Annotated in this window: 187 protein-coding genes, 6 tRNA genes, 2 pseudogenes and 1 riboswitch (2 of these 196 cut by a window edge); of the genes and pseudogenes, 82 read left to right on the top strand and 113 right to left on the bottom strand. The window is 70.0% G+C overall.

Annotated elements, in window-relative coordinates; translation table 11 throughout:
- The 3 genes from ACH4S7_RS12975 to pknB all read left to right on the top strand — a co-directional run.
- Positions 1–495: the 3' end of an FtsW/RodA/SpoVE family cell cycle protein gene (locus ACH4S7_RS12975; RefSeq protein ID WP_398521179.1), read on the top strand. It extends 915 nt beyond the left edge of the window; 495 of the gene's 1,410 nt are visible here — the last part of the coding sequence; its start codon lies beyond the left edge, outside the window; its stop codon occupies positions 493–495.
- The gene (locus ACH4S7_RS12970; protein ID WP_398521178.1) at positions 492–1,946 is read left to right on the top strand and encodes a peptidoglycan D,D-transpeptidase FtsI family protein; all 1,455 of its coding nucleotides are present in this window, start codon (positions 492–494) and stop codon (positions 1,944–1,946) included. The genes ACH4S7_RS12975 and ACH4S7_RS12970 overlap by 4 nt, the downstream gene beginning before the upstream one ends.
- Positions 1,947–2,127: 181 nt before the next feature.
- Positions 2,128–4,125 (top strand): Stk1 family PASTA domain-containing Ser/Thr kinase, encoded by a 1,998-nt coding sequence (gene pknB / locus ACH4S7_RS12965; protein ID WP_398521177.1) that lies wholly within the window; start codon positions 2,128–2,130, stop codon positions 4,123–4,125.
- Positions 4,126–4,328: 203 nt separating this feature from the next.
- On the opposite strand, the gene ACH4S7_RS12960 is transcribed toward pknB, so the two are convergent.
- The 6 genes from ACH4S7_RS12960 to ACH4S7_RS12935 all read right to left on the bottom strand — a co-directional run bounded on the left by ACH4S7_RS12960 (position 4,329) and on the right by ACH4S7_RS12935 (position 8,939).
- Positions 4,329–5,021, bottom strand: coding sequence for a class E sortase (locus ACH4S7_RS12960; RefSeq protein WP_398521176.1), 693 nt, complete (start codon positions 5,019–5,021; stop codon positions 4,329–4,331).
- A 106-nt stretch (positions 5,022–5,127) separates the two neighbouring features.
- Positions 5,128–6,408 (bottom strand): class E sortase, encoded by a 1,281-nt coding sequence (locus tag ACH4S7_RS12955; protein ID WP_398521175.1) that lies wholly within the window; start codon positions 6,406–6,408, stop codon positions 5,128–5,130.
- Positions 6,405–7,052, bottom strand: coding sequence for an aminodeoxychorismate/anthranilate synthase component II (locus ACH4S7_RS12950; RefSeq protein WP_398521174.1), 648 nt, complete (start codon positions 7,050–7,052; stop codon positions 6,405–6,407). Before ACH4S7_RS12950 ends, ACH4S7_RS12955 begins: the two co-directional genes overlap by 4 nt.
- On the bottom strand, positions 7,049–7,240 hold the full coding sequence (locus ACH4S7_RS12945) for a hypothetical protein (protein WP_398521173.1): 192 nt from the start codon (positions 7,238–7,240) through the stop codon (positions 7,049–7,051). Before ACH4S7_RS12945 ends, ACH4S7_RS12950 begins: the two co-directional genes overlap by 4 nt.
- A 56-nt stretch (positions 7,241–7,296) precedes the next feature.
- Positions 7,297–8,088 carry a class E sortase gene (locus ACH4S7_RS12940; protein ID WP_398521374.1) on the bottom strand — a complete coding sequence of 264 codons (792 nt, stop codon included), beginning with the start codon at positions 8,086–8,088 and terminating at the stop codon, positions 7,297–7,299.
- A gap of 83 nt (positions 8,089–8,171) precedes the next feature.
- The gene (locus tag ACH4S7_RS12935; RefSeq protein WP_398521172.1) at positions 8,172–8,939 is read right to left on the bottom strand and encodes a DUF881 domain-containing protein; all 768 of its coding nucleotides are present in this window, start codon (positions 8,937–8,939) and stop codon (positions 8,172–8,174) included.
- Positions 8,940–9,077: 138 nt separating this feature from the next.
- Between ACH4S7_RS12935 and crgA the strand changes: the two genes are divergently transcribed.
- Entirely contained in the window at positions 9,078–9,335 is a 258-nt protein-coding gene (gene crgA, locus ACH4S7_RS12930) for a cell division protein CrgA (RefSeq protein WP_398521171.1), read from the top strand.
- Positions 9,336–9,726: 391 nt separating this feature from the next.
- Here crgA and ACH4S7_RS12925 read toward each other — a convergent pair whose 3' ends face one another.
- Positions 9,727–10,632, bottom strand: coding sequence for a rhomboid family intramembrane serine protease (locus tag ACH4S7_RS12925; RefSeq protein WP_398521170.1), 906 nt, complete (start codon positions 10,630–10,632; stop codon positions 9,727–9,729).
- Positions 10,633–10,732: 100 nt separating this feature from the next.
- Positions 10,733–11,266 carry a peptidylprolyl isomerase gene (locus ACH4S7_RS12920; protein WP_398521169.1) on the bottom strand — a complete coding sequence of 178 codons (534 nt, stop codon included), beginning with the start codon at positions 11,264–11,266 and terminating at the stop codon, positions 10,733–10,735.
- A 356-nt stretch (positions 11,267–11,622) separates the two neighbouring features.
- On the opposite strand from ACH4S7_RS12920, the gene ACH4S7_RS12915 reads away from it, so the two are divergent.
- A complete protein-coding gene (locus tag ACH4S7_RS12915; protein WP_398521168.1) occupies positions 11,623–12,312 on the top strand; it encodes a DUF5324 family protein in 690 nt (229 codons plus the stop codon).
- 57 nt (positions 12,313–12,369) lie between these two features.
- Here the strand turns inward: ACH4S7_RS12915 and ACH4S7_RS12910 are convergent, their stop codons facing one another.
- The 3 genes from ACH4S7_RS12910 to ACH4S7_RS12900 all read right to left on the bottom strand — a co-directional run bounded on the left by ACH4S7_RS12910 (position 12,370) and on the right by ACH4S7_RS12900 (position 15,355).
- Complete coding sequence (locus ACH4S7_RS12910) at positions 12,370–13,239, bottom strand: DUF6344 domain-containing protein (protein ID WP_398521167.1); 870 nt, start codon at positions 13,237–13,239, stop codon at positions 12,370–12,372.
- 259 nt (positions 13,240–13,498) lie between these two features.
- On the bottom strand, positions 13,499–14,449 hold the full coding sequence (locus tag ACH4S7_RS12905; RefSeq protein WP_398521166.1) for a GlxA family transcriptional regulator: 951 nt from the start codon (positions 14,447–14,449) through the stop codon (positions 13,499–13,501).
- An 81-nt stretch (positions 14,450–14,530) separates the two neighbouring features.
- Positions 14,531–15,355, bottom strand: coding sequence for a S1 family peptidase (locus tag ACH4S7_RS12900; RefSeq protein ID WP_398521165.1), 825 nt, complete (start codon positions 15,353–15,355; stop codon positions 14,531–14,533).
- Positions 15,356–15,635: 280 nt separating this feature from the next.
- On the opposite strand from ACH4S7_RS12900, the gene ACH4S7_RS12895 reads away from it, so the two are divergent.
- Positions 15,636–16,847 carry a GlxA family transcriptional regulator gene (locus ACH4S7_RS12895; protein WP_398521164.1) on the top strand — a complete coding sequence of 404 codons (1,212 nt, stop codon included), beginning with the start codon at positions 15,636–15,638 and terminating at the stop codon, positions 16,845–16,847.
- 76 nt (positions 16,848–16,923) lie between these two features.
- On the opposite strand, the gene ACH4S7_RS12890 is transcribed toward ACH4S7_RS12895, so the two are convergent.
- The 3 genes from ACH4S7_RS12890 to ACH4S7_RS12880 form a co-directional block, all read right to left on the bottom strand.
- Positions 16,924–18,762, bottom strand: a complete 1,839-nt coding sequence (locus tag ACH4S7_RS12890) for a caspase family protein (RefSeq protein ID WP_398521163.1) — start codon at positions 18,760–18,762, stop codon at positions 16,924–16,926.
- On the bottom strand, positions 18,762–19,160 hold the full coding sequence (locus ACH4S7_RS12885; RefSeq protein ID WP_398521162.1) for a hypothetical protein: 399 nt from the start codon (positions 19,158–19,160) through the stop codon (positions 18,762–18,764). Before ACH4S7_RS12885 ends, ACH4S7_RS12890 begins: the two co-directional genes overlap by 1 nt.
- A 355-nt stretch (positions 19,161–19,515) precedes the next feature.
- Positions 19,516–19,588, bottom strand: a tRNA-Ala gene (locus ACH4S7_RS12880).
- A 203-nt stretch (positions 19,589–19,791) separates the two neighbouring features.
- On the opposite strand from ACH4S7_RS12880, the gene ACH4S7_RS12875 reads away from it, so the two are divergent.
- Complete coding sequence (locus tag ACH4S7_RS12875) at positions 19,792–20,340, top strand: DNA-binding protein (protein WP_250919357.1); 549 nt, start codon at positions 19,792–19,794, stop codon at positions 20,338–20,340.
- Positions 20,341–20,401: 61 nt separating this feature from the next.
- Complete coding sequence (locus ACH4S7_RS12870; RefSeq protein WP_398521161.1) at positions 20,402–22,153, top strand: protein kinase; 1,752 nt, start codon at positions 20,402–20,404, stop codon at positions 22,151–22,153.
- A gap of 283 nt (positions 22,154–22,436) precedes the next feature.
- Here ACH4S7_RS12870 and ACH4S7_RS12865 read toward each other — a convergent pair whose 3' ends face one another.
- From ACH4S7_RS12865 to dnaA, 10 genes are all read right to left on the bottom strand, one after another.
- Positions 22,437–22,571: a DLW-39 family protein gene (locus ACH4S7_RS12865; protein ID WP_003958712.1), complete on the bottom strand. Its 135-nt coding sequence runs from the start codon at positions 22,569–22,571 to the stop codon at positions 22,437–22,439.
- A 170-nt stretch (positions 22,572–22,741) separates the two neighbouring features.
- Positions 22,742–22,815: transfer RNA gene (locus tag ACH4S7_RS12860), tRNA-Ile, on the bottom strand.
- Positions 22,816–22,898: 83 nt separating this feature from the next.
- A complete protein-coding gene (locus ACH4S7_RS12855; protein ID WP_398521160.1) occupies positions 22,899–23,540 on the bottom strand; it encodes a DUF3566 domain-containing protein in 642 nt (213 codons plus the stop codon).
- A gap of 3 nt (positions 23,541–23,543) precedes the next feature.
- Positions 23,544–26,162, bottom strand: coding sequence for a DNA gyrase subunit A (gene gyrA, locus ACH4S7_RS12850; protein ID WP_398521159.1), 2,619 nt, complete (start codon positions 26,160–26,162; stop codon positions 23,544–23,546).
- 41 nt (positions 26,163–26,203) lie between these two features.
- Entirely contained in the window at positions 26,204–28,267 is a 2,064-nt protein-coding gene (gene gyrB / locus ACH4S7_RS12845) for a DNA topoisomerase (ATP-hydrolyzing) subunit B (protein ID WP_398521158.1), read from the bottom strand.
- Between the two features lie 451 nt (positions 28,268–28,718).
- Positions 28,719–29,282 (bottom strand): DUF721 domain-containing protein, encoded by a 564-nt coding sequence (locus tag ACH4S7_RS12840; protein ID WP_398521157.1) that lies wholly within the window; start codon positions 29,280–29,282, stop codon positions 28,719–28,721.
- Complete coding sequence (gene recF, locus ACH4S7_RS12835) at positions 29,279–30,424, bottom strand: DNA replication/repair protein RecF (protein ID WP_398521156.1); 1,146 nt, start codon at positions 30,422–30,424, stop codon at positions 29,279–29,281. Before recF ends, ACH4S7_RS12840 begins: the two co-directional genes overlap by 4 nt.
- Before the next feature lie 30 nt (positions 30,425–30,454).
- Positions 30,455–31,333, bottom strand: a complete 879-nt coding sequence (gnd, locus tag ACH4S7_RS12830) for a phosphogluconate dehydrogenase (NAD(+)-dependent, decarboxylating) (RefSeq protein WP_398521155.1) — start codon at positions 31,331–31,333, stop codon at positions 30,455–30,457.
- A gap of 137 nt (positions 31,334–31,470) precedes the next feature.
- Entirely contained in the window at positions 31,471–32,601 is a 1,131-nt protein-coding gene (dnaN, locus tag ACH4S7_RS12825; protein WP_398521154.1) for a DNA polymerase III subunit beta, read from the bottom strand.
- Between the two features lie 1,055 nt (positions 32,602–33,656).
- Positions 33,657–35,426, bottom strand: a complete 1,770-nt coding sequence (dnaA, locus tag ACH4S7_RS12820) for a chromosomal replication initiator protein DnaA (protein ID WP_398521153.1) — start codon at positions 35,424–35,426, stop codon at positions 33,657–33,659.
- Between the two features lie 378 nt (positions 35,427–35,804).
- Between dnaA and rpmH the strand changes: the two genes are divergently transcribed.
- The 9 genes from rpmH to ACH4S7_RS12775 all read left to right on the top strand — a co-directional run bounded on the left by rpmH (position 35,805) and on the right by ACH4S7_RS12775 (position 42,897).
- The gene (gene rpmH, locus ACH4S7_RS12815) at positions 35,805–35,942 is read left to right on the top strand and encodes a 50S ribosomal protein L34 (RefSeq protein WP_327274149.1); all 138 of its coding nucleotides are present in this window, start codon (positions 35,805–35,807) and stop codon (positions 35,940–35,942) included.
- 18 nt (positions 35,943–35,960) lie between these two features.
- The gene (rnpA, locus tag ACH4S7_RS12810; RefSeq protein ID WP_398521152.1) at positions 35,961–36,332 is read left to right on the top strand and encodes a ribonuclease P protein component; all 372 of its coding nucleotides are present in this window, start codon (positions 35,961–35,963) and stop codon (positions 36,330–36,332) included.
- The gene (yidD, locus tag ACH4S7_RS12805; protein ID WP_398521151.1) at positions 36,329–36,688 is read left to right on the top strand and encodes a membrane protein insertion efficiency factor YidD; all 360 of its coding nucleotides are present in this window, start codon (positions 36,329–36,331) and stop codon (positions 36,686–36,688) included. Before rnpA ends, yidD begins: the two co-directional genes overlap by 4 nt.
- 3 nt (positions 36,689–36,691) lie before the next feature.
- Positions 36,692–37,933, top strand: a complete 1,242-nt coding sequence (yidC, locus tag ACH4S7_RS12800; RefSeq protein WP_398521150.1) for a membrane protein insertase YidC — start codon at positions 36,692–36,694, stop codon at positions 37,931–37,933.
- Positions 37,934–37,947: 14 nt separating this feature from the next.
- Positions 37,948–38,460: a protein jag gene (locus ACH4S7_RS12795; RefSeq protein WP_398521149.1), complete on the top strand. Its 513-nt coding sequence runs from the start codon at positions 37,948–37,950 to the stop codon at positions 38,458–38,460.
- A gap of 113 nt (positions 38,461–38,573) precedes the next feature.
- The gene (rsmG, locus tag ACH4S7_RS12790) at positions 38,574–39,290 is read left to right on the top strand and encodes a 16S rRNA (guanine(527)-N(7))-methyltransferase RsmG (protein ID WP_398521148.1); all 717 of its coding nucleotides are present in this window, start codon (positions 38,574–38,576) and stop codon (positions 39,288–39,290) included.
- Positions 39,291–39,815: 525 nt separating this feature from the next.
- Entirely contained in the window at positions 39,816–40,892 is a 1,077-nt protein-coding gene (locus tag ACH4S7_RS12785; protein ID WP_398521147.1) for a ParA family protein, read from the top strand.
- Complete coding sequence (locus tag ACH4S7_RS12780) at positions 40,889–41,986, top strand: ParB/RepB/Spo0J family partition protein (protein ID WP_398521146.1); 1,098 nt, start codon at positions 40,889–40,891, stop codon at positions 41,984–41,986. Before ACH4S7_RS12785 ends, ACH4S7_RS12780 begins: the two co-directional genes overlap by 4 nt.
- A 293-nt stretch (positions 41,987–42,279) precedes the next feature.
- On the top strand, positions 42,280–42,897 hold the full coding sequence (locus tag ACH4S7_RS12775) for a GNAT family N-acetyltransferase (RefSeq protein ID WP_398521145.1): 618 nt from the start codon (positions 42,280–42,282) through the stop codon (positions 42,895–42,897).
- 173 nt (positions 42,898–43,070) lie between these two features.
- Here ACH4S7_RS12775 and trxA read toward each other — a convergent pair whose 3' ends face one another.
- The 7 genes from trxA to ACH4S7_RS12740 all read right to left on the bottom strand — a co-directional run bounded on the left by trxA (position 43,071) and on the right by ACH4S7_RS12740 (position 52,672).
- Positions 43,071–43,403 carry a thioredoxin gene (gene trxA / locus ACH4S7_RS12770; protein WP_398521144.1) on the bottom strand — a complete coding sequence of 111 codons (333 nt, stop codon included), beginning with the start codon at positions 43,401–43,403 and terminating at the stop codon, positions 43,071–43,073.
- A gap of 47 nt (positions 43,404–43,450) precedes the next feature.
- Positions 43,451–44,425 carry a thioredoxin-disulfide reductase gene (gene trxB / locus ACH4S7_RS12765; protein WP_398521143.1) on the bottom strand — a complete coding sequence of 325 codons (975 nt, stop codon included), beginning with the start codon at positions 44,423–44,425 and terminating at the stop codon, positions 43,451–43,453.
- A 123-nt stretch (positions 44,426–44,548) separates the two neighbouring features.
- Positions 44,549–45,442, bottom strand: coding sequence for an anti-sigma factor family protein (locus tag ACH4S7_RS12760; RefSeq protein WP_398521142.1), 894 nt, complete (start codon positions 45,440–45,442; stop codon positions 44,549–44,551).
- On the bottom strand, positions 45,439–46,143 hold the full coding sequence (gene sigM, locus ACH4S7_RS12755; protein WP_398521141.1) for an RNA polymerase sigma factor SigM: 705 nt from the start codon (positions 46,141–46,143) through the stop codon (positions 45,439–45,441). The genes ACH4S7_RS12760 and sigM overlap by 4 nt, the downstream gene beginning before the upstream one ends.
- Positions 46,144–46,168: 25 nt before the next feature.
- On the bottom strand, positions 46,169–47,878 hold the full coding sequence (locus tag ACH4S7_RS12750; protein WP_398521140.1) for a protein kinase family protein: 1,710 nt from the start codon (positions 47,876–47,878) through the stop codon (positions 46,169–46,171).
- Positions 47,879–47,995: 117 nt separating this feature from the next.
- Positions 47,996–50,248: a murein biosynthesis integral membrane protein MurJ gene (gene murJ / locus ACH4S7_RS12745; protein ID WP_398521139.1), complete on the bottom strand. Its 2,253-nt coding sequence runs from the start codon at positions 50,246–50,248 to the stop codon at positions 47,996–47,998.
- Between the two features lie 45 nt (positions 50,249–50,293).
- Entirely contained in the window at positions 50,294–52,672 is a 2,379-nt protein-coding gene (locus tag ACH4S7_RS12740; protein ID WP_398521138.1) for a DUF6049 family protein, read from the bottom strand.
- A gap of 295 nt (positions 52,673–52,967) precedes the next feature.
- On the opposite strand from ACH4S7_RS12740, the gene ACH4S7_RS12735 reads away from it, so the two are divergent.
- Positions 52,968–54,416: a CCA tRNA nucleotidyltransferase gene (locus ACH4S7_RS12735; protein ID WP_398521137.1), complete on the top strand. Its 1,449-nt coding sequence runs from the start codon at positions 52,968–52,970 to the stop codon at positions 54,414–54,416.
- 219 nt (positions 54,417–54,635) lie between these two features.
- On the opposite strand, the gene ACH4S7_RS12730 is transcribed toward ACH4S7_RS12735, so the two are convergent.
- The 3 genes from ACH4S7_RS12730 to ACH4S7_RS12720 form a co-directional block, all read right to left on the bottom strand.
- Positions 54,636–55,940, bottom strand: a complete 1,305-nt coding sequence (locus tag ACH4S7_RS12730) for an MFS transporter (RefSeq protein WP_398521136.1) — start codon at positions 55,938–55,940, stop codon at positions 54,636–54,638.
- A 106-nt stretch (positions 55,941–56,046) separates the two neighbouring features.
- Positions 56,047–57,129 (bottom strand): inositol-3-phosphate synthase, encoded by a 1,083-nt coding sequence (locus ACH4S7_RS12725; RefSeq protein ID WP_398521135.1) that lies wholly within the window; start codon positions 57,127–57,129, stop codon positions 56,047–56,049.
- A 59-nt stretch (positions 57,130–57,188) separates the two neighbouring features.
- Positions 57,189–57,905, bottom strand: a complete 717-nt coding sequence (locus tag ACH4S7_RS12720) for a helix-turn-helix transcriptional regulator (protein ID WP_398521134.1) — start codon at positions 57,903–57,905, stop codon at positions 57,189–57,191.
- A 358-nt stretch (positions 57,906–58,263) separates the two neighbouring features.
- Here ACH4S7_RS12720 and ACH4S7_RS12715 point away from each other — a divergent pair, with 358 nt between their 5' ends.
- Positions 58,264–61,053, top strand: a complete 2,790-nt coding sequence (locus tag ACH4S7_RS12715) for a transglycosylase domain-containing protein (RefSeq protein ID WP_398521133.1) — start codon at positions 58,264–58,266, stop codon at positions 61,051–61,053.
- A 239-nt stretch (positions 61,054–61,292) separates the two neighbouring features.
- Positions 61,293–62,834, top strand: coding sequence for a glycosyltransferase family 87 protein (locus ACH4S7_RS12710; RefSeq protein WP_398521132.1), 1,542 nt, complete (start codon positions 61,293–61,295; stop codon positions 62,832–62,834).
- 85 nt (positions 62,835–62,919) lie between these two features.
- Here ACH4S7_RS12710 and ACH4S7_RS12705 read toward each other — a convergent pair whose 3' ends face one another.
- From ACH4S7_RS12705 to ACH4S7_RS12695, 3 genes are all read right to left on the bottom strand, one after another.
- Positions 62,920–63,951 carry an alanine racemase gene (locus ACH4S7_RS12705; RefSeq protein WP_398521131.1) on the bottom strand — a complete coding sequence of 344 codons (1,032 nt, stop codon included), beginning with the start codon at positions 63,949–63,951 and terminating at the stop codon, positions 62,920–62,922.
- A 235-nt stretch (positions 63,952–64,186) separates the two neighbouring features.
- A complete protein-coding gene (locus ACH4S7_RS12700; RefSeq protein ID WP_398521130.1) occupies positions 64,187–65,305 on the bottom strand; it encodes a lipid II:glycine glycyltransferase FemX in 1,119 nt (372 codons plus the stop codon).
- A 128-nt stretch (positions 65,306–65,433) separates the two neighbouring features.
- Positions 65,434–65,742 (bottom strand): hypothetical protein, encoded by a 309-nt coding sequence (locus tag ACH4S7_RS12695; protein WP_398521129.1) that lies wholly within the window; start codon positions 65,740–65,742, stop codon positions 65,434–65,436.
- 294 nt (positions 65,743–66,036) lie between these two features.
- Between ACH4S7_RS12695 and rpsF the strand changes: the two genes are divergently transcribed.
- The 4 genes from rpsF (at position 66,037) to rplI (ending at position 67,771) form a co-directional block, all read left to right on the top strand.
- Entirely contained in the window at positions 66,037–66,327 is a 291-nt protein-coding gene (gene rpsF, locus ACH4S7_RS12690) for a 30S ribosomal protein S6 (RefSeq protein ID WP_006604399.1), read from the top strand.
- Between the two features lie 73 nt (positions 66,328–66,400).
- Positions 66,401–67,012 carry a single-stranded DNA-binding protein gene (locus ACH4S7_RS12685; protein ID WP_398521128.1) on the top strand — a complete coding sequence of 204 codons (612 nt, stop codon included), beginning with the start codon at positions 66,401–66,403 and terminating at the stop codon, positions 67,010–67,012.
- A gap of 58 nt (positions 67,013–67,070) precedes the next feature.
- Complete coding sequence (gene rpsR / locus ACH4S7_RS12680; protein ID WP_003956534.1) at positions 67,071–67,307, top strand: 30S ribosomal protein S18; 237 nt, start codon at positions 67,071–67,073, stop codon at positions 67,305–67,307.
- A 17-nt stretch (positions 67,308–67,324) separates the two neighbouring features.
- Complete coding sequence (gene rplI / locus ACH4S7_RS12675; protein WP_398521127.1) at positions 67,325–67,771, top strand: 50S ribosomal protein L9; 447 nt, start codon at positions 67,325–67,327, stop codon at positions 67,769–67,771.
- Between the two features lie 213 nt (positions 67,772–67,984).
- Here rplI and ACH4S7_RS12670 read toward each other — a convergent pair whose 3' ends face one another.
- The gene (locus ACH4S7_RS12670; RefSeq protein ID WP_398521126.1) at positions 67,985–69,322 is read right to left on the bottom strand and encodes an MATE family efflux transporter; all 1,338 of its coding nucleotides are present in this window, start codon (positions 69,320–69,322) and stop codon (positions 67,985–67,987) included.
- 443 nt (positions 69,323–69,765) lie between these two features.
- On the opposite strand from ACH4S7_RS12670, the gene dnaB reads away from it, so the two are divergent.
- The gene (gene dnaB, locus ACH4S7_RS12665; RefSeq protein WP_398521373.1) at positions 69,766–71,232 is read left to right on the top strand and encodes a replicative DNA helicase; all 1,467 of its coding nucleotides are present in this window, start codon (positions 69,766–69,768) and stop codon (positions 71,230–71,232) included.
- Positions 71,233–71,487: 255 nt separating this feature from the next.
- Here dnaB and ACH4S7_RS12660 read toward each other — a convergent pair whose 3' ends face one another.
- Entirely contained in the window at positions 71,488–72,282 is a 795-nt protein-coding gene (locus tag ACH4S7_RS12660) for an SAM-dependent methyltransferase (RefSeq protein ID WP_398521125.1), read from the bottom strand.
- A gap of 453 nt (positions 72,283–72,735) precedes the next feature.
- Between ACH4S7_RS12660 and ACH4S7_RS12655 the strand changes: the two genes are divergently transcribed.
- The gene (locus tag ACH4S7_RS12655) at positions 72,736–74,124 is read left to right on the top strand and encodes a serine hydrolase domain-containing protein (protein ID WP_398521124.1); all 1,389 of its coding nucleotides are present in this window, start codon (positions 72,736–72,738) and stop codon (positions 74,122–74,124) included.
- Between the two features lie 83 nt (positions 74,125–74,207).
- On the opposite strand, the gene ACH4S7_RS12650 is transcribed toward ACH4S7_RS12655, so the two are convergent.
- The 7 genes from ACH4S7_RS12650 to ACH4S7_RS12620 all read right to left on the bottom strand — a co-directional run bounded on the left by ACH4S7_RS12650 (position 74,208) and on the right by ACH4S7_RS12620 (position 79,942).
- Entirely contained in the window at positions 74,208–74,660 is a 453-nt protein-coding gene (locus tag ACH4S7_RS12650; RefSeq protein ID WP_398521123.1) for a GNAT family N-acetyltransferase, read from the bottom strand.
- Positions 74,661–74,670: 10 nt separating this feature from the next.
- Positions 74,671–75,129 carry a MarR family winged helix-turn-helix transcriptional regulator gene (locus ACH4S7_RS12645; RefSeq protein ID WP_398521122.1) on the bottom strand — a complete coding sequence of 153 codons (459 nt, stop codon included), beginning with the start codon at positions 75,127–75,129 and terminating at the stop codon, positions 74,671–74,673.
- Between the two features lie 156 nt (positions 75,130–75,285).
- Positions 75,286–76,146, bottom strand: coding sequence for a GNAT family N-acetyltransferase (locus ACH4S7_RS12640; RefSeq protein ID WP_398521121.1), 861 nt, complete (start codon positions 76,144–76,146; stop codon positions 75,286–75,288).
- Between the two features lie 256 nt (positions 76,147–76,402).
- The gene (locus tag ACH4S7_RS12635; RefSeq protein WP_398521120.1) at positions 76,403–76,882 is read right to left on the bottom strand and encodes an NUDIX domain-containing protein; all 480 of its coding nucleotides are present in this window, start codon (positions 76,880–76,882) and stop codon (positions 76,403–76,405) included.
- Positions 76,883–76,934: 52 nt separating this feature from the next.
- Positions 76,935–77,825 (bottom strand): LysR family transcriptional regulator, encoded by an 891-nt coding sequence (locus tag ACH4S7_RS12630; RefSeq protein WP_398521119.1) that lies wholly within the window; start codon positions 77,823–77,825, stop codon positions 76,935–76,937.
- Positions 77,826–78,369: 544 nt separating this feature from the next.
- Positions 78,370–79,512 carry a cystathionine gamma-lyase gene (locus ACH4S7_RS12625; protein WP_398521118.1) on the bottom strand — a complete coding sequence of 381 codons (1,143 nt, stop codon included), beginning with the start codon at positions 79,510–79,512 and terminating at the stop codon, positions 78,370–78,372.
- A 52-nt stretch (positions 79,513–79,564) separates the two neighbouring features.
- Positions 79,565–79,942 carry a phage holin family protein gene (locus tag ACH4S7_RS12620; RefSeq protein ID WP_398521117.1) on the bottom strand — a complete coding sequence of 126 codons (378 nt, stop codon included), beginning with the start codon at positions 79,940–79,942 and terminating at the stop codon, positions 79,565–79,567.
- Positions 79,943–79,989: 47 nt separating this feature from the next.
- On the opposite strand from ACH4S7_RS12620, the gene ACH4S7_RS12615 reads away from it, so the two are divergent.
- The 4 genes from ACH4S7_RS12615 to ACH4S7_RS12600 all read left to right on the top strand — a co-directional run bounded on the left by ACH4S7_RS12615 (position 79,990) and on the right by ACH4S7_RS12600 (position 82,272).
- On the top strand, positions 79,990–80,307 hold the full coding sequence (locus tag ACH4S7_RS12615; protein WP_398521116.1) for a cupin domain-containing protein: 318 nt from the start codon (positions 79,990–79,992) through the stop codon (positions 80,305–80,307).
- A gap of 198 nt (positions 80,308–80,505) precedes the next feature.
- Positions 80,506–80,718: a DUF5326 family protein gene (locus ACH4S7_RS12610; RefSeq protein WP_398521372.1), complete on the top strand. Its 213-nt coding sequence runs from the start codon at positions 80,506–80,508 to the stop codon at positions 80,716–80,718.
- Between the two features lie 222 nt (positions 80,719–80,940).
- Positions 80,941–81,711, top strand: coding sequence for an IclR family transcriptional regulator (locus ACH4S7_RS12605; RefSeq protein ID WP_398521115.1), 771 nt, complete (start codon positions 80,941–80,943; stop codon positions 81,709–81,711).
- Positions 81,712–81,831: 120 nt separating this feature from the next.
- Positions 81,832–82,272: an SsgA family sporulation/cell division regulator gene (locus tag ACH4S7_RS12600; protein WP_398521114.1), complete on the top strand. Its 441-nt coding sequence runs from the start codon at positions 81,832–81,834 to the stop codon at positions 82,270–82,272.
- 367 nt (positions 82,273–82,639) lie between these two features.
- Here the strand turns inward: ACH4S7_RS12600 and ACH4S7_RS12595 are convergent, their stop codons facing one another.
- Positions 82,640–84,091, bottom strand: coding sequence for a YibE/F family protein (locus ACH4S7_RS12595; RefSeq protein ID WP_398521113.1), 1,452 nt, complete (start codon positions 84,089–84,091; stop codon positions 82,640–82,642).
- Positions 84,092–84,162: 71 nt separating this feature from the next.
- A riboswitch (TPP riboswitch) is annotated at positions 84,163–84,321 on the top strand.
- Here ACH4S7_RS12595 and thiC point away from each other — a divergent pair.
- On the top strand, positions 84,315–86,102 hold the full coding sequence (thiC, locus tag ACH4S7_RS12590) for a phosphomethylpyrimidine synthase ThiC (protein ID WP_398521112.1): 1,788 nt from the start codon (positions 84,315–84,317) through the stop codon (positions 86,100–86,102). Its footprint overlaps the riboswitch before it by 7 nt.
- Positions 86,103–86,327: 225 nt before the next feature.
- Positions 86,328–87,767, top strand: coding sequence for a VWA domain-containing protein (locus ACH4S7_RS12585; protein ID WP_398521111.1), 1,440 nt, complete (start codon positions 86,328–86,330; stop codon positions 87,765–87,767).
- Positions 87,768–87,973: 206 nt separating this feature from the next.
- Here ACH4S7_RS12585 and ACH4S7_RS12580 read toward each other — a convergent pair whose 3' ends face one another.
- The 3 genes from ACH4S7_RS12580 to ACH4S7_RS12570 form a co-directional block, all read right to left on the bottom strand.
- A complete protein-coding gene (locus ACH4S7_RS12580) occupies positions 87,974–88,801 on the bottom strand; it encodes a hypothetical protein (RefSeq protein WP_398521110.1) in 828 nt (275 codons plus the stop codon).
- A gap of 149 nt (positions 88,802–88,950) precedes the next feature.
- Positions 88,951–90,225 carry a metallophosphoesterase gene (locus ACH4S7_RS12575; protein ID WP_398521371.1) on the bottom strand — a complete coding sequence of 425 codons (1,275 nt, stop codon included), beginning with the start codon at positions 90,223–90,225 and terminating at the stop codon, positions 88,951–88,953.
- Between the two features lie 233 nt (positions 90,226–90,458).
- Positions 90,459–91,571 (bottom strand): LacI family DNA-binding transcriptional regulator, encoded by a 1,113-nt coding sequence (locus ACH4S7_RS12570; protein WP_398521109.1) that lies wholly within the window; start codon positions 91,569–91,571, stop codon positions 90,459–90,461.
- A 555-nt stretch (positions 91,572–92,126) separates the two neighbouring features.
- On the opposite strand from ACH4S7_RS12570, the gene hisC reads away from it, so the two are divergent.
- The 6 genes from hisC to ACH4S7_RS12540 all read left to right on the top strand — a co-directional run bounded on the left by hisC (position 92,127) and on the right by ACH4S7_RS12540 (position 103,676).
- The gene (gene hisC, locus ACH4S7_RS12565) at positions 92,127–93,206 is read left to right on the top strand and encodes a histidinol-phosphate transaminase (RefSeq protein ID WP_398521108.1); all 1,080 of its coding nucleotides are present in this window, start codon (positions 92,127–92,129) and stop codon (positions 93,204–93,206) included.
- Between the two features lie 475 nt (positions 93,207–93,681).
- Entirely contained in the window at positions 93,682–95,190 is a 1,509-nt protein-coding gene (locus tag ACH4S7_RS12560; RefSeq protein ID WP_398521107.1) for a cytochrome ubiquinol oxidase subunit I, read from the top strand.
- Between the two features lie 22 nt (positions 95,191–95,212).
- Positions 95,213–96,214, top strand: a complete 1,002-nt coding sequence (cydB, locus tag ACH4S7_RS12555) for a cytochrome d ubiquinol oxidase subunit II (RefSeq protein ID WP_398521106.1) — start codon at positions 95,213–95,215, stop codon at positions 96,212–96,214.
- A gap of 15 nt (positions 96,215–96,229) precedes the next feature.
- A complete protein-coding gene (cydD, locus tag ACH4S7_RS12550; protein ID WP_398521105.1) occupies positions 96,230–99,976 on the top strand; it encodes a thiol reductant ABC exporter subunit CydD in 3,747 nt (1,248 codons plus the stop codon).
- A 321-nt stretch (positions 99,977–100,297) separates the two neighbouring features.
- Complete coding sequence (locus ACH4S7_RS12545) at positions 100,298–102,112, top strand: GAF domain-containing sensor histidine kinase (RefSeq protein WP_398521104.1); 1,815 nt, start codon at positions 100,298–100,300, stop codon at positions 102,110–102,112.
- A gap of 346 nt (positions 102,113–102,458) precedes the next feature.
- Positions 102,459–103,676, top strand: coding sequence for a peptidoglycan DD-metalloendopeptidase family protein (locus tag ACH4S7_RS12540; RefSeq protein WP_398521103.1), 1,218 nt, complete (start codon positions 102,459–102,461; stop codon positions 103,674–103,676).
- Positions 103,677–103,901: 225 nt separating this feature from the next.
- On the opposite strand, the gene ACH4S7_RS12535 is transcribed toward ACH4S7_RS12540, so the two are convergent.
- The gene (locus ACH4S7_RS12535; protein WP_398521102.1) at positions 103,902–104,777 is read right to left on the bottom strand and encodes a Cof-type HAD-IIB family hydrolase; all 876 of its coding nucleotides are present in this window, start codon (positions 104,775–104,777) and stop codon (positions 103,902–103,904) included.
- 197 nt (positions 104,778–104,974) lie between these two features.
- Between ACH4S7_RS12535 and ACH4S7_RS12530 the strand changes: the two genes are divergently transcribed.
- Positions 104,975–105,877, top strand: coding sequence for an LLM class flavin-dependent oxidoreductase (locus tag ACH4S7_RS12530; protein WP_398521101.1), 903 nt, complete (start codon positions 104,975–104,977; stop codon positions 105,875–105,877).
- Positions 105,878–105,972: 95 nt separating this feature from the next.
- Here the strand turns inward: ACH4S7_RS12530 and ACH4S7_RS12525 are convergent, their stop codons facing one another.
- The 4 genes from ACH4S7_RS12525 to ACH4S7_RS12510 form a co-directional block, all read right to left on the bottom strand.
- Positions 105,973–106,569 carry an RNA 2'-phosphotransferase gene (locus tag ACH4S7_RS12525; protein WP_398521370.1) on the bottom strand — a complete coding sequence of 199 codons (597 nt, stop codon included), beginning with the start codon at positions 106,567–106,569 and terminating at the stop codon, positions 105,973–105,975.
- A 215-nt stretch (positions 106,570–106,784) separates the two neighbouring features.
- On the bottom strand, positions 106,785–107,726 hold the full coding sequence (locus ACH4S7_RS12520) for a MerR family transcriptional regulator (RefSeq protein ID WP_398521100.1): 942 nt from the start codon (positions 107,724–107,726) through the stop codon (positions 106,785–106,787).
- Positions 107,727–107,802: 76 nt separating this feature from the next.
- On the bottom strand, positions 107,803–109,638 hold the full coding sequence (locus ACH4S7_RS12515; protein ID WP_398521099.1) for an SDR family oxidoreductase: 1,836 nt from the start codon (positions 109,636–109,638) through the stop codon (positions 107,803–107,805).
- A 166-nt stretch (positions 109,639–109,804) separates the two neighbouring features.
- Positions 109,805–110,641 (bottom strand): M24 family metallopeptidase, encoded by an 837-nt coding sequence (locus ACH4S7_RS12510; RefSeq protein ID WP_398521098.1) that lies wholly within the window; start codon positions 110,639–110,641, stop codon positions 109,805–109,807.
- Between the two features lie 284 nt (positions 110,642–110,925).
- On the opposite strand from ACH4S7_RS12510, the gene ACH4S7_RS12505 reads away from it, so the two are divergent.
- The 5 genes from ACH4S7_RS12505 (at position 110,926) to ACH4S7_RS12485 (ending at position 115,548) form a co-directional block, all read left to right on the top strand.
- Complete coding sequence (locus ACH4S7_RS12505) at positions 110,926–111,936, top strand: ABC transporter ATP-binding protein (RefSeq protein ID WP_398521369.1); 1,011 nt, start codon at positions 110,926–110,928, stop codon at positions 111,934–111,936.
- Positions 111,933–112,838: an ABC transporter permease gene (locus tag ACH4S7_RS12500; RefSeq protein WP_398521097.1), complete on the top strand. Its 906-nt coding sequence runs from the start codon at positions 111,933–111,935 to the stop codon at positions 112,836–112,838. Before ACH4S7_RS12505 ends, ACH4S7_RS12500 begins: the two co-directional genes overlap by 4 nt.
- A complete protein-coding gene (locus ACH4S7_RS12495; protein ID WP_398521096.1) occupies positions 112,835–113,746 on the top strand; it encodes an ABC transporter ATP-binding protein in 912 nt (303 codons plus the stop codon). Before ACH4S7_RS12500 ends, ACH4S7_RS12495 begins: the two co-directional genes overlap by 4 nt.
- 16 nt (positions 113,747–113,762) lie before the next feature.
- Positions 113,763–114,482, top strand: a complete 720-nt coding sequence (locus tag ACH4S7_RS12490) for an ABC transporter permease (RefSeq protein ID WP_398521095.1) — start codon at positions 113,763–113,765, stop codon at positions 114,480–114,482.
- 433 nt (positions 114,483–114,915) lie between these two features.
- Positions 114,916–115,548: an NADPH-dependent F420 reductase gene (locus tag ACH4S7_RS12485; protein WP_398521094.1), complete on the top strand. Its 633-nt coding sequence runs from the start codon at positions 114,916–114,918 to the stop codon at positions 115,546–115,548.
- 358 nt (positions 115,549–115,906) lie between these two features.
- Here ACH4S7_RS12485 and ACH4S7_RS12480 read toward each other — a convergent pair whose 3' ends face one another.
- The 9 genes from ACH4S7_RS12480 to ACH4S7_RS12440 form a co-directional block, all read right to left on the bottom strand.
- Positions 115,907–116,722 (bottom strand): HAD family hydrolase, encoded by an 816-nt coding sequence (locus ACH4S7_RS12480; protein WP_398521093.1) that lies wholly within the window; start codon positions 116,720–116,722, stop codon positions 115,907–115,909.
- A complete protein-coding gene (serS, locus tag ACH4S7_RS12475; protein ID WP_398521092.1) occupies positions 116,719–117,996 on the bottom strand; it encodes a serine--tRNA ligase in 1,278 nt (425 codons plus the stop codon). The genes ACH4S7_RS12480 and serS overlap by 4 nt, the downstream gene beginning before the upstream one ends.
- A 703-nt stretch (positions 117,997–118,699) precedes the next feature.
- Complete coding sequence (gene pheA / locus ACH4S7_RS12470; RefSeq protein WP_398521091.1) at positions 118,700–119,635, bottom strand: prephenate dehydratase; 936 nt, start codon at positions 119,633–119,635, stop codon at positions 118,700–118,702.
- Between the two features lie 199 nt (positions 119,636–119,834).
- A complete protein-coding gene (locus ACH4S7_RS12465; RefSeq protein WP_398521090.1) occupies positions 119,835–121,133 on the bottom strand; it encodes a Dyp-type peroxidase in 1,299 nt (432 codons plus the stop codon).
- 211 nt (positions 121,134–121,344) lie between these two features.
- Complete coding sequence (locus ACH4S7_RS12460) at positions 121,345–123,393, bottom strand: copper resistance protein CopC (RefSeq protein ID WP_398521089.1); 2,049 nt, start codon at positions 123,391–123,393, stop codon at positions 121,345–121,347.
- A gap of 22 nt (positions 123,394–123,415) precedes the next feature.
- The gene (locus ACH4S7_RS12455) at positions 123,416–123,910 is read right to left on the bottom strand and encodes a copper chaperone PCu(A)C (protein WP_398521088.1); all 495 of its coding nucleotides are present in this window, start codon (positions 123,908–123,910) and stop codon (positions 123,416–123,418) included.
- Positions 123,911–124,005: 95 nt separating this feature from the next.
- Positions 124,006–124,677 carry an SCO family protein gene (locus ACH4S7_RS12450; RefSeq protein WP_398521087.1) on the bottom strand — a complete coding sequence of 224 codons (672 nt, stop codon included), beginning with the start codon at positions 124,675–124,677 and terminating at the stop codon, positions 124,006–124,008.
- Between the two features lie 64 nt (positions 124,678–124,741).
- Positions 124,742–125,512, bottom strand: coding sequence for a YcnI family protein (locus ACH4S7_RS12445; RefSeq protein WP_398521086.1), 771 nt, complete (start codon positions 125,510–125,512; stop codon positions 124,742–124,744).
- Positions 125,513–125,609: 97 nt separating this feature from the next.
- Positions 125,610–126,395 carry a hypothetical protein gene (locus tag ACH4S7_RS12440; RefSeq protein ID WP_398521085.1) on the bottom strand — a complete coding sequence of 262 codons (786 nt, stop codon included), beginning with the start codon at positions 126,393–126,395 and terminating at the stop codon, positions 125,610–125,612.
- A 486-nt stretch (positions 126,396–126,881) separates the two neighbouring features.
- On the opposite strand from ACH4S7_RS12440, the gene ACH4S7_RS12435 reads away from it, so the two are divergent.
- Positions 126,882–127,343 (top strand): ATP-binding protein, encoded by a 462-nt coding sequence (locus ACH4S7_RS12435; RefSeq protein ID WP_398521084.1) that lies wholly within the window; start codon positions 126,882–126,884, stop codon positions 127,341–127,343.
- A 130-nt stretch (positions 127,344–127,473) separates the two neighbouring features.
- Here the strand turns inward: ACH4S7_RS12435 and ACH4S7_RS12430 are convergent, their stop codons facing one another.
- Together ACH4S7_RS12430 and ACH4S7_RS12425 are read right to left on the bottom strand one after the other, a co-directional pair.
- Entirely contained in the window at positions 127,474–128,934 is a 1,461-nt protein-coding gene (locus ACH4S7_RS12430; RefSeq protein ID WP_398521083.1) for an aminopeptidase P family protein, read from the bottom strand.
- A 237-nt stretch (positions 128,935–129,171) separates the two neighbouring features.
- The gene (locus ACH4S7_RS12425; protein ID WP_398521082.1) at positions 129,172–130,749 is read right to left on the bottom strand and encodes a PP2C family protein-serine/threonine phosphatase; all 1,578 of its coding nucleotides are present in this window, start codon (positions 130,747–130,749) and stop codon (positions 129,172–129,174) included.
- 589 nt (positions 130,750–131,338) lie between these two features.
- Between ACH4S7_RS12425 and ACH4S7_RS12420 the strand changes: the two genes are divergently transcribed.
- Together ACH4S7_RS12420 and ACH4S7_RS12415 are read left to right on the top strand one after the other, a co-directional pair.
- Entirely contained in the window at positions 131,339–132,031 is a 693-nt protein-coding gene (locus ACH4S7_RS12420; protein WP_398521081.1) for a bifunctional DNA primase/polymerase, read from the top strand.
- Positions 132,032–132,282: 251 nt separating this feature from the next.
- Positions 132,283–132,996, top strand: a complete 714-nt coding sequence (locus ACH4S7_RS12415) for a hypothetical protein (RefSeq protein ID WP_398521080.1) — start codon at positions 132,283–132,285, stop codon at positions 132,994–132,996.
- Positions 132,997–133,315: 319 nt separating this feature from the next.
- Here ACH4S7_RS12415 and ACH4S7_RS12410 read toward each other — a convergent pair whose 3' ends face one another.
- From ACH4S7_RS12410 to ACH4S7_RS12400, 3 genes are all read right to left on the bottom strand, one after another.
- On the bottom strand, positions 133,316–134,302 hold the full coding sequence (locus ACH4S7_RS12410) for a DUF5926 family protein (protein ID WP_398521079.1): 987 nt from the start codon (positions 134,300–134,302) through the stop codon (positions 133,316–133,318).
- Between the two features lie 537 nt (positions 134,303–134,839).
- On the bottom strand, positions 134,840–135,439 hold the full coding sequence (locus tag ACH4S7_RS12405) for an ATP-binding protein (RefSeq protein WP_398521078.1): 600 nt from the start codon (positions 135,437–135,439) through the stop codon (positions 134,840–134,842).
- 71 nt (positions 135,440–135,510) lie between these two features.
- Entirely contained in the window at positions 135,511–136,320 is an 810-nt protein-coding gene (locus ACH4S7_RS12400; protein ID WP_398521077.1) for a glycerophosphodiester phosphodiesterase, read from the bottom strand.
- A gap of 258 nt (positions 136,321–136,578) precedes the next feature.
- Between ACH4S7_RS12400 and ACH4S7_RS12395 the strand changes: the two genes are divergently transcribed.
- The 3 genes from ACH4S7_RS12395 to ACH4S7_RS12385 all read left to right on the top strand — a co-directional run bounded on the left by ACH4S7_RS12395 (position 136,579) and on the right by ACH4S7_RS12385 (position 138,927).
- Positions 136,579–138,255: a S1C family serine protease gene (locus ACH4S7_RS12395; protein ID WP_398521076.1), complete on the top strand. Its 1,677-nt coding sequence runs from the start codon at positions 136,579–136,581 to the stop codon at positions 138,253–138,255.
- A gap of 144 nt (positions 138,256–138,399) precedes the next feature.
- Positions 138,400–138,486: transfer RNA gene (locus ACH4S7_RS12390), tRNA-Ser, on the top strand.
- Positions 138,487–138,753: 267 nt separating this feature from the next.
- A complete protein-coding gene (locus ACH4S7_RS12385) occupies positions 138,754–138,927 on the top strand; it encodes a hypothetical protein (protein WP_398521075.1) in 174 nt (57 codons plus the stop codon).
- A 585-nt stretch (positions 138,928–139,512) separates the two neighbouring features.
- On the opposite strand, the gene ACH4S7_RS12380 is transcribed toward ACH4S7_RS12385, so the two are convergent.
- The 3 genes from ACH4S7_RS12380 to ACH4S7_RS12370 all read right to left on the bottom strand — a co-directional run bounded on the left by ACH4S7_RS12380 (position 139,513) and on the right by ACH4S7_RS12370 (position 141,752).
- Positions 139,513–140,382, bottom strand: a complete 870-nt coding sequence (locus ACH4S7_RS12380) for a GNAT family N-acetyltransferase (RefSeq protein ID WP_398521074.1) — start codon at positions 140,380–140,382, stop codon at positions 139,513–139,515.
- Positions 140,383–140,469: 87 nt separating this feature from the next.
- Positions 140,470–140,634 carry a hypothetical protein gene (locus tag ACH4S7_RS12375; RefSeq protein ID WP_398521073.1) on the bottom strand — a complete coding sequence of 55 codons (165 nt, stop codon included), beginning with the start codon at positions 140,632–140,634 and terminating at the stop codon, positions 140,470–140,472.
- The gene (locus ACH4S7_RS12370; RefSeq protein WP_398521072.1) at positions 140,631–141,752 is read right to left on the bottom strand and encodes a radical SAM protein; all 1,122 of its coding nucleotides are present in this window, start codon (positions 141,750–141,752) and stop codon (positions 140,631–140,633) included. Before ACH4S7_RS12370 ends, ACH4S7_RS12375 begins: the two co-directional genes overlap by 4 nt.
- Positions 141,753–142,274: 522 nt before the next feature.
- On the opposite strand from ACH4S7_RS12370, the gene ACH4S7_RS12365 reads away from it, so the two are divergent.
- Together ACH4S7_RS12365 and ACH4S7_RS12360 are read left to right on the top strand one after the other, a co-directional pair.
- Positions 142,275–143,528 (top strand): helix-turn-helix transcriptional regulator, encoded by a 1,254-nt coding sequence (locus ACH4S7_RS12365; RefSeq protein WP_398521368.1) that lies wholly within the window; start codon positions 142,275–142,277, stop codon positions 143,526–143,528.
- Between the two features lie 14 nt (positions 143,529–143,542).
- Positions 143,543–143,908 carry a hypothetical protein gene (locus ACH4S7_RS12360; RefSeq protein WP_398521071.1) on the top strand — a complete coding sequence of 122 codons (366 nt, stop codon included), beginning with the start codon at positions 143,543–143,545 and terminating at the stop codon, positions 143,906–143,908.
- Positions 143,909–144,011: 103 nt separating this feature from the next.
- On the opposite strand, the gene ACH4S7_RS12355 is transcribed toward ACH4S7_RS12360, so the two are convergent.
- From ACH4S7_RS12355 to ACH4S7_RS12345, 3 genes are all read right to left on the bottom strand, one after another.
- The gene (locus ACH4S7_RS12355) at positions 144,012–144,188 is read right to left on the bottom strand and encodes a hypothetical protein (RefSeq protein WP_398521070.1); all 177 of its coding nucleotides are present in this window, start codon (positions 144,186–144,188) and stop codon (positions 144,012–144,014) included.
- Between the two features lie 246 nt (positions 144,189–144,434).
- Positions 144,435–144,581, bottom strand: a complete 147-nt coding sequence (locus ACH4S7_RS12350) for a hypothetical protein (protein ID WP_398521069.1) — start codon at positions 144,579–144,581, stop codon at positions 144,435–144,437.
- A gap of 108 nt (positions 144,582–144,689) precedes the next feature.
- Positions 144,690–145,244, bottom strand: coding sequence for a MarR family winged helix-turn-helix transcriptional regulator (locus tag ACH4S7_RS12345; RefSeq protein WP_398521068.1), 555 nt, complete (start codon positions 145,242–145,244; stop codon positions 144,690–144,692).
- An 85-nt stretch (positions 145,245–145,329) separates the two neighbouring features.
- Here ACH4S7_RS12345 and ACH4S7_RS12340 point away from each other — a divergent pair, with 85 nt between their 5' ends.
- From ACH4S7_RS12340 to ACH4S7_RS12290, 11 genes are all read left to right on the top strand, one after another.
- On the top strand, positions 145,330–146,625 hold the full coding sequence (locus ACH4S7_RS12340) for an MFS transporter (protein ID WP_398521067.1): 1,296 nt from the start codon (positions 145,330–145,332) through the stop codon (positions 146,623–146,625).
- A gap of 134 nt (positions 146,626–146,759) precedes the next feature.
- Positions 146,760–150,563, top strand: a complete 3,804-nt coding sequence (locus tag ACH4S7_RS12335) for a DNA polymerase III subunit alpha (RefSeq protein WP_398521066.1) — start codon at positions 146,760–146,762, stop codon at positions 150,561–150,563.
- A 135-nt stretch (positions 150,564–150,698) separates the two neighbouring features.
- Positions 150,699–151,697: a hypothetical protein gene (locus tag ACH4S7_RS12330; protein WP_398521065.1), complete on the top strand. Its 999-nt coding sequence runs from the start codon at positions 150,699–150,701 to the stop codon at positions 151,695–151,697.
- A gap of 150 nt (positions 151,698–151,847) precedes the next feature.
- Positions 151,848–153,110 carry an acyl-CoA dehydrogenase family protein gene (locus ACH4S7_RS12325; RefSeq protein ID WP_398521064.1) on the top strand — a complete coding sequence of 421 codons (1,263 nt, stop codon included), beginning with the start codon at positions 151,848–151,850 and terminating at the stop codon, positions 153,108–153,110.
- On the top strand, positions 153,110–154,357 hold the full coding sequence (locus ACH4S7_RS12320; RefSeq protein ID WP_398521063.1) for a bifunctional MaoC family dehydratase N-terminal/OB-fold nucleic acid binding domain-containing protein: 1,248 nt from the start codon (positions 153,110–153,112) through the stop codon (positions 154,355–154,357). Before ACH4S7_RS12325 ends, ACH4S7_RS12320 begins: the two co-directional genes overlap by 1 nt.
- Positions 154,358–154,359: 2 nt before the next feature.
- Positions 154,360–155,400, top strand: coding sequence for an acyl-CoA dehydrogenase family protein (locus ACH4S7_RS12315; protein WP_398521062.1), 1,041 nt, complete (start codon positions 154,360–154,362; stop codon positions 155,398–155,400).
- A 95-nt stretch (positions 155,401–155,495) separates the two neighbouring features.
- Positions 155,496–155,900 carry a MaoC family dehydratase gene (locus tag ACH4S7_RS12310; RefSeq protein ID WP_398521367.1) on the top strand — a complete coding sequence of 135 codons (405 nt, stop codon included), beginning with the start codon at positions 155,496–155,498 and terminating at the stop codon, positions 155,898–155,900.
- Positions 155,897–157,063, top strand: a complete 1,167-nt coding sequence (locus tag ACH4S7_RS12305; protein WP_398521061.1) for a lipid-transfer protein — start codon at positions 155,897–155,899, stop codon at positions 157,061–157,063. Before ACH4S7_RS12310 ends, ACH4S7_RS12305 begins: the two co-directional genes overlap by 4 nt.
- A 52-nt stretch (positions 157,064–157,115) precedes the next feature.
- Entirely contained in the window at positions 157,116–158,312 is a 1,197-nt protein-coding gene (locus ACH4S7_RS12300) for a glycoside hydrolase domain-containing protein (RefSeq protein WP_398521060.1), read from the top strand.
- Between the two features lie 161 nt (positions 158,313–158,473).
- Positions 158,474–159,061 (top strand): SigE family RNA polymerase sigma factor, encoded by a 588-nt coding sequence (locus tag ACH4S7_RS12295; RefSeq protein ID WP_398521059.1) that lies wholly within the window; start codon positions 158,474–158,476, stop codon positions 159,059–159,061.
- A 167-nt stretch (positions 159,062–159,228) separates the two neighbouring features.
- Positions 159,229–160,875, top strand: coding sequence for a long-chain fatty acid--CoA ligase (locus tag ACH4S7_RS12290; RefSeq protein ID WP_398521058.1), 1,647 nt, complete (start codon positions 159,229–159,231; stop codon positions 160,873–160,875).
- A gap of 204 nt (positions 160,876–161,079) precedes the next feature.
- Here the strand turns inward: ACH4S7_RS12290 and ACH4S7_RS12285 are convergent, their stop codons facing one another.
- Together ACH4S7_RS12285 and ACH4S7_RS12280 are read right to left on the bottom strand one after the other, a co-directional pair.
- Positions 161,080–165,156 carry a PAS domain-containing protein gene (locus ACH4S7_RS12285; protein WP_398521057.1) on the bottom strand — a complete coding sequence of 1,359 codons (4,077 nt, stop codon included), beginning with the start codon at positions 165,154–165,156 and terminating at the stop codon, positions 161,080–161,082.
- Positions 165,157–165,322: 166 nt separating this feature from the next.
- A complete protein-coding gene (locus ACH4S7_RS12280) occupies positions 165,323–165,802 on the bottom strand; it encodes an SSI family serine proteinase inhibitor (RefSeq protein WP_398521056.1) in 480 nt (159 codons plus the stop codon).
- A 449-nt stretch (positions 165,803–166,251) separates the two neighbouring features.
- Between ACH4S7_RS12280 and ACH4S7_RS12275 the strand changes: the two genes are divergently transcribed.
- From ACH4S7_RS12275 to ACH4S7_RS12245, 7 genes are all read left to right on the top strand, one after another.
- A tRNA-Ser gene (locus ACH4S7_RS12275) sits at positions 166,252–166,345 on the top strand.
- A 199-nt stretch (positions 166,346–166,544) separates the two neighbouring features.
- Positions 166,545–166,617 (top strand) — tRNA-Arg (locus ACH4S7_RS12270).
- Positions 166,618–167,023: 406 nt separating this feature from the next.
- Positions 167,024–167,836, top strand: coding sequence for a DUF2797 domain-containing protein (locus ACH4S7_RS12265; RefSeq protein ID WP_398521055.1), 813 nt, complete (start codon positions 167,024–167,026; stop codon positions 167,834–167,836).
- Between the two features lie 92 nt (positions 167,837–167,928).
- Entirely contained in the window at positions 167,929–168,765 is an 837-nt protein-coding gene (locus tag ACH4S7_RS12260) for an amidohydrolase family protein (protein WP_398521366.1), read from the top strand.
- Between the two features lie 116 nt (positions 168,766–168,881).
- On the top strand, positions 168,882–169,625 hold the full coding sequence (locus ACH4S7_RS12255; protein ID WP_398521054.1) for a response regulator transcription factor: 744 nt from the start codon (positions 168,882–168,884) through the stop codon (positions 169,623–169,625).
- Positions 169,626–169,899: 274 nt separating this feature from the next.
- Positions 169,900–171,405, top strand: a complete 1,506-nt coding sequence (locus tag ACH4S7_RS12250; RefSeq protein WP_398521053.1) for an MFS transporter — start codon at positions 169,900–169,902, stop codon at positions 171,403–171,405.
- Positions 171,406–171,476: 71 nt separating this feature from the next.
- On the top strand, positions 171,477–172,274 hold the full coding sequence (locus ACH4S7_RS12245; RefSeq protein WP_398521052.1) for a TetR/AcrR family transcriptional regulator: 798 nt from the start codon (positions 171,477–171,479) through the stop codon (positions 172,272–172,274).
- Positions 172,275–172,822: 548 nt separating this feature from the next.
- Here the strand turns inward: ACH4S7_RS12245 and ACH4S7_RS12240 are convergent.
- From ACH4S7_RS12240 to ACH4S7_RS12220, 5 genes and pseudogenes are all read right to left on the bottom strand, one after another.
- Positions 172,823–174,424 carry an MDR family MFS transporter gene (locus ACH4S7_RS12240; protein ID WP_398521051.1) on the bottom strand — a complete coding sequence of 534 codons (1,602 nt, stop codon included), beginning with the start codon at positions 174,422–174,424 and terminating at the stop codon, positions 172,823–172,825.
- A 55-nt stretch (positions 174,425–174,479) separates the two neighbouring features.
- Entirely contained in the window at positions 174,480–174,929 is a 450-nt protein-coding gene (locus ACH4S7_RS12235; protein ID WP_398521050.1) for a MarR family winged helix-turn-helix transcriptional regulator, read from the bottom strand.
- A gap of 172 nt (positions 174,930–175,101) precedes the next feature.
- On the bottom strand, positions 175,102–175,983 hold the full coding sequence (locus tag ACH4S7_RS12230; protein WP_398521049.1) for an alpha/beta fold hydrolase: 882 nt from the start codon (positions 175,981–175,983) through the stop codon (positions 175,102–175,104).
- A 277-nt stretch (positions 175,984–176,260) separates the two neighbouring features.
- Positions 176,261–176,839: a TetR/AcrR family transcriptional regulator gene (locus ACH4S7_RS12225; protein ID WP_398521048.1), complete on the bottom strand. Its 579-nt coding sequence runs from the start codon at positions 176,837–176,839 to the stop codon at positions 176,261–176,263.
- 152 nt (positions 176,840–176,991) lie between these two features.
- Positions 176,992–177,354: pseudogene (locus ACH4S7_RS12220) on the bottom strand (DUF4158 domain-containing protein); the annotation flags it as partial.
- Between the two features lie 280 nt (positions 177,355–177,634).
- Here ACH4S7_RS12220 and ACH4S7_RS12215 point away from each other — a divergent pair.
- Positions 177,635–177,853, top strand: coding sequence for a hypothetical protein (locus ACH4S7_RS12215; protein WP_398521047.1), 219 nt, complete (start codon positions 177,635–177,637; stop codon positions 177,851–177,853).
- A gap of 253 nt (positions 177,854–178,106) precedes the next feature.
- On the opposite strand, the gene ACH4S7_RS12210 is transcribed toward ACH4S7_RS12215, so the two are convergent.
- From ACH4S7_RS12210 to ACH4S7_RS12160, 11 genes are all read right to left on the bottom strand, one after another.
- Positions 178,107–178,925, bottom strand: coding sequence for a hypothetical protein (locus tag ACH4S7_RS12210; protein WP_398521046.1), 819 nt, complete (start codon positions 178,923–178,925; stop codon positions 178,107–178,109).
- A gap of 139 nt (positions 178,926–179,064) precedes the next feature.
- Positions 179,065–179,919 carry an RNA polymerase sigma factor SigF gene (locus ACH4S7_RS12205; RefSeq protein WP_398521045.1) on the bottom strand — a complete coding sequence of 285 codons (855 nt, stop codon included), beginning with the start codon at positions 179,917–179,919 and terminating at the stop codon, positions 179,065–179,067.
- 247 nt (positions 179,920–180,166) lie between these two features.
- Positions 180,167–180,988 carry an RNA polymerase sigma factor SigF gene (locus tag ACH4S7_RS12200; RefSeq protein ID WP_398521365.1) on the bottom strand — a complete coding sequence of 274 codons (822 nt, stop codon included), beginning with the start codon at positions 180,986–180,988 and terminating at the stop codon, positions 180,167–180,169.
- A 598-nt stretch (positions 180,989–181,586) separates the two neighbouring features.
- Entirely contained in the window at positions 181,587–181,880 is a 294-nt protein-coding gene (locus ACH4S7_RS12195; protein WP_398521044.1) for a Dabb family protein, read from the bottom strand.
- 76 nt (positions 181,881–181,956) lie between these two features.
- Positions 181,957–182,121, bottom strand: coding sequence for a hypothetical protein (locus ACH4S7_RS12190; RefSeq protein WP_398521043.1), 165 nt, complete (start codon positions 182,119–182,121; stop codon positions 181,957–181,959).
- A 407-nt stretch (positions 182,122–182,528) separates the two neighbouring features.
- Positions 182,529–182,969 carry a hypothetical protein gene (locus tag ACH4S7_RS12185; RefSeq protein ID WP_398521042.1) on the bottom strand — a complete coding sequence of 147 codons (441 nt, stop codon included), beginning with the start codon at positions 182,967–182,969 and terminating at the stop codon, positions 182,529–182,531.
- Positions 182,954–183,202, bottom strand: a complete 249-nt coding sequence (locus tag ACH4S7_RS12180) for a hypothetical protein (protein ID WP_398521041.1) — start codon at positions 183,200–183,202, stop codon at positions 182,954–182,956. The genes ACH4S7_RS12185 and ACH4S7_RS12180 overlap by 16 nt, the downstream gene beginning before the upstream one ends.
- A 226-nt stretch (positions 183,203–183,428) precedes the next feature.
- Positions 183,429–183,513 (bottom strand) — tRNA-Ser (locus ACH4S7_RS12175).
- Positions 183,514–183,648: 135 nt separating this feature from the next.
- Entirely contained in the window at positions 183,649–184,077 is a 429-nt protein-coding gene (tadA, locus tag ACH4S7_RS12170; RefSeq protein WP_398521364.1) for a tRNA adenosine(34) deaminase TadA, read from the bottom strand.
- Between the two features lie 105 nt (positions 184,078–184,182).
- On the bottom strand, positions 184,183–184,704 hold the full coding sequence (locus tag ACH4S7_RS12165; RefSeq protein ID WP_398521363.1) for a hypothetical protein: 522 nt from the start codon (positions 184,702–184,704) through the stop codon (positions 184,183–184,185).
- Positions 184,705–184,848: 144 nt separating this feature from the next.
- Positions 184,849–185,100 (bottom strand): hypothetical protein, encoded by a 252-nt coding sequence (locus ACH4S7_RS12160; protein WP_398521040.1) that lies wholly within the window; start codon positions 185,098–185,100, stop codon positions 184,849–184,851.
- An 86-nt stretch (positions 185,101–185,186) separates the two neighbouring features.
- On the opposite strand from ACH4S7_RS12160, the gene upp reads away from it, so the two are divergent.
- A complete protein-coding gene (upp, locus tag ACH4S7_RS12155) occupies positions 185,187–185,822 on the top strand; it encodes a uracil phosphoribosyltransferase (RefSeq protein WP_398521039.1) in 636 nt (211 codons plus the stop codon).
- Positions 185,823–186,013: 191 nt separating this feature from the next.
- Here upp and ACH4S7_RS12150 read toward each other — a convergent pair whose 3' ends face one another.
- Both ACH4S7_RS12150 and ACH4S7_RS12145 read right to left on the bottom strand, forming a co-directional pair.
- Positions 186,014–186,637, bottom strand: coding sequence for a LytR C-terminal domain-containing protein (locus tag ACH4S7_RS12150; protein WP_398521038.1), 624 nt, complete (start codon positions 186,635–186,637; stop codon positions 186,014–186,016).
- Between the two features lie 167 nt (positions 186,638–186,804).
- Positions 186,805–187,101, bottom strand: coding sequence for a type II toxin-antitoxin system VapB family antitoxin (locus ACH4S7_RS12145; RefSeq protein ID WP_096626547.1), 297 nt, complete (start codon positions 187,099–187,101; stop codon positions 186,805–186,807).
- A 95-nt stretch (positions 187,102–187,196) separates the two neighbouring features.
- On the opposite strand from ACH4S7_RS12145, the gene ACH4S7_RS12140 reads away from it, so the two are divergent.
- Complete coding sequence (locus ACH4S7_RS12140) at positions 187,197–188,789, top strand: helicase HerA-like domain-containing protein (protein ID WP_398521037.1); 1,593 nt, start codon at positions 187,197–187,199, stop codon at positions 188,787–188,789.
- Between the two features lie 165 nt (positions 188,790–188,954).
- Here ACH4S7_RS12140 and ACH4S7_RS12135 read toward each other — a convergent pair whose 3' ends face one another.
- From ACH4S7_RS12135 to ACH4S7_RS12115, 5 genes are all read right to left on the bottom strand, one after another.
- On the bottom strand, positions 188,955–190,478 hold the full coding sequence (locus ACH4S7_RS12135) for a M20/M25/M40 family metallo-hydrolase (RefSeq protein WP_398521362.1): 1,524 nt from the start codon (positions 190,476–190,478) through the stop codon (positions 188,955–188,957).
- Positions 190,479–190,643: 165 nt separating this feature from the next.
- Complete coding sequence (locus ACH4S7_RS12130) at positions 190,644–191,231, bottom strand: HhH-GPD-type base excision DNA repair protein (protein WP_398521036.1); 588 nt, start codon at positions 191,229–191,231, stop codon at positions 190,644–190,646.
- Between the two features lie 146 nt (positions 191,232–191,377).
- Positions 191,378–191,584: a hypothetical protein gene (locus ACH4S7_RS12125; protein WP_398521035.1), complete on the bottom strand. Its 207-nt coding sequence runs from the start codon at positions 191,582–191,584 to the stop codon at positions 191,378–191,380.
- Between the two features lie 245 nt (positions 191,585–191,829).
- The gene (locus tag ACH4S7_RS12120; RefSeq protein WP_398521034.1) at positions 191,830–192,534 is read right to left on the bottom strand and encodes an HNH endonuclease; all 705 of its coding nucleotides are present in this window, start codon (positions 192,532–192,534) and stop codon (positions 191,830–191,832) included.
- A 366-nt stretch (positions 192,535–192,900) separates the two neighbouring features.
- Positions 192,901–195,270 carry a glycosyl hydrolase family 18 protein gene (locus ACH4S7_RS12115; protein WP_398521033.1) on the bottom strand — a complete coding sequence of 790 codons (2,370 nt, stop codon included), beginning with the start codon at positions 195,268–195,270 and terminating at the stop codon, positions 192,901–192,903.
- A 426-nt stretch (positions 195,271–195,696) separates the two neighbouring features.
- On the opposite strand from ACH4S7_RS12115, the gene ACH4S7_RS12110 reads away from it, so the two are divergent.
- Positions 195,697–196,743 carry a helix-turn-helix domain-containing protein gene (locus ACH4S7_RS12110; protein ID WP_398521032.1) on the top strand — a complete coding sequence of 349 codons (1,047 nt, stop codon included), beginning with the start codon at positions 195,697–195,699 and terminating at the stop codon, positions 196,741–196,743.
- A gap of 39 nt (positions 196,744–196,782) precedes the next feature.
- Here ACH4S7_RS12110 and ACH4S7_RS12105 read toward each other — a convergent pair whose 3' ends face one another.
- The 3 genes from ACH4S7_RS12105 to ACH4S7_RS12095 all read right to left on the bottom strand — a co-directional run bounded on the left by ACH4S7_RS12105 (position 196,783) and on the right by ACH4S7_RS12095 (position 205,040).
- A complete protein-coding gene (locus ACH4S7_RS12105) occupies positions 196,783–201,888 on the bottom strand; it encodes a DNA repair ATPase (protein ID WP_398521031.1) in 5,106 nt (1,701 codons plus the stop codon).
- Positions 201,889–202,015: 127 nt separating this feature from the next.
- Positions 202,016–204,115: an SPFH domain-containing protein gene (locus ACH4S7_RS12100; protein WP_398521030.1), complete on the bottom strand. Its 2,100-nt coding sequence runs from the start codon at positions 204,113–204,115 to the stop codon at positions 202,016–202,018.
- A 343-nt stretch (positions 204,116–204,458) separates the two neighbouring features.
- Positions 204,459–205,040, bottom strand: coding sequence for a hypothetical protein (locus tag ACH4S7_RS12095; RefSeq protein ID WP_398521029.1), 582 nt, complete (start codon positions 205,038–205,040; stop codon positions 204,459–204,461).
- Between the two features lie 212 nt (positions 205,041–205,252).
- On the opposite strand from ACH4S7_RS12095, the gene ACH4S7_RS12090 reads away from it, so the two are divergent.
- Positions 205,253–206,353, top strand: coding sequence for a PucR family transcriptional regulator (locus ACH4S7_RS12090; protein WP_398521028.1), 1,101 nt, complete (start codon positions 205,253–205,255; stop codon positions 206,351–206,353).
- A gap of 72 nt (positions 206,354–206,425) precedes the next feature.
- Here the strand turns inward: ACH4S7_RS12090 and ACH4S7_RS12085 are convergent, their stop codons facing one another.
- Positions 206,426–208,669 (bottom strand): MMPL family transporter, encoded by a 2,244-nt coding sequence (locus tag ACH4S7_RS12085; RefSeq protein ID WP_398521027.1) that lies wholly within the window; start codon positions 208,667–208,669, stop codon positions 206,426–206,428.
- Positions 208,670–208,865: 196 nt separating this feature from the next.
- Positions 208,866–209,198 carry a CU044_2847 family protein gene (locus ACH4S7_RS12080; RefSeq protein WP_398521026.1) on the bottom strand — a complete coding sequence of 111 codons (333 nt, stop codon included), beginning with the start codon at positions 209,196–209,198 and terminating at the stop codon, positions 208,866–208,868.
- A 197-nt stretch (positions 209,199–209,395) separates the two neighbouring features.
- Between ACH4S7_RS12080 and ACH4S7_RS12075 the strand changes: the two genes are divergently transcribed.
- Complete coding sequence (locus ACH4S7_RS12075; RefSeq protein ID WP_398521025.1) at positions 209,396–209,602, top strand: hypothetical protein; 207 nt, start codon at positions 209,396–209,398, stop codon at positions 209,600–209,602.
- A gap of 2 nt (positions 209,603–209,604) precedes the next feature.
- Complete coding sequence (locus ACH4S7_RS12070) at positions 209,605–211,761, top strand: aKG-HExxH-type peptide beta-hydroxylase (protein WP_398521024.1); 2,157 nt, start codon at positions 209,605–209,607, stop codon at positions 211,759–211,761.
- Positions 211,762–212,046: 285 nt separating this feature from the next.
- Here the strand turns inward: ACH4S7_RS12070 and fxsT are convergent, their stop codons facing one another.
- The 4 genes from fxsT to ACH4S7_RS12050 all read right to left on the bottom strand — a co-directional run bounded on the left by fxsT (position 212,047) and on the right by ACH4S7_RS12050 (position 220,736).
- Positions 212,047–216,672, bottom strand: a complete 4,626-nt coding sequence (gene fxsT / locus ACH4S7_RS12065; protein ID WP_398521023.1) for an FxSxx-COOH system tetratricopeptide repeat protein — start codon at positions 216,670–216,672, stop codon at positions 212,047–212,049.
- 62 nt (positions 216,673–216,734) lie between these two features.
- Positions 216,735–217,979, bottom strand: a complete 1,245-nt coding sequence (locus ACH4S7_RS12060) for an AAA family ATPase (protein WP_398521022.1) — start codon at positions 217,977–217,979, stop codon at positions 216,735–216,737.
- On the bottom strand, positions 217,969–219,480 hold the full coding sequence (locus tag ACH4S7_RS12055) for a hypothetical protein (RefSeq protein ID WP_398521021.1): 1,512 nt from the start codon (positions 219,478–219,480) through the stop codon (positions 217,969–217,971). The genes ACH4S7_RS12060 and ACH4S7_RS12055 overlap by 11 nt, the downstream gene beginning before the upstream one ends.
- A complete protein-coding gene (locus ACH4S7_RS12050) occupies positions 219,477–220,736 on the bottom strand; it encodes a trypsin-like peptidase domain-containing protein (protein WP_398521020.1) in 1,260 nt (419 codons plus the stop codon). The genes ACH4S7_RS12055 and ACH4S7_RS12050 overlap by 4 nt, the downstream gene beginning before the upstream one ends.
- Before the next feature lie 384 nt (positions 220,737–221,120).
- Here ACH4S7_RS12050 and ACH4S7_RS12045 point away from each other — a divergent pair, with 384 nt between their 5' ends.
- The 4 genes and pseudogenes from ACH4S7_RS12045 to ACH4S7_RS12030 all read left to right on the top strand — a co-directional run bounded on the left by ACH4S7_RS12045 (position 221,121) and on the right by ACH4S7_RS12030 (position 225,873).
- The gene (locus ACH4S7_RS12045; protein ID WP_398521361.1) at positions 221,121–221,813 is read left to right on the top strand and encodes a class I SAM-dependent methyltransferase; all 693 of its coding nucleotides are present in this window, start codon (positions 221,121–221,123) and stop codon (positions 221,811–221,813) included.
- A gap of 210 nt (positions 221,814–222,023) precedes the next feature.
- A pseudogene (locus tag ACH4S7_RS12040) lies at positions 222,024–223,049 on the top strand (pyridoxal-phosphate dependent enzyme); the annotation flags it as partial.
- Positions 223,050–223,246: 197 nt separating this feature from the next.
- Entirely contained in the window at positions 223,247–224,491 is a 1,245-nt protein-coding gene (locus tag ACH4S7_RS12035; protein ID WP_398521019.1) for an ATP-grasp domain-containing protein, read from the top strand.
- Positions 224,492–224,628: 137 nt separating this feature from the next.
- On the top strand, positions 224,629–225,873 hold the full coding sequence (locus ACH4S7_RS12030) for an MFS transporter (protein WP_398521360.1): 1,245 nt from the start codon (positions 224,629–224,631) through the stop codon (positions 225,871–225,873).
- 148 nt (positions 225,874–226,021) lie between these two features.
- Here ACH4S7_RS12030 and ACH4S7_RS12025 read toward each other — a convergent pair whose 3' ends face one another.
- Both ACH4S7_RS12025 and ACH4S7_RS12020 read right to left on the bottom strand, forming a co-directional pair.
- Entirely contained in the window at positions 226,022–226,648 is a 627-nt protein-coding gene (locus ACH4S7_RS12025) for a sigma-70 family RNA polymerase sigma factor (protein ID WP_398521018.1), read from the bottom strand.
- 60 nt (positions 226,649–226,708) lie between these two features.
- Positions 226,709–227,353 (bottom strand): hypothetical protein, encoded by a 645-nt coding sequence (locus ACH4S7_RS12020; protein WP_398521017.1) that lies wholly within the window; start codon positions 227,351–227,353, stop codon positions 226,709–226,711.
- Positions 227,354–227,572: 219 nt separating this feature from the next.
- On the opposite strand from ACH4S7_RS12020, the gene ACH4S7_RS12015 reads away from it, so the two are divergent.
- A complete protein-coding gene (locus ACH4S7_RS12015) occupies positions 227,573–228,772 on the top strand; it encodes a ferric reductase-like transmembrane domain-containing protein (RefSeq protein ID WP_398521016.1) in 1,200 nt (399 codons plus the stop codon).
- 55 nt (positions 228,773–228,827) lie between these two features.
- On the opposite strand, the gene ACH4S7_RS12010 is transcribed toward ACH4S7_RS12015, so the two are convergent.
- Together ACH4S7_RS12010 and tgmB are read right to left on the bottom strand one after the other, a co-directional pair.
- Positions 228,828–230,009, bottom strand: coding sequence for a methyltransferase domain-containing protein (locus tag ACH4S7_RS12010; RefSeq protein WP_398521015.1), 1,182 nt, complete (start codon positions 230,007–230,009; stop codon positions 228,828–228,830).
- A protein-coding gene (tgmB, locus tag ACH4S7_RS12005) for an ATP-grasp ribosomal peptide maturase (RefSeq protein WP_398521014.1) crosses the window boundary here: on the bottom strand, positions 230,006–230,686 show its 3' portion. The gene runs 291 nt beyond the window's last position; 681 of the gene's 972 nt are visible here — the last part of the coding sequence; its start codon lies off the right edge, out of view — the gene reads right to left on this strand; its stop codon occupies positions 230,006–230,008. Before tgmB ends, ACH4S7_RS12010 begins: the two co-directional genes overlap by 4 nt.

The following is a 230,686-nucleotide window of genomic DNA, read 5'->3' as shown; positions in this document are numbered from 1 at the left end:
GACGACACCTGGATCCAGAGCGAGCAGATCGGCCAGGCGCTGATGTCCTTCGGCGCCGGAGGCACCCTGGGCACCGGTCTCGGCCAGGGCAACTCCGACCTGATCGGCTTCGCCGCCAACTCCGACTTCATCCTCTCCACCGTGGGCGAGGAGTTCGGTCTCGCCGGGATGATGGCGTTCCTGCTGATCTACGGCCTGATCGTGGAGCGCGGGGTACGGACGGCGCTCGCCGCCCGCGACCCGTTCGGCAAGCTCCTCGCGATCGGCCTCTCCGGCGCCTTCGCCATCCAGGTCTTCGTGGTCGCGGGAGGCGTGATGGGCCTGATCCCGCTGACCGGTATGACGATGCCGTTCGTCGCGGCCGGTGGCTCGTCGGTGATCGCCAACTGGGCGCTGATCGCCATCCTGATCCGTATCAGCGACACCGCGCGCCGCCCGGCACCCGCGCCCGCCCCCTCCCCCGACGCCGAGATGACCCAGGTGGTCCGACCGTGAACAAGCCCCTGCGCCGGATCGCGATCTTCTGTGGACTGCTCGTCCTCGCCCTGCTGGTGCGCACCAACTGGCTCCAGTACGTCGAGGCCGAAGAGCTGAACGAAAACGACCGGAACCGCCGGATCCTGATCGACCGGTACGCCGGCGAACGCGGCAACATCATCGTCGACGGCAAGCCCATCACCGGCTCCGTCGAGACCGACGACACCGACTTCGCGTTCAAGCGGACCTATCTCGACGGCCCCATGTGGGCGCCGGTGACCGGCTACGCGTCCCAGGCGTTCGGCGCCAACCAGATCGAGAAGCTTGAGGACGGCATCCTCACGGGCAACTCCGACCAGCTCTTCTTCGACCGCACCATGGCGATGTTCACGGGCGACAAGAAGAAGGGCGGCAATGTCGTCACCACCCTGAACGGCGCCGCCCAGAAGGCCGCCTTCAAGGGCCTCGGCAAGAACAAGGGCGCGGTCGCGGCCATCGAGCCCAAGACCGGCAAGATCCTGGCCCTCGCCTCCACCCCGTCGTACGACCCGACCTCCTTCGCCGGCTACAGCGCCACCGACGAGAAGGCATGGAAGTCGCTCGGTGCGGACAAGAACAAGCCGATGCTCAACCGGGCACTGCGCGAGGTGTACCCCCCCGGATCCACCTTCAAGGTGCTGACCGCCGCCGCCGCCCTGGAGCACGGCGCGGTGGACGACATCGAGGCCCCCACGGACACCCCCGAGCCGTACATGCTCCCCAATACGCGCACCCCGATGAAGAACCTGGTGAGCGGGTGCGAGAACGTCAGTCTTCAGAAGGCGCTGGAGATTTCCTGCAACTCCGTCTTCGCCCAGCTCGGTGACAAGGTGGGCCGGGACAAGATGGTGGAGACGGCCGAGAAGTTCGGTTTCAACAACACGGAACTGGACATCCCGGTCCGCGCGGCGGGCTCCGTCTACGACAAGGAGATGGACCGCTCCAGCAATTCGCTCTCCTCGATCGGCCAGTTCAACACGGCGACCACCCCGCTCCAGATGGCCATGGTCACCGCGGCCATCGCCAACGACGGCAAGCTGATGAAGCCGTACATGATCGACCAGCTTGAGGCACCCAATCTCGACGTGATCAAGAAGACCGATCCGCAGGAGATGAGCCGCCCCCTCTCGCAGAAGAACGCCCAGCTCGTTCAGAGGATGATGGAGAACGTCGTCGAGAACGGCAGCGGCAAGGGGTCGCGGATCGACGGCGTCAAGGTCGGCGGCAAGACCGGTACCGCCCAGCACGGCGAGAACAACAGCAAGCGCCCGTACGCCTGGTTCATCTCGTACGCCAAGACGGACAACGGATCACCGGTCGCCGTCGCGGTGATCGTGGAAGACTCGGACGCCGAACGCGAGAACATCACCGGTGGCGGGCTCGCCGGACCGATCGCCAAGAAGGTCATGGAGGCCGTTCTGGAGAAGTGACCCCGGCCAGTGACGCGGATCACGTCCGTCCCTCATACCTGCACATTGCGATACCGGTCGGGTATCAGGTGACGGTCGCGGGCCGATCGGGTGGAGAGTCCCCGGTAGCGTATGCGCGAACAGCACACCGCCGGACTACACACAGGTGCGGTGGGGACTGACGGAGAGGGCTGGAACAGTTATGGAAGAGCCGCGTCGCCTCGGCGGGCGGTACGAACTGGGCTCGGTGCTCGGCCGTGGTGGCATGGCGGAGGTCTATCTCGCCCACGACACCCGGCTCGGCCGCACCGTCGCCGTGAAGACACTCCGGGTCGATCTCGCCCGCGATCCGTCCTTCCAGGCCCGGTTCCGCCGTGAGGCCCAGTCGGCCGCCTCGCTCAACCACCCGGCGATCGTCGCCGTCTACGACACCGGCGAGGACTACGTCGACGGGGTCTCCATCCCGTACATCGTGATGGAGTACGTCGACGGCTCCACGCTCAGAGAGCTGCTGCACTCCGGCCGCCGGCTGCTCCCCGAGCGGACGCTGGAGATGACGATCGGCATCCTCCAGGCCCTCGAATACTCCCACCGCAACGGCATCGTCCACCGGGACATCAAGCCGGCCAACGTGATGCTGACGCGCACCGGCCAGGTCAAGGTGATGGACTTCGGCATCGCGCGCGCCATGGGCGACGCTGGGATGACGATGACACAGACCTCAGCCGTCATCGGCACCGCCCAGTACCTCTCCCCGGAGCAGGCCAAGGGCGAGCAGGTCGACGCCCGCTCCGACCTCTACTCCACCGGCTGCCTCCTCTACGAGCTGCTCACCGTCCGGCCGCCCTTCGTGGGCGACTCACCGGTCGCGGTGGCGTATCAGCACGTACGGGAAGAACCGCAGCCGCCCTCCAACTTCGACCCCGAGATCACGCCCGAGATGGACGCGATCGTCCTGAAGGCCCTGGTCAAGGAGCCCGACTACCGCTACCAGTCGGCCGACGAGATGCGCGCGGACATCGAGGCATGCCTCGACGGCCAGCCGGTCGCGGCGACGGCGGCGATGGGCGCGGTCGGCTACGGCGGTTACGGGGGCCCGGACGACCAGGCCACCACGGCGCTGCGGCAGACCGACCAGTCCGCCCAGACCTCGATGCTCCCGCCGATGAACCCGGACGACGGGGGCTTCGCCGGTTATGACGACGGTCGGGGGCGCCGGCGCCAGAAGAAGTCCAACACCTCGACGATCCTCCTGGTCGTCGCGGGTGTCCTGGTGCTGATCGGCGCGGTACTGATCGCCAGGTCCCTCTTCGACAACACGAACAACAGCGGGGCCGACCAGGTGACCGTCCCGGTCCTCGTCGGCAAGACGGTGGCCGAGGCGGAGGGCGCCGCGGAGAGTCTCGGCGTCAAGGTCGTCCAATCCGGCGCGGAACGCTGCGATCAGCCCAAGGGCTCCATCTGTAGCCAGACCCCGCCCAGCGGCACGATGGAGAAGGGGGACACCGTCCAGTACGTCCTCTCCGAGGGCGCACCCCAGGTCGAGGTCCCCGATGTCACCGAGAAGATGCGGCAGAGCGCCGAGGAACTGCTGAAGCGCAAGGGCTTCAAGGTCGACGTCAAGGAGTCCGAGACCTCCGACCAGGACCCCGGCACGGTCATCGACCAGAACCCGGTCGGCGCCAGCATGGCGGAGAAGAACACCACGGTCACGATCACCGTCGCGAAGCAGGCGCTGGCGACCGTGCCGCGCGTGCTGGAGAACCAGCTCGCGGACGTGGAGCAGCAGCTCAAGACGCTGGGCTTCGTGGTACGGACGGAGTACGTCGACTCCGAGAAGCCCAAGGACCAGGTGCTGGAGCAGGACCCGGCGCCGGACGCGAAGGTCGCGCAGGGGAGCACGGTGACCCTCAAGGTCTCCAAGGGCCCGGCGCAGACGGCCCAGGTCCCGGGGCTGGTCGGGCGCACGGTCGGGGAGGCCAAGCAGTTGCTCCAGCAGGCCGGTCTCCAGCTCGGCGACATCGACGGCCCGAACGACGACAACGCCCGGATCATCGGCCAGGACCCGCAGCCCAACACAGCGGCGACGCCCAACCAGCGGATCAATGTGAAGACCATGGATCTCGGCGGGGGCGACGGGGACAACGGCGGGAACGACGGCGGGGACAACGGCGGATTCTTCGGCGGCGCCTTCGGCTGAGCGTCCGGCGGTATACCGCCCGGCTGAACGGCCCCACGGCCCCGGACCCTCACGGTCCGGGGCCGGTGCCGTTCAGCCGCGTCAAACCGTCATCGGGGGGGGGCGCCGGAGGGCCGTCGGGAAGGTCGTCGGGGGTGTGGTCGGGGGGCGGCCGTCGGGAGCGTGGTCGAGGGACGGGCCATCGGGGAGCCGTCACCGTACGGTCAGCGCAGTTCCTCGGGCCGGGTGCGCCGGTCGTCGACCTTCACCTCACGCACCAGCTCGCCCCAGACGATGTAGCGGTAGTCCGAGGTGAGGACCGGCGTGCAGGTCGTCAGCGTGATGTACCGGCCCGCCTTCTTCTTCCCCGACTCCTCGGGGACCGGCTGCAACACGTTCACGTTGTACTTCGACGTCTCCGGCAGCTTCTTGTAGACCTTGTAGACGTACCAGGTGTCCCGCGTCTCGAAGACGATCGGATCGCCTTCCTTCACCCGGTGGATGTTGTGGAATTTCGCGCCGTGGCCGTCGCGGTGCGCGGCCAGGGTGAAATTGCCCTTCGCGTCCCAGGGGAGCGCCGACGCGATCGGCTTGGTGTAGTACCCGGCGATACCGTCGTTGAGCTTCTTGGGGTCGGTGCCCTTCTTCACCAGCACCTCGCCGTTGTTCATGGCGGGCACATGGAGGAAGCCGATGCCGTCCTTGGTGTCGAGCGCGCCGGGGCCCCCGGGCCCGCGGCCCTCGGCCCAGTCGTCGCGCACCTGGTCGCTCTGGCGGGAGGACTCGCGATCCGCCAGGACGTTCGTCCACCAGAGCGAGTAGACGACGAAGAGGCCGAGCACCACGCCCGCGGTGATCAGCAGCTCGCCGAAGACACTGATGACGCCGGTGATCCGGCGGCGACGCGTGCTTGTCACTGCATCTCTTCCTGTCCGGGCCTCGATCGACTCCTGCCGGCCGACTCCCCGCCAGCCACTCCTGCTGACCCGCTCCTGCCGGCCCGCTTCTGCCCGCCGACTCCTGTCAGCCGACGAGCGCGTCCGGTTTGCCCCTGTCACGCGGCCGTTCCTCAACCATTTTGCCCCATACGATCATTCGGTATGTACTCGTGAATTCGGGCGTACAGGTGGTCAGGGTGAGATAGCGACCCGGCTCCCGGAACCCCGACCCCGGGGGTATCGGCCCGATCACCGCGATGTTCGACGGCGCGGTCTGGGGCAGGATGCTCGCCATTTCGTACGTGTAGTAGGCGTCCTGCGTCTCCACCACGATCGGGTCGCCCGGCTTGAGGCGGTTGATGTAGCGGAACGGCTCGCCATGGGTGTTGCGGTGGCCGGCCACCGCGAAATTCCCGGTCCGGTCCGATGGCATCGCGGTCTTGAGCCTGCCCTCGGCGTAGTGCCCCACCATGCCCCGGTCGAGGACCTTGTCCTTGTCGATCCCCGCGGCGACCGGAACGACCACGTCCAGCTTCGGAATGTGCATGATGGCGAAGCCCTGGCCCGGCTCGAAGGCGTCCGGTCTGCGCCCGTCCGCCCAGGCGTCCTCGATCTTGCTCCGCTCCTTGTCCACCTCCATGCCGGCCCGGATGTTGGTCCACCAGAGCTGGTAGGTGACGAAGAGCAGCATCAGGACGCCGAAGGTGATGAACAGTTCGCCCAGGGCGCGGCTGGCGATGACGGCGGGGCTGTCCTTGGCGGCCTTGGCCGCGCGGCGGGCCTCCACCCGGGTGAGAGGTCTACCGGTGGGCCCGGACGGCTGGGCTGGCACGCTCGCGGGGGCGGGGGTCCGGGGGGACCGTCTCTTCCGGCCGCGGCCCTTGGCGGCCCTGCGGCGCTCGGCACGGCCGGGGCCTACGGGACCGTCCAGGCCGGAGTGGGCCGTGAGGCCGGTGGGACTTGGGCGTCCGGCGTGCTCCGGGTGGCCCGTGTGACCGGGTTGGTGCTGCGGGTGGCCCGTGTGACCGGGTTGATGGTCCGGGACGCCCGGGTGACCGGGTTGGTACTCCACGGGGCCCAGGGCCGCCGTCTGAGGACCCGGCAGCGATGGGACGACCGGCAGCACCCGGGTCACCGGCTCCGGCTCGGATCCCGGCGCCGGAGCTGTTTCCCACTCGGGTGGTACGGGCCACTCCCGCTGATTGCCCTCCGCAGCGCCCCTGTGGCCCCGTACAGCGCCCGTGGGACGCTCCTCGGGCGCCCAGTCGTCCCGCGCCGGGTAATCGCCCCACGGCGCCGCTGAGGGATTCGGGTCCGACGGGTCCGACGGGGGGTGGTGACCCTCCCCACGGCGCCCGTCGGTCACGCCACGGCCTTGCCCACCACCGGCGCGAGGCCCACCGACCGCTCGACGGCCCCGACGTCACCACACTGTTCCAGCCAGTTGGCCAGCATGAGGTGTCCATGCTCAGTGAGGACCGACTCGGGGTGGAACTGGACCCCTTCGACGGGGAGTTCCCGGTGGCGCAGCCCCATGATGATGCCGTCCGCCGTCCGTGCCGTGACCTCCAGCACGTCGGGCAGCTCGGACGGTTCCGCGGCCAGCGAGTGGTAGCGGGTGGCGACGAACGGCGAGGGCAGTCCGGCGAAGACGCCCTTGCCCTCGTGGGTGACCGGCGAGGTCTTGCCGTGCAGCAGCTCGGGGGCCCGGTTCACCACACCCCCGTACGCCACCGCCATCGACTGCATGCCGAGACAGACTCCGAAGACCGGAATGCCGGCGTCGGCGCAGTGGCCCACCATCTCGACGCAGACACCGGCCTGTTCGGGGGCGCCGGGGCCGGGGGAGAGCAGGACGCCGTCGAAGCCGTCCTGCGCGTGGGCGAGGGAGACCTCGTCATTCCGTACGACCTCGCACTCCGCGCCCAGTTGGTACAGGTACTGGACGAGGTTGAAGACAAAGCTGTCGTAGTTGTCGACGACCAGGATGCGCGCGCGTGTGTCGCTCATCGGGACGCCCCCTCTCCCGCTCCGGCGTTCGCTCCGTCGACCGTCACGTCATTGAACGGAAGCAGTGGCTCCGCCCATGGGAAGACGTACTGGAACAGCACATAGACAACCGCGAGGACCAGCACGAGCGAGGCGGCCGCCCGCGCCCACGCATTGCCCGGCAGATGGCGCCAGATCCAGCCGTACATGCCGTCCCTCTCCGTTCGGTATCGCTCCAGACTAAGGGGCGGCGGGGGCCCATGGGTCAGCCGCGCAAAGCTTCCGGTTTGCCGTCCGTCACAGGCTGCGTGGCCACCAGACGGGCCCAGACGATCAGCCGGTGGCTGCTGCCCCATTCCGGTTCACAGGTGGTCAGGGTCAAATACCGCCCGGGTCGGTCGTAACCCGACTTCTTCGGTACGGAATCGATCACTCCGATATCGGTCGGGACCGTTCGGTAGGGCTTTCTGTCGATGCGGTACGTGAACCAGGCCGATCCGTCCGTCAGGACGACGGCGTCCCCAGGGCGCAGCCGGGGGAAGTCCTTGAACGGATCGCCGTAGGTGCGGCGGTGCCCGGCGACCGCGAAATTCCCGGTGCCGCCGAGGGCGGTGGTGCCGGCGTAGTGCCCGAGCCCCTTCTTGAGGGTGTTCACCCGGGTGCCTTCGAGGACCGGCCAGTCCCAGCCCCGGCCGAACCGGGGGATGTACATGACGGCGAAGGGCTTGCCGTCGCGGTAGACCGGCCCCGCTCCCGTACCGCCCTGCCCCGCTCCCGTCGCCGCGGCCGGAGCGGGCGGGGTGGCCGCAGCGGTCGGTGTCTCCGGGGCCTCCGGGGTCGAGGGGAGGGTCGATGCGGGCGGGACGGATGGCGCGGGCGCCGGTGGCTGGATTCCGCCCTGTGACCACTGGTCCTGAAGCCGGTCGATCTGCCCGTCGCTGGCGTCAGCCGCCTTGACCCCGGTCCAGAACACCACGTACACGACAAAGAGCACAATCAGGGTGCCGACCGTGACACACAACTCACTGAAGGTCCGGACGACCACACGCACCGACAGTCCCGTCGCGGGGCGCGCCGACGAGCTTCGCGGTGCTCGTGCCAGTCGTTCCGACACCGAACCGACCCCCCAGCCCCAGGCGGCTACTCCACAGGCTTCGCGTACTGGAGATCCACTGTGCCCGAGTAGCCGGGCAGAGTCACCGCCTCGCGCTCGCCGACTTTCCAGCCCAACCCGTACGCCTTCACATAAAGCTGGTAGTTCTGGATCGCCGGGGACCCGGTGAGGGCCTTCTCCAGCCGCTTCTGATCACCCACGGCGGTGATCTTGTACGGGGGCGAGTAGACGCGTCCCTGGAGGATCAAGGTGTTGCCCACGCACCGCACGGCGCTGGTGGAGATCAGTCGCTGGTCCATGACCTGGATCCCCTTGGCGCCGCCCTTCCACAGGGCGTTGACGACGGCCTGGAGGTCCTGCTGGTGAATGACCAGGTCATTGGCTTGCGGCTCGGGGTAGCCGGGGGCGGCCTGGGCGTTCGGCGGGGCGTCGTCGAGGGTGACGGTCAACGCCCGGCCGCTGACCTTGCTGGTCCCCGCGGACTTCTCCAGCGCGCCGAGCCGCTCGTCCTCCGCCTTGGTGGATCCGTCGTCGCGGTCGGCGAGCGTGTCGACCTCGCCGCGGAGGGCCGCCGTGGACTCGTGCAGATCGCCGTTCTTGACGTTGCGCTGCTGAATCAGGTCGGAGAGCTTCAGCAGGGAGTCGTCCGTCCGCAGATTGGTGCCCCTGGCGGTGTTGAAGCTGGTGACGAAAATCAGCCCGGCGAGGGCGAAGACGCCCGCCGTCAGCAGCCGACCCGTCCTCTTTATGAGGTTACGAACCGGCCCTGGCCTGGAGTCGACGGAATTACTCAACGTACCCTTATCTCCTCAGGCGCCGCGGAAGCACTACGCTAACGGACGCTCGGGGGAGGCAGTGGTCCCCGCTCCAGACCCCGGCGCCAGCCACAGTTCCCTGCGCGGTCACGCAGCGCATCGACAGGAGAGTCCCTCGTGCCGAAGTCACGTATCCGCAAGAAGGCCGATTTCACGGCGCCCGCGACAACGAAGCAGGCGACCAGCATCAAGCTGACGAGTCGTAGCTGGGTCGCACCGGTGATGCTCGGGCTCTTCCTCATCGGGCTCGCCTGGATCGTCCTCTTCTATGTGACCGAGGGCGAGCTGCCGATCGAGGCCATCAGCAACTGGAACATCGTCGCGGGCTTCGGCTTCATCGCCGCCGGCTTCGGTGTCTCCACCCAGTGGAAATAGCCTTGGCCTGAGGTTATCCACAGCGTTGTCCACAGTGGGGAAAAGGTCAGACGATCTGTGGATAACCTTCAAGAAGTTGACGCCGGTGTGACTGCCTCGGCCATCTCGGTGATGTGATACGCCCCTTGTCCCTGCTGGAGAAACCCAGCTCAGCGACAAGGGGCACACATGTCCCCCACACCGTGCACAAGATCCGCCACACACTGTGGACAACTGTCCGGTCCCCCGCCGATCGGGGCCGCGCCCCTGGCCAGAGGTACGGCCGGACCGGCCGGGGCGTACGGAGCCGACGCCGGGCGTACGGAGCCGACCGGGCCAACGGACGGCCTGGGTCCGGAACCGCCTGGGTCCGGAACCGCCTGGGTCCGGAACCGCCTGGGTGCGGAGCGGCTCAGGTCAGGGACGCCGTGCGGGCGATCACCGTCACCACGATCACCAGCAGGGCCCCCGCGCAGGCCGTGTACTGGACGAGCGCCCGCCGCTTACGAGGTGCGTACACCAGTCCGAGAGTGACCAGGGCGCCGATCACCAGACCGCCGATATGCCCTTCCCATGAAATGTCGGGCCGGGTGAAGGTGAGCAGCAGACTCACCGCCAGGATCACCGCGACCGGCTTCATATCGAGGTTCATCCGCCGCGCGAGCACCGCGAAGGCCCCCATCAGCCCGAAGATCGCGCCGGAAGCGCCCAGCGAGGGCTGGTTCGGCGCGGCGAGCAGATAGGCCAGGGCGCTGCCGCCGAGCCCGGAGAGCAGATAGACCGCGAGGTAGCGGCTCCGGCCGAGCGCGGGCTCCACCATCCGGCCGAGGAACCAGAGGCCGAGCAGGTTGAAGAGGATGTGCGGCACCTCTTGGTGCAGAAACACCGCGGTGATCAGTCGGTACCACTCGCCGTCCGCGACGCCGACGACTTCGTCGAGTCTCGGGTTGTAGGCGTATCCGATCAGCTCCGTCTCGGAGACGAACCGCTCGCCGAGCACGAGCACCAGGACGAACACCGCGGCATTGATCCCGATGAGGATCTTGGTGACCAGGAACGAATCGGCCGCTATCGTGCCACCGGCCAGGGTCCGTGGCTGGTTGGCGTCCGGGCCGTGGCCGGTGCCGGAGCCCGTACGCACACACTCCGGGCACTGGAAGCCGACCGACGCACTGATCATGCATTCCGGACAGATCGGGCGCTCACACCGCGTACAGCTGATGCCGGTCTCGCGACCGGGGTGCCGGTAGCAGCTCGGCGGGCCGTGCGCGCCCTGCGGCCCGACCGGTTCCTGTGGACTGTCTGGTGCCTGGCCCATGAGATCCCTCAATCGTCCCGAATCAACACACCGCCCCGTCCATCCAGACGGATGGACGGGGCGTTTTTGTTCCCCTGACGGCCGATGGGCCGGCTCGGGATCAGCCCTGGCGCTTCTCGACGACGACCGTCTCGATGACGACGTCCTTGACCGGGCGGTCGGTGCGCGAGTTGGTCGGCGTGGCGATGATCCCGTCCACGACCTTCTGGCTCGCGGGGTCGGAGACCTCACCGAAGATGGTGTGCTTGCCGGTCAGCCACGTGGTGGGCGAGACCGTGATGAAGAACTGGGAACCGTTGGTTCCCGGGCCCGCGTTGGCCATCGCCAGCAGGTACGGCTTGTTGAACGATAGCTCGGGGTGGAACTCGTCCCCGAAGGTGTAGCCGGGGCCGCCGGTGCCGTTGCCCAGCGGGTCACCGCCCTGGATCATGAAGCCGCTGATGACCCGGTGGAAAACCGTGCCGTCGTACAGCCGGTCCGTGGACGGCTGGCCCGTCTCGGGGTTGGTCCACTGGCGCTCGCCCTGCGCGAGCTCGACAAAGTTCTTGACCGTTTTGGGCGCGTGGTTCGGCAGCAGCCGGATCTCGATATCGCCGTGGTTGGTCTTCAGGGTGGCGTAAAGCTGCTCGGCCACGGTCCTGCCTTCCGTAAGACTTCTCTGAACGTCCCGATCCTCGCACGGAAGGGCCGCCCACGGAGAAATCCCCGGCACTCACCCGGCAGTCACCCGACATTCACCGCCGCGGAATCGCGCGGGAGGGCGACAGCAGGAGGAATCGGGGAGAAGCGGGGTAGGCGTGTCGTGGACAGCGTGCCGTCGTCGTCCGCTCGGCCCGGCGGTGAACCGGTTGATCCGGAGATGACCCGGATGCCCGCACCACATGCCGAGGCAGCGGTCAGCAGGCATGATTTGCCAGCAGACGGAAAGGCGAAATGTACCGAACTGGGTTTACGCCCGGACCGAAAACGCCACCGAGGAGGAGGATCCCCGTGACCCGCATGGACAGCGTGCGCGCCGCGACCGATTCGGCGAAGGAAAGCGTGCTGCACGCCGCGGAAGTGGTGGCGCCTTACGCCGGTACGGCCAAGGGCCAGGCTGCGCACTATGCGCAGGAGGCTCGCGTACGGCTCGTACCAAAAGTCTCCAAGGCCAGTCAGCGGGCCCGCGCCAGGGCCCGTGTTCAGTACGCCGCGTATGTCGCGCCGCATGTGCCGCCGAAGGTGGACGACGCGGCGCACCGGGCAGCCCTACAGGCCCGGAAGACCGCACGTCAGGCGGCGGATTACACCAAGCCGCGCGTCGAACACGCGGTGGCTGCGGCTCAGCCCGTACGGGAGGAGGCCACGGCCCGCTCGGTCGCTGCGCTGGCCGCGTTGCGCGGTCAGGTGACGCCGAACGACATTCGGAAGTTGGTGAGGAAGCACGAGCGGCGTTCGAAGGCCGCACGGCTCGCCAAGGGTCTCGCGATCATCGGCGTGGTGGCCGGTGGGGCCGTCGCCGTATGGAAGTGGTGGGACAAGCAGGCCAATCCCGACTGGCTGGTGGAACCGCCCGCGGCCACCGAGGTCTCGGAGCCCGATCCGCTGTCGTCGGTCGACGGCAGCCCGGAGGCACTGGACCCGGAAGTGCAGGCGAAGCAGGACGAGGCCGAGGCCAAGGACCGCGACGACCGCCGCTGATCGAAGAAGGCCGGGACGCCGGGGGAGCTGAGGTTCTTCCGGCGTCTCATACGGATCTCATACGGAGGCGAGCACACGGTCCCGGGCACCGGCACCACCGTCGGAGCCGGTGCCGTCTTCCGTGGCGGTGCCGTCCCTCGTGACGGACTCGGTCACGCCCGTACGACTTTCGGCAGAGCCGGTGCCGACCGCACTGGTGCGGGCGTCGGGGCTGGTACGAGCCGCGCCGATATGGCCGACGGAGGAGCCGCCACCACCGGTACGAGCGGTGCCGGTCCTGCCGTCATGGCTGGTGCGGGCGCTGCCGATCCGGGCCGTGCTGGTGCCAGTGCCGGTGTTTTGGCCGCCGTCGGTCATGCCCGTACGGGTGGGAGCGGTCGGGGCCCCACGGAACTCGGCCGTGTACGCCGCGTCCGCCGCGTCCGCGTCCGCAGTGGTCTCGGCGGCGGTCTCGACGATCTGTGCCCCGGCCGAGGTGGGCGAGGCCGGCGACTTCTCGGAGCCGGTGGCACCACTGGCGGCGGCCAGTACGGAGTCCAGGTCGAGCGTCGGCAGTTTGCGCACGGCGGGCGATGAACCATGGGCCTCGGCGCCGATCCGCTGCTTGATCGTCGGCGGCAGTGATCTGACGCGCGGTGCGGCCGGGCTCCAGCGCCTGGTCTGCGCGGGCACCGTCGCCCGTGCCGCCTTCGCCCGCTCCTTCCGGGGCGGCGTCGACCGGCCCGTACCGCCCCTCCGATCGTTTCCTTCGGTGATGTCGGTGACGGTGGCGGTGCCGGTTCCGTCCGTTCCGTTCGTACGGTCCGGGGTCGGTGCGCCGGACCGCCGCGCGGCCGAAGCGGCGCCGGTCAGCCCAATGGCGGAGAGCAGTGCGACAAGAGCGGTGATGAACGCGGTCCACAGGTTTCTGACCTTGATGACGGCCATGATCCCTCGCTTTCGGGTTGGTCGATCTACATACCTTTCTCATGATGTGTATGGATCTCGACTTGCGAAGGACCGACGCAGCCGCTACGCAGTTCTTCTGATGAACACCACCCGTACGGCTCATCACAAGATGCGCTTCCACCACTGATCGTGCTCGCAGCGCTTGCCGCTCACCGTGCTTGCCGCTCATCGTGCTTGCCGCTCACCGTGCTTGCAGCGCTTGCAGCTTTCGGCTTCTTTTCGGCGTCCCGCCGCTCTCTCACCCGCGCCGGGCGTCGCGATAGGCCCTCGGGGTCATCCCCGTGAAGCGCTGGAAGTGCCGCCGCAGCCCGGCCGGTGAGCCGAAGCCCGTCCGCTCCGGAATCCGCTCGATCGGAATGTCGCCGTCCGCCAGCAGTTCCCGCACCCGCCCGATGCGGAGCCGCAGCAAATACTGAAGAGGCGTGGCGCCGGTCTGCTCCCGGAACCGCCGATTGAGACTGCGTTCGCTGATCGCCGCGTGGGCGGCGATATCGGCGAGGGTCAGCGGGCGGTGGAGATTGGCCGCCAGCCACCGCAGGGTCGGTTCGAGGCCGGCGTTCCCGGCGATGGCGAGACCGATCTCCTCCTGGACGGCGGCGGGCCACTCCTCCACCGGCTGGATGATCCGCCGCACGGTGGCCGCGGCGACCTCCGCCCCGTGATCCTGGGCGATGAGCCCAAGAACGAGGTCCATCCCCCCGAACGCGCCGGCCGAGGTGTGGAAGGCACCGTCCGTCACCACGGTGCCGCCAGAGTCGATATCGATACGGGGATGACGCGCGGCCAACTCCTCGGTGTGGTGCCAGCCGGTGGTGGCGCGGCGGCCGTCGAGGAGGCCGGTGGCCGCCAGAGTGAACGTCCCGGTCCCCACCGCACCGATCCGACACCCCCGCGCGGCGGCGTCCCTGACCGCCTCGACCACCTCGGCCGAGGGCTCGTCACGGAACCCGTCGTGCCCGGTCAACAGCACGATGTCGGCATCCGCCAGCCCCTCCGTACCCCAGGGCAGGATCAGATTCAGCCGAGCGGGGGCTCCGGTGCGAATCGGGCCGGGACCCGCCCCGGCGCAGAGCCGCAGCTCATAACCGGCCGCGCGGTGGGCGCGGGCGGCGGCCCCGAATGTCAGCCCGGGGGTGGTGAGCTGGTGGCCGGGGACTCCGTCGAACGCAAGCACAGCGATCACTGACATGACCCGAACCTAACCGGGGGTAACGGCGTACCGGGCCCCGGAACGCGGTGGGCGCAGCCCGGGCCCCCGTACCCGACCGGCTCAGCGGTGCTTGGCGATCGTCTTGGCGATCCAGTCCTTGTAGACGAGCACATTCGTGTAGATCCCCGGGCCGGTGCTGCAACGCGGATCGTTGTCACCGTCGCCCGAGGTCGCCCCGATGAGTTCCCAGCGACCGCCGACCCGCTTGATCTGCGGACCACCGGAGTCACCCTTGCAGGCCATGGCGTTCGGCACCCGGCTGACCGTGCAGAGTTCGGTCTTGGCGTTGATCCGACTGGTGCAGTCGCTGGCGGCGGCCCTACGCGTGTCGAGCTGCTGGAGCCGCTCCGGGAACACCCACTGGTCCGAGTCGTCCGACTTGCCCCAGCCGAGAATCCGGGTGGGGGTGCCGACGGGACCGGTCTTCTGCGCGATCCGGATCGGCTTCTGGGCGACCGGGCGGTCCAGCTTGACCAGCGCGAGGTCGTCGGAGCTGCGGGCCGCTTCGCCGACGATCCCGTAGCCGGGATGCGTCACGACCTTGGCGATGGAGCGCACGGTGCCGCCCGACTTCCGCTTCTCGCTGCCGATCCGCACCTCGCCGGTGGGAATCGAGCCGACGGACTCGTCCACGCAGTGCCCGGCGGTGATCACCCACTGGGGGTGGATCAGCGAAGCGCCGCACTGCGCGTCGAAGACCGTCATGGGGATCGACGCCATGAACGGGTAGCGCTCGGTGGAGTCCTTGCCGTTGACGATGGCTCCCGCACTGCCGGTCATGGCCGTGGCACACAGGACCGCCGCCGCGCCGACCGCCGCCGTTTTCGCCAGCAGGTGCCGCGCGGGGCGGGCGGCGGAGGTCGGCCGAGAGGTCGATGAGGGCATGATGGTGTCCCTTTCACGGGTTGCTGCTTGATGAACGGCCGTTCCGGCCGGCTGCGGAAGGCGTCTTCCGGAGCCCTGCGTACGGCTCTTGCTGACTGAACCGGTCCGACGCGGCCTCCGCCGCCCCGATGGGTGGCGAACGGCCGGTTTCCCGGTGTCGGACCCGTCCTGTGGTGTGCGACCGGGCGTCCCTTCGCTTCCGTCGCTCTGCCCTCATCCTGACCTTCGGACACCAGGCAGAAGAAGCGGCCGCCCTGCCACCCTCGGCTAAATTCTGGTCATGTCAGTGATCGCTGTGCTCGCGCTCCACGGGGTTCCCGGATATCAGCTCACCAACCCCGGAATGGTGTTCGGAACGGCCGGCCACCACTACGCGCCCGCTACGTACGAGGTACGGATCTGTACCGGACCGGGGCGCGGAACCGACCCCGGCCCGGGACCCGAGCGCGGAGCTGGGCCCGGCCCGGGACCCGGGCGCGGAGCTGGGCCCGGGGTCGGCGGAACGGCTGGGCCCGGCCCGTTCCGGATCGACACGCCCTGGGGTACGGAGGGGCTGGCGGATGCCGACATCGTGCTGTTGACCGGGCACGACGGGTTCCGTGACGAGCCCTCGGCCGAGGTGGTCGAGGCGGTCAGGGACGCCGCCGCGCGGGGGTGTCGGATCGGTGCGGTGGGGACCGGGACGTTCACTCTGGCGGCCACCGGCCTCCTCGACGGCCGCCGCGCCACCACCTGTGGGGAACACCTCGGCGAACTCGCCGTACGCCATCCCCGTATCGACATCGACCCCGTCGGTGCGGTGGTGCGGGACGGCTCCCTCCTCACCACGGCGGGGGTCTTCGGAGGGGTGGATCTCTGTCTGGAGATCATCACCCAGGATCACGGCAACCCGGTCGCGGTGGAGACGGAGCGTCAGTTGTTCCTGCTGCTCCACGCCCAGTCGGACACCCTCCGGTCCGACGCCCTCCGGAACGATCCGCTCCGCGCCGCACCGCTCCGGACCGGAGGTACGGAGGGGAGCATCACCCGGGACGGTCTGGAACCGACCCTGCGGTGGCTGGCGGGCAATCTCCACCGCCCGCTGACCCTCGCCGATATCGCCGCCCACGCGGGCATCAGCGTCAGCAGCCTCAACCGGAGGTTCCGGGCGCGGACCGGGCTGCCGCCGCTCCAGTTCGTCCTGCGCGCCCGGGTGCAGGAGGCGCAGCGGCTGCTGGAGCGGGGGGACGATTCGGTGGAGCGCGTCGCGGCGCGAACGGGGTTCGGTACGCCCACCAATCTGCGCCATCAGTTCCAGCGGTCCACCGGCACCACCCCGACGGCCTATCGCACGGCGTTCCGCGCCCTGGTCGACAGGCTGACCCTGGCCCCGGACGACCGCCGCGACACCCCCGACCCGGCCCTTGACCCCACTACCGACGCCGCCACCACCGCCCGGTCCCGGCCAACGGATGAGGTGGGTCGACCAACGAGCCCCCGGGCACGGGCCTGAGGCACAAGCCGGATCTCGCGTCCGCAGCGAAGGGCTTCCTTCCCTTCCGTCACTTCCGTCACTTCTGTCACTTCTGTCAGGCGGGTCGGTCGGGCAGCTCGCCGACCGCCGCGGTCACCAGCTCGGTGGCCATTCGCCGCAGCCGGTCCTCTCCGAGGTCTCCGCCCACGGTGAGATTCAGCGTCTCGACCGCCAGGCTGCCGTTCTGGTCGTTGTAGGTCAGATGAACCACCCGGATGAGACAGGTGTCCGGGCCCTCTCCATCCGGCTGGACGACGGCATCGCGGCCTTCGATCTGCGTGAGGAAGCCCTCGTCGGCGGTCGGCGACTGGTCACGGTCGAACCGCACCCCCACCCGGAGTTCACTGGAGGTGCTCCGCCAATTGCATCCCCAGTTGCCGTAGTTGGCGTCCGAGATCTTCACCCCCGCGCCGAGGAAACCGGCGAGCCGGTCCAGGGTCAGCAGGGCGCAGGCGTCCACATGCGCCAGTGACGCCTCCGCGAACTCCGGCGAGCGCCTGGCGATCCTGCCCTGGTTGAGTACGGCGATGGCGCTGTCGGTGGCCGTCTCGGCGATGGCGCACAGCGGCGCCGAGCCCTTGCGCTGTTTCGCGATGACCGTGATGTTCACACCGTCGTCGCCGGGTGGCAGCAGTGTCTGGCCGCAGTTGTCGGAATCATCGGGCACATCCACCACACCGACTCCGCCCACCGTGCGCTTGGGCGGGGGGAGCTTCGCCTTCCCGCCGTTGTCGAAGAAGACCATGACGTCGACGGTCTCGCCGTCGACGGTTTCGATCAGGACATCGCACCGGTTGAAGTTGCCGTAGTCCCTGTCGACCCGCGCGGTGCCGTAACGCGCGAGCGCCGGAGCGTCCATCAAGGCACAGGGGTCGACCGTACGGCGGTCACCGATGACCGATGCTCCTCCCGAGGAACCGGGCGTCGCGACGGGGCTCGACGCGTTGGGCCGCCGATCCTCCGTGCCCTCGCCGGGCCACCCGCGGAACGGCGGCAGGGGCAGAAAGGGCAAGGCCAGCGCCACGGCAACGGCCACCCCGGCCGCCAGGACCCGGGGGCTCTTGAACAGCTTCCCGAAGCGGCGCCGTTCCGACTTCTGGTCCCCGGCCGGGCGCGGGAGCGGAGCCGGCGCGAGACGCGGCCGGGCGGCCCGCCCGCTGCCGGGGTCCCACTGGTTGCGGAAGAGGGTGATGCCGTGGCCGGCGTTACGGGCGAGTTGCTGCGGGACCGGCCGCTGCTTCGCGGTCAGCTCCCGGCGCATATGCCGGAAGAGGGTCTCCATCTCCAACAGGGCCGGAGCGTCGGGGACTCCTTCACCGAGGGCCTTCACCAGTTCACCGGTGAAAGCGGTGAACGGCTCCCCCACCGGGGCCCAGGCGAGTTTGGTCTCGGCGGACGCCGTCATCAGATAGGTGCCCTCGACGGCGGCTCGGGCCGCCACCTCCTCCGGGGTTCCCATATGCCCCTCCAGCGCCCGTCCGCTGTAGCAGCAGTCCAGGATCACCACCCGGCTGGGCGCGGCACAGGTGTCCACCAGTTCATGGCGGAGCCAGTCGTAGGAAACGGCCTTGAAGAGCCGCTCGGGGTGGGATTCCGGCAGGCCCAGACAGAGATCCGCGCTGGGCGAGAGCAGTCCGTGGCCCGCGAAGTAGACCAGGAAGGCATCCTGCGCGGTGCAGGCGGCTTCGTGCACGGCGTCGAGGACGATCTCGTTCGACACCGGATTGTGCAGGACGACGCAGTGGTCCGGTGGCAACCCCCACACCGCGGGGTCCATCAGCAGCGCGGCGAGGGTGTCGATGTTGTTGCGTACGGCCGGCAGATCCGGCAGGAACCGGTAACCATCGACCCCGATCAACACCGCGCGGGACCGGGCGGGGTCCGGCAGGCCCATCACTCGCTCCCGCCGGTACGGGCCAGCGGCTGATCCGCGCCACGGTCCACGGGCTCGCCGGGCGCCACGGGTCTCAGCGCTGCCACGATGCGCCGCACCGATTCCTCCGAACCGTCCTGCACGGTGACCGTCACACCGTCGACCGTGATGGTCACCGGGGGCGCCGTGGGACGTACCGCCCGCCAGGCCGCATAGGAGAGCGCGAGGTTCAGGGCGGCAAAGCCCTGCCCGAGCACCAACTCGATGATCTCCACGGCGCCCATGGCGCCGGGCTGCGGGAGGGGCTCCAGCCGTATCTCCACCCGGCCCCGAAGATCATCGTCCCGCCGAAACCATCGATGGAGATCGGCGACCGCCGCATCGCCTCGATCCTCCAGGACACCGATCTGTATCCGCATGGCTTCCCCAACCGCTCCCCGCGTGGCCGAACTATCCACAAGGAGAACGAGCCAGCGGCCGACACGACACGTCCCACCACCCGAGCCCGGCTGCGCCCCTCCCGCGCCCGGCCCCCTCCGCCGCCCCACCCGGAAAGCAGCCCCGTCCCACCCGGAAGCCGCACAGAGGGAGCGGCACGGAGGAGGCGGCACAGAGGGAGCGGAACAGCAGCCCGATACATCCCCTTCTCCAGCTAGCTGGTGGATGTCACGACCGGCGACATCTGCCAGCGACATGGGGACAGGGGCGCCGGCTCCATAGCCACGAAGAAACCCCCCGACATGCGTTTCCGCAGGTCAGGGGGTTCTTGAGAAGTGGAGCCTAGGGGAGTCGAACCCCTGACATCTGCCATGCAAAGACAGCGCTCTACCAACTGAGCTAAGGCCCCTCAAAGGTGGGTGTGACCGATCGGACTGACGTCTCGGCCACTGCCGCAAACAAGAGTACCGGGTGATCCGAGTGATCCCGCAAAAGGATTGGGACTACCAGTGCAAAAGGATTGGGACTCCCGGTGGACGACCACGCTCCGTAAGATGCTCATCGTGGTTCGCAGCAGCGAAGCCCGCTTGGGGAAGCGATGGGGAGACGCACATGGACGCCGCACAACAGGAGACGACCGCAAGAGCCCGCGAACTGCAGCGCAGCTGGTACGGAGAGCCGCTGGGGGCGCTCTTCCGTCGGCTGATAGATGACCTGGGTCTGAACCAGGCCCGTCTCGCCGCTGTGCTCGGACTGTCGGCTCCCATGCTGTCCCAGCTGATGAGCGGCCAGCGCGCCAAGATCGGAAACCCTGCGGTCGTCCAGCGGGTACAGGCCCTGCAGGAACTGGCGAGCCAGGTCGCCGACGGCAGCGTCAGCGCCGTCGAGGCCACCGACCGGATGGAAGAGGTCAAGAAGTCTCAGGGGGGCTCCGTCCTGACCGGCACCAGCCAGACCACCAGCAGCTCAGGGGCGCCGACGGTGCGCCGCGTCGTGCGGGAGATCCAGTCCCTGTTGCGGTCCGTCGCAGCGGCGGGGGACATCATCGACGCCGCCGACTCCCTCGCCCCGACCCACCCCGAACTGGCAGAGTTCCTCCGGGTCTACGGCGCCGGGCGCACCGCCGACGCCGTTGCCCACTACGAGTCGCATCAGAGCTGACCACCGAGGCTGATCCGAAGCACCAACGCCTCACAAGGGAACGGGGAGCGGACGCAGCGCCATGGGTGAGGTCTTCGCCGGTCGGTATGAGCTGATCGACCCGATCGGGCGCGGTGGTGTCGGTGCCGTGTGGCGCGCCTGGGACCACCGGCGCCGTCGCTATGTGGCGGCGAAGGTGCTGCAACAGAGCGATGCGCACACCCTGCTGCGCTTCGTCCGCGAGCAGGCATTGCGGATCGACCATCCCCATGTCCTCGCACCGGCGAGCTGGGCCGCGGACGACGACAAGGTGCTGTTCACCATGGATCTGGTGAGCGGCGGGTCGCTGGCCCATGTGATCGGCGACTACGGACCGCTGCCGCCCCGCTATGTGTGCACTCTCCTCGACCAGCTTCTGTCCGGGCTGGCCGGGGTGCACGCGGAGGGGGTCGTCCACCGCGATATCAAGCCGGCGAACGTCCTGCTGGAGGCCACCGGGACCGGCCGTCCCCATCTGCGGCTGTCCGACTTCGGGATCTCCATGCGCAAGGGCGAACCCCGGCTGACCGAGACCAACTACGTCGTGGGCACCCCCGGTTACTTCGCGCCCGAGCAGATGTCGGGTGCGGAACCGGATTTCACGGCCGATCTCTTCGCGGTCGGCCTGGTCGCGCTCTATCTGCTCCAGGGCCAGAAGCCCGACTCCGGCGCCCTCGTCGAACACTTCATCCACTACGGGACCCCCGGAGCCCCCCAGGGGATGCCTGAGCCTCTGTGGCAGGTACTGGCCGGGCTGCTCCAACCGGATCCGGAGGCGCGTTTCCGGACCGCGACGGGGGCGCGAAAGGCCCTGGCGTCGGCCGTCGAAATGCTCCCGGAGGCCGGACCCGACGACGAGCCCGTCGAGATCTTCGACCAACTGGGCCCGCTTCCCACCGGCTTCGGCCCGGACGGCCCCGAGAGAACACCCACGCCCGGCCCCCGCCCGTCGTCCCCGCCCACTCCACCGGTGGCGCTCCCCGACCACGGCTCGGACAACCCAACCGGAACCCCACCCCCGCCACCACCCGCCCCGGCCGGCCCACCCGGCACCGCTTCTGCCGGCACCGCTCCCGGCCTTCCACCCGCTGGCCCGCCTGGGACCACGTCCGGTGCTCCACCCGACGCCGGGCCCGACGCCGCCCCCACACAGGCGCCTGGCACCGCGCCCGTGTGGCCACCGGGGCACACCGCCAGACACGCATCCGTACAACCGCCCGACAGCGCACTGAAGGACCGTGCCCCACAGGCGTCTGAAGCCGCGTCCGGCGCCGCGTCCGGCGCTCCGATATCCGCGCCCCCCGACTCCGCGCGGAGCGGCGCACAGCCCCTCACACGGCCACCGTCGGAACCTCCATGGACCGGTGGCTTCCCGGTGCCCCCACCACCGCCCCAACCGCCCACACCACCGCCGCACCCGGCCCGGCCGACCGCGCCACTCACCGGGCAGGCACCCGTACAACCAACGCCGACACCGGCCCAGGCGCCGGCCGGCACCCCCGCTTCCGTACCCGCGCACCATGGCTCCCCCTCCTACGCCTACGCACCCGAGCCATTGCCCTGGGCGCCACAGCCGCCGCACCCCACGCCGACCGCCCCCACCACCCCGGGGCGCCCCGAACCGGCTCTCACTCGTAAATACACCGCCCAGAGCCCCCAGGTTCCCCTCGCGCGGACACCCGCCAGGCGAGCGGCCCGGCGACGGGCGGGACCGCCCCCGAAGGTCGCGGTCCCGGTACTGGTCCTGGCGCTCATCTGCTTCGCCGTGGGCTTCTGGGCGCTGTCCCAGCCCTGAGCCAGGAGGAGAGCCGGGCAACGGTCCAGGGCCGCATCAGGCGGCCGAGACGACCAGCGGGGACAGCGGGGACCGGGCGGCGGCGGACGGCCCGTACGACCAGACGGAGAGCCCGGGAGCGAAGCGGGAGCACACAGGTCCCGCCATTCGCAGTGGCAATTCAAAAATTCACAGAAGTGAAAGAGTCATCCCCGAAACAGTCACCCTCGGGCGACGACCCCCCGGACAGCGCGAAGCCCCGGCCGCTTCACGCGACCGGGGCTCCGACCAAGAATGCTGCGTCTCACACACCCGAACCTGCGGGCACGGAGTCGGTCGCCTCCGTCCACAGATCCTGCTCGGCGCGATCCGCCTGGATCTGGCGGTACACGAGGAGCCCGCCGATGGCGGCCAGTGCGACCAGGAGAAGCTTCTTCACCGCGCGACCTCGTCTTTCCTTGACGTATGAGGACTTCTGCCGCCCGACTATACACACCGACCGATACCGATCAGTGACCTGCGTATGCGTTCTCCACGGCTCAACTAAGCGCACGAAGCAACGCGATCGGCCCGTACGGAGTCACTCCGTACGGGCCGATTTCACAACTGTGGGGCTAACAGGATTTGAACCTGTGGCCTCATCCTTATCAGGGATGCGCTCTAACCAACTGAGCTATAGCCCCGCCGCGCTCTGCGCTGACCTCTGAAGATTAGCGCACGTCTGGCGCAGCTCCCAAATCCCGGGGTCCGAAGCCCCCGAGCAGGGCTACTCGTCCTCCGCCAGCGTCAGCTCCACACCGCCCACAAAGCCCGCGGACAGGTTGTAGATAAACGCTCCGAGGGTCGCCAGCGCGGTGGCCAGCACCACGTCGATCACCGCGATGACCGAAGTGAAGATCAGCACCCGCGGGAGCGAGAGGAACGACTGGAGATCGAATCCATTGCTGTCCGTGGAACCGGTCGCCTCGCTGATCGTGCCGCCGACCGTGGAGAAGACACCCATCGCGTCCATGACCATCCACAGCACCGCCGAGGCGACGACCGTGCAGATTCCCAGGGCGATGGAGAGCAGGAAACTGACCTTCATCACCGACCACGGGTCGGCCTTGGCCACCCGCAGCCGCGCCTTGCGGGTGCGCGGCGTCGTCCGCGCACCCGTGCGGGGCAGCCGTACACCCGTCTGGGTCCCGCCGTCGCTTTGGGGCGTCTGGTACGCCTGCGGCGGTCGGTACGGCTGTGCCGACTGCTGCTGCGGCGCCGGCTGGTCGCCGCCGAACTTCTCGAACGGGGGTTTAGCCCCCCGGGCGTCCGCCACCGTAACCCCCTTGGAGTCCGTGGCAGGGCCACGGGCACCGCTCGTTCCAGCAGCTGCACCAGTGGTTGAACCGGCGCCCGTGGCTCCGCTCACGCTCTACTCCTCGTGCTCCCCGGCCGAGGGCTCCGTGCCCTCGACTGCCGTCTCGGCCACACCATCGGCCTCGTCGGTCTCTACGACGTCATCTGAGACGTCATCGTTCCCGTCGACCTCTTCGGCCTCGCGGCCGGCCTCGGCGTTACGAGCGATACCGACCACGGCATCGCGCTTGCCCAGGTTGATCAGTTGGACGCCCATGGTGTCACGGCCCGTCTCCCTGACTTCATTGACTCGCGTGCGAATCACACCACCGCCGAGGGTGATGGCGAGAATCTCGTCCGTCTCCTCGACCACCAGGGCGCCCACGAGCGATCCGCGGTCCTCCACGATCTTGGCAGCCTTGATGCCCAGACCGCCACGGCCCTGGACGCGGTACTCGTCGACCGCGGTCCGCTTCGCGTACCCACCGTCGGTAGCAGTGAACACGAACGTACCCGGCCGCACCACATTCATCGAGAGGAGCTCGTCTCCCTCGCGGAAACTCATCCCCTTGACGCCCGAGGTCGCGCGGCCCATCGGGCGCAGCGCGTCGTCGGTCGCGGTGAACCTGATCGACTGGGCCTTCCTGCTGATGAGCAGCAGATCGTCCTCAGCCGACACCAGCTCGGCGCCGATCAGCTCGTCGTCGGCGCCGGCCTCGGTCTCCCGGAGGTTGATGGCGATGACACCACCCGAGCGCGGCGAGTCGTAGTCCTTCAGCGAGGTCTTCTTGACCAGGCCGCCCTTGGTGGCGAGCACCAAGTAGGGGGCGGCGTCGTAGTCGCGGATCGCCAGGATCTCGGCGATCTGCTCGTCCGGCTGGAAGGCCAGAAGATTGGCCACATGCTGCCCCCGCGCCTCCCGGCCGACGTCCGGCAGTTCATACGCCTTGGCCCGGTAGACCCGGCCCTTGTTCGTGAAGAACAGCAGCCAGTGGTGGGTGGTGGAGACGAAGAAGTGGTCGACGATGTCGTCTTCCTTGAGCTTGGTGCCCCGGACGCCCTTGCCGCCGCGCTTCTGCGAGCGGTAGTCGTCCGTCTTCGTGCGCTTCACATAGCCGCCACGCGTGATGGTGACGACGATGTCCTCCTCGGCGATCAGGTCCTCGATGGACATGTCACCGTCGAACGGCACCAGCATGGAGCGCCGGTCGTCGCCGAACTTGTCGACGATCACGGCCAGCTCTTCGCTGACGATCCGACGCTGCAGATCGGGCGAGGCCAGGATCGCGTTGTACTCGTTGATCTTCAGCTGCAGCTCGTCGTGCTCCGCGACGATCTTCTGCCGCTCCAGAGCGGCCAGCCGGCGTAGCTGCATCTCCAGGATGGCGTTGGCCTGGATCTCGTCGATCGAGAGCAGGGCCATCAGGCCCGTGCGTGCGACGTCGACCGTGTCGCTGCGCCGGATCAGCGCGATGACCTCGTCGATGGCGTCCAGCGCCTTCAGCAGACCGCGCAGGATGTGCGCCCGCTCCTCCGCCTTGCGCAGCCGGAAGCGCGTACGGCGGACGATGACCTCGATCTGGTGGTGCACCCAGTGCCGGATGAAGGCGTCCAGCGACAGCGTGCGCGGCACGCCGTCGACCAGCGCGAGCATGTTCGCGCCGAAGTTCGTCTGAAGGTCGGTGTGCTTGTAGAGGTTGTTCAGCACGACCTTGGCGACGGCGTCGCGCTTGAGCACGATGACCAGGCGCTGGCCGGTACGGGACGAGGTCTCGTCGCGTACGTCGGCGATGCCGCCGATCTTGGCGTCCTTCACCAGGTCGGCGATCTTCTGCGCGAGGTTGTCGGGGTTGACCTGGTACGGAAGCTCCGTGACCACCAGGCACTGGCGGTTCTGGATCTCCTCGACCTGGACCACCGCGCGCATCGTGATGGAACCGCGACCGGTGCGGTACGCCTCCTCGATGCCCTTGCGGCCCACGACCAGCGCGCCGGTCGGGAAGTCCGGCCCCTTGATCCGCTCGATCAGCGCGTCGAGCAGCTCTTCGTGGCTCGCGTCGGGGTGCTCCAGCGCCCACTGGGCGCCGGCCGCGACCTCGCGCAGATTGTGCGGCGGGATATTGGTCGCCATGCCGACCGCGATGCCCGCCGAGCCGTTGACGAGCAGATTCGGCAGCCGGGCCGGGAGCACCGTCGGCTCCTGGTTGCGGCCGTCGTAGTTGTCCTGGAAGTCGACGGTCTCCTCGTCGATGTCCCGGAGCATCTCCATGGAGAGCGGCTTGAGCTTGCACTCGGTGTAGCGCATGGCGGCGGCCGGGTCGTTGCCCGGGGAGCCGAAGTTGCCGTTGGAGTCCACCAGCGGCAGCCGCATGGACCACGGCTGGGCCAGTCGCACCAGGGCGTCGTAGATCGAGGAGTCGCCGTGCGGGTGGTACGTACCCATGACGTCACCGACGACGCGGGCGCACTTGTAGAAGCCCTTCTCGGGCCGGTAGCCGCCGTCGTACATCGCGTAGAGCACTCGACGGTGGACGGGCTTGAGCCCGTCCCGTACGTCGGGCAGCGCGCGCGAGACGATGACGGACATCGCGTAGTCGAGGTACGAGCGCTGCATCTCGGTTTCGAGCCCGACGGGCTCGATCCGCTGCGTGAGCTCTTCTTCAGTGCTGGCGGGGTTGGGTGTCTCGTCGGCCATTGCTGGTCGTCAATCCTTTCGTGCGGTCAGCGGAGACCGACTCAGATGTCGAGGAAGCGGACGTCCTTGGCGTTGCGCTGGATGAAGGAGCGCCGGGCCTCGACGTCCTCACCCATCAGCACCGAGAACAGGTCGTCCGCCTGCGCGGCGTCGTCCAGCGTGACCTGGCCGAGGACGCGGTGCTCCTGGTCCATGGTGGTGATCCGCAGTTCCTCGGCGTTCATCTCGCCGAGGCCCTTGAAGCGCTGGATCGAGTCCTCCTTGATCCGCTTGCCCTGCCCCTTGCCCAGCTCGACGAGAGCGTCGCGCTCACGGTCCGAGTACGCGTACTCGAAGTCGTCCCGACCCCACTTGATCTTGTACAGCGGCGGACGCGACAAGAACACGTGCCCGGCCTCGACCAACGGCCGCATGAAGCGGAAGAGGAAGGTCAGCAGCAGCGTGTTGATGTGCTGACCGTCGACGTCGGCGTCCGCCATCAGGATGATCTTGTGATAGCGGAGCTTCTCGATATCGAAGTCCTCGTGGACTCCGGTGCCGAAGGCCGAGATGAGCGCCTGGACCTCGGTGTTCTGAAGGATCTTGTCGATCCGGGCCTTCTCGACGTTCAGGATCTTGCCGCGGATCGGCAGGATGGCCTGGTACATCGGGTTACGGCCGGACTTCGCCGAGCCACCGGCGGAGTCACCCTCGACGATGAAGATCTCGCACTTGGTCGGGTCGTTCGACTGGCAGTCGCTGAGCTTGCCCGGCAGCGAGGCCGATTCCAGCAGGCCCTTACGACGGGTGAGGTCACGGGCCTTCCGGGCGGCGACCCGGGCGGTCTGCGCCTGGATCGACTTGCGGATGATGTCCGCGGCCTCGTTGGGGTTCCGGTCGAACCAGTCCGTCAGGTGCTCGTGCACCACCTTCTGGACGAAGGTCTTCGCCTCGGTGTTGCCCAGCTTGGTCTTGGTCTGGCCCTCGAACTGCGGCTCGCCCAGCTTGACCGAGATGATCGCCGTCAGACCCTCGCGGATATCCTCGCCGCTGAGGTTGTCGTCCTTCTCGCGCAGCAGCTTCTTGTCGCGCGCGTACCGGTTGACGAGGCCCGTGAGAGCGGAGCGGAAGCCCTCCTCATGGGTACCCCCCTCATGCGTGTGGATGGTGTTCGCAAAGGAGTAAACGCCCTCGCTGTACTGAGAGTTCCACTGCATCGCGATCTCGACGGAGAGCATCCGCTCACGGTCTTCGGCCTCGACGTCGATCACGGTGGGGTGGATCAACTCGCCCTTGCGCGAGTTGAGGTACTTCACGAAGTCGACGATGCCGCCCTCGTAGAAGTACGTGACCGTGCGGACCTGCTCCTCGTCCGACTCCTCGACGGTTTCGGCGGCGGCGGTGGCCTTGGCCGACTCGCGCTCGTCGGTCAGCGACAGGGTGAGGCCCTTGTTGAGGAAGGCCATCTCCTGGAAGCGGCGCGAGAGCGTCTCGAAGGAGTACTCGGTCGTCTCGAAGATGTCGCCGTCGGCCCAGAACGTCACCGTGGTGCCGCTGTCGTCGGTCGCTTCGTTCCGCGCGAGCGGGGCGGTGGGGACGCCGAGCTTGTAGTCCTGGGTCCAGCGGTAGCCGTCCCTCTTGACCTCGACGGCGACCCGGGAGGAGAGCGCGTTGACGACGGAGACACCGACGCCGTGCAGACCGCCGGAGACGGCGTAACCGCCGCCGCCGAACTTGCCGCCGGCGTGCAGGACGGTGAGGACGACCTCCACGGCCGGCTTGTTCTCCGACGGGACGATGTCGACGGGGATGCCGCGGCCGTTGTCGATGACGCGGACGCCGCCGTCGGCCAGGATCGTCACGTCGATGGTGTCCGCGTGCCCGGCGAGGGCCTCGTCGACGGAGTTGTCGACGACCTCGGACACGAGGTGATGAAGCCCACGCTCACCGGTCGAGCCGATGTACATGCCGGGGCGCTTGCGGACCGCGTCCAGCCCTTCGAGGACGGTGATCGCGCTGGCGTCGTACGAGGCGGTGACCTCGCCGCTTCCGACGGCGGTGGTGGACGGGATGTTCTCGTTGGGGTTGCCGGAATCGGCCACGAAGCGCCCTTTCTGGCACAGCACAAGCCGTTCTCCGGGCAGGCGGGAGCGGCTGCGTCGTTCGACATGTTCCGCAAGGTGGCGGGATTGTCCACCAGTCTACCGGTACCGCCGATGCGAATGGGGGTTTGCCGGTGGCTGAGTCCGCATGTGCCGCCCTGAACCCTCACCGTCCGACTCCCCATATGCGGGGAGGGGCCTCAGGAGGCTCACGCAGGCATTGAGCGCTTTGGCCTGTCAGTGGGTGGCTACGGTGCGGAACGCCTCGCCGACCGAGGCCGACGGAGCTCCGCGGGGACCCGGGAGGGCGAACGGAAGAATCCATTCCGCACGGAGCGGCGACGGGAGCGGCGGAGGCCGGAAGCCATCACGGGGTTCGCCCCCGGCGGGGCGCACCACCCAGCGGCGGAGGCCGGCGAAGGGGCCCAAAAATCAGAAACGGGGCTGCCCGGCCGGGCCGGCGCGCGGCCGATGCTCACCCGTAGGTGTCGCCCGGCCCCGTACTCCCCGGTGCCCGCAGCGGCCCGTAGTTCTTCCGCGGGCCGCCGGGGCCCAGCACCTTGATCAGCCGGACGGTCCCCTGCCCCAGGTCCTCGTTCAGCCGGGCCACCAGCCGGGGGGCCAGCAGCCGCAGCTGCGTCGCCCACGCCGTCGAGTCGCACTGCACCGTCAGCACCCGCTCGTCCGGCTCCTCGTCGTACCGCAGGGGCACACAGTGATTCGCCAGGTCATCGCCCACGATCTGCGGCCAGCGGCCCATCACGCCACCCACCGCGGCCGGCGTCTCCCAGCCGCGCTCAGTGATCAGTCGATTGATCGCGGCGCCCAACTGAAGGGGGTCGCGGCCATCCGCCCGTGCGCCGGAGCGAAGTCCACCACCCCGCCTGGCCTGCCGTTTCTCCTGGGCGGCTGCACCTCGCGCCCGAGCCTGCTCCTTGGCCGCCCGCAGGGCGACCCGCGCGAGATCCACACCGGAGGACTCGGGCGCCGGGGAGGCGGGCGTGGCAGAGGAGGGAGAAGGGGAGGGCGATTCGCTCATGCGCGCGCCACCTCACCCTCGGAGACCGCGTACCGCACCCCGGACAGCACACCGGGCACATCGTCATCGACCGCGGCCGTCACCAGGACCTGCTCACCCGGAGCCACCAGCTCCGCCAAGCGCTCACGGCGGCGGGCGTCCAGCTCGGCGAAGACGTCGTCCAGCACGAGGACGGGCTCATTGCCCTCCGACCGGAGCAGGTCGTACGAGGCCAGCCGGAGCGCCAGCGCGTAGGACCAGGACTCACCGTGGCTGGCGTACCCCTTCGCCGGGAGCCGGCCCAGCTTCAGCACCAGCTCGTCCCGGTGCGGGCCGACCAGCGTCACTCCCCGCTCGATCTCCTGTTTGCGCGCCTCGCCCAGGGCGGCGATCAGCTCGCCGTACAGCTCTTCCCTGCTCCGGGGCTCGACTTCGGCGCTCTCCGGACCACGGGCGGAGGAACGGTACTCCAGGGTGATCGGACCACCGCCGGGCGCCAGCGACTCGTACGCCTTGTCGGTCAGCGGCATCAGCGTCGCGATCAGCTCCATCCGCTGCGCCAGCAGCTCCGCACCAACCTGTGCCAGATGCTGGTCCCAGACGTCCAGTGTGGACAGATCGGCACCGGCCTTCGCCCCGCCGTGCCGGCGCGCGAGCGCCGCCGACTTCAGCAGGGTGTTGCGCTGCTTGAGCACCCGGTCGTAGTCGGAGCGGACGGCCGCCATCCGGGGCGAGCGGGCGGTGACCAGCTCGTCCAGGAAGCGCCGCCGGTCACCGGGGTCACCCTTCACCAGCGCCAGATCCTCCGGCGCGAAGAGTACGCTCCGGACTATCCCCACCACATCACGCGGTCTGACCTGCGACGATCTATTGATACGGGCCCGATTCGCCCGCCCCGGGTTGAGTTCGAGCTCCACGAGCTGGGAGCGCTCGCCCTGGGTGACGGCCGCCCGGATCACGGCACGCTCCGCCCCGACCCGTACCAGTGGAGCGTCCGACGAGACGCGGTGGCTGGCCAGGGTCGCGAGATAGCCGACCGCCTCGACCAGATTGGTCTTGCCCTGCCCGTTCGCCCCGACGAACGAGGTGACGCCCGGGTCGAGCGGAACCTCGACCCGGGCGTACGAGCGGAAGTCGGCCAACGACAGATGCGTGACATGCATGGTGGTGGCCGACCTCCCCCGGCTCAGGGCTTACTTCTTGTTCTCCACCGCGTGGCCACCGAACTGGTTGCGCAGCGCGGCGATCATCTTCATCTGCGGGGAGTCGTCCTGGCGGGAGGCGAACCGCGCGAACAGCGACGCGGTGATCGCGGGCAGCGGTACGGCGTTGTCGATGGCGGCTTCCACCGTCCACCGGCCCTCGCCGCTGTCCTGCGCGAACCCGCGCAGCTTGTCCAGGTGCTCGTCCTCGTCCAGCGCGTTGACCGCGAGGTCGAGCAGCCAGGACCGGATGACCGTGCCCTCCTGCCAGGAGCGGAAGACCTCGCGCACATCGGTGACCGAGTTGACCTTCTCCAGCAGTTCCCAGCCCTCGGCGTACGCCTGCATCATGGCGTACTCGATGCCGTTGTGGACCATCTTGGCGAAGTGACCCGCGCCCACCTTGCCCGCGTGGACCGCGCCGAACTCGCCCTCGGGCTTGAGGGCGTCGAAGACCGGCTGCACCCGCGCGACGTGGTCGGCGTCGCCGCCGTACATCAGCGCGTAGCCGTTCTCCAGGCCCCAGACGCCGCCGGAGACTCCGCAGTCCACGAAGCCGATGCCCTTGATGCCCAGCTCGACGGCATGCTTCTCGTCGTCGGTCCAGCGGGAGTTTCCGCCGTCCACGACGATGTCGCCGGGGGAGAGCAGCTCGGCCAGTTCATCGATGGTGGACTGGGTCGCGGCACCGGCCGGGACCATCACCCACACCACCCGCGGGCCCTTCAACTTCTCCACAAGCTCCTGGAGGCTGTGGACGTCGGCGAGGTCCGGGTCCCGGTCGTAGCCGATGACGGTGTGGCCCGCGCGGCGGATGCGCTCGCGCATGTTGCCGCCCATTTTGCCGAGGCCGATGAGGCCGAGCTCCATCTCAGTGTCCTTAAGCGTCGTATGCCGATTCGTAACCGCTTCCGAGCCTACGCCGGGCCGCTCGCCACAGCCCGACGGGCCCGCCCCGGTGGGAGCAGGCCCGTCGTGATCACACGGTCGGCGGCCCTGTGGCGGACTCAGCCCGAGAGCCGTACGGGCATGATCAGGTACTTGTAGGCGTCGTCCGCCTCCGCGTCCAGGGCCGGCTTGCCACTGAGCAGCGCGGGCTTGGTGGAGGTGGTGAACGACAGCTGGGCGACCGGTGAGTCGATCGCGCTCAGGCCGTCGAGCAGGAAGGTCGGGTTGAAGGCGATCGAGATGTCGTCGCCGTCGAGCTGGGCGTCGACCCGCTCCACAGCCTGTGCGTCGTCGCTGGAGCCGGCCTCCAGGATCAGCACGCCCTGCTCGAAGCTGAGCCGCACCGGGGTGTTCCGCTCGGCGACGAGGGCCACGCGCTTGACGGCCTCGACGAACGGCGCGGTCTCGATCACCGCCACCGAGTTGAACTCGGTGGGGAAGAGCGTGCGGTACTTCGGCAGGTCGCCTTCGAGCAGCCGGGTCGTGGTCCGTCGGCCGGCACCCTCGAAGCCGATCAGGCCCTCGCCGGCACCCGAGCTGGAGAGCGCCAGCGTGACCGTGTCACCGCTGGTCAGAGCCTTGGCGGTGTCCAGCAGGGTCTTGGCGGGGACCAGTGCGACCGCGGACGCGTCCGGGTTCTCCGGCTTCCAGAGGAACTCACGGACCGCGAAGCGGTAGCGGTCGGTGGAGGCCAGGGTGACGGTCTCGCCCTCGATCTCGATCCGTACGCCGGTGAGCACCGGGAGGGTGTCGTCGCGGCCGGCCGCGATGGCGACCTGGGCGGCGGCGGAGGCGAAGATCTCGCCGGGCACGGTGCCCGTCGCGGTCGGCATCTGCGGGAGCGCCGGGTACTCCTCCACCGGGAGGGTGTGGAGGGTGAAGCGGGAGGATCCACAGACCACGGTCGCCCGTACACCGTCTGTGGAAATCTCGACCGGACGGTTGGGGAGAGCGCGGCAGATGTCCGCCAGCAGCCGACCGGAGACGAGCACGGTGCCGGTCTCGTCGATGTCCGCCTCGACCGAGACCTTGGCCGAGACCTCGTAGTCGAAGCTGGAGAAGCTGAGCGCGCCGTCCTCGGCCTTCAGCAACAGGCCCGCGAGTACGGGCGCCGGCGGACGGGCCGGGAGGCTGCGGGCCACCCAGGCCACCGCCTCGGCCAGTACATCGCGCTCAACCCGGATCTTCACCGGAACCGCCTCCTGCTGTTGCTCTCGCCCTTGCTGGCCATCGTCGTCGGCTGTGTCGCCGGGGACCAGTCTGACGTACGGCGCCGACAGTCGGTGCGGCTCGGGGTCAAGTCGTGACCAGAGGTCCTGGAGGCGCCGGAGCCGAGTTGTGCACAGGACCGACTTCGAAACCAATTCCCCGGTAACTATGAGTGGCAGTAGTAGTAGGGCCTGTGGAAACGGTGGATAACGTCGTTCGCGCAGGTCAGACCCGTTTTTTTGTCCACCGACCCTGTGGGTGACACCGGTGGATAACCGGGGGTCTCTGTGGACACAGAAAAGTTCTGCACACTCGATGCACAGGCAGGGGGTAGTTCTCCCCAGCTCTGTCCCCAGCTTTACCCACGTTCCCCACAGCCCAATCCGGCTCCTTGGTGTGACGGCTTTCACTCGACACGGTGAGAGCGGGTGTCGTGTTGCCGAACAGTGGACAGCGGTGTGGAGAAGCTGTGGGCAACCCCGCTCCGCCTGTGGGTCGCCGGTGGACAACCTTGAACACAGGCTGTGGACGAAATCTCTGTCCACAGCCTGTGGATGACGGTTGGCCACAAATCCACAAGCAGTTGACCTGCTGTGATGGAGTATCAGCAGCCGCGCCTGTGGACACAGTCTGGACAACTTCCCAGTCCCCAGGCTGTGGATGGAAGAAAGTCCCCAGATCTGTGGAGAACCTCACTGGACGGGTGGGTATTCGAACAGCGGCGGCGGCGCGAACCGCTCGGATCCATGGCGGGCTCCCCGTAAAACCTCTTGCGGGACCTCCCGAAACCGTCCGCACGACGCTCCTCCCAGGCCCGTACAGACAAGCGCGCCGGGCTCCGCGCCGGTGCGGAGGCGCCGCCCGACGCCCCTGACGGCCGGCGAAGTCTCCGTATGTACTGAGGTGTTCCGGGGCCGTGCCGGGTCTGTCCGCGGGGGCTGTGTACGCGTCCCGACGCGCGTCCTCGTGGCCCCATGCGAACGCCCCGGGAGGGGTGGACCTCCCGGGGCGTTTCTGAGCGTGCCGTGCGGCCGTGTCAGCCGTTCTTGATGCGGTTGGTCAGCTCGGTGACCTGGTTGTAGATGGAGCGTCGCTCGGCCATCAGCGCGCGGATCTTCCGGTCCGCGTGCATCACCGTCGTGTGGTCCCGGCCGCCGAACTGTGCGCCGATCTTCGGCAGCGAGAGATCGGTCAGCTCACGGCAGAGGTACATCGCGATCTGCCGGGCCGTGACCAGCACCCGGCTGCGGGAGGAGCCACAGAGATCCTCCACCGTCAGCCCGAAGTAGTCGGCGGTCGCCGCCATGATCGCGCCCGCGGTGATCTCCGGCGCCGAGTCCTCGCCCCCGGGGATCAGGTCCTTCAGCACGATCTCGGTGAGCCCCAGGTCGACCGGCTGCCGGTTGAGCGACGCGAAGGCCGTCACCCGGATCAGCGCGCCCTCCAGCTCACGGATGTTGCGCGAGATCCGTGACGCGATGAACTCCAGCACCTCCGGCGGCGCGTTGAGCTGCTCCTGGACCGCCTTCTTACGGAGGATCGCGATTCTGGTCTCCAGCTCGGGCGGCTGGACATCGGTGGTCAGACCCCACTCGAAGCGGTTCCGCAGCCGGTCCTCCAGCGTCATCAACTGCTTCGGTGGCCGGTCGGAGGAGAGCACGATCTGCTTGTTGGCGTTGTGGAGGGTGTTGAAGGTGTGGAAGAACTCCTCCTGCGTCGACTCCTTGCTCGCCAGGAACTGGATGTCGTCGACCAGCAGGATGTCCACATCCCGGTACCGCTTCCGGAAGGTGTCGCCCTTGCCGTCCCGGATCGAGTTGATGAACTCGTTGGTGAATTCCTCGGAGCTGACGTACCGCACCCGGGTGCCCGGGTAGAGGCTGCGCGCGTAGTGCCCGATGGCGTGGAGCAGATGCGTCTTGCCGAGCCCCGACTCCCCGTAGATGAAGAGGGGGTTGTACGCCTTCGCCGGCGCCTCGGCCACCGCGACGGCCGCCGCGTGCGCGAACCGGTTGGACGCGCCGATGACAAAGGTGTCGAAGAGATACTTCGGATTCAGCCGGGCCTGCGGCTCGCCGGGACCGGGCGCCGGCGAGGGGCGCGCGCCCAGCGGCCCGGGCGCGCCCGTGGGGCCCCCGCGGTGCGGTGCCTGGGGCTCGGACCGCTCGTGGCGCTCCTGCCGCTGCTGCTCGTACGACCGGTGCTCCGGCGGCTGCGGCGAGCGGTAGTCGTGCTGGGGCTGGTGCGGACGGGTGGTGGCGTACGGGTCGCGGTCCTGGTAGCCGCCGAGGCGCGGCTGCTGCCAGGACAGGTCCTCCTGGCCACGCGGCCAGGCGCCGGGCTCCGGACGCTGCTGCTGGTAGTCGGGGTACGCCGGGCGGATCTCCGGCAGCCCGTCGTCGGCCGGCCGGTGTCCGTATCCGCTGTACGGGTCGTTCTGCGCGTAGTGGTCGTTCTGCTGTTCGTCGTGCTGCGGTCCCTGATAGCCGCGCCCCGGCGGCTGCGCAGGATTCTGCTGCGGCGCCGGTTCGCCCGCGGAGTCGTCGACCGTGATCGCGATCCGAATGGGGCGACCGCACTCCCGACTCAGTGTTTCGCTGATCAGCGGGGCGAGCCGGCCTTCGAGTACGCGCTTGCCCCATTCATTGGGTACGGCGAGCAGCGCGGTGTCCGCGACCAGCGCGAGCGGCTGGCAGCGCTCGATCCACTGCTTGTCCTTGGGCTCGATGCCCTGCTGGCCGTCTGCGAGAAGCTGTTCCAGCACTCGTGGCCACACTGCGGCAAGATCGGCAGGTACGTCAGCCACAAGGCACGCTCTCTCGCGGGTCCCACGAATGTGTGGTTCTGGGGACGGGATGGAAAAACAGGCAGGACAGACAGGGACAGCAGGAAAAGATCCGGAGTTCAGCCAAGGTAGTCAGGCCGACCCGCGCGGTTCAAGTTGTTGTCCACAGCCTGTGCACAGTGGTCTCCACCGTAGCCTTGGTTTGACCGGATGGCGTAGCCGCGCGTACCGTAAACAGGTCGAGTTGTCGATGGCTGCTGCCGCCTGCCTCCGATGGGCAAAGATCACGGTCTGTGATCGTGAAGCGGTGCACTAGGGCGTATACGCGAGCTTCTCGTGGGCGCACGGTGACAGCCAGGCGATGTCCCGCCACCTACGAGTCATTTCTGGAGCCCCCGAGTGAGCAAGCGCACCTTCCAGCCGAACAACCGTCGTCGTGCCAAGACCCACGGTTTCCGTCTGCGCATGCGTACCCGTGCCGGCCGCGCGATTCTCGCGTCTCGCCGTGGCAAGGGTCGCACCAACCTGTCCGCCTGATCACGTACAGGTCGTGACGTGCTGCCTTCCGAGAATCGGCTGAGGCGGCGCGAGGACTTCGCGGCCGCGGTCCGACGAGGACGCCGGGCAGGACGCCCGCTTCTCGTCGTCCATCTACGCAGCGGTTCACCGGACCCGCACGCGCCTGGGGAGAGCGCTCCCCCGACGTGTGCGGGTTTCGTTGTGAGCAAGGCAGTAGGCGGAGCGGTCATCCGCACCAAGGTCAAGCGCAGGCTGCGGCATCTGATGCGCGACCGTCTCTCCGAGCTGCCCCCCGGTAGCCTGGTGGTCGTACGGGCGCTGCCCGGCGCGGGCGACGCCGATCATGCACAGCTGGCCCGAGACCTGGACGCCGCTCTTCAGCGGTTGCTGGGAGGGGGCGCGCGATGAAGTACCCGCTGCTGGCTCTGATCAAGCTGTACCAGTGGACGATCAGTCCCCTGCTGGGGCCCGTCTGCAGGTACTACCCGTCGTGTTCCCACTACGGATACACGGCCATCGACCGGCACGGTGCGGTGAAAGGCACGGTGCTCACCGGCTGGCGGATCCTGCGGTGCAATCCGTGGTCGCCAGGTGGTGTGGACCATGTGCCGCCCCGCAAACGCCCGCGGTGGCACGAGATGCTGCGTGATGCCTTGCGTGGCAGCAAGGGCGGGCACTCCGCCGCCGATGTGCCTCCCCGGGGGACGGTTCCCGAACCCCCGAGTGCGGCCGCAGAGACCTCGCCCAATGCTCAAGGAGCCTGATTAGTGGACACGATTGCCAGTCTGTTCAGCTTTATCACGACACCTGTTTCGTGGATCATCGTCCAGTTCCACAAGCTGTACGGGGCGGTCTTCGGCCCCGATACGGGCTGGGCCTGGGGACTGTCCATCGTGTCGCTGGTCGTCCTGATCCGTATCTGTCTGATCCCGCTCTTCGTGAAGCAGATCAAGTCGATGCGGAACATGCAGGCGCTCCAGCCGAAGATGAAGGCGATCCAGGAGCGCTACAAGAGCGACAAGCAGCGTCAGTCCGAAGAGATGATGAAGCTGTACAAGGAGACGGGTACCAACCCGCTCTCCTCGTGCCTTCCGATCCTCGCGCAGTCGCCGTTCTTCTTCGCCCTGTACTACGTGCTCTCCAACATCGCCTCCGGCAACACCGTCGGCGTGATCAACGAGTCGCTCCTCGACAGCGCGCGTCAGGCACATATCTTCGGTGCTCCGCTGGCGTCGAAGTTCATGGACAGCCCGGAGAAGGTCGCCGCGCTCGACGCCACCCTGACCGATGTGCGCATCGTCACCGCGATCATGATCATCATGATGTCGGCGTCGCAGTTCTACACGCAGCGCCAGCTGATGCAGAAGAACGTCGACCTCACGGTCAAGACGCCGTACATGCAGCAGCAGAAGATGATGATGTACATCTTCCCGGTCATCTTCGCCGTGATGGGTGTCAACTTCCCCGTCGGTGTTCTCGTCTACTGGCTGACCACCAACGTGTGGACCATGGGCCAGCAGATGTATGTGATCAACCAGAACCCGACCCCCGGCAGCAAGGCCCAGGACCAGTACCTCACTCGTCTGCTGAAGTCGACCACCTCGCACGGTGAGGTCCGGTCGCGGCGGAAGCGCAACGTCGTGCAGGCGATCGTGGCCAAGGCCACCTCGGACCGTAATGAGAACGAGCGTCGGTTCATCACCGGCCTCGCCAAGGCCGGCTTCGCCGCGCAGCCCGACGGCACGGTGGAGAAGAGCACCACGGCTGTCGACGAGGCCGAGGGCGGCCCCTCGCAGCGGCGCCAGCAGCCCAAGCGGCAGACCAAGGCGAAGCGCCAGGCCGGCGTCGTCGGTGACTCCCCCGAGACCGGCACCAAGCCCTCGCTGGAGAAGAAGGCGCCGCAGGACGCCAAGCCGAAGACGGCCGGGAAGCCCGCCGCACGCCAGCAGCCCAAGTCGGGACAGCGCAAGGGCCAGCAGCGGCCCAAGCACCCGTCGTCCAAGAAGTAAAAAGGAGTCCATCCGTGACGGAAGGCACCATCCCCGCCGCCGCCGAGGAAGGCGACACCCTTACCCGCCTTGAGCAGGAGGGGGAGATCGCCGCCGACTACCTCGAAGGTCTGCTCGACATCGCCGATCTCGACGGCGACATCGACATGGACGTCGAGGCAGACCGGGCTGCTGTCTCGATCATCAGTGATTCGGGCAGCCGGGAACTTCAGAAGCTCGTCGGACGGGACGGTGAGGTTCTGGAGGCGCTCCAGGAGCTGACCCGGCTCGCCGTGCACCGGGAGACCGGTGACCGGAGCAGGCTGATGCTCGACATCGACGGGTTCCGGGCGCAGAAGCGTACGGAGCTTGCCGAGCTCGGCGCCAAGGCATCCGACGAGGTCAAGAGCACCGGGCAGCCGGTGAAGCTGGACCCGATGACTCCCTTCGAGCGCAAGGTCGTGCACGACGCGGTCGCCGCCGCAGGTCTGCGCAGTGAGTCCGAGGGCGAGGAGCCCCAGCGCTTCGTCGTCGTACTCCCCGCCTGACCGCCCAACGTTTCATCGGCCCCGTCTGTATCGCAGACGGGGCCGATCTTTGTCAGCCTGATAGTCAGCCCCCGGTCCACATTGCGACACTGCGGTACGGAAGGACGGTCCCCGTGACGGAGGAAGCGGAGCTTCCCCAGGCGCCTGACGCGGCGCGGACGGTTTTCGGAGATTACTTCCCCGAAGCCGTGCGGTACGCGGAGCTTCTGGCTGATGCCGGAGTCAAGCGCGGTCTCATCGGCCCCCGCGAGGTACCGCGGCTGTGGGAGCGCCATCTGCTGAACTGCGCGGTCCTCTCCGAGGTGGTGCCGGAGGGGGTCACAGTCTGCGACGTGGGGTCGGGAGCCGGCCTGCCGGGCATCCCCCTGGCGCTGGTACGCCCCGATCTGAAGATCACCCTCCTGGAACCGCTGCTGCGGCGGACGAACTTCCTCCAGGAAGTCGTCGAGCTGCTGGGCCTGGACCATGTGACGGTGGTACGCGGTCGTGCCGAGGAGGTCCTCGGCACCCTGACTCCCGTGCATGTGGTCACGGCGCGTGCGGTGGCCCCGCTGGACCGGCTGGCGGGCTGGGGTGTGCCGCTGCTGCGTCCGTACGGGGAGATGCTGGCGCTCAAGGGGGACACGGCCGAGGAGGAGCTTCAGGGGGCCCGTGCCGCGCTGAGCAAGCTCGGCGTACTGGAGACCTCGGTACTGCACGTCGGTGAGGGGCTCGTCGATCCGCTCTCCACGGTGGTGCGCGTCGAGGTGGGGGAGAGTCCGGGTGGAGTGCGCTTCGCGGCGAAGCGGGCGAAGGCCGCGAGGACCAGCCGCACCCGTCGACGTCGCTGAACTTGCCAGGGAGCTTTAGGCAGCCACGACTTCGAGGACAGGACTGGGGCATTGCCGAGCCTGTCCGGCATCGCTCTCTCTGTCCGGGGGGACGCCGAAGCCGCTCGGTGAGGGATCCCTTCCGCGGAGAGTCGACTCGGGCGGTGCCTTGGCTGGCCTCTTCCGGGAACCCACGCCCCGCCGACGCGATCGGCGGGGCGTTCTCGATGAGAGGTCGGTCCAAGGTAATTCCTGCGGTTGATCTCTCCCGGCGCTTCGCATCCCGGCACTTCGTACTGTCTATGAGCGATGCTCCATACAAGCTTCCATACGTACGCATTGCGGAGTGTCGTGCGGATGTCGTCTTGCGGTCCGTGCATCGTGTTTCACGTGAAACGTCGCTCACTGCTGCAAGGAATCATCAGCCGCGGGCGGGCTGCCGCCCCGATCCGGAGCCGGAGGCCCCTCGGACGGGTCACGGAGTTGTCCACAGAGGCGGATTCGTCCACAGAAGCACGGGCCTCATTGGTTCATGACCCCGAAAGCATGGCAGGCTCTGTTCATCGCGAGTCTGAAGTCGAGGAGAGTGAATCCTTGCGGTCCGACGCCAACATCGCGGGACCGATGGCCGATCCGGTCCCCGGTCCCCGTACCGAGTCGCCGGGAGAGGATGTTTCACGTGAAACACCGCCCCCGATGGACGACACCCCCATCGGCCGAGCTGCACAGCTGGCCGTGGAGGCACTGGGACGTGCCGGCGAGGGTCTGCCCCGACCAGCGCAGACACGCATCATGGTGGTCGCCAACCAGAAGGGCGGCGTAGGGAAGACCACCACCACGGTCAACCTCGCCGCCTCGCTGGCCCTGCACGGCGCACGCGTCTTGGTGGTCGACTTGGACCCCCAGGGCAACGCCTCCACGGCGCTGGGAATCGATCACCACGCCGAAGTTCCCTCGATCTATGACGTCCTGGTGGAGAGCAGACCGCTCTCCGAGGTGGTCCAGCCAGTCCCGGACGTCGAAGGTCTCTTCTGCGCCCCCGCCACCATCGATCTCGCCGGTGCGGAGATCGAGTTGGTGTCGCTGGTGGCGCGGGAGAGCCGACTACAGCGGGCCATCCAGTCCTATGAACAGCCGCTGGACTACATCCTCATCGACTGTCCGCCATCGCTCGGTCTGCTGACCGTGAATGCGATGGTCGCCGGTGCTGAGGTGCTCATTCCCATCCAGTGTGAGTACTACGCGCTGGAGGGGCTGGGGCAGTTGTTGCGGAACGTGGACCTGGTGCGGGGGCATCTGAACCCGACCCTGCATGTGTCGACGATCCTTCTCACCATGTATGACGGCCGGACTCGGCTCGCCTCACAGGTGGCGGAGGAGGTCCGCACTCACTTCGGCGAAGAAGTGTTGCGGACGAGCATTCCCCGATCGGTCCGTATCTCGGAGGCTCCGAGCTATGGGCAGACGGTCCTGACCTACGACCCGGGTTCCAGCGGATCCCTGTCGTACCTTGAGGCGGCTCGGGAGATCGCGTTGCGGGGAGTCGGTATTCACTACGACCCCCAGCACGCGCACTCGGTAGCCCAGAACAGCCAGCAGAACATCTCGGAGGGGATCCAGTGAGCGAGCGACGTAGAGGATTGGGGCGTGGGCTCGGTGCCCTGATCCCTGCGGCTCCCCAGGAGAAGCAGGTGCCCCCCAGCGGGGCTTCCGGCTCTCCGGGAGCGAGTCCGGTGCTGACCGCGGAGCGCGGTGTGGCAGCGGCCAAGGTGACATCACTTCCTGCGGCGACCGTGGCGCCCGAGGCGACCACCCCGGCGGCGGAGCGTGTGCCATCGCCGAGCGATCCGTCCGGCGCCCACTTCGCCGAGATCCCCATCGACGCGATCACGCCCAATCCGCGTCAGCCCCGTGAGGTCTTCGACGAGGACGCTCTGGCCGAACTGGTCACCTCCATCAAAGAGGTGGGCCTTCTCCAGCCGGTCGTGGTCCGTCAGCTGGGACCCGAGCGGTATGAGCTCATCATGGGCGAGCGCCGCTGGCGGGCATGCCGTGAGGCCGGCCTGGAGCGGATTCCGTCGATCGTCCGGCACACCGATGACGACAAGCTTCTCCTGGACGCGCTGCTGGAGAACCTCCACCGTGCGCAACTGAACCCGCTGGAAGAGGCCGCCGCCTACGACCAGTTGCTCAAGGACTTCAAATGCACGCATGACCAGTTGGCGGACCGGATCGGGCGGTCACGTCCCCAGGTCTCCAACACCCTGCGTCTGTTGAGGCTGTCTCCCTCCGTTCAGCGCCGAGTCGCTGCCGGAGTGCTCTCGGCCGGCCATGCGCGGGCACTGCTCTCGGTGGAGGATTCCGAAGAGCAGGACCGCCTCGCCCACCGGATCGTGGCCGAAGGGCTGTCGGTGCGGGCGGTCGAGGAGATCGTGACGCTGATCAACTCAAGCCAGAAGAGTGCGGTGAAACCGAAGGGCCCGAGAGCGGGCACTCGGGTAGCTCCTGCCCTCTCCGACTTGGCCTCACGGCTCTCGGACCGCTTTGAGACGCGAGTGAAGGTCGACCTCGGGCAGAAGAAGGGGAAGATTGTCGTCGAGTTCGCCTCGATGGACGATCTGGAGCGCATCCTCGGCACCCTCGCCCCCGGTGAGGGGAAGGTTCTGGAGGCGAAGCTCGGTCAGGACAGCGAAACCGACCAGGACATCGAGAGCTGACGAAGGCCGCTTGATGCACCGTGCGGGCCGTGTCTGGGTGATTGCCCGGGGGCGGTCCGCCTCTGCGTTGTGACGGTGTCGGGAGCGGAAAGGTCGATACGATGCGATGGCAGGGACGTATCCACCTCAGAGAGAGGTTCTCGGTCCATGCGAACGGTGAGCCGTGGCCAACTGGTGACAGCCGGCTTGGGCCTGGGGGTGGTGGGCGGCTTCATCAGCGGCCTGCTCCGTGAGCGGAGTTCGCTGGCTGCCGCTCGCGCTGCGGCCGGGGAGAGAAGCGAGGAGAAGCTTCCATGGGGCGTCGGCTGGTACCCCTCACGCTGGACAACCTCTCGGACCTTCCCCAGCGCTGCCGGGCGTGCGTTTTCTGGGAGCTCGATCAGGTCAGCGGCGAAGCGGCGGTAAAAGCGGGCACGGCGGAACTGGAGAAGGAGTCCTGGATATCTGCCGTCCTGCTGGAGTGGGGTTCCTGCGGTCGTGTCGTTTTCGTTGATGAGGTGCCGGTCGGCTTCGTGCTCTACGCACCTCCGGCGTACGTACCGCGCTCGCTGGCGTTCCCGACCAGCCCGGTATCCACGGACGCGATCCAGCTCATGACCGCGTGGATCCACCCGGAGTATCAGGGGCAAGGGCTTGGCAGAGTCGTGGTGCAGACCGTGGCCAAAGATCTACTGCGGCGAGGCTTCCGGGCGATAGAGGCATTCGGCGACGCCCGGTGGAAGGGACCCGCCTGTGTACTTCCGGCGGATCATCTTCTGGCGGTGGGGTTCAAGACCGTGCGCCCGCACCCGACGCATCCACGGCTGAGGCTGGAGCTGCGCACCGCCCTCTCCTGGAAGGAAGACGTGGAGCTTGCGTTGGATCGTCTCCTCGGCGCGGTCCAGAAGGAACCGGTGCTCAGGCCCCTCTAGGTCATGTTGCGCGCGACGCCCGGCACGCCCTCACCAAGGCCCTGTCCGGGCGATCTGGTCGGGCCTGTGACGACAACTACGGCACGCCCTCTCGTCCAGCGCGGACACGGCAATGGGCTCATCCCGACGGGATGAGCCCATTGATGTTTCACGTGAAACATGCGGCGTGGTGGCTACTCGCCGAGGAAGCTCTCCAGGTCGCGCACGATCGCGGCCTTGGGCTTGGCGCCGACGATCGTCTTAGCGACCTCGCCGTTCTGGTAGACGTTCAGCGTCGGGATGGACATCACGCCGTACTTGGCGGCGGTGGCCGGGTTTTCGTCGATGTTGAGCTTGACGACCTGGATCTTGTCGCCGTGCTCCGCAGCGATGGCCTCCAGCGACGGGGCGATCTGACGGCACGGGCCACACCAAGCGGCCCAGAAGTCCACCAGTACGGGCTTGTCGCTCTTGAGGACATCCTCTTCGAAGCTGTCATCGGTAACGTTCTTCAGCACGCCGGCCACGGCGGCCTCCTTAACTTCTTGGGGGGAAAGGGGGAGTCAATCGGGGGTCAGACCGCGGGGGTCTTCTCCGGCTCAGCAGCCTGCTCGCTGTCGGCCAGCGCGGCGAGGTAACGCTCGGCGTCGAGGGCGGCGGAGCAACCGGTGCCGGCCGCGGTGATCGCCTGACGGTAGGTGTGGTCGACCACATCGCCCGCTGCGAAGACGCCAGTCACATTGGTGCGGGTCGACGGGGCCGCGACCTTCAGGTAGCCCTCGTCGTCCAGGTCGAGCTGGCCCTTGAAGAGTTCGGTCCGCGGGTCGTGGCCCACAGCGATGAACAGCCCGGTGACCGGCAGCTCGGAGGTCTCGCCCGACTTGGTGTTGCGCAGGGTGAGATGGGAGAGCTTCTGATCCCCGTGGATCTCGGCGACCTCGCTGTCCCAGGCGAAGGAGATCTTCGGATCGGCGAAGGCGCGGTCCTGCATGGCCTTGGAGGCGCGCAGGGTGTCACGGCGGTGGACGATGGTGACCGACTTGGCGAACCGGGAGAGGAAGGTCGCCTCCTCCATCGCGGTGTCACCGCCACCGATCACGGCGATGTCCTGGTCCTTGAAGAAGAACCCGTCGCACGTCGCGCACCAGGAGACCCCGCGTCCGGAGAGGGCATCCTCATTCGGAAGGCCGAGCTTGCGGTGCTGCGAGCCGGTGGTGACGATGACCGCCTTGGCGCGGTGGACGGTGCCGGCTGTGTCGGTGACCGTCTTGATCTCTCCGGTGAGGTCGACGGAGACAATGTCGTCCGGGACCAGCTCGGCGCCGAAGCGCTCGGCCTGGGCCCGCATGTTGTCCATCAGGTCCGGACCCATGATGCCGTCGCGGAACCCGGGGAAGTTCTCCACGTCTGTCGTGTTCATCAGGGCGCCACCCGCCGTCACGGCTCCCTCGAACACCAGCGGCTGCAGCGACGCACGCGCCGTGTAGAGCGCCGCCGTGTAGCCGGCCGGTCCGGAGCCGATGATGATCACGTTACGAACGTCGCTCACGGGTTTCTTCCTCGTCTCTGCTGACTGCACTGCCTACGGGGCCGGGACCAATGCCTCTCACCCCACCCAACGGATCCTAAGGGGCGTGCATTCCCAGAACGGCGGCGCAGCACGGTGAACGTGTCAGGGACGGGGGTAGCTGCTGGTCAGCAGGACCTTCCCGGAAGACGACGGTGCATCGACACAGCCCGCGTCCACCACATATGCCTCGACCCGCTGATCATCGGAGAGAACGGGGAAGACCATGAGGTAGGCGGGCTCTCCCTGGTACGCCCCTTGCTCGAACGCGATCGGGGAATCCGATCGGCCGGTGCCTTTCTGGACACAGGGCGGTGCGGAGGCGGGACTCCTCAGCCTTCTCGGCTCGTTCTGCTCCTTGGTCCCGAAGGATGTGCCATGGCTGAGCTTGCCATGGGGAGCGGTGAGTAGGGTCCGCACCTGGCTCTTGAGTCCGGCTTCGGTGAATTCGTTGAGCTCGCCCGTCGTCGCGGGAGTGGTCGAACGCGCGGTACTGTCCGCGGCCTTTTCGGCGGGCTCGTTGAGCTGGAGCATGGTCACGCTCATACCGAGTGCGGCCACGGTGAAGATGGCTCCCAGGAACGCCACGCGGCGTCGGCGACGGCTGGGACGGTTCCGCCCGGGACCGGTGGTCCCCCGCGCATGTCCGGCCGGTCGGTCGACGGACTTGTGCTCCGACTCGGTTCGCTGGACGACGGTAGGCGATGTTTCACGTGAAACATGCGTGGTGTCGTCGGGAGCGGTGGAGTCGAGAAGAGCCTCGGCCGCCAGGGCGGCGTCGATACGTTCCGCGATATCGGCCGGCATCCGTGTCGCTCCGGGAAGTGCGCCGAGCACCCCCCGGATCTCTTCCAGAGACGCGTGGACATCGGCGCACAAGGCGCAGCCGTCCAGATGTTGCTGGAGGTCGGCGCTCCGCGAGGGCGGCAACAGGCCCTCTGTGAGATCGGAGATCTCTGAGACGTCCGGATGCTGAGTCATGTCCGCCGTGGATGTCATGCACGCCCACCTCCGCCCTTCACTGCGGCAGGGTCACTCGGCCCTGCGTCCCTCTGTCCCGGTGTCGGTGGGACGGAATCCCCCGGCGTCCGGTTCCTTCCCACGCTCGGCCCACTGTTATCCCTGGCATCACCGCGCAGATGGGTGAGCATGGGCAACAGTCGGGCTCTGCCCCGGGCGCAGCGGCTCTTCACTGTTCCGGTCGGTACGTCAAGGACCCGTGCCGCCTCTGCCACCGGGTATCCCTGCATATCCACCAGAACCAGCGCGGCCCGCTGGTCGGCGGGGAGCTTTGCCAGGGCTGCGAGCAGCTCACGGTGGAGATCTCGCCGCTCAGCCGGCGCCTCGGCGGACTCATGGGGCTCAAGGAGCTGTTCCAGGCGCTCGGTGTCATCAACGGGCGAGGTCTTGCGCGAGGCTGCTTTACGGGCACGATCGAGACAGGCGTTCACCGTGATGCGATGGAGCCAGGTGGTGACGGCTGACTGGCCCCGGAAGGTGTGGGCGGCACGAAAGGCCGAGACAAGGGCGTCCTGGACGGCGTCCGCCGCCTCCTCGCGGTCTCCCAGCGTGCGGAGGGCGACCGCCCAGAGGCGGTCACGGTGCCGTCGTACCAGCTCACCGAAGGCATGGGGATTCCCTGCGACATGGTGAGCCAGCAGATCCTGGTCGCTGGTGGCGCCGAGTATCGCGTCGTCCAACGGTGAGCCCCCTCCCCCGGTGACCTCAGGTAGTGATCTTGATTTCCGAGATATCGCCCTGGAAATCTCCGCCGCCGATCGGCGGAAGATCGGTCAGCCAGACCAGAACGTACCGTGACCGCACCGGCTTGGCGGGCTTGAGCGCCACATTGGTTCCGGTTCCCTTGGTGACCTCGGAGAAAGCATCGAGATCCGTCGGTCGCGAGGTGGTGTTCTCGGGCGCGGTGCGGAGCTCCACGGCGGTGTGACCGGTGAAGGACACATCGACGGTGCCGATCTGCTGGACCTTGCCGAGATCCAGCATGATCCCGACACCCGACTTGAGGCCGCCCAGCTGTGCGCTCTTGTACCAGTTGGTGGTCCAGGAGGTAGCGGGATCGCCGTCGTGGCTGTTCCCTATGTCCCTCGGGTTCTCGGAGCGGTCCCCCGTGCTGAGGGGGTCGAAGTCATGGGCCTCGGTGATGGCGACGGGCTGTCCGGACGGTGTGACGGGAGGCCCGTCGTTCTTCTTGTCGTCGTCCGTCTGGGAGGTGTCGGTGCCCCGGCCGTTGTCCCGCTCGATCAGCTTGTCCGCGATCTGCCAGCTACCGAGCCCCAGCGCGGCGATCAGCAGGGCGGACACGGTCCATTTGAGGGCCTTGCCCGCACGGCTTTCGAGCGGCGCGGGGGGCATGGGAACGGGCCGGGTGGCGGCCGTCTGAAGCTGGTGGGCGTTGGTCCGTCCGTAGGTGCCCTGCTGGTAGGTGGTGCGCTGATACTCGGGAGGAGAGGTGAAGGTGGGCTCCGGAGGGCGGATGCGGGGCATCGCCGCGACGGCCTTCGCCAGCTCGTCCGGGGTGGTGCAGGGAGGTTCCTGCCGGGAGGCGGTGGCGCCGTCGTTGACCAGTGCGCGCATCGCGATTTCCGAGAGACCGCGGTGGATTCCGGCGCGGACCTGGTCGGGCGGGAGGAGTCCGACGCCCTTGGGCAGCCCGGAGAGCCCATACGCGTCGCTCTCGTACGGCCAGCGGTGGGTCAGGGCGCCGTACAGCAGTGCACCGATGGCCTCGGTGTCGGCGAGTGAGGGTCGGTCCGCCGTGATTCCGCGCAGGGCGGCGTTCACGGCCAGCCCCCGGATGCGGTACTGCCCCGTGGAGGTCCGCAGCACGGCACCGGGAGTCAGCCTGAGATGGCTGAGACCTTCCCGGTGTGCGGCGGCCATCGCCTGGGAGAGCTGGTCGACGAGCTGGTACGCCTCATGCGGATCCATGGGGCCCAAGGCGAGGATCGCGGTCAGCTCGGTGGCATCCGGCAACCACTCGTGGACGACATAGACGAGGTCGTTCTCCTCGACGGCGTCCAGCACCTGCACGAAACGAGGGTCGCCGAGCAGGGCGGCGGAGCGGGCCGCCGCGAGGACGGACCGGGCCCGCGGATGGTCAGCGGGGAGGAGATGGACCCCGACGGCCCGGCGCAGCTTCTCGTCGACGGCACGCCAGCTACTGAAACCGTCCAGACGGGTGACGCACTCCTCAAGCCGGTAGCGTCTGGCGAGCTTGTGGCCACTGTGCAGCTCGGGCGTGGCGATACCGGGCTCTGAGCCCTGCCGCTTGCCGCCCTTGTCCGGCACGATCTTCTCCGTCGTGTCCTGAGATGGAGCCGCCCCGTCGGTCGTGGCCTTGTCCGCCTTCGCGGTCAGCGGTTCGTCTCCGCTGTTGTCGGCCACGTCGACGGCAGCCGTGCTACGTTCCGCCACCGTCGTTCCTGCCTCCCCATCCGTTGTGAATAACCAACAGCCATGCCAATTGTGCCCACAGTCCGCTGCTATGCACGACACACGACGGCCGACGATGGTTGTGCGAGAAGTAGCCCGTTAGCGACCGAGGCGCCCGCGCACCATGCCGACCATGGAGTTCAGCTCTTCGATCCGCATCCGTTTGGCGGCCAGGAAGAAGACGGCCAGCAGGACGATTCCGCCACCCACGAGCGCGGCGAAGGAGCCGAGGGCGCCGCTGCCGAGGACCTTGGTGATGGCGTAGGCCGCCGCACCGGCGAAGGCCGCCGCGGGCAGGGAGGCCATGCAGAGCCGGGCGTAGGTCCGCAGCACGTGCGGGCCGTCCAGATCGCCGCCCAGGCGGATGTTCAGCCTGCGCCAGGCGATACCGACACCGACCATGTAGGCGAGGCCGTACGACGCGGCCATGCCGACGACCGCCCAGCGGGGCGGCAACACCAGGAAGCTGACCGTGGAGGCGGCGGCATTGACCAGCGCGACGATGACGGTGTTGTAGAAGGGGGTGCGGGTGTCTTCGTAGGCGTAGAAGCCGCGGAGAACGACGTACTGCACGGAGTAGGGGATCAGGCCCAGTCCGAACGCCATCAGGATGAAGCCGATGCCCCGGGCGCCTTCCTCGCCCGATCCGGCGTAGAGCAGGGTCGCCATCGGCACACCGAGGGCGAGGAACGCGAAGGCGCAGGGAACGATCGCGACGGCCGAGGTGCGCAGTCCGTACGAGATGTCGTCCCGCACTGCGGCGGCGTCGCCGTCATGGGCGGAACGGGAGATCCGCGGCAGGACCGCGGTCATCACCGAGACGGTGATGATGGCCTGCGGCATCTGCCACAGCAGCAGCGCGTAGTTGTAGGCGGTGATGCCGGTGCCCGTGAAGTTCTGGCTCTCGGCCTTCGCGCCGGCCCAGGTGGCGAGCTGGGTGACGACGATCATGCCGAGCTGGTTGGCGAGGACGAAGAAGAACGTCCATTTGGCGAGCCCGGCGGCCTTGCCCAGGCCATGGCCCTTCCAGTCGAAGCGCAGCTTCATCTTGAAGCCGGCGTCCCGCAGGTACGGGAGCATCGACAGCGCCTGCACGGTGAGCCCGAGCAGAGTGCCGAGGCCGAGCAGCCGGACGCCCTCCGGGGTGATGGTGGAGTTGCCGACGCCGGACTCGGTGAAGCTTCCGAAGGCCCAGATGAAGGCGCCGAAGGTCGCGATGATCACGATGTTGTTGAGGACCGGGGTCCACATCATCGCGCCGAAGCGGCCGCGGGCGTTGAGGATCTGGCCGAGCACCACATGGACGCCCATGAAGAACATGGTGGGCAGGCAGTAGCGCGCGAAGGCGACTGCGACCTCCATCTTCTGGGGATTGGAGGCGATCTCGGCCGACATCATGCGGATGAGTAGCGGCGCGGCCAGGACACAGGCCGTGGTGACGCCAGCGAGCAGGACGATGACGAGCGTCAGCAGCCGGTTGGCGTACGCCTCGCCCCCGTCGTCATCGTTCTTCATGGCCCGGACGAGCTGGGGGATGAAGACCGCGTTCAGCGCGCCGCCGCCGACGAGGACATAGATCATCGTCGGCAGGACGTTGGCGACCTGGTACGAGTCGTTGAGCGTGCCGACACCGATCGCGGCGGCCATCACGAGCGTCCGCATGAAGCCGGTCAGCCGCGAGACGATGGTGCCCGCCGCCATGATGGCGCTGGACCTCAACACGCTGGAGGCCCTTCCGCCCGCGCTCTTCTTGGGGGGCGGCGGGGCCGGCACCGCCTCGGGAGCGGGGGCCGGGATCGCCTGGCCCGGATTCCGCTGGTCTCGGAAGAGATGCGCGAAGGCGTCGGGCTCGCGCTCCTCGTCACCGGCGTGGGTGACCAGATCGTCGACGCCCGTGTACTGGGTCGTCCTGGCGTCGTCGCCGTACGGAAGGTGGCGGGAGGGGCCCGCGGGCTCCGGTGGCGGCGTCTGAGCCCAGACCCGGGGGTCCGGAGCGTGCTGGGCCGGGGGCGGCTGCTGGTAGAGCGCGTGGGGGTCCTGGTACGTCCCCGGGGGCGGCGGCGGATGGGAAGCGCGGTCGTAGAGCGCCTCGGTCACCGGATCCTGGGCGGACAGATCATGGGCCCGGTACGGATCCTGGGTGTAGGCGCCTTGCACATAGGGGTCCTGGACGTACGGATCCTGGGTGTATGCGTCCTGGGCGTACGGATCGTGCGCGTACGGGTCCTGGGCATACGAGTCCTGGGCGTACGGGTCCTGCCCGGCGGGGTCATGTGCGGGCTGCGGCGGGACCTGGCCTGCCGGGTCCACACCCGCGCCCTGACCGCGGTCACCGTCGTACGGCGCGTTCATTGCTACCCCACCTCATCGTCCCCGGCCGACCGGCCACGACATCGCTCAACGGTCCACTTTCTCACCCGGGCCCGACGGCTTGCCGCTTTCCGGACCGGTGTCCGGTGTCGGGTCACCCGCCTGCCCGGGATCGGGGCTCTCGATGTCACTCTCGGGGCGGCCCTTCGCAGCCGGGGAACCGTCCTCGTCGGCTCCGGCCCCGGTGTCGTCCCCGTTTGTGGCGCCGGTCGCGTCCGTTGCGGCCTGGTCCCGGGCGGCGCGCTTGCGCTGGGTGTACATCCGGATCCCGGCGAGAACGAGCAGCAGCACACCACCGGCGATCACCAGCATCACCGTGGGGGTGATCTCGGAGACCTTGACCGTGAACTGCATCTTCGGGCCGTACGCCTTGCCGTCCTCGGTGTACAGCTGGGCCGTCATCTGGACCCGGCCGTTCACGTTCGAGAGGGCGTCGAACTTCACCGACTGGCTGTGACCGCCCCGGACCTCGATCGGCCGCTCGGCGATGCGCTTGTCATCCAGGCTGAGCCGCGCGGGGTTGTCGGAGCTCAGCCGCAGGACCAGATTGTCGACCCCCTGGACCAGCCGGTTCTGCACGGTGACCGGGATGGTCGCGCTCCGGCCCGACAGGGTGATCTGCGATTTCTCGATCAGCCGCACTTCTTCGGTGAGGCCCTGGAGATTGCGGCGCACGCTGTCGCGGTACAGCTTGGCGGCCGTGGGCCGGCCCCGCCATGAAGTGGACATCTCCCGGTCGATCGCACGGCCGAAGGGAGTCTCCACCCGGTCCCGGGCGGTGAGGATGACCCTGAAGTTGTCCAGTGCGTTCTGCGTGGTCCGGATGGACTGGAACGCCTGGACCGGCAGCTCCCGCTTGCGCAGATGATCCGGGTAGCGCGAGGAGGCGGGGATCTGTGTCGTGGCGTCGGCGTCGGGCTCGACGCCGGCGGCCGCGATCAGGTCCAAGGGCTCCGTCCAGCGCTGGGCGTCGAGGGCCTTGAGCGCCCGGGCCATGGACTGCGCCTGGGCCACGGTCGGCATCCGCTGGGGTGCGACCACGATGCTCCGCTGGTTCTCCGGTTCCTGGAGCGTCAGCGCGAGCGTCTGGGCGAGGAACTTCTGTACCGCGAGCGTCGCGCTGTTGGCGCTCAGCATGTCGCCCTGGAACGCCTTGGAGAGCCGGGCGTCGGCGACCACGGCTGTTGTCCCGCCGCCGATCGGGCGCGCCGCGGTGGGCGTGTAGTCGAGATCGTCCCGCAGGCTGTCGCTACGGGCGATCACCTTGTCCGCCCCGGCCGACGTGGCGACATCCACGATCGAGGAGTCGATCGCGCCGTCGACCGGCCAGGCGAAGTCGGTGGATGGCTTCTCGTGGATGATCGTTTCCACGGTGGTCGCGGCGACCTGGGTGGCCTGCTGCAGATGGCTGAGAGAGCCGGAGACCTTCCGGCCGCGGTGCGCCAGGGAGGCCAGATCAGGATCGGCGAACGGCAGCGCGACCACCTTGCGCCCCTTCACCGCCGTCTCGACAGATGTCAGCCACTGCTTGGCGACGGCCTGGTTTCTACCCGCAACCGTGCCCGTCCCGCTCTTGACCCGGTAGTTTCGCGTCATCGCGTCCACGGTGGCCAGCAGGTCGGGGTCGATGACCCAGGTGACGGGCAACTCACGGCCGAGGGAGACGAGCTGGCCGAGCCGGCCGTACGGTGCGAGTTCCTTCGCCAGCGACTCGTCCGCGAAGACCGGGGTCTGCTGTTCGTCCGACCCCGTCTCCGATGTGAGGTGGGTCGAGGAGATCAGCGGCCAGAGATAGGTCAGCTGTGTCTTCTTGTCCCGGGCCCCGGGCTGCCAGGGGAGAAACGTCCGCTCGATGCCCAATACCTGGTCGAAGCGCTCGTCCGGAGTCTGGCCCGACAGCGAGACGGCGAGCTGGTAGACCCCGTCGTCCCCGAGGTCCAGCTCACTGACGGGGACGGAGATCGAGAAGTCCCGGCTGATGCCGGAGACGAGCCTGGGCAGCGAAACGGTGAAATCGTCGCCGACGGGTGACCCATCGGCGCCCGAGTTGTAGCCGGTCCGGTCGGAGGCCCGGTCGATGTCTGTCCTACCGGTCAGCTGAGGCCCGACCCGTAGATCAAGCTCGGCCTCGGTGACGGTCTGCTTGCCCTTGTTGAGCACCGTGCCGGAGATGGTCAGGGTGTCGTCGTTCCCGGGCGCGATCGGAGTCAGGGTGTTGATGGCCACATCCACCGTGCGGGAGACCGCGGCGGCGGCCGCGCTCGGCGCGGCGTGCGCCTGCACGACACCCGGGCCGCCCAGCAGGCCGGCCACGAGTGGGGCGCCGGCGATCAGGGAGGCTGTACGGAGCAGCCACCGGCGGGCAGGAGAAGGAGCCATCCCCTGGAAGTCTGCCGCCTCGGCCACGCGCACGTCCGTCCCTCGTCGTCTGATGCCGTTGGTCGCTGTCGCTAGTTGCGTCCACGCATGGTAACGAGGTCTGCTGGGCGGAAGTGCCGCGGACCGCCCCGCAAGATCACGGGGAACGCCCGCGCGGCTGTCCCGCCTGGCGGGGGCGCCGTACCAGGGCGCCCGAGCCCAGGAAGATCCGGCAGAGAGAGCCAAGGGCTCTCCCATCGACATTCCGCTGGTGCGGGCCCGCCGCGGGGAGCGACGGGTAAAGGCGGACGCCACGATCGCCGGGCACGTACCCTCTTCTGTTGTGCCGAATGCCAATGAACACAACCCCACTGCACTCAGTCAGGTGCAACGCCGTGCGGTGACGGAACTACTGCGTGTAGCGCCCGTCGCCGACGATCTCGCCCGCCGTTTCCAGGAGGCCGGCTTCAGCCTCGCGCTGGTCGGTGGCTCGGTCCGGGACGCGCTGCTCGGCAGGCTCGGCAATGATCTGGACTTCACCACCGACGCCCGCCCCGAGGACGTATTGAAGATCATCCGCCCATGGGCGGATTCGGTGTGGGATGTGGGGATTGCCTTCGGCACGGTCGGAGCGCAGAAGAGCGGCTACCAGATCGAGGTCACCACGTACCGCTCGGAGGCGTACGACAGGACCTCGCGCAAGCCCGAGGTGTCCTACGGCGACTCGATCGAGGACGACCTCGTCCGCCGGGATTTCACGGTGAATGCGATGGCCGTCGCCCTGCCGGAGAAGGAATTCATCGATCCGCACCACGGCCTGGAGGATCTCGCCGCCCAGGTACTCCGAACCCCCGGTACCCCCGAGGAGTCGTTCTCGGACGATCCTCTGCGCATGATGCGGGCCGCTCGCTTCGCCGCGCAGTTGGACTTCGAGGTGGCCCCCGAGGTGGTCACGGCGATGAAGGAGATGGCCGAGCGGGTGGAGATCGTCTCCGCTGAGCGGGTCCGAGAGGAGCTGAACAAGCTGCTTCTCTCCGCCCACCCCCGTAAGGGACTGGCCCTGTTCGTGGATTCCGGACTGGCCGACCGGGTGCTCCCGGAGCTGCCCGCGCTGCGCCTGGAGAGCGATGAGCACCACCGCCACAAGGATGTCTACGAGCACTCCCTGACCGTCCTGGAACAGGCCATCGACCTGGAGGAGGACGGCCCGGATCTGGTGCTACGGCTGGCCGCACTGCTCCATGACATCGGTAAGCCCAGGACACGGCGGTTCGAGAGCGACGGTCGGGTGTCCTTCCACCACCATGAGGTGGTGGGCGCGAAGATGACCAAGAAGCGGATGATCGCGCTCAAGTACTCCAATGAGATGGTCAAGGACGTCTCGCGACTGGTGGAGCTGCATCTCCGCTTCCATGGCTATGGGGCCGGCGAGTGGACCGACTCCGCGGTGCGGCGCTATGTGCGCGATGCCGGGCCGCTACTGTCCCGGCTCCACAAGCTGACCCGCTCGGACTGCACCACCCGTAATAAGCGCAAGGCGAGCGCCCTCTCCCGGGCCTATGACGGACTTGAGGACCGGATCGTTCAGCTTCAGGGTCAGGAGGAACTGGATGCGATCAGGCCGGACCTGAACGGCAATGAGATCCAGCAGATCCTGGGCGTGGGTCCCGGGCCGGTGATCGGGCAGGCGTACGCGTTCCTCTTGGAGCTGCGCCTTGAGCACGGGCCTATGGAGCACGACGAAGCGGTCGCGGCGCTCACGAAGTGGTGGGCGGCGCAGGAACAAGGCTGAAGGCCGGGGTGACGTCGGGTCATGTTTCACGTGAAACATGACCCCGTTCCGACGGTATGAGGGGGCGATGTTTCACGTGAAACATCGCCCCCCTTGCGTGTCGTGGAGCGGCTGCCGCTAGGCGCCGCGGTGGGCTTCCCGGGCACTCCATCGCCACAGCGCGCCGCTGATGAGGTCGCGAAGCCCCCTGTCGAGGGCTCGATGGGGACGGGGGATGTTCTATCCGCGCTTCGGTCCGCCATCCGCCCGCCTGGCCGACGGGCCGGTCTCCGCCCGGTTCCACCGTGCCATCGTGACGGCGAGCGCGGCGTAGATGAGCGCCACGAGGATCACGAGCTGGACCGAGCGCCCGTCCGCAGGCAGGAGGAGTGCCGCGACGGCTGCGGCCCCCACGAACGACACGTTGAACAACACGTCATAGAGGGAGAAGATTCTGCCGCGGTAGGCATCGTCCACCGACGTCTGGACCACGGTATCGGTGGTGATCTTCGCGCCCTGGGTGATGAACCCCAGGACGAACGCGGCGACCAGTATCGGCCCGGGTGCGAAGGGCAGTCCCAGTGCGGGTTCGAGAACCGCAGCCGCCCCCGCGCATGCCACCAGCCAGCCATAGCGGCCGAGCCGTCCGATCGCCCAGGGGGTCACCAGGGCCGCCACGAAGAAGCCGGCCCCGGAGACCGCGATGGCCAGACCGAGCAGGGCGAGGCCATCCTGCTCCTTCTCGTACCAGGCATAGCGGCAGAGCATCAGGACCATCACCGTCAATGCGCCGTAGTTGAAGCGCATCAGCGTCATCGCAGTGAGCACCCGGGCCGCGGCCGGTCGTTCCCTCAGGTGGTGGAGGCCGTCCCATAGCCCGCGGGCTGTCGATGTGAGTGCCACTGCCAGCCGGGGTGGTGTCAACCCGGGATCCGGACCGAGCAACTGGCGGCCGATACGGAGGGCTGCCAGTGCCGAGCAGAGATAGAGGGCGGCGCCGAGCAGGACGACCGCCGCGTCGGAGTTCTCGGAGACCAGTCGTACGGCGAAGGCGAGTCCACCGCCCGCGGTGGCGGCCAGGGTGCCGGCCGTCGGGGAGAGCGAGTTGGCAATGACCAGACGGTCCTGATCGACGACGCGGGGCAGCGCGGCCGAGAGCCCGGCCAGGACGAATCGGTTGACCGCGGTGACGGAGAGGGCCGACGCGTAGAAGAGCCAGTCGGGCACGGAGGCGAGGATCAGCAGGGCGGTGCCGCTCGCGAGGACCGCCCGCAGCAGATTCCCGTACAGAAAGATCTGCCGTCGCTGCCAGCGGTCCAGCAGGACACCGGCGAACGGCCCGATCAGGGAGTACGGCAGCAACAGCACCGCCATGGCGGAGGCGATGGCTGCCGGGGAGGTCTGTTTCTCCGGGGAGAACACCACATAGGTGGCGAGCGCGACCTGGAAGACGCCGTCGGCACACTGCGAGAGCAGCCGGACCGTCAGGAGTCGGCGGAAGTTGGTCAGGCGCAGGAGTACGCGCAGATCACCTACGACGGGCATGGGATCAAGCGTCACACACGCGGAGGGTCCCCGGGCAACAAGCCCCGGGGACCCTCCGCGGTCGATCGACTCGACATCAAGAGCTGTCAGCCCTCGACGGGGAGCCTCAGCGCTCGATCTCGCCCTGGATGAACTTCTCGACGCTTTCCCGGGCGGCGTCGTCGAAGTACTGAACCGGGGGGGACTTCATGAAGTACGAGGACGCGGAGAGGATCGGGCCGCCGATGCCACGGTCCTTGGCGATCTTCGCCGCGCGCAGGGCGTCGATGATGACACCCGCGGAGTTCGGGGAGTCCCAGACCTCCAGCTTGTACTCCAGGTTCAGCGGGACATCGCCGAAGGCGCGGCCCTCAAGGCGGACGTACGCCCACTTGCGGTCGTCCAGCCAGGCCACATAGTCCGACGGGCCGATGTGGACGTTCTTCTCGCCGAGATCCCGGTCGGGGATCTGAGAGGTGACGGCCTGCGTCTTGGAGATCTTCTTCGACTCCAGGCGCTCCCGCTCCAACATGTTCTTGAAGTCCATGTTGCCGCCGACGTTCAGCTGCATCGTGCGGTCCAGGACGACGCCCCGGTCCTCGAAGAGCTTCGCCATCACGCGGTGCGTGATGGTGGCGCCGACCTGGGACTTGATGTCGTCACCGACGATCGGGACGCCCGCCTCGGTGAACTTGTCCGCCCACTCCTTGGTGCCGGCGATGAAGACCGGGAGAGCGTTGACGAAGCCGACCTTGGCGTCGATGGCGCACTGCGCGTAGAACTTCGCAGCGTCCTCGGAACCGACGGGCAGGTAGCAGACCAGAACGTCGACCTGCTTGTCCTTGAGGACCTGGACCACGTCGACCGGGGCCTCGGGGGACTCCTCGATGGTCTCGCGGTAGTACTTGCCCAGACCGTCGAGGGTGTGGCCGCGCTGCACCGTGACGCCGCTGTTGGGCACGTCGCAGATCTTGATGGTGTTGTTCTCGCTGGCGCCGATGGCGTCCGCGAGGTCGAGGCCGACCTTCTTGGCGTCCACGTCGAACGCGGCGACGAACTCGACGTCACGGACGTGGTATTCGCCGAACTGGACGTGCATCAGACCCGGCACCTTGCCGGCCGGGTCGGCGTCCTTGTAGTACTCGACGCCCTGCACCAGCGAGGCGGCGCAGTTGCCCACGCCGACGATGGCTACGCGAACCGAACCCATTCCGGTTGCTCCCTGTTTGATCTCGGTATTCCGGATGAAACCCCGCGGAACGCGGTGTCTCAGTTGGCGGTGTCGTCGGACGGATCCGGCGGGGTGGAGGGCCCGGGGGAGATTCCCCCGGGCGCCTGGGCACCCTTGTGCCGGGGCAGGCCGTCCGTCGCCCCAGATGTGTTGTCCTGCTGAGCCGCGCCGCCAGGAGGGGACTGTCGCTTGTCCCGCCCCGCCCGCTCGCTCTCGATGAGCTCGTTCAGCCAGCGCACTTCGCGCTCCACGGACTCCATGCCGTGCCGCTGGAGCTCAAGGGTGTAGTCATCGAGGCGCTCACGAGTGCGTGCCAGGGAGGCGCGCATCTTCTCCAGACGCTCCTCCAGCCGGCTGCGACGGCCTTCCAGCACCCGCATCCGCACCTCGCGCTCCGTCTGCCCGAAGAAGGCGAAGCGAGCCGCGAAGTGCTCGTCCTCCCAGCTGTCCGGGCCGGTGTGCGAGAGCAGCTCCTCGAAGTGTTCCTTACCTTCAGCCGTCAACCGGTAGACGATCTTGGCGCGACGCCCCGCGAGTGAGGCGGCGAGGGCGTCCTCGGGAGCGTTTCCCGGCTCCTCGATCAACCAGCCGTTGGCGACCAGAGTCTTGAGGCAGGGGTAGAGAGTCCCGTAACTGAAGGCTCGGAAGATTCCCAGCGAGGTGTTGAGCCGCTTGCGCAGCTCGTACCCGTGCATCGGTGCCTCACGGAGCAGACCGAGCACGGCGAATTCGAGGATGCCGGAGCGTCTGCTCACCGCCGCCTCCTTCGCCCTGCCGGTCTGGGTATCTCGCGCTGATGTATCGACTCGATACATCAGCACGATAGGGCGAGGTGCCTCCTGCGACAAGGGGGGTCAGGGTGAACGGCGTCACATCAACAATTCGTGACGAGCAACTTGCCTGATTTAGGGTGAACTTCAGACTAGGAGGGTTTTGGGCGTGCGTAGTCTGTGCGGATGCAGACCACCGGGAACCTTGTGACGTCCCCGGACGTCATCGCCGTGGATGCTGAGCGGATGAGACCTTCATGGGGCTGGTCCGTATCCATTTCGGGGGGACCGGAACTCAACTGCCGCTTCCAGGCGTCTCGCCTGCCCGAGGAGTAGTCGTTCGATGAGCGAGCACCGTCGCAAACCGCCACAGACACAGAGTGGCGGGCGTGCGGCTGCCAGACGCGCCGCCCAGCAACCTCCTGGTCGCCGCGCGGCCCCGCCCCAGGACCCGGGCCAGGGGGCCGCCGGGCCGGACTCCGCCGCGCCCGGAGCCCCGTACGGGTCCGCGGCGCACGGTTCCACCGGCCATGGTCCCGGTCCACACGGCGAGCCGGAGCGTCCGTACGGCGGGCGGGCCGAGGCCCGGCGCGCAGCGCAGCGCGGCAGTCGTCGCCGGGTGGACAGTGGTGCGGGCGCCGGAGGCGGCGGTCGCGGGGGCCGGGGGGGCCGTCGCGGTGGCGCCGGGGGAGCCGATGGGCCCGGTCGCGGGGGTGAGCCCCGTAAGAAGCGGATGATCGACTATCCGCGCCATGACAAGGACGGCTGGCGGCGCTGGGTCCCGGGCTGGAAGCTGGTCACCGCGCTGTGCATCGGCTTCCTCGGGACGCTGATGGCCGGAGCGGCCCTCGCCTACGCGATGGTGGAGGTGCCCGACCCCCAGAAGGCGGCCAAGGCCCAGAACAACGTCTACTTCTGGGACGACGGCTCGCAGATGGCCGCCACCGGTGGCGAGATCAACCGCCAGATCATCGGGATCAAGGAGATCCCCGATGATATGGAGAACGCGGTGATCTCGGCCGAGAACAAGACGTTCCGGAAGGACTCCGGCGTCGACCCGATGGGTATTGGCCGGGCCCTCGTGAATATGGCCAAGGGCGGTCAGACCCAGGGTGGCTCCACCATCACCCAGCAGTATGTGAAGAACGCGCATCTCGGCGATCAGTCCCAGACGCTGAGCCGTAAGTTCAAAGAGCTGTTCATCTCCATCAAGGTCGGCAACGACATGGGGAAGGACGCCATCATGGCCGGCTATCTGAACACCTCTTACTACGGCCGTGGCGCGTACGGCCTCCAGGCCGCGGCCCGTACGTACTACGACATCGACGCCAAGAAGCTGAACGCCAGCCAGTGCGCGTTCCTCGCGTCGCTGCTGAAGGGCGCCACCTACTTCGACCCGGCCGGGGCCGTCGAGATTGACCCCGCCGCGACACCGAAGAAGAACCTGGAACGGGCGACCGACCGTTGGCGCTGGATCCTCAACGAGATGGTGAACGACGGCTATATCGAGGACAGCGACCGGGACAAATTCATCGATTTGGGCTTCCCCAACCCCGCCCCGTTCAAGAAGCAGGCGAAGCTCGGCGGGCAGGTCGGTTATCTGGTCGACCTCGCCAAGGCGAACTTCCTCAGCAACAACGGCGATATCACATCGGACGAGCTCGCCCGCGGCGGCTACCAGATCCATACGACGTTCCAGAGTGACAAGGTCAGGAAGCTCAGCGAGGCCGTCGACAAGGTCCGCAAGAAGAACATCGACCCCAAGAAGCGCCCGGACAAGGACACCCACGTCCAGTTCGGCGGCGCCTCGGTGAATCCGAAGACGGGCGCGATCGTCGCCATCTACGGCGGCGAGGACGCGACCAAGCACTTCACCAACAACGCCGATGTCACCGGCGCCCAGGTCGGCTCGACCTTCAAGCCGTTCGTCCTCGCCGCCGCGATGAACCAGGGCGTACGGGACCCCAAGCAGGGCCCTGAGCAGACGCGTGAGCAGCGCACCATCGTCGACCCCAACAAGACGGTGTACAACGGCAAGAACAAGCTCAAGATCAAGCGGTACGACGGGTCGGTGTGGCAGAACGAGGAGGGGAAGGAGTGGCTGCAGGTCAATGACGGCGACGAGTCGTACAAGAACATCAATCTGCGCGAAGCCATGATCGTCTCCGCCAACTCGCCCTTCGTGCAGCTCGGCATGGACATCGGCATCCCGGAGGTGCGGGAGACCGCCATCGACGCCGGACTGCTTAAGTCCTCGCTCGACCCGGGCAATGTCCCCTCGTTCTCGATCGGTATCTCCACCCCCAGCGCCATCCGGATGGCGGGGGCCTATGCGACCTTCGCGGCCAGTGGCCAGCAGCGCACCCCGTACTCGGTCAAGAAGGTCACCAAGGAAAGCGCCATCGTCTACGCGCACCAGGACAAGCCCGCCAGCGCCTTCCCCGCGGCGGTCGCGGACAATGTGACCGATGTGCTGAAGGACGTCGTCGAGGACGAGGACGGCACCGGCAAGAACGCCCGGATCCCCGGCCGTGAGGTCGCGGGCAAGACCGGTACGACCGATGGGAACAAGTCGGCCTGGTTCGTCGGCTACACCCCGGACCTGTCGACGGCGATCGACATGTACCGCATGGACGACAACGAGAAGAACACCAAGCGCGGCTTCCTGGAAATGTTCGGAACGGGCGGCCAGGACAAGATCCACGGCTCCTCGTTCCCGTCCGAGATCTGGCAGACGTACATGGCGGAAGCGGTCAAGGGCACGCCGGTGACGAAGTTCCCGAAGCCGGAGCCGATCGGTGAGGCCCTCTGGGGCGGTGGCGCCTCCAGCCCGGCGCCCTCACCGACCGAGGAGCCGTCCGAGGAGCCGTCGGAGGAGGTGTCGGAGGAGCCGTCGACCACCCCGCCCACGACACCCGCGCCGACCACTTCCGAGTCCTGCAACGCGTGGGAGGACTGGAGCTGCGGAGAGTCCGGGGCCACCGACGGGGGTAAGCCCGGAGGGGCCAACGACGGCGGGGACAACGGCGGTCCGACCACCTCGCCGACATCCTCGTCATCAACGGGCGAAGAGGACGGTGGGGGCGATAACGGCAACGGAGGATCCGGAGGAAACGGACTCTTCGGACGGTAGTTCCCGCCACCACTGACCCGAACCACCCGGGGGCCGACACACTCCTGCCGGTCCGGACCGCGCACCACGCGTGATCCGGCCGCAGGGGGTGTCGGCCCTCGTGGCGTCCCCATCAGGACCTCGTACGCCGGCCGGACGCGGACACAGTGGCCGCACGTTTTCCGCCAGGCCGCCCCCGCCCCGGCACCGGATGCGAAGGACGCGTCCGGCCCCCTACTCCGTACGGCAGGATGAGCACCATGCCCAGTGCGGAAGAGAAGAGCGTGCACCACGACCGGCCGGATGTCGCGCGCCACGACCGGCCGGATGTACGGCCCACCAGGCGGGACCCCGTCGCGGCGTCCGGCAGTGAGCTGATCGGCGGTCCGGCCGGCCGCTGGGCCCTGCGCTCCCCGGGTGGCTTCCTCACTCCCGTACGGGTGGTGTCCCTGCTGGCCATCGGCATGTTCGCGCTGGGCATGGTGCAGAAGATGCCCTGTTACAACTGGGCCTGGTTCAGGGGTGCCGGCGCGCAGTACACACACGGCTGCTACTCCGACATTCCGCATCTCTATCTGGGGCGCGGCTTCTCGGAGGGACTCCTTCCGTATTTCGACCGGCTGCCCGGCGATATGGAGTATCTGGAGTACCCCGTACTGACCGGGCTGTTCATGCAGGTGGCCTCCTGGCTCAATCTGGCCGACGGTTCCCTACAGAACCAGGAGCAGGTGTACTGGCTCATCAACGCGGGCATGTTGATGATCTGCACCGCGGTAATCGCGGTCTGTGTGGCCCGCACCCACCGCCACCGCCCCTGGGACGCCCTCCTGCTCGCGCTGGCGCCCGCCTTCGCCCTCACCGCCACGATCAACTGGGACCTGCTCGCCGTGGCGCTCACCGCCGCCGCGATGCTGATGTGGTCGCGGGGCCGGCCGCTGGCGTTCGGGATTCTGCTCGGGCTGGCGACGGCCGCCAAGCTCTATCCCGTGCTGTTGCTCGGTCCGCTGTTCCTGCTGTGCTGGCGGGCCGGTAAGTGGCGAGAATTCGCCACTGCGGCGCTCGGTGCCGCGGGCGCCTGGCTGGTGGTGAATCTGCCGGTGATGCTGTTGGCGCCGGAGGGGTGGAAGAAGTTCTACACCTTCAGCCAGGAGCGACAGATCGACTTCGGTTCGTTCTGGCTGATCATCACCCAGCGCACGGGCGAGTCGATCGAAGTCGAGACGGTGAACACGTACGCGACACTCCTGATGATCCTGGCCTGCGTGGGCATCGCCGTGCTGACGCTCTGCGCCCCCCGCCGACCCCGCTTCGCGCAGCTCGCGCTGCTGGTCGTCGCGGCGTTCATCCTCACCAACAAGGTCTACTCGCCGCAGTACGTCCTGTGGCTGATCCCGCTCGCCGCACTGGCCCGGCCCCGGTGGCGGGACTTCCTGATCTGGCAGGCGTGCGAAGTCATGTACTTCCTCGGCATCTGGATGTACCTCGCGTACACGACGAACGACAAGCACCACGGACTACCGGCCGAGGGCTACCAGGTCGCCATCGCCCTGCACCTGCTGGGCACGCTGTACCTGTGCGGGATGGTGGTACGGGACATCCTGCTGCCGGAGCGGGACCCGGTCCGGCAGGACGACGGATCGGACGATCCGTCGGGTGGGGTCCTGGACGGTGCCGAGGACAGGTTCGTACGGGGCAGGGCGGCCCGACTCCCGGCGCACACGGCGCACACGGCGCCCGCGGTGACGGTGGAGCGGGTGGAGTGGGGCACGGCGCACGGGAAGGCCGCCGAAGGCTCCTCGTAGGCCCCTCGGGGCCTGTCCCGCTGCGGACAGGCCCCTCGGCTGGGGTTTAACCTCCGGGCTCGACAGAGAGCCGGGGAGGAACGCTCTAGCGTTCGACGAGACGGTCGAACTGGGTCGTGGTGTGGCGCAGATGCGCCACCAGCTCGTCGCCGACCTTCGGCTCCGTGGCGTCCGACGGCACGAACAGGATCGAGACCTGCATGTGCGGGGGCTCGGCGAACCAGCGCTGCTTGCCCGCCCAGACGAACGGCGACAGGTTCCGGTTGACCGTCGCCAGACCGGCGCGCGCGACGCCCTTGGCACGCGGCATCACACCGTGCAGCGCCTTCGGCGCCTCCAGGCCCACTCCGTGGGACGTACCACCGGCGACGACGACCAGCCAGCCGTCGGAAGCGGCCTTCTGCTGGCGGTAACCGAACCGGTCGCCCTTGGAGACCTGGGTGACATCGAGGACGGAGCCGCGGTACTCGGTCGAGTCGTGGTCGCCGAGCCAGAGCCGGGTGCCGATACGGGCGCGGAAGCGGGTCTGCGGGAACTGCTGGCGCAGTCGCGCCAACTCCTCGGCGCGCAGATGGCTGACGAACATGGTGTGGAGCGGCAGCCGGGCGGCCCGCAGTCGGTCCATCCAGCCGATGACCTCTTCGACCGCGTCGGAACCGTCCGTACGGTCCAGGGGCAGATGGAGGGCGAAGCCTTCCAGCCGCACGTCCTCGATGGCGGCGCTCAGCCGGCCCAGGTCCTGCTCCAGGATGCCGTGGCGCTTCATGGAGCTCATGCACTCGATGACGACACGGGCGCCGACCAGGGCGTGCACACCGTCGACCGAGGAGACGGAGCGGATGACGCGGTCGGGCAGCGGGACCGGCTCCTCGCCACGGCGGAAGGGGGTGAGGACGAGGAGATCCCCGCTGAACCAGTCCTTGATCCGGGCGGCTTCGTAGGTGGTGCCGACGGCCAGCATGTCGGAGCCGAAGCGGGACGTCTCGTCCGCCAGTCGCTCGTGACCGAAGCCGTAGCCGTTCCCCTTACAGACCGGCACCAGGCCGGGGAACTGGTCGATCACGGACTTCTGGTGCGCCCGCCAGCGCGTGGTGTCGACGTACAGGGAGAGCGCCATGGCCGGCCCGGAACCTTTCTGGTGGCTGCGGTGTATCAGAGGTATGTACGAGATCTACGAGGTTACGGCGTGGGCGGCAGCAGCGACAGCGCCACCGCTGGGATCGGCCGAACCGACGCGTTCACCGTCGGCGCGACCGGTGCCGGCAATGGGCCCGGTGCCGGGACTGGTGCCGGCGCCGGGGACAGCACCACAGATGCCGGGAGAGCGGCGGCCACCGGTGCCGCGGCGCGGGTCAGCGGCGCGACATATACATGTCGAGCGCCTTGTGCAGCAGCTTGTTCAGCGGGAAGTCCCACTCACCGACGTATTCGACGGCCTCGCCGCCCGTTCCGACCTTGAACTGGATGAGACCGAAGAGATGGTCGGTCTCATCGAGGGAGTCGCTGATCCCCCGCAGGTCGTAGACGGTCGCGCCCATGGCGTACGCGTCCCGCAGCATCCGCCACTGCATCGCGTTCGAGGGCCGGACCTCGCGCCCGATGTTGTCGGAGGCGCCGTAGGAGTACCAGACGTGCCCACCGACGACGAGCATCGTCGCCGCGGAGAGGTTCACGCCGTTGTGCCGCGCGAAGTACAACCGCATGCGGTTGGGGTCCTCGGTGTTCAACACCTGCCACATGCGCTGGAAGTACGAGAGCGGGCGCGGCCGGAAGCGGTCCCGGATCGCGGTGATCTCGTACAGCCGCTGCCATTCCTCAAGGTCCTGGTAGCCACCCTGGACGACCTCGACACCGGCCTTCTCGGCCTTCTTGATATTGCGCCGCCACAGCTGGTTGAAGCCCTTGAGGACATCGTCCAGCGAGCGGTTCGCCAGCGGCACCTGGTAGACGTACCGGGGCTGGACATCGCCGAAACCGGCGCCGCCGTCCTCGCCCTGCTGCCAGCCCATCTTCCGCAGCCGATCGGCCACTTCGAAGGCACGGGGCTCGATATGGGTCGCCTCGACGTCCCGCAGCCGCTTCACATCCGGGTCCTGGATACCGGACTTGATCGCCGGCGCGTCCCAGCGGCGGATGACCACCGGCGGGCCCATCTTCACGGAGAAGGCGCCCTGCTGCTTGAGGTGGGCGAGCATCGGCCGCAGCCAGTCGTCCAGATTGGGGGCGTACCAGTTGATCACCGGGCCCTCGGGCAGATACGCGAGATAACGCTTGATCTTGGGCAGCTGGCGGTAGAGCACCAGGCCCGCGCCGACGAGCTGGCCGCTCTTGTCGAACCAACCAAGGTTCTCCGAGCGCCACTCCGTCTTCACATCTGACCACGCCGGCACCTGGCAGTGACTTGCCGACGGCAGGGACTGGATGTACGCCAGATGCTGCTCTCGGCTGATGGTCCTCAGGGTCAGGCTCATGCGGGGCGCTCCTCGGCTGGTGTGTCCCCATGGGTCAGGGGCTCCGGCTCTCGCGCCGAAGCCTACTGTGCAGGGGGAGCGCCCCGAATGGCCGCGTTCGACCGACGGGCCGGACCGCGTCGGCCGGGCTACCCGATGACCCCGCCGAAGAGACCACCGTGGGCCATGCCGAGGAAGAAGCCGAAGGCGGACGCGCCGAGGCCGATGATCAGCGCGGTGCGTTCGCGGGTCGTCACCGAGATGAACTGTCCGTAGCCGCCCGTGATGATCCCCACCAGCCCTGTCCATGAGCTGAGCAGATGCAGATTGTGGAACATCGCGGAGACGAACGCGATGACCCCGAGGACCAGCGTCACCGCGACCAGGGTGTCCTGGAGGGGGTGGGGCTTGCCGTCGGTGGCGAAGAGGGAGGTCTGACGTCGCATTGCCTGTGCCATCTGGCACCTCCTGGCGTGGCCGGAGCGCAGCGCATCGTAGTGCTGCGTACACCCGATGTGTACAGATTGTGCCCCTTGGCCGCCGGATTTCAACCGGACGCGTGTCTGCGGGTAGTGTGTACGGTCTGCACCGGTGTCTGCCCGGACCACGATCGATCGCCACGGACGTCAGCACGAATGTCAGTGGTGGCTGATCTACTCGGGGAGCTACAGGGACACCGTTGCCTATACGCATCACGACCCTCCTGCCACGGAACGACCGTGGCCGCTGAGTCCAAAGGAGGTGGGTTCCACATGCGTCACTACGAAGTGATGGTCATCCTCGATCCCGATCTTGAGGAGCGCGCTGTCTCCCCGTTGATCGAGAACTTCCTCTCCGTCGTCCGTGAGGGCAACGGAAAGGTGGAGAAGGTCGACACCTGGGGCCGTCGTCGTCTCTCTTACGAGATCAAGAAGAAGCCCGAGGGCATCTACTCGGTCATCGACCTGCAGGCCGAGCCTGCGGTCGTCAAGGAGCTCGACCGCCAGATGAACCTGAACGAGTCGGTCCTCCGGACCAAGGTCCTCCGCCCCGAGACCCACTGAGCGACCCGCTCAGAGGTCATCGGGTTCGAGTAGCAGCAAGCAGCCAGAAGCAATCCCGCCGAGAGGTTCACCCATGGCAGGCGAGACCGTCATCACGGTCGTCGGCAATCTTGTCGACGACCCCGAGCTGCGCTTCACCCCCTCCGGTGCGGCGGTCGCGAAGTTCCGTGTCGCGTCCACTCCCCGCATGTTCGACAAGCAGACCAATGAGTGGAAGGACGGCGAAAGCCTGTTCCTGACCTGCTCGGTCTGGCGTCAGGCTGCGGAGAACGTCGCCGAGTCGCTCCAGCGCGGCATGCGTGTCGTTGTGCAGGGTCGTCTGAAGCAGCGGTCGTACGACGACCGCGAGGGCGTCAAGCGCACGGTCTACGAGCTGGATGTCGAAGAAGTCGGTCCCAGCCTCAAGAACGCCACGGCCAAGGTCACCAAGACCACTGGCCGCGGTGGGCAGGGCGGCTACGGAGGCGGCGGCGGCCAGCAGGGTGGCGGAGGCGGCTGGGGCGGCGGTTCCGGCGGCGGTGCCCAGCAGGGCGGCGGCGGTGCACCCGCCGACGACCCGTGGGCCACCAGCGCTCCGGCCGGCGGCCAGCAGCCGCAGGGTGGCGGCGGCGGAGGTAACTGGGGCGGAAGCTCCGGCAACTCCGGTGGTTCTGGCGGCGGCTACTCGGACGAGCCCCCGTTCTAAGGGATTCGTTCCAGGGGTGCTCGTAATCCCCACTTCTTGATCACACAGGAGAAACACCATGGCGAAGCCGCCTGTGCGCAAGCCTAAGAAAAAGGTCTGCGCATTCTGCAAGGACAAGACCGTGTACGTGGACTACAAGGACACGAACATGCTGCGGAAGTTCATTTCCGACCGCGGCAAGATCCGTGCCCGCCGCGTTACCGGCAACTGCACGCAGCACCAGCGTGACGTCGCCACGGCCGTTAAGAACAGCCGTGAGATGGCGCTGCTGCCCTACACGTCCACCGCGCGCTAAGGAAGGGTGACCGAAACATGAAGATCATCCTCACCCACGAGGTCTCCGGCCTCGGCGCCGCTGGCGACGTTGTCGACGTCAAGGACGGCTACGCTCGCAACTACCTGGTCCCGCGTGGTTTCGCGATCCGCTGGACCAAGGGTGGCGAGAAGGACGTGGCGCAGATCCGCCGCGCCCGCAAGATCCACGAGATCGCGACCATCGAGCAGGCCAATGAGGTCAAGGCCAAGCTTGAGGCCGTCAAGGTGCGTCTGGCTGTTCGCTCCGGCGACGCCGGCCGTCTCTTCGGTTCCGTGACCCCGGCTGACATCGCCACGGCGATCAAGTCCGCCGGTGGCCCGGAGGTCGACAAGCGTCGTGTCGAGCTCGGTGCGCCGATCAAGACCCTGGGCTCGCACCAGGTGTCTGTGCGTCTGCACCCCGAGGTTGCCGCGAAGCTCGGCGTCGAGGTCATCGCCGCCTGAGTGCAGCGATCGACTGAGGTGTAGGAAAGGGCCGCATCCCTGGATGCGGCCCTTTCCGCTGTCCGGAGTCTCGGGGGTCTTCCGGAGCGGCGGAGTGACTGTGCCGACGGGGGCCGAGGTGCCCGGAGGCTTGGGGAATCCGGGGTATTCGCCGCGTTTCACGTGAAACATCGGGCGAGGCGAGCCTCTCGCAGGCCCCCTTGCCGAGGGTTCTCAGCGGGTGGCGCCTATGACGATCCAGCGGCCGGAGCGGGTCCGAGCCCAGAGGGTCGCCAACCGCACGAGCATCATCACGGTCATGGCCCACCACAGGGCCGTGAGCCCGCCGCCGAGTGTGGGAACGAGTAGGGCGAGCGGTGTGAAGATCGCCAGCGTCGCCAGCATCGCCCAGGCGAGATAGGGGCCGTCGCCGGCTCCCATCAGCACCCCGTCGAGAACGAAGACCACACCGGCGATGGGCTGGGAGATCGCTATCACCAGCAGCGCGGGGAGCAGGGTGTCGTGCACGGCCGGGTCATCGCTGAACAGCGGAATGAAGAGTGGCCGCAGGAGAACCAGCAACACCCCGAAGACCACACCGGAGGCGATTCCCCACTGCACCATGCGCCGGCAGACCTGGCGTGCGCCCTCGGCGTCCCCGGCGCCGAGATAACGGCCGATGATCGCTTGCCCGGCGATGGCGATGGCGTCGAGCGCGAAGGCCATCAGGCTCCAGAGGGAGAGAGCGATCTGCTGGGCGGCCACCTCGCTGTCCCCGAGACGGGCCGCGACGGCAGTGGCGATCATCAGTACGGCGCGCAGGGAGAGCGTACGGACCAGCAGGGGGACCCCGGCCTGGGCGCTGGCCCGTATGCCTGCCACATGGGGACGGAGGGACGCGTGGTGGCGCCGGGCGCCCCTTACGACCACGATCAGATAGACGGCGGCCATGCCGTACTGGGCGATCACGGTGCCCCAGGCAGAGCCGGCGATGCCGAAGCCGGCTCCGTAGACCAGGACGACATTGAGTACGCCATTGGCCGTGAAGCCGCCGATGGCGACATACAGCGGAGTTCGGGTGTCCTGGAGCCCGCGCAGAACACCGGTCGCCGCGAAGACGACGAGCATCGCGGGGATGCCGATACTGGAGATCTGGAGATAGGTGATGGCGTACGGGGTCGCCGTCTCCGAGGTGCCGAAGAGTCGGACGAGCCAGGGAGCGGTGGGCAGGGTAAGGGCGACGACGGCGGCGCCCAGCAGGATCGCCAGCCAGATTCCGTCCATGCCCTGGCGGATGGCGGCGGCCAGATCGCCCGCGCCCACCCGTCGGGAGACGGCCGCGGTGGTGGCGTACGCCAGGAAGACGAAGACGCTGACGGCGGTCATCAACAGGCTGGCCGCGACGGCGAGACCCGCGAGCTGTGCGGTACCGAGGTGGCCGACGACCGCGCTGTCGACCATCACGAAAAGCGGCTCCGCGACGAGCGCACCGAAGGCGGGGACGGCGAGCGCGATGATCTCTCGATCGTGGCGGCGCCGAAGTGCCTTGGAGGTCGCGGGGGCCTGAGTCATGGGCTCAATGTAATCTTCCACAGGTAAGAGATGCAATTACCTTGTGATCCTTACTTGTGCCGCATGCGACGGCTGGCGGGTGCGCCGTTTGTTCTGATCTTGGCCCAGTCGGGAAAGTTTTTCTCCCCCACAGCCGGTGGATGGAAAAACGGCAGGTCAGATGCTGTGCAGCGAAAACGCGACGACTTTGTCCACAGAGCTGTCCCCCGGTCCGTGCACAGGTTCGGCGGGGTTCTCCACAGCATCTGGTCACTCGTCCACATGGCCTGTGGATAACCAGATTGGCTGACGGTGGCGGGGGGCCTACCGTGAACCGTTGCCCGACGCGCCGGAAGCGGAGCGGGGCCGCTTGTTTTGTCAGTGCCGTGCCGTAGAAAGAGGGGGCACGGCGAGGTCCGCTAGGCGGACGGGAGGAGGTGGCCCGGTTGAGTATTTCCGAGCCCTTGGACGACCCGTGGGCGGCCGAGGAGGGGCCCAGCGATCGTCTGCCCGTCTCCCGTCAGCGCCGTAATGACCAGCGCGGCGGCCGTGACGATCAGCACGAGCGCGGCAGGGACAGCGGCGGCTGGGACGGGGGTTCCACCGGCTTCGAGCGGGTCCCGCCCCAGGACCTCGACGCCGAGCAGTCGGTCCTCGGTGGAATGCTCCTCTCCAAGGACGCCATCGCCGATGTCGTGGAGATCATCAAGGGCCATGACTTCTACCGGCCGGCCCATGAGACGGTCTACACGGCGATTCTCGACCTGTACGCCAAGGGCGAGCCCGCGGACCCCATCACCGTCGCGGCAGAGCTGGTCAAGCGCGGTGAGATCACCCGGGTCGGCGGCGCACCCTACCTCCACACGCTGGTGCAGTCGGTCCCGACCGCGGCGAACGCCTCGTACTACGCCGAGATCGTCCATGAGCGGGCGGTGCTGCGCCGGCTGGTGGAGGCCGGCACCAAGATCACGCAGATGGGATACGCGGCGGACGGCGACGTCGACGAGATCGTCAACTCCGCCCAGGCCGAGATCTACGCCGTCACCGAGCAGCGCACCAGCGAGGACTATCTGCCGCTCGGCGACATCATGGAGGGCGCGCTCGACGAGATCGAGGCGATCGGCTCACGCAGCGGAGAGATGACCGGTGTCCCCACGGGCTTCACGGACTTCGACTCCCTCACGAATGGACTCCACCCGGGCCAGATGATCGTCATCGCGGCCCGCCCCGCCATGGGTAAGTCCACCCTGGCGCTGGATTTCGCCCGTGCCTGCTCCATCAAGAACAATCTGCCGAGCGTGATCTTCTCCCTTGAAATGGGACGGAACGAGATCGCGATGCGTCTGCTGTCCGCCGAGGCACGGGTGGCGCTGCACCATATGCGCTCCGGCACGATGACGGACGAGGACTGGACCCGGCTGGCCCGCCGAATGCCGGACGTGTCCCAGGCGCCGCTCTACATCGACGACTCCCCGAACCTCTCGATGATGGAGATCAGGGCGAAGTGCCGACGGCTGAAGCAGCGCAGCAACCTCAAGCTCGTGGTGATCGACTATCTCCAGCTGATGCAGTCGGGTGGCTCGAAGCGCGCCGAGAGCCGTCAGCAGGAGGTCTCTGACATGTCCCGAAACCTCAAGCTACTGGCCAAGGAGCTGGAGCTGCCGGTGATCGCGCTGTCCCAGCTGAACCGTGGCCCCGAGCAGCGTACGGACAAGAAGCCCATGGTCTCCGACCTGCGTGAATCGGGTTCCATCGAGCAGGACGCGGACATGGTGATCCTGCTGCACCGTGAGGACGCGTACGAGAAGGAGTCCCCGCGCGCGGGCGAGGCGGACCTGATCGTGGCGAAGCACCGTAACGGCCCGACGGCGACGATCACCGTGGCGTTCCAGGGGCACTACTCGCGGTTCGTGGACATGGCGCAGACCTGATCCGTGCGGAGGGGGAGGCTCCCGGCTCCGTGTCTTGCTCCGTGTCTTACGGAGACCGCTACCGGGCCTCGAAAACCGGAGCGGCAGTCGCCCACTACCGGCCCAGGGAACGCGACTGAACGCGGGTCGCACAGAGGGCCGCTCGCCCCCACCGGGGGCCGTGGCGATTGCGGTGGGGGTGGAGCGGGTGTACCGGCCGGGGGCACGGGCCCCCCGGCGGGTGTTCGCGTCGGCGGGAGGCCGGGCGGGGGTGTCTCAGCGCTTGACGCCCACGAAGCCCCACTGCTCGACCGGCTCGCCGGTGACCGGCTCGTCGGGGCGCCACAGGGTGATGGAACCGAAGCCGGGCTCGACGAGGTCCAGGCCGTCCGAGAACGACCTTACGACCGCGGAGGGGCGGGAGATATAGGGAAGGGCGCCGCCTTCGGCGTACTCATCGGAGCCCGCACGGGTCTCCGGCGTTTCGATGGTGTCGCAGAGGATGAGGCAGCTACCCGGGGGGAAGGCGTCCAGATAGCTGCGCAACAACGCGGCGGCGGCGGCATCGTCCGCGACATGGCCCAGGGTCGAAAGCAGCATCAGCGCGACCGGCTTGGTCAGATCGAGGGTCTTGGCCGCCTCGCGCAGGACGGTCTCGGCGTCCGTCAGGTCCGCGTGCACATAGTTGGTGGCGCCCTCGGGCCGGCTGACCAGCAGTGCGCGGGCGTGGGCGAGCACGATCGGGTCGTTGTCGACGTACACGATCCGCGCCTCGGGCGCGGCGTCCTGGGCCACCTCGTGGGTGGAGTTGGCGGTGGGCAGTCCGGTGCCGAGGTCGAGGAACTGGCGGACCCCCATCTCCTGGGCGAGGTAGCGCACGGCCCGCGCCTGGAACTGACGGGAGGCCCGGGCTATGTCGATGATCTGCGGGAGCATCTCCGCGAGCCGTGCGCCCAGGGCCTGGTCGACGGGGTAGTTGTCCTTGCCGCCGAGCCAGTAGTTCCACACCCGCGCCGAATGCGGCGTCGTCGTGTCGATCTGGACCACAGGTTCGTGCTGCTCCGCGTTCATCGGGTTCTCCTTGCGTCGGCCCCCATACAGTTCATACGGGGGGCTCCGCCCATGTTTCACCACACGTCACGCATACGCCAGCGGCTACAGGAACCAACTCGGGTGGCAGGAAGTACCGATGTGACGCGAGTGGAGTGAACCCCGTTGAACAGCAAGGATGTTGGCGTCACACAGGTCGCCGGGGGTCGGTCATTTCGGATGGGGCCCCGTCCACCCGACGCGGGGCGATCGGCGAGCCGTCGAGTGGGCGAGCCGGCCGCCGTGCTGGTTCGGCAGGCCGGCGAGGGGCTTGTTGAGGTGCTCAGCCTCCCTGGACGTCAGGGCGGGTGGGGCATCTGCGCTCCGGACCCCGCGCCCCGAGCGGTGCCGGCTTGCTGGGAATTCCTGTCCGCGTGCCGCGTAATGCCACGTCAGGCGGTCGACATGGGGTGGGGTCGCCGATAGACCTGGCTCATGACCTCACGATCCACTGCGCTTCTGCCCAGCACCGAACGCTCCCTGTTGCACCGGCTCGCCGTCGCCCAGTCGGAAGGGCGCGCGCCATCGGTGGTCGCCGGGGTGGCGCGCGATGGGGAACCGGTGTGGACCGGCGCCCGAGCCTCGGCCGGACCGGTGGGGGCGGCACCCGGCCCCGACACCCAGTATCGGATCGGTTCGATCACCAAGACCTTCACAGCCGTCCTGGTGATGAGGCTGCGGGACGAGGGGCTGCTCGATCTCGGCGACCCCGTGGAGCGCCACCTTCCCGGGACCGGCATGGGCGAGGTGACGATCGCCCAGCTACTCGGCCACAGCGCCGGGCTGAGCGCGGAGACCCCGCCGCCCTGGTGGGAGCGGACGCCGGGGACACTGCGACCGGGACTCGCCGACGTCCTCGGCGGACCGTCCCGGCCACACCCAGCCGGCCGCCGTCATCACTACTCGAACCCCGGCTACACGGTCCTCGGTTCCTTGGTCGAGGCCGTACGTGGGGCGTCCTGGGAGGAGGTCCTCCGGAGCGAGATCCTCGAACCCCTCTCCTTGGCCCGTACGAGCGCCCAACCGCTCGCTCCGTACGCCACCGGCTGGGCGGTGCACCCCTGGGCCGATGTGCTGCTTCCCGAACCCATCGAGGATCTGGGGCTGATGGCCCCGGCCGGACAGCTCTGGTCGACCGTCGCCGATCTCTGCCGATTCGCCGTGTTCCTGGCTGAGGGGGACAAGCGGGTGCTGAGTCCCGCGTCCGTACGGGAGATGGCGACGCCTGCCGCACCCGCCGAGAGCGGCGAGTGGGAGAGCACCTACGGACTGGGCGTGCAGATCGTACGGAGAGACGGACGCACCCTTGTGGGGCACACCGGCTCGCTGCCCGGCTTCCTCGCCGGTCTCTGGGTGAGCGCCGCCGACGGGATCGCCGCCGTGGCGCTCGCCAATGCCACTTCCGGCCCCTTCCCCGCCGCCGTCGCCGCCGATCTCGTGGGGATCGTGGCCACGGCTGAGCCCCGCCTCCCCGGCCCCTGGCAGCCGCTTCCGGAGGTCGACCAGGAGCTGCTGGCGCTGACCGGGCCCTGGTACTGGGGCACGCAGTCTTTTGCGCTGAGGCTGCTCGCCGACCGGGGCTTGGAGCTCCAGCCGTTGCGGGGCGCCGGCCGGGGAGCACGCTTCGTGGTGGGGGAGGACGGGGGCTGGATCGGCCAGGAGGGGTATTTCGCCGGCGAGCCGTTGCGGGTGGTGCACCGGGAGGACGGATCGGTCCGCCATCTCGACCTAGGGTCGTTCATCTTCACCCGAGAGCCCTACGAGCCGGATGCCGGAGTCCCCGGCGGTGTCGACAGCGAAGGCTGGCGTGGAGTCCGGGGCTGATACAGCGAGGATGTTTCACGTGAAACGGGCACGGACGGCGACGACCGAAGGGGCTCGTCGTCGATCCGGCCCGTGTGGGTCGGTCAGAGCGGAAGCTTGAACCCGATATGAGAGGGCTCGAATCCCAGCCGCTCGTAGAAACGACGGGCGTCCGTGCGGGAGGTGTCCGAAGTCAGTTGGACCAGTTGGCACCCCTGGCGCCGGGACTCCTCGATCGCCCACTCGATGAGCCGGCTGCCAAGTCCGTCACCGCGCTCATCGGCATGAACGCGCACTCCCTCAATAATCGAGCGGATGGAGCCGCGCCGGGAGAGCCCGGGGATGATCGTGAGCTGGAGTGTGCCGACCACGCGGCCCGCGCGGACGGCGACGATCTGGTGCTGATGGGGATCCCCGGCCAACCGCTCGAAGGCCGCTGTGTACGGGGTGAGGTCGTCCGGGGACTCCCGCAGAGCGCCCAGCGGATCATCGGCGAGCATCGCCACAATCGCCGGGAGGTCGTCGCGAACCGCGGGCCGTATCTCCAGATCGTTCATGATCCGCAGACTACGTGGGGAGCTTCAGCTCCTCGACGGTCCGGACCAGAGGGGCGAGCACCGGATTCTGAGCGGCCTCGTCGAACGCCTCGCGCAGGGCAGCGGCATTGGTGGGACGCGCCTCGGCGAGCAGCGTGAGGCCCGCCTCGGTCACATCTGTGTAGATGCCTCGACGGTCGGTCTCGCAGAGATAGCGCCGGAGCAGCCCTCGGTCCTCCAGTCGGGTGACCAGCCGGGTCGTGGCGCTCTGGCTGAGCACGACGGCTTCCGCGACCTGCTTCATCTGAAGATGACCGCCGGGGCCGCTGTGCTGACGGCTGAGGACATCCAGCAGGGAGAACTCGCGCACGCTCAGGCCGTGGCCGCTCTCCAGGGCTCGCTCGATATGGGTTTCGATCGTGCCGTGCAGCAGCGAGAGCGCGCACCAGCTCTGGGAGAGTGTGGTGAGCGCGGGGTCCGTCGCGGTCATCTGGTTCCTCCTCCATCGCCCCGGACGCGGGAGCGGTTCGGGGCACGCGATCGAGCCGCGCACTCCCCAGGGTAGACGACGCGCGCAATATACCGCGTCTGCAATCATCCCTGTCGGTGATTCGCCCGGGATCGTCCCGCGGTGTGACCGGGCGGGTCAGCCGGCCGCGACCGACAGCGGTGCGAAGCGACGGGTCCAGTCACCCGGAAGGGCATCAATGGAGTAGGTCATCATGGTGTTGGACGCGACCGTCTCCAGGCCGTGTTCCTTCAGCCAGCCCAGCAGTTCCTCGTGGTGGACGGCGATATCCGTGCGGAAGGGCCGGTCCGTGCCCGGGGCCAGTGAGGCGATCAGAGCCTTCGCCGTCCCGGTGTCCTGGGCGATCAGCGGTCCGATGACATGAGTGTCCTCATTGGGCCAGGCGGCCGCGTACCCGGTCAGCGTGCCGTTCTCCTCCGCCACCCGGATCTGGTCCGCGAAGGCCGGCAGCCGAGCGAGCATATGGGTGCGGTCCAGACCGAAGACCTCGGTGTCCAGGCGGATGATCGCTGAAAGGTCCTCGGCGGTCGCTCGCCGGGTGCGCACCACTTCCGCGGCGGCCCGGGCCGAGGGTCGGAGATGGCCGCGCACCATCTCGGAGCTGCCCACGGAGACAAATCCAAGCTGCTCATAGAGCGGTCGACCGTTAGCGGTCGCATAGAGCGTCAGTGGAGTCTTCCCGGCGTCTTCCAGGATCTGTTCCATCATCCGGCGTCCGATGCCCTGACGGGCGTACCGCTCGGAGACGAGCACCATGCCAATGGCGGAGAGATCGGGGCCGTATGAGGTCACCACCGAGACGGCCAGCAGCCCTTGGCCCGAGGGGTCGTCGATGCCGTAACCCTGACCCGCCGTGAGTAGCAGTCCCCATTTGTGCTCCTCGCGCGGCCAGCCACGATTCTCGGAGAGATCGACGCAGGAGACGAGGTCGTCCAAGGTGAGACGGCGCAGGGACAGCTCTGGGAACGGTGTCGGCATAGGGATCAGGCTCGCCGACGTGATGATCGCTCGTCCAGTACTTTCCGGGAAGTGGTCGCGACCGGCCGTTCGGGCGCCAGGGTGATCAGCCGTCGATCACCGCTGCGAACAGGCCAACTGCGGGGCTGGTCCGAACCGACTGGGGTCGGGGTCGGTGCGAACAGGCCAACTGCGGGGCAGGGGTGAGAGACGGACCCGGTGAGCGGAATCACCTGCGCGGTTTCACGTGAAACATCCCGTTGCGGTGAAGTTCGGATCAGCCCAGGTCCGGCGCGTGCATCGCCCGTACGCCCTCGATATTGCCGTCCAGATAGTGCCGCAGCGACAGCGGTACGAGATGGACGGTGGCGATTCCCAGCCGGCTGAAGGGCACCCGCACGATTTCGTACGTGCCACAGGGCTGATCCACTTCCGGGCCATGCCGTCGCGAGGGGTCCATGGACTCCAGTCGGCAGACGAAGAAGTGCTGCACCTTCACCCCGGTCACGCCGCCGTCCGCGATGTGTTCGACGGTGTCGACGAAACAGGGCACTAGATCGGTGATCTTCGCACCCAGCTCCTCGTCCACCTCGCGGTGGAGCGCGTCGACCACGGTGGCGTCCCCGGGTTCGACCCCACCCCCGGGCGTCAGCCAGTAGGGATCCATACCGGGCTTGGTGCGTTTGATCAGGACCAGCTGGTCGGCGTCGAGCAGGATGGCACGGGCGGTGCGCTTGACCACGGGACGTTCGGTCATGGCTAGAAAATGGCCCGTGTCGCCCGATCTGAAACTCCTGTCGGCCGCGCGATCACCAGTCCACGGCCGTCCGCAGCAGCCGCTCGTGCGCCCGTGCGATATGCGAGTGGGCGAGCGTGCCGGTGCGTACGACGAGGAAGTAGGTGCGCAGCGGCGGCACCGGAGGGTCGAGCAGGGCGACCAGCCGCCCGCGCTCCAGGGCCTCCGCGCACAGATAGCGCGGCAGCACGGCGAGCCCGGCACCGGAGGCCGCGGTCTCCAGGACGGCGCGGAGATCGGGGGCGATGACGGCGCCCGCGGCGGCCGGACGGGAGTCGAAGACGGCGGACCAGTACCGCGAGACCAGCGGCAGGGACTCATGGACCTCCACCACGGGCAACTGCTCCAGCAGTACCCGACCGCCGCGCAGCACATCGGGCCCGAGGCGGGCGGCCCAGCGGGGGGAGGCGACCAGGACGTGTTCCTCGTCGCAGAGCGGAGTGGCGGAGAGCAGCCCACCGCGCGGGCGGGCCGTGGTGATGGCTAGATCGTGATGGCCGGCGGCCAGGCCCTCCAACGTCTCCTCGGCGTTTCCGAACGAGGCCCGCAGGGTCAGGCCCTGGGAGATCAGTGGAGTGAGGGCCGGCAGGGCCCGTAAGGACGTGAATTCGGGGAGGCCGGCGAGGTGCAGGGTCCGGGTGCGCGCGTCCTCTTCCAGGCCGGTCTCCGCTATCTCGATCAGCGCGTCCAGATGGGGTGCGGCCCGGTGGGCGAGTTCGTCACCGATGGTCGTCGGTGTCACCCCACGGGCCTGGCGTAAGAAGAGCGGGCGGCCGAGCTGGCGCTCCAGGGTGCGTATCTGACCGGTCACCGCGGGCTGGGAGAGTCCGAGCAGGGCGGCGGCGCGGGTGAAGGAACCGGCCCGGTGCACCGTCACGAATGTGCGCAGCAGGGCCAGATCCATGCCACGTGCCTCCCGCTCGTCGAGGTCCCCGGGCTGAACAACTATAAATAAGTCGATAGCCCGCTGTCGCTACTGTGATTGGACACTGACGCAGAGTCAACTAGCCTTGTCGGCACGGTTCTCCGGGGGGAAGAACCGGGGCGGTCCGAGCCATGAGGGGGGAGGCTCGGGTCGCCCGTCCCGGCTGTCCGGGCCCGCGCCGGGCCGTTCGCGGGGGCGTTCCGCCGCCTCGCGGACCGGCCACGGCGCCGGGGAGCCGGCACGCTTTCCGGGATCAGCGGACGCCCCGGCTCCGGGGGTCCCGGAGCCATGTCCGGCACCCGGCGATCCCGTTTCGGGGCACGCCGCCCCCGACGGAACACGACGCAACATGGGCCCCGACGGAACACGACGCAACATGGGCCCCGACGGAACACGACGCCACGCGGCCCCCGGCAGAACGCGACGGCAGCGGATGACGCCACGCGGCCCCCGGTGGAACACGACGGCAGCGGATGACGCCACGTGGCCCCCGGCAGGAGGCGCTCTCCCCAGGCAACGAGCCTCAGGCCGTCGCCGCGGAGTCCAGGGCCCGCAGGACGTCCGCCACCAGATCGTCGGGGTCCTCGGCCCCCGCCGAGAGCCGGATGAACCCCTCCGGCACCGCGTCCCCGCCCCAGCGACCGCGCCGCTCCGCCGACGAGCGCACCCCGCCGAAGCTCGTGGCATCGTCCACCAGCCGCAGGGCTGCCAGGAACCGCTCCGCGTGCCCACGGTCGGGCAGCACGAAGGAGACCACCCCGCCGTACCGCCGCATCTGACGCGAGGCGCAGGGGTACGAGGGGTCCGTCGGCAGCCCCGGATAGCGCAGCCCGGTCACCTCCGGCCGCTCGCCGAGGGCCTGGGCGAGCGCCAGCGCGTTGGCGCACTGGCGGTCGATCCGGAGGTGCAGGGTGGCCAACGACCGGTGGGCCAGCCATGCCTCCATGGGCCCCGGAATCGCCCCGACGACCTTGCGCCAGAGCCGTACCTCCTCGGCCAGCCGGGCGTCCCGGCAGGTCACATGGCCGAGCAGGATATCGCCGTGGCCGGTCATCCCCTTGGTGTCGCTGGCCACCGAGAAGTCGGCGCCCAGCTCCAGCGGACGCTGCCCGAGTGGGGTCGCCAGCGTGTTGTCGACGGCGACCAGCGCGCCGGCATCGTGCGCCGCCGCCGCCAGCCGCCGTACGTCACACACGTCGAGCCCCGGGTTGGACGGGGTCTCGATCCACAGCAGCCGCGCCCCCGCCAGGGCGGCGAGCTGCGCGTCACCACCGGTCGGCGCGGTTCTGACCTCGATGCCGTACGACCGGAGCCGTTCATGGGCCAGTGGTAGCGCCTGGTAGCCGTCGGTGGGCATGACCACGGTGTCCCCGGCCTTGAGCTGGGAGAACAGCACCGCGGAGATCGCGGCCATCCCGGAGGCGAAGGCCACGGTCTCGACCGGCTCCCCCGGTGCCTCCAGCTCCCCTATCGCCCGTTCCAGATGGGTCCAGGTCGGGTTGGTGTCCCGGCCGTAGGTGTACGGGCCGGTCGGTTCTCCCGGCAGATGGAAATGGGCCGCGAAGACCGGGCCCGGCAAGGTCGGCTCGTACTTCACGGGATCGGGCAGCCCCGCCCGTACCGCCGTCGTACCGTCTCCCACGCGCATATCGCTGACACCACTCATTCCGTGCTCATTCCGTGCGTACGGTCCCCGGCCGGCGAGCCGGGCGCCCCGCTCAGTCCTTGTCGGGCAGGGCGACGTTCAGCGCCCAGGAGACGACCGAGATGATCAATCCGCCGATGACGGCCGTCCAGAAGCCCTCGACGTGGAAGTTCAGCTCCAGCTCGGTCGCCAGCCAGGAGGTCAGCAACAGCATCAGAGCGTTGACCACCAGCGTGATCAGCCCCAGGGTGAGGATGAACAGCGGCAGCGTCAGCAGCTTCACTATGGGTTTGACGACGAAGTTGACCAGACCGAAGAGCAGAGCCACCAGGATCAGCGACAGCGTCTTCTTGCCGGTGTTCTCACCGGTCAGCGTGATGTCCCCGACCAGCCAGATGGCTACGCCCAGGGCGACCGCGTTGGCGATCGTCTTGACTAGGAAATTCATCATGTGTCTGATCGTGACAGACGCGATCGGATCAACGGCAGGGGCGAACGATGAAGGCATTCCGACTGGACGAGCTGGAGGCGGAGCGTGCCGCGAACGACGGCGCGTATCTCCAGTTCCTGCGGGAGCGGAACATGTCGGCCGGTCTCTACGCGCTCGACGCGGGCGCCCTGGACCCACAGCTCCCGCACACCGAGGACGAGATCTACTTCGTGGTCAGCGGCCGGGCCGCGATCACGGTCGGTATGGAGACGACCCAGGTGGGGCGGGGCAGTGTGGTCTATGTGCCGGCCGGGGTGCCGCACAAGTTCCACCACATCACCGAGGACCTACGGGTGATGGTGGTCTTCTCTCCTCCGGAGAGCTGAGAGGGTCGTCCTGGGAGTCCGACCGGAAGCGGAGGCGACCCCTCCTCGATCCCTAGGGGACCGGTCAGGGGAGATCAAGGGCTCGCGGCCCCCCGTTCGCCGCCGCGCCCGCCTAGCATCGGGGACACGGGCTCAGCCCCATCGCGTGGATCGCGTAGACCGGACCGAACGCATCGAGAAAGAGGTAGGACGATGGCTGTGCGGGAGATATTCGCTGGCATGCCCTGGTGGGTGAAGTGGGTCGCGGTGCCCGTCGTCGCTCTGGTCGTCTTCGGCGGGATGATCGCGAACGTCGTCGGCTTCGTGATCGCTCTGCTCTTCAAGGCCCTGCTCCTCGTCGCGCTGATCGCCGGACTCGTCTTCGTCGTAAGGAAGTTCATGGCGTCGTCGAATTCGCGAGGCGACTGGTAGCCACTCCCGGTGCGGGTGTTAACCCGGCCGGGGGAACACCCGCCGAACCCCAGGTGCGGCGGGCAGGGCGCCCTTACAGTGGCAAGCCGTCGTCAACGCCCTCGAAGCCCTTGAAGTGTCCGCACTGGATGCTCGGGGTCACCCACGGGGCGCCGCGGCGGGCACGTGGGGGCGGCCCCCACGGGCGGGCGATGCGCCCGTCACCATGCCTGGGGGTGACCTGTGGCCACAGGTACGAACGGTACTGCCCCTACTCTGATCGGTTCGGTACAGCGGGCGCTGCGGCTTCTGGAGGCCGCCGCCACCCACCCGGACGGCGCCCCCGCGAAGCAGCTCGCCAGGGAAGCCGGAATCCCCCTCCCCACCGCCTATCACCTGCTGCGCACCCTGACGCATGAGGACTATCTGCGCCGTGAGAAGGGTGTGTTCGTCCTCGGTGGCGCTGTCGGCCGGCTCGCTGTCGGCGGCACTGTGCAGGGGCGTCGCAGCAGCCTTGAAAAATCGTTAGAGCACTGGCGGGATGCGATCGGTGCCCCGGTCTACTTCGCCGTCTACCGCGAGGGCGAGATCGAGCTCGTCGCCGTCGCCGACACGCCGTATACGCCCGCCGTCCAGGAATGGGCGAACTTCCGGGAGACCGGTCATGCGCACGCCATCGGTCAGTGCCTTCTCAGCCAGCTCGAGGAGAGCGCGCGCCGTGATCATCTGGAGCGTCATCCGGTCCAGCCGGTGACCCCCTACTCCGTCTCCGACCAGCGCTCCCTGTCGGAACGGCTGGCCGCCACGGGACGGATGCAACCGGTCGTGGAACGGCAGGAGTACGCCCTCGGTACGGTCTGCGCCGCCATCCCGATCACGGCCGGATCGACCGCTGCTGCGATGGCCATTTCTCTTCCCCTTCACCAGGAGGAGAGGTTGCTCCCTGCGGTCGAGCAACTACGGTTAGGAGTGGGAGGGCTGCTCAGTGCCCTTTCGTTCTCTATCAGTATCTGAAGAATCACTCCTTGTAGTCTTCTAGCGCGTGCAGCACGATGGCGGCAAGAGGGTCACAGGGGTAGTTCCTGGCCGTTTTTGACAGGCTTTCAGCAGGCTTCCTTCACTGCGGGGTACACAATGCGCGAGTCGGTCCAGGCCGAGGTCCTGATGAGTTTCCTTGTCTCCGAGGAGCTCTCGTTCCGGATCCCGGTGGAACTCCGATACGAGACGGAGGATCCGTATGCCGTGCGGATGACCTTCCATCTACCCGGAGACGCGCCTGTGACCTGGGCTTTCGGTCGAGATCTCCTGATGGACGGCATCCTCGGCCCGAGTGGTGACGGCGATGTGCGGATTGCCCCGACCGGTCCCGAGGAGCTGTCGGACATCGCCATCCGGCTCCAAGTCGGCGCCGATCAGGCGCTGTTCCAGGTGAGCGTGGGGCCGATCGTGGCCTTCCTCGACCGCACCGACAAGCTGGTGCCGCTGGGCCAGGAGCGGGCGTTCCGCGACTTCGAGGGCGATCTCGACAAGGCGCTCAAGAACATCCTCGCCGAGACCGAGGAGAACGCGGGCTGACCCACGGTGCGCGGTGGGCACCGGGGCGGCGCGACGGGCGGTGCTCGGTGGACCACCTGGCCAAGTCCGGGGACCGGCGTACGGGGCCCTGGAGGCCGCGTACACGGGTCCGGGAGGCTTGCGGTACACAGGGCGCGGTACGGAGCGGAGAGCGGGACGGAGCGAGGAGCGGCGGGTGGGGCGCGATGTGCTGAAGGCCGGTGCAGAAACGTCACTACGCCGCATCGGTGGTGCGTGCGACACCGGTCGGGGTGGCGCCGGCCCGACTCCCGTCCCGGGCCCCGGTCGGGGGAGTCGAGACCCAAGTTGAGGCCGAAGCCGAAACCGGGGCCGATCCCGCGACCGGGGCCCGTGCCCCAGGCCGTGACTACTTCTTGCGGCGACGGCCCGTACCCCCCCGGCCCGGCAGCCCACCCCGCCCCGGCGGTCCGCTCCGCCCCGTACCCCCGGCGCGTACGGGCGATCCGTCCGACGCCACGGCCGGTGCCGCCGCGCTGCCGCTCGGCCGGTCGGCCGAGACCACCAGCGCCGCGAGCGCGGTGGTCACCGGCACCGAGGCGACCAGCCCGATCGAGCCGACGAGGGTCCGGACGATCTCCTGCGCGACCAGTTCGCTGTTGGCCACCGTCCCCACGCTGCTCTGCGCGATCGAGAACAGCAGCAGCAGCGGCAGCGCGGCACCCGCGTACGCCAGGACCAGCGTGTTGACCACGGACGCGATGTGGTCGCGGCCGATCCGGATGCCCGCGCGGTACAGCGCGCGCGGCCCCATGTCCGGATTGGCCTGGCGCAGTTCCCAGACGGCCGAGGTCTGGGTCACCGTCACGTCATCGAGGACACCGAGCGAGCCGATGATGATGCCCGCGAGCAGTAGCCCGCTCATGTCGATGTTGGGGTAGAGGCCGTGGATCAGGCCGGTGTTGTCGTCGGTGTTGCCGCTCAGATGCGCCCAGCCGATGAAGAGCGAGCCGAGCAGCCCGATCAGCAACAGGGAGATCAGGGTGCCGAGCACGGCGACCGAGGTCCGCGCGCTCAGACCGTGGCACAGATAGAGCGCCATCAGCATGATGGCGCTGGCCCCGACCACCGCGACGATCAGCGGATTGGAGCCCGCCAGGATCGCGGGCAGGATGAAGAACGACAGCACGGCGAACGACGTGGCGAGCGCGATCAGCGCCATCACCCCACGCATCCGCCCCACCAGCACCACCGCGACCGCGAAGATCCCGGCCAGCAGCGCCATCGGAACCGTACGGTCCACATCGATCACCGAGTACTGGAGATCGCGCGGCGCGTCCGGCGCGTACGCCACCACCACCCCCTGGCCCTTCTCCAACTGGCGGGGCGCGTCCGGCTGGACGATCTCGGAGAAGGTGCGGCCCTTGTCACTGCCGGTGGTGACCTTGATCGTCGCCTTCCCGCACTCGCCCTGCTGCGAGTTGACGGCCTCTCTGCCCTCGGGCGTGCTGGTGTCCCCGGTGGGGGGCACCCGGCCCGCGTTGGCGGACTTGCAGTCGATCTTGTCGAGCCGGGTCACCGTGCCCTGTTCGGTCTGCCGGTCGAACCCCACACCGGTGCGCTCGTGCCCGGGAGTGGAACCGGGCCAGAGCACCACCAACCCCACGACCACCGCGGCGGCGAACGGAATCAGTACGGCGGCGATGACCTTGCGCAGGTGCCGGGAGACCGGTGCGGCCGGACCGTGGCTGTGTGAGTGGCCGTGACTGTGCGCTTCCGGCGTCTGCGGCCGGGGGTGCGGAAGATGCTCCTCCCGCGGCGGTTCGGGCGGCTGCTGGGGGTCGGGCGGCGAAGAGGTCACCGACCGATCATCGCAAGAACGCCGGGGGGCCTCTGTTCAGCGCGCCAGAAAGAACGCTAGCGTGGTGGCACCTTTGCACACGCGGGAGCTCGGAGCACCGGGCTGAGAGGACGCTGACCTCCGTACGAGCCGACTGGCCAACCCCAGTACGGCAGCCACGGAAGCCGCTGCGTCGACCGCCGAACCTGTTACCGGGTAATGCCGGCGTAGGGAGTAGGTCTCCATGACCGTTCAGGATGCACACACGTCTGCCGTCGACCAGGCGGCAGAGCGCACGCCGGGCTGGCACAAGGGGTACGTCGAGGGCTCACGCCCCGACATCCGGGTGCCCGTCCGGCAGGTGCACCTCACCAATGGCGCGGATGTGACGCTGTACGACACTTCCGGTCCGTACACCGACCCCGCGATCGATACCGATGTACGCCGTGGTCTGGCGCCGGTCCGGGAGAGCTGGATCACCGGCCGGGGCGATACCGAGGAGTACGCGGGCCGGCCGATCCGCCCCGAGGACGACGGGATCAAGCACACCTCACCGCGGGGCGGACTGCGGAACCTCGACGCGGTCTTCCCCGGCCGCCCGCGCCAGCCCCGCCGCGGGCGCGACGGCCGGGCGGTGACCCAGCTCGCGTACGCGCGCCGGGGCGAGATCACACCGGAGATGGAGTACGTGGCCATCCGGGAGAACGTCGCGCCCGAGGTCGTACGAGAGGAGATCGCGGCCGGTCGCGCGGTGCTGCCGGCCAACGTCAACCACCCGGAGATCGAGCCGATGATCATCGGCAAGCGGTTCCTGGTGAAGGTCAACGCCAACATCGGCAACTCCGCGGTCACCTCCTCCATCGAGGAGGAGGTGGACAAGATGACCTGGGCGACGCGTTGGGGCGCGGACACCGTCATGGACCTCTCCACCGGGCGCAATATCCACACCACCCGGGAGTGGGTGCTGCGCAATTCGCCCGTGCCGATCGGCACCGTGCCGCTGTACCAGGCCCTGGAGAAGGTCGACGGCAGGGCGGAGGAACTGAACTGGGAGATCTACAAGGACACGATCATCGAGCAGGCCGAACAGGGCGTCGACTACATGACGGTCCACGCCGGCGTGCTGCTCCGGTACGTCCCGCTGACGGCGCGCCGCAAGACCGGCATCGTCTCGCGCGGTGGCTCGATCATGGCGGCCTGGTGCCTGGCGCACCACAAGGAGTCGTTCCTGTACGAGAACTTCGAGGAGCTGTGCGAGATCCTCGCCTCGTACGACGTGACCTACTCGCTCGGTGACGGGCTGCGGCCCGGTTCGATCGCGGACGCCAATGACGAGGCGCAGTTCGCGGAGTTGCGCACGTTGGGGGAACTCAACAGGATCGCCAAGCGTTTTCAGGTGCAGACGATGATCGAAGGCCCCGGTCACGTCCCGATGCACAAGATCAAAGAGAACATCGACCTTCAGCAGGAGATCTGCGAAGAGGCCCCCTTCTACACGCTCGGCCCGCTGACGACCGATGTGGCCCCCGCGTACGACCACATCACTTCAGGTATCGGGGCGGCGATGATCGCCTGGTGGGGCACGGCCATGCTCTGTTACGTCACCCCCAAGGAGCACCTCGGCCTGCCGAACCGGGACGATGTGAAGACCGGTGTCATCACCTACAAGATCGCCGCGCACGCGGCCGATCTCGCCAAGGGACATCCGGGCGCGCAAGAGTGGGACGACGCGCTCTCGGACGCCCGCTTCGAGTTCCGCTGGGAGGACCAGTTCAATCTGGCCCTCGATCCGGACACGGCGCGGGAGTTCCACGACGAGACCCTGCCGGCCGAGCCCGCGAAGACCGCGCACTTCTGCTCGATGTGCGGTCCGAAATTCTGCTCGATGAAAATCAGCCGGAGCATCAACGAACGGTTCGGCGGTGACGACGCCCCGGGGGCGACGGCCGACGAGGTCACGGAGGGGATGTTGGAGAAGTCGAAGGAGTTCGCCGCGAGCGGTAACCGGGTCTATCTGCCACTCGCGGAGTGAGTGGAGTGAGCAGAGTTACGGGCTGACGGGCTGACGGGCTGACGGTCTGGTGGGCCGGTGGGCCGGTGGGCCGGGCGGTCCGGGCGGTCCGGCTGGGGCCTCGGCGTCCCCTCACAGGGGGCGCCGTCCGGTCCGCCGGCAAGCCCGATCGTGGAAGTCGAGACGGCGAGGATCTTCCTCGGCCGGGCGGATTCTCGGCAGACTGGCCGGGTGACAGCAATATCAATGAGTAAAGGCGCCAACTGTCCGGTCTCCGTGGCCACGGTGCACGCGGTACTGACCTGGACGGACGCCCCCGGTGCGCCCGACGCGGACGCCTCGGCCCTGCTGCTGACCGGATCCGGACGGGTGCGGGACGACGCGGACTTCGTCTTCTACAACCAGCCGCGCCATGCGTCCGACGCCGTCCGGCATCTGGGGAAGCGGCGGGACGCCGGTACGGTCACCGATACGGTCGAGGTGGCCCTGAACGAACTGGAACCCGGTATCGAGCGGGTCGTCCTGTGCGCGTCCGCCGACGGCGGGACGTTCGGCGGGATGTCCGGTCTTACGCTTCGGCTGCTGGACGCCGGGACGCGCGCCGAACTCGCCCGCTTCGATATGGACGCCGCGACGGAGACGGCTTTCGTCAGCGGGGAGTTGTACCTGCGCGCCGGGCGGTGGAAGTTCCGCGCGGTCGGCCAGGGGTACGCCTCCGGTCTCGCCGGTCTCGCCACCGACTTCGGTATCACGGTCGACGAGGCACCGGCCCCCGCCGCGCCCGCGCCCGCTCCCGTACCCCTGCCCCGGCAGGCTCCCGCGCCCGCTCCGGCTCCCGTATCGGCTCCCGCACCCACCCCCGTACCGGCTCCCGCTCCGGCTTCCGCGCCCGGTGCCGGGGCTGCCGCGTCGAGGCCGCGTCTCAGCAAGGGTGAGGAGCGGCTTCCCGTCGATATGCGCAAGCGCCTGTCGCTGCGGAAGGAGCAGGTGGCGGTCAGCCTCCGTAAGCACGGCGCCACCGGGGTCACGGCCCGGGTCATCCTGGTGCTGGACGCCTCCGGGTCGATGGCCTCGCTGTACTCGAAGGGTGTCGTCACCGATGTGGTCGAGCGGATGGCCGCGGTCGCCGCGCAGTTGGACGACGACGGCACCATGCAGGCGTGGACCTTCGCCTCACACCCGGCCCGGTTGCCCGATCTGGAGCTCGGCGACTTGCCCGAGTGGCTGAAGCTCCATGTACGGGTCGGCGAATTCAGCCTCTTCGGATGGCGTGGGAAGCCGCGGCGAGGGCTGGATCCCCGCCAGGTGGACATGCGGGCGGTCGGCATCCAGAACGAGGAACAGAAGGTGATCGCCGAGGTGCGCGCCTATGTCCGGGCGAACCCGACGTCGGAACCCACCCTCGTCCTGTTCTTCTCCGACGGCGGTGTCCACCGCAACGCCGAGATCGAACGGGAACTGCGGGAGGCGGTGGACGAGCCACTGTTCTGGCAGTTCGTGGGCCTCGGGCGGTCCAACTACGGAGTGCTGGAGCGCCTCGACGCCATGGCCGGACGGCGGGTCGACAACGTCGGCTTCTTCGCGGTGGACGACATCAGCCGTATCTCCGATCCCGAGCTGTACGACCGGCTGCTGTCCGAGTTCCCCTCCTGGCGGGTTGCCGCCCGGCGCGAGGGCATCCTCTGAGGCGGGCAAGCGGGCAAGCGGGCAAGCGGGCAAGCGGGCAAGCGGGCAAGCAGACAGGCGGCAGGCAGGCGGGACACGACGGGGGCGGGACGGGGGCGGGACGGGCGGGTGTCATGCCTGGCCGCGTCCGCGTCACCCCCCGTACCCCTGCCCGTCCGCGCTTACCCCCTTGCCCGCCCGGACGCGGGCGGGGGTGACGCCGGAAGTCACTCCGGCCGGGCCTCGGGCCCTCCGAAATCCGGGCTGCTGAAGTCCGGGCTGGTGAACGTCGGCCGCTGTCCCGCCGTCGATCCCTCGCTCGGGCTGGAGTAGTCCGGCCCGCTGTACCCCACCTTCGGGATACGGCTGATGGGGCGCTGCGGTGTCGTGGTCATCGGGTCGGTGCTGGGGTCCGCCAGCGCGGACCGCAGATACGGCAGGATGCCCCGCTCCAACAGTGCATGGCGCCAGGCGTCCTTGGCCCGCGCCACCTCATCGGGAAGCTCCCCGGTCGTCTCTTCGGCGGGCACCTGCGTCGCGCTGTTGCGCAGCGCGGTGAGCAGCAGTCCGACCGCCGCGACCAGGATCGCCGCCGCCGTGAGCGCCCCGAAGAACCAGCCCGCGGTGACCAGGGTCGTCGCGAAGGAGGGTGGGGGGTCGAGCATCTTCAAGAGATACCCGATCAGCAGAAAGATCACCGCCGCCGTCCCGGCGAGAACGGGGGCCAGTACCGTCACCACGGCCGAGAGCCCGGCCCCGCTGTCACCCGCCTCACCGGAGGCGGGACCCGACAGCGTCCCCCGCACGGAAGAGGTCGCCGTCGGCGCGCGCGACTCCTCGCGGATCCTCACGTAGTGCTCGTACTCGGCGGCGGCGTACGAGGCGATCTCCGCCGTCGCGTTGAGGGCCATCGTGCGTAGTTGCGCGGCGTTCAGTCGTTGTCCCACCGCGGTGAGTTCCGGTCGTTCATGGGCATCGCGCAGCGCCTCTTCGAGGATCCGCTCGTACTCGGCGCGATCCTCGGTCAGCAGGTGCGGAGCGCTATTCATGTGCATCCCCCGATGCTCCGTAGGCCCGATCCGGCCCCGCTGTGCAGGGGCGGTTGGGTGGATACGAAGGAGAGCCTGCTACGGATATGCCGATGGTAGAGCGGTTACGGCACACGGTGACAGGGGGTTTCGACAAATAGCGTGTCGCTGTTGGCTCAGGCGGGCAGCGGAAGTTGGACGACTAGTAGCTTTCCGGCCATGGTCACGCCGCCGTCCATGGCGATGGCGAGACCGTCCGCGTAGACGTGCGGCCCGTCGACCACCGGGCGGTCGCCGTCCTCGCCGTTCTCCGTGCCGACTTCGCCCAGCAGATACGGAATGGGGCTGTGGCCGTGCACGACACGGGTGCCGCCGTAGGTGGAGAGCAGTTCGCGCACGGCCTGGGGGCCGGCTTCGTCACGGAAGGCGAAGCGCTTGGTGAGCTTGCGGAAGAGGTCCCAGCACTCATCGGCGTCATTGCGGGTGAGGATGGCGTGAACGGTGTCGTTGACGTCCTCGATGGTGGAGCCGTATTCGAGGTACGCGGTGGTGTCGGAGTGCATCAGGAGGTGCGCATCCTCCTCGACCACCGCGTCGAGCCGGGCCATCCACTGCATATGGACGTCCTGGAGCCGGTCCATATCGGACTTCTGGCCGCCGTTGAGGAGCCAGGCGGCCTGGAAGGTGGCGGTGCCGGCGCCGGAGTCGATCGGTGTGTCGGAGAATCGCCTGGCGCCGAGCAGCAGCAGCTCGTGGTTGCCCATCAGGGCCTTGCAGTAGCCGCCCGCCGCCGCGGCCTCGGCGGAGAGGCGCATCACCAGATCGATGACGCCGATCCCGTCCGGCCCGCGGTCGGTGAAGTCGCCGAGGAACCAGAGCCGGGCGTTGCCCGCGGCCCACTGGCCGTCGGCGTCGATGAGGCCCTGGGCGGTGAGCGCGGCGATGAGTTCGTCGAGGTAGCCGTGGACATCGCCGACGACGTAGAGCGGGCCGAGACCGTCGGGTACCGGAGACTCGCCGGGGGCGAGCCCCCGCCGGACGGTGTCGGCGGGCGTGTCACGCCCGATCACCAGGAGGTCGCGTTCGGTGGCTGTGTAACCCTCCGGCGGTTCATCGGCCGGTACGGCGTTCCCGGGGTGGCCTGAATGGGGGGCCACGGGCTGCTGCTGGGGCGGATGACTCCGGGGCGGGGCGGGCGGGTGTGGCGGCGTATGCGGAGGGGGTGGCGTATGCGGATGGGGCTGCTGAGGTGCCTGTGCCGTCTGGTCCGCGTTGGGTGGGTGAAGTTCTTGAGGAGGGTGCGGCGGTTGCGGGGGAAGCATCTCCTCCGCCTGCGGCGCCTCCGACTGAACCGGCACCTGCGCGTACGGAGGGACGCGGAAATCTCGCAATGTCGCCGTCCGCACCACGGGTCCCTGACCGGCCCCCTGAGTCATCGACCCCTCCACCACCGTCGCGCCGCCGTTCACCTCTCGGCCCAACCTGGTCGGGGTGGTCCGCGGTGTCGTGCGCCCATCATAGGAATGAGGCCCGCGCTCTGTGACGCACCAGGGGTGGTGAATCCATTCCCCACCCCTGATGCATCAGATGTTTCGTCCGGATTGGTGAGGTCTAGGCCGTGTCGGACACGCCCCAGGGGGCTTCTGATGGATCTTGCTGGCTGGTCCGATCCATCAGAAACGCCCTAATCCGGTGCCGGTGAGCGTGGCGCGCTCACCGTCGTCCGCGGAGAACGACGCTGCGAGGACGTCCGGATGATCAATTCGGTCGGTATCACCTGCTCGACCGGGCCGTCCTCATCGATTCCCTCGATCGCGTCGATGAGGAGCTGGACGACCGCCGTGCCGATCCTGCGCGGCTTGAGCGAGAGGGTGGTGATCGGCGGTTCGGTGGTGGCGTACACCGTCGACTCGCTGCAGCAGACGAGCAGCAGATCCTCGGGGACCCGCAGCCCGTAGCGCCTGGCGGCGGCGAGCAGATCGGTGCCGTTGGGGTCGAAGAGTCCGTACACGGCGTCGGGCCGGTCGGGACGGGCGAGCAGCCGGTCGGCGGCGACGGCCCCGGCGCACGGGTCGTGGGCAGGGTAGGACTCGTAGACCGGGTCCTGACCCACCCGCTCGCACCAGCTCAGATAGGCGGTGGTGGACAGTCGGGTGTAGGTGTCGGTGGTCGTTCCGGTGAGGAGCCCGATCCGGCGGGCGCCCGCGTCGGCGAGATGGTCGAGCAGATCGAGTACGGCGGCTTCGTGGTCGTTGTCGACCCAGGCGGTGACCGGGAGGGTGCCGGCCGGACGTCCGTCGGAGACGACGGGCAGCCCTTGCCGGACGAGTTCGGTGACCACCGGATCGTGGTCGGACGGATCGATGACGACCGTGCCGTCGAGCGCGACATTCGACCACACGTCGTGTCGTGAGGTGGCGGGGAGGATGACCAGCGCGTAGCCGCGGGCGAGCGCCGCGGAGGTCGCGGCTCTGGCCATCTCGGCGAAGTACGCGAACTCCGTGAAGGTGAAAGGTTCATCCCCGTATGTCGTCACGGTCAGGCCGATGAGGCCCGACTTGCCGGTACGGAGGGTTCGGGCCGCTGCGGAGGGGCGATAGCCCAACCGGTCGGCGACCTCACGGACATGTCTGCGGGTGGCGTCCGGGAGCCGGCCCTTCCCGTTGAGCGCGTCGGAGACAGTCGTGATGGAGACACCGGCTGCGGCGGCGACGTCTCGGATGCCCGCCCGACCTTGCCGGTTCCCCCGGCGGGATGTGTCCGTCCGGCTCACCTGGTGCTTCCCTGCTGCTGTCATGGCGAGCCGATAGTAGGGCTCGCATGGACGGTTGGGCCGGTCGCATATTCACTCGTTGACAGGCACGTTTCTGCATGATCATAGCGCATCAACTGCCTTGGAAATTAAGGGAGTTGAACGTTCCGCCTACACCGTATGGCCCTTCTTGCCGCATCGTCCTACGGAGAGGGGGATGTTTCGGCGAGGTCTCAACTCACCTCTACGGGGGATGCGCGCTACGGAGTGAGCCACCGGCGTGCGCCAGGGAATCGTGCGCCCCCCTGCCGTGGTCCCCCCGTGCGCGCTCCCGGACGGGCGGTCCGTCCTGCTCCTTCCGTGCGATCCGCCGGCCGCTCGGGGGATGCGCGCGGGGCAGGCTCCGATCCGCACCCGCACCCGCACCCGGCCACGTTCCGTACGGCGGTCCGCGACCGGGTCCGGATCTTCCCCGCTCCGGCCATACGCGGCGGGCGGGAATCCTCATAGGGTGAGCAGTATTGGTTCCGACGTCATGCTTCGTCATGCTTCGGATGTGAGGGTTCCGCGCGGTGTGCGGACGGTCGAGGAGGACCTGCGGTGAGTGAGACGAGCCCCAAACTGCGCGCCGAACTGGACGGCATCCCCACCTACAGGCCCGGCAGGCCCGCGGCGGCCGGCGGCCCGGCCGCGTACAAACTGTCCTCCAACGAGAATCCGTATCCGCCGCTCCCCGGGGTGATGGAGACGGTGATGGCCGCGGCGGGCACCTTCAACCGCTACCCGGACATGGCGTGCAGCGGTCTGATGAGCGAGCTGGCGGATCGTTTCGGCGTGCCACTGGAACATCTGGCCACCGGTACGGGGTCGGTGGGCGTGGCCCAGCAGTTGGTGCAGGCCACCTCGGGCCCGGGCGATGAGGTCATCTACGCCTGGCGCTCCTTCGAGGCGTACCCGATCATCACCCAGGTCAGCGGTGCGTCCTCGGTGCAGGTGCCGCTGACCGCCGGCGAGGTGCACGATCTGGACGCGATGGCCGAAGCGATCACCGACCGGACCCGGTTGATCTTCATCTGTAATCCCAACAACCCGACCGGCACGGTGGTGCGCCGGGCCGAGCTGGAACGGTTCCTCGACCGGGTGCCGTCGGATGTGCTGGTGGTGCTGGACGAGGCGTACCGGGAGTTCATCCGGGACGCCGATGTGCCGGACGGGATCGAGATCTACCGGCACCGCCCCAATGTGGCGGTGCTGCGCACCTTCTCCAAGGCGTACGGACTGGCGGGGCTGCGGGTCGGCTTCGCCGTCGCCCATGAGCGGGTGGCCGCCGCGCTGCGCAAGACCGCCGTGCCGTTCGGTGTGACACAGCTCGCACAGGACGCGGCGGTCGCCTCGCTGCGGGCCGAGGACGAGCTGCTGGGGCGGGTCGGTTCGCTGGTCTGCGAGCGGGCTCGGGTGTACGAGTCCCTGGTCAAGCAGGGCTGGACGGTGCCGGAGACCCAGGCGAACTTCGTCTGGTTGCGGCTCGGGGACCGTACGGTCGACTTCGCGGCGGCCTGTGAGGCGGCGGGTGTGATGGTGCGGCCGTTCGCGGGGGAGGGCGTGCGGATCACCATTGGTGAGGAAGAGGCCAATGATCTGTTGCTGCACACGGCGGACGCCTTCCGCAGGCAGCTCTAGCCCCTGACGCGACGGCCCAGCCGCTCGGCGGGTCTGACTCGGCGGGCCTGGCGCTCTGGCTGATCGGTGGTTCCAGAGCTCCGTGAGCCTCGTGGCCCCGTAGCTCCGTAGCTCCGTGAGCCCGTGAGCTCGGCGCGGGCCTTCCTTCTGTACGTCGTTGTCGCTGCCCCGGTCCGGTCATCCGGTCCGGGGCAGCGGTGTGTCCCGGACCGGATCCCCCCCCGGCGCGGTGGTCCACGAGCAGGCCGTCCCGTGCCCGGCCGGGGGTCGTCCGGGGCCCGGGGCTGGGCAGGGGCATGTCCGCTCGGGGTGGATTGTCACAAAGGGGTACCCCGGTCATCCGTGCGATTTCCCTATGAGCCATAATTGCTTGTGAATGTGAACGCGTTCACAAGCGTGTCCTGTTCATCCCATGATCGATGGGATTAATCAGGCAAACTGCCGCTTGACCTCGTCGATGTAAGGAGATGACGACGTGGACTTGGCTCTGGCACCAGAGACCTTGGCGCGATGGCAGTTCGGCATCACCACCGTCTACCACTTCCTCTTCGTTCCCCTGACGATCTCCCTCGCCGCCCTCACGGCCGGCCTCCAGACCGCGTGGGTGCGGACGGAGAAGGAGAAGTACCTCAAGGCGACGAAGTTCTGGGGAAAGCTCTTCCTGATCAATATCGCCATGGGCGTCGTCACCGGCATCGTCCAGGAGTTCCAGTTCGGCATGAACTGGTCTGACTACTCCCGCTTCGTCGGGGACATCTTCGGTGCGCCTCTCGCCTTCGAGGCGTTGATCGCGTTCTTCTTCGAGTCCACCTTCATCGGGCTGTGGATCTTCGGCTGGGACAAGCTGCCGAAGAAGATCCACCTCGCCTGTATCTGGATGGTCTCGATCGGCACCATCTGCTCCGCGTACTTCATCCTGGCGGCCAACTCCTGGATGCAGCACCCCGTCGGCTACCGCATCAACGAGGAGCGCGGGCGGGCCGAGTTGACCGACTTCTGGCGGGTGCTCACCCAGGACACCGCGCTGGCCCAGTTCTTCCACACCATCACGGCCGCCTTCCTCGTCGGTGGCGCGTTCATGGTCGGCATCGCCGCCTACCACCTGGCGCGCAAGAAGCACATTCCGGTGATGCGGTCCTCGCTGCGGCTCGGTCTGGTCACCCTGATCACCGCCGGCATGTTCACCGCCATCAGCGGCGATGTCCTCGGCAAGGTCATGTACCGGCAGCAGCCCATGAAGATGGCCGCCGCCGAGGCCCTCTGGGAGGGCGAGGCACCCGCGCCCTTCTCGATCTTCGCGTACGGGGATGTCGACGAGGGTCACAACAAGGTCGCCATCGAGATCCCGGGACTGCTTTCCTTCCTGGCGAAGAGCGACTTCAAGTCCTACGTACCCGGCATCAACGACGTCAACAAGGCCGAACAGGAGAAGTACGGCCCCGGCGACTACCGGCCGAACATCGCGGTCGCCTACTGGGGCTTCCGCTGGATGATCGGCTTCGGCATGGCGTCCGTCACCATCGGACTGCTGGGCCTCTGGCTCACCCGCAAGAGGTTCCTGCTGCCACAAGCCATGCGTACCGGTGAGGACGAGGTACCGAACCTGGTGCTCTTCCGCAATAAGCCGCTGAGCCCGCGCTTCAGCAGGTGGTACTGGGTCGTCGCGCTCTGGACGATGACCTTCCCGCTGATCGCCACCTCCTGGGGCTGGATCTTCACCGAGATGGGGCGGCAGCCCTGGGTGGTCTATGGGGTGCTGCGCACCAAGGACGCGGTCTCCCCCGGTGTCTCGCAGGGTGAGGTCCTCACCTCGATGATCATCTTCACCCTGCTCTACGCGGTGCTGGCGGTGATCGAGTTCAAGCTGATGGTGAAGTACGCCAAGGCGGGACCGCCCGAGCTGACCGAGGCCGACCTCAACCCGCCCACCAAGATCGGCGGCGACGATCAAGACGCCGACCGTCCGATGGCCTTCTCGTACTGAGGCCCTGAGGAGCTGCTGAGGCATGGAACTCCACGACGTCTGGTTCGTCCTGATCGCCGTCCTCTGGATCGGCTACTTCTTCCTCGAAGGTTTCGACTTCGGGGTCGGCGTCCTGACCAAACTGCTCGCCCGTGACCGCAAGGAACGGCGGGTGCTGATCAACACCATCGGACCCGTCTGGGACGGCAACGAAGTGTGGTTGCTCTCGGCGGGCGGTGCGACCTTCGCCGCCTTCCCCGAGTGGTACGCCACCCTCTTCTCCGGCTTCTATCTGCCGCTGCTGCTGATCCTGGTCTGTCTGATCGTGCGCGGGGTGTCCTTCGAGTACCGCCATAAGCGGCCCGAGGACCGCTGGCAGACCAACTGGGAGAACGCCATCTTCTGGACCTCGCTGCTGCCGGCGTTCCTCTGGGGCGTGGCCTTCGGCAATATCGTGCGCGGGGTCAAGATCAACGGGGAGATGGAGTACGTCGGCAACGTCTTCGACCTGCTCAACGCCTACTCCATCCTCGGCGGGCTGGTGACGCTGACCCTCTTCACCTTCCACGGCACCGTGTTCGTCGCACTCAAGACGGTGGGGGACATTCGCACCCGCGCCCGTGCGCTCGCCCTGAAGCTGGGGCTGCTCACGGCCGTGCTGGCGCTCGGTTTCCTGCTCTGGACCCAGGCCAGCCGTGGCGACGGTTGGAGCCTGATCGCGATGGTCATCGCGGTGGTCTCGCTGGTGGCCGCCATCGGCGCCAACCAGGTCGGGCGCGAGGGCTGGGCGTTCGCCTTCTCGGGAGTGACGATCGTGGCCGCGGTCGCGATGCTCTTCCTGACCCTCTTCCCGAACGTGATGCCGTCCTCGCTCAACGAGGCATGGAACCTCACCGTCACCAACGCCTCGTCCACCCCCTACACCCTCAAAATCATGACCTGGTGCGCCGGAATCGCCACCCCGCTCGTGCTGGTCTACCAGGGCTGGACGTACTGGGTGTTCCGCAAGCGCATCGGTACGCAGCACATCGCCGATGCCCACTAGTGGGGGATGTTTCACGTGAAACCGATCGACCCGCGTCTGCTCCGATACGCCCGTGCCACCCGGGGCTTTCTGCTCGCGGTGGTACTCCTCGGACTGGTCGGGGCGGCGCTGGTCGTCGCCCAGGCGATGCTCATCGCCGAAGTGGTGGTGGGAGCCTTTGAGAAGGGGCTCCCGGCCGCTGATCTGATGACCCCGCTGACCCTGCTGGCGGCGGTCGCCGTCGGCAGGGCGGCCGTCTCCTGGCTGACCGAACTCGCTGCCCACCGGGCCGGTGCGGCGGTCAAGTCCGAACTGCGGGGGCGGCTGCTGGCCCGAGCCACGGAGCTCGGTCCGGCGTGGCTGAGCGGACAGCGCACCGGATCGCTCGTCGCACTCGCGACGCGCGGTATCGATGCCCTGGACGACTACTTCGCGCGCTATCTGCCGCAGCTCGGGCTGGCGGTGGTCGTGCCGATCGCGGTACTGGCGCGGATCGTCACCGAGGACTGGGTCTCCGCCGCGATCATCGTGGTGACCCTGCCGCTGATCCCCGTCTTCATGATGCTCATCGGTTGGTACACCCAGGGCCGGATGGACCGACAGTGGCGGCTGCTCTCCCGGCTCTCGGGCCACTTCCTGGACGTGGTCGCCGGACTGCCAACCCTCAAGGTCTTCGGCCGGGCCAAGGCGCAGGCGGAGTCGATCCGGTCGATCACCTCGGAGTACCGGCGCGCCACGATGCGCACGCTGCGGATCGCCTTTATCTCGTCCTTCGCGCTGGAGCTGCTGTCGACGCTGTCGGTGGCGCTGGTGGCCGTCACCATCGGGATGCGGCTGGTCCACGGCGATATGGACCTCTACACCGGCCTGGTCATCCTGATCCTGGCGCCCGAGGCGTATCTGCCGCTCCGGATGGTCGGTACGCAGTACCACGCGGCGGCCGAGGGCCTCTCGGCGGCCGAGGAGATCTTCACGGTGCTGGAGACCGACCCGACGGCACCCGGCCACGGCGCGGAAGGCGGGCGCGCGGCCGGCACGAAGGCCAGCACGAAGGCCAGCACGGCGGTCGGTGCGGTACTGGGTGGCCTCGCGCCGGGCGGTGCGGGGCCGGGTGATCTGGCGCCGGGTGGTCTGGCGCCGGGCGGTGCGGGGCTGGGTGATCTGGCCCCTGGGGGTGCGACGGGGCCGCGTCTGGAACTCGACGCGGTGACCGTGCGCCACGCCGGCCGGGCGGAACCCTCGCTGGACGCGGCCTCGCTGGTGGTGGAGCCCGGCGAGACCGTCGCCCTGCTCGGCCCCAGCGGGATCGGTAAATCCACCCTGCTCGATGTCCTCCTCGGCTTCGTCACCCCGGCCGAGGGCCGGGTACGGGTCGACGGAGCCGACCTCCAGGACCTCGATCTCGACCGCTGGCGCGAGCGGATCGCCTGGGTCCCCCAGCGCCCGTACTTCGTCGCGGGGACGATCGCCGAGAACGTACGGCTGGCGGCCGAGGGCGCCGACGACACGGCGGTGTGGAACGCACTGCGGGAGGCCGGGGCGTACGACTTCGTCACCGCGCTCCCCCAGGGCATCGAGACCCGGCTCGGGGAGGACGGTGCCGGGCTCTCGGCGGGTCAGCGGCAACGGCTCGCGCTGGCGCGGGCCTTCCTCGCCGACCGTCCGCTGCTGCTGCTCGACGAGCCGACGGCGGCCCTCGACGGGGAGACCGAGGAAGGCATCGTCGACGCGGTACGGCGACTGGCCGTGGGACGGACCGTCCTGCTGGTGGTCCACCGGCCGGCGCTGCTGGCCGTGGCGGACCGGGTGGTCACCCTCACCCGTCGTACGCACTCCGGCGTGGAGCCCGTACGCGGCACACCGGCCGTGCCGGCGGATCGGGGGACGGATACCGCGGACCTCACGGACGCGATGGACGAGGACGGGTTCCGGCTCACCGAGACCAGTGCCGACGGCGCCCCGGCGCTCACCCGGGTCCGCCGCGCCGCCGCCGCACAGCGGGGACGGTTCTGGCTCGGACTGCTGCTCGGCAGCCTGGCCCTCGGATCCGCCGTGGGGCTCATGGCCGTCTCCGGGTACCTCATCTCCCGCGCGTCCGAACAGCCGCCCGTGCTCTATTTGATGATGGCCGTGACGGCGACCCGCGCCTTCGGCATCGGCCGGGCCGTCTTCCGCTACGCCGAACGGATCGTCTCGCACGACGCCGTGCTGCGGATGCTCGCGGAACTCCGGGTCGCGGTCTACCGCCGCCTGGAGCGGATCGCCCCGGCCGGGCTGCGGCGCAGCAGGCGCGGTGATCTCCTCTCCCGGCTCGTCACCGATGTGGACGCCCTCCAGGACTACTGGCTGCGCTGGCTGCTGCCGGCCGGTTCCGCCGTCGTCGTGAGCGTGGCATCGGTCGGATTCACCGCCTGGCTGCTGCCCGAGGCGGGTGCGGTGCTCGCCGTCGGTCTGCTCGTCGCGGGGCTGGGCGTACCGCTGGTCAGCGGCGCGGTCGCGCGCCGGGCCGAACGGCAGCTCGCCCCCGCCCGTGGCGTACTCGCCACCCGGTTGGTCGATCTGCTGCGCGGTACCGCCGAACTGACCGTCGCCGGGGCGCTCCGGGGCCGCATCGAAGGGGCCCGGGAGGCGGACCGCCGGCTGACCCGGATCGCGTCGCGCGGAGCCGCCGCCACCGCGCTCGGCGGTGGGCTCTCCACACTGGCCTGCGGAGTGACGGTCGTCTTCGCCTCGCTCGCCGGCGTACACGCCGTGGCCGACGGCCGGCTCGACGGTGTGACCTTCGCGGTCGTCGTGCTCGCCTCGCTCGCCGCCTTCGAGGCGGTCACCGGGCTACCGCTGGCCGTGCAGTACCGCCAGCGGGTCCGACGGAGCGCCGAGCGGGTGTACGAGGTGCTGGACGCGCCCGTCCCCGTATCCGAGCCGGAGCAGCCGGCTGCGGCGCCCGCGACGGCGTTCCCCCTCGTCGTACAGGGGATCAGGGCCCGGTACGCGGGGGCGGACCGGGACGCGCTCAACGGGCTGGACCTCACCCTCACGCCGGGGCGGCGGGTCGCCGTCGTCGGCACTTCCGGCTCCGGGAAGACGACCCTCGCACAGGTCCTGGTCCGCTTCCTCGACGCGGGGGAGGGCACCTACACCCTCGGCGGGGTGGCCGCGGACCGGCTGGAGGGGGACACCGTGCGGGAGTTCGTCGGACTGTGCGCGCAGGACGCGCACCTGTTCGACAGCTCCGTACGGGAGAACCTCAAGCTCGCGCGCACCGATGCGACGGAGGACGAGCTGCGGCGGGCGCTCGCCGACGCCCGGCTGCTGGAGTGGGTGGACGCGCTGCCCGAGGGGCTCGACACCCTGGTCGGCGAGCACGGCGCACAGCTCTCCGGAGGCCAGCGGCAGCGGCTCGCGCTCGCGCGGGCGCTGCTCGCCGACTTCCCGGTGCTGGTGCTGGACGAGCCGGCGGAGCACGTCGATGTGGCGACCGCCGACGCGCTGACGGCGGATCTGCTGGCGGCGACCGAGGGTCGCTCGGCGCGCGGGTCGGCGACCGTACTGATCACGCACCGGCTCCAGGGGCTCGAAGCGGTGGACGAGGTCGTCGTCCTGGCGGACGGGCGGGCCGTACAGCGCGGTGGATACGCGGAGCTGATCGCCGTCGAGGGTCCGCTGCGGCGGATGTGGGAGCGGGAGCGGGCGGCGGATCTGCTGCGGGTGGACGCGGCCGAGCCGGATCCGGAGCGTGGACCGGCGCTGGCGGGGGCGCGGCTCTCGGTCGCCGGGAGCTGAGGCCGGTCGGCCGTTCGTCGCCCCTGGTGGGGGGCCCGGTGCCGTTCGATCATCGAGCGGTGCCGGGCCCGTCGCGTCGAGCCCACGTGGCCGACGGAACCCGTACGCCGCCGATGGCCGACAGCCGACTTTCCTCGGCAAATCGGAATTACTAGGCTCAAGCGTATGACCGTGCCCGAATCGAAGGACCCGAACGACGCGTCACGGACGTCCCGGGAGTCGCGGATGTCCTGGGAGTCGCGGACGCCTCCGACACCTCGGGAGCCTCGGACATCTCGGGAACCTCGGACATCTCGGGAACCTCGGGAACCGAGCGGAGAGGTGCTCGGCCACGGCGCCGAGGCGGGGGCCCCGGGTGACCTGGGCGGCGCTGCGGGGAACTCGGATGACCCAGGCGGCGCTGCGGGGGACCCGGGGGGCGAACGGGCGGGTTCCGGTGGCGGGTCATCGGATCCGCTCGATGCCGCGACCCGGGCCACCCGCAGCCTTCAGGGACTCTCCACCGAACTCACCGCCCGCGTCCCCCAACTGCTGGAGGCCATGCGTTCCGTCGGCACCGGACTGGAACTCCACTCCACGCTCGACCGGATCTGTCTGACCGCCGCCGAACTCGCCGAGGCCCGCTATGCCGCCATCGGCGTCGTGGACGAGGAGGGCAAGGGCCTCTCAGACTTCGTGACCTACGGGGTCGACGACCAGACGGCCCGGCTGATCGGCCGCCGCCCCGATGGACATCGCGGGCTCCTCGGCGCGCTGATCCACGACCCCGTGCCCGTCCGGCTCGCCGATCTGACCTCCGATCCCCGGTTCGCCGGTTTCCCTCCGGGCCATCCGCCGATGCGGACCTTCCTCGGCGTCCCCATCCGCGTCCAGGGCGAGATCTTCGGCAATCTCTATCTCGCGGAGAAGAGGGACGGCGGCGAGTTCAACGACTACGACCTCCATATGGTCCGTGTCCTCGCCACCGAGGCCGGGATCGCCATCGGCAACGCCCGGCTGTACGAGGCGGCCCGGCAGCGGGAGCGGTGGATCGACGGATCGGTCGCCGTCACCACCGCGCTGCTCTCCGGCGGTGACGCCGACGACGCTCTGGCGGTCGTCGCCGAGCAGGCCCGCAGACTGGCCGAGGCCGCCGTCGGCATGGTGCTGCTGCCAGCCAAGGAGGGCGGTCTTGAGATCGTCGCCGAGGCGTCCGATGAACCCATGGGCTGGCTGGGCAGGGTCATTTCCCCGGAGAGCCCGATCGTCGCCGAACTGCTCTCCGGCGAGTCCGTGTTCATCGCGGACACGGCCACCGACCCGCGCGTGACCACCGAACTGGCGGCGCGGTTCGGGCCGAGCATGATGCTGCCGCTGCAGAGCGGCGGCCGGGTGCTCGGGGCGCTGGCCACCCCGAGGGGGCGCGGTGCGCGCCAGTTCAGCGAGGCGGAACGGACCCTGGCGACCCAGTTCGCCTCCCAGGCCGCGCTGGCGTTGATCATGGCGGAGGCGCAGCGGGACCGGGAGCGGCTCGCGGTGTACGAGGACCGTGACCGGATCGCCCGTGACCTGCACGATCTGGTCATTCAGCGGCTGTTCGCCACCGGGATGATGTTGGAGGGCGCCCAGCGCCGGTCCCTGGTGCCCGCCGTTCAGGACGGGGTCGGCAAGGCGGTCGACGAACTGGACGTGACCATCCAGGAGATCCGTACCGCCATCTTCGCGCTCCAGCAGGGACCGGCCGAGGCGCCGTCCGGGCTACGGACCCGGGTACTGCGTGAGATCAATATGGCGGCCGTGCCGCTCGGTTTCACCCCGGGGCACCGCTTCGTCGGCCCGGTGGACTCCGTCGTCGGCGAACTCACCGGCAAGAATCTCATCGCGGCGCTGCGGGAGGCGCTGTCCAATGCGTTCCGGCACGCGGCAGCCACCCGTATCGATGTCGTCGTGGACGCGACCGTACGACTGCCCGATGGTTCGGAGGGCGTGCGGCTGACGGTCGCGGACGACGGGGTGGGCATTCAGCCGGGCGGTCGGCGCAGTGGGCTGCGGAATCTCGCGCGCCGGGCCGAGTCCCTCGGGGGGTCGAGCGCCTGCGGTCCGGGCATTGGCGAGGACGGGCAGGGGACGACGGTGCGCTGGGAGGCTCCGCACTAGGAGCCTCGCACGCCCCCCGGCCGGGGGGCCTCCGTGCCGGCGCCGCTCGCTCTGGGCCAGGTGGCGGTACGACACACACCGACGGCCACCGGTACCCGGTTTCGTGGGCGCGGCGGGTGACGATCCGGACATGCGCTGGAGAGGCATGGGTGTGAGTTGTACGGATACGAGGCGTACGGAAGCGAGACGTCCCGGCCCGGGGTATGCCGAGGCGAGGCGTTCCGGCCCGGGGCACGCGGGTCGTACGGGGCCGGTGCGACCGGTTCCCGAGCGCCCGGCGGCGGCTCGCGGGCGCCGGAAGGGGACGGGGCCGCGGCGGCGGGGCGGCCGGCGACACCGTGACCGGTTGCTGTTCGTCCCGGTGGTGCTGTGTCTGCTGCCGCTGCTGACCCCGACCCCGGCCACCGCATCCGAAGGGCCCGATCCGACCACCGGTGCCGAAGTGGCGCGGCTGTACGAGGAGGCCACGCGGGCCACCACTGCGTACGAGCGGGGCAGACGTGCCGCCGAGGCGCGGCGGGTCACCGCGAGCGGGTTGCAGGCCCGGCTGGTCCGCCAGCGGCGGGAACTGGTCGAGGTCCGGGACGCGGTGGGCACCGTCGCGCGGGCCCAGTACCGCACGGGCGGGCCGCTGACCTTCGCCGCCCGGTTGTTGCAGGCCAGCGATCCGGAGCAACTGATGCTCGGGCGGCGGCTGGCCCGGCAGGCGGAGGCGGGCCTGAACCGGCTGCTCGACCGGGCTCAACGGGCGGAGCGCGAGCTCACCGAGGCGGAGGAGCGGGCGCGGGCGGCCTGGCGCGATCTCGCGGAGCGCACGGCACGGCTGGCGGCGCGGAAGCAGCGCATCGAGGCCACGTTGGAACGGGTGTGGTGGTCGTTGCAGCGGGAGGCGGAGCGCGGTCTCGCGGCGGGGAAGTGCGCGGGCGGGGCACGGCGCGGCGGGCCGGCGGCGGCGCGGCCTTCGCGACCGGCGCCGAGGCCCCCGGGGGTGACGGTGAGCCCGGCCGCGCGGCCCGCCGCGCCGTCGGCCGTACCGAGACCAAGGCGCTCACCGGGCCCGGTGGTCCCGAATTCCGCGGGGCTTCCGGCCGCTGCGGGACCGTCGCCGTCGGCGGGTCCGGGGCCGTGGAAGGCGCCGCCGGACATGGTGCCTCCGAAGGCGGCCTGGGTGGCGCCGGTCGAGCGGTACGCGCTCTCCGCGGGGTTCAACAGCGCCGGACGGCACTGGGCCCGGCGCCACACCGGACAGGACTTCGCGGTCGGCATCGGCACACCGGTGCGGTCGGTCGGCGCCGGGCGGGTACTGACGGTCTCCTGCGGGGGCGCGTTCGGTGTCCAGGTCGTCGTACGGCATTCGGACGGCTACTACACGCAGTACGCGCATCTGGCCTCGGTCGCGGTGGCGCAGGGCGATCGGGTGCGTGCCGGTCAGTGGCTCGGGCCGGCCGGTACGACGGGGAATTCGACGGGGCCGCATCTGCATTTCGAGGTGCGGCTCACTCCGTATCAGGGCTCGGGGGTGGATCCGGCCGGGTGGCTGCGCGAACGCGGCGTCCGGATCTGAACGGACTGATCACGGATCTGAACGGACCTGAGCTCTATCTGAACGGACCCGGCTCTGGTGTGGGTGGACCCGACCCTGATGTGAACGGACCCGATCGTGATGTGGATGGATCCGGACCGGATCTGAGTGCGCCCGGCTCGGGTCTGAACGGATCCGGCTCGGGGGCGCCGGTCTCCGTCAGCAGTGGGCCGGCGACGTCCGGGGCGTGGGCCCCCGGCTCCCGGTTCAGCCGGTCCGCTGCGGCAGCTCGCGCAGGATCTGCTCGATGACGACCGCGACGCCGTCCTCGTTGTTCGCGACGGTACGGCCGGAGGCGGCGGCGATCACCTCCGGGTGGGCGTTGCCCATCGCGTACGAGGTGCCCGCCCAGTTCAGCATCTCCACGTCATTGGGCATATCGCCGAAGGCCACGACCTCGTCGGCGGAGATACCGCGCTCGGCGCAGCAGAGCGCCAGGGTGCTGGCCTTGCTCACCCCCGGGCCGCTGATCTCCAGCAGGGCGGTCGGGCTGGAGCGGGTGATGGAGGCCAGCCCGCCCGCCGCCGCGCGGGCCACGGTGAGGAAGGCGTCGGGGTCCAGCTCGGGGTGGTGGGCGAGCAGCTTGATCACCTGGGTGTCGATGCCGGGCCCCGGCGCGGCCAGCAGCTTCTCGGCGTCCGCGACGGCGACGGTCGACTCCAGGTTGTGTTGCAGGAACGGCGCCGAATATTCGGGCTCGTGGTAGAAACCCGCCGTCGTCTCGACCGCGAAGGAGGTCCCGGGGGCCGCGTCGCGCAGGGCGTGGACGACACCGAGGGCGGTGTCATGCGCCAGCGCGCGGACCTTCAGCACCTCGCCGCCCGCGTGCAGATCCACCACGGCCGCGCCGTTGGCGCAGATGGCGAGTCCGTGGCCGTGCACATGGGCGCTCACGACATGCATCCAGCGGGCGGGGCGACCGGTGACGAAGAAGACCTCGATCCCGGCCCGCTCGGCGGCGGCGAGCGCGGCGACCGTACGGTCCGAGACGGACTTGTCGTCGCGCAGCAGGGTGCCGTCCAGATCGGTGGCGATCAACCGGGTGGCTGCGAGGGCGCGGCGGGGATCGGTAGCTGAGGTCACGGGACCATTCTCCCGTACGGCGTCGCACTACAGTGCGGAAGGTCGCACATCTGAGTGGGCTCATGGCGAGGAACAGGCGTACGGGAGGGGCTGGCGGCGGCCCCCGGTGGGCGCGGGTGCGGCGGGGCCCACGGGGGTGGCCGTTCCGAGTGGGGGAGGAGGTGCTCGGGAGGCTCGGGGGACCGTACGCTCGGGATATGCGTCTGAGTACCGTGATTCTCCCTGTCCGTCCCTGGCGCCAAGGGGGCCGCGACGAATGGCTGCGAGCCGAACGGCTCGGGTTCCACACCGCGTACACCTATGACCACCTGTCCTGGCGGACCTTCCGGGACGGTCCCTGGTACGGCGCGGTCCCGACGCTGACCGCCGCTGCCGCCGCCACCGGGCGGATACGGCTGGGCACCCTGGTCACCTCGCCGAACTTCCGGCATCCGGTGACCCTCGCCAAGGACCTGCTCTCGCTGGACGACATCTCGAACGGGCGGATCACCCTCGGTATCGGCGCCGGTGGGAAAGGGTTCGACGCCACGGCGCTGGGGCAGGAGGCGTGGACGCCCAGGGAACGGGCCGATCGGTTCGCCGAGTTCGTGCCGCTGCTGGACCGGTTGCTGACCGAGGAGTCCGTCTCCGCCACCGGGGAGTTCTACTCGGCGGTGGAGGCGCGGAACATCCCGGGCTGTGTGCAGCGGCCCCGGCTGCCGTTCGCGGTGGCCGCGACCGGGCCACGCGGGATGGCGCTGGCGGCGCGGTACGGGCAGGCGTGGGTGACCGCGGGCGATCCGAAGGTCTTCGAGACCGGCACTCCGGAGGATTCCCGCGACGCGCTCCGGGGGCAGCTTGAGAAGCTCGACAAGGTCTGCGCCGACTTCGGCCGTGATGCGGCCGAACTGGAGAAGGTGCTGCTCACCGGCTTCACACCGGACCGGGGCAGGCCGCTCGATTCGCTCGACTCCTTCGTGGACTTCGCCGGCCACCACATCGAACTGGGCTTCACGGAGCTCGTGATCCACGCGCCCATCCCCGACTCGGACTTCGCCTCGGACCCGGTGGTCTTCGAGCGGATCGCGACCGAGGCACTGGGGCAGCTCGGTATCGGCTGAGCGGGGGCCCCGGGCCGGGGGCGGGTTCCGTGCCCCGGTCGCCGGGGGCGGGATCGGTCCTTTCTCCCTCTTCGGTCCTGCGGGGAACGGTGCGCCTACCGGTCCGGGAGCCGGAGGAACTCCGGTGGCACGGAGTCGGTGAGCCAGACACCGTTGGCGCTGACCAGGAAGACATGGCCCGCCCGGTGCAGGGCACCCGCGGCCACGGTGAGGACGACGGGGCGACCGCGCCGGGCGCCGACCCGGGTCGCCGTCTCGCGGTCGGGCGACAGATGGACATGGTGGCGGTCCATCGGAAGCAGCCCCTCCGCCCGGATCGACGCCACGCGGGCGCCGACGGTGCCGTGGTAGAGATACGCGGGCGGCTCGGCCGGGGGCAGGTCCAGATCGACCCCGACGGTATGGCCCTGGTTGGCACGGATGCGGGTGCCGTCGATGGTGAAGCGCCGTTTGTCGTTGACGGCGACGACATGGTCCAGCTCCGCGCGGGTGATCGGGAAGCCGTGCGCCGCCACCGCACTCAGCAGGGTGTCCGTCTCCACCCAGCCGTGTGCGTCCAGGGTGATGCCGATGCGCTCGGGCCGATGGCGCAAATGCTTCGACAGGTACTTCGACACCTTGACGGTGCGCCGGTCGTCGTCGCCCTTCTGGTCCGCCTCGTCTTTCCGGCCCTTCTCCTCCAGCCGGCTCATGTCCTCCGGACGGCTCTTCTCCTTCTGCCGGCTCTTCTTCTCCGGACGGTGCTTCTCGTCCATCCGGGGGTGTCGCTGTCTCTCGCTCATTCCGTCAGAGTGGCTCGTCGGGAGTCTCCGTCGCCACCGAAAAATTCACTGACCAGGTTTGATCCACAGCCAACTGTAGTTATCCACAGGGAGATTGGCCTTTCTGTGGACAACTCACGTCCGAATTATGGCTTTTGGTCAAAGTCCGTTGTGGACAGGCCGCGTGCGGCCAGGGTGTCCAAGGTTCTTTTCCCGAGCTCACGTTCGGCGGCAGCAGTGATGAATTCTGCCGTGCGCTCCGGGCCAACAAGCGCCTGAACGGCCCGTATTGTCGCCGAGGGGAGGGTCACGGAACGCGACTCATCCGACATCGGATGGGGGTCGTCCGAGGTCAGATGCCGGTGCAACTGGCGGGTGGCGAAGGTCCGCATGGCGCGGGCGAGTTCGGCGTCCACCGTCTGCTGCGCCAGCGGTCTCAGGCGCCGCACCAGCGCCGCCGCCTCCGCCGCATCCGCGTCGGTCGGCGGGTTGTGCCCCAGATAGCGGGCGAAGACATGCTCGGTGGTGAACTCCAGGAATCGCGCGGCTATGTGCTCGACCTGGCCGCGAAGTTCCCAGAGGTGAGCGGAGATCGCGGTGAGAGGAACCCCGGCCGCGTACAACTCCGCTGCCACGGACAGCTCTTGTGGGCTGGGCACCAGGAATTCATCGTCCCGGCCCGGAATGGGCTCCAACACCCCCAGCTCCACCGCCTCCGCGATGGCCGCGTCGTCCGGGCCACCGCCGAAGGTGAGGTCCAGCTCGGCCCGGGTGATCCGGGCCGCCTCCTCGTCCGTCCACGGCCCCTGCACCTCGGCGACCAGGCCGAGCACACCGCCGAGCCCCCGCCCGGCGTCCCACGCCTCCAGCAACTCCTTGATCGACGCCAGGGTGTAGCCACGGTCGAGGAGATCGGCGATCTGCCGCAGCCGGGCGAGATGCGCCGAGCCATACACATTGGACCGGCCGCGCCGCTCCGGTCGGGGCAACAGCCCGCGGTCCTGATAGGCGCGGATCGTCCGGACCGTGGCACCGCTGTGGTGCGCGAGATCCTCGATGCGGTACTCGGCCACTGACTGCTCGGACAAAACCGCCCCCTCGGTGAACACTCTCGGCCGTGCCGGCCCGGCCCGCCTCCTCCCCGCGCTCCCCACGCTCAGCCGATCACAGCGGCGGGTTGACCCGGGCGAGGGCCCGCAGCAATCGGGGAGCGAGGCGGGACAGCAGCAGCACGCCCCGGGCCTCCGGCGTCACGGGCACCACCGCCTGGTTGCGCACCACCGCGCGCAGGATCGCGTCGGCCACTCTCTCCGGCGGATAGTTGCGCAGTCCGTACAGCCGGGCGGACCGCTTCTGCCGCCGCTCCTCCTCGGCCTCGTCGACCCCGGTGAAGCGGGCCGTGGCGGTGATGTTCGTGTTGACCAGCCCCGGACAGATCGCCGAGACCCCGATGCCCCGGCCCGCCAGCTCGGCCCGCAGCGACTCGCTCAGCATCAGGACGGCCGCCTTGGAGGTGCCGTACGCGGAGAGCGTCTTCGAGGGCTGGAAAGCGGCGGCCGACGCGACATTGACGATATGGCCGCCCTGGCCGCGCTCGGCCATCTGCCCGCCGAAGAGCCGACAACCATGGATCACGCCCCACAGATTGACGTTGAGGACCTTCTTCCAGTCCTCGACTCCGGTCTGGAGGAAGGGGCCGGCCACTCCGATGCCCGCGTTGTTGACCAGGACGTCCACCACGCCGTACTCGGTGGCGACCTTCTCGGCGAGCTTCTCCATCGCCTCCGCGTCGCCCACGTCCGTGGTCTCGCCCCAAGCCTCCGGGGAACCGATCAGCCGGGCCATCTCCGCCGTCCTGACCGCACCCTCCGCGTCCCGGTCGACGGCCACGATCCGCGCCCCCGCCTCCGCGAACGCGAAGGCCGTGGCCCGCCCGATACCGCTGGCCGCGCCCGTCACCACCACGAGCTGGCCGCCGAACCGCTCGGCGTACGGACCAGGGGCCACCGTCGTACCCGTGGCCGTCACCGCCGTCCCGGTCGGGCTGTTCTCATGGGCCTGGACGAACCCGGCGATCCAGGTGGACACCTGGTCGGGGCGGGACCGTGGGATCCAGTGCCGGGCGGGCAGGGTGTGCCGGGTCAGTCGCGGCACCCAGGTGGCCAGATCGTCGTAGAGCCGCTCGGAGAGGAAGGCGTCCCCGGTCGGCGTGATCAGTTGCACGGGGACATGGGCATAGGGATCGGGGCGCGGATGGAGCAGCCGCGCGCGGATGTTGTCCCGGTAGAGCCAGGCGCCGTGGGCGCCGTCCCGGGGCAGCGACGGAGTCGGATAGCCGCCTCCGGGGGACCGCTCGATCCGCTCCAGCACCTTCGGCCACCGCCGGCCGGCCGGGCCGCGCCAGAACAGCTCCGGCAGGACGGGGGTGTGCAGCAGGTAGACGTACCAAGACTTGGCGCCCTGCCCGGCGAGCTGGCCGAGACGGCGGGGCGTCGGGCGGCTCGCCCGCTTCTTGAGCCAGTGCCCGAAGTGGTCCAGGGACGGACCGGACATCGAGGTGAAGGAGGCGATCCGGCCCTCGGTGCGCTGGACGGTGACGAATTCCCAGCCCTGCACCGACCCCCAGTCGTGGCCGACCAGATGCACCGGCCGGTCGGGGCTCACCGCCTCCGCCACCGCCAGGAAGTCATCCGTCAGCTTCTCCAGCGTGAATCCGCCGCGCAGGGGTTTCGGGGCGCTCGACCGACCGTGCCCGCGTACGTCGTACAGCACCACATGGAAGTCGTCGGCCAGCCGCTCGGCGACCTCGGACCACACCTCTTTGCTGTCCGGGTAGCCGTGCACGAGCACCACCGTCGGCTGTGCCGTGTCGCCGAGCTCGGCGACACACAGCTCGACTCCGCCCGTACGGACCCAGCGCTCTCGCGCGCCCTTCAGAGAACTCACGCCTGCTCCCCACTGCTTCGCTTCTCCGCCCGCACGGCGCAGAAGTACGGCCATCGTGTTCGTCAGTGGCCCGCGGGCCGTGCTCCCCGCCGCCCTGCCCGGCTCCCGCCGCCTGCCCTGCTTCCCGCCGCCCCGTCCGTCGCTCGTCGCCACGCCCCGCCTGCTGCCCGCCCGGCTCCCGGCTCGCGCCCCGGTCCTTGTACCGATCCCGCCCCGTCCCTCAGCCCGCCCACCGCCCCACATGCGGCAGATCGTCGTCCAGCCAGAACGCGCTCTCCTCAAGGTCCGCCGAGTCGGTGACCACGAGGATCTCCTCGAACTTCGCCCCCGTGCCCCGGAATCCGATATGCGGCTCGACCGCCCACAGCCCCGGCCGAGGCGGATGGTCGGAGAAGCCGTACGGGCTCCACAGCGGCGACCATCCGGCGCGGTGGCCGTGGACCGCGTCGCTGACCAGGCCCTTCAGCGACTGGGTGCCGAACCCGAAGACCGTGGGCGACCAGCGGCGCCGCGCCACCCGGTCGACCTTGTGGGCGATCACCCCGAAGGGATACGCGCGGTGCCGGTTGGCGTATCCCTGGCGGACCATGAGCCGGTCCACGTCCTCGTAGATCTCGCGCAGGGACCGCCGCTCCCGCACCTCGCGCAGAATCAGCTCTCGGTGCGCCGCCAGATCGGCCAGCAACCGGTCGTGGACCGGACTCGGTCCGAGAGCTCCCGAATAGCCCACATCGGCGGTGAAGCCCCGGTGGATGGGGGCCATATCGAGGATGAAGGGCATACCGGGCTCCAGCACCCGGCCCGTGGGAAAGAACTGGAGCGGTATCCGAAAGTTGACGAACGCCGTGCGGTCACCGAACCAGGCGAACGGCAGATGGAACCAGTCCCTGACCCCCCGCTCGCGCAGCCACTCCCGCTGCATCCGCGCCGCGTCCCGCTCCGTCACCCCGGGTCTGAGCTGAGCGGCGACCGCCTCGGCGCACTCGTACGCGAGACGCTGGACGTCTCTGAATCCCCGTAACTCCGCGGATAGTTCGCCCGCGACCGCAGACCTCATGCCGAAGCCCCCTCCCAAGCCCGACGCGGCACCCGCTCGTACCGTGCCACTGATGAATGTGACAATGCTCGGCGGCTGCGTCAAGGCCCCCGCACTGGCCTGTGGAAAACTTCCGCCATGGTCCGGCCGACCCGCCCCTGGCCGTCCCGGCCGACCCGCCCCTGAGAGAGGCTGTCCTCTTGGACACAGGCCCCTTACGGGTCTCTAGTCCTGGAGTCGGACAGCGAGCGGGCCTCCAGGTGGACGCTTGAGGTGTCCCGCTCACCTACGGTCGATGTGTGACTGTGATCGTGACCGAAAGCCTGAGCAAGCGGTTCCCCCGGGTGACCGCTCTTGACCGGCTCTCCTTGGACATCGGACCCGGTGTGACGGGCCTGGTGGGCGCCAATGGAGCCGGTAAGTCCACCATGATCAAGATCCTGCTGGGGCTCTCCCCCGCCACGGAGGGCCGGGCCGAGGTGCTCGGCCTGGACGTCGCCACCCATGGCGCCGCCATCCGGGAGCAGGTCGGATACATGCCCGAGCACGACTGCCTGCCGCCCGACGTCTCGGCCACCGAGTTCGTCGTCCACATGGCGCGCATGTCCGGGCTCCCGCCGACCGCGGCCCGTGAACGCACGGCGGACACCCTGCGGCACGTCGGCCTCTACGAGGAGCGGTACCGCCCCATCGGCGGCTACTCCACCGGCATGAAACAGCGGGTGAAGCTCGCACAGGCCCTGGTCCACGATCCGAAGCTGGTCTTCCTGGACGAGCCCACCAACGGCCTCGACCCGGTCGGCCGTGACGAGATGCTCGGTCTGATCCGCCGCGTGTACACCGACTTCGGCATATCCGTGCTGGTCACCTCGCATCTCCTCGGCGAACTCGAACGCACCTGTGACCATGTGGTTGTCATCGACGGTGGTGCGCTGCTGCGCTCCAGCTCCACCAGCGACTTCACCCAGATCACCACGACCCTCGCGGTCGAGGTCACCGACACGGACGAGCACCCCGACGGCACCGCGGTCCTGCGCGAGCGGCTCGTCGGCGCCGGGCTCACCCTCCATGCGGGCATGGAGGACGGGCTGCCCGGAGCGGGGCACATCCTGCTCGTCGAGGCGGCCGACGAGGAGACGTACGACACGGTGCGCGACACCGTCGCGGGCCTCGGCCTCGGCCTCGTACGGATGGAACAGCGTCGGCACCACATCGCCGAGGTCTTCCGCTCGGACGCCCAGGTCAGTGGCGGGAGCGGTACGGCCGACGGCGTGAACGGCAGCACCGCGGAGTCGAAGGAGGCACGGTCCCGATGAGCACCCAGACCCCCGGGGCGGCGGCCCCCGAGACCGCCCGTATCCACAACATCGGCTACCGCCACTACGACGGAGCCCGGCTCGGCCGCGCCTATGCGCGCCGTTCGCTCTTCGCACAGTCCGTGCGCGGCGCCTACGGACTCGGCCGATCGGCCAAGTCCAAGGTGCTGCCGATGATCCTCTTCGCGGTGATGTGCGTACCCGCGGCGATCATGGTCGCGGTCGCCATCGCCACCAAGGCCAACAAACTCCCCCTGGAGTACACCAACTACGCGATCGTCACCCAGGGGGTCATCGGCATCTTCCTCGCCGCCCAGGCCCCCCAGTCCGTCTCCCGCGATCTGCGCTTCAAGTCGATCCCGCTGTACTTCTCGCGCCCGATCGAGCGGATCGACTACGTCGTCGCCAAGTTCGGGGCGATGGCCTCCGCGCTGTTCGTCCTCACCGCCGTACCGCTGCTGATCCTCTACGTCGGCGCCCTGCTCGGCAAGATGGACTTCGCGACCCAGACGAAGGGGGTCGCGCAGGGGCTGGTCTCCGTCGCACTCCTCGCCCTGCTCTACGGCGGGCTCGGACTGGTGATGGCCGCCCTCACCCCGCGGCGCGGCTTCGGAGTCGCCGCCGTCATCGCGACGCTGATCATCAGCTTCGGCGCGGTCTCCACCGTCCAGGCCATCGCCTGGGAGACCGGCTCGACCGGTGTGGTCAAGTGGCTCGGCCTGTTCTCGCCGGCCACCCTCATCGACGGCGTGCAGACCGCGTTCCTCGGGGCCTCCTCCAACTTCCCGGGCCGCGCGGGACCGGACGCCGGTGTCGGCGTGGTCTATCTGCTGGTCGTCCTCGCGCTGATCGCCGGTTCGTACGGCGTCCTGATGCGCCGCTACCGAAAGGTCGGGCTGTGACCACCCTCAACATCGAGCACACATCGCGGTGGTTCGGCAATGTCGTGGCCGTCAACGACGTCACGATGACCGTGGGGCCGGGCGTCACCGGCCTGCTCGGACCCAACGGCGCGGGCAAGTCCACGCTCATCAACATGATGGGTGGTTTCCTCGCCCCCTCGACGGGCAGCGTCACGCTCGACGGAGAGCCGATCTGGCGCAACGAATCCGTCTACCGGCAGATCGGTGTCGTGCCGGAGCGGGAGGCGATGTACGACTTCCTCACCGGCCGCGAGTTCGTCCTCGCCAACGCCGAGCTGCACGGACTGGGGGCCAAGGAGTCCCAGTACGCACTGGCCACGGTCGAGATGGAGTACGCGCAGGACCGCAAGATCTCCACGTACAGCAAGGGAATGCGCCAGCGCGTGAAGATGGCGTCGGCACTGGTCCACGACCCCTCTGTGCTGCTGCTCGACGAACCCTTCAACGGCATGGACCCGCGCCAGCGGATGCAGTTGATGGATCTACTACGGCGTATGGGCGCCACCGGCCGCACCGTGCTCTTCTCCTCGCATATTCTGGAGGAGGTCGAGCAACTCGCCTCGCACATCGAGGTGATCGTGGCCGGCCGCCATGCCGCGTCCGGCGATTTCCGCAGAATCCGCAGGCTGATGACGGACCGCCCGCACCGTTATCTCGTCCGCTCCAGCGACGACCGCGCGCTCGCCGCCGCGCTGATCGCCGACCCGTCGACGGCGGGCATCGAGGTGGACCTCGCCGAGGGCGCCCTGCGGGTCCAGGCCATCGACTTCGGCCGGTTCACCGAGCTGCTGCCGCGGGTCGCCCGCGACCACTCCATCCGCCTGCTCACGGTCTCGCCGTCGGACGAGTCCCTTGAGTCGGTCTTCTCGTACCTCGTAGCGGCCTGAAAGGAGCTGTGACGTCATGTACAACCCCACAGTCGCCCGGCTCACCTATCGGGCCGTGCTCGGCAGGCGCCGGGCGGCGATCCTCTTCATCCTGCCCGCGCTGCTGATCGCCATCGCGGTGGCCGTCCGCGTCTTCAACGGGGCGGACGACCAGATCGCCACCGATGTCCTCGGCGGATTCGCCCTCGCCACGATGGTGCCGCTGATCGGTGTCATCGCGGGCACCGGGTCGATCGGTCCCGAGATCGACGACGGCTCGATCGTCTACCTGCTCTCCAAGCCGGTGAAACGATCGACGATCATCTTCACCAAGCTGATCGTCGCGATAGCCGTGACCATGGCGTTCTCGGCCATCCCCACCCTGCTGGCCGGCTTCATCCTCAACGGCAACGGCCAGCAGGTCGCCGTGGCGTACACCGTGGCGGCCCTGGTCGCCTCGATCGCCTACAGCGCGCTGTTCCTGCTGCTCGGGACGGTCAGCAGGAACGCCGTCGTCATCGGACTCATCTACGCGCTGGTGTGGGAGGCCCTGTTCGGCAGCATGGTCGCCGGCGCGCGCACGCTCAGTGTGCAGCAGTGGGGGCTCTCGCTCGCCGAGGAGATAGCCGGCGACGGCCTGATCGGCTCGGACGTCGGCCTGCCGCTGGCGATCGTGCTGCTGGCGGGGGTCACCGTGGCGGCGACGTGGTACGCGGGGCAGAAGCTCCGGGTGCTGAAGCTCGCGGGCGAGGAGTGAGCCCGCGCCGGCGCGAGCCGCGCTGAGCCGGTCGGCCCCCGTCCGCTGGACGGGGGCCGCCGTGTGCGGTTCTGTGCACGGGGGTTCGGTACGGGGGGTACGGGGGCTGTGCACCGGCGAGGGGTACGGGTGAGGCGGGGCGGGTACGGGCGGGTCGGGTACGGGGCGGGTACGGGGCGGGTACGGGTCGGGTACGGGTGAGGCGGGTACGGGGCGGGTGTCCGCGTGGAGCTACGGCGCCGGGCGGAGGGGGCGGAGGGGCCTGGCCGGAGTGGGTTGGCCGGGGGTGGCGGAGTGTGGGTTGGCCGGGGTGGTCGGGGCTGGTCCGGAGTTCCCAACTCCCCTTCCCCTATTGGTCCTAAGTCCCTGAGCCGGCCCGTCTGGTCCCCCTGGCCGATACGGCGCCGCGTCGACCTCGCCTAGCGTCATCGGCATGACGAAAATCGGATTCATCGGTACGGGGAATGTGGCGCGGGCGGTGGCGACCGCCGCGGCGGCCGCCGGCCACGATGTGGTGTTCGGATCGCGCGACCCGGCGGGCAGGACGGACCTCGCCCTTCCCGTCGTCTCCGTCGCCGACGCGGTCGCCCATGGCGACATCGTCGTCAACGCGACCCCCGGCACCGTCTCGCTCGACCTGCTCACACCGCTGCGAGCACAGCTCGCCGGAAAGGTGCTGCTCGACATCGCCGTCGGGATGACCGAGACATGGGAGCTGGCCCACCCCAACTCCAGCATCGGCGAACAGATCCAGGAGGCCCTCCCCGACACCAAGGTCGTCAAGACCCTCGTCACCATGGACGCGACCGTCATGGTCGACCCCGGCTCGCTCACCGAGCCCGGCACGGTGTTCCTCTCGGGCGAGGACGCCGAGGCCAAGCGCGTGGTCGCCGCCCTGCTGGGGGACCTCGGCTGGCCGGAGGAGAGCCGGCTGGACCTGGGGGGGATCAGCACCTCCCGTGGCCAGGAGCATCTGGCGCTGCTCTTCGTAGGAGTGGCCGGCGCGATCGACTCGCACGCCTTCAACTTCCATGTGGTCCGGAGCGCGGGCACGCCGGGTCAGTAGAAAACCGGTGGCGTCGAACGGGCCTTCCGGCCAGAGTGGTTGAACCGATCGTACGTATGTGCGATCGCGAGCACCTCCGGGCGAGGGGCGCGACGGTGACCGCGAGCGGGCGGGCACGACCGTCGGGTCCCGCGAGGCGCCGGACGGGCGGGGGCCCGGGGGGTCGGTACCGACACCCCGGGAGACCGCCACGTATCGCTGCCGGGGGGCGGCCACTTCGAGCGCGCCGAGGCGCGGGCCGCCCCTCCCGGAGGTGAGCGAATCTCCAGTCTCCAGGGGGTGAACCTCCCGGGGGCGAGCCTCCGGCCCGGGCCTCCCGGCCCCCGGGCCGAAGGCCCGGGGGCCCGGACGCCGAGGGTCAGCCCGTCAGGAGCAGCTCTTCCAGCTTCACCGCGATGCCGTCGGCGTCGTTCGACGCGGTGATCTCCGACGCCACCGCCTTCAGCTCGTCGTGCGCGTTCGCCATCGCCACCCCGTGTGCGGCCCAGCCGAACATCGGGATGTCGTTCGGCATGTCCCCGAACGCGATCGTGTCCGCCGCGCGCAGGCCCAGCCGCCTGGCCGCCAGGGAGAGCCCGGTGGCCTTCGTCAGGCCCAGGGGAAGGATCTCCACTATCCCGGCGCCCGCCATCACCACGTCCACCAGGCCGCCGACGGTCTCCTTCGCGATCTTCGTCAGGGCGTCGTCGCCGAGCGTCGGATGCTGGATGTAGACCTTGTTCAGCGGCGCCGACCACAGATCGGCGGTGTCCGTGAGGGGCAGCACCGGAAGGGGACCTTCCTGGACCGCGTACCCCGGGCTGACCAGGACCTCGCCCTCCAGGCCGTCCCGGCTCGCGGCCAGTGCCAGCGGGCCGACCTCCGCCTCCAGCTTGGCCAGCGCCAGCCCCGCGAGCTGACGGTCCAGCGTGACCGAGGTCAGCAGCCGGTGCTCGCCCGCGTGGTACAGCTGGGCGCCCTGGCCGCAGACCGCGAGGCCCTGGTAGCCGAGGTCGTCCAGTATGTGCCGGGTCCAGGGCACCGAACGCCCGGTGACGACGATGTGCGCGGCGCCCGCCGCGGTGGCGGCGGTGAGCGCGGCACGCGTGCGCTCCGACACGGACTCGTCCGCGCGCAGCAGGGTGCCGTCGAGGTCGGTGGCGATCAGTCGGTACGGGAAGGGGGCGGAACTCATCCGGTGATCGGCTCCAGGATCTCCCGGCCACCGAGGTACGGGCGCAGCATCTGCGGCACTCGAACCGATCCGTCGGCCAGTTGGTGGTTCTCCAGAATCGCCACGATCGTGCGCGGTACGGCGCAGAGCGTGCCGTTGAGCGTCGACAGCGGCTGGACCTTCTTGCCCTCGCGCATCCGCACCGACAGCCTGCGCGCCTGGAAGCTGTCGCAGTTCGAGGCCGAGGTCAGCTCGCGGTACTTGCCCTGGGTGGGGATCCACGCCTCGCAGTCGTACTTCCGCGATGCGGACGAACCGAGGTCACCGGTGGCCACGTCGATCACCTGGAACGGCAGCTCCAGGGCGGTCAGCCACTGCTTCTCCCACTCCAGCAGCCGCTGGTGCTCGGCCGCCGCGTCCTCCGGGGCGACGTACGAGAACATCTCGACCTTGTCGAACTGGTGCACCCGGAAGATGCCACGGGTGTCCTTGCCGTACGTCCCCGCCTCGCGGCGGAAGCACGGCGAGAAGCCGGCGTACCGCAGGGGCAGCTTGTCGGCGTCGATGATCTCGTCCATGTGGTACGCGGCGAGCGGCACCTCGGAGGTGCCGACCAGGTAGTAGTCGTCCTTCTCCAGGTGGTAGACGTTCTCCGACGCCTGGCCGAGGAAGCCGGTGCCCTCCATGGCGCGCGGCCGGACGAGGGCCGGGGTCAGCATCGGGATGAAGCCGGCCTCGGTGGCCTGGGCGATGGCCGCGTTGACCAGCGCCAGCTCCAGCAGGGCGCCGACGCCCGTGAGGTAGTAGAAGCGCGATCCGGACACCTTGGCGCCGCGCTCGACGTCGATGGCGCCCAGCGCCTCGCCCAGCTCCAGGTGGTCCTTGGGCTCGAAGCCCTCGGCGCCGAAGTCGCGGATGGTGCCGTGCGTTTCCAGGACGACGAAGTCCTCCTCGCCGCCGACCGGTACGTCGTCGTGGACGATGTTCCCGAGCTGGAGGAGGAGTCGTCGGGCGTCGTCGTCGGCCTCGTGCTGTTCGGCGTCGGCCGCCTTGACGTCGGCCTTGAGCTGTTCGGCCTTCTTCAGCAGCTCGGCCCGCTCCTCGGGAGTGGCCTTGGGGATGAGCTTGCCGAGCGACTTCTGTTCGGAACGCAGCTCGTCGAAGCGGAGGCCGGAGGACCTGCGCCGCTCATCGGCGGAGAGCAGGGCGTCGACGAGCGCGACGTCCTCTCCACGGGCGCGCTGGGAAGCGCGGACACGGTCGGGGTCCTCACGGAGCAGGCGAAGGTCAATCACCCCACCAGGCTACCGGTGCCCACTCCCCGGCCGGCCACCTGTTAATACGTTGCATACCTTTTGGGGTAATTAATGTCCTTTGCCGGTTTTTGCCGACGATCCGAACCGATGGGAGTGGCGTCAAGCAGAGGGAGGCGTATTCGCTGGAACGGGGCACTCATCATAGGCCGAAATTGACCCATGTCCCCCGTGGGCTGCGGGACTTGCCTCGGTGTTGTCCACAGGTGGGCGTCGCTTCGGAAAGTTATCCACAGGCTGTGTGGTGGAACTGTGGATTTCGGAAGTGATCATTCCGAAGCGGTCGTACGGGCCGAGGAATTCCCCTCCCAAACCCACCCCACACACTCATTCGGGTGAGAATTGCTCGCTCCAAAGAGTTGATCAATGAATTCGGGGTGACGCCCACGGGAAGCGTTTGACCTGCGGCCCTGTGGAAGACGGCCGGGAGGGTGGACCGATTTGTCGACCATGTCGTTACGGGTTGTCGACTTGTCCCCAGGTCGAGAAGGGTGCCTGTGGATAACTCTGTGGATAACGAAAATCAGCAGGTAGGACAGTTCCGGTCAGTCACCCGCAGCCGAGCCGGGCACCCCGGACCCCTCGCCGGACCGGGCGCCCCGGACCGGCCGTACCGACCGAGCTCGACGGCCCCGGACCGGGCGCGCCGCCCGGGCGGGCCCGAGCCCGCCCGAGCCGGTTCCCCTCAGGCGCGTCCGTCCTGGCAGCGCGCCAGCCAGTCCGACGCCGCCGTGAAGTCCCCGTCCGAGGTGCCCGTACGCGGCCCCCGTACCTCGTCCGCCGTCACCCCCGCGCGCGGATACGAACCGAGGAACCGCACCTTCGGGCAGATCCGCTTCAGCCCCATCAGGGCCTCGCCCACCCTCCGGTCCGAGATATGGCCCTCGGCGTCCACGGCGAAGCAGTAGTTACCGATGCCGGCTCCCGTCGGGCGGGACTGGATCAGCATCAGGTTGACCCCGCGCACGGCGAACTCCTGAAGCAGTTCGAGCAGCGCGCCGGGGTGGTCCTCGCCCATCCAGATGACCACCGACGTCTTGTCCGCGCCGGTCGGCGCCGCCGGCCTGGCCGGGCGGCCCACCAGGACGAAACGGGTCTCGGCGTTCTCCGCGTCGTGGATGTCGGTCACCAGCGGTTCCAGGCCGTACGTCGCCGCCGCGAACTCGCCGGCGAAGGCCGCGTCGTACCGCCCCTCCTGCACCAGCCGGGCGCCGTCGGCGTTCGAGGCGGACGACTCCCACAGGGCGTCCGGCAGGTTCGTCCGCAGCCAGTTCCGTACCTGCGGCTGGGCGACGGGATGCCCGGTCACCGTCTTCACCCCGGACATCGGGGTCCCCGGCCGGACCAGCAGCGCGAAGGCGATCGGCAGCAGCACCTCGCGGTAGATCATCAGCGGCGCGCCCGCCGACAGTTCGTCGAGGGTCGCCGTGACGCCGCCCTCCACGGAGTTCTCGATCGGTACGAGAGCGGCGGCCGCGTCCCCGTTCCGTACGGCGTCGAGCGCGGCGGGCACGGACACCATCGGGACGAGCTCCCGGGCGGCGGCCTCCGGGAGGGTGCGGAGAGCGGCCTCGGTGAACGTGCCCTCGGGGCCGAGATACGTGTAGCGCGTGGCTGACATACGGGTCACCCTAATGGGCCCGGGACGGCGGGCCTGGCGGAGCGGCGGGGGGTGCGACCGCCCGGCCGGTGCGGACCGAGCGATGGCCCGGCGCGGTGGTAGGCGGCCACGGCTGCCGGGTGCCCCGGGGGTGACGATGACCGCCGGGCGGTGCGGTGGCGAGGGCTGTGTCAGCCGGGGCCGTGCGGTGGCGGGCCGGCTAAGGCTCCAGCAGCCGCTGGCCCACGTACTCGCCCTTCGCCGCGCCGCCCGGCACCGCGAACAGCCCGCTCGACTCGTGCCGAACGAACGGGGACAGCGCGTCCCCCCGGTCCAGCTTCCGCTGTACGGGCACGAAGCCCCGCAGCGGGTCGGCCTGCCAGCAGATGAAGAGCAGCCCGGCGTCCGGGACACCGTCCGCGCCGATCCCGTCGTGGTACGAGAAGGGCCGCCGCAGCATCGCCGCCCCGCCGTTCTGCTCGGGCGCGGAGATCCGGGCGTGGGCGTTGGCCGGGATGACCGGCTTTCCGTCCGCGCCGATCCTGTCGAGCGCGAGCTTCTCCGTCTCGCCGCCCCCGGTGAGCGGGCCGCCGTCGGACTTGCGCCGCCCGATGATCCGCTCCTGCTCCGCGAGCCGGAGCCCCTCCCAGTCGTCCAGGAGCATCCGGATGCGCCGTACGACGGCGTACGAGCCGCCCACGAGCCACTCGAAGTCACCACCGCCGCCACCAGTGCCGGCGTCCGTACCCGTACCCGTACCCCCGTCTGTCCCCGTACCGGTGCCCGCGTCCGATGGCGGTACGAAGATCCGCTGGTCGAAGTCTGGATCGGACGGCTTCGGATTGTTGGTGCCGTCGACCTGGCCCATCAGATTGCGGGTGGTCATCGGCCGCTCCGTGGCGCCCGGCGAACGGTTGAAGCCGGTCATCTGCCAGCGCACCCGGGCCGTCGCCCCCGCCGCCCGCTGGACCGCCCGCAGGGCGTGGAAGGCGACCAGTCCGTCGTCGGCGCCGATCTGCACCCATAGATCACCGTTGGACCGCCGGGTGTCCAGCCGATCGGCGGAGAAGGCGGGCAGCGGATCCAGTCCGGGCGGCCGGCGCGCCACCAGGTCCGTACGGTCGAAGAAGGTGCGGCCGAATCCGAAGGTGACCGTCAGCGACGACGGCCCGGCGTCCAGGGCGACGCCCGTGTCGTCCGCCGCCACCGGCCGGCCGGCCATCAGCTCGGCGGCCAGCCCCGACCAGCGGCGGAGCAGCGCGGTCGCCTCCTTGCGGCCCGCCCCCGGCGCCAGGTCGAAGGCGATCAGATGGCCGTGCGCCTGCGGGGGTGTCGTGATGCCGGCCTGGTGCTCGCCGTGGAAGGCGACGGTGTTCGCGCCGACCGTCGTCAGCGCGGTCGGGGCCTCCTCGGCGGTGGTGGCACGGGCGATGGCCCCGCCCGCGGCGCCGACCCCGAGCCCGGCCGCGCCCACGGCGCCCGCCGTGCCGATCAGCCGTCGCCGGGAGAAGCCGCTCACCGGCCACGCACCGAGGTCGCGGGCGACGGGGTCACGGCCGCCGACGCCACGGCCGCCGACGCCACGGCCGCCGACGCCACGGGTACCGACGCCACGGGTACCGAAGGCGTGGGCACCGACGGCGCCGTCCCAGCCTCTGCGGCACCGGATTCCGCGTTCGGGAGTTCCGTGTTCGCGAGTTCTGCGTTCATGAGTTCTGTGGTCACGGGGATCAGCCGATCCTCACGGTCTCGTCGATGGTCGTCTGGTCGATGTCGGAGGTCCGTACGGTCACCTGGAGCTGCCAGTCCCCGGGCATCGGGATCTGGACCGAGCCCGCGCTCCAGTGCCCCGCCGCCAGCCGCGTGGGGGTGACGGGCAACGGGCCGATCTGCTTGTCCTGGAGGGTGAGGGAGATCTTCAGCTCGGGCACGTCCATCGGCTTCCCGCCGGGGCCGTCCACCCAGAGGTGCATCTCATTGGCGCCCGGCGCGGCCGGACCGAGGGAGAGCCGCAGGGTCCCCTTGCCGTTCGCGCCGCCGGTGTCGAAGGGCAGCGTGCGCTCGGCGGGCCCCTGGGGAGCGCCCGCGCCGTTCTGGGCGGCGCCGGTCGTCGTCCTGGCGGCCTCCTCCTCCGTACGACCCGGTTCGGTGGTCGTCAGTACGGTGGTGACGGCGAGGACCACGACGGCGATCCCCGCCTCCGCCAGTACGGAACGGCGGAGCCGCGTCCGCCCGGGGTCGGCGTCGCGCTCCTTCTTCCGCTGGGCGGTGGCGACGGCGGCCTGCTGACGGGCGAGCTGGGCGGCCCGCGCGGGGTCGTCCGCCCCGGTCCCGTCCACCGCGACAGCAGCCGGGTCGGCCGAAACCGCTGTGACAGTCGGGTCCGCCGTGTCGACATGGTCCGGTGTGTCGCCAGGGTTCGGCGTCGCGGCGGGATCGGTCACCGGCCCGGCGTCCGGCGCCGGTTCGGCCGCTGGTTCCGTCAGCCGCGCCGTCCAGCGGCGCGAGAACCACGCCACCCCGACCATCAGCGCCACCAGGGCCACCTTGGCCAGCAGCAACTGCCCGTACGACGTCCCGGTCAGCGCCGACCACGAGCCGACCTGCCGCCAGGACTGGTAGATCCCGGTGACCGCCAGTGTGACGACACTGGCGAAGGCGACACCGGAGAAGCGCCGTACCACCGCCGGTTCGAGGGACGGCACCCGGTGGAGCGCGGTGAGCAGCGCCACGAGACCGCCGAGCCAGGTCGCGGCGGCGAGCAGATGCAGTACGTCGACGGGCATCGCGAGCCCCACCTGGATACCGGTCGACGCGTGCTCGGAGAGCGCCCAGGTCGCGGCGATCCCGGCGGCCACGACGGAGCCACCGATCGAGAGCCCGAAGGTCAGGTCCTTCTTCTCGCTCCGCTGGTCGTCGCCGTCGCGTTTCGTGTACGCGCCGAAGAGCACCGCGATGAACAGCGCCGCAGCGCCGAGCAGCAGCAGCCGGGAGACCAGGGCCGCGCCCGTCTTGGTCTCCAGGACCGTCTGGAGGCCGCCGAGGTCGAACGCGTCCGCCAACTCTCCGGAGCCGGTGTACGGGGAGCGCAGCAGCAGGGTCGCGAGGGTGGCGGCGGTCAGGGTGACCCAGCCGCGCACCACGAGCCGCTGGAGCGGCCGTACGGACGCGCCGCGCGGCCAGCAGAGCAGGATGAAGGCCGCGGCACCGGCCATCAGCAGGAAGCCCGCGTAGGCGGTGTAGCGGGAGATGTCGTAGAGGACGGCGACGGCGCCTTCGCCGGCCTTCTCCCGGGGGAGGGCCACCTCGGTCTCCGACGGCGCGCCGATGGAGAAGGTGAACGCGCCGGAGATGGGGTGGCTGTCGGCGGAGACCGCCTGCCAGGCCACGGTGTAGGTGCCGTCGGGCAGTCCGGGCAGCAGATCGACGGCGTAGGCGACGGTGCCGCCGCTGGAGAGGTCGCGGACGGTGGACTCGTCCGCGCGTTCGCCACTGGGGTCGAGGACCCGGATCGAGTCCTTCCCGAGGGCGATCTGTTCGGAGAAGGTGAGCGTCACCTCCGTGGGGGCGGTGGCGACCACCGCCCCGTCCTTCGGGTTGCTCCCGGTCAGGGCGGCGTGGGCCGCCGCGGGTCCGGCGCCGGCGAGCAGTGTGCCGAGGACCGTGCCGATGAGCACGGTGATGGCGAGCAGTCGCCGGAGCAGGGGCCCCCGGAGGACCGGGTGTCCGGACACGGGCCGGACCGGGGATGGGCCGAGGTGCGGGGCGGTGGCTGTCATGGCTTGGTCAGTCCCCTCGTACTCAGTGCTTCGCGGGGTTGTACGTCGGTTCCTTGACCGGAAGTTCGACCGTGATGGGGTCGGACTTCTCGAAGCGCAGCTCCACGGAGACCTTCTCGCCCTGCTTCGGACGCTGCTTGAGCTTCATGAACATGACGTGGTTGCCGCCGCGTTCGAGATCGAGCACGCCGTCCGCCGGGATGTCGAACTCCGCGACCTCCCGCATCTTCTGGTTCTTCGACTCGTGGATCGTCACGTCGTCGGAGATGGCGCTGGTGACGGAGGTGAGCTTGTCGGCTCCGGAACCGTCATTGCGCACGGTCAGGAAGCCGGCCGCCATATCGCTGACCGGCTGGGGCATGAAGGCGTTGTCGACCGTGAGTTCCGGCTCGCCCGAGCCGCCCCCGGAGGAGCAGCCGGTGAGCAGGAGACCCGCGCTCAACGCGACCGCGGTGAACGAGGTACGGGCGACAGCTCCCCGGCGCCCACCTCTCCGGCCCCCGGTTCTCCGGCTCATCACCGCCCGGCTCATGCCCGCCCGGTTCGTGCTTTCCCGCGTGCCCGCCCGGCTCATGCCTGCCCGGTTCGTGTCTCCCCGCGTGCCCGCCCGGCTCACGGCTTCTCTCCGCGGATGAGCTTGGGCAGATCCTTGGCGTACTCGTCGGCGGTCGTGTCCTCGCCGTAGAGCACATAGCCCTGGTCGGTCTTGGGTGAGAAGGCGATGACCTGGGCGCCGTGCATGGAGACGACCGAGCCGCCCTTCTCCTTCGTCGCCGGGTCGATGCTGATGCCCACCTGACGGGCGCCGGCCTGGATGGTCGCGAAATCGCCGCTGAGCCCGGTGAAGGACGCGTCGCCCGCGCTGGCCAGCCAGGTGCCCAGCGAGGCCGGGGTGTCCCGCTCCGGGTCGGTGGTGACGAAGACGACCTGGAGCTTGTCCCGGTCGGCCGGGGAGAGCTTCTTCTCGGCGACGGCGATATTGCTCATCGTCAGCGGACAGACGTCGGGGCAGTTCGTGTAGCCGAAGAAGAGCAGCGTGGGCTTGCCCTTGGTCTGCTCCCGCAGGTCGTACTTCTTGCCCTTGGTGTCCGTGAGGACGAGGTTCGGTTTGGTGTACGGGCTGTCCAGCGCGGTGCCCGGCTTGCGGTCCTGCATCGCCGAGATGTCGGCGACGTCCGATGATTCGGTGCCCGAGCCGGAGTCGGAGCCGCCGCTGGAGCAGGCGGACAGCGTCAGGGCGGTGGCCGCGACGAGCGCGGCCACCAGGGCGGTCTTCTTACGCATGGAGAGATATCCCTGTGAGATGTGCGATTCGGTGCGGGTGGGGCGGTGCGGAGGGCACGCCGGATCAGGAGGTGCGGCGGCGGCCGGCCAGCACGCCGAAGGCGACACCCACGACACCCACCAGGATGCCGACGATCCCCAGGACACGGGCGGTGGAGTCCGAACTGTCGGCCGCCACGGTCACCGTCTTCTTCGCGTGGTCGGACCCCTTGGCCTCGGACTCCTTGGCACCGGATTCCTTGGCACCGGATTCCTTGGCCTCGGGGGCCGCGCCACCGTGACCGTCCTCGGCGGCCGAGAGCTCCAGGACCGGCGCCGGGGACTGCGGCTCCTCCGCGCCCTCCTTCGCCTCCTCGATCCAGCGCACGACCTCCTTGTTGTCGTACGTCTGGATCGCCTTGAACACCACGCTCTCGGCGTTCTCCGGAAGCTGCCCGAGCGAGACCGGGAACTGCTGGAACTGACCCGGGCCGACCTTGCCGCCAGCGGCGGTCCAGGTGATCTTGGAGGCGGCCTCGGTGATCTTGTTGCCGTGGACCTCAAGCGGCTTGGCGAGCTTGGTCTTGGTGACCTTCACGTCCCAGCCCGGCACCGGCTGCGGCAGCACCGAGGCCAGCGGGTGCTCCGTCGGCAGGCTGATCTCCAGCTTCACGGTCGACGCGGTGTCGCGCTCATTGGGGACCTTGAAGTTGACCGTGGCGTAACCGCCCTTGGCGGCCTCTCCCTGCGGCTGGACGCTGACATGCGCGGAGGCGGTGCCGGAGAGCAGCAGGGAGGAGGCGGCGACGCCGGTCGCGACGGCGATCACACGGGAGGTGCGGGAGGAAAGGCTCATGGTGAGGACACTCCACTCAGGGGGAGGGACATGGGGTGTGCCACGGCGCACGGATGTGCGCGGGCACCACGGCCCCACTCCCGTCGAGTGGGCCGTGTCAGGCCGCGAGAGCGTACGGGGCGGGCGGCCCGCGTCTGATCACCGTGTGCTGGAGCGCCTCACCGGCACCGGCCGGGGGCGGATCGTCCGTGGCCCGCGGCGCGCGCGCCGGAGGCGCCGGAGTCCGTACGAGACCGCGGAACAGCGCCCGTACGAGACCGAACGCGGTCCGCAGCGACCGCAGCCAGGCGGCCTCGGTGACCTCGTGCGCCGACGCGGTGGACAGCAGGATCAGCCGGGCCAGCGCCAGATCCCCGCGCCGCAGCAGCCAGCCGGTCACCAGTGCGGCCAGCAGATGGCCGAGCAGCATCGGGAGGGAGGGCAGCAGTTCCGGCGCGGCGCCGGCGGCGGCGTGGGTGCCGTGCGGTGGTGGATCGATACCGGCCATGGTGACGATCCGGTGCGCGTCGGTGGGGCTGAGCGAGGCGGAGCCGGCTCCGCAGACCAGCTTGGCGGCCAGTCGGATCAGGGCGTCGTCCGCGGTCGGCGCGAACTGGAGCCGGTGCTGCTGGCCGATGCCGTACAGGGAGTGCAGGGCGAGTTGCCCCGCCGCCAGCGCGACGATGACGGCCGGCAGCGAACGCACCCGGCCGGTGAAGGGCGCGACCAGCGCGAACACCCCGATGAACCCGGCCACCAGCGTCCACCACGGGACACTCGCACAGGCCGCCAGCGTGTGCCCCGTCGCGGACAGCACGACGCAGACCGCGGTGAACACCGCGGCCTTCAGCAGCCGGGGACCGGCTCCGGCGATGCCACCGGGCGGGGCGGACGGGGACGACATGGCCGGGTCATCATCCCACTGGGTGTCGAGCATCTGTACGGCAGGTCCAGAAGGTCCCCTTTGCCGCTCCCGGCGCACACCCGTCCCTCGCACACACTTCCCTCGCGCGCCGTCCCTCGCGCACCGGCAGCTTGGGGCCGGGACCTTGGGAGCCGGGTCCTGGGTGGCCGGTACCGCCGTGATCAGCCCGCCGTGATCACTCCGCCGTGATCAGCGCGGTTCGACCGGCGCGGCGTGCGATCCGTACCGGCGCGGCGTGCGATCCGTACCAGTTGGGCGTGCGATCCATGCCGGTTCAGGTCGGTTCGGCCCCGTACGGCCGACTCGACCGGCCGGCGCGGAGGGTACGTACGCGGGGCGCCATACACCGCCGCCCCAGGGGCGCGCGTCGGCCGAATGAGGGCAATCACATCAACTGTGCGCTTACGGAACGTGTTCGTGGGCAATACGTATCGGTATGTCGAGCCGCGGCCAGGAGGCTGGAACATGAGCATCTGGTGGTCACTCCACTTGCGGCGCGAAGCTGCGAGCATTCCGCTCGCCAGGCGTCTGCTGCTCGGCACGATGGAGACGGCGGGGGTCGATCCCGACATCTCGTTCGATCTCTCCGTCGCGCTCAGCGAGGCGTGTGCGAACGCCGTGGAACACGGCGGGGGACAGGGCGTGGGCGAGCCGTCGGAGGCGTACCGGGTCACCGCATACCTGGACGGCGAGAAGTGCCGTATCGAAGTGGCCGATTCCGGCCCCGGTTTTCCCGCCAGGCACGGTGGCTGCGCCCATGCGACCACGGCGCACGTCCCGGCGACGGCGGAGAGCGGTCGCGGACTCTGTCTGATCGAGCAGCTCGCCGACCACGTCCACTTCGGCAACCGGCCGGGGCGCGGTGCAGTGGTCAGCTTCGACAAGGTCCTCAAATGGCGGGAGGACGCGCTGCTCAAGGTCTCCTAGACCTCGATCGCGGCGCGCCCTCCTCGGCACCTCTCAGAGCCGCGCTCCACGGCTCCGCACTTCTCGGCACCGGTGTGCCGTCGGGCCCGGTGTACACACAGCCCGGTGTGTCGTCAGGACCCGTGTGTCGTCAGGACTGCTTGAGCGAGGCCATCCAGGTCTCGATCTCGTCGGCCTGGCGCGGCAGCGAGTCGGACAGGTTCCGGTTGCCGTCCGCCGTGACGAGGATGTCGTCCTCGATCCGTACGCCGATGCCCCGGTACTCCTCCGGCACCGTCAGATCGTCGGCCTGGAAGTAGAGACCGGGCTCCACGGTCAGGCACATGCCCGGCTCCAGCGTCCCGTCGACGTACGCCTCGGTGCGCGCGGCGGCGCAGTCGTGGACGTCCATGCCGAGCATGTGACCGGTGCCGTGCAGGGTCCAGCGGCGCTGGAGATCCAGTTCGAGCACGCGCTCCACCGGCCCCTCCACCAGACCCCACTCGACGAGTCGCTCGGCGAGCACCCGCTGGGCGGCGTCATGGAAGTCCCGGTACTTCGCGCCCGGTCGCACGGCCGCGATACCGGCCTCCTGGGCGTCGTAGACCGCGTCGTAGATCTTGCGCTGAAGCTCGTTGAAGCGGCCGTTGATCGGCAGGGTGCGGGTGACGTCCGCCGTGTAGAGGGTGGTGGTCTCCACCCCCGCGTCCAGCAGCAGCAGGTCGCCGGAGCGCACCTGGCCGTCGTTGCGCACCCAGTGCAGCGTGGTCGCGTGCGGGCCGGCCGCGCAGATCGAGCCGTAGCCGACGTCATTGCCCTCGACGCGGGCGCGCAGGAAGAACGTTCCCTCGATGTAGCGCTCGCTGGTGGCCTCGGCCTTGTCCAGGATCTTGACGACGTCCTCGAACCCGCGGGCGGTGGAGTCGCACGCCTTCTGCAGCTCGCCGATCTCGAACTCGTCCTTCACGGCGCGGGCCTCGGAGAGGTAGACGCGCAGCTCGGCGTCGCGCTCGGCGGTGACCTTGTCGGTCAGCGCGGCCTCGATGCCGGCGTCGTGGCCGCGTACGGCACGGACCGGACCGGTCGCCTCGCGGAGGTGGTCCGCCAGCTCCCGTACGTCCTTGGCGGGAATCCCCAGCACCTGCTCGGCCTCGGTGAGGGAGTGCCGGCGACCGACCCACAGCTCACCCTGGCCGGAGAGCCAGAACTCGCCGTTCTCCCGGTTGGAGCGCGGCAGCAGGTAGACGGTCGCCCGGTGCCCCTTGGCGGTGGGCTCCAGCACCAGGACGCCGTCCTCGGACTGGTCACCGGTGAGATAGGCGTATTCCGTGGCGGCACGGAAGGAGTACTCCGTGTCGTTGGAGCGGGTCTTCAGGTTGCCCGACGGGATCACCAGCCGCTCGCCGGGGAACCGCTCCGAGAGCGCCGCGCGACGGGCGGCGGTGTGGGGCGCCTGCGCTATGGGCTGCAGATCGCGCATCTCGGTGTCGGCCCAGCCGCTCGCCATGTTCTCCGCGAGCTCGTCGGACACACCCGGGTACAGACCGTTCTTACGCGGCTTGATCGGCTGCTCTTCTTCTTCCGGGGTACTCGGGGTGAGCTCCTCGGCCACGTCTGCCTCCTCGATACGTCACTGGACCGGACTCCATCGTATGTGCGACGTGAAGACGGCCTAGATGGACCATTTTGTCTTACTTCTCACATTGACAGGACCGAAGGGCTGCGGCGGTGGCCGGATCGCCCCTGATCCGCCTACCGGTCCGCCCGCCCACCCGTCCCGGCACCCCTCGCCTCATCGGAGCGCCCGCCCACCCGTCCCGGCACCCCCTCCCCTCATCGGAGTGGCCGGTCAGGCGAAACGGGCGGCGAGCAGCACGATGTCCTCGTGGTCCCCGCCCCGCTCCGGCTCCCCGGGGAGCAGGGTGTCGAGTACGTGGTCGGCGACGGCCCCCGGGTCCTCCCGTACCGCCCGTGGCACGCTCGCGGCGGCGGAGTGCAGCCGGGCGAAGGCCCGGTCCATGGGTTCGCCGGTGCGCCGGAGCAGACCATCGGTGTAGAGGAGCACCGTCTCCCCCGGGTCGGGACAGAGCTCCACGCTCGGCGCCTCCCAGCAGGCGAGCATCCCCAGCGGGGCGGAGAGCGACGTCTCCACGAACTCCGTGCGCCGCTCGCCGATCACCAGGGGTGGTGTGTGCCCCGCCCCGGCGAGGAGGATCTTGCCGGCCGCCGGCTCGGCGTAGGCGAAGAGCGCGGTGGCGGTCCGGGCCGGTTCGGTGAGCCGCAGCAGCAGTTCCAGATCGGACAGTACGGCGACGGGGTCCTCGCCTTCCATCACGGCGTACGCCCGCAGGGAGGCGCGCAGCCGCCCCATCGCCGCCAGCGCGCTGGGACCCGAGCCGCTGACCGAGCCGACGGCGAGCCCGAGCGCGCCCTCCGGCAGCGGCAGCGCGTCGTACCAGTCCCCGCCGCCGTGCGGTCCGGTCCGGTGCCGGGCCGCGAGCTGGACCCCCGGCACCCGGGGGAGCCGGCTGGGCAGCAGTTCCCCGGCCACGGTCGCCAAGGTCGCGCGGGCCCGTTCCAGCTCCAGCAGCCGGGACAGGTGCTCGGTGGCGTACCGCGCGTAGAGGCCGACCAGATGGCGCTGTCGTTCCAGGGGCGCGGCGGGCTCGTCGTACAGCCAGACGGCGGCGCCCAGGGTGCCGGCCGCGGCGGAGGCGAGTGGCTGGGTGTAGCTGGCGGCGTAGCCGAGCCGGAGGGCGACTTCGCGGTGGCGGGGGTCGAGTGAGGCGTCACCGAGCAGATCGGGGTGGGCGACGGGCTCCGGCGCGTCGGGCGCGACCGGGCAGGGGGCCTCCCGGTCGTCCAGGATGCGGCCGTACGCGGTGATGGCGCGCGGAATCGTCTCGATGTGCCCGAGTTCGGCGTGGGTGAGTCCGAGCCCTCGGGTGAGGGTGATGCCGTGTGCGGGGCCGAAGCGGTCGGCGTTCGGGGGTGCGGCGTCCGGCAGGGGTTCGAGGACGATCAGTCCGCGCCGGGCCCCCACCAGGGCCGCGCCGGCGCTGAGGATCTCCCGCAGGGCGGTGTCGAGAGAGCCGGTTCTGGCCAGCCGCTCGGTCAGCTCATGGAGGGTGGTCAGATCGGAGACCCAGCCGGCGAGCCGGTCCTGGATCATCGTGTCGGGGCGCGCTTCCAGGCCGGATTCGGGCGCGGCCGGTACCGGGACGGGGGCGGGCAGAGTCCCGGCAGTGTGTGTGGGATGGGAAACAGCCGAGTTGATTCCAGCCACTTTCGGTAGATGAGGGGCGCTCATCTCGATCGGCTTTCCGACCGGTGCGTTTCGCTCAATAGCACCGCAAACCCCCATGTCATTCTGCGCGGCTACCCATGCGTCCACATGTACACGCACATGGAAGGGGATGTCCAGCATTGCACCAGTGGGATTGATGGTGTCTGCGTTACCTTGAGCCACCCTTGAATAAATCTTGAACTTGGCCGAAAAATGCACCTGGTGAAGCTCAATTGAGGTCGACTGAGGGCGTTAGGCAGTGGATCTCGCGAGAGGTCCCTCCAGGGCTCAGCCCTGGTCGGAGCCTCGTGGGCAAGCGTCATACCAAACGTATTGGGTACGTGAACGGTGAGGGCCGGGGGCAGTTGATGCCGCCCCGGAACCTGGTGACCGGCTCGGGCGTCCTAACACCCGTAGGCTGCGCCAGAAGCTGTACGGCAGATCCCCACGCGTCCCCACGCGAGTGGGGCCGATCCGTTGTAACGGAACGAGAAGCGCCAGGCGCGTGCCATCCCTGGCCTTGCGTTAGATGGAGCACCAGCCCACGTTCGGCCCCCGGGCGGCGAATCTGCCGCAGGCGAAGCGGGGACGCCCATGCCCACCGGCACCGGGCGGGATGACGCCGACCAGTACGTACTCGTACACACGGTACGTAAGCGTACGCACAGTCAAGAGCTGCACACATGGTGTGATGTGGACCTCGGCGTTCAACGGAAAGGAACGAGCGCTCATGCGCGAGATCCTCGGAAGGCGACGCAGGCTCTGGTTTCGGCGCACAAAGGGGCCTGCACAGTCTGCACAGCTTGAAGCGGCGCTGACCTGCGCCGTCGAATGGCAATGGCCCGTACTCCCCGGAGTGGGACTGAAATCGGCCGGTGGTCGCGGAGACCGCGAGCGCGGGTGCGCCTGCCCCGACGCCGAGTGCGTCGTACCCGGCGCGCACCCCTTCGATCCCGGGCTGCTCGCCGCGAGTACTGACGAACGAATGGTGCGCTGGTGGTGGGCGAATCGGCCGACCGCCCCGATCGTGCTGGCCACCGGGGGGTCCGCGCCGTGCGCGGTGAGCCTTCCCGCGGTGGCGGGGGCCCGTGCCCTCTCGGTGCTCGACCGGATGGACCGGCGCCTCGGACCGGTGATCGCGACGCCCACCCGCTGGTCGCTGCTGGTCGCCCCGTACAGCCTCGAAGAACTCGGTGAACTCCTCTTCGCCAAGGACTGCGTGCCCAGCTCGCTGCGCTTCCACGGTGAGGGCGGCTATTTGGTGCTGCCGCCCTCGGAGACGGGGACGGGCCAGGTGCGCTGGGAGCGCGCGCCGCTGCCCGGGTCCGCCACGCCCTGGCTGCCACGGGTGGAAGCGGTGGTGGACGCGCTGGTGGAGGCGAGTTCGAGCGCACCGGACGGCGGAAGCCGGCTCGCGTTCTGACCTCGGCGTCCTGCTGGATGTCCGATGTGTCCGACGCGTTCGATGTGTCCGTCGTTTCCGCGATGCCCCGATGCCCCGTTTCCTCGATGTCTCGATGTCTCTTGAGGGCCGGCTCCGTCACTCGTACGGGTTGGAGCCGGCCCGAGTTGTGCGGGAATCGGGTGCGGCAGGTGGTGGTCGGTCCGTTCCGCCTGGATATCTTCGGCTCACCGCTCCGTGTCAGGAGTCCCCGCGCCGTCGACAGGTGACCCATGAATCTCCGCATGATCGGGATCGCCTCGGTCGTGGTGGTCGCCGCGTTGCTGCCGTTGGCGGCCGCGGCCGGCCCGGCCGATGTGTTCCTCCGGCCGGCCGGGACGCATTCCGCGCGGGATCCGATCGACCCCTCGGACTGGCGGGTCAATCCCTCGGACTCGGCCGAACACCCGGACTCGGCCGAACACGCGGATGTGGTCGAACGCCCGGGCCCGGTGGAGTATTCGGAGCCTGAGGGGTACGGGCCGTCCCGCCCGGACCCCGCACGACCTTCGGGCCGTACGTCAAGAGCGCTGCAGACGGCTGAAACCGACCCCGCCGCCACGGCCTCCGGGTACCGGAACACGACCCGCGCGCTCTGTGGGCCGGAAGTCGCCTCCGCCGTCGGGGTCGAGGCCCAGACCTGTGTACTGAACAAGGGACAGCACACCTGGGCGCGTACGTACTACCGCAATACGACGGGTGCGGAATTGAGTTCCGTACTTACTCTGATGGGCCCTGACGCACGTACCGTGCAGATCAACTGCTCGGTTGAGGCGGGTGGTGAGCCGGGTGTCTGTGAGACGCCGAAGGAGACTTCTCGCGGTGTTGTCATGGACGGTGCCAGGGAGTATTCCGCGGTGGCGGAGTTCGCTGCCGCCGGGGGCGCGGATCAGAATCCGCTGCTGCTGCGGGTCGGGAGCAACTCCCCCGAGGGCGGCCAACGTTGACGATCCCGGTGACAGAGCGTCAGCGGAGGGAGATGTTCCGTAGAAATGCGGACGCCCGGTCGCTGGCGACGGGGGATGCACCAGCGACCGGGCTTCTAGAACGGTAACAAGAGATCTGCGGTTCGCAAATTCGATCTCGGGTATTCGGACAGCGATTCAGCTCCCCATAGAGCGACTTGTGACTGGAGTCACTCCGGCTTTTTCTGTTGTCCGAACCGGATCCTGAACCGGGGTCCGAACCGGGGTTCGGTAGGTGTTCGGTTTCGACCCCGGGCGGGTCTTTGAAACCGGCGACACGAGTGTCACCGTGGGCCGGTCGTCAGCTCAGGGTGACCTGACGGTTGGTGAGCCCGCCCCGGGCGCGCCGCTCGTCGGCGGTAAGCGGAACATCCGACGCGAGGGCGGCGACCAGCCGCTCGGCGAACTCCGCCGCGGGCTTCTCGCACTCCTCGGCGCCCATTCCGGTCGGCAGGTCCCAGACCGGGACCATCAGCCCGTGCGCGCGGAACGACCCGACGAGACGGGTGTCCTCGCCGAGTGAGGTGGTACCGGCCGCGTGCAGCCGTGCGAGCGCGTCCAGCAGCTTCTCTTCGGAGTGCGGCATGACCCAGCGGAGGTGGTTCTTCTCCGGGGTCTCGCACCAATACGCCGCGTCGACGCCGGAGAGCTTCACCGTCGGGATCGCCGCGGAGTTCGCGCGCTCCAGGGAAGCCGCCACGTCGGGGGTGGCGTTGTCCGCCGACTCGGGAATCCAGAACTCAAAACCGGAATGGACCTCCGGGGCGAAAGTGGCCTCCGGGTCGAGCAGGTCCTGGAGCCTCGGCCCCGCACCGGAACCACGCTCACCGGCGACCGGGCTGCCCGGCTCCGCCGTCAGCGCGCGCGTGAGGGTGTCCGCCAGATCACGGCTCAGATCGCCCGTCGAAGTGTCGTTCTGGAGACCGATGAGCACGGAACCGTCGTCGCGGCGCAGCGCGGGCCAGGCCATCGGCAGCACGGTCGCGAGGGTCACGGACGGTACGCCGTCGGGCAGTCCGTCCTTGAGCGTGAGCCGCACGGTGGCGGCGGGCACCAGCTCGCGCAGGGCGACCCAGTCGCACTCGCCGGCCAGTCCTTCGAAGGGCCGCTGGACCAGCTCGGTCACGGCGTGCGCGGCGGCGCGGCCATGACACGCCTTGTAGCGCCGGCCGGACCCACAGGGGCAGGGCTCACGGGCCCCGACCACGGGTACGGGCTCATTGGCGCCGCGGCCCCGGTCCTTGAGCTGAGGCTTGGACGCCTTGGTCTGGGGGCGCTTCTTGGCCATGGTGCGGCTTCTCCCGATCGCGCGGTGGTGAGGGCGGAGGTCTGTTCGGCGAGCCTAGTCGTCCGCCGTCCGCGCGGTGGCACGGCACCCCTGGGGCCTGTGGCCGCGAGGGAGCCCCGCGCCGCCCGCGAGAGCCGTACGCGGCCGTCCGCCCTGGTCCGTGCGTCGCGGCCATCGTGCTCCGGGCGGTCGCGCTCCGCACTCGGCCGGTCCCACTGCGGCTGATCCCACTCAGGCGGCCGGTCGCGTTCCATGCGCGGCCGGTCCCATGTGCGGCCGGTCCCGTACGCGGTCGTCCGGTGAGCGGCCGCCTTCGTACGAGGTCACCCTTGCCCGCGGTCATTGCGGTCATTGCAGTTAAATCGCATTCATCGCGGTCATCGAAGATATTGCGGTCGATGCGGTCGATGCGGTCATTGCGGTGTGCACGGTCATCGCGCGCCGGCTGCGCAAGCCCGTCCTGCGCTTCAGCCGGGCCCCCGCGTGCAGCCCGTCCTGCGCTTCAGCCGGGCCCCCGCGTGCAGCTCTTCGTACGCCTCAGCCGAGCTCTTCGTACGCCTCGGTGAAATCGAAGCCGGGCCCAGTGACGCGCGTAGCGAAATCGTCGTGGCGCCTGCCATCCGTCACGAGCACCCAGACGGTGACCTCGCCCGTCGAACTGTCCCGGACGCCCCAGTCCTGGGCCAGCGCGCTGATGATGTTGAGCCCGCGACCGCCCCGGGCGGTGACCGACGGAGTGGCCGGGACGGGCCGGGTGGGACCGCCGCCGTCCGTCACTTCCACCGTCAGCCGACCGGTACCGTCCACGCGCCAAGCGGCGCGGATGTCGCCCTCTCCGCGCTCCGCGTGACCCAGCGGCCTGCCGTGCCGGAAGGCATTGCTGAGCAGTTCGGAAAGAATGAGAACCGCGTCGTCGACGACCGATTCCGGCACCCGGACGCGGCGCAATTGCTCGCGCATACGGTGCCGTGCGTCACCCACGCCCGCAGGGCCATGGGGTACGGCCATGCTCGACGACGTGGGCACCTCCTGTGCCACCACCAACGCCACCCCCGAGACCTCCTTAACCCCACGCCACGGTGTGAATGCCCCAATGGACTGGACCGGAAACCGTTCCGGAGCGGCCCGGTGGCGCACTCCGGACCCTGGCGAACGAATCGAACGCGCCGGTGCACTCCCCGTGCTCATGCGACAGGTGTTTCCTGGGTTTAGTCCCGGCCGAGCTGGGACAACACCTGCCGGGGCCGGTTGGTGATGATGGCTTCGACGCCGAGCCGGACGCAGAGTTCTACGTCTTCGGGCTCATTGACCGTCCAGACGTGGACGCGGTGCCCGGCTCGATGTAGCCGGGCGATGTAGCCGGGGTGATTGCGGACGATCCGGATGCCGGGCCCGGCGATACGCGCACCGGCGGGCAGCCGTCCGTCCCGCAGCCGCGGGGTCACGAACTGCGTCAGATAGACAGTGGGGATGTTCGGCGCCGCGGCGGCCACCCGGTGCAGCGAGCGCGCGGAGAAGCTCATGATGCGTACGGACGACTCCGCCGCCGTCGCCGGTTCGGCGAGACCGAAGCGGCCGAGCAGGTGGAGCAGCCGCTCCTCCACCTGACCCGCCCACCTGGTCGGGTGCTTGGTCTCGATGGCCAGCTCGACACGGCGCCCGGAGTCGGCGACGAGTTCGAGCAGTCGCTCCAGTGTCAGTACGGAGGTGAGCGAGGGGTCGCCCCAGTCGGGGGACTCGGCGGAGTCCTCGCGGCCCTTCCACGTACCGAAGTCGAGGGCGGTCAGCTCCGCCAGCTCCAGGGCGGAGACGGCGCCGCGCCCGTTGGAGGTCCGGTTCACTCGACGGTCGTGGACACAGACGAGGTGCCCGTCGGCGGTGAGGCGCACATCGCATTCGAGGGCGTCGGCGCCGTCTTCGATGGCCTTCATATACGCGGCCAGAGTGTGCTCGGGGGCGTCCTCGGACGCTCCTCGGTGGGCGACGACCTGAATGCGTTGCTGCCGTGCTTGGGTCACCGCGTCATGGTGTCACCGAGACGGGGAAGACGTGAGCCGGGGGGCGACTCCCCGGGCGGTGGGACCGCGCAAGCGGAGCCCCGGAAGTGCTATCCGTTTTGTCGCAAGTAAAGGGTGGCGAGAATACGCACAGGTCCTGCTTACAGTGGCCTGACGAGCCATGGGAAATGCTGGACCCAGACGCCGTGGGGCAATCCGTCCGGCCGCGCCGGGCGGACTCTTGTCGAAGCGATCGATGTGGAACCTGAGGAGAGAGCTGTGAGCACTGAGAACGAGGGCAACGAGGGCACTGCGCAGTCGGCCGCCCCGTCCGTACCTCCTGTGCCGTCGGCGGCTCCCGACGGGACCCCTCCGCCGCCGCCGTCCCATGCGCCCTCCGCCCCCTCCGACCCTGGCGCCACACCGGCTGCCGGGCCGGGCCCGGCTCCGGCCGACGGACCGTACGGCGGGTCCACCGAGCAGGCGGCGGTCGCGGATGGGCGGTCCGGGCACTCCTCCCCGCCCGAGCCGCCCACCGCGCCGCTGCCCAGTTCCGTACCGGCGCCGCCGGCCGCGTCCCAGCAGCCGGCCCCGCACCACCCCGGGTATCCCTCCCCGGCCACCGCGCATCAGCAGGGCCCCCAGGGTCACCATGGTCCGGCGCATCAGCCCGGCGCCGCGCATCAGCAGGGCGCGGGCTGGCCGCCGCCCCCGCCGCCGCTCCCCTCCTACGGAGGCGCTTACGGCGGCGACGGTCCCGGCTGGGGCGCCCCGGTCCAGGTCGGCGAGGCACCCCGGCGCAAGCGGTCGGGCGGGCTGCTCGCGGCGGTGCTGGTCGCCGCGCTGGTGGCGGGCGGCGTCGGCGGTGGCCTGGGCTACTGGGCGGCCGAGCGCAACGACGACGGCATCCAGTCGACGACGGTCTCCGCCGGGGACACCCCGAAGGACCTCAAGCGCGACCCGGGCACGGTGGCGGGGGTGGCGGCCAAGGCGCTCCCGAGCGTGGTCACCATCGAGGCGAAGTCCAGCGCGGGCGGTGGCGGCGGCGGTGACCTCGGCGGTGGCGGCCAGCAGGAGGAAGGCGGCACCGGCACCGGCTTCGTCTACGACCAGGAAGGCCACATCCTCACCAACAACCACGTGGTGGCCTCCGCCGCTGAGGGCGGCGCGGTCTCGGTGACGTTCTCCAACGGCAAGTCGTACGACGCCGAGGTGGTCGGCCGGGCGCAGGGTTACGACGTGGCCGTACTGAAGCTGAAGAACGCCCCTCCGGGCCTGGCGCCGCTGGCGCTCGGCGACTCGCAGAAGGCGGCGGTCGGCGACTCCACGATCGCGATCGGCGCGCCCTTCGGTCTCTCGAACACGGTCACGACGGGCATCATCAGCGCCAAGAACCGCCCGGTGGCGTCGGGTGACGGCTCCAGCGGCAAGAACTCGTACATGAGCGCGCTCCAGACGGACGCCTCGATCAACCCGGGCAATTCGGGCGGTCCGCTGCTCGACGCGCGCGGCGCGGTCATCGGCATCAACTCGGCGATCCAGTCGACGGGCGGCGGGCTCGGACAGACACAGGCCGGTTCCATCGGCCTCGGCTTCGCGATCCCGATCAACCAGGCAAAGAACGTGGCCGAGCAGCTCATCAAGACCGGCAAGCCGGTCTACGCGGTGATCGGCGCCACGGTCGACCTGGCGAGCCGGGGCGAGGGCGCCAAGATCGTCCCCCAGGGCGCGGGCGGCACGGCGGCGGTCCCGCCGAACAGCCCGGCCGCGAAGGCGGGTCTGAAGTCGGGCGACGTGATCACCCGGTTCAACGACAGGCCGATCGACAGCGGCCCGACGCTGATCAGCGAGATCTGGAACCACAAGCCGGGCGACACGGTGAAGCTGACGTACGAGCGCGCCGGCAAGGAGAGCACGGTCGACATCACCCTGGGCGAACGCAAGGGCGACAGCTGACCCGCGTTCCCCCACACCGAGTTCCACTCCCTCCCCTACTCGCCCTCCTCCCCGCTCCCGGCCCCCACGATGAAACGCTGCTGCGGGGCCCTCCGCGGTGCCGGTACTCTGTAGGCCGCTCCGCGCCTGGTGTGGCGGGGCGTGGGTGGGTTGCCCGAGCGGCCTAAGGGAACGGTCTTGAAAACCGTCGTGGCAGCGATGTCACCGTGGGTTCAAATCCCACACCCACCGCAGCAGGTCAGACGATGTGCTGATCAGAAGGGGTGCCCCACATACGGGGGCACCCCTTCGTCGTGGGCCCTGTCTCACCTTGATCTGCCCCTGTACTGCTTTGGATCATTGTTTGTGGACCAGGCGTGGACCATGGTTCATCGCTCTACGCGTCGCTGACCCGCGTTTCTCCGGAGAGAAAGACAGCCGGGACGCCCCGGGCATGGAAGGTCAGCTGATCGTCGGTCGTTCGGCTATGGCGAGTCGAGCCGCCTCCACCAAGTCGCCATGAAGGTCACCAAGCTGCTTGCAGCGGCGTTCTTCTTCGGCTTCCTCAGCAGCCGCCCTCTGGCCGTCCTCAGTCAGGAGTGCGTCCGCCCAGCGGTCCAAGCACTCGTTGTGGTCCTCCACGTGAAGCCGGAGATCACGGGTGGGCTGAAAGATCTCCGTGCTGATTATTGAGCTGGGGCGGCTGTGGGTTTTTGGGTTCCGTCGCCCTGAGGGAGCTATGGGTGCCGGAGCAGCCGCGTTGACCTCAGGTCAGGCGCTACGTCTGTGATCGGCACAGGTACGTCTCACTTGAGTGATCGGAGAACACGTCAGATGAATCCGGAGAAGACTGCCGAGCGGGAAGGTGAGGCTTCCTCAGGGGGAGCCACCTGGGCCACTGACGGCAGATTCAGCACTGGTTGGCGCCGTAGCTGCGATCATTACGGCCCTTCGCGGGTAGGCACGTTTGGCCACCGCCCCCGAGTGAGGCGACGAGAGCCAGTGCTGGTGGGGTGCCCCATGGACACCTCATCTTGGGCGGTAGCACCTATCGGCGGGCGACCTGTTGCGCGGCTTCGAGTGCATGCTCGTTTTCTCGTTAGCGTGCTGCTGGCTGCGATGGATCGCCTTGGCGTAGAACCGGAACAGCACGGCGATGCTGTGGCCGGCGCGGCGGGCGGCCTCAGCGGGCCGACCGCGTTGTAGCGCCGCGCCAGCATGCACGAACGTCAAAGCAGGGGTGAGAGTTGGCACGTGAGCGAAGAGGCGCTGAAGCGGTTACGCAGGTGTGGTGTGGCTGAAGCCGAGGGAGGTCAGCCGTTCGGCTTGGCACAGCCTGTCGGATGCGCCGCCAACCTCGGTTTGGAGGACTTGGTACGCCGCGCCGTGGGACTGGCCCCAGTGCATCGCGGCCCGCCACAGGCTGCGGCCCAGGCCCTGCCCTCGGGCCTCAGGTAGGACGGCGAAGTACTGGGGCATGAGCTGGGGGCATCCGGTCGCGTCGGGGCGAACTTCCATGGGGCCGATCGCGCCGACGACGCGGTCCTGGACGGCGGCGGCGAGGACCGGGCCGCACCGGCCGGCCTCCATGTGGGCATGGAGGAAGGCCAGGCCATCAGCGGCCATGGCGGTGGCGAACGGGGCGAAGGTCTTCTGCACGGCGGTCGGCCAAACGGTGACGGGGCGGACCGCGTCGCCTGGGTTGGGGCACGGGCGGGCGGTGAAGTCCTGGAGCTGGATGCGCGTGCCGAGAGGGAACCCGGTTTCCGGGCCAAGCGGGCGTACGACCCGGGCGTTTCCTGCATCGTGCATGGCGGCGAGCTTCGCCGCCAGTTCGGCGGCTTCATCCACGACGCTGCCACGGTGTCCGTAGGCGAAGACCTTGACGGTGCCGCGTCCACGCCGGGTCAGGGTGGGGATGAGCGTGTGGTCCGGCTGATGGACTACATCACCGCGGAGTACTGTCTCGTCCTTTTCGCTGCTCCAGCGCCGGTCCTTGTCGTAGCGGAGGAAAGACCGGTCAGTCACCGCCGCTCGCAGGGTGTCCTCGAAGAGGTCGACGGTAAGCGCGTGGGGGTGGACGGGGCCGAGAGTCGGCACGATCGGCGCGGTCAGTACCGGCCGGAGCCAGTCCCAGCGGAAGAACATGAGCGGCACCCTAGCGGTCGGCCGGTCAGGGCTCAGGCCCCGACGCGAACACGCCAGGGCCTGAGCGAAACCGACCGGATCTGTCGGTCAGTGGGGGTTGTCGTCGCCGGCGTCGCAGGAGCACTCCGCGCTCTCCACGACCTCGTCCAGGTCCATGACGGCGGTCACCGCGAGCGCAGCGACGGGCGGGGCCGCGCGGCGCGCCGAGGGCGGCGGGCCCGGCAGAAGGTTCACCAGTACGGGCGGGGTCATGATGCGTTCTCCTTGTCGCCGTGTTGGCAGTAGCTGTGCAGCGGCGCCTTCGCCTCCTGGTAGTGCTTGGCCAGGGGGCGGCAGACCCGACAGGTGCCGGACAGGGCGCAGCCCTCGCACCCACCGGTGCGAAGCATGAGGCGGTCGGCGATGACGCCGAGCCGGGTGAGGCCGTCGACGCCTTCGGCCATGAGGTCGATCTGGGCGTCGCGGCCGACCTTGCAGATCGACACCTTGGCGTGCGGGTCGGCGTGGAAGAACGTGTGTCCCGCGTTGCATCCGGCGAACGGTTTGCGCTGGCGCAGATGGGCGGCGGACTGAGCGAGGAGCGGTTCGCCGCCACCGTAGATCGTGGGCGTCATGTTCGTATATGCGTGGTTCTCGACGTTCCACTCATCGGAGAGGGCGGCCATCTCGTCCGCCTCGGAGGCGTTGTCCTCGGTCACCACGACGTTGATGCGCAGGGGCAGGCCCGCCGCGCGTGCGGCGTCCATGCCGCGCCGGAACGCCTTCCACGCGCCACGGCGCTGGGTGAGTGCGTCGAAGGACTCCTCGCTCGCCCCGTACATGCTGACGACCAGCCGGTAGGGCGGGCAGTCCCGGAAGAGCTTGAGGAGGTCCGGCCGCCAGAGCAGCGAACCGTTGGTGGAGATGGTGAGCATCATCCCGGCCTGCCAGGCGTAACGGTAAGCGCCCTGGAAGTCCGGGTCCATGGTGGGCTCGCCGCCAGTGATCTGGAGCCAGAGGACGCCGGCCTCGCGCATGATGTCCAGCAGCCGCACCTTGTCCTCCCAGCGGAGGCCGGAGAACGGGCGCTCGCCGAGGTAGCAGTGCTTGCAACCGAAGTTGCAGCCGAGGTTGATCTCCCAGGAGGCGCGGCAGAAGCCGTGCGAGGACGGCTCGCGGACCAGCACCGTGTCCTGCACACGTCGGCCGGTGAGATCCAGGCCCCACACCTCGGCGGCGGTCTGAACCGCCCATGCGGGCAGCGCCTGGCCGCCGACGGCGTTCCGCAGCTCGTTGTACTCGGCGGCGGGGATCCGGGCCCCGGACCGGGCCCCGGGCTTGAGGAGTAGATGCCCGTCGAGGAACGGGGAGGCGATCAGAGTGTGGGCCATCAGTGCGCTTCCTTCCAGATCACGGAACGTGTCGGCGCGCGCAAGCCCTGGTAGCCGGCGCGGCAGTAGATCCCGCCGAGCCCGTTGCAGGTGCCGCAGCTGTTGCCGGATGAGTCGGCGCCGCTACCGCCGCAGTCTCCGCAGCTCTCGTTGCGAGGGCGGCGCGGGCACTCGCACGGCGGGTAGCGGCCCGGGTCCGAGAAGATGACGTACGGGTCACCCGACTGGACACGGGTCGTCTGAGACCACGTACGGCCAGAGTCGCGGGACACTCGAAGCGTCATGAGGAGGCGAGGCTCCGCAGCGAGGCCGAGAGGTCGAGAGAGCCGTTCGTGGACGTGTCCCTCAGCGCCGTTCTGCGTTCCCATATCCGCACCCTTCCGCTGCGTCATGACCTGTCCGTTCGCGACAACTCCCAGGAAAGCGCGTGAAGTCGACGGGCTCCACGGCATACATGCCGCATTCTTGGATCAGATCCGTGCACGGGTGCCGCAGGCTTCGAAGCCGCGGGAAGGGGTCGTCATGGGGCTAGCCGAACGACGCAAGATCCTGGGCTACAGTCAGGAGAAATTGGCCGGGCTGCTCGGCGTGGACCGCACGACGGTCGGGCGCTGGGAGAGCGGCCGAATCCAACCGCAGCCACCGCAGCGGCGAGGCTTGGCCATCGCCCTCGAAGTCAGCCTCCAAGAGCTTGACGCCCTCCTGACAGAGTTACGAGCCGCAGGGCAGGAGGCCACAGGGCAGCAGTCCAGTGACCACCCGAGCGGGGGAGACCACGACGAAATGATCCGCCGAGAATTCCTCCGCATACTCACCGTCAGCGGGGCTTTGACGGCCCTACCGGTCGACGAGGCCGAGGCCCTCACCGATGGGGTGCTGAGGGGGCTGCCCGTCGACTTCGAGCGGATGAACAGTCACCTGTGGCAGGTCTACCAACTGGCCCGGTCGAAGGGATCGGTCTACCCCGTCATCCGCGACCAGCTGACGACTCTGAATGAAGCACTGGCCGCCAGCCGAGGCAGTTCCCGCCCCCTTCTGAGCGCGGCGGCCGACCTCTTCCAGATGGCCGGCGAAGTTGCCTTCGACCGGAACCGCTACACCGACGCAGCAGCTTCGTACTCGCTCGCGGCCTCGGTCAGCAAGGACGCGGGCGCGTACGACCTGTGGGCCTGCGCTCTCGTGCGCCACGCCTACGTGGACATGTCCGAGCAGCGCTACCGCCAGGCGGCGCAGATGCTGGGCGCGGCCGAGCGGCTGGCCGGTCGAGGGGACAGTGACCTTTCGACACGGTACTGGGTTGCATCGGTCCAAGCGGAGGCGCACGCCGGCCTTGGCGACCTCACGGCATGCGAACGCGCACTGGATCAGGCCGAGAAAGTCAGGAACCTCACCACGGACAGCACGAACGGTGGATGGCTCCGCTTCGACGGCACCCGCCTGGCCGAGGAGCGCGGAGCGCGGTACGTACAGCTCGGCCGCCTGGACCTGGCGGAGGCGACGCTGAAGACCGCGCTCACGCAGACGGCCCTTGCGTCAGGGCAGTCATATCGGCGCCGTGGCGCGGTGCTGGCCAGCCTGGCCGCCATCGGCGTGAAGCGCCGCGATCCCGACCAGGTGCTTGCGTACGGGCGAGAAGCCGCCGTCCTGGCCCGAGCCTCAGCATCCGGGTACGTCGCCCGTAGACTCCAAGCCCTGTGCGACGAGTTCGGCCCCTTGCGGCGCGACCACCGCGTGGCGGAGCTGGGGTCGGAGATCGCCACGCTGAGCACGCCGTGACGAGAGGGGTTGGCATGTCGCAGACCGAAGGTGCACGACTGTTCCGGGAAGCTTGGATCGTGGGAGTGCACCAGTACTTCCCTGGCGAGCCGAAGGCCGGCTACGTGACGCCCTGGGTGGACACGCCGCAGTGGGAGCGCGAGGCCGCAGGCTCGGTCTACGACCAGGTCCGCCAGTTCATCGAGATCAGCGACGGCCACACGTCGAGGCTGTCCCGGGAGCAGAAGAGCCGGTTCGTCGCGACATGCTGGACGGCCCAGATGTTCAAGCACTTCGAGGACCCGAAGCCGGGCTACGTAGCTGACTGGCCCGACCTGCCGTCCTGGCAGCAGGAGACGGATGCTGACATCTTCGAGGCCATCGAAAAGGCTGTGGGCTGATCCTCGGAGGCCCTAGTGTGCCCAGGTTAGCGATACTGCGCTTGCACGGCGTCCGTATCGCCTGCCTGCCGTCGACGAGACGGAGGAGTTGCTGCCCTGGACGCTATGAGGACTGTTTGATGCCCAGTTTCAGCAGAAACATGGCGTAGGCGACGGCAATGTCGGGATTGCTGCGGAGGATGTCTTCGAGGGCAGCATCGATCGCCCCCGTGGCAACGGTCGGATCCATTGCGAAGAGGTATTTCGCCTTCTGTAGGAGCTCGATCTCTTCGGGGTCCACTTCGTTGGCAGCTAGGTAAATGTCGGCTGTCGTGAACTCGTGGATCCGCTTCCAGACCTCTTGATCCAGAAGTACCTTCCAGGGCTCGTTGGCCTGGATTCGGTAGCCTGCCGGAACCCTGAGAGCAGGGGGCGGTGTGATCGACCGGGCACGGACCGGGCATGGGTGGATCTGCCTTGAGGGCGGTGGGCGTTGTGGGTCCGGTGCTCGAATCTCCGTCGGCGGCAGCCTGCCACCCCTTGGGAGTCAGTCGATGCTTTCCAGGCCGAGTTTGGCCAATCGCGACCGGATGGCGCTGGGCTTCCGGCCGAACTGCGCCCCGAGAGTGCCGAAGTCGCGTTCCCCTTGCTGGTAGATCGCATCTCGTCGGCGCCGTGCTCGCGCCTTATGCATGAACAGCCCCTCACAGCGCACTCCATGACGACCGTGAGGACCTGGGAGAGGCCGCCGACGTCGAGGGCCTTCGCCCCCCGTACGGTCCGCCCGTCAAGACTCCGTCCGTCAAGACGACGGGCGGTCCTCGTCGAGGGATTCGCGCTGGGGGTGCGGGGCGCCGGGTGGCTGGGACTCCACCTGGGCCAGCATGCGCTTGAGGAGTGTGTTCAAGGTGTTCTGCTCGGCCTCGTCGAGCGGTGCGACCAGGGCGCTCTCGGCGGTGCCGAGCAGGCGCATGGCGTCGAGCCAGTGGGAGTGGCCCGCTTCGGTGAGTTCGACGTGGACCCGGCGGCGGTCGTCGCCGAGGCGGACCCGGTGGACCAGGCCCGCCTGTTCCAGGGTGTCGATACGGCCGGTGATACCGGCCGGTGATACGAGCAGTTCCGCGGCGAGTTCGGAGGGCGTCGCGCGCCAGGGTTCGCCGCGGGAGGCCAGTCGGTGCAGGGTGTCGAACGCGAAATCCTGGAGGCCGATCTCGGCCAGGCTCCGGTCCTTGGCCTGTTTCGTGTGCTTGGTCAGCAGTTGGATGCGGGTGATGATCCCTTCCACCCGTTCGTCGAACGGCGCCTTACGGCGCCAGCGGGCGATGTGCCGGTCGACAGAGTCCTCCACGCCTTCCATCCGCCCATTGTGCTACGCCGGCGAGTCTTCCGGCGCGTGATATTTCGTTGACGAATATTTAGCTAGCAAACTAATCTTCCCCGACATGGCCGACTCCACTCCCCCGCCCCGCGTCCGGCGCTCCTCCTGGCCGTCACCCCAGCCACGGCTGCTCGTCGGCCGGACCTGTGCCGCGCTCGCGACCTCGCTGATACCCGTCACCCTGACGCTCGCACTCATCCGCATCGGATCGGCGACCGAGCTCGGCCTGGTCCTGGCCTGCGAGCTCCTCCCGATGCTCGTCCTGCTCCCCGTGGCCGGCGTGGTCGCCGACCGTCTGCCCCCGCACCGCGTCGTCCTCGCCGCCGACCTGGTGCGCGCCGCCGCCCAGTTCGGCATCGGTGCCGAACTGCTCTCCGGCTCGCCCCGGATCCCGGTCCTCGCGGCGCTGGCCGCCATCACCGGCGCCGCCGTGGCCTTCGGCATCCCCGCCGTCCGTACGCTCGTCGCCGCCGTGATCGCCGAACCGGACCGGCTCCGGATGAACGCGCGGCTCGGCATCGCGCAGGGCCTCGCCGGTGTCACCGCCCCGGCCGTCGCGGGCGGGCTGGTGCTCCTGGCGGGTGCCGGCTGGGCCTCGCTGCTCACCGGCGCGCTGTTCCTGCTCTCCGCCGCCACCGTCGGCGGCCTCGCCCCCCGGCGCGACGCCCGTCCGGTTCCGGACCGTCGCCGGGGCGCCTTCCTCGCCGAGTCGCGCGAGGGGTGGGCCGAGATCCGGCGTCACCCCTGGTTCATCGGGAATGTGGTCGCCCACGGTCTCTGGCACTTCGCCGCGGGGCTCCTGGTCACCCTCGGTCCCCTGATCGCCGTACGGGACCTGGGCGGCGAGTCCTCCTGGGTGATCGTCGTCCAGATCGGCACCGTGGGCATGGTGCTCGGCGCCTACGCGGCCACCCGGCTGCCCCTGCGGCACCCGTTGATCGCGGTCGCCGTGGGGGCGGCGGTCTACGCGTTCCCCCTGCTCGCGTTCGCGCTGCGGCTGCCCGTCCCGGTGATCGCCGCCGCCCAGTTCGTGGGGATGTTCGGGGTCGGGATGCTGAGTCCGCTGTGGGAGACGGTCCTGCAACGGCGGGTTCCCGTGGAGATGCTGGGGCGGGTCGGCTCCTGCGACACATTGATCTCCTTCGGGGCCCGGCCGTTGGGGCTCGCCGTGGCGGCGCCCCTCGCCGCGCTGGTCGGCACCACCGCGCCCCTGCTCGGCGCCGCGGTCGTGGTCGGGGCGGCGAATCTGGCGGTGATCCTTCTCCCCGGCATGAAGGAGGGCCATCGGCCGGAGCGAGGGCCGGAACCGGGCGACGGCCCGGGGCGGGAGCCCCGCCGTGGGGAGCGGGTCGGTCGCTGACAGCCGAGGGGCCCGCTGTGATCCGTTCGCCTCCCCGGGCAGTACGCGCTACGCTTATCGAACAGAAGTTCGATCACACTTTTCGGGGTGATTCGTACGAGACGGGCAGAGGGGGTCCTGGCTGGAGGCGCGATATGGAGGGCTTTACGCATCTGCATGTCGCGTCCGGCCACTCGGCCCGCTATGGCGCCTCCCACCCCCAGGACCTGGTGCGCCGGGCCGCCGAGCGCGGTATGGGCGCCATCGCGCTGACCGACCGGGATTCCACCACCGGTGTGGTGCGGTTCGCGAAGGCCGCCATTGAGGTGGGGATACGGCCGATCTTCGGCATTGATCTCGCGGTCGAGCCCCTCGGTATCGATCTCGCGCCCGGCCGGCCGGGCGCCGAGCCCTCCAGAGCCCGGTCGTTCGGGGCCCGGTCGTTCGGAGCCGAGCCCTCCGGAGCCGACCAGTCCGCAGCCCGGACCCCTGAAGCCGGCGCATCCAGAGGTGCCGGAGCAGCCAGGGGTGCCAGGGGTGCCGGAGCGGCCAGGGGTGTCGGGGGCGCCAGGGGTGCCGAGGGTGCCGGGCCGTCCGGAATCCGCCCGTACGCCCCCGCACAACACCCCCGTACCCGCACCCCCGTACGCGGCGGCGCCCATGTGCAGGAACCACCCCTCCGCGTCACCCTGCTCGCCCGGGACCGGCAGGGCTGGGCCGCGCTGTGCCGGCTGACCTCCGCCGCGCACGCCCCCGGCCGATCCCCGACCGGACACCCCGTGCTGCCCGCGGCGGCCCTGCGCGAGTACGCGAACCACGGCCTGATCGCGCTGCTGGGGCCCACGTCCGAACCCGTACGCGCGCTGTCCTCCGGCCGTGACGATCTCGCCGAACACCTGCTCGCCCCCTGGCGGGAGATCTTCGGCGGGTCGCTGCGGCTGGAGACCGTATGGCACGGTCTGTCCGGCACCGGCCCCGGTTCGCTCCGGCTCGCCGCCCGGACGCTCGCCCTCGCCGACCGGCTGCGGATCCCCGCCGTACTGACCAATGCCGTCCGTTACGGGGACCCGGAGCTGCACCGGCTCGCCGATGTTCTGGACGCGGCCCGGCTGCTGCGCCCCATCGACCGGCGCCGGCTCGATTCCGGCGAGCGCTGGCTGAAGGGCCCGGCCGATATGCGTGTCGCCGCCGAGCGGATCGCCGCGGCGGCGGGGTCGGGCCCCGCCCGCGCGGTGGAACTCCTGGCGGCGACCGCCGCGACGGCCGCTTCGTGCCGGGTGGACCCCGTCGCCGATCTGGGATTGGGGCGGAAGCATCTGCCCGAACCCCGGATGGTCGGCGCCGCGGACGCCACCGACGCCGCCCGGGTGCTGCGTGAGTGCTGTGAGGCCGGGCTGGTCCGCCGTGGTCTGGACCGTGATCCCGCGGTCCGGGCCCGGCTGGACGCCGAACTGGCCACTATTACCGAACTGGAGTTCGATACCTACTTCCTGACCGTCGCTCAAGTGGTGTCCGATGTCAGGGACATGGGTGTACGGGTCGCCGCCCGGGGCTCCGGCGCCGGCAGCATGGTCAACCACGCGCTCCACATCGCCACCGCGAACCCGCTGGAACACCGGCTGCTGTTCGAACGCTTTATGTCCCGGCGCCGTACCGATCTCCCGGACATCGACCTCGATGTGGAGTCCGCCCGCCGTCTCGACGTCTACGACAGGATCATCGAACGGTTCGGACGGGAACGGGTCGCGATCACCGGGATGCCTGAGACCTATCGGGCCCGGCACGCGATCCGGGACACCGGCCTCGCCCTCGGTATCGCCCCGGCCGATGTCGACCGGATTGCAAAATCGTTTCCTCATATCCGTGCGTCGGACCTCACCACCGCTCTCGCCGAACTGCCCGAGCTGCGGAAGCTGGCCGCCGAAGCCGGACCCTTCCGGCTGTTGTTCGAACTCGCCGAGGGGTTGGACGCCCTGCCGCGCGGGATCGCCATGCACCCCTGCGGAGTGATCCTCACCGACGCGTCCCTGCTCGACCGCCTCCCCGTACAGCCGACCCCGACCGGCGGCTACCCGATGGTCCAGGCCGACAAGGAGGACGTCGAGGACCTCGGAATGATCAAGCTGGATGTGCTCGGCGTCCGGATGCAGTCCGCGATGGCCCATGCCACCGCCGAGATCGAACGCGCCACCGGCCGTGGCATCGACCTCGACGACCCGCGCCAGGTGCCGCTGGACGACCACTTCGCCTTCAAGCTCATCCAGGCGTCGGACACCCTCGGCATGTTCCAGTTGGAGTCACCGGGACAGATGGACCTGCTCAGCCGTCTCCAGCCGCGCGATCCGCAGGACGTCATCGCCGACATCAGCCTCTTCCGGCCGGGTCCGGTGGCCGGCGGGATGCCGGAACGGTACGTCGCCGCCCGACACGGCCGGGCCCCCGAGTACCCGCACCCCGATCTGGAGCCCATCCTCTCCGACACGTACGGGGTGGTGATCTGGCACGAGCAGATCATCGAGATGTTCGCCGGGCTGACCGGCTGCGACCTGGAGTTCGGCGACTACGCCCGCCGCGCCCTCGGCGACCGGGACCGGCTCCCCCGGGTCCGCGACTGGTTCCACCGGACGGCCGGCGCCCGTGGCTATCCGCCCGCCGTGCTGGACGAGGTGTGGCGGACGATCGAAGCCTTCGGGGCGTACGGGTTCGCCCGCGCCCACGCGGTCGCGTTCGCCGTACCCGCCCTCCAGTCGGCCTGGCTGAAAGCGCACTACCCCGCGGCCCTCTATGCGGGCCTGCTCGAACACGACCCCGGAATGTGGCCGAAACGCGTCATCGTCGCCGATGCCCGCCGCCATGGCATCGCCGTACTGCCCGTCGATATCAACCACTCCCGTCCCACCCACACCATCGAGCAGGGCCCGGACGGCACCTGGGGCGTCCGGCTGGCGCTGTCCGGGGTGCGCGGGATCAGCGATGACGAGGTCACCCGTATCGCCGTCGGCCAGCCCTATTCCTCCCTCTCCGACCTGTGGCAGCGGGCCCGGCCCCACCGGCCGATCGCCGAACGCCTCGCCAATGTCGGTGCGCTGGATTCGCTACGGGGGGAGCTCACCCGGCGCGATCTGCTGCTGGGGATCGCCGAACTGCACCGCCAGTACCGGGGGCGTCCGCTCGACGACGGCCAGCTCCCGCTGAACATGCCGGACGCCACGGGGCGGCGCGCCGGGCTGCCGGAGATGACCGGCCGCGAGGCGCTCGGCGCCGAGATACAGGTGCTCGGCATCGATGTGAGCCGGCACCTGATGGACCACCACCATCAGTTGCTGCGTGAACTCGGCGCCACCGATGCCAGACATCTGGCCACCGCGCGGGCCGGGGAGACAGTACTGATTGCGGGCGTACGGGCGGCCACGCAGACACCGCCCATCGCGTCCGGCCGGCGCATCATCTTCGTCACCCTCGACGACGGGTCCGGCCTGGTCGACCTCGCGTTCTTCGAGGACAGCCACGACGCCTGCGCGCACACGGTCTTCCACTCCGGGCTGCTGCTGGTACGCGGGACCGTTCAGCAGCGGGGGGAGCGCCGCACGGTCGTCGGGACGATGGCATGGGATCTGGAGGCCCTCGCGGTGGCCCGGCGGGACGACGGGCCGGAGGCCGCGCACCGGCTGCTGGGGCCCGCGGCGGCCGTACCCGGCCCGGACGGGGGGCCGGCGCGGGGTCGACGGCAACCACCCGACTCCCACCAGGACGGGCGGCAACAGCAACAGGAGCGAGGACAGGAGCAGGGACAGGAGCGGGGGCAGGAGCGGGGGCGGCGGGGCCGCCAGGGCTCGCGGCGCGTGATCGCCCACGAGACCGGGGCGAGTCTGCACCCCTGGGCGGACCTTCAGCCGGCCGGGGACCGTACCGCCGATCTCCGGTCCCTCGGATACACCAGCCCCGGAAGCGCCGGGTGATCAGCCATGACTGACGCTGCGGGAGGAGGTGCAGTGGGAGGCGCTGCGCAGGGTGCTGTGGGAGGTGCGGTGGGAGGCGCTGCGCAGGGTGCTGTGGGAGGTGCGGTGGGAGGCGCGGTGAGAGGTGCCGTTGCCGTGCGGGGAGTTGGGGCAGAACGTCATATTCTCCGTATCCACTACCATCTGGGCGACCGGTATGACCCGGAGCTGTACGAGCGGTTGATCGAACAGCTTCATGGCATCAGCCCCCGTGCCCAGGCCCTGCCCCCCGTCGACGCCGACTGCGACATCACCGGCGCGCTGCGCTACTTCCACCGTGATCCCTACGCGCTCGCCCAGGTCATCAGAGTGCGCGCGCTCGCGCTGTACGGCGTCGACACGACCATCGGCTCCGCGGGCAACCGGATGCTCGCCGCCATGGCTGCGGACGCCACCGCCCCCGGGGAAATAACCCATCTCGCCCCGGAATCGGTCACCGCCTTCCTCCGGCCACGACCGGTCGGCGCGCTCCACGGCGTCGGCCCCGCCACCGTCGGGCTGCTGACCCGATACGGACTGCACACCATCGGCGCCGTCGCCGACACCCCGGTCGGCACCCTGCAACGCCTGCTCGGCCGCGCCCACGGCCGCCAACTCCACGACCGGGCCCACGGCCGGGACGACCGCCCCGTCACCGCGCTGGAGCCGATCCGTTCCTGCGGCGCCGACCACGTCTTCGACCGCGACGAACTCGACCCGGTCCGACATCGCCGCGCGGTGCTCGCCCTCACCGAGCAGGTGGGCGTACGGCTGCGGGCCGAGCGGCAGATCGCCCGCCGACTGACCCTGACGGTCCGCTACGCCGACCGCACCACCACCGCCCGCACCCGGACGCTGCCCGAGGCCACCAACCACGGAGTCGCCCTGGCCCGTACGGGATACGACCTCTACGGGTCCTTCGGGCTGCAACGGGCCCGGGTGCGGGGTCTCGCGCTGCGCGCCGAGGACCTCCAGCCGGCCGAACTCGCCAGCACCCAGCTCACCTTCGACCCGGCGGACGACAGGGCCCGCCGCATCGAATCCTCGGCCGATCGGGCCAGGGCGCGCTTCGGCCCGGCCGCGATCCTGCCGGCGACGCTCGCGGGTACGGGGTGAGGGTGCGGGGTGAGGGGTTCGGGGTGCGGGGCTGGGGGTGCGGGGTTGAGGGGTTCGCTTTGGGCGCCGGTGACCTTGACAGGTGCCCGTATCTGACGGACAGTCAGAAATCCTGATCGATGCGATCCGTACGCCCGGGAGGCGGCCACCGTGCACCTCGCCCCGACGGAGCGCCAGCGGAAGCTGCGCACCGAACTTCGCTCGTACTTCCGGGCGGTGATGCCGGACGGCCCCCCGGCCGCCGCCGACACCGCGGCCCAGCGCTCACTTCTGCGCCGCATCGGTGCCGACGGAAAGCTCGGGCTCGGCTGGCCCACCGAGTACGGCGGCCAGGGCCGGGGCCCGGACGAGCAGTTCGTCTTCTTCGACGAGGCGTACCGGGCGGAGGCACCCGTCTCCATGGTCACCTTGAACACCGTCGGGCCGACGCTCATGAAGTACGGCACCGAGGAACAGAAGGCGTTCTTCCTGCCGCGCGTGCTGAGCGGTGAGATCGTCTTCGCGATCGGCTACAGCGAGCCGGAGGCCGGTACGGACCTCGCCGCGCTGCGCACCCGCGCCGTCCGGGACGGGGACTCCTGGGTCATTGACGGTCAGAAGGTCTTCACCAGCAACGCCCAGAACGCCGACTGGATCTGGCTCGCCTGCCGGACGGACCCCCAGGCCCCCAAGCACAAGGGGATCTCGATCGTCCTGGTGCCGACGGATGCGCCCGGGTTCTCCTGGACGCCGATCGAGACCGTGGGCGGGCTGACCACGACATCCACGTATTACGACGGTGTACGGGTGCCAGTCGCGAACCTCGTCGGCGAGGAGCACGCCGGGTGGGGGCTGATCACCAACCAGCTCAACCATGAACGGGTAGCGCTGGCCGCGATCGGAATGCAGGCCGAGGACTTCTTCGCGGGGGTACTGGAGCGGGCACGCCGACCCGATCCGGTGACGGGCAGGCGTCGCATTGACGAGCCGTGGGTGCGATTTCGGGCCGCTGAAGCATATGCGCGGCTCGCGGCGACACGCCTGCTGAACTGGCGTTTGGTGGGGGATGTGGGGGCCGGGCGACTGGCGCCGGGCGATGCCAGCGGCGTGAAGGTGATGGGAACCGAATCGGCGGTCGAGGTGTATCGAATATGTCAGGAGATCGCGGGGGAGGCGGGGCTGATCCGGGCGGGATCGCCCGGCTCGCTGGCGTATGGGGCACCGGGGACCGACTCGGGGGCCGGGCCGGGGCCCGACGCGGGAGGCGGTCCGAGTGGCGGTTCGAGTGACGGGCCGGGGGTCGGTTCAGGGGACGGGGAGTTGGAACGGATGAATCGGGCGGCGCAGATCAACACCTTCGGGGGAGGGGTGAGTGAGGTGCAGCGGGAGATCGTCGCGACGATGCGGCTCGGGATGAAGAGGGGGCGGCGGTGATGGCTGCTACCAGCGCGGTGGGTGTGGCCGGTGCGGACAGTGCGGTGGGCCCGCCCGGATCGGCCGCTTCGGTGGAGCCGGCCGATGACGTACTCCGCCGACTGAAGGAGTACGAGGGCCGGGCGACCGCCGTCGATGCCGTCGGCAAGGACCTGGTCAACGAGCCGATGATCAGACACTGGTGCGAAGCCATGGGGGACACGAACCCGGCGTACCGGGGGGCGGATGCCATGGCCCCGCCGGCGATGCTCCAGGCATGGACGATGGGCGGCCTGTCCGGGCACACACACGGCACATCGGCGCAGGAGGAGTTGTTCGCCCTGCTCGACGGCTGCGGGTACACCTCCGTGGTCGCGACCGACTGTGAGCAGGAGTATCTGCGACCGCTCCGGCCCGGGGACCGGGTCACCTTCGACGCGGTGATCGAGTCGGTCTCGGACCGCAAGACCACGAAGCTGGGCACGGGCCACTTCGTGACGACGCGGATGGACCTCAGGGCGAACGGAGAGCTGGCGGGGACGCATCGCTTCCGCATCCTGAAGTACGCGCCGCCTGTGGGGAGCGCGCGGCCCGCCCCTGCACCGGCACCGGCGGCCCCCGCCCCCGCATCGGCAGCCGGACGGTCGGGGGATGGAGGGTCGGGGGATGGAGGGTCAGGTGCGGGCACAGGTGAGGGTGAGGGTGCGCCGCGGCTCATGCGGCCGAGGCCGGTGATCAACCGGGACAACGCCGGATTCTGGGCCGGAATCGCCGAACACCGGCTGCTGATCCAGCGCTGCGAGGGCTGCGGCGAGCTGCGCTTCCCCTGGCTCCCGGGATGCAATGCCTGTGGCTCGGCGGAGTGGGACACGATCACGGCGAGTGGCGCGGGCACGGTCTACTCCTATGTGGTCATGCACCATCCGCGCTTCCCGGCCTTCGACCCGCCCTACGCCGTCGGGCTGATCGAGCTGGCGGAGGGCGTACGGATCGTCAGCGATGTGATCGGGGCGCCGTACGACGAGGTGCGGATCGGTGCGCCCGTCGAGTTGGAGTTCCTCCGGGTGGACGAGGAGTTGGAGGTTCCGGCCTTCCGGGTGTCGCCCTCTCCGCCCTCTGAGCCCTCTCCGCTCTCTGCGTCCTCGCGGTCCTCGCCGTCCTTTCCACCCTCGCCGTCCTCTCCACACTCACCGCCATCTGCTCGGGAAGCCCGGTCGCGCCCCGCCACCTCCGCCGATTCCCCGCCCTCGGGTGGAGGTGAGGGCTGACCATGGACTTCACCCCCACGGAGGAGCAGACGGCGGCGCGGGATTTGGCGGCGCAGATCTTCACGGACCTCTCCACTCCCGACCGGCTCGCCTCGACCGGCACGGGCACGGACGTCGAGCTGTGGAAGACCCTGTGCGCGGTGGGGCTGACGGCGGCGGTCGAGGAGACGGGGCTGCTCGGGCTGGTGCTGTTGCTGGAGGAGCAGGGCAGGACGACGGCGCAGACACCGTTCGCGGTGAGCTGTGTCCACGGTCTGCTGGCCGTGGCCGCGCACGGCACGGACGAGCAGCGGGAGCGGTGGCTGCCAGGACTGCGCGACGGGACGGCGGTGGCGACGGGAGCACTCGATGCGCGCGGCGCCGTGCGGTCGGCGCATGGCCGGCTCACCGGCACCGTGGCGTGGGTGCCCTGGTTGCGCGATGCCACCCATGTCCTGGTCGCCGACGCCGGGCGCGCGCTGTGGTGGGTGCGGGTGGCCGACGCGGAGACCACACCGGTGGAGACCACCGCCCCCTGGTCGGCCGGCCGGCTGATCCTGGACGACACCCCCGCCGAGCGCCTCGGGGGCGACACTGCGCGGGCCGGCCCGGCGTACGAGGGCGTGCTGGCCGCGAGCCGTATCGCCTTCGCCGGACTTCAGGCCGGGGTCTGCGCGGGCTCTCTCGACCGCGCCGTGGCACACACCACGACCCGTGAGCAGTTCGGCCGTCCGCTCTCCACCAACCAGGGGGTGCTGATCCGCGCGGCCGACGCGTATATGGACACCGAGGCGATCCGGGTCACCACCTATGAAGCGGCCTGGCGGTACGACGAGGGCCTGCCGTACGCCACCCATGCGCTCACCGCCGCCTGGTGGGCGTCCGAGGCGGGCAAGCGGGTCGTGCACGCGGGCCAGCATCTGCACGGCGGCCTGGGCGCGGATCTGGACCACCCCGTCCACCGGCACTTTCTCTGGGGGCGGCAGATAGACGCGTATCTGGGCTGTGGAAGTGAGGTCCTGGCGGAGCTGGGAGCACTGCTCGCGACGGAGGAAGCACGATGAAGCCGCACGAGCAGCACGAGCAGCGCGCGCACGAGCAGCACGAGCCGCACGAGCCGCATGAACCGAGCGAGCCGGACACGCGGCATGATCCGAGAGTGGGGCGCGTACCGAGAGCGGGGGATGAGCTGCCCCCGCTGGAGATCCCGATCACCCGCACGCTGATCGTCGCCGGAGCGGTGGCCTCACGCGACTACCAGGACGTGCACCACGACGCGGAGTTGGCGCGGCAGAAGGGGGCGCCCGACATCTTCATGAACATCCTGACGACGAACGGCCTGGTCGGGCGGTACATCACCGACCACTTCGGGGAGCGCGCCGTGCTCCGTAAGGTCGCCATCCGGCTGGGCGCCCCCAACTACCCGGGAGACACGATGGTGCTGCGTGGCAGCGTCGCCTCGGTCGAGGGTGGTACGGCCGAAGTCCGGGTCGTCGGCGCCAATGGACTGGGCAACCACGTCACGGGCACGGTCGTGGTGACCGTGCCGGGGGCCGTCCGATGAGCATCCGAAGGAAGGACGGGCTCGGTGGCCGGGCCGCGATCGTCGGCATCGGTGCGACCGAGTTCTCCAAGGACTCCGGGCGCAGTGAGCTGAAGCTCGCGGTCGAGGCGGTGCGGGCGGCGCTCGACGACGCCGGTCTCTCCCCCGCCGACGTCGATGGACTCGTCACCTTCACCATGGACACCAGCCCCGAGATCACCGTCGCCCAGGCGGCCGGCATCGGTGAGCTGTCGTTCTTCTCGCGCATCCACTACGGAGGCGGCGCGGCGTGTGCCACCGTGCAGCAGGCGGCGCTCGCCGTCGCCATGGGGGTGGCCGAAGTCGTCGTCTGCTACCGGGCGTTCAATGAGCGTTCGGGGCGGAGGTTCGGCTCCGGGGTGCGACACCGGGAGCCGTCGGCGGAAGGCGCGGCGCTCGGCTGGAATCTTCCGTCCGGTCTGCTCACCCCCGCCTCCTGGGTGGCGATGGCGGCCCAGCGCTATCTGCACGCCCATGGGCTGACGCCCGAGGCGTTCGGCCAGGTGGCCGTCGTCGACCGCCGTCACGCTGCCCGTAACCCCGCCGCGTACTTCTACGGGAAGCCGATCACCCTCGCCGACCATGCCGCTTCCCGGTGGATCGCCGAGCCGCTGCGGTTGCTGGACTGCTGTCAGGAGACCGACGGCGGCCAGGCGATCGTGGTCACCAGCGTGGAGCGCGCCCGGGATCTGCCTCGGGCGCCGGCGGTGGTCGTCGCCGCGGCGCAGGGAGCCGGGCGGGCGCAGGAGCAGATGACCAGCTTCTACCGTGACGATCTCACCGGTCTGCCGGAGATGGGCGTGGTCGCGCGGCAGCTCTGGCGGAGCTCGGGGCTCGCGCCCGGAGATATCGACGTCGGGATCATCTACGACCACTTCACGCCCTTTGTGCTGATGCAGCTAGAGGAGTTCGGTTTCTGCGGGCCGGGGGAGGCGGCGGAGTACGTCGCGGCGGACACCCTGCCGCTGAACACGCACGGCGGCCAGCTCGGTGAGGCGTATCTGCACGGGATGAACGGCATCGCGGAGGCCGTCCGCCAGATACGGGGGACGTCGGTGAATCAGATACCGGGCGTGGCCAGATCGCTGGTCACGGCGGGCACGGGCGTTCCCACATCCGGGTTGATCCTGGGCACGGACGGCTGAGCCCCCGGCCCCGGCGCTGGCCTCCCGCGCCGGGGAGCCGTTCACTCGGCCCATGCGTATCTGGCGAGGGGTGCGGCGGGGGTCGTGGAGACGGACCCCGGCCGGGCAGGGGTCCGGTGCGGTCGTACGGCGCCGGTCGTCGGTCGCCGTCGCCCTCGCGCTCACCGTCCTGCTCGGCCTGCCCGAGCTGCTGCTCGCCCCGCCTCCCGAGCGCGCTCCCACCGGGACGCCCCACGCCACAACGGCCCGCACCGACACCGGGACCCACCCGGACCCCCACCCCCACCCCGACACCGGGACCCACCCCGACACCCGGACCCACCCTGACACTCCGACCCGCCCCGATACTGGAGCGGAGACCCGCCCCGGCACCGACACCCGCCCCGACACCCGCCCCGACACCACCGCCGACACCGCCGTGACCTTCCACGGCCTCGTGTTTGACGCCTGCCGGGCACCGCGGCTCGCGGCCATGCGCGCCTGGCGGGCGTCGTCTCTGTACGGTGCGATCGGTGTCCCCTACGGGGGCCGGGGCCGGGACTGCCCCGATCAGCCCGGTCTCGACCGGCGCTGGATCGCCGAGGTGCACCGGATGGGCTGGCGGGTGCTGCCGATCTTCGTCGGCTCGCAGTCGCCCTGCGCGCTGACGGACCGCAGCCCGCGGGCGGCGCCCATCGGTGCCACCCCCGCCCTCCAGGGCGAGCGGGAGGGTTATGAGGCGATCGCGCGGGGACGGGTGCTCGGCCTGGGGCGGGGCAGCGCGCTCTACCTCGGCCTGCGGGCGTACGACCTCGGGAACACCGGCTGCGTCCGTGCCACGCTCGATTTCATCCGCGCCTGGGACCGTGAGGTGCGCCGTCGGGGCTACGTCCCCGGTCTCCACAGCGACGCCGACTCGGGCGCCCGCCATATGGAGCGGGCCAGGCGGGAGGGGGCGAGCGATCTGCCGTCCGTGCTCTGGTTCACCCGCTGGACCGGGCGACCGTCGCTCCACGGGGAGGAGAGTCTCCACCCGTACGCCTGGCGGGCCAAGCGCCGTATCCACCAGTACGGCGGTCCGGCCACGGAGCGGTACGGCGGCCATGCCCTCACGGTCGCCCGAAGTCTGGCGGACGCTCCGGTGGCTGTTGTAGACCCTGAGGATGAGCGATCCGGACCAGGGAAATCCCGGAGAAGGAGCCGCCCGCACCGCTGCCCTCCCTACCCCGAACGGGCCTTGTCCGGCCCGCGCGAGGACCCCCGGCCCTGAGATCGGAAGGCTGCTCGGCCCCGAGATCCCTGTCATCGCCTCTGAGGGTCTCCTCCACCTACAGGAGGTGGGGCGTGCACCACCCGTACAACCTGAGGCGGACATGGCTTCAGGACCTCTGGGCGATCCGCTCCGGTAGTGCCCACTCCTAGCGTGGACCTATGACCACGCCAGTCTGCACAAGCGCCTCGAAGGTCGCCGGACCGCCGGCGCCTCCGTCGTACGGAGCCGACGCACGGTACGCGTCCCAAGCTCTCTATTCGTCGTTCTCGTCGTACGTACGGGCGCGGGGGCCCGTGCTGCTGCGGACGGCCCGCTCGCTCACCGCCAACCCCTGTGACGCCGAGGATCTGCTGCAGACCGCGCTCACCAAAACGTATGTCGCGTGGGAGCGGATCGAGGACCACCGGGCGCTCGACGGCTATGTCCGCCGAGCCCTGCTCAACACCCGGACCTCGCAGTGGCGCAAGCGCAAGGTGGACGAGTTCGCCTGTGACGAGCTGCCCGAGCCGGAGACCGTGCCCTCGCCCGACCCCGCCGAGCAGCAGGTGCTGCACGACGCGATGTGGCGTGCCGTGATGAAGCTGCCCGACCGGCAGCGGGCGATGGTGGTGCTCCGGTACTACGAGGATCTCAGCGAGGCACAGACCGCCGAGGTGCTCGGGGTGTCGGTCGGTACGGTCAAGAGCGCGGTGTCGCGTGCGCTCGGCAAGCTGCGCGAGGACCCGGAGCTGGCTCCCGTGCGCTGATCCAGCCCCTTCGCACCACCCCGTACGCATTCGGGGCCGTCCCCGCGCCGCCCGGTAGCGTGAGGCGCTGAATCGCTCCCCCGTGGGGTAGTGACATACCGCATGGTATGTGCGCAGAATCTCCCCATCTACGGCCACGTAGCGCTAGCGCCCACCGGGAGGACGCCGTGCTGAGCACCATGCAGGATGTACCGCTGACCGTGACCCGCATCCTGCAACACGGGATGACGATCCACGGGAAGTCGCGGATCACCACCTGGACCGGGGAGGCCGAGCCGCAGCGCCGGAGCTTCGCGGAGGTCGGTGAACGAGCGACCCGGCTGGCCAACGCCCTCCGCGACGAGCTGGGCATCGGCGGCGACGACCGTGTCGCGACCCTCATGTGGAACAACTCTGACCACGTCGAGGCGTACTTCGCAATCCCGTCCATGGGCGCCGTCCTGCACACGCTCAACCTCCGTCTCCCCGCCGACCAGCTCGTGTGGATCGTCAACCACGCCGCCGACCGCGCGGTCATCGTCAACGGCTCCCTCCTGCCGCTGCTGGCACCCCTGTTGCCGCATCTGCCGACGATCGAGCACATCGTCGTGTCGGGGGCCGGCGACCGGAGCCTGCTGGCCGGTGCCGACGCGCAGGTGCACGAGTACGAGGAGTTGATCGCCGGCCGCCCGACCGACTACGACTGGCCCGAGCTGGACGAACGGTCCGCCGCCGCCCTCTGCTACACCTCCGGCACCACCGGGGACCCGAAGGGCGTGGTCTACTCCCACCGTTCGATCTATCTGCACTCCATGCAGGTGAACATGGCCGAGTCGATGGGGCTGACCGACCACGACACCTCACTCGTCGTCGTACCGCAATTTCATGTGAACGCCTGGGGCCTGCCGCACGCCACCTTTATGACCGGCATCAACCTCCTCATGCCGGATCGTTTCCTCCAGCCGGCGCCCCTCGCCGAGATGATCGAGCGCGAGAGGCCGACACACGCCGCCGCGGTGCCCACCATCTGGCAGGGCCTGCTGGCCGAGGTCACCGCCCACCCCCGCGACCTCTCCTCCATGAAGCAGGTCACCATCGGCGGCTCGGCCTGTCCGCCCGCGCTGATGGAGGCGTACGACAAACTCGGCGTACGGCTCTGTCACGCCTGGGGCATGACCGAGACGTCCCCCCTCGGCACGATGGCGCACCCCCCGGCCGGACTGACGCCGGAGGAAGAGTGGCCCTACCGCGTGACGCAGGGCCGCTTCCCGGTCGGGGTGGAGGCCAGGTTGGTCGGTCCGGCCGGCCAGTTCCTGCCCTGGGACGGTGAGTCGGCCGGTGAGCTGGAGGTCCGTGGCGCCTGGATCGCGGGCTCGTACTTCGGTGGCGCGGGCGGCGAGGACTTCAAGCCCGCCGACAAGTTCAGCGAGGACGGCTGGCTGAAGACCGGGGACGTCGGGACGATCGACCCGGACGGCTTTCTGACCCTCACCGACCGTGCGAAGGATGTCATCAAGTCCGGTGGCGAGTGGATTTCCAGCGTCGCGTTGGAGAACGAACTGATGGCCCACCCGGAGGTGACCGAGGCCGCCGTGGTCGCGGTCCCCGACGAGAAGTGGGGCGAGCGCCCGTTGGCGACGGTCGTCCTGACGGAGGGTTCGACGGTGGACTACGCCTCGCTCAGCGCGTTCCTCGCCGAGCGGATAGCCAAATGGCAGTTGCCGGAGCGGTGGGCGGTGGTCCAGACCGTGCCGAAGACGAGCGTGGGGAAGTTCGACAAGAAGGTGATCCGCAAGCAGTACGCGGACGGTGAGCTGGACGTCACCCGGTTGTAGGGCGCTCTGGGCCGGTCCTCATCCTCGGGGACCGGCCCGACCTTCCCCGTATCGCCGACCTTCCCCGTATCGCCGTCCAGCGCCGTACAGAGCCTCCGTACACCTCCGTACACCTCTGTACGGCGTACATCCGCAGCCGCCCCGGCACCGCACTCGCCCCGGCACCGCAGCCGCGCCGGCACCCGCACCCGAACCGCCCCTGGCTCAGTTGGTGCCGATCTTCGCCAGCAGATCCACGATGCGCGCCTGGACCTCACCGCTGGTGGAGCGCTCGGCGAGGAAGAGCACCGTCTCGCCCGACGACAGCCGGGGAAGCTCCGCCCGATTGAGCCCGGCCGAGGTGTAGACGACCAGCGGAGTCCGGTTGAGCTGCCCATTGGCGCGCAGCCAGTCGATGATCCCGGCCCGGCGCCTGCGCACCTGCATCAGATCCATGACCACCAGATTCGGCCGCATCTGCGCCGCGAGGGTGACCGCGTCGGCGTCCGTCCCGGCCCGTGCGACCTGCATCCCGCGCCGTTCCAGCGTCGCGGTGAGCGCCAGCGCGATCTCCTCGTGCTCCTCGATCAACAGCACCCGGGACGGATGCTGCTCGCTGTCGCGCGGGGCGAGCGCCTTGAGCAGGATCGCCGGATCGGCACCGTACGCGGCCTCTCGGGTTGCCTGCCCGAGCCCCGCCGTCACCAGCACCGGAACCTCGGCCGCGACGGCGGCCTGGCGCAGGGACTGGAGCGCGGTACGCGTGATGGGACCGGTCAGCGGATCCACGAAGAGCGCCGCCGGGAACGCCGCTATCTGCGCGTCGACCTCCTCGCGCGAGTGCACGACGACCGGACGGTAGCCGCGGTCACTCAGCGCCTGCTGGGTGGAGACGTCCGGCGCGGGCCAGACCAGCAGCCGACGCGGATTGTCCAGCGGCTCCGGGGGCAGTTCGTCGTCGACGGGGTGCGGCTGCGGCCGGTTGGCCACCTCGACCGCGCCCCCCGGACCGTCCAGCGGCTCCGGGCCTTCCGCACCCTCATCGGGTGCACCAATCGCATACGCCCGGCCCTCGGCCCGCTCACCGGGCCGCCGAGGGGCGCTCTGCGCGGACGGCGGGGGTGTCGAGGGCGACGCGGGTGATCCCGGCGCGCCGGCCTGCGGATGCGGTTTGGCGACCGCATCGTGCCCCTCCCGCTCCCCGTCGGGAGGCGTGGACAGCTTGCGGCGCCGCCCCGAACCGAGCGACTGGTTCTGTTTCTCGTTGGTCTGCTGCGAGAACGGCACCCCCTGGCCGAGCGTCCGCACGCTGAAGGCGCGCCCCTGCGAGGCATCGCCCGGCAGGGGGGTCTCGGCGGGCAGCGCCTGGCCGCCGTGTTCCGCACGGGCCTGTGCGGCGTCCGGCCCCGCGTCGCCCGGTGCGCCCACGAGCCGCTGTTCGCCCTGGTTCGCGGGCTCTTCGAGCGGCGGCAGCGGCAGGGATACGGAACCGGTGCCCTGCGCGGTCGCGTTGCCGAGCCCCGACACCGCCTCCCGACCCCGTACGGCATCCGCACCGTCGTCCTCGCCGATTCCGACTCCGGCGCTGACTTCGGCTCCGGCTGCATCCGTCTCGTCCACCGTCCCGTGCGCGCGACGGCGACCCGTCGGCGCGGGATGCTCGTGCGGCGGGGTGTGGTGCTCGGTGCCCGGCTCGGTGCGTACGAGGTCGTGGCGGCCCGGCTGCGAGGCGTCGGCCGCCCCGGCCGTCGGCGGCAGCCGGTCGGCGGCGGCGGGCGGCAGCGCGAACGCCGATCGCCCGGTCTCCGCCGGAGAGGTCTCCGAGCCTTCCTGACCCTCGGCGCCCGTGCCGGGCTCCTGGCCCTCGGCCGGTGCCGGGGCGAGCGCGCGCCGGGCCCGCCGGCCACCGGCCTGCGCGGACCCGCCACCGGCCGACTGCGCCGGAACGGCCGCCTGTGCCGGCACCGGTGAGGCGTACGGCGGCCCCGGAGGGGTGGGGACGGCCGGGGCGGCGGCCAGCTCGGGCACACCGCTGTGGCGGGCCCGCTGCCCCGCCGCGTCCAGGGGCACCCCCTGCGGCGGTACGGCCTGACCGAGCGCCGGGCGTCCCGCCGCGCCCTCGGCCGCGGTGACGACCGATCCCTCGGACGGCCGGGTGGCGACGGCCGCGGCCTCCTCGGCGGGGCTCGGCCGCCCCCTTCGTCGGCCCGTTCCGCCGCCGTTGGTGCTGTCGGGGTCCGGTGCCAGGGTCAGTTCCTGCTGCGGCTGGACGGCTCGCCGCCGCCCGGTCGGCGGCACACCCGGGGAATCCGATTCGTCGGCCGCCTCTTCGGGCGCCACCGCGCTCTCCAGGAAGGCGTCCGTGGAACCCCGCCGCGCCCGGCGCCGCCCACCGCCCGCCAGTGTCTCCGGGGACGGCGTGTACTGCTGCTGCTCCGGCAGGGCGAGGGCGCCGCCCGCCCCCGTACCGCTGCCCGTCCCCGTACCGCTGCCCGCCCCCGTACCGCCGTCGGGTCCCTGAACATCCGGGGCGTCTAGGGCGTCTCGGGAAGCCAGGTCGTCCTGGACGCCCTCGACGCCTCCAGCGACCTCCATGGGGTCGGCGGGCGGGGCGATCATCCCGGCACCGTCCCCGAGCGGCACCTCCAGGACGTACGCGCTGCCGCTCATCCCCGGCACGTCATGCGTCTGGAGCACTCCGCCGTGCGCCTGGACGATGCCGCGCACGATCGGCTCGTGCACCGGGTCGCCCCCGGTGAACGCGCCGCGCACCTCGATCCGTACCACCTCACCGCGCTGCGCGGCGGCGACGACGACGGTCGAGTCCCCGTAGCCGCCCTCCGGCAGCAGCCGGGTCCGGCCGGTGGAGTCGACCCCGGCGACATCCGCGGCGAGATGGGCGAGCGCGGTCGCCAGCCGTACGGCGTCCACCTCGGCCTCGATCGGGGGCGCGTGCACGGCGAACTGCACCCGGCCGGGCCCGATCAGCTCGATCGCGCCCTCGATCCCGGCCGCGACGACGGCGTCGAGCAGGACCTTGGACTTATAGAGCCGCTCGCCCCCGCCGTCGAGCCGCTGGAAGCCGAGCACATTGTCGATGAGGGTGGTCATCCGGGCGTAACCGGCGACCAGATGGTGCAGCACCTGGTTGGCCTCGGGCCAGAGCTGACCGGCCGGATCGGCGGCGAGGGTGCCCAGCTCCGCGCGGAGCTCCTCCAACGGCCCGCGCAGCGACGCGCCGAGTACCGCGGTGAGCTGGTCGTGGCGCGCGGCCAGTTCCAGATAGCGCTCGTCGCGGCCCTCGATCTCGGCGGTGTACCGGTCCGCCCGGTCCGCCAGTTCGGCCGTGAACCGCTCCGTGGTCTCGGCCAGCTCCCGGTTCAGGCGCTCGGTGGTGTCGGCCAGCTCCTGGCTCAGCCGCTCACTCGTCTCGGTGAGCTTCTCGTTCAGCCGCTCGGTGGTCTCGGCGAGTTCGGACTCGTGCTGCTCGGTGAGGGACTCGTACGGGCGGCGGTCCGTGAAGGTCATCACCGCGCCGACGAGCTGGTCCCCGTCCCGTACCGGAGCGGTCGTCAGATCGACCGGCACCCGCGAACCGTTCTTCGCCCACAGCACCTGCCCGCGCACCCGGTGCTTGCGCCCGGACCGCAGCGTGTCCGCGAGCGGTGATTCGGGGTACGGGAACGGCTCGCCGTTCTCGCGCGAGTGCAGGATCAGCGGGTGCAGCTCGCGCCCGCCCAGGTCGCTGGCCCGGAACCCCAGTATTTGCGCGGCGGCCGGATTGACGAGGACGACGCGCCCCTCGGTGTCCGTACCGACGACACCCTCGGCGGCGGCCCGCAGGATCATCTCCGTCTGCCGCTGCGAACGCGCCAGCTCCGCCTCGGTGTCCATGGTGCCGGAGAGATCCCGTACGACGAGCATCAGCAGCTCGTCGCCGGTGAAGGCGTTGTAGGAGTCGTAGGCTTCGCGCCCGTCCTCCAGGCTCGCGCTGGTCACCTCGACGGGGAACTCGCCGCCGTCCGTACGCCGCGCCACCATCCGCGTGGGCTTGGTCCGCCCCCGCTCGTCGGCCGCCTCGGGGCTGCGCATGGAGCCCGGGATCAGTCGCGAGTCGAAGGTGGGCAGCAGATCGAGCAGCCCCCGTCCGACCAGGGCGGTGCCCGGAGTCTCGAAGAGTTCGAGCGCGATGGTGTTGGCGTTGACGACCGTGCCGTTGCAATTGACGAGCACGAGGCCGTCGGGGAGGGCATCGAGTATGGCTGCGAGGCGAGCAGCGCCTCGGGATGGCCTGCTGCTCACGTTCGGTTCCTCCCTGACCTACTGCATGTGCGGACGGCCGTTGCCCATCCTGGCCCTCGGGCCATGGCCTGTCACTTGAGGAGTCTAAAGGCAGTGGATGACCCGGGGGCGGCGGATGAGGGGCAGCTCATACCGAGGTTGTGTGCGAATACGGTGACGTCGGGGTCTATGACCTGGTGCTGGGCAGTACCGGTTCCATGGTCTGCCAGCGGGAGATCTCACACCCGTCGGCCCGGGTGAAGGTCGCGTCGACGGCCCGCCCGTGCCAAGTCCCGGTGACCCGCGCGGTCGCCGATCCCCCGTACTGCTGGGTGCACATCTGTCCCTCGGGTACGGGTGCGAACGGGTTCACACCCTCCCGGGCGAGGGCGTCGAGCCGGTCGCAGGCCGCCTCGGCGGAGGGGTGGGTGCCGCCGGTCGGCGCGCACTCCAACTGGTAGCGGCCGTCGGTACGGGTGTTCCCGGTCTCGGACACGATGACGGTCAGCCGGTCCGCCTCGCTCCGGGCCGCGTTCTGGGCGGGGCCCTCGGCCACGGACAGGAGCGGGGTGAGCGGGAAGGGCAGCTCGACGGCCCCGGCGACGGGGACGGCGGTGGCGAGCACGGCGAGGGAGGCGGTGGCGGCCAGGGCGATGCGGTTGGGCATGGATATCTCCTGGGGCGTGAGGAAGCACGGGACGGTGCCCGGGGGACCCCGCTCCGGGGTCCCACCGCTTCTAACGCTCCGTGCGCGGGTGCGTTGCGCAACCGGAGGGAGGCCGAGCGGGCTGCCGGCCGGCTCTGCCGAGCGGTCTGCCGGGCGGGAGGCTCATCGGACTGATCGGTCTGATCGGTCTGATCCGGCTGCCGTGCGGGTCCGGGTCCGGTCTGATCCGGCTGCCGGGCGGGAGACTGACCGAGGTGCCGGGCGGGTCGGGGGCCGGGGCCCGGGATCCGATCCCCACCCGCCCCGCCGACCCCACCGCCCCGCCCTTTCCCCCGATTCATCCCTTTGCCCTGTGGCCTCCGCGCCTAGTACCGTGGACGGCGATTGGTGACACGCCGCGTGACTGTGTCATCATCGGCACGCACCATCCGCGCCTGCGCGGGTGTGCTGGAGGCGTCGCCTAGTCCGGTCTATGGCGCCGCACTGCTAATGCGGTTTGGGTCTTAAAGCCCATCGAGGGTTCAAATCCCTCCGCCTCCGCCAGCGTGATCACTGAAGCCCCGGCCGTCACGGCCGGGGCTTCAGTGCTGTCCGGGTTCCCCGCGGCCCTCCGTTTTCACCGGGCGATTTCTGCGTTTTCGCAGGTCAGGCGGGGTGTGCTTAACGGATTTCACCTGACGGCGCAGGTCATGTAATGTTGTTCCCGCAACGCCAACCGGGAAGAAAAGCCCGGGAAGCACAAGCACTCGTAGCTTAACGGATAGAGCATCTGACTACGGATCAGAAGGTTGCAGGTTCGAATCCTGCCGAGTGCACAGCAGACCAGAGGCCCCGGACGAAAGTCCGGGGCCTCTGGTGTTTCCGGGGTTACGGCTGCGAAGTACGGCAGCGAGGTGTAGGCGGCGGGCCGGGTCGGGTCGGTGGGGGCGGGAGTCGTGGCCCCCGAGGCGTCGCGGTGGGCGCGGGGGCGGGCGGGGTTCGAGGGTGGCGGACGTCGCGTTTGCAACGCGTAGATTCAGCCACTGCCCCCACGTGCGGATATCCCCTGTGGCATGCGGCTGCGCAAGGCGCTCTTGGGCCCTCGGGCGGCTGGAAGTCGGCGTATCGGGCGCAATGGTTTCGGTGGGCTCGGGTACTCTCCCCGTTTTCGGTCCCAAAGTTGCGACGGAGGTACGTATGACGTGGCGGTGCTCCGGGCTGGGGTGGCCCCAAGGGGCGCGGATGGCCGTGCTGCGCTGGGAGGGCGGTCGGGTCAGCCCGCTGCTCGCCGGGAAGGCCCTCGGCTTCCGTGCCGAGGGTGAGCGGCGGTGCGTCGGCGCCCGGGGGAACACCTGTCCGCTCTCCGCCGCCGTGTCCGCGCGGGTCACCCAGCCGCGGTGTGCCGAGTGCGCCCGGCTGGAACGGGCCCATTCCGTCGCCGCCGACACCCTGCTCGATGATCCCCGTACCTACCGTGTCTATCTCGCCTGGTTCGGGCCCGGCATGGTCAAGGTCGGGATCACCGGCGAGGAGCGCGGCTCCGCGCGGCTGCTGGAGCAGGGTGCCGTGGTCTTCAGTTGGCTGGGGCGCGGCCCCCTGATGGCCGCCCGGCGCACCGAGGAGGTGCTCCGGGGTGCGCTGGGGGTGCCGGACCGGATTCCGTACGCGGACAAGCGGTCCGTGCGCGCCGGGCTGCCGGGCGCCGCCGAGCGGGTGGCCGAGATCGAGGAGCTGCACCGGCGGGCCCGCGCGGTCGGTGGCTGGGCGGAGACCCTGGAACCGCTCGGCTGTGAGCCCGTCGATCACACCGGGGTGTTCGGTCTCGACGGGCTGACCACCGCGACCTCCGTCGTACGCGAACTCTGTGACGGCGGCGCCGTCGCCGGGACCCTGCTCGCGGTCGCCGGGCCCGATCTCCATCTGCGGACCGAGGGGGACGGCCATATCGTGCTCGACACCCGGCTGATGGGCGGTTGGTCCCTCATCGGTGCGGACCCGTCCGCGGGGGTCTCGGTGCCGACCACCGACGTCACCGTGCAGGGCGGATTGTTCTGAGCCGGGCGGCGGCGGGGCGCGAGGGGGATCGCCGGCGCGGACCGCACGACGAGGAGAGCGCCGGCGTACGGGAGTTCTGGGGCCGGCTCGGACTGCCCGGCCTGATCGACGTCCACACGCATTTCATGCCCGAGCGCGTCCTCGACAAGGTGTGGGCCTACTTCGACGCGGCAGGGCCGCTCATCGGGGAGCCCTGGCCCATCACCTACCGGTACGAGGAGGAGCGGCGCAGCGCCGTCCTCCGGGCGTTCGGGGTACGCGCGCACACGGCGATGCTCTACCCGCACAAGGCGTCCATGGCGGCCTGGCTCAACGGTTGGGCCGCCGATTTCGCCGCCCGCGAGCCGCGCTGTCTGCACACCGCCACCTTCTTCCCCGAGGACGGCGTCGGCGCGTACGTCCGAGAGGCGGTGGAGCGCGGTGCCCGGGTCTTCAAGGCGCATCTGCAGGTGGGGGCGTACGACCCCAATGATCCACTCCTTGACCCCGTCTGGGGGCTGCTGTCCGACGCCGGAGTGCCCGTCGTGACCCACTGCGGGTCCGGTCCGGTGCCCGGCGCGCACACCGGTCCCGAGCCCATCGGGCGGCTGCTCGCCCGCCACCCCCGGCTGCGGATCGTCGTCGCGCATCTGGGGATGCCCGAGTACACCGAATTCCTCGACCTCGCCGATCGGTACCCAGAGGTGCGGCTCGACACCACCATGGCCCTCACCGATTTCAGCGAGCGCCGCGCGCCGTTCCCCCGGAGCGAGCTGCCCCGGCTCGCCGCCCTCGGGGACCGGATTCTCCTCGGCAGCGACTTCCCGAACATCCCCTACCCGTACCGCCATCAGCTCGACGCCCTCGAAGCCCTCGGTCTCGGCGACGACTGGCTCCGGGCGGTCTGTCACGACAACGCCCGCGCGCTGTTCGGGCTGCCCGGCGAGTAGCGGGGGCGGAAGCGGCGGGGCGGTGGGAGTTCTCAGGGAAAACACGGCGGCGGTTCTTAGGGAAAACACAGAGAGCCGCAAGGCCGCTTTCAGGGCGGGGCACCAGTGTGACCGCCATGACCATCATCTCGCCCCAGGGCCGCACCGCGATGCTCGGACCGGACGGAGCCCCCGTCCGGGTGCTGGTTGTCGACGACGGGGCCGCGCTCGGTGAACTCCTGTCGATGACCCTGCGGTACGAGGGGTGGGAGGTCCGCGTGGCCGGTGACGGCGCCGGGGCGGTGCGCGCCGTACGGGACGCCCGGCCGGACGTCGTGGTGCTCGACCTGGCGCTGCCGGGTCGGGACGGGCTCGCGGTGCTGGGGCGGCTGCGGCGGGAGATACCCGATGTGCCGGTCCTCTTTCTGACCGCGCGGGATTCCGGTGGCGATCGGATCGCCGGGCTCACCGCGGGGGGCGACGACCATGTGACCAAGCCGTTCGCGCTGGAGGACGTCGTGGCCAGGCTGCGGGGGCTGATCCGGCGTTCCGGGGCCGCTGCCGCCGCCGTACGGGCCGAGTCCGTGCTCACCGTCGGTGATCTGATGCTCGACGAGGACAGCCGTGAGGTCTTCCGGGACGGCGACTCGATCCATCTGACCGCCACCGAGTTCGAGCTGCTGCGCTATCTGATGCGGAACCCCCGGCGGGTGCTCAGCAAGGCGCAGATCCTCGACCGCGTGTGGTCGTACGACTTCGGGGGTCAGGCCAATGTGGTCGAGCTGTACATCTCCTATCTGCGGAAGAAGATCGACGCCGGGCGGGCGCCGATGATCCACACCCGGCGTGGGGCCGGCTATCTGATCAAGCCGGGGGAGTGAGGGGGCTCGGGGCTGAGGGGCTCTGGGGGCTGAGGGGATGCGGGCTAAGGGGATGCGAGGAGGGGTGGGCCGGGCGGGGCAGCGCCGGGAGGGTCTGTCCCGGGCGGGGGCGCCGGGCGGAGCGCGCGGGGTACCGGGAGTCACGGAGGGAGCGGTGCGGGGAGCCGCGGTCAGGGGTGCGCGGGGGGTCGCGCGATAACTGGCTATACAGCGTATGGCTGGCCTTGTACGGTGTACGAGTTGCCCCGCCCCGTACGCTGTATAAGGAGTGCCCATGACGGCGCCGACCCTCGGCACCCCCCTGGCCCCGACCGGCCATCCTCAGCGCTGGCTGATCCTCGGCGTCATCTGCCTCGCCCAGCTCACCGTGCTGCTCGACAACACGATCCTCAGCGTGGCCATCCCCTCCCTCAACCGGGAACTGGACGCCTCCGCCACCGACATCCAGTGGATGATCAACGCCTACTCGCTGGTCCAGTCCGGACTCCTCCTCACCGCGGGTAACGCCGCCGACCGCTACGGCCGCAAGAAGCTGCTGGTCGCTGGGCTCGTACTGTTCGGCATCGGTTCGCTGGCAGCCGGGCTGGCCCAGTCGTCCGGCCAGCTCATCGCCGCCCGCGCGGGCATGGGCGTCGGCGGCGCGCTGCTGATGACCACGATCCTCGCCGTCATCGTCCAGATCTTCGACGACAGCGAGCGCGTCAAGGCCATCGCCCTCTGGTCCACCGTCAGCTCCCTCGGCTTCGCCGCTGGTCCGCTGATCGGCGGGGTCATGCTCGACCACTTCTGGTGGGGCGCGATCTTCCTGATCAACCTCCCCGTGGTGGCACTGGCCCTCATCGCCGTGATCACCCTGGTGCCCGAGTCCAAGAACCCGCAGAGCACCCGGCCCGACCTGTTCGGCGCGCTGCTCTCCACCATCGGTATGAGCGCCACCGTCTACGCGATCATCTCCGGGCCCGAGCACGGCTGGACCTCCACCGAGGTCCTGGTGTCGGCCACCGTCGGTGTGCTGGTGCTCGGCGGCTTCGTCCGGTGGGAGCTGAGCATTCCGCACCCCATGCTGGACATGCACTTCTTCCGCGACCGGCGCTTCATCGGAGCCGTCGCGGGCTCCATCCTCGTCGCCTTCGGCATGGGCGGCTCGCTCTTCCTGCTGACCCAGCACCTCCAGTTCGTCCTCGGCTACGGACCACTGGACGCGGGTCTCCGTACGGCTCCGCTCGCGCTGACCATCGTCGCCCTCAACCTGACCGGTATCGGCGCGCGGCTGCTGATCCGGCTCGGCACCCCGGTGACGATCGCCGCCGGAATGACCCTGGTCTCCTCCGGGCTCGCCGCCATCGCCCTGCTCGGTGGGGACGGATACGGCGGGATGTTCATTGGCCTGGTGATCATGGGTGCGGGCATCGCGCTCTCCATGCCGGCTATGGCCAACGCGATCATGAGCGCGATCCCGCTGGAGAAGGCGGGCGTGGGCGCCGGCATCAACGGCACCCTCGCGGAGTTCGGCAACGGTCTCGGCGTCGCCGTGCTCGGCGCGGTCCTCAACTCCCGGTTCGCCGCGCTCGTGACCGGCGCGGCGGGGGCGGCCTCACTGCCCGCGGCCCTCGCGGCGGCGGACGGCGCGGCCGAGCGGGAGCAGGTCTCGGCGGCCTTCGCCTCGGGGCTGGAGACGAGTCAGCTCGTCGGGGCGGTCGCGGTACTGACCGGTGGGCTGCTGGCCGCGACGCTGCTGCGGCGCGCGGAGCGGGCAGACGCGCCCGGGGCGGCGGCATAGCATCGGGACCGGGCAGAGCTGCCCATTCCGGCTCTGCCGGTCCATTCGGAGGAGCCGAGGAGGATGGCGCGATGGTGAGTGCGGCCGACCACGCGAAGGGTCCCACGCGGGCCAGTGTGTGGGTGCAGAGCAGGGCCGACCGCGGGCGGAGGTCGGGCCAGCCGGCCGGCCTCGACCGCGCGAAGATCATTGACGCGACCGTACGGCTGCTGGACACGGAGGGCGCGACGAAGTTCTCCATGCGGAGGCTCGCCGCCGAACTGGACGTCACGGCGATGTCCGTCTACTGGTACGTGGACACCAAGGACGACCTCCTCGAACTCGCGCTGGACGAGGTCTTCGGCCGGATGCGGCTGCCGGACCTGAGCGCGGAGGACGCCTGGCGGGAACAACTGCGCACCCTGGCCACGGAGTACCGGGCGATGCTGGTGCGGCATCCGTGGGTGCCCGCGCTGATCGGCTCGTTCCTGAACATCGGACCGCGCTCGATCGCGTTCTCGCTGGCCGTGCAGCAGGTGATGGGGAACACCGGACTGCCGCCGAACGGTCAGATGGGCGGTCTCGCGGCGGTGTTCCAGTTCGTGTACGGGTTCGGCACGGTCGAGAGCAATTTCGTACGGCGGTGCGCGGAGGCGGGCGTGAGCCAGGACGAGTACCTCCGAAACGCGCTGGGGACGATGCGGGCGGAACAGGGCGGGGAGACGGGGGCGGGGGAGGGGTTCGACGAATTCCTGGACGCGGCGGCGCAGTACTCGGAGGCGATGGAGGGGCGGAACGGGGACACCGTGGAGGAGTTGCGGGAACGGGACTTCGAGTACGCGCTGGAGCTGTTGGTGGCGGGTATCGAAGCGATGGTGGCGCGGGGGTAGGGGGTTGGGCCCCCGGGGGCCCGGGCCCTGCGCCCTGCGCCCGTGTCCTGGGCTCGGCTCCCCTGGGCGCCTGGTCCGCGGGGCCCCGGGTTGGTGCCTTCAGCTCCTCCGGCGCGGGGTCTTCGTGGGCCCCAGCCCCCTGGGTTGGAGGGTCCGTCCTCAAACGCCGGACGGGCTGGATTGCTGGGCCCCGGGGTGGGTCTTCAAGCGTCGGACGGGCTGGATTGCTGGGCCCCGGGGTGGGTCTTCAAGCGTCGGACGGGCTGGATTGCTGGGCCCCGGGGTGGGTCTTCAAGCGTCGGACGGGCTGGATTGCTGGGCCCCGGGGTCCGTCCTCAAGCGCCGGACGGGCTGGATTCTCGGGCCCCGGGTGTGTCCTCAAGCGTCGGACGGGCTGGATTGCCGGGCCTCGGGTGGGTCCTCAAGCGTCGGACGGGCTGGATTTGTTCGAGGGGTCCGTCCTTAGGCGCTGGACGGCTGGATTGCTGGGCCCCCAGGGTCCGTCCTCAAGCGCCGGGCGGGCTGGATTCTTGGGCCCGGGTTCGTTCTCAAGCGTCGGACGGGGTGGATTGCTGGGTGGTGTGGCTTTTCAGGGCGACCTCCTTGATGAACAGCGTCACCACGAAGGCCAGCAGCGCGAAGGGCGCCGAGTACAGGAAGACGTCGGCCACACCGTGCCCGTACGCCGCCTCCATCACCGTCCGCAGCGGCTCCGGCAGGGTCGACATGTCCGGGATGCCGCCGCCGGTCGCGTTTTCCGCGAAGGCCGAGCCCTTCGGGCCCAGTGCGGTCAGGCCGTCCTGCACGTAGTGGGTGACCCGGGTGCCGAGCACCGCCCCCAGTGCAGAGACCCCGATCGCGCCACCCAGCGAGCGGAAGAACGTGACCACCGACGAGGCCGCGCCGAGGTCTTCCTGGGACACCTGGTTCTGGGTGCAGAGGACGAGGTTCTGCATCATCATGCCGAGGCCGAGCCCGAGTACGCCCATGGAGACGGCGAGGTGCCAGTACACCGTGTCGTGGCGCATGGTGCCCAGCAGGCCCAGGCCCGCCGTCGCCAGCACACCGCCACTGACCAGCCACGCCTTCCAGCGGCCCGTCTTGGTGATGATCCAGCCGGAGGCCGTCGACGAGATGAACAGGCCCACGATCATCGGGATCGTCATCACCCCGGACATCGTGGGCGTCTCACCCCGGGCGAGCTGGAAGTACTGGCTGAAGAACACCGTCCCGGCGAACATCGCGACACCGACGAAGAGCGAGGCGAGTGAGGCGAGGGTGATGGTTCGGTTGCGGAACAGCCGCAGCGGGATGATCGGTTCGCTCGCCCGGGACTCGGTGTAGAGGAAGGCCGCGCCGAGCAGGATCGCGCCGCCCACCATCGCGGCGGTCTGCCAGGACGCCCACGCGTATTTGTCGCCCGCGAAGGTCACCCAGACCAGCAGCACCGACACGGCCGCGCTGATCAGGAAGGCGCCCGTCCAGTCGATCCGGACCTTCCGCTTCACCACCGGGAGTTTCAGCGTCTTCTGGAGGACCACCAGGGCGATGAGCGCGAACGGCACGCCGACGTAGAAGCACCAGCGCCAGCCGAGCCACTCGGTGTCGGTGATGACCCCGCCGAGGAGGGGACCGCCGACCGTTGCGACAGCGAATGTGGCGCCCAGGTAGCCGCTGTACCTGCCACGTTCCCGGGGGGAGATCATCGCGGCCATGATGATCTGCGCGAGGGCGGTGAGGCCGCCGACACCGATGCCCTGGACGACCCGGCAGGCGATGAGCATCCCGGTGCTCTGCGCCAGGCCGGCCACCACCGAGCCCGCCACGTAGATGAGCAGGGCTATCTGGACCAGGAGCTTCTTGCTGAACTGGTCCGCCAGCTTGCCCCAGAGCGGGGTCGTCGCAGTCATCGACAGCAGCGCCGCGGTGACCACCCAGGTGTAGGCGCTCTGCCCGCCGCCGAGGTCGTTGATGATCTGGGGCAGGGCGTTGGAGACGATCGTCGACGACAGGATGGCGACGAACATGCCGAGCAGCAGCCCGGACAGCGCCTCCATGATCTGCCGGTGGGTCATCGGGGCGCCGCTGTCGGCCGGTGCGTGCCGCTCGGCCTGGCCGCCCCGCACACCGGACGGTGTGGTCATAGCCATAGGAGTCCTCTTCTTACGTGTCGTCGTGCGGCGTACGTGTGCTGCCCGGCCCCCGCTACGCCTCGTCCGGGAGCATGCGGCAGTCCCCGAAGGAGTCGCGCAGCCGGGCGAGCATCGTGATCAGCTCTTCGACCTCGGCGTCGGACCAGTCGTGGAGGTGGCGGGCGAACATATCGGCCGTCCGACCGGTGAGTCCGTCGAGCATCGCCACGCCCGCCGGAGTCAGCCGCAGCAGGCGTGAGCGCTTGTCACCGGGGTCGGGGGCGCGTTCGATCCAGCCCCGCTCGACGACATGGGCGACATGCCGGCTGGTCACGGACATATCGACGGCGAGCAGCTCGGCGAGCCGGCTGAGCCGCATCTCGCCGTGCCGGTTGAGCAGTGAGAGCACGGCGGCGGGGCCGGACGGGCACTCCACGGGCAGCAGCCGCGCGAGGCCGCGGCGCACCGAGCCGATGGCGCTGAGCTGGCGGGCCAGCTCCGTGTACTGGCTCGGTGCGGCCACGGCCGGTTCCCCTCCCTGAATCTTGTTGCTTAGGGCAACCATAGATTCCGTTGGTTGCTACAGGCAACCGAAAGCGGGGCTTGCAGTAGTAAAGGAAGTCAAAAGGGAGGCGACGAGGCCCCCTCACCCTGCCGGGCCACTTCAGATCGCCGGCCTCGGCGGCCGGGTGCGGTTACCGGTGCGCGGCCAGGAACGGCAGGACGACGTCGGCCATCTCGTCGGGCACTTCCTCCGCCAGATCGTGGCCGGCGTCGAATACGTGTCCGGTGACGTCGTGGGCCATGAGTCGCATCTGGGACTCGTTGCGGTCGCCGATGAACGCGGATCCGCCGAGCGCCAGAACCGGGATGTCCAGCTTCTTCTGTGCGGCCTGCCGGTTCTGTTCTGCGTCGACGAGCATGGCCCGGTAGATCGAGAGCATCGCGCGGATGCCGCCGGGCATGGAGTAGCAGCGCACGTATTCTTCGACCGCGTCGGAGGTGGCGCTGTCGGGGTGGCTGCGCTCGAACTTGATCATGTAGGTGATCAGCTCGCGCTCGTGTCCGGCGATCAGCATCTCGGGTATGTCCGGCTGGAAGTAGAAGCCCAGGTGCCACAGGTGCATGCCGCTGGAGACGTTCTCGGGGGTGAGGGCGGTGTGGTCCTCGAAGCCGAATCCGGGGAACAGCGCCTCGGCGAAGACGAGAGCGGTGACGTGGTCACGGTGGCGGGCGGCGAGCTGGTAGCCGATCACCGCGCCCCAGTCCTCGCCCGCCACGGCGTATGTCTCGTGTCCGAGGTGGGTCATCAGCTCGGCGATGTCATCGCTCATCGTCGCGGAGTCATAGCCGTCCGAGGGGCGGGCGGAGTCGCCGAGACCGCGAAGGTCCGGGACGACGACGGTGTAGTGGGGGGTCAGCCTCGAAACGAGGTGGCGCCAGTGGTAGCCGGTCTTGGGCACGCCGTGCAGGAGCACCACCGCAGGGCCGGACCCCGCTGTGCGGTAGTGCAGACTCGTTCCGTTGACGGCGGCTCGCCCCGTGCGGACGGGCGTTCCTTCATGGTCGAGCATCATGTTTTCCAACCTTCCTGGTGGGCTTTGCGATGCGGGTGTCAGTGGGCTTGCGGAGGGTCGACGAGGGTCACCAGACGGCTCGGCCCGGTGCCGTCCGTGGTTGTCCGGGCCGAGGGCCAGCGGCTGCCGCCGACAGCGGGTGTTTTCGGGATGGGCGCGGGGGCACGGGTCCTCCTCGGTTCTCGATGAAGTAGCGGTGGACGTCGCCGGATCGCGTGTCTGTGCGGCCTCCGGGTCTTTTCTGGATCGCCCGATACAGTTTGCGGGCATGAAAAAGTCAGCCGAGGGCGGTCAGGGCGACCTCCACGAGGGGTTCGAGGGCACGGGCATCCGGGGTGATCTTCGAGGAGACCAGCAGTCCGTTGAGGAACGTGACGAGGTAGGCGGCCAGCGTGTGCGGGTCGTACCGCGCCGCGATCTCACCCCGCTCCGCCGCGACCCGCAGCACCTCCGCGAGCGCGTCCCGACTGGCGTCCTGCATGTCCCGCACGGTGCGCCGGATCGCAGCGTCCTTCGGCAGGCGCTCGCAGGCGGCATTGACCGCCAGGCAGCCCCGGCCGTCCTCCTCCACGGCGATCCGGACCCGCTCGACCAGCATCGTACGGATCGCGGAGCGGGCATCCGCCCCCTCCTCCAGGCTGCGCAGGGCGGCCGCCGCGAGGGTGGTGCGGTAGTGCTCCAGCGCCGCCCGGTACAGGCCGTCCTTGTCGCCGAACGCGGCATACAGGGATCCCTGCCCGATCCCCAGGTGCTGGGTCAGGTCGCGAACCGAGGTGGCCTCATAGCCGCGCATCCAGAACAGTTCCATGGCGCGGCTCACCGCCGCCTCCGTGTCGAACTCCCGGGTCCTCGCCATGACTCCACCGTAAGCTATCTGGATCGTACGCTCAAGAAAAGAGCCCGTGGCCAATGTCGTGGCCCTCGGCGCGGAGCTGGGCGACAGTCGCGTCAGGGTGCGCCTGTTCCACAGCACCACGGCATTGACGACCGGGCCGAGGGCGGCGAGCGGTCGCTGAAATCCCGGTACCCGAACCGCTCCCGGATCTCCTGCGCGTGCTCGTACGGAGCCCCGCGCCGCTCCGGGTACCGCTTCACGCACGACGCGTCCCCGATACCGAGCTGCTCGGCAAGGTGCTCCACGACCTCCCACGGCACCGCCAGCGGACCGTCGGCCAGGAACCGGCCGGCGTGGCGGACCGTACAGACCTGCACCGCCATGCTCAGCCGGTGCGCGTCCGTACGACGCAGCGCGATCAGATCACGGTCGTCATCGTCGAGGAAGAAGAACCGCTCCAGCTCCGGGCGCGTGGGCACCTCGGTGAACGTCCCGTACGCCTCGGCCTGCTCACCGGTTAAGAACTCCACTGGCACGAAGCGGACCGTAGCCAGCACCAGCACCAGCACCAGCACCAGCACCAGCGCCCGCCCGGCGACCTTTCCGCGAACCCCAGCGGAGCCTCCGGCCGATGCGCTGGCCGACCGAGATCAATCTCAGTGGCACTTTCTGTACCTCAACTACTCACACCCGGGTGCGGGCGGATGCGGGCGGGTGCGCATGGCGCGTCGGCGAACGGACCGGTGGACGGATGGAAGTGCGGGGGGTGCGCCCGGGGGTTGGGCCGTACACCCGGGTTCGCTAGGGTCGTGCCCCATGGCACACAACCCCCATGCTCCCCAGGGCCAGGGCCCCCAGGGCAACAACGACCCGGCCGGCAGCACCCAGATGTTCCGCGCCTTCGTCGACGACGGCGCGCCCCAGGGCCGCCGTCAGGCGGCGCCCGCGCAGTCCGGCCCCAAGGTCGGACTGATCGTCGGGGTCGTCGCGGCGATCGTGATCGTGGCCGCGGTGGCCTGGCTGGCGCTGAAGTAGCGCCTCAGCCGAAGTGGCGCCTCCAGCGGGGCAGCGCCCCGCAAGGGCCGAGGCTCGCGGGAGGCCGGGCGACGGGCGCGCGGCTCCGCAGAAGGGCCCGCACACCTCAAGCCCCCGCGCGTAACGGTCCGCCCTCCATCGCCGGGCAGGCTGAATGCAGTCGCGCCGGGGGTCCCGCCCCGGACGAAGTCCGGGGGAGATTGAGGTGCGGGGCACGGGGTGGCGCCTCAGCCGAAGTGCCGCCCCACCGGGTTCACTTCCAGACGGCGGCGAGGTCCTGCGTCTCGATCCGCATCCCGAGCGGTACCCGCCACGCGTCCACACAGACGGTGTACGAGGCGGTGCGCGCCGCACCCGCTCCGATGGGCGTCGGCAGCGGCTGACGGGACTCGATCGTCGCCCAGTCGACGCCGAGCGCCCCGATGATGTGGGTGCCGAAGGTGACGGTGCCCGAAGTCACCGCCTCGCCACCGGTGTTGCGGAAGGCCACCGTCACCTTCTCGCACCACCGTCGGTCCAGGGCCGTACGGACCGGCTCCCCCAGCTTCAACACCGCGGCCCCCGGCGGTCGCGGCGACGGCGGCTTCACGGGCGGCGTCGGAGCGGGCGGGGCCGGTGGCGTCGGACGGGTCGGTGGGGAGGCGCCCGGGGGTGTGCCGGGCGGCGTCGTGACGGGTGGTGGTACGGGGGTCGGGGCGCCGGGCCCCCGGGCCTCAGAGCTGTCCGGCTGCGGAGTGCCCGGTGCGCTCGGGTCCGGGTCCGGGTGCGCGGAGCCGGCCGTGGCACCCGGAGCGCCGTCACCGGAGCCGGCCGCGTCCGGTCCCGTGCTGCCACCGGTCGGACGAGCGCTCGGACCGCCGGGTACACCGCCAGCGGGCCGCGCCGGACCGTCCAGCGGCACCAGCACGACTTCGCCCCGCGGTGGCACCGCTCCCGGTGCCCCCTCGGGGCCGGAACCGGCCGCGCCCACCGCCGCGTAACCATCGCCGTCACCGCTCCCGCAGGCGGTCAGCGCTCCACCCAGGCAGAGCGCCACCGTCGCGAGAGCCGTTCCCTGACGTCGTCGTCGCATCGCGACAGTGTGTCTGACGCACCGTCAACAAGGAAGCGGCCGGACCGCTGCCTTTCACGCGACGGACGACGAACAAGGAGTTGCCGACGGGGTCTACGGAGCACGGCCCACGGGCGGGCCGTGTGGGAGCGGCCCCGGGTCAGTCCGAGATCAGACCTTCTCGGAGCTGCGCGAGCGTCCGCGTCAGCAGCCGTGAGACGTGCATCTGCGAGATGCCGACCTCTTCGCCGATCTGCGACTGCGTCATATTCGCGAAGAACCGCAGCATGATGATCTGCCGCTCCCTCGGCGGGAGTTTGGCCAGCAGCGGCTTCAGCGATTCGCGGTACTCCACGCCTTCCAGCGCCGAGTCCTCGTAACCCAGCCGGTCCGCGAGCGAACCCTCGCCGCCGTCGTCCTCCGGAGAGGGCGAGTCCAGCGACGAAGCGGTGTAGGCGTTGCCGACGGCGAGGCCGTCGACGACCTCCTCCTCCGACACGCCGAGCACGGCTGCGAGTTCGGGCACGGTCGGGGAGCGGTCGAGGCGCTGCGCCAGCTCGTCGCTCGCCTTGGTCAGCGCGAGCCGCAGCTCCTGGAGCCGGCGCGGCACCCGCACCGACCACGAGGTGTCGCGGAAGAAGCGCTTGATCTCGCCCACGACGGTCGGCATCGCGAACGTCGGGAATTCCACGCCGCGTTCGCAGTCGAAGCGGTCGATGGCCTTGATCAGGCCGATCGTGCCGACCTGGACGATGTCCTCCATCGGTTCGTTACGGCTGCGAAAACGGGCCGCGGCGTAACGGACGAGGGGGAGGTTGAGTTCGATGAGTGTGTCGCGCACATAGGTGCGTTCCGGTGTGTCGCCCGCTCCATCGTTGTCCAGGGCACGGAGCCGCAGGAACAGGGAGCGGGAGAGCGTACGGGTGTCGATGGCTTCCGAGCTGTCGGGCACAACGGGTGCCGGAGCGCTCTTTGTGAGCGTAAGCACCTTTGAGCTGCCCAGTTCTGCGGACATGCCACCCCCTCTGAGGTCGCGGACGGTCGCGGTGGCCGCGACCAACGGAGGAACGCAGCCTGCACCTGAAATACCGGCGGCGAGGCTGCGGCAAACGCGTCTCTCGCAGAATGTCACATGTCGGCAACACGTCGAAGTGATTTGTCGACACGGTCAGAGTGAATCACCGCAGGAAGCAGGGGGTGTACGGGTACTGACGTCCCGAAAAGTCAGCGAAGGTCGCCCGCGCGGGGTATACCCGTTCCGACTACGCCTCGATTCTGTTTGCGGATCGCAATCGGGCGAAGCTCCGAGCGAGGAGCCTTGACACATGCATCTGCGAGACACCCAGTTCCTGGCTGATCTGCGACTGCGTCAGATTGCTGTAGTAACGCAGCATCAGGATCCGCTGCTCCCGCTCGGGCAGCTGTACGAGGAGATGGCGTACGAGATCCCGGTGCTCGACCCCCGCCAGCGCCGGGTCCTCGTACCCGAGCCGGTCGAGCAGTCCGGGCAGTCCATCGCCCTCCTGGGCGGCCTCCAGTGAGGTCGCGTGGTACGAACGGCCCGCCTCGATGCAGGCGAGGACCTCGTCCTCACCGATCTTCAACCGCTCGGCGATCTCCGCCGTGGTGGGCATCCGGCCGTGTGTCGTCGTCAGGTCCTCGGTGGCGCCGTTCACCTGTACCCACAGCTCGTGGAGGCGCCGGGGGACGTGCACGGTCCGTACGTTGTCCCGGAAGTACCGCTTGATCTCACCGACCACGGTGGGCATCGCGAAGGTCGGGAACTGCACCCCCCGGTCCGGGTCGAACCGGTCGATCGCGTTGATCAGCCCGATGGTGCCGACCTGGACGACGTCCTCCATCGGTTCGTTACGACTGCGAAAACGGGCCGCCGCGTACCGCACGAGCGGCAGATTGGCCTCGATCAGCGCCCCGCGCACCCGCGTGTGCTCCGGAGTGCCCGGGGCCAGTTCCTTCAGCTCGCCGAAGAGCACCTGGGTGAGGGCGCGGGTGTCGGCGCCCCGGCCACCGGGCCGGTTGGCGGCCGGGGTGAGGTCCGTGCCGGTGATCTCGGTGACGGTGATGTCCGGGATGTCCCCGACCTCTGCGGCGTCGGGGGCTCCGGTGCGCCCGCTCCCGGTCTCCGTCCTCCCGCTCTCCGTTCCTCTGGTGTCCGTCGGTCCGGCGTCTCTCGGTCCGGCGTCTCTCGTTCCGGCGTCCGGGGTGGTGGCGGTGGCGGGGATGTTCGGCGTGGTGAGGGGCGGGGCAGGGATGGCGTGGTCGGTGTCGTCCGTGATGGTGCTCGGGGCGGTGCGGATGCTCGGAGCGGCGGTGGGCGGATCGTCCGGTCGTTCGTTCTGGGGCGGCGCCTGAGGCGCGGTACTGGCCGGCACGGTTACGCCACCCCTTTGCGGTCAACTACGGTCAACTCATCCGTCAAAAGCGGTCATAGCATCACAAGACATGTCCACTGTGTGCAAGCACCAGATACCGCCGTGTTGAAGGCTAAGTTGACCGCTAAACCTCAAAAAGCCCCTTGCCACAGGGGCAGGGGGCCGTTGAGGAGGACCGTACGGAGCCCTGAGGACGGTCGTACGGACAGTCGTGCGAGTGGTGGCGCGGGGCGCCCGTACGGGCGGATCGTCGGGAGGACCCGGCCGGTGGCGTGTCCGGGCGGGAGGGTCAGAACTCGTAGTCGGCGATCACCCACGTGGCGAACTCCCGCCACCGTCCGGCCGCAGCCTGATGGGCCGGATGCTCGATGTACCGCGCCAGCGCATCGCGGTCGACCACGGCGGAGTTGATCGCGAAGTCGTACGCGATGGGCCGGTCGGTGATGTTCCAGGCGCACTCCCAGAACTCCAGCTCGGGCACCAGCCCGTCCAACTCCTGGAACGCCCGTACACCGGCGACCACGCGCGGCTCGTCGCGTGCGACGCCTTCATTGAGCTTGAAGAGGACCAGGTGGCGGATCAAGGCAACTCCTCGGGGGATCCGGCGTGGGGCTCGGCGAGGCTCGGGGCCCTCGCACGGGTCCTGGTGTACAGGGCCCCTAGTTGACGAGCTCGGTCATGAAATCGCCGACGCCCTTGGCGGCGTCTGATATGCCCTCGAACCCTATCTGGACCAGATCGGCGGCCTTGGCCGGGGACGTGATGATCGTGTAGAGCACGAACACGACGACGATGTAGATCACGATCTTCCGCGCTAGCGCCATTGGCCTTTCCTCCCGGCGATCTCTGAGACCCGTGCGTCTCTCCGCCGGCCGGTGCCTGACGTCCGAAGGATGATCGGGCCATGTGATCGTGGAGAGTCGCGGAAGTCTAACCGAGCCTTTAGGGACCAAGGGCCCGACGATGGGGGCCGTTCGCCGGCCGGGGCGGTGCTGCCGAGGCAGCACGATGGGGAGTGCGCCCGTGGGACCTGGCAGGAATCCCGCGGGCCAGGGACCGGCTCTCATCTCGGTGCCCACGCCGCAGGTTCCCCCGACCGCGGCGAGGGCCGCGGGGCCGTGCCCACGCCGGGGGGAGCGGCCGACCCCCGAGGCCGCTTCCCCCGACCTGACGCGGATCAGCCCCCGGCCCCCTCACCGGCCGGGGGCTGCTCCGTCTCACGGGACGGCTTTTAGACCCGGACCCACTCCACGGGGCTGGTGCGGCCGACGGATGCCGCATGGCAGAGTTTTGGGATATGGGAGGCATCGGTGGAGGCGACCTTCATCGGGCCACTGGAGCATGCTGCCGTGGCGACCACGAGCGCGTCCACGACGTTCTCGTGGCCGTCCAGGCCGGTGTCTTCCAGCAGTTTCGCCGCGCGGTCGGCGATGATTTCGGTCGCGGGAATGACGGTGAGTCGGGAGCGGAGCCAGCGCAGGTGGTGCGCGGCCTGTCCGGTGCGGCGGACCTCGGCGATGCTGACGGTGGAGATCGCTGCCGCGTATCCCTCGGCTTCGGCGACCTTAAGCATCAGGGCCATTCTGCGGTCCTGGTCGGCGAGGAGTGACAGGGGCTGCGCGTCGAGGATGAGGAGGGCGCTGGGGAACGCCGGGGCTACTCGCCGTGCCATGTCCGGCGGGCCTCCTCGATCTCCTCGGGAGTGAACGGGCCGTGCTCCTCCTCGTACGCCTCGACGATCTCTCTGGTTTTGGTCAGGGCGAGGGCGTGTTCGACGGCGTCGGAGACGAAGCGTGAGAAACCCCGGGCTCCTGTACGGGCTTCAACCTCACGCGCCAGCGACCTGGGGATGGTGACGGACTTCTTGACGGTGGTCTCGTCCGGAGGTGCGTGCTCGATGGCCATGACCGCATTGTCCCACCAAGAGTAGGATTATTGTCCAGTCGGGCGCGGGTGCTTCCGCTGGGCGCCCTCCATCGGCAAGCCAGGGTTTCTCGGGGGCGAAAGAGGCGGCTGCCGCCGACGCGAACCCGTGCGCCGCCCCTCGACGGCTGGTCGTACCGCCATCGCGTCCCTAGCGCAAAACACCCCCCTTGAACGCGTCTCCGCAGTTCAAGAGGGGTGTGAGAAGCGGTAGCGGAGGGATTTGAACCCTCGGTGAGTTTCCCCACACTCGCTTTCGAGGCGAGCTCCTTCGGCCGCTCGGACACGCTACCGGGAGAGAGCCTAGCCCATCGGGGGCCGTGGTCTGAAATCCGTATCCCGGGTCCGCCCGGGGGCACGCCGTCGGTGGGGGTGGTGAGGGCGGCGGGAGTGGGAGCGGGTGGGTGGGGGAAGGGTGGGGCCGGGGGTCAGCGGTCGCGGAAGAAGTCCGTCAGGGCCGTCGCGCACTCCCGCTCCAGCACCCCGGCGATCACCTCGGGCCGGTGGTTCAGCCGTCGGTCCCGTACGACGTCCCAGAGCGATCCGGCCGCGCCCGCCTTCTCGTCCCGGGCGCCGTAGACCACCCGGTCCACCCGTGACTGGGTGATCGCGCCCGCGCACATCGTGCACGGCTCCAACGTCACGACCAGCGTGCACCCGGTCAGCCGCCAGCCGCCGAGCTGCTCGGCGGCCCGGCGGATCGCCAGGACCTCGGCGTGGCCGGTGGGATCGCCCGTCAGTTCGCGTTCGTTGTGCCCGGCCGCGAGCAGCGTGCCGTCCGCGTCCAGGACGACGGCGCCGACCGGCACATCACCGGACAGCGCCGCCCGCTCCGACTCGGCGAGGGCGAGACGCATCGGCGCCTCCCAGGGGTCCCGCACCGGATCCGTCACCACATGTCTTCCGTCAGGCACCAGGCAGGCGCGCGTCCACCGACAAGATCGGCCCTGGACACTCACTCCCTAGCGGACGGTCTCCAGCACGTCGGCGGCGCCCAGCGCCTCCGCGATCTCCATCAGGGCGTCCGTGTCCAGCGCCAGCAGCTCCTTCTCCGAAAGCCCGAGATCCATGAGGATGTCACGGTCGCCGAGCGGGGTGGCCGGCACCGCCTCGGAGTCCGGGTCGAAATCGTCGTCCCCGTCCGGCTCCCCGTCCTCCGTGCCGTCGAGGTCCAGCGTCTCCAGCTCGTCGACGAGGCTGTCGTCGTCCCCGCCGAGCAGTTCGTTGGTGAGGATCTCTCCGTACGAGGAGCGCGCGGCGGCGGCGGCGTCGGAGACGAAGATACGAGGATCCTCCTCGCCCTCCACCCGGACGAGGCCGAACCAGGCGTCCTCCTGCTCGATGAAGACGAGGACCGTGTCGTCGTCGAGCGAGGCGGCGCGGGCCAGCTCGGCCAGATCCGACAGCGTCTCCACATTGTCGAGCTCTGTGTCGCTCGCTTGCCACCCGTCTTGAGTGCGCGCGAGCAGTGCGGCGAAGTACACCGTGACTCTCCCACTGATCAGAGGTGTGACGACCGGCGGCGCGTTTCCGTGCCCCGCCCACTCGGAATCGTGGCAGAAACCGGGCCGCTGCGAGAGGTCTTCCGTCGTTGCGTCGGGCATCAGTTCTCGACTACCACCGGACTGCTACCAGCGGAACGTCCGCATACGCATCTGCTGGCGCATCCGCGCCGCACGGGCGCGCCGGGGCTGGACGCGGTCGCGGAGGGCCTTGGCCTCGTTCAGCTCACGGAGAAACTGGGCGCGCCGTCTTCTGCGCTCGGCCTCGTGATCATTTCCGCCGGCGTGTTCACTCTCCGTACTCTCCGGCTTCTCCGGCCCCTTCAGAGCGCGCTGTTCGCGCCCGTGCTCCCACTCGGGACGCTCGGGTTCCGGCATCGGCGACACCACCCCACGGCTGGACGTATGCCTCCACCTTCCCTCCGGAACCACCCTTGATGCGAGCGCGGGCTACTGTTGATGACATGCGGATCCACGTCGTCGACCACCCGCTGGTGGCGCACAAACTCACCACGCTGCGCGATCGGCGCACCGACTCCCCGACCTTCCGGCGTCTCGCCGACGAGCTGGTCACCCTGCTCGCGTACGAGGCGACCCGGGATGTGCGCACCGAACAGGTGGACATCGACACCCCCGTGGTCCGGACCACGGGCGTGAAGCTGTCGCACCCGCGCCCGCTGGTGGTGCCGATCCTGCGGGCGGGTCTCGGAATGCTCGACGGCATGGTGCGGCTGCTGCCGACCGCCGAGGTGGGCTTCCTCGGGATGATCCGCAATGAGGAGACGCTGGAGGCGTCGACGTACGCGACCCGGATGCCGGAGGACCTCTCCGGCCGTCAGGTGTACGTCCTCGACCCGATGCTGGCGACCGGCGGCACGCTGGTCGCGGCGATCCGTGAGCTGATCAAGCGGGGCGCCGACGATGTGACGGCGGTCGTGCTGCTGGCGGCGCCGGAGGGCGTCGAGGTGATGGAGCGCGAGCTGGCGGGTTCGCCGGTGACCGTGGTCACCGCGGCCGTGGACGAGCGGCTCAATGAGCAGGGGTACATCGTGCCCGGGCTGGGCGACGCGGGTGACCGGATGTACGGCACGGCGGACTAATTCCCGGCCCTTGTGCTGCGGCCCGGTGCCGCCGCTGAGCCGATGAGGCTGAGTCGGTGAGGCTGAGCCGATGAGGCTGGGTAACGCCCGGATCCATCAGGGTCCGGGCGTTCGTGCGTGCTGCCCGCACCGGGATCGGGGTGGCGGTGGGGCTGGGTCAGCACCGGGATCGGGGCGGGCGTTGGCCAGGGTCAGCACCGGCCTGGTGCGGGGGCCGGCTTCGCCAGGGCCGCGAGCGCCTGGTCGGCCAGCGGCTTCGGGGAGAGCGTGGTGAATCCCGTGCCCAGGATCAGGTCCACGTCCGCCGTCTTCCGGGTGTCCGTCTTCGTCGCCGCGCCCTTCAGTTGGGTGCCCAGCACGAGGAAGGACCCCTTCACCGCGGTCGGCGCGCCCAGCAACACCCCGACGGCCGGGACCTTCTTGTCGTACGCCGCCGTCGCGTTCCCGACCTTGCCGATCGCGAAACCGCGTTTGCGCAGTTCGTCCGCCGCGGCCTTGGCGAGGCCCCCGCGTGGGGTGGCGTTGTAGACGTTCACCGTGATCTGCCCCGGTTTGAGGGTCGGGATCGGTGCCGCAGACGGGCGGGGACCGGGTTTGCAGTCCGTCTTCCGGCCGGCGGACGCGGTGGTGTCGCCGTCGCCGGTGAAGACCTGGATGAGCTGTACGGTTCCCCAGCCGGCCAGGCCCAGCGCGAACACTGCGGCGACGACCAACGTGACAATTCGGCGACCGTTGCCCGGGCGTCGCATATGGGGGTATTTGTTGCCCGTGATGCGGTACTTTCCGCCCATGCCGGGGGGAGTGAGCATGCTCATGGGCGCAGCGTAGTGCGGCCCGGTGGTCATGCCTACAAGATGATCAACGCTTTGCGTCCGTACGGTCCTTTAAAGAGCCCGAACGGGTCAGTCGGCCCCCGGGTGCCCCAAGGGCGGAAACGGGGGAATCGCGGGGAGACCGTGGGTAATCCGCGGGGTCGCGGGGCTCAGCCGAGGTCGAGGACGCGTGCGTGCAGAACCTGGCGCTGCTGGAGCGCGGCCCGGACCGCGCGGTGCAGACCGTCCTCCAGATAGAGGTCGCCCTGCCACTTCACGACGTGCGCGAAGAGATCTCCGTAGAACGTCGAGTCCTCGGCGAGCAGCGTTTCGAGATCGAGCTGCCCCTTGGTGGTCACGAGCTGATCGAGGCGGACCGGGCGCGGTGCCACGTCCGCCCACTGCCGGGTGCTTTCCCGGCCATGGTCGGGGTAAGGCCGTCCGTTGCCGATGCGCTTGAAGATCACACGGAAAGCCTACCGGGCAAGCGCCTCCGGGCGCAGCCATGGCGACAGAGTGCGATCCTGGGCAAAACGCATCAGACCGGAAATCGGGGTCCCTCATGGCCGGGAGCTTGCCGCCACCCGCACAGGAAATCGCCTCGGGGTACGCCTTCACCGGACCCGCACTCGACCTCGGCGCGCTGCTCTGGGACGGCGAATGTCTGGCCGACGCCCCGATCCGTATCCCGCTCCCGATGCTCAACCGGCACGGTCTGGTCGCCGGCGCGACCGGCACCGGCAAGACCAAGACGCTCCAGCTCATCGCCGAGCAGCTCTCGGCCAACGGCGTCCCCGTCTTCCTCGCCGACATCAAGGGCGACGTCTCCGGGATCTCCGCCCGTGGAGTCCCCGGCGACCGGGTCGCCGAGCGGGCCGCCCAGGTCGGACAGGAGTGGACCGGCCAGGGGTTCCCCACCGAGTTCTACGGGCTCGGCGGCATCGGCCCCGGCATCCCGGTGCGGGCGACGGTGACCAGCTTCGGTCCCGTACTGCTCTCGAAGGTGCTCCAGCTCAATCCGACCCAGGAACAGTCGCTCGGCCTGATCTTCCACTACGCCGATGCCAAGGGGCTCGAACTGGTGGACCTGAAGGATCTGCGGGCCGTGGTCGCCTTCCTCGTCTCCGATCCGGGGAAGGCGGAGCTGAAGAACATCGGCGGACTGTCGTCGGCGACGGCCGGGGTGATCCTGCGGTCGATCACGGCGTTCGAGCAGCAGGGGGCCGGCCCCTTCTTCGGGGAGCCGGAGTTCGACACGGCCGAGCTGCTGCGTACGGCCCCGGACGGGCGCGGGCTCGTCTCCGTACTGGAACTGGCCGCCGTCCAGGACAAACCGCAGTTGTTCTCGACGTTCCTGATGTGGCTGCTGGCGGATCTCTTCCACGATCTGCCCGAGGTCGGGGACGTGGAGAAGCCGAAACTGGTCTTCTTCCTCGACGAGGCGCATCTGCTGTTCAGCGGCGCGAGCAAGGCGTTTCTGGAGTCGATCACCCAGACCGTGCGGTTGATTCGCTCAAAAGGGGTGGGCGTCTTCTTCGTGACCCAGACGCCCAAGGACGTGCCGTCCGATGTGCTGGCGCAGCTCGGCAACCGGGTGCAGCACGCGCTGCGGGCGTTCACCCCGGAGGACGCCAAGGCGCTCAAGGCGACGGTACGGACCTTCCCGAACTCGCCGTACGACCTGGAGGAGGTGCTCACCGGGCTCGGTACGGGCGAGGCGGTGATCACCGTGCTCAGTGAGACGGGCGCGCCCACGCCGGTCGCGGCCACCCGGCTGCGGGCGCCGGTGTCGCTGATGGGGCCGGTGGACGCGGTGGCGCTGGAGTCGGCGGTGCGGGCGTCACCGCTGTACGGGAGGTACGCGGAGGCGGTGGACCGGGAGTCGGCGTACGAACGGCTGACGGCGCCTGCGGCGGCTCCTGGCGGGGCGGCCTCCGGGGAACCCCCGGCCGAGCAGGCGGAGAAGGCGAAGGAGGAGGAGAAGGGGGAGGGGGAGGAGAAGGCGAAGGGGCAGGGGAAGTCGGCGGCGGACGAGTCGCTGGTGTCACAGGTCGTCGGCAGCGGGGTCTTCCGCTCGCTGGCCCGTTCGGTGGGCACCCAGCTCGGCCGGGAGATCAGCCGGTCCCTCTTCGGCACGGCCCGTCGAAGGCGTTGACCAGGAGCGGGGGCAGGGCCGGGGGCGGGGCGACCGCCCCGCGGCCGGGTGGGGATCCGTACGGCGTGCGGCGGGGCGCCCACGACCCGCGTGAGCGCCCCGCCCCTACCGCTGTCCGTACCGCCGCGCCGCCGTGGCGTCGACCGCCCGGGTGCTACTCGGCTGTTACTCGGTCACCTCGTCGCCGTGACCCTCGTGCAGACCGCCGCCACTGCCCGTGCCGGGCTGGGTCGGGACCGTGGTCACCGGCTTCCGCAGCGAGCTGATGTCGTGCGCGTAGGTGCCCACCGCGTTCGCGATCACACCGATGTTGACGCCGAACGCGGTCAGGTTGACGTTCTTGATGTCGTCGCCCTTGGCGTGGTAGTTCGGGTCGTACGCGACACCCGCCGTGCCGCCGAACTTCGCCGCCTGCTCGGCCGACTTGATGCCCTCCGCACCGGTGAAGGTGCCACCGGACGGGATGCCGACCTCGATGAACGGGCCGTAGTCCGAGCGGCCCGAGAAGTCGGTGCCCTCGTGCGGGGTGTTCCGCCCGTCGAGGAAGGTGTTGATGTCGCGCTCCAACTGCGCCGAGCCCTCGGGGCCGGGGCCCGCGCCCACACCGTCGGAGTTGTCGCCGTCGTAGACGAAGAGTCCGTAGTTCGGCGAGGCGATCATGTCGAAGTTCAGGTAGAGCTTGATCTCCTGCTTCTCCAGCGGGCTCAGGCTCGCGACGTACGCCTTCGAGCCGAGCAGTCCGACCTCCTCGGCCGACCACCAGGCGAAGCGGACCTTGTTGGTGGGCCGCTTCTCGGCCTTGGCCAGCTCCTGGGCGACCTCCAGCAGTCCGGCCGAGCCGGAGCCGTTGTCGTTGATGCCCGGGCCCTCGAAGACGGAGTCGAGGTGGGAGCCGAGCACCACGGTGTTGGCCGCGTTGCCCGTACGGGTCTCCGCGATGACGTTGTGGGTGACGCGGTTCTGCTGAAGCTGGCGGATCTCGAAGGAGACGTTCACCGGCCCGTTCGCGACGGCGGCGACGAGCTGGTCCCCTTCGGCCTGGGTGATGCCACCGGTGGGTATCCGGCCGACGGTGGAGTCACCGAGGGTGCCGCCCATCGAGCCCGCGATGTTGTTGTAGATGATCGCGCCGACCGCGCCCGCGTCGGCCGCCGCCGCCTGCTTGATGGCGAAGGTGCAGCCGCCGCGCTTGATCAGCGCGATCTTCCCGGTGAAGGTGCCGGAGGCGTAGTCGGTGGCCTCGCAGCCGGTGGTCGCGTCGGCCGGCACGGTCGCCAGATCGGCCTTGATCCCACCGACCGGGGTGGACCTGGTGTAGGTCAGCGCCGTGATCGCGATGTCCTTCGGCGTCGGTGTGACGACCGACAGCTTCTGGGCCTGGGTCTCGGTGTAGAGGAAGGTGAAGGGCTCGTACCGGACGTCGAGGCCGTACTTCTTGAGCTGCTGGTAGACATACGCGGCCGACGCGTCGTAGCCGAGGGTGCCGGCTGCCCGGTTGCCGCCGGTCGTGTCTGCTATCTGCTGGAACTTCTTCAGGTGCTTGTGGGCGTCCTTCACGGACGCCTTGGCGACGAGCTTCTTCGCCAGCTTCGCCGCCTGCTGCCCCGCGTCCGGGTGGTGCGCGGAGGAGGGGGAGGCGGAGGCCAGCATGAGCGGGGTGGCGAGTGCGGCGGCGGCCAGAGTGGCCACGGCTCTGCGACGGGTTGCCTTCACAGAGTTCCTTCCCGGTGTGGTCAAGTTGAGGGGAAGTTAGCGACACCGCCGCCACCGTGGGAACGCTTGTGCCTCAAGTCACGTCTCTTTTCATCGCATTGACACCCAGGAATTGGCGCGTCCGCTTCAACGCGCCGAACATCAGCCATTTTTGGCCGATTTCGCGGCGCGTTTCATTTCCTGTTTGTGGGCACGCACCTTGGCGAGCGATTCCGGCCCGGTGATGTCGGCCGCCGACCGGTACGAGCCCTGTTCCCCGTAAGCGCCCGCCGCCGCGCGCCAGCCCGTCGGCCGTACGTCGTACTGCTTGCCGAGCAGCGCCAGGAAGATCTTGGCCTTCTGCTCGCCGAACCCGGGCAGCGCCTTCAGCCGGGTCAGCAGCTCGTCCCCGCTCGCCGCGTCCCGCCAGACGGCTTCCGCCTCCCCGCCGTACTCGTCCACCAGGAACTGGCAGAGCGTCTGCACCCGCTTGGCCATGCTGCCGGGATAGCGGTGGACGGCGGGTTTCTCCTTCAGCAGTCCGGCGAAGGCGTCGGGGTCGTAGGAGGCGATCTCCCCGGCGTCGAGATCGTCGCGGCCCATCCGCCGCGCGATGGTGTACGGGCCGGAGAACGCCCACTCCATGGGGACCTGCTGGTCGAGCAACATGCCGACCAGGGCGGCGAGCGGGCTGCGCCCGAGCAGGTCGTCGGCTTCGGGCTCCTGGGCGAGATGGATCGTGGGGCTCATCCTTCGATGATCACCCGGCCTCGGCCGTGCCGCCAGTGAACCGGGCGGCGGCGGTACGGGCCGGGGGCCGGGGCGCGGGCCGGGGGCAGGAGAAGGCTCCCTCCCCCCGGTGCGGGGGAGGGAGCCGCTGTGCGGTGTCGGGGGGATCAGTCGTAGACGTAGGTCGTCCCGAGGACCGCCGCGTGCTCCAGGACGTCCTCCATCGGGTCGTCGACCTGACCCATCTGGATCAGCGACACACGGTGACCGTTGTGGGAGTTGTGGTTGGTTTCGTCGGCGGCTGCCGAGGCGACCGGGAGCACGGAAGCCAGCGCCGTCGCCCCCAGTACGGTAAGGGTGAGTTTGACCTTCATGTCGCTTTTCGCCCATCTGTTCGTCGCTTACACCAGCGACCGGTATATCTATCCGACCGGCCGGAAGGTCACGGCATCAAACGCGGAACGCTCGGCATTCACCCGTTCGGCTGAGAGAAGTCACCGTTGCGGGGGATGGTCATGCGGGAGTGCGCGTGCTGGAGCAGGGCGGACAGGCAGGACAGGCAGGCAGGACAGGCAGGCAGGACAGGCAGGCAGGGCTGAGGGGGCTGAGGGGGAGGGCTTTAGGTCGGGGTGGATCCGGGGGCCGGGGTGTAGCGGACGATCGTGGTCTCGCAGGGGCCGTCGGCGAAGAGCTTCAGCGACTCCAGCTCGTCCTTGTCGGTGCTCAGCCCCCAGCGCAGTTTGGTCCCGACCCACTCCCCGATGTACCGGCAGTACGGGGTGGACTCCGGCGGCAGCCAGCCGGTGATGTCCTGGTCGGCCTTCTCGCGCTTCATCCGGGCGGTCACGGCGGCCAGGGTGGCCGGGGCGGCCTGGTCGTTGGCGTACGCCTCCCGGCGTTCGGTGGTCCAGGTGCGGGCGCCCGAGCCCCACGCCTCCGCGAGCGGCACGACATGGTCCACCTCAAGGCTGGCGGCCCTGGTGACCGACTGCGCGTCGTAGTACGAGACCCACCGGCCGCCCGCCAGGGTGCAGCCGGGACCCACGGTGGGCTCCTCGACCGCCTCCGCGATCAGTACCTCCTGGCGGGTCGAGCAGTCGTCGACGGTGTTCCGGCCGTCGTTCCAGTGCGGGAAGAGGGAGCTCGAATACCCCGAGCGGTCCTCGTCGGCGGTGAGCATCACGGAGATGGCGTCTTCGAGCTGGGCGATCACGGCCGGGGTGGCCGGGCCGCGGTGGAGCGCCGCCTGCGCCGGCGCGGACCCCAGGGCGGGGGCGATGGCGAGGGCGAGGGCCGCGAGGGTGCGGCCGATGTGTTGGATCATGCTTCGTTGAATAGCGCTCCGGGCTCGGGTCGGGGGCGCGTATCGCGGCCAATCCACCCGTACGAGCGGATACCGGGCCGGACCCGTGCGGTGATGGTGGTTTCCCCTCATACGGAGCATGGGTGCTGGGGTGGGCGGGCGTGCGGGGGCGGCGCGACCGATCGTGCCGCGCCGCCCCCTCCCCGTACACCGACGCCTGGGACGCCGGTGCGGTGTGTGTCCCCGGCCGGACCGTGCGTCCGGCCGGGGGTCCCGGGCAGGACCTGGTCGTGCCGGCCCGGGTGCGGACCCCGTCGGGGAGGCGGGAGCCCGGGTCTTTCGGCTGGATCGGGCCGGGTCAGCCCGGCGAGATCCAGCCGAGCGGCCCTACGGGAGTCCGGCGTGTAGTGCGTTCATCAGCGTTCCGTTCGGGGTGTCACCTGACATCTCCCAGACCATCCCGCCGAGCAGCCCCTTCGACTTGATCCAGTCGGTCTTCTTCCCGATCGACCAGGCGTCGTCGAAGCTCCACCACTGTCCGTTCGCACCCGTGTATCCATAGGTGGAGATGGACTGTGCGTCGTGGTAGATGGTCATGTTCGGCACGCTGGTGATCAGGTTGTGGTAGCCACGGATGCCCGCTTCCACCGGGAACTGTCCCGTCGCGGCCCCGTTCGCGGTCTGCCACTCACCGTTGACGCCCGGGGGCCCGCTCGCGACCTCCTTCCAGCCACGGCCGTAGAACGGGAAGCCCACCGTCAGCTTGCGTGGATTGACCCCGGCGTCCAGATAGGTCTGTACCGCCTTCTCGATGCTGAAGTCGAAGGTGTACGGGTCCTGGGCGTCCCGGTGCAGATTGGCCTGGTGTCCGGTGCGGGCCGGCTCCCAGGAGTTGTCGCTGCCCGAGCCGTGGAAGTCGTACCCCTGCACATTGGCGAAGTCGAGGTAGTCGAAGATCTTCGTCAGGTCCCAGCCCGCCTGGATCTTCGCCGGGTCGGCCGGGGTGAAGGCGGTCAGCAGCCGGTGCTCACCGCCGAGCGCGTCGAGTTGGCTCCGGAACTCCGCCAGCAGTGCGGTCAGGTTGTTCTTGTCGACCGCGCTCCAGTGGTTGCCGGGGTGGCCCTCGGCGCCCGGCCACTCCCAGTCGATGTCGATGCCGTCGAAGACCCCGGCGCCGGTGCCGGGACCGCCCGCGCCGTTGTAGACGGGCAGATTGCCCTTGATCCAGACGTCGACGCAGGAGCGGACGAACTTCTCCCGTGAGGCCGGGGTCGCGGCGGCGTCGGCGAAGTACTTGGAGAAGGTCCAGCCGCCGAGCGAGACGACGAACTTCAGGTGCGGGTGCTTGGCCTTGAGCTTCTTGATCTGGTTGAAGTTGCCCCGGAGCTTGCCCCAGCCGTCGTCGGCGACGCCGTCCACCGACTGGGCGGCCGACATGGGCCGGCCGTAGTCCGCGTCGGCGTCACCCGCGCCGTCGCCCTCGTTCGGGTCCTGCGGATTGCCGGACACGCCCTTGGTGACACCGGCCTGGCAGGTCAGATTGGTCGGATCGACGTTCTGGAAGGCGTAGTTGACGACATCGAGCTTGGCGGCGGCGCCGGACGTGTCCAGGTTCTTGATGAAGTACTGGCGCCCGTAGATGCCCCACTGACTGAAGTAGCCGATCTTGTGATAATTGCCCGGTCCGGCCACGTCGTCCGTGCTGACGGCGAGCGCGGTGGACGCCGCCGATGTGTTGTCGGCGGTGTCCCGGGCCTTGACGGTGAAGGTGTAGGGGGTGGCCGGGGAGAGCCCGCCGATGGTCGCGGACGTGGTGGTCACCGTCCGGGCGAGGGTGGTGCCCCGGTAGACGTCGTACGCCGCCACGGCGACGTTGTCGGTCGACGCGTTCCAGGCGAGGCTCACCGTGGAGGCGGTCTTCGCGGTCACGCGCAGACCGCCCGGCACGGTCGGCGGCACGGGATCGGTCGCCGGGTCCACGGTCCGCACGGTGAACGGTGGGCTCGCCGGACCGGGGTTGCCCCGGGTGTCCTTGGCCCGGACGGTGAAGGTGTAGTTCGTCGCCGGGGTCAGCCCGGTGACCGTCGCGCCGGTGGTCGACGAGGTCGCCACGGTGGCGCCGCCGCTGATCACGTCGTACGAGGCCACGGGGTAGTCGCCCGGGGTCGCGGCGGTCCAGGCCAGCGCGACCGTACGGGCGGTCACCGAGGTGGCGCTCGGGACGGAGGGCGCGCCCGGCGGGACATCGGGGGTCCCGTCGCACTTGTCGCCGTTGATCGTGCACCGGGCCGGTGACGTGATCTGACCGTTGGCCAGGAACCAGTAGCTGTACGGCTCGGTGCTGCCGTTGGCCGGGACGGTCGCGTTGTAGTGCGCGTTCTTGACCGTCACCCGGCTGCCGCTGACGGTCGCGTCACCGTGGTAGTGGCCGTTGACGGAGACGCCCGGCGGCAGATCGAAGGCCAGCGTCCAGCCGGTGACGGGGGTGGTGCCGCTGTTGCGGATGACATAGGTGCTCTTCCACCAGGAGCCGTAGTTCTCGCTGGTGAAGGTCGCGGTGAGGGTGCCGGCTGCCTGGGCCGGGGTGGCCAGACCGGTGAGGGTGGCGAGGGGGAGGAGGAGTGCGGCGAGATAGGCGGCGAATCGTCTGTACGGGTGCCGGCCGCGCCGTCGGCCGCCGTGCGGTGGGCCGCCGTTGGGTGGGCTCGTCTGTGGTCGGCCGCTGTGCTGTCGGCCGCTGCGCTGTCGGTTGAACATGGCTCTCCCTGAGGGGGTGGGGGTGTGTGGCCGTGCTCAGTCCGTGCTCGGTGCCTGTCTGCTTGCGTGTGCCGTGCGTGTCCGCTTGCGTGCGCGGTGCCTCCGGCTGGGGGTGGTTGGGGGTAGGGAGGTGCCGCTCCGTGCGGGCCGGGTGTGGGTCCCCGTACCGGTGCGGCGGGTGCGGTCCAGCGCGTGCTGGATCAACTCTGCTCTTGGTCTGGACCAATCGGTAAGGGTGGTGCCGCGTCGGATTCCCGTCACTGTCGGCATTCCGACGCGCGGAGCGGGTGTGGGCGCGGGGGGAGGGGTGGGCACGCGCACGGGGGTACGGCCGGGGCCGACCGTCCGATAGGCGCGCACAGGTCTGTACCTCTCCCGGGTCACCGCTCTACGGTCGGTACCCGACCGACCTGCTGAGGAGGCGGAATGACGGAGAGCGGGGACCCGGCGGTCGGCGGCGGACGCCGGCTGGCCGCCCTCGGCGTCCCCGCCGACGACGAGTTCCTCTACCGCGCGCTGCTCACCCACCCCCGTGCGACCGTCGCCGAACTCACCGCCGCCACCCACTGGGACGCGGCCCGGGTCCGTCGCCGAGCCCGCTCCCTGGAGCAGCGCGGGATGCTCACCCGGGTCCGGGTCCGGGGTCGTCCCGTCCGGTTCACCCCGGCGCCCCCGGAGGTGGCGGTCGAGCTGCTCGCCCTCCAGCGCCGGGAGGAGATCGAACGCGCCCGGCTGGCCGGCGCCTTGCTCACCGCCGAGTTCCCGGCCGCGCGCCGGTACGGACCAGGGCCGCCCGCGGTCCAGACCTTGAGCGGCCCGGAGGCGATCGACCGGCGTTACCGCCAGCTCCACCGCGCCGTCCGGGAGGAGTTGCTGATCCTCGGCCGGCCGCCCGCCCCCGTACCGCCGTTACCGTCCCAGCGGCAGGTGCGGCGCCGCGCGATCTACGGTCATGGCGCGCTGGAGACGCCCGAAGAGCTCGCGCTCTGCCGGGAGTCGGCGCTGCGGGGCGAGGAGGGCCGGGTGCTGGCGGAGGTGCCGCTGCGGCTGGTCATCGCGGACCGCGGCGTCGCGCTCGTCTTCCTCGTACGGGCGCCCGGCGAGGCCCCCGCCCCGCAGCCGGCCCCGGCCACGGATGCGCTCGTCCTGCACCCGTCCGCGCTGCTGGACGGGTTGGTCAGCCTCTATGAGCTGCTCTGGCAGCGCTCCGTACCGCTGTGGCCCGGCGGCGAGCGGAGCTGTCCGGAGCTGTCGGGCGACGACGAGCACCTGTTGGCGCTCTCCGCCTCCGGGCTGACCGACCAGGCCATCGCGCGACGGCTGGGGGTTGCCCAGCGGACGGTCGAGCGGCGGATGCGCCGGATCATGGATCTGTTGGGCGCCCGCACCCGCTTCCAGGCGGGTCTACAGGCCGCTCACCGTGGGGTGATCACCGTGGGGCGTACCGGTCCGGGGGACTGCCCACTCCACTGAGCGAAAAGATATCCACAGGGTGTGGACAGAAAGTGCGCATCAGCTTCGCCGGGAGATCGCCGACTCCACCGCCGCGATCCGCTCCGCCAGTAGTCCCAACGCCGCGACCGCCCGTGCCGTCACGTCCGTGTCCTCCCCACCCAGTGCCTGAGTCCTGATATATGCCGCCTTGACCTCTGCCCAGCGGACGGTCTGGGCCGGGGTCAGCGTGCCGCGCAGCTCCGCCAGCTTGAGGAGATTGGCCTCGGCACCGGTGGTCAGCGTCTGGGCCTCGCCCGCGTAATGATCGTCGATCACGGCGGCCAGCTCCGCTTCGTTCAGCACCGGATCGAGCCGCTGGACGATCTTGTTCATATCGCGGTACGAGCCCTGGAGCCGGAACGGCGGCTCGGTGCGGCTGTCGTCCGTCCGGGCGGCCGACGCGATGTAGGCCGCGTTGACCGCGAGCACCGTCTCCCGTGCCGTCAGCAACTGCCGGAGCACGGCGACGATCCGCTCCGAATCGGCGGGCAGGACGCCGGGGTCGGGCCGGGCGCCACGGTCGCCGGAGGCCACCCGTACCAGTCTCGCCAGATCGGCACGGTCCCGCGCGGCGAGCGGGGCCAGCACCGGATGGGACGTCAGGGCGTTCTCCACGAAACTGAGCGCGAACGCGTCCGCCCTGCCGGTCAGCACCTCGCCCAGATTCCACACATCGGCCCGGTTCGCCAGCATGTCCGGCACGCGGAACCGCTGTCCCGACTCGGTGTACGGATTGCCGGCCATGGAGACCGCGAACCGTTTGCCCCGCAGATCGTGGCCGTCGAGCGTACGGGTCGTGTCGCACAGCGGAATGAACTTCTGTAGCAGCTCCGGTGACACATGCTGGATGTCGTCCAGATGGAGCAGCACGTTGTTCCCCGCCGCCAGCGCGAAGCGCACCTTCTCGATCTCGCGCCGGGCGGCGGCGTTCGGCGCTTCGGCCGGGTCGAGCGAGGTGGTGGCGGTGCCCAGGGCCGGTCCGTCCACCTTCACCAGGAGCAGCCCGAGGCGTTCGGCCACGTACTCCATGAGCGTCGTCTTGCCGTACCCGGGCGGCGAGACGAGCAGCAGCAGACCGCTGTTGTCGGTGCGCCGCTCGGGTCCGGCCGCGCCGAGCTGCCGGGCGAGGTTGTCTCCGACGAGCGGCAGATACACCTCGTCCACCAGTTGGTTGCGGACGAACGCCGACATCACGGCGGGCCGGTACTCGTCCAGTCGCAGCCGGGCGCGCTCGGCCGCGACGAGCTCGCCGCGCAGCCTCTGGTGGTGCCGGAAGCCGGGACCGTCCCGGTCGGCGAACGCACGGGTCCGGGCGAGGAACTCGTCCAGCCGGAGCGTCAGGGAACCCCGTACGACCCGGGGATGGTCGCCGAGAAGTCCCGTGACGGTCCCGCTGAGCGGTGCGTCCACCGGACGGCGCGGCAGCTCCGGGCAGAGTTCGATCGCGACGGCCTCGGCCAGATCGCCGGGGTCGACGTCCTCTCCCGCGGACCGGACGTACGAGGTGAGCCAGCCCGTCACCAGCCGGTGCGCCGACGCGTGGTCGCCGGCCGCGAGATGAGCGCGGAACCCATCGTTGTAGGAGTCGCAGGAGCCATAGGAGTCGGGGGCGGACGCGGAACCAGCGGAACTGTCGGGAGTGGCGGAACTGTCGGGGGTGGCCCGGTCGACTGCGATGGCCCGGTGGAACTTGGCCAGCAGCGCCCGTGCCGGGGACCCGGTGATGAACCGCCCCCCGGAGGCGAGTTCCTCGACCAGATAGGCCGCCGACGCGGAGTGATCCGAGGCGCGCTGATCCGAGGCGGCGTGATCCGGCGTGGCGTGCCTCGGCGCGAGGTGCCCCGGCGCGGCGGCGAACGAGGTCAGCGCGGCGGTCAGCTCCGCCCGTAGCCCCGCCAGTCCGGCCGGCTCGGTCCCGAACATCTCCCGGGCCCGTACCAGCGACTCCGCGTCCCGCGTCCACCGCTCCCGCGCGCCCGGTGCCGTCCCGTACGCCCAGAACAACTGTGCCGCCGCCCGTGCCGCCGCCGGGTGCCGCAGCAGCCCCGCCCCCGCGCGCAGCCGCAGCGCCACCCGGAGGATCTCGACCGTGTCATGGTCATGGACGCCCCGCTCATATCCCTCGTCGTACGCCGACTCCGTCGCCCGCCGCACCAGTTCGAGCACATCGGCGCCGGCCGCCGCCTCGTCCAGCAGCCGGGCCGCGAGGTGTTCGGCGCGGTAGACGGCGGGGGACTCCGACGGCAGGGACCGGGACCAGTAGGGGCGGGTCGCGGCGAACCCCGGATCCATGACCGGGGCCCGGTAGTCGGTGCCGGTCAGGGCGAAGGCCATGCCGTCGCCGTGCGGTACGAGGGTCAGCTCCGTCGCCCGGGTGGTGACCGCGAACCGGTGCCGCCCGAGGCGCAGCGTGCCACCGCCGTCCGCGAACAGTTCCGTGCGGTCCCGCAGGGCCCGCCGCGCCTCCTGGTGGGCCGCCGTCAGCCGGCCCTCCAGCTCCGCCGCGCGCACCGGGTCACCGGCGGACCGCAGTTCGACGGCGGTCGCACGGACCTTCACCACCATCGGGTCGGAGGCGAACCAGGTGCTCACCGCGTCGGCGCTCGCCAGCGTGGCCGCCCGCCGCGTCACCGCCGCCAGTATCCGACCGGCTGAGGCGGCGAGCCGTTCCGCCCGCCGGGCGCGGGCGTCCCCCAGGGTCTGCCCGCGCGCCGAGAACGCCTCGTACGCCTCGGTGCGCTTCTCGGTGAGCACCGCCAGGAAGTCATCGTGCTCGGCGAAGCGCGACTCCAGGTTCTCCAGTTGGAGCAGGACGGCCGCGAGCTGTGTCTCACAGGTCTCCGGGGTGTCTGCGACGGCCAGGGCCCCGGTCATCGACTGGGCCAGCAGTGCCGTCTCGGCCGCGAACTCGGCCCGGCCCTCCCGGTCGAGGAGTTCGCGGCGGCGCCGCTGGAAGTCCGCGCGGGCCCGGTTGACACCCCCGACGGTCTCCGCGATCCGCTCCAGGACGGCGGTGCGGACGGGTGCGTCGGCGATATCGAGCCCGGTGACGACCTCGCCGAGCGTCCGCAGTCCGGCGGCCTGCTCGTCCAGCCGTCCGATGAGCCGCTGGACGTCGGCGACGCTCTCGGCGGGCTGGGCGGCGAGCCGTTCGGTCTCCGCGCCGTAGGAGGCGAAGGCGTCTGGGCGGCGGAGGAAGGCGACGGCCCGGCGCGCGGCGGCGGCCAGATCGTTCTCGACATCGGCGGCGAGGGTGTCCACCGCGCCGACGTCCGCGTACCGCAGCTCGCGCAGGGTCAGCAGCCGGCCGTGGGCGGTTCGGAGTTCGGTCAGCCGCGCCACCCACTCCGGCGCCGTCGCGGGCGTCTCGCCCCGGACGCGCCGCACCAGCCGCGCGATCTGCTGGGCCGTCTCGGCGAGCGCGGTGGCGGCCTCCCGGGTCAGGGTCTGTACGGTCGCGAACTCCGCCAGCACCTGTTCGGCGGTGGCCCGCACCTCCGCCAGTGGCCCGCTCAGATCTCCCGCCGCCGGATCTCCCAGCCAGTGGTGGCGGTCGCCGGCCCGGACACAGAGGTCGACGAGGGCCCGGTAGACGGCGGTGGTGGGGGTGGTCTCGACGGCCTGCCGGGCGATGGTCAGGGCGTCGGAGATGCCCCGGACGAGATCGGCGTTGCCGATCCGGGCCAGCGGGCCGCCGTCATCCGTCGGCGGGTGCGCCCCGGAGACGTACGGGGTGGTCCAGAGCTGCACCTGATGGGCGCGGGCCGGTTCCTCCGTGTCGGACACGGGCCGGCGCAGGGCGGCCAGGGTGCCGTCGGCGAAGAGGGCGTGGCCGTGGCAGACGAGCGGGGTGGCGACCTCCTTACGGATGGTGTTGTACGACAGCAGCAGGCTGCGGCCCTCGGCACCGGAGTGGAAGACGTAGAGGGCGTCGTCGCCGCCGGGCGAGCGGACGGACCGTTCGAAGTCCAGCCCGTCGGGGGTGGCGCCGTCGAAGGTCCGGACGGTACCGCTGGCGAGGCAGTAGCCGCCGGGGAAGACGACACCCTCGTCGTCGGGGAGCCGGCGCGCGGCCCGGCCGATGCCGTCCAGCCTGGTCACGGTCCCGGTCAGGGTGTTGACGACCAGATGGCGCGGCGCCTCTTCGCGGTACGGGCGGACCCGCAGCAGGATCAGCGCGGTCCCGACCCGGGCATGGGCGACCTCGGCGTCGGCGAGCGACTGGAGCGGCTCGTCCACGGGCTCGCTGTGCACCCCGGCGGGCGATTCGGTGTCGTTCTCGAACTTGACCGTCAGCGCGCCGCCGACGGTGGAGACATACACCGCTCCGTCGACGGAGATGTGTGGGTGGCGGCCGAGCACCTGGTCGTCGCGGGTCGTCCCGGTCCACTCGATGTCGTACGGGGGCGGGGTGGTGTGGTCCCGTTCGCCCCGGGCGTCGAGGAACCGCACGGCGGGTTCGAGGGTCCAGCGCAGTACCCGGGTGTCCTGTTCGCCGGTGCGGCCGGTCCGGAAGACGGCGAGCAGTCTGCCGTCGACCAGGCGCAGCCGCAGCAGCCGCGCGCCCTGGTAGTAGCGGCAGAGCGCGGCGAACTCGGCGCCGAAGGCGGGGTCGTCCAGCAGACCGGGGACGGCGTCGTCGGGGAGCGGGCGCAGGGCGCGGTCGTGGAGGGTGAAGACGTCGGCGGGCGTCGTGTCGGGTGTCAGACCGGTGGCGGGGTCGCGGCCGAGGAGGAGGGCGTCGCCGACGGCGACGAGGTCGCGGGGGACGCCGGGGGACGGGGTGCGGAGGGTGCCGGTGCCGGTGAGCGCCAGTTCGGTGGCGCCGAAGGCGGCGGTACGGGCGGTGTCGAGGGCCTCGGCGCGGCGGGCCAGTTCGGCGGCGCGGTCGTGCAGCCGGTCGCGCAGCACCTCGTAGGTCCCGGCGTCGATGCCACCGCGGGCGCTCGTGGTCCCGCCGGCTTCGGGGCGGGTGGTGGCCAGGTCCGGGCTCGCGCTCGTGTCCGCGCTGGGGCTCGGGCTCGTGTCCGCGCTGGGGCTCGTGTCCGCGCTCGTGCTCGGGCTCGTGTCCGTGGCGGTACGCGGGTCGGTCGCGGTGTCCGCGGCGCGGGTCCCATGCTCCATATCGATCGGCTCCCTGGGATCGGGTGGTGGGGGTGGGGGTGCCGGAGCTGCCGCCCCCCGCGCGGCAGCTCCGGCACCCGGCTCGGTGACGGGCCTCCTGGCCCCCCAGCGGGGGCTCCAGGGCCCCTCAGGAGGCCGGTGAGCCGTTCATGTGGTCGTCGGCGGCCGGTACGCCCGTCGCACGGGCGTCGGCGGCCAGCTCGTGGCCGGCGCCCGCCAGCAGCCGCTTGAGCGCCTCCGCATCGCCGCCGCCGTCCCGCGTCAACTTCGTCAGCAGCGCGGAGACGGACAGGTTCCGCACATCCGCCGTGGACACCGAACCGAGGACCGCGCGCAGGTCGTCCGTGAACGACGCCGAACCGTCCAGCCAGGGACCCGCCAACTTCTGCGCGGTCCGTGAGTGCTCCACGAACCCGTCGACGCTCTTGCCGAGCGAGATCGACCGCACCAACTGGTCGAAGAAGACGGACTCGCCGCCGACGATGCTGATGTCGGCGTTCTCCAGCCCGGTGGCGACCACCGTGGCCTGCGCCTCCGCGATCCGCCGCTGGGTGTCGAGATCGGCGAGCCGGATGTCCTTCTCCGCCGCCAGCCGCAGCCGGTACTCCTCGTGCGTACGGGACGCGTCGTCCAGCGCCGCCATCGCGGCGGCCTTCTCGGTGAGTCCCGCGGCCTCCGCCTTGAGCCGCTCGCCGATGCCGGTCGCGTCCGCGAGGGCCTGCTCCCGGGTGCCGTCCGCCTCGGCCGTGAGGCGGGCGGCGGTCCCCCGGGCCTCGGCGGTCAGCCGGGCCTCCGTCGCCGCCGCCTCCGCGCGGCCCACCCGCTCGGTCGCGTCGGCCTCCCGCTCCCGCACCTGTGCCGCCGCGAGCCCTTCGGCGGCGGCCTCCGCCTGGATGCCCTCGGCGAGCCGGGTCCTGGCGCGGGCGTCCATATCGGCGGCCTTGACGCGGGCCTCGGCGAGGGTCAGCTCCTCCGCCGCCCGGTGCACCGCAGCCTGCTCGGCGGCCTCGGCCGCCTTGATGTCCTTGACCAGCCGTTCCTGCGCCGCGGCCTCGGCGGCGATGACGACGGACTGCCGGTCGCGCTCGGCCTCCTCGACCGCCCGCAGCCGCTTGATGGACTCCTCCTGCTCCGCGACCGTACGGTCCACCGCCACCCGCTCCCGAATGACCTCGGCGATCTCGCGGCGCTCGCTCTCCAACTCCTTCTCGGCGGAGATCCGGGTCAGACCGGTCTCCCGCTCCCGGGCGATGACCTCCAACAGCCGGTCCTTCTCGATGCGCTCGGTCTCGACGGCGATCACCCGCTCACGGTTCTTCGCGGCGACGGCGATCTCACGGTTCTGGTTCTCCCGCTGCACCCCGAGCTGCTCCTCGGTCCGCAGGAACGCGGCCTGCGCCCGCAACCGCTCCTCCTCGACGACCCGCGCGGTCTCGGCCTCCTCCCGCGCCCGTACGGTCTCGATCTCCCGCCGCTGCTTGATCTCGGCGTCGGCCTGGCGCCGCTCCAGTTCGAGGATGGCCTCCCGGGCGTCGACGTTCTGCCGGGTGATCTCCTTCTCCTCGTGCCGCTGGAACTCGTTGGTGCGGACGTGTTCGACGGCGGTCAGTTCGGTGATCTTCCGGATGCCCTGGGCGTCCAGGATGTTGTTGCTGTCGAGCTGGGAGAGCGGCGTCTGCTCCAGGTGGTCGATGGCCGCGTCCTCCAGGCTGTAGCCGTTCAGATCGGTGCCGATGACCTGGATGATGCGGTCCCGGAACTCATCGCGCTTGGTGTAGAGATCGGTGAAGTCGAGCTGCTTGCCGACCGTCTTCAGCGCCTCCGAGAACTTGGCGTTGAACAACTCCTGTAGCGTGCCCTGGTCGCTGGCGCGGGCCGTGCCGATGGCCTGGGCGACCTTGATGACGTCCTCGACCGTCTTGTTGACGCGGACGAAGAACGAGATCCGGATATCGGCGCGGATGTTGTCCTGGCAGATCAGCCCGTCCCGGCCGGTGCGGGAGATCTCGATGGTCTTCACCGAGATGTCCATGACCTCGGCCTTGTGGAGGACGGGCAGGACGACCTGGCCGGTGAAGGTGACGTCGACCGTCCGGGTCTTGGAGACGATGAGGGCCTTGCCCTGTTCGACCTTGCGGAAGAGCCGACTGACGGCCAGGAGCAGGGCGACGACGATGAGCAGGACGACGGCGGCGAGTACGCCGATGCCCCAGGTGATGGCATCCATGAGTTCTCCTGGCGTGCGGGTGGGAGCGCGTCGGCGGGTGGCGGGTCGCCGGTTGCCGGGGCGCATGAGTACGGGTGGCCCCTCCGGCGGTGCCGGGACGGCCGGGGAGTCCGGTCGGACCGGGGCGGCGCGCTCGGTGTGGGCGTGATCGGGGAAGCAGCGCGGGCGGACGGGGGCGGACTTCGGCACGGGGCACCGGCCGCGGGGACTTGGTGACCGGACAGTCCGTGCTTGGGCACTCGGCGGCGGAACACCCGTTGGCTGACCGGACACTCGGTGGTGAGTGCTCAGCGGCGGGTGGTCAGCGGCGGGTGGTCAGCGGCGGGTGGTCAGCGGCGGATGGTCAGTAGGGCGCGACCCAGAAGAATTCGCCCGCGTCGTCGTACGCGTACAGCAGCCCGGTGCCGCCGAGTGTGAGCGCGGCGAGCGGATCGGTGTCGTTCTGCCGCACCTGTACGACCGCGGTGGAGCCGTCCCGCGCCCTGACCTCCGCCTGACCGAAGACCGCATCCACCCGTCCCGTACGGATGACGCAGGTCAGCCCGATGAAGTCCTGTCGGGACGGCCCGGGTTCGTCGGGGAAGAGCTTGGTGAGCGGCCGGACGAGCCGTCGGGTCAGCCACCAGGCGCAGCAGAGCGCGGCGGGCAGCAGCAGTACGCGCGGCAGACCGCTGTCGAACCCCGTATGAGTCAGCAGTACGGAGCCCGTCAGGCCGAGGAACCAGGCCAGTGCGATCAGCAGGGAGGCCGAGACGGCGACCGGCACCCCGCCGAGGTGCAGTGCGTCGGTGTCGAGGTCGGTGTCGAAACTGTCGGCGGCGGCCACTCCGCAGAGCACCAGGAGCCAGAAGACGACGGCGACCACGAGGGCCGCGGTGAACAGCACGGTGGGGAAGCGGACCAGGGCCGCGAGGAACTCGGTCATCACTGATCCCCCCTCAAGGATGCTTTCCGCTCTCCGGCAGGGTGTGCCCCCGCCGCCCGTCGACTTCCCTCATCCTTGCCGAGGTCACGGGCTTCCCGCATTGCCGTATCCCGGCAGTCTTAACGCGTTCTTGATGCCGGTCTCCGCCCCTGGAACGCGCCACCGCCGCCGTTCGTCATACGTCAAGGAAGCGTTAAGACCGGGGGGTGGGCATGGTGATACGAGAGATATCCGAGGAGCATCTTGACGGGTATGCCGAGATCCTGGCGGATGTCTGCGAGACCGGCCGGCGCCTGACGCGCGACGAGTTGGAGTCGCTGCGGGAGCGCGGCGAGGGCGCGGCCGAGGCGGGCATCGGTCTCCGCCCCCTGGTCCGCGCCCAGCTCTCCGCCGCCCAGTCCGTCCGCCCCGAACTGTCCCGTGCCGCCGCCGATCGGCTGCTCGCCGCGGTGGAGCAGGCCGTGGACGCCCTCGCCGAAGGCCATGAGCGCGCACAGCGGCTGGCCGTCCGGCGCGAGGAGGCGGCCCGCCGCGAGTTCATCGACGATCTGCTGTACGGGCGCAGTGACCTCGGCCGTCTCGCCCAGCGCGCGGAGCGCTTCGGCCTGCTGCTCTCGCACGCCCACGCGGTGGCGGTGGCCCAGGGGTCGGAGCCGTACGACGACGGGTATCCGATGGCGCGCCGGATCGAGTCCGCGCTGCTCGCGCGGTTCGGTCACCGGAGCATTCTGCTGACCACCAAGGACGGGCGGTTGATCTGTATCGCGCCGAGCGACCAGTCCGAGGTGCTGAGCTTCTTCGCCAAGCACGCGTACGCGGCGACCGACGGCGGCCGGGTCGCGATCGGTCGGGCGCATCCGGGTGTCGGCGGGGTCGTCCACTCGTACGAGGAGGCGTTGAACGCCCTCGACCTGGCCACCCGGATGGACCTGGACGATCCGGTGCTGCACGCGGCGGACCTGCTGGTCTATCCGGTGCTCACCCGCGACCGGCAGGCGATGGCGGATCTGGTGGAGAGCGTCCTCGGACCGCTGCGGGGGGCCCGGGGCGGCCCCCAGCCGCTGTTGGACACGCTCGCCGCCTACTTCGACACCGGCTGTGTCACCGCGGCTGCGGCGCGGCGGCTCTCGCTGAGCGTCCGGGCGATGACCTACCGCCTGGACCGTATCCGCCGGCTCACCGGTTCCGACCCGGGCGATCCGGTGCACCGCTACACCCTTCAGACGGCGTTCATCGGGGCCCGGCTGCTGGGCTGGCCGCTCAGCCCGGACGGGGGTCCTTCGGCCGGTGCGGGCTCCCCCGGAGGCGGTTGAGGCGATCCGGTCCGGGCTCCCCCTGAATCGGGCCGGTCCCTGCTTCCCCGGCCGCCTCCCGCGGGCCGGTGTCTACTCCGCCCTCTCCCGCGGGCCGCCCTCGGCGTGCAGTCGGGGCAGCAGCCGGTCCAGCCAGCCGGGCGTCCACCACGCGGACCGGCCGAGCAGGGTCATCATGGCGGGCACCAGCAGCAGCCGTACGATCGTCGCGTCGATCAGCACGCTCGCGGCCAGCCCGAGCCCCAGCATCTTCACCACGATGTTGTCGCTGATCACGAAGGCCGCGAAGACGCTGACCATGATGAGCGCGGCACAGGTGATGACCCGCGCGGTGATCTCCAGGGCGTGCGCCACGCTCGCCCGCGGGTCGCCGGTCCGCAACCACGCCTCATGGATGCGGGAGAGCAGGAAGATCTCGTAGTCCATGCTCAGCCCGAAGACGATGGCGAACATCATCATCGGCACATAGCTCTCGATCGGCACGGTGCCCGAAACGCCCAGCGCCGGGCCGCCCCAGCCCCACTGGAAGACGGCGACCACCACCCCGTACGAGGCGGCGATCGACAGCACATTGAGCACGGCCGCCTTCAGCGCGACCAGTGGCCCCCGGAAGACGACCAGGATGACCAGGAAGGCCAGCCCGACCACCACCGCGATGATCAGGAGCAGCCGGCTGGAGACGATGTCGAGGAAGTCGACCTGCGCCGCGGTCGTGCCCGTCACATAGCCGCGCGCGGCGGTGCCGGCGACCGCTTCCGGCAGCACTTCGTCGGTCAGCCGGTTGACCAGGGAGGTGGTCGCGGCGTCCTGCGGGGCGGCGACCGAGTACGCGGTGCCGACCAGCGCGGCGCCGTCCGGCGTCTGCTTCAGCGGGGTGATCACGGCGGCGTCCACCACGCCCGTCAGCTCCTTGCCCGCCTGGGCGGCCAGCGCCGCCCGGTCCGCCACCGGGACGGCCGACTGGTCGATCACCACCGTCAACGGACCGTTGGAGCCGGGCCCGAAGGCCGACGCCATGAGGTCGTAGGCGCGCCGGTCGGTGAAGGACGTGGGGTCCGCGCCGTCGTCGATGTGACCGAGCCGGATGAAGAGCAGTGGGAACGCCAGCACGGCCAGCACCACCACGCCGCCGGCCAGGAACCACCAGGGGCGGCGCTGCACCCGCAGCGCATACCGGTGCCAGCCGCCCTGGACCTCCTCGCCGGGCCGGGCGTCCGTCTCGGCGACCGGCTTCCGCACCCGGAGCCGGTCGACGTGCCGGCCGATCAGCCCCAGCAGGGCGGGTACGAGGGTGAGCGCGCCGAGCACGGCGGTGACCACGGTGACGGCGGCGGCCAGACCCAGCTTGCCGATGAAACCGATCCCGGAGACCCAGAGCCCGGAGAGCGCGATGATCACCGTGCCGCCGGAGAGCAGCACCGCGTGCCCGCTGGTGGCGGTGGCCCGGCCGGCCGCCGTGACCGGATCCCGGCCGTCCATCAGATGCTGGCGGTGCCGGGTGACCAGGAAGAGGGCGTAGTCGATCCCGACCCCGAGCCCGATCATCGTGGCCAGCGTCGGCGACACGGTGGCGAAGGTGAAGGCGGCGGCGAGCAGCCCCAGCAGCGCCAGCCCGCAGACGACACAGATCAACGCGGTCACCAGCGGCAGCAGCGCCGCCACCACGCTGCCGAACCCGATCAGCAGCACCACGATGGCCACCGCGAAACCGATGATCTCGCTGGTGTGGTCGCCGGTCTCGGGGCGGGCGAGTTCGCCCAGCGGGCCCCCGTACTCCACCTCGACACCCGCCGCGCGCAGCGGTTCGACTGCCGCGTCCACCCCGTCGAGATAGTCGTGCCCGAGGGTGGCGGGCTGCACCCGGAAGGTGACTCCGATGGAGGCGGTCCGGCCGTCGGCGGAGAGCGGGCCGATGTCCGGGGCGCCCGGCGGCGTCGGCGGGGCCAAGAGCGGGTTCTGGACGGAGATGACCTCCGGCAGCTTCCCGAGACTGCCGACGACCGTCGAAATCCGGCCGCTCTGCTCGGTCAGCGGTCCCGCCGCGTCCCGCAGCACCACCTGACCGCTGTAGCCGCCCGCGTTCGGCTCATGGGCGCGGAGCACATCGAGGCCGTCCTGCGACTGGGTGCCGGGGAGGGCGAAGTCGTCCGAGTAGTCCCCGCCGTAGGAGTGGTGGACGGCCTGTAGTCCGACGAGGGCCACCAGCCAGACGACGACGACCATGACGGCGTGCCGTGCGCACCACTCACCCGTCCGGCGCAGCGCCCCGGGCCGTTGGGGCTCTCCGGAGCCGTTCGGGGACGTCGGCTTCGCCATCCGCACTCGCCCTTCCGACCAGGCCCGGGGCCACACCGGACATGCCTCGCGCACGCCTCGCGCACGCACCGGACACTCAGCATTGAAGGCCGGGCGGTCGGGTACGGCACCTCGGGGCGGGGGAACGGGTGATGTCGGTGAAGTCGGGGGGCTCGCGTCCCTCCGGCCGGGGTCGGCCGGAGGGCGCCGGCCCGGACTACGGCGCGGGGTGCTCCGCGCGCCACGTCATCGTGACGTGAAAGTGTGCCTCGGTGCCGGATTTGGCGATGACCGCGCCCAGCTCCGCGTTGAACCGCATCCCGAAGTCCAGACTGACCTCGTCCGGGCGGCTCGGCATGTCCCGCAGCCGGGCCAGTGCCACCGCTGCCGCGTGTCGTACCTGGTCAAGGCCCTGCTCAAAGGCGGCGGTCGCCTCGGCGACCGTATCCCCGAGGCGGGAGACTGCCTCCACGCCCGGTTCGTCCGCCGCCACTTCCACCACGACGGCACCGCCGCCGTCCTCGGACTGGAACCGCAACAACTGTGTCATTCGGCTGCCCTTCCCCCTGGCGTCTCGACAGGCCGACACTATCCCCGTTTGTACCCTTGATGACCAGCCGTCAGCGTGGCTCCGGCTGAACACCGTATGACCTGTGACCGTCTTCCGCTTCACGCCCATTGCGGCCACCATGGAATCGGAACCGGAACTCCGAGTCGCTGAATCATCACGTCAGGGGGAACCACGGTATGGCAGGGTCTGCGAAAGACTTCTGTTCCGATCTGGTCGATCTCTCCGGGGTCTCGTTGGCGCAACTCCATTCCAGTGAAGACCCCGCGCTGCGGCGGTCGCTGTCCTGGGTGGACCACCGGGCAACCGCCGCCTTCGCCGCACAGGACGAAGCCAACAGCGAGGAAATGCGACTGCTGCGCCGGCCCCGGTCGAAGCAGCGGTGACGGTGGGCGCCGAGCGAATACCCTTCCACCGGCTGACGGAGGAATCGCTTCGGTCCATCGCCAACGGCACGGCCGGCACGGATGAGTTACGGCTCCTCCGTGCCGCCCAGCGCAGCCGGCTGCTCCTCGTGCTGCGCTCCCTGCTGAGCCACGCCGACACCGTGGCACCGCGCACCGGACCCGGCGTCCGGGCGCCGTCCATCGAGTCGGCGTGGCGTTCGCTGGTCGCCGTGCAGGAACACGATCCGGCGGCGCTCGACGCGGTCGTCGCCGATCCGTCGGTCATGTCCTGGGCGCTCCGGCTGCTGCGCCGGCTGAAGAGCCGGCACGGCGCCGGGGCGCGCCCACCGTCGGCGCCGCTGTGGGCGGAGATCGGACAGTTCCACTCGCTGGCCGCCGCGGCGTCGCTGTACGCGGGCATCCCGACGGTGGTCCGGGTGCCCGCGCACCGGGGCATGGTCTGGCTGCCGGGCTCGGGCATCGCGGGCGCCGTCTCCCGGCGCCGGTGGAGCGAGGCGGAGATCGACGTCGGGTGTACGGGGGCGGTCATCCGGGGGGAACTCGCGGAGCTGCGGCTCGCCCGGGTCTCATCGGCCGGGGGCGGACCCGCGCTCCTGGTGGCGGCCGGGGGCGGAAGCGTGATCCCGGTGCCGGTGCCGGTGCCGGTGTCGGTGCCGGTGTCGGTGTCGGTGTCGGACGTGGAGGGGCTCCCGGTGCCGCTGCCCCCCGCCCCGGACGCGCAGTGGCATCCGCTGCCGGTCCTCATCGCCTCCCCGGACCCCCGCTGGGAGACGCCGGTCCTGCGCATGGACACCCTGACCCCCTACCGGGACTTCACCGTCGCGCCCCGCGCGCCCGCCCCCATGGGCGAGCGGCGATTACGGCTCTGGCGGTCCCGGCTCTCCGACGCGTACACGCTCCTCCGCCGTGAGTCCCCGGCGGACGCCACCGCGGTCAGGGAACTCGTCGGCGTCCTGGTGCCGCGGTCCCTCCCGGCGCTCCGGGGCGCGCTGGTGGCCAGCTCGTCATCGCCGGACGCGTTCGGGGCCATCGCCACCTCCCTGCCGTACGACGCGGTCCAGACCGCGTCCGTCCTGGTGCACGAGACCCGCCACCAACAACTCAACGCGCTCCTCAACCTGGTGCCGCTGCTGCGGGAACCCCGGGAGCCTCGTGCGGCGGGTGCGGCGGGTGCGTCGGGTGCGGCGGGGGAGCCCAGCGGCCCGGACGGGCCCGTCGCGCCGCCCCCACTGTCGTACGCGCCCTGGCGCAGTGATCCTCGGCCGCCGTCCGGGCTGCTCCACGGCGTCTTCGCGTTCGCCGGGGTGGCGGGCTTCTGGCGGCTGCACCGGGAGCAGGCGGTCGGGCCCGAGGCGCTCCGCGCCCACTTCGAGTTCGCGCTCTTCCGGGAGCAGGTGGCGGAGGGTGTCGCCGCCCTGCTGGCCGGCGACGCGCTGACCACGGCCGGCCGACTCTTCGCCGAGGAGATCGCCGCGCTGGTCGGAGGCTGGCGGAAGGAGGACGTGCCGGCCGAACCGGCCCGGGTGGCGGCGCACTACTGCGCCTTCCGGCGCGCGGTCTGGCGGCTCCGGCATCTGGAGATCGCCCCCGCCGACGCCGAACGGCTCGCCGCCGCCTGGCGCGCGGGCCACGCCGTGCCGCCGCGGCCGGGGGACGGAGGTGCGGCGGTCCTGCCCGACGCTGTGTCGCACCCGCGGCTGGACGCGATAAGGACGGACACCCTCGGGCCGCTGGCGAGACTCCGACTGTCAGCACCCGACCTCTTCCCGCGCGCGCGGCGGGCCGGTGACCGGGTGCGGCGGGCGGAGTGCGCCGCCGTCGCGGGGGAGACCGGACGGGCCCTGCGGCAGTACGCGCGGTGGACGGCGGCGGACCCCCATGACGCGGAGGCGTGGATCGGCGCGGCGCTCGTCCTGCCGGAGGAGAGCAGGGGGCCGGCCGCGACCCTGGTGATCGAACGCCCGGAGGTGGTGGCCGGGGTCCATCGCGCGATCGTCGCGGCGGGTGGCGCGCCCCCGGACGCGCGGGCGCTGGCGGCCTGGCTGCTCACCCCGGGCCCCGCCGCCGCTGCCGCTGCCGCCGCCTCCGCCTCCGATGACGACGCTGCCGTCGATGCCGATGCCGCGCCCGGCCCGTAGGCAGCCCGGGACCGTACGACCCGACCTGCCACGACCGCCACGGCCCGACCTGCCACGCTACGACCGGCCTGGCCCGGCCCGACCTGCCACGACCGGCCCGACCTGCCACGCCACGACCGGCCCGACCTGCCACGACCGGCCCGACCTGCCACGCCACGACCGGCCCGACCCGCCACGACCGGCCCGACCTGCCACGCCCCGGCCCGACCCGACCCGATACGACGGTGCGCCCGGCCCCTCCCGGGGTCGGGCGCACCGTCGTATCGCGCGGACAGGACCTGGTGGTCAGAGCGAGATCAGGTCGACGTCCGCGTTGGCCCGCAGACCGCGTTCCGCGTCCCGGGTCGCCGGGTGCGACGGGCCCAGGATCTCCCGGTAGGTCGACAGCGCCCGCTCGTACAGCAGCCGGCTCTCCTCGTGCCGCCCGAGCGCCTTGAGGTCATGGCTCAGATTGAGCTGCACCGCCAGGTTCGCGGGGTGGTTGAGCCGCAGCCGCTCGGTCTCCTCGGCCACCTTCTTGTCGATCGTGTGCGCCTCCTCGGGGTGGCCGAGGGCGAAGTGGTCGCTGGCCAGATTCATCCGCGCGAGCAGGGTGCGCGGATGCTCGGGGCCCAGGACGCGGGTGAGTCCGTCGACCGTGTTCTGGTCGAGTTCGAGCGCGGGCTCGTGCTCGCCGAGCAGCCGGAGCACCACCGCCAGGTTGAGGGCGACGGCGTAGGTGTGCGGATGCTCGTGCCCGTACTGCTCGATGTGCTGTTCCAGCACCTGTGCGTTGAGCGCCCGGGACTCCTGCAGCTTGCCGATCTGGCGCAGGTCGACGGCGTGGCTGAGCGCCATCTGGAGGAAGTAGCGCCCCGTCTCGCCGTACCGCTTGCGGACCAGGGTGAGTCCGTGGGTGGAGAGTTCGTAGGCGCCCTCGTGGTCGCCCTTCTTGCGGCGCGTCACACAGAGGTTGCGGGTCACCTGCATGGTGAACCAGTGGTCCTCGCCGAACTGGTCGCGCAGCGTGGCCGAGAGCTGTTCGTACCCTTCGGCCGACTCCTCGTACCTGCCGATCTCCTGGAGGTCGAGGAGATAGGCGTTGAAGGTGGTCAGGGTGTACAGGTGGTCGCTGCCGAGGACCTCGACCCGGCGCTGCCAGGTGTCCTGGTCCAGGGCGCGCGCCGCCTCCGGGTCGCCCGCGAGGCGCAGGCTGACGGCGAGGTTGTGCGCTGCGAGCAGGGTGGCCGGGTCGTCGGGGCCGAATTCGCGGATGGTGTTCTCGTAGACCCGCTGGTCCAGCTCACGGGCCTGGTAGAAGTCGCCGCGGTTGCGGTGGTGGATGGCCAGATAGCTCTGGGCCTGGAGGGTGTCCTCGTGCTCCTCACCGAGTACCCGGCCGAACCGGTTGACCAGATCGGCCTGGAGGGCGTGGGCGCGTTCCAGCTCGACGCCCTGCTCGCGCAGTGCCTGGGCGAGCTGCTGGTCGATGGCGAGGACCTCCTCGTGGTCCTCGCCCAGCTTCTCCCGCCAGATCGCCGAGGCCCGCTCGCCCAGCGAGAGCGCGGCGGAGATGTCACCGCGCAGCCGCAGGAACCACACCTCGTTGAGGACCAGGCGCCGGGTCCAGCCCTCCTCGCACTCGACCGCGTTGGACGCCACCAGATGCGGCAGCAGCGCCGAATAGCCGGTCCAGTGGGCGGCGCGCTGGGGGCTGCGCGGGTCGGCGTTGGAGAGGAGTTGATGGGCGGCGTGCCGCATCTGCGCCTGCTCCTGCGGGTTCATCTGCTCGACGAGCACGCGCTGCACCAGCCGGTGGAGCTGGATGGTGCTGGCGCGGTGGTCGATCCGCGCCAGCGCGTACCGGCCGATCTCGCGGACGGCGCGGCCGAGTTTGACCGGATCGTCCAGGGTGGCCTGGAGCGCCTGCGGCACCGACACCCCGCGCACGGCGGAGAAGAGGTCCCAGGAGATGGGCTCGGGCGCGAAGAACGCCGCGACCTGGAGCAGTTGCAGGGCGTCCGGGCTGTCGTCGCGCAGCCGTTCCAGCGAGACGTTCCAGGCGGCGGCCACCGGCATCTCGTAGTCGGCGGGCGGATCGGACTGGAGCAGCTCGGCCCATTTCCGCTCGAACAGTTCCAGATACTGCTGTACGGGCATCCCGGTCTCGGCGAGCCAGACCGCGGCCTGCTCGACCGCCAGTGGCAGGTCGCCGAGGGCGGACGCCAGATGGTCCACGGCCTCGTCGGGCAGTTGCGGGCTGCGCCGGCGCAGGAGCGCGATGCTCTCCTCGCGTGCGAACACATTGACCTCTAGTGAGCTTGCCGTGCTGGACCACTGGGAGTTGCGGGACGTCACCAGAATTCGCCCCGGTCCATCACTGGGGAAGTATTTCCGCACCTCCTTCGGGTCCTCCGCGTTGTCGAACACCAGGAGCCAGTCGCTGTACGGCTCGCCCACGCGGAGGGCGTTGAGCACCGCTGGCACCGCGCTGATCTCGGCGCCGGCCTGGAGTCCCATCTGTTCGCCCAGCTCGATGAGCGACTGGACGATCTGGTTCTCCTGTTCGGCCGGGATCCACCAGATCAGTTGGTAGTCCCGGCTGTGCCGGTAGACGTACTCGATGGCGATCTGGGACTTGCCCACACCGCCCATGCCGTGCAGCGCTTCGGGGAGTACCGCGGTGACTCCGCTGGTGAGGCGGGACTGGAGCTGTTCGAGCAGTGCTTCCCGCCCGGTGAAGTTCCGGTTCCGCTGCGGTACGTTCCCCCAGATTCGGGGCGGCTCGTGCGGGCCCCTCGGGGCCGGGGCAACCGGCAGACCGGCAGACACAGCGGTGCCTCCTTCATGGAGTCGAGCAGGCGGAAGGGAAGGGCTGGGTGAGTCAGGGGGAGCCTGGGATCGAGGCGGTTTCGAAGATCCCGCGCGACTCGGGGTGTTGGCCGCTGACGGAGGTTTCTGAGGGCCGTAAGGTACCGCACCCTTGGTACCAGATGTGAAATGTGACACGCTATCACTGAATATGTACCGTTCTGGACGCTTACGGGTAGAAATGGATGGCGTGGTCGGTCGGGCACCCGCCACCGAGAGCGGCCGGCGCTGTTCGCGCGGCGCTGCCGCGATGAGCTGCGGAGTGTCGTGCTGGAGCAGCCGCCCGAGGTGGTTGGCGCGGGCGAGGTACGGGCCGGACAGTGCGCACAGCGCGGTGTACAGATGCGCCACGAACGGGCGCGTCTGCTCGGTGAGCGGCAGGTCCCGGGGTGCGCCGTCCGGATCGACCAGGGACGCCCCGCCGTGCCAGAGCGCCTCCAGCCGGGGCCCGAGGTGCTGCTGCACCTGGCGCAGCGCCCCCACCGTCTCGGCCCTGCTGCCGAGTGCGAGCAGTTCCTCCCGTACGCCCCCCGCGAAGTCGAAGGAGACCCGGGCGGCGTCCTCGACATCGGCCGAGGCGTCCGTCCGGCGCACCAGACCCCGGAGCACGATCTCGGCCAGGTTCCAGAACTCGGCCCCGGGCAGCGCCTGTTGGAGTACGCGCATGACGGGGAGGTTCAGCGGGACCGCGGCCAGCCGTCGCGCCAGGACATAGGCGGTGGGGGACGCGGTGGAGCGGAAGCGGCGGACCGCGTCGGCCGCGCGCGCCGCCCGCGCCGACGCGGTGGGGCGGGGGACCTCGGCGTCGAGCGAGGCCGTCGCGGCGGCTGCGTCGGTGAGGTCCTCCGCTTCGGGATCGACCAGATCGGCACGGAGATCCCGGTCCGGCCCGGTCAGCAGGGCGGCGAGGCTGTGCCACTCGCTCCGCTCGCCCCCGGCGACCAGCCGGGCCCAGCGGCCCAGCGATTCGGCGCGCAGCTCCACGACGGGGACGGCGATGGCCCGGTCCCGTCCCTGGGCGGGCGGGGCGACGGAGGCCGGCCGCGGCCCCAGGGCGTCGGCGCCCGGGTCCGTCCAGCGGGCGTCGTACGAGCGGTTGGCGGCGCCGGGCGTGGCGGATCGCAGCCGGGTCCTGGCGACCGTGGGCAGGGTGAGGTCCCAGAGCTGCTGGGGCAGCAGGCTGAGGACGGCGGTGGGCGACGAGGCGGCGAGGGCGTGCAGCCGGGTGGCGGCCCGGCCGTCGCGCCAGGCGGCGTCGGCGCCGTCCGTGAGCACCAGCAGTAGTTGGCGCTCGCCCGCCTGGGCGGTGGCGGCCGGGCCGGCCCCGGGGGCGCCGTCCGGGTGCCAGGGCACCAGCCGGACGGTGCGGAAGGCGGCCGTCTGCTCCATCAGCGCCCGGACGCGGTGTGCCGAACGGCGCCAGAGCGCCATCGGGGGTCCGGCGTCCACCAGGAGCAGCAGATCCAGCAGCCGTTCCCGGGTGGACCGGCAGACCGGGGTCCAGAGTCCGTCGACGGCGGCCTGTTCGGCGGTCGCCTCCTCGTCGAGCTCGACCTCGTACGGGGAGGGGCGGGAGAGCCGTAACGGGCGCAGGGCGCGGCCGATCGCCAGGGAGTCGCTCGGTCGGGCGCGGCCGGAGGCGCTCGCGCCGAGCGGGACCAGTCCGAGGGCCGAGTGCCGCGGTGGCCGGGGGCCGGTCTCCCGCTCCCACACGTCATCGGCGGTGTCATCGGCGGCGTCGGTACTGTCGGTGTCGGTGCTGTCCGTGTCGGTGGCGGACCGGTCCTGCGCGGCCGCTGTGTCCGACCGGGGCCCGGTGGACGGCGCGCGATCGGTGCCGGCTCCGGTGCCGGTTCCGGTGCCGGTGTTCGTAGCGGTATCGGAGGTGGCGGTGTTGCCGGTCCCGGTGGTGGTCCCGGTGCCGACCGCCGCGCGGCGCTGCACGGGCGAGCGTCTCGGCGGATCACGCGGGGGCACCGCCGCGTCCTGGACGGCGGCGAGATAGAGCGCGTCCGCCAGCTCGGACCAGCTCGGCGGCTCCCCCTCGGAGCCGTACGCCACTACCCGCGCCGGCCGGGGAGGCCGGAACGGTGGTACCGCCGAGGTGGCAGCAGCCGACGCAGTCATCCCGCCCTCGTTTCCGCCCCCGCTCCGTCGAGCCGGTGCCACAGCGCGTCCACCAGCTCCTGGAGCGCCTCGCCGCCGTCACCGTCGGGGAAGCGTCCCGAGGTCGCCAGAAAGACGGAATTGAGCAATTGATCCACGGCCAGCCCGCCGCGTTCCCGGCTGCGCTGGACGAACTGTCCGACGAGGTCGCCGTCCCGGGTGCCGCGCACCGCGTCCTCGGTGAGATGCGCGGCGACCATGTCCACCAACTGGGAGTGGTCCGGGTCGGGCATCCGCAGGGTCAGACAGCGGCGCAGGAACGCCGGGGGGAACTCCCGCTCGCCGTTGGATGTGATGATCACGACCGGGAAGGCCCGGCACCGGACGATCCCGCCGACGATGTCCGCGCTGCCCAGGGGATCGTCGGTCAGTACGGTGACCTTCGGATGGCGACGGCGGACCCGGAGCAGCTCCGGGACCGGGAACTGGCCCTCCTCGAAGACGCCGAGCAGATCGTTCGCCAGGTCCTGGTCGCTCTTGTCGAGCTCGTCGATGAGCAACACCCGGGGGGCCTCGTGGGGCAGGAGCGCGGTGCCCAGCGGGCCCAGTTGCAGATAGTCCCCGATCCCGGGGAGCGCGCTCTCCCGGGCCGCTTCCCCGGCCGCTTCCTCATGATGCGATGTGGTCTTGGCGTCCAGTCGGGAGTCCCGCAGCGTACGTAACGCGGCCGAGTCCTGTACGCGCCCGATCGCGTCGTACTCGTACAGACCGGAACGCAGGGTCGTACGACTGGTGATGTGCCAGCGCAGTACCCGGCCGAGCCGCAGCTCGCGACTGATGCGGTAGGCGAGGCTCGACTTTCCGGTGCCGGGCCGACCGGTCACCAGCAGGGGGCGGCGCAGATAGAGCGCGGCGTTGACCATGTCGGCCTCGCGCCGGATCTGCTCGGATGCGGCGGACGGCGGGGGGAAGCGGCCGAGTCGGCGCTCGATCTCCTCGTCGTCCCACGGCGGCGGGGGCATCACGGGCGCGCCGGTGAACCGTCGCCAGGGCGGTGGTGCCGGCAGCAGCTCGCGCAGACTGGTGTCGTACAGCGGCTGTCCCGTGCCCCGGTAGATCCACCATCGGGACTGGTCGGGACCGGCCCGGCCGGTGCCGTCGGCGATCGTCCCGTTCGCCCGCGCGGGTGGTTCGGCGCCCGCCTCCGCGATGTGCGGACCGTCAGGAGACCCACTGTGCGGGGCACTGTCGTCAGGATGCATCTCGTCCTGTCCTCCCCCTCTGCGCGGAAGGCTCCGCCATGTCTCCCCGACCGCCGGGGCGGCGGTACGGATCGTCCCAGAGCAGCGCCACGTGGCGACCGAGCGTCGACGAATCTCCTTCAGTAGCATCCTCGTCCTTCGCGTCGATGCGCAACGATCTGACTGCATCTGGTAGTCGCCGAATTCCGTTTTGGGCCATCAGCTCGGCCAGCTCGTCACGGAACACCGGATCGGTTCCGCCCCTCCTGTCCCAGACGACAATCGGGACCCCGGCGCGCAGTGACTCGCCCAGTTCGTCCACCCCGGCCTCACCCTCGCCCAACCGGCGCGGCGGGCCGCTGAGCACGACCACGGCGGGCGGCGGATCGGTGAGCAGCCGGGCGCGGCCGTCGTCCGGAAACCAGTGCACGGGACCGGCGCAACCCTCGATGAAGTCGTCCCACCGTCGGCGCCAGCGGCCGTGGGTGTCGGTGCGCTCCATCCGCTCCAGACTTCGCAACAGCACCGGGTGGTCCTCGCCGATGGTGCCGCTCGCGCCGTGGAATCCGCGCTTGGCCCAGCGCTCCACCGGCAGGTGCAGCAGTTCCCTCGGCAGCAGGAACTCCAGGGTCAGCTCCTCCTTGCAGAAGTACGCCCACCCGGTCTCGGCCTGTTCGACCAGGGACTGGACGTGCCGGGGGAGATCGTCCACATCGATCCGGAGGTCCCCGCCCCGGACCGGATAGGGGTCGGGTCCGCCGAGTCGGCGCCAGAAGGAGAGCAGCCGTTCGCGATCGTGATCGGGGTCGGGCAGCGGCCGGAGGCGGATCAGCAGACAGGCCCCGGGCTCCCAGACGGTCTCCCGGTCCACGATCTGGAGCGGTGGTGGTGCGGCGGCGGCCCCGCCCGCGCTCTCGCGGCGCGGGTCCACCGGCTCCTCCGGGCGGGCGCTGTGTTCGGTGACCCAGTCGAGCAGATCCTGCCGCTGCTGGTCCTTGGCGTACCGGGCGAGCCGCTCCACCAGCAGGACGCAGGGAAGCGGTTCACCGGGGCGGGCGTTGAGGGTCGCGGCGTGTACGACGGCGAGCCAGGGCTCCGTGCAGTGCGCCGGAGGGGGGTCCGCGCGGTACCGCGTGACCTCCTGATACACATCGGCCACATCCGGCACATCGAGGCCGCCGATGAGGGCCATCAGCCGGGTCCACTGCTTGGCCGAGAAGAGTGGCACCTCGGCGACGGCGATGGCGGTGCGGACCCGGTCCGCGTGCCGGGTGTCGCCCTCCAGCAGCTCGACCACGGCGCCGAGGATCTGGAGGCCGTTCGGGTATTCGAGCACGGCCATGAGGAGTGAGGAGAGGTATGTACGGCGGCGGGCGCTGTCGGGAAGGGCGATCGTGGTGCCGAGGCGCCGGCCCACCATGCGCGTGCACTCGCGCAGCGTGGCGCTCTCGTCGAAGGCGGGCACCCCGTCCAGCGCGTCGAGGACGATTTTCGGCGGCCCCCAGGCAGCGGTCTCGGTCACCCGGCATCACCACCCGTAGCCAGCGGCCACACCCGGTCGAGCAGCGCGAGGGCCGCGCGGGCGGGCTCCGACGAGTCGTCCACGAGGCGCAGGGCCTCTGTGAGTGCCTCTCTTCCCTGCCGGTGGTCGGCGCACGCCTGGACGAGGTAGTACGTCTGAAGCCTTGCCCTCGGGTGGGTGCGTACGTTGTGCCGGATGGCGGGTGGCAGCAGCCGGCGCAGGGTGGCGGCGCTGTCGTCCTCGACGGCAGCGATCCGGAGCAGGGCGTCGGCGATGGCGAACTGGTCGGTGTCGGAGGGGGGTTCGGCGGCTCCGGTGGTGGGTGCGGCCGGGGTGGCTGCGGTGGTTGGTGCTTCGGTGGTGGGTGCGGCCGGGGTGGTTCGGGTGGTGGGTGCCCCGGCTTCGGTGACTGCGGCTCCGGTGGGCGGCTCGGCTACGGCTTCGGCTCCGACTGCGGTGGCTGCGGCTCTGGTGGGCGGCTCGGCTCCGGCGCCGATGGCTGCGGCTTCGATGGTTGCGGGTTCGGAGGCCCGGGTGAGCGGCTCGGCTCCGGCTCCGACTGTGGCTTCGATGGTCGCGGCCCGGGTGGGCGTCCCGGCCCCGGCGGTCCGGGCGGTGGCCCCGTCGGTCGGCCCCGCGGCCAGGAGTCCGGCGAGCGGCGCCCAGAGCCCGCCCGCGACCTCCAGCGGAAGCATCCAGGCCACCTTGGCGCCCCGCTCCCGGTAGGCCGCCGTCACCAGCCCGACGATCCCGCGCGCCACCGGGTCCCACACCCCGGCCCCGCTGAAACCGCGCTCGATGCCCGCGCCCGTGGGCCCGGTACCCGCCAGTTGGACCCACTCGTGGTGCGGACCGCCCCACCCCACCGCCCGTACGACGGACCAGATCCCGGCAGGGGCGGCGACCGGATGCCCGTACACGCTCAGTTCGCGGCCGTCGGGTTCACCGGAGGCCGCGAGGACCGCGGGCACCACCCCGCCCGGAGGCGGACCGGAGAACCGCAGGACGGCCAGATCCACGGATCTCCCGCCATCCAGCGGCCCGGGGAACCAGCCACCGTCCACCACGACCGCCTTGACCGGCGCCGCGTCCGGTGACCCCGGCGCGCCCAGGAACACCGCTCCGGGCGGCGGTGCGGCCGGAGTTCGACCGCCGGCCGCGCCCAGGGCGGCCGCGACCACATGTGCGCAGGTGAGCACGTGACCCGGCGCCACATAGACCCCGGCGCCGAGCACCCCGCCCCCGGCGGTCAGCACCCGCACTCTCCCCACGGCCGATAACGACGGCCGTGGCTGTAATTCCCCCGACACCACTGACACGCTCCTTCCCCCGCGTGGATGCGACGGAGCGCGTCTCCACGTATGAATCCAGCGTATGAATCCAGCGTACGAAGGACGCGCGCGTGGCGCACCGACAGTGCGCATCTCGGATCATTACCGATACATCGAGAGGGGGCCCCGGGGCGGGAATCGGTTTCCCGGGAACTCCGGGGCGTCATCGGCCGACTACTCGGGGGAGTACACGTTTCCGAGGAGGTCGGTGCGGTGAGTGAGGACCTGGATGACCGGAGTGGCGCGCGTGGTGACGGGGCGTCCGCCTGGTACGCGGACGACGACCTATGGGTGGACTTCGCGCCGGTGATGTTCTCCGGGGAGCGCGTCGAGGCGATGGACGCCCTCGTACGGAGTTCGGCGCTCCTCGACTTCCCCAAGGGGACGCGCGTCCTCGACCTGTGCTGCGGACCGGGGCTGTTCCTCGTCCCGCTCGCGGCACGCGGCTACACCGTCAGCGGTCTCGATCTGAGCCCGGCGATGCTGGAGCTGGCCCGTGACGCCTGCGCGCGGGCGGGGGCCGATGTCCGGCTCGTGCAGGCCGACATGCTCGACCACGCCGAGCCCGGCGCGTACGACGTGATCCTCAATGTCTTCACCTCGTTCGGCTACTTCGCCGATCCGGCCGACAACCTGCGGGTGCTGACCACCGCCCGCCGCAATCTCGCGCCCGGGGGGCGGCTACTGGTCGATGTGATGGGCAAGGAGGTGCTGGCGGGGTGGATCGGCCGCCCGAAGGCCGTGGACCTGCCGGACGGTTCGTTCGTCGTACAGCGGGACACCGTGCTCGACAGTTGGCGCCGGCTCCGTACCGACTGGACCCATGTCCGGGGCGACACCGCCCGTACCGCCTCGATCCACTGCACCCTCTACAGCGCGGCCGAACTCTGCGAACTCTTCGTCGCGGCCGGGTTCACCGGGGTCGAGTGCTTCGGGGACTTCGACGGCGGTCCCTACGACCAGCACTCGCGCCGACTGATCGTCCAGGGCCGCGCCGCGTGAGCGCGGTCCGCACAGCACACCCCAAGACCGGAGGACCCGTACGCCATGCACCGGCTTTCCGCTCCCTCTCCCGCGTCGTCCCTTCCGGCCTCCCCCTCCCCCTCCCCCTCCCCCTCCCCCTCTCCTTCTCCTTCTCCTTCCTCTCCCTCCCCGCTCGCCTCCCCCGCTCCGCTTCCTGACGTCACCCGGCCCGTACCGGTCCACGAGCACATCACCGACGCCCTCAAGGACCCCGCGTTCGTCCGGCTCTCCGGCAATGTCGTCCTCGCCCGCTTCGAGACGATGAAGGTGTACGCGGCGCTCGGCGCCGTCCGCACCCTGCTGGAGAGCGGCCGGGTCGCGCCGGGCCAGACCCTGGTGGACAGCTCCAGCGGCATCTACGCGCTAGCGCTCGCCATGGCCTGCCACCGCTACGGCCTCGGCTGCCATATCGTCGCCTCGACCACCGTGGACGCGACCATGCGCGCGCAACTGGAGGTGCTCGGGGCGACCGTCGACCAAATGCCCCCGTCCAGCAGCCTCCGGCTCGACCAGGAGCGCCGGGTCCGCCATGTGAAGCGACTGCTGGAGCGCAGGCCCGACTTCCACTGGATGCGGCAGTACCACGACCGGGTGCACTACGCGGGGTACCGGGAGTTCGCCGCCCTCGCCGGGGCCGCCCTGCCGCCCGGCCCGCTCACCGTCGTCGGCTCGGTCGGCACCGGGTCCTCCACCGGAGGGCTGACGGAGGCGCTGCGCGGTACGGGCCGGTCCGTGCGGCTGGTAGGGGTGCAGCCGTTCGGCAGCGTCACCTTCGGCAGTGAGGGGTTCAACGATCCGGACGCGATCATCGCCGGGATCGGCAGTTCCATCCCCTTCGGCAATGTCCGGCACGAGCTGTACGACACCCTGCACTGGCTGGACTTCCGGCACGCCATGGCCGGCACGGTGGAACTGCTCCGCCGGCACGCGGTCTTCGCCGGGCTCTCCACCGGCGCCGCGCACCTGGTCGCCCGCTGGGAGGAGAGACGGCGGGACGACACCACCTATCTGGTGCTCGGAGCGGACACCGGACACCGGTACACCGAACGGGTCTTCGCCCGGCACACGGAGGCGCAGGACCCCGGCGCGCTGCGGCCGGAGCGGATCGGGTCGCTGGACGAGCTACGCCCGCCGTGGTCGGTGATGGAGTGGGCGGGCCGCCCGGCGCCGGCCGCCGCACGGGTGGAACCGGGCACCGCTCCCGACCCGTCGCCCGTGTCCCGGACATCGGGCCCGTCTGCCGTCCCGCACTCGCCGGTTTCCCAGGTATCGGGTCCGTCTCCCGTTCCACACCCGCCCGTTTCCCATCCCCCGGCACCTCAGACATCTCTTCCGTCTGCCGTCCCCCACCCGCCCCGTCCCCCTGGCCCGTCGCCGCACGAGCACGAGTCCCGTATCTCTGGGAGCACCCCATGACCCTCGCAGCGCTGGAAGCGCTCTCCTTCGGGCTGACCCGGATGGCCGAGGCCGCCACCGCGTCCGGCCATCGCCTCACGCTGCTCACCGGCGATCGGAGCGTCTACCGGCACGAGTTGTCCACGCTGCCGGCCGGCGCCCTGGACATCGTGGACGTCGACACCACCGATCTCGCCGCCGTGCGCCGCGCGCTGACCGCGATTCCCGATCTGGCCGGGCTGATCAACACCACCGACACCTGGTCCGTCCCGGCCGCCGACCTCGCCGTGGAGTTCGGGCTCCCCGGCCCCGACCCGACCGCCGTACGGCTGCTGCGGGACAAGGCCCGGGTCCGGGAGGCGCTGTACTCGGCCGGGCTGAGCCGGGGGACCGCCGCCGTCGTCGAACCGCACCCCGACAGCGCGGCGGCGGTGCTGGAGCGGGTCGGACTGCCGGCCGTGCTCAAGGACTCGGCCGGGACGTCCTCCCGGGCCGTCTGGATCGTCCGGGACCGCGACGCCCTGCACGCGGCGCTCGCCGAGGCCGCGGGGACGGTCCTGACCGGCAGGCTGTTCGCCGAACCCTTCCTCGCCGGGCCGCTCTACAGCGCGGAGACCCTGAGCTGGCCGGGGGAGACCCGACTGCTGGGTGTGTCGAGCCGGCAGACCTCCCGTACCCCCGCCGTACGGGAGGAGGGCGCCGCCTTCCCGGTGGCGCTGCCCCCGGACGAACTGCGCGCGGTCGAGGAGTGGGTGGGCCGGGTGCTCGCGGTCGCGGGCCACGACCAGGGCTTCGCCCATGTGGAGTTCGTGCTGACCGCGCACGGCCCCGAACTGGTGGAGATCAACCGCAGGATCGGCGGCGCCCTGGTCGCCGAGGCGCTCTGCCGCGCCCTGCGCACCAACGTGTACGAGGCGATGACCCAGGCGACCCTCGGCCTCCGTCCCGCCCTGCTGGACCTCCCCCGGGAGGATCCGGGCCCGGCGGTGGCCTTCGTCCTGGTCTACGCGGACACCCCCGGAGTGCTGCTGGACTGGTCAGGACTCGACGGCCTGCCCGCGTTCCCAGGCGCGGTGGAGTGGTATCCGGTACGGGCGCCGGGCGACGCGGTGCCGTACGTGGAGGACCAGCGCGGCTGTACGGGGATGGTGCTGGCGGAGGCGACCACGGCCGAACTGGCGCAACACCGGGCGTGGAGCGCGGCGACCACGGTCCGCCCGGTGCTGAAGACGGCGGCGCCGACGGCGCCCGAGGGCCGGTGAGGCGAGCGGTGCGGCGGGCGATCCACCCCCGTCCCACGGGCACCCCGCCCACCGCCTCCTCTTCTCCCACTCCCACGCCCACTCCCACTCCCACGACGCCCGCTCCAAGGGACGCGCTCCCCCTCCCGCAGCGGTTCCTGCTCGGCGCGTCCTTCCTGATCACCGTCGGCAGCTTCGCGGTCCTCCCTTATATGTCCGTGCTGCTGCACCAGCGATGGGGTCTCGGCCTCGGTGTCGTCGGGATCGTGCTGGCCGTCGCCTCACTGGTGCAGTTCAGCGGTGGTGTCGTCGGGGCGGCGCTGGCGCGGCGGATCGGGCTGCGGGCGACGATGGTGGTGGCGCTGGCCATCCGTACGGCCGGTTTCGCCTGCTTCGTACCCGGCGTCGACCGTCCCGTACTCGCGGTGGTGGCCCTGTTCCTGGTCTCCACCGGCGCCGCGCTCTACCTCCCCGCCAACAAGGCGTATCTGGTGGCGGGGTGCGCGGCGAAGCGGCGGCCGTGGCTGCTGGCGGCGAGCGGTTCGGCGTTCAACGCGGGGATCGCCCTCGGGCCCCCGGCCGGCGCCCCGCTGGTGATGGGCTCGCCCGCGGCGCTCTTCGCGGCGGTCGCGGTCCTCTTCGCGCTGGTGGGGGCCGGACATCTGCTGCTGCCCCGGGTGGCCGACGCGCCCGCGACACCCTCCGCCAGGCCGGAGCCCGCGACACCCTCCGCCAGGCCGGAGCCCGCGACACCCTCCGCCGAGCCGGAGCCCGTAGCGCTCTCCGTCGAGTCGGAGCCCGCGGCGCCCGGCACCCAGCCCACTGCGACGGATCCGCAGCCGATACGACGGGTCCCACCCTTCGCGTACACGCTGCTCGCCGTCTACATCTTCATGTTCTTCCAGCACTATGTGGCGCTCTTCGCCGTCCCCCGTACCTCCACCGCCTTCTACGCCGTGGTCCTCACGGGGTACGCGCTGCTGCTGGTCGTCGCCCAGCCGTTGCTGGCGGACCGGATCGCCGGGCTGCCGTACGGCAGGGCACTGCGGTTGGGATTCGGGGCGATGGCGCTCGGGATGGCGGCCGTAGCGACGGGCGGCCGGGCCGGGATCGTGGCCGGGGCGGTGGCGCTCTGCCTCGCCGAGACGGTGCTGTTCCTCCGGAACGACCTGGAGGCGCTGGAGCGCTCCGGGGCACCCGCCGCGACCGTCTTCGGGCGGCAGCGGCTCGCGGCCGGACTCGGCGCCTTCGCGGCGGCCCTCTTCGGCGGCCCGCTGTACGGGGCCGCCGAAGACGCGGGCAGTACGGGGGTCTTCTGGCTGGTGGTGGGCGCGCAGAGTGTGGTGCTGCCGGCGCTGCTGTGGTGCGCGGTGGCGTGGCGCGGGCGGCGCTCGGCCCCGTAGGCCGCTGGAGCGGTACGAGGGCGTGGCGGGCTCGACCAGTTGGCCGAGCCCGCCGCCGCCCCACCCCGTACCGCTCACCACGCCTACGCCTGCACCTGACCTATGCCCACATCCACATCCACATCCGCATCCGCATTCGCATCTACAGCTACGCCGCGACGAGTTCCGGTACGGGCGGTCGCCGGTCGATCCAGACCTCCGCGAGATCACGCCGGGCGCGGGCGACCCGGGACCGTATGGTCCCCACCGGGCAGCCGAGCATGTCCGCCGCCTCCGCGTAGGAGAGTCCGAGTAAACGGGTCAGGACGAACGCCTGTCGTCTGCCCGGTTCGAGTGCGCGGAGCGCGTCCGTGAAGGCCACGGACTCCTCGAAACCGGGCAGTTGGCGGGCGTACCGGGACTGGGCGCGGTCCGCCGCGACCAGCCAGTCGGTGGTGTCCGCGATCCGGGGCCGGGCGGCGGCCCGCCGATAGCGGTCCACGACCACGCGGCGGGCGATGGCCAGCAGCCAGGAGCGGGCGCAGGAGCGCCCGGCGAACCGGCTCAGTCCGGCGAGGGCGCGTTCATAGGTCTCCTGGGTCAGGTCCTCGGCGCCGGGGACGTCGGCGGTGAGGTGGGCGACGAATCTCCGTACATCGTCATAGGTCGCGTGGACGAAGAGTTCGGCGGCGCGGCGATCACCGAGGCCCGCGGCGAGGGCCCAGTTGGTGATCTCTGTGTCCCGGTCCCCCGTGGCGGCGTCGGGGATACCCGGAGGGGGTTGCTCTGAAAGCATGACAAAACGTCCTTAAACGTCCGAGCGAAGGCCCGCAAAGGGTCATGAAGTGACAGAAGCTCAGGACGACAGGAGTGGCGGCCCGCGCCGCGAGACCGCCCGCAGCAGGGCGAGTGAGTCCGGACGCCGGGTGGGGGTCCGATGTCCGGGCGGTACGGGGGCCGCGGGCAGCGCCGGGCAGCCGCCCGCGAGCACCGCGAGGGCGAGGAGCAGCCGGGCCCCGATCCGGCCGGCGAAGAGTTCGAGCGCCCGCCCGAGCTGGACGAGCGCCCGCCCGCCCCGCCAGAGCCACCAGCCGCAGACCGCGCCCGCGAGCAGATGGGCCCCGGCCATGCCGGAGGTCAGCAGGGAGCTGTCGAACGCCCCGTGCAGCGGCAGTTCGGCCGGTGGTCCGTCGGACCGTGTGGTGTGGGCGGGGCCGTGCGCATGGCCCCCGGTGGAGCGCTGGTTGGCGAGGCTGAACAGGGCGTGGAGCATCACCTGCCCGATCGCGCTCGCGCCCACGACGACAGTGGCGGAACGTTCCGCCCGGGTCAGTCGCCAGGCGGCGGCGCATACGGGGGGCAGGGCCAGCGCATACCCCCAGGGAGAGGGGGAGGTGCCGGAGGAGAGGTCGTGCCCGAGCCCGGACACCACGACGCACACGGCGGCGAGCACCGCTGTGTGCGCGAGGCGGAGTGCGGTTCCGGCTCCCATGCTGGTCATGTTGCCAGGGGCACCTGGGCTTCGGGGAAGCCCCGCCGATGCGGACAGATCATGTGATGGCGGCCTTTGCCAGGACAGTGAAACGGAGTGATGCACATCACTTCCGTGCTTCGGGATAACGCGGGGAACTTTCCGCCCCTCGCGCACGACCCCTTGAGCGACACTCCCCGCGCGTCCGAAGGGACCGAGCGGGCCCCAGCGAGGAGCGGAGTCGAGTCGATGCAGGCGAACACGGAGCAACCCGCTCCCGAACCGGAGCGTACGGAGCCTCCCGCTCCCGAGCCGGAGCGCACCGAGCACGCCGCCGCTCCCGAGCCGGAGTCCCCCGGCCGGGCCTCCGAACGGGTCGTACCCCAGCGCACCGAGCTCACCGAGCTCACCGCGCCGGAACCGACGATCCCCTCGCCCACCACGGCCTCCTCTCCCTCTCCCTCCCCTTCCTCCCCATCGTCATCCCCCGCCACTCCCGCCACTCCCGCCACTCCCGCCACGCCTGCCCCTGCCACCGACCGCCCGGCCAGGGTCACCCTCCGCTCGGACCTGCGGGCGAGCGTGGCGGACGGCCTGCTGGCCCTCGTCATCACCGCCGCGATCTTCGTACTGCTCTACGCCCGCATCAAGGCGAAGACCTCGATGACCGTCACCGTGATGCCGTTCATGGCCGACGCGGGCGGCTTCTGGGTCTACTTCCTCAGCCAGGCGTTCGGCTGGTCCGCGCTGCTCTGGGCGTGGGGCACGGTCATGATCGGCCTACTGCTCTCGGGCACCCGGCCGTCCTGGCTCCCCATCTCCGGCCCCCGGCTCGAACGACTCCACCGGACCACCAGCCTCAACACGATGGCACTGATGGCGGCGCACGCGGTGTTCTTCGCGGTGGAGCTGTTCCGCCACGACAAGGACGCCTGGCACGCGGCGCTCGGCATGGCGTTCCTGGAGGCATTCGTCCCCGGGGGCTACACCTCCGGCACGGGTCAGATCGCCATCCCCGTCGGCCAGGCCGCGCTCTACCTCGCGATCCCGCTCGGCCTGCTCTTCTACGTACGCCACCGGATCGGCCCGAAGACCTGGCGGATCCTGCACCGCTTCGTGATCGTCGTCTATGTCCTGAGCATCTGGCACACGCTGCTGTACGGGACCAACGTCTGGTACGACGGCTGGTTCCGCACCTCGATCTGGCTGCTTCAACTCCCCATCGCGGCCCTCCTCCTCATCCGCCTCCTCCGCCCCGCCCGCCGCTCCGAACGCCTCCGCCCCCTGGGCACCCACCCCGGCACCAAAACCGGCTGGAGCCTGCGCCTGACCGGCCGCATCTTCGCGGCGGGCCTGCTGGCCCTGATCGTGGCGGTCCTGATCACGGGCCACGACGGCGGCCGCCAGGAGCCTCCGGCGGACACCTCGTCCACGCACAACCACGATTAGGGCGTCGTTCGGGACGCGCTCCCGGGGTGGTCGGGGAGTTCAACGCGCCCGAGCGCTACTCCGGACGCCCATCCAGCGGCCATCGGCGGTCGTCGGGTCCGTGCCACGCGTGCGTCCGACCGTCCGGTTCGCGGGTGATGCCGTATTGGGTGTGCTCCGGCCTCCCGTGCCTGTTCCACCAGCTCCAGGCTTCCTCGACCCGTTCCCAGAGGCTGTGGTCGCCACCATGGGTGACGGTGGCCCCGCCGGTGACCGGGGTGCGGGCCCAAGAGCCGTCGGGCGTCTGAAACTGGATGAACACAGCGTTGGTGTCATCCAGGTGATAGACGAACTCGGCCTCGGGCAGGGTGAAGGCGAGCAGCAGCCGGAAGCCGTACTCGCCACGGATCTCGGCGCCGCCGACCGGGGTGGGCCGTGTCACCGCCTCAGGGGCGTAGGGGGCGCGCTCGGTGTCCGGGTAGCCGGTGGCGCCTGTGCGGGCGGGCATGAAGCGCCCCCCGGTCCGGGCGAAGGGCCCTTGCGCGCTGCCGTCCTCCGCCAGGGTGAGGCACACGAGACCGCCCTCGATGCCGAGGCCGAGGTCGGCCAGGATCACTCCGCCCGGCCGGGTCTGCTCGATCCACGCCGACGGGATACGCGGGACGGCGCAGGTGGCGATGATCCGGTCGAAACGCTCGCCGCTGGAACAGCCGTCCTGCCCGTCACCGGCGATGAGATGCGGTGCGTACCCGATCTCCGCCAGTCGTGACCGTGCCACCCGGACGAGCCCGGGATCGATGTCCACCGAGTGGACCAGGTGATCACCGAGCCGAGCACACAGCAGCGCCGCGTTGTATCCGGTCCCGGTGCCGACTTCCAGGACACGGTGGCCGTCACGGACGGCCAGCTCTTCGAGCATCCCGGCCATGACGCTCGGCATGGTGCTGGACGACGTGGCCATCCCGGTCCAGGTCCGGTCGCCCACCTGCTCGGCGGTGGCGGGATCGAGGGCGGTCACCAGCGTGGTGTCGCTGTAGGCGGCGTCGAGCCAACGCGCCCGGTAGGCCCCGTCTCGCAGGGTCCAGACACAGATACCCCGATCATCCGTCCCCTGTTCGTACCAGGACGGCACGAACACATGCCGGGGAACGGCGGTGAACGCGTCGGCCCATGGAGTCGAGGCGATGGCCCCGTCCCGCCTGAGCCGCTCAGTGAAGGCGGCGATTCGGGGACGTACATCGGCGAAGGAATTGGTCATGCTGCTGCCCCTTGCAGTTCGTCGGCGATGGCCTCGGCGATCGGCTGGCCGGTCGCGTGCGCGATCCAGTCCCACTGCCCGCACGGGTTGGCCTCAAGGAACGTCCACTCGCCCGCTGGGGACACGACGAAGTCGAGCGCGGCGAAACGGAGTCCGAGCCCAGCGAGCAATCGGTCGACCGCGTCGGCGATCTGAGGCGGGGTTTCGGTCGCGGCGTAGCTGAGTGAACCGTAATCGCTGCGCCAGTCTTCGTACGCGGCACCGCTCCCCGCGTGCACCTCGGTGGCGAACTGTCGATCTCCGACGACGGTGAGCCGCACCTCGTACGCCTTGTCCACCCATGCCTGGAACAGATGGGCAGTAGTACCGATCCCGGTGAGATCTGACAGGTCGGCTTCGGTCAGCCGGCGTGTGTACACGGACTTCAGCTCCCCGCCCTCGATCAGTACGGGGTTGGCGAGAGGTTTGCAGACGATCGGCCCGGGGATCTCCGCCGCGAACCGACGTACCGAGTCCGCACGGTTGGTGATCAGAGTCGGTGAGATCCGCAGTCCGGCTCTCCGCGCTTCGGCGAGCTGCACGGGTTTGTACTCGGCACGTGCCATGGTCGCCGGATGACTGACCCAGCGGAGCGGGGCGAGTGCGTTGACCACCCCGCCCAGCCCGGCGCGGGCCTG

This window comes from Streptomyces sp. NPDC020965, from assembly GCF_044333555.1.
Classification (GTDB): Bacteria; Actinomycetota; Actinomycetes; order Streptomycetales; family Streptomycetaceae; genus Streptomyces.
This window is presented reverse-complemented; position numbering and strand designations above follow the sequence as displayed.

Coding starts and splice junctions, on each gene's coding strand:
- pknB (WP_398521177.1), top strand. CDS start 2,128: ATGGAAGAGCCGCGTCGCCTCGGCGGGCGGTACGAACTGGGCTCGGTG.
- ACH4S7_RS12950 (WP_398521174.1), bottom strand. CDS start 7,052: ATGAGCGACACACGCGCGCGCATCCTGGTCGTCGACAACTACGACAGC.
- ACH4S7_RS12945 (WP_398521173.1), bottom strand. CDS start 7,240: ATGTACGGCTGGATCTGGCGCCATCTGCCGGGCAATGCGTGGGCGCGG.
- ACH4S7_RS12925 (WP_398521170.1), bottom strand. CDS start 10,632: ATGGGCCAGGCACCAGACAGTCCACAGGAACCGGTCGGGCCGCAGGGC.
- ACH4S7_RS12910 (WP_398521167.1), bottom strand. CDS start 13,239: ATGGCCGTCATCAAGGTCAGAAACCTGTGGACCGCGTTCATCACCGCT.
- ACH4S7_RS12905 (WP_398521166.1), bottom strand. CDS start 14,449: ATGTCAGTGATCGCTGTGCTTGCGTTCGACGGAGTCCCCGGCCACCAG.
- ACH4S7_RS12900 (WP_398521165.1), bottom strand. CDS start 15,355: ATGCCCTCATCGACCTCTCGGCCGACCTCCGCCGCCCGCCCCGCGCGG.
- ACH4S7_RS12895 (WP_398521164.1), top strand. CDS start 15,636: ATGTCAGTGATCGCTGTGCTCGCGCTCCACGGGGTTCCCGGATATCAG.
- ACH4S7_RS12890 (WP_398521163.1), bottom strand. CDS start 18,762: ATGGGCCTGCCGGACCCCGCCCGGTCCCGCGCGGTGTTGATCGGGGTC.
- ACH4S7_RS12885 (WP_398521162.1), bottom strand. CDS start 19,160: ATGCGGATACAGATCGGTGTCCTGGAGGATCGAGGCGATGCGGCGGTC.
- ACH4S7_RS12875 (WP_250919357.1), top strand. CDS start 19,792: ATGGACGCCGCACAACAGGAGACGACCGCAAGAGCCCGCGAACTGCAG.
- ACH4S7_RS12870 (WP_398521161.1), top strand. CDS start 20,402: ATGGGTGAGGTCTTCGCCGGTCGGTATGAGCTGATCGACCCGATCGGG.
- gyrA (WP_398521159.1), bottom strand. CDS start 26,162: ATGGCCGACGAGACACCCAACCCCGCCAGCACTGAAGAAGAGCTCACG.
- ACH4S7_RS12840 (WP_398521157.1), bottom strand. CDS start 29,282: ATGAGCGAATCGCCCTCCCCTTCTCCCTCCTCTGCCACGCCCGCCTCC.
- recF (WP_398521156.1), bottom strand. CDS start 30,424: ATGCATGTCACGCATCTGTCGTTGGCCGACTTCCGCTCGTACGCCCGG.
- gnd (WP_398521155.1), bottom strand. CDS start 31,333: ATGGAGCTCGGCCTCATCGGCCTCGGCAAAATGGGCGGCAACATGCGC.
- yidD (WP_398521151.1), top strand. CDS start 36,329: ATGAAGTACCCGCTGCTGGCTCTGATCAAGCTGTACCAGTGGACGATC.
- ACH4S7_RS12785 (WP_398521147.1), top strand. CDS start 39,816: ATGGCAGGCTCTGTTCATCGCGAGTCTGAAGTCGAGGAGAGTGAATCC.
- ACH4S7_RS12775 (WP_398521145.1), top strand. CDS start 42,280: ATGGGGCGTCGGCTGGTACCCCTCACGCTGGACAACCTCTCGGACCTT.
- ACH4S7_RS12760 (WP_398521142.1), bottom strand. CDS start 45,442: ATGACATCCACGGCGGACATGACTCAGCATCCGGACGTCTCAGAGATC.
- murJ (WP_398521139.1), bottom strand. CDS start 50,248: ATGAACGCGCCGTACGACGGTGACCGCGGTCAGGGCGCGGGTGTGGAC.
- ACH4S7_RS12730 (WP_398521136.1), bottom strand. CDS start 55,940: ATGCCCGTCGTAGGTGATCTGCGCGTACTCCTGCGCCTGACCAACTTC.
- ACH4S7_RS12725 (WP_398521135.1), bottom strand. CDS start 57,129: ATGGGTTCGGTTCGCGTAGCCATCGTCGGCGTGGGCAACTGCGCCGCC.
- ACH4S7_RS12715 (WP_398521133.1), top strand. CDS start 58,264: ATGAGCGAGCACCGTCGCAAACCGCCACAGACACAGAGTGGCGGGCGT.
- ACH4S7_RS12710 (WP_398521132.1), top strand. CDS start 61,293: ATGCCCAGTGCGGAAGAGAAGAGCGTGCACCACGACCGGCCGGATGTC.
- ACH4S7_RS12705 (WP_398521131.1), bottom strand. CDS start 63,951: ATGGCGCTCTCCCTGTACGTCGACACCACGCGCTGGCGGGCGCACCAG.
- ACH4S7_RS12700 (WP_398521130.1), bottom strand. CDS start 65,305: ATGAGCCTGACCCTGAGGACCATCAGCCGAGAGCAGCATCTGGCGTAC.
- ACH4S7_RS12695 (WP_398521129.1), bottom strand. CDS start 65,742: ATGGCACAGGCAATGCGACGTCAGACCTCCCTCTTCGCCACCGACGGC.
- rpsF (WP_006604399.1), top strand. CDS start 66,037: ATGCGTCACTACGAAGTGATGGTCATCCTCGATCCCGATCTTGAGGAG.
- ACH4S7_RS12685 (WP_398521128.1), top strand. CDS start 66,401: ATGGCAGGCGAGACCGTCATCACGGTCGTCGGCAATCTTGTCGACGAC.
- rpsR (WP_003956534.1), top strand. CDS start 67,071: ATGGCGAAGCCGCCTGTGCGCAAGCCTAAGAAAAAGGTCTGCGCATTC.
- rplI (WP_398521127.1), top strand. CDS start 67,325: ATGAAGATCATCCTCACCCACGAGGTCTCCGGCCTCGGCGCCGCTGGC.
- ACH4S7_RS12670 (WP_398521126.1), bottom strand. CDS start 69,322: ATGACTCAGGCCCCCGCGACCTCCAAGGCACTTCGGCGCCGCCACGAT.
- ACH4S7_RS12660 (WP_398521125.1), bottom strand. CDS start 72,282: ATGAACGCGGAGCAGCACGAACCTGTGGTCCAGATCGACACGACGACG.
- ACH4S7_RS12655 (WP_398521124.1), top strand. CDS start 72,736: ATGACCTCACGATCCACTGCGCTTCTGCCCAGCACCGAACGCTCCCTG.
- ACH4S7_RS12650 (WP_398521123.1), bottom strand. CDS start 74,660: ATGAACGATCTGGAGATACGGCCCGCGGTTCGCGACGACCTCCCGGCG.
- ACH4S7_RS12645 (WP_398521122.1), bottom strand. CDS start 75,129: ATGACCGCGACGGACCCCGCGCTCACCACACTCTCCCAGAGCTGGTGC.
- ACH4S7_RS12640 (WP_398521121.1), bottom strand. CDS start 76,146: ATGCCGACACCGTTCCCAGAGCTGTCCCTGCGCCGTCTCACCTTGGAC.
- ACH4S7_RS12635 (WP_398521120.1), bottom strand. CDS start 76,882: ATGACCGAACGTCCCGTGGTCAAGCGCACCGCCCGTGCCATCCTGCTC.
- ACH4S7_RS12630 (WP_398521119.1), bottom strand. CDS start 77,825: ATGGATCTGGCCCTGCTGCGCACATTCGTGACGGTGCACCGGGCCGGT.
- ACH4S7_RS12625 (WP_398521118.1), bottom strand. CDS start 79,512: ATGAGTGGTGTCAGCGATATGCGCGTGGGAGACGGTACGACGGCGGTA.
- ACH4S7_RS12620 (WP_398521117.1), bottom strand. CDS start 79,942: ATGATGAATTTCCTAGTCAAGACGATCGCCAACGCGGTCGCCCTGGGC.
- ACH4S7_RS12615 (WP_398521116.1), top strand. CDS start 79,990: ATGAAGGCATTCCGACTGGACGAGCTGGAGGCGGAGCGTGCCGCGAAC.
- ACH4S7_RS12600 (WP_398521114.1), top strand. CDS start 81,832: ATGCGCGAGTCGGTCCAGGCCGAGGTCCTGATGAGTTTCCTTGTCTCC.
- thiC (WP_398521112.1), top strand. CDS start 84,315: ATGACCGTTCAGGATGCACACACGTCTGCCGTCGACCAGGCGGCAGAG.
- ACH4S7_RS12585 (WP_398521111.1), top strand. CDS start 86,328: ATGAGTAAAGGCGCCAACTGTCCGGTCTCCGTGGCCACGGTGCACGCG.
- ACH4S7_RS12580 (WP_398521110.1), bottom strand. CDS start 88,801: ATGCACATGAATAGCGCTCCGCACCTGCTGACCGAGGATCGCGCCGAG.
- ACH4S7_RS12570 (WP_398521109.1), bottom strand. CDS start 91,571: ATGACAGCAGCAGGGAAGCACCAGGTGAGCCGGACGGACACATCCCGC.
- cydB (WP_398521106.1), top strand. CDS start 95,213: ATGGAACTCCACGACGTCTGGTTCGTCCTGATCGCCGTCCTCTGGATC.
- ACH4S7_RS12530 (WP_398521101.1), top strand. CDS start 104,975: ATGCGTCTGAGTACCGTGATTCTCCCTGTCCGTCCCTGGCGCCAAGGG.
- ACH4S7_RS12525 (WP_398521370.1), bottom strand. CDS start 106,569: ATGAGCCGGCTGGAGGAGAAGGGCCGGAAAGACGAGGCGGACCAGAAG.
- ACH4S7_RS12515 (WP_398521099.1), bottom strand. CDS start 109,638: ATGGCCGTACTTCTGCGCCGTGCGGGCGGAGAAGCGAAGCAGTGGGGA.
- ACH4S7_RS12510 (WP_398521098.1), bottom strand. CDS start 110,641: ATGAGGTCTGCGGTCGCGGGCGAACTATCCGCGGAGTTACGGGGATTC.
- ACH4S7_RS12500 (WP_398521097.1), top strand. CDS start 111,933: ATGAGCACCCAGACCCCCGGGGCGGCGGCCCCCGAGACCGCCCGTATC.
- ACH4S7_RS12490 (WP_398521095.1), top strand. CDS start 113,763: ATGTACAACCCCACAGTCGCCCGGCTCACCTATCGGGCCGTGCTCGGC.
- ACH4S7_RS12485 (WP_398521094.1), top strand. CDS start 114,916: ATGACGAAAATCGGATTCATCGGTACGGGGAATGTGGCGCGGGCGGTG.
- ACH4S7_RS12480 (WP_398521093.1), bottom strand. CDS start 116,722: ATGAGTTCCGCCCCCTTCCCGTACCGACTGATCGCCACCGACCTCGAC.
- pheA (WP_398521091.1), bottom strand. CDS start 119,635: ATGTCAGCCACGCGCTACACGTATCTCGGCCCCGAGGGCACGTTCACC.
- ACH4S7_RS12460 (WP_398521089.1), bottom strand. CDS start 123,393: ATGACAGCCACCGCCCCGCACCTCGGCCCATCCCCGGTCCGGCCCGTG.
- ACH4S7_RS12455 (WP_398521088.1), bottom strand. CDS start 123,910: ATGAGCCGGAGAACCGGGGGCCGGAGAGGTGGGCGCCGGGGAGCTGTC.
- ACH4S7_RS12450 (WP_398521087.1), bottom strand. CDS start 124,677: ATGCGTAAGAAGACCGCCCTGGTGGCCGCGCTCGTCGCGGCCACCGCC.
- ACH4S7_RS12445 (WP_398521086.1), bottom strand. CDS start 125,512: ATGAGCCTTTCCTCCCGCACCTCCCGTGTGATCGCCGTCGCGACCGGC.
- ACH4S7_RS12440 (WP_398521085.1), bottom strand. CDS start 126,395: ATGTCGTCCCCGTCCGCCCCGCCCGGTGGCATCGCCGGAGCCGGTCCC.
- ACH4S7_RS12435 (WP_398521084.1), top strand. CDS start 126,882: ATGAGCATCTGGTGGTCACTCCACTTGCGGCGCGAAGCTGCGAGCATT.
- ACH4S7_RS12425 (WP_398521082.1), bottom strand. CDS start 130,749: ATGCTGGACATCCCCTTCCATGTGCGTGTACATGTGGACGCATGGGTA.
- ACH4S7_RS12420 (WP_398521081.1), top strand. CDS start 131,339: ATGCGCGAGATCCTCGGAAGGCGACGCAGGCTCTGGTTTCGGCGCACA.
- ACH4S7_RS12415 (WP_398521080.1), top strand. CDS start 132,283: ATGAATCTCCGCATGATCGGGATCGCCTCGGTCGTGGTGGTCGCCGCG.
- ACH4S7_RS12410 (WP_398521079.1), bottom strand. CDS start 134,302: ATGGCCAAGAAGCGCCCCCAGACCAAGGCGTCCAAGCCTCAGCTCAAG.
- ACH4S7_RS12385 (WP_398521075.1), top strand. CDS start 138,754: ATGAAGGTCACCAAGCTGCTTGCAGCGGCGTTCTTCTTCGGCTTCCTC.
- ACH4S7_RS12380 (WP_398521074.1), bottom strand. CDS start 140,382: ATGTTCTTCCGCTGGGACTGGCTCCGGCCGGTACTGACCGCGCCGATC.
- ACH4S7_RS12375 (WP_398521073.1), bottom strand. CDS start 140,634: ATGACCCCGCCCGTACTGGTGAACCTTCTGCCGGGCCCGCCGCCCTCG.
- ACH4S7_RS12370 (WP_398521072.1), bottom strand. CDS start 141,752: ATGGCCCACACTCTGATCGCCTCCCCGTTCCTCGACGGGCATCTACTC.
- ACH4S7_RS12365 (WP_398521368.1), top strand. CDS start 142,275: ATGGGGCTAGCCGAACGACGCAAGATCCTGGGCTACAGTCAGGAGAAA.
- ACH4S7_RS12360 (WP_398521071.1), top strand. CDS start 143,543: ATGTCGCAGACCGAAGGTGCACGACTGTTCCGGGAAGCTTGGATCGTG.
- ACH4S7_RS12350 (WP_398521069.1), bottom strand. CDS start 144,581: ATGCATAAGGCGCGAGCACGGCGCCGACGAGATGCGATCTACCAGCAA.
- ACH4S7_RS12345 (WP_398521068.1), bottom strand. CDS start 145,244: ATGGAAGGCGTGGAGGACTCTGTCGACCGGCACATCGCCCGCTGGCGC.
- ACH4S7_RS12340 (WP_398521067.1), top strand. CDS start 145,330: ATGGCCGACTCCACTCCCCCGCCCCGCGTCCGGCGCTCCTCCTGGCCG.
- ACH4S7_RS12335 (WP_398521066.1), top strand. CDS start 146,760: ATGGAGGGCTTTACGCATCTGCATGTCGCGTCCGGCCACTCGGCCCGC.
- ACH4S7_RS12320 (WP_398521063.1), top strand. CDS start 153,110: ATGGCTGCTACCAGCGCGGTGGGTGTGGCCGGTGCGGACAGTGCGGTG.
- ACH4S7_RS12315 (WP_398521062.1), top strand. CDS start 154,360: ATGGACTTCACCCCCACGGAGGAGCAGACGGCGGCGCGGGATTTGGCG.
- ACH4S7_RS12305 (WP_398521061.1), top strand. CDS start 155,897: ATGAGCATCCGAAGGAAGGACGGGCTCGGTGGCCGGGCCGCGATCGTC.
- ACH4S7_RS12300 (WP_398521060.1), top strand. CDS start 157,116: ATGCGTATCTGGCGAGGGGTGCGGCGGGGGTCGTGGAGACGGACCCCG.
- ACH4S7_RS12295 (WP_398521059.1), top strand. CDS start 158,474: ATGACCACGCCAGTCTGCACAAGCGCCTCGAAGGTCGCCGGACCGCCG.
- ACH4S7_RS12280 (WP_398521056.1), bottom strand. CDS start 165,802: ATGCCCAACCGCATCGCCCTGGCCGCCACCGCCTCCCTCGCCGTGCTC.
- ACH4S7_RS12265 (WP_398521055.1), top strand. CDS start 167,024: ATGGCCGTGCTGCGCTGGGAGGGCGGTCGGGTCAGCCCGCTGCTCGCC.
- ACH4S7_RS12255 (WP_398521054.1), top strand. CDS start 168,882: ATGACCATCATCTCGCCCCAGGGCCGCACCGCGATGCTCGGACCGGAC.
- ACH4S7_RS12250 (WP_398521053.1), top strand. CDS start 169,900: ATGACGGCGCCGACCCTCGGCACCCCCCTGGCCCCGACCGGCCATCCT.
- ACH4S7_RS12245 (WP_398521052.1), top strand. CDS start 171,477: ATGGTGAGTGCGGCCGACCACGCGAAGGGTCCCACGCGGGCCAGTGTG.
- ACH4S7_RS12240 (WP_398521051.1), bottom strand. CDS start 174,424: ATGGCTATGACCACACCGTCCGGTGTGCGGGGCGGCCAGGCCGAGCGG.
- ACH4S7_RS12230 (WP_398521049.1), bottom strand. CDS start 175,983: ATGATGCTCGACCATGAAGGAACGCCCGTCCGCACGGGGCGAGCCGCC.
- ACH4S7_RS12225 (WP_398521048.1), bottom strand. CDS start 176,839: ATGGCGAGGACCCGGGAGTTCGACACGGAGGCGGCGGTGAGCCGCGCC.
- ACH4S7_RS12215 (WP_398521047.1), top strand. CDS start 177,635: ATGGCACACAACCCCCATGCTCCCCAGGGCCAGGGCCCCCAGGGCAAC.
- ACH4S7_RS12210 (WP_398521046.1), bottom strand. CDS start 178,925: ATGCGACGACGACGTCAGGGAACGGCTCTCGCGACGGTGGCGCTCTGC.
- ACH4S7_RS12205 (WP_398521045.1), bottom strand. CDS start 179,919: ATGTCCGCAGAACTGGGCAGCTCAAAGGTGCTTACGCTCACAAAGAGC.
- ACH4S7_RS12190 (WP_398521043.1), bottom strand. CDS start 182,121: ATGGCGCTAGCGCGGAAGATCGTGATCTACATCGTCGTCGTGTTCGTG.
- ACH4S7_RS12185 (WP_398521042.1), bottom strand. CDS start 182,969: ATGGCACGGCGAGTAGCCCCGGCGTTCCCCAGCGCCCTCCTCATCCTC.
- ACH4S7_RS12180 (WP_398521041.1), bottom strand. CDS start 183,202: ATGGCCATCGAGCACGCACCTCCGGACGAGACCACCGTCAAGAAGTCC.
- tadA (WP_398521364.1), bottom strand. CDS start 184,077: ATGCGTCTCGCCCTCGCCGAGTCGGAGCGGGCGGCGCTGTCCGGTGAT.
- ACH4S7_RS12160 (WP_398521040.1), bottom strand. CDS start 185,100: ATGCCGGAACCCGAGCGTCCCGAGTGGGAGCACGGGCGCGAACAGCGC.
- upp (WP_398521039.1), top strand. CDS start 185,187: ATGCGGATCCACGTCGTCGACCACCCGCTGGTGGCGCACAAACTCACC.
- ACH4S7_RS12150 (WP_398521038.1), bottom strand. CDS start 186,637: ATGAGCATGCTCACTCCCCCCGGCATGGGCGGAAAGTACCGCATCACG.
- ACH4S7_RS12140 (WP_398521037.1), top strand. CDS start 187,197: ATGGCCGGGAGCTTGCCGCCACCCGCACAGGAAATCGCCTCGGGGTAC.
- ACH4S7_RS12130 (WP_398521036.1), bottom strand. CDS start 191,231: ATGAGCCCCACGATCCATCTCGCCCAGGAGCCCGAAGCCGACGACCTG.
- ACH4S7_RS12125 (WP_398521035.1), bottom strand. CDS start 191,584: ATGAAGGTCAAACTCACCCTTACCGTACTGGGGGCGACGGCGCTGGCT.
- ACH4S7_RS12120 (WP_398521034.1), bottom strand. CDS start 192,534: ATGATCCAACACATCGGCCGCACCCTCGCGGCCCTCGCCCTCGCCATC.
- ACH4S7_RS12115 (WP_398521033.1), bottom strand. CDS start 195,270: ATGTTCAACCGACAGCGCAGCGGCCGACAGCACAGCGGCCGACCACAG.
- ACH4S7_RS12110 (WP_398521032.1), top strand. CDS start 195,697: ATGACGGAGAGCGGGGACCCGGCGGTCGGCGGCGGACGCCGGCTGGCC.
- ACH4S7_RS12105 (WP_398521031.1), bottom strand. CDS start 201,888: ATGGAGCATGGGACCCGCGCCGCGGACACCGCGACCGACCCGCGTACC.
- ACH4S7_RS12100 (WP_398521030.1), bottom strand. CDS start 204,115: ATGGATGCCATCACCTGGGGCATCGGCGTACTCGCCGCCGTCGTCCTG.
- ACH4S7_RS12095 (WP_398521029.1), bottom strand. CDS start 205,040: ATGACCGAGTTCCTCGCGGCCCTGGTCCGCTTCCCCACCGTGCTGTTC.
- ACH4S7_RS12090 (WP_398521028.1), top strand. CDS start 205,253: ATGGTGATACGAGAGATATCCGAGGAGCATCTTGACGGGTATGCCGAG.
- ACH4S7_RS12085 (WP_398521027.1), bottom strand. CDS start 208,669: ATGGCGAAGCCGACGTCCCCGAACGGCTCCGGAGAGCCCCAACGGCCC.
- ACH4S7_RS12080 (WP_398521026.1), bottom strand. CDS start 209,198: ATGACACAGTTGTTGCGGTTCCAGTCCGAGGACGGCGGCGGTGCCGTC.
- ACH4S7_RS12075 (WP_398521025.1), top strand. CDS start 209,396: ATGGCAGGGTCTGCGAAAGACTTCTGTTCCGATCTGGTCGATCTCTCC.
- ACH4S7_RS12060 (WP_398521022.1), bottom strand. CDS start 217,979: ATGCATCCTGACGACAGTGCCCCGCACAGTGGGTCTCCTGACGGTCCG.
- ACH4S7_RS12045 (WP_398521361.1), top strand. CDS start 221,121: ATGTTCTCCGGGGAGCGCGTCGAGGCGATGGACGCCCTCGTACGGAGT.
- ACH4S7_RS12035 (WP_398521019.1), top strand. CDS start 223,247: ATGACCCTCGCAGCGCTGGAAGCGCTCTCCTTCGGGCTGACCCGGATG.
- ACH4S7_RS12025 (WP_398521018.1), bottom strand. CDS start 226,648: ATGCTTTCAGAGCAACCCCCTCCGGGTATCCCCGACGCCGCCACGGGG.
- ACH4S7_RS12020 (WP_398521017.1), bottom strand. CDS start 227,353: ATGACCAGCATGGGAGCCGGAACCGCACTCCGCCTCGCGCACACAGCG.
- ACH4S7_RS12015 (WP_398521016.1), top strand. CDS start 227,573: ATGCAGGCGAACACGGAGCAACCCGCTCCCGAACCGGAGCGTACGGAG.
- ACH4S7_RS12010 (WP_398521015.1), bottom strand. CDS start 230,009: ATGACCAATTCCTTCGCCGATGTACGTCCCCGAATCGCCGCCTTCACT.